171 protein-coding genes, 1 tRNA gene and 4 pseudogenes are annotated in these 187,274 nt (G+C 62.0%); 85 read left to right on the top strand and 91 right to left on the bottom strand.

Annotation, left to right across the window (positions count from 1 at the left end; genetic code table 11):
* The 4 genes from CO671_RS23400 to CO671_RS23415 all read left to right on the top strand — a co-directional run.
* Nucleotides 1-799, top strand: a 799-nt coding sequence (locus CO671_RS23400; RefSeq protein WP_141514486.1) for an electron transfer flavoprotein-ubiquinone oxidoreductase, incomplete at its 5' end; no start/stop codon positions are given.
* Nucleotides 800-843: 44 nt separating this feature from the next.
* Nucleotides 844-1,989 carry a CaiB/BaiF CoA-transferase family protein gene (locus CO671_RS23405; RefSeq protein WP_097608030.1) on the top strand — a complete coding sequence of 382 codons (1,146 nt, stop codon included), beginning with the start codon at nt 844-846 and terminating at the stop codon, nt 1,987-1,989.
* Nucleotides 1,990-2,350: 361 nt separating this feature from the next.
* On the top strand, nt 2,351-3,754 hold the full coding sequence (locus tag CO671_RS23410) for an L-serine ammonia-lyase (RefSeq protein ID WP_097607908.1): 1,404 nt from the start codon (nt 2,351-2,353) through the stop codon (nt 3,752-3,754).
* 116 nt (nt 3,755-3,870) lie between these two features.
* Nucleotides 3,871-4,308 carry a DUF1489 family protein gene (locus tag CO671_RS23415; RefSeq protein ID WP_097607909.1) on the top strand — a complete coding sequence of 146 codons (438 nt, stop codon included), beginning with the start codon at nt 3,871-3,873 and terminating at the stop codon, nt 4,306-4,308.
* A gap of 146 nt (nt 4,309-4,454) precedes the next feature.
* Here the strand turns inward: CO671_RS23415 and CO671_RS23420 are convergent, their stop codons facing one another.
* From CO671_RS23420 to CO671_RS23450, 7 genes are all read right to left on the bottom strand, one after another.
* Nucleotides 4,455-4,730, bottom strand: a complete 276-nt coding sequence (locus CO671_RS23420; RefSeq protein WP_009994808.1) for a hypothetical protein — start codon at nt 4,728-4,730, stop codon at nt 4,455-4,457.
* A gap of 113 nt (nt 4,731-4,843) precedes the next feature.
* Entirely contained in the window at nt 4,844-6,421 is a 1,578-nt protein-coding gene (locus CO671_RS23425; protein ID WP_097607910.1) for a D-alanyl-D-alanine carboxypeptidase, read from the bottom strand.
* A 118-nt stretch (nt 6,422-6,539) separates the two neighbouring features.
* Complete coding sequence (locus CO671_RS23430; protein ID WP_097607911.1) at nt 6,540-7,325, bottom strand: hypothetical protein; 786 nt, start codon at nt 7,323-7,325, stop codon at nt 6,540-6,542.
* 220 nt (nt 7,326-7,545) lie between these two features.
* Complete coding sequence (locus tag CO671_RS23435) at nt 7,546-8,151, bottom strand: transglutaminase-like cysteine peptidase (RefSeq protein WP_010030166.1); 606 nt, start codon at nt 8,149-8,151, stop codon at nt 7,546-7,548.
* 375 nt (nt 8,152-8,526) lie between these two features.
* Complete coding sequence (pip, locus tag CO671_RS23440) at nt 8,527-9,501, bottom strand: prolyl aminopeptidase (protein ID WP_097607912.1); 975 nt, start codon at nt 9,499-9,501, stop codon at nt 8,527-8,529.
* Nucleotides 9,502-9,752: 251 nt separating this feature from the next.
* On the bottom strand, nt 9,753-10,364 hold the full coding sequence (locus tag CO671_RS23445; RefSeq protein WP_097607913.1) for a PilZ domain-containing protein: 612 nt from the start codon (nt 10,362-10,364) through the stop codon (nt 9,753-9,755).
* Nucleotides 10,365-10,488: 124 nt separating this feature from the next.
* Nucleotides 10,489-11,133, bottom strand: coding sequence for a PAS domain-containing protein (locus tag CO671_RS23450; RefSeq protein WP_170965042.1), 645 nt, complete (start codon nt 11,131-11,133; stop codon nt 10,489-10,491).
* Nucleotides 11,134-11,396: 263 nt separating this feature from the next.
* Between CO671_RS23450 and CO671_RS23455 the strand changes: the two genes are divergently transcribed.
* Nucleotides 11,397-12,185 carry a rhomboid family intramembrane serine protease gene (locus CO671_RS23455; protein WP_097607914.1) on the top strand — a complete coding sequence of 263 codons (789 nt, stop codon included), beginning with the start codon at nt 11,397-11,399 and terminating at the stop codon, nt 12,183-12,185.
* A gap of 95 nt (nt 12,186-12,280) precedes the next feature.
* Nucleotides 12,281-12,715, top strand: a complete 435-nt coding sequence (locus CO671_RS23460; RefSeq protein ID WP_097607915.1) for a CBS domain-containing protein — start codon at nt 12,281-12,283, stop codon at nt 12,713-12,715.
* A gap of 62 nt (nt 12,716-12,777) precedes the next feature.
* Here the strand turns inward: CO671_RS23460 and CO671_RS23465 are convergent, their stop codons facing one another.
* The 3 genes from CO671_RS23465 to folE all read right to left on the bottom strand — a co-directional run bounded on the left by CO671_RS23465 (nt 12,778) and on the right by folE (nt 14,949).
* On the bottom strand, nt 12,778-13,740 hold the full coding sequence (locus tag CO671_RS23465; RefSeq protein ID WP_097607916.1) for a patatin-like phospholipase family protein: 963 nt from the start codon (nt 13,738-13,740) through the stop codon (nt 12,778-12,780).
* 116 nt (nt 13,741-13,856) lie between these two features.
* Entirely contained in the window at nt 13,857-14,309 is a 453-nt protein-coding gene (gene hisI, locus CO671_RS23470; protein WP_004680212.1) for a phosphoribosyl-AMP cyclohydrolase, read from the bottom strand.
* A 25-nt stretch (nt 14,310-14,334) separates the two neighbouring features.
* Nucleotides 14,335-14,949 carry a GTP cyclohydrolase I FolE gene (gene folE / locus CO671_RS23475; protein ID WP_010004221.1) on the bottom strand — a complete coding sequence of 205 codons (615 nt, stop codon included), beginning with the start codon at nt 14,947-14,949 and terminating at the stop codon, nt 14,335-14,337.
* A gap of 308 nt (nt 14,950-15,257) precedes the next feature.
* On the opposite strand from folE, the gene CO671_RS23480 reads away from it, so the two are divergent.
* The 5 genes from CO671_RS23480 to CO671_RS23500 all read left to right on the top strand — a co-directional run bounded on the left by CO671_RS23480 (nt 15,258) and on the right by CO671_RS23500 (nt 19,838).
* Nucleotides 15,258-15,704 (top strand): iron-sulfur cluster assembly scaffold protein, encoded by a 447-nt coding sequence (locus tag CO671_RS23480; protein ID WP_097607917.1) that lies wholly within the window; start codon nt 15,258-15,260, stop codon nt 15,702-15,704.
* A gap of 5 nt (nt 15,705-15,709) precedes the next feature.
* Nucleotides 15,710-16,114, top strand: a complete 405-nt coding sequence (yidD, locus tag CO671_RS23485; protein WP_097607918.1) for a membrane protein insertion efficiency factor YidD — start codon at nt 15,710-15,712, stop codon at nt 16,112-16,114.
* A 126-nt stretch (nt 16,115-16,240) separates the two neighbouring features.
* Entirely contained in the window at nt 16,241-16,768 is a 528-nt protein-coding gene (locus tag CO671_RS23490; protein ID WP_097607919.1) for a DUF1697 domain-containing protein, read from the top strand.
* 120 nt (nt 16,769-16,888) lie between these two features.
* Nucleotides 16,889-18,895 (top strand): threonine--tRNA ligase, encoded by a 2,007-nt coding sequence (gene thrS / locus CO671_RS23495; RefSeq protein ID WP_097607920.1) that lies wholly within the window; start codon nt 16,889-16,891, stop codon nt 18,893-18,895.
* A gap of 100 nt (nt 18,896-18,995) precedes the next feature.
* Nucleotides 18,996-19,838, top strand: a complete 843-nt coding sequence (locus tag CO671_RS23500; protein WP_097608031.1) for a lysophospholipid acyltransferase family protein — start codon at nt 18,996-18,998, stop codon at nt 19,836-19,838.
* 2 nt (nt 19,839-19,840) lie between these two features.
* Here the strand turns inward: CO671_RS23500 and CO671_RS23505 are convergent, their stop codons facing one another.
* Complete coding sequence (locus CO671_RS23505) at nt 19,841-20,938, bottom strand: hypothetical protein (RefSeq protein WP_097607921.1); 1,098 nt, start codon at nt 20,936-20,938, stop codon at nt 19,841-19,843.
* A gap of 113 nt (nt 20,939-21,051) precedes the next feature.
* Here CO671_RS23505 and CO671_RS23510 point away from each other — a divergent pair, with 113 nt between their 5' ends.
* From CO671_RS23510 to CO671_RS23520, 3 genes are all read left to right on the top strand, one after another.
* Entirely contained in the window at nt 21,052-21,636 is a 585-nt protein-coding gene (locus tag CO671_RS23510; RefSeq protein WP_097607922.1) for a nitroreductase, read from the top strand.
* The gene (locus tag CO671_RS23515) at nt 21,636-22,244 is read left to right on the top strand and encodes a flavin reductase family protein (RefSeq protein ID WP_097607923.1); all 609 of its coding nucleotides are present in this window, start codon (nt 21,636-21,638) and stop codon (nt 22,242-22,244) included. Before CO671_RS23510 ends, CO671_RS23515 begins: the two co-directional genes overlap by 1 nt.
* Nucleotides 22,245-22,345: 101 nt before the next feature.
* On the top strand, nt 22,346-23,491 hold the full coding sequence (locus CO671_RS23520; RefSeq protein ID WP_097607924.1) for a DUF2336 domain-containing protein: 1,146 nt from the start codon (nt 22,346-22,348) through the stop codon (nt 23,489-23,491).
* 99 nt (nt 23,492-23,590) lie between these two features.
* Here the strand turns inward: CO671_RS23520 and CO671_RS23525 are convergent, their stop codons facing one another.
* Nucleotides 23,591-24,001: a hypothetical protein gene (locus tag CO671_RS23525; RefSeq protein ID WP_097607925.1), complete on the bottom strand. Its 411-nt coding sequence runs from the start codon at nt 23,999-24,001 to the stop codon at nt 23,591-23,593.
* Nucleotides 24,002-24,129: 128 nt separating this feature from the next.
* On the opposite strand from CO671_RS23525, the gene CO671_RS23530 reads away from it, so the two are divergent.
* The gene (locus tag CO671_RS23530; protein WP_097607926.1) at nt 24,130-24,588 is read left to right on the top strand and encodes a GNAT family N-acetyltransferase; all 459 of its coding nucleotides are present in this window, start codon (nt 24,130-24,132) and stop codon (nt 24,586-24,588) included.
* 16 nt (nt 24,589-24,604) lie between these two features.
* Here CO671_RS23530 and CO671_RS23535 read toward each other — a convergent pair whose 3' ends face one another.
* The 3 genes and pseudogenes from CO671_RS23535 to parE form a co-directional block, all read right to left on the bottom strand.
* Entirely contained in the window at nt 24,605-25,807 is a 1,203-nt protein-coding gene (locus tag CO671_RS23535; protein WP_097607927.1) for an AI-2E family transporter, read from the bottom strand.
* Between the two features lie 115 nt (nt 25,808-25,922).
* A pseudogene (locus CO671_RS23540) lies at nt 25,923-27,061 on the bottom strand (esterase-like activity of phytase family protein).
* A gap of 195 nt (nt 27,062-27,256) precedes the next feature.
* Complete coding sequence (gene parE, locus CO671_RS23550) at nt 27,257-29,332, bottom strand: DNA topoisomerase IV subunit B (RefSeq protein ID WP_097607928.1); 2,076 nt, start codon at nt 29,330-29,332, stop codon at nt 27,257-27,259.
* Between the two features lie 208 nt (nt 29,333-29,540).
* On the opposite strand from parE, the gene CO671_RS23555 reads away from it, so the two are divergent.
* The 4 genes from CO671_RS23555 (at nt 29,541) to CO671_RS23570 (ending at nt 33,774) form a co-directional block, all read left to right on the top strand.
* On the top strand, nt 29,541-30,440 hold the full coding sequence (locus CO671_RS23555; RefSeq protein ID WP_097608032.1) for a phospholipase: 900 nt from the start codon (nt 29,541-29,543) through the stop codon (nt 30,438-30,440).
* A 126-nt stretch (nt 30,441-30,566) separates the two neighbouring features.
* Nucleotides 30,567-31,337 (top strand): triose-phosphate isomerase, encoded by a 771-nt coding sequence (gene tpiA / locus CO671_RS23560; protein WP_038689029.1) that lies wholly within the window; start codon nt 30,567-30,569, stop codon nt 31,335-31,337.
* A gap of 137 nt (nt 31,338-31,474) precedes the next feature.
* The gene (gene secG / locus CO671_RS23565; protein WP_097607929.1) at nt 31,475-32,002 is read left to right on the top strand and encodes a preprotein translocase subunit SecG; all 528 of its coding nucleotides are present in this window, start codon (nt 31,475-31,477) and stop codon (nt 32,000-32,002) included.
* 143 nt (nt 32,003-32,145) lie between these two features.
* The gene (locus CO671_RS23570) at nt 32,146-33,774 is read left to right on the top strand and encodes a CTP synthase (protein ID WP_097607930.1); all 1,629 of its coding nucleotides are present in this window, start codon (nt 32,146-32,148) and stop codon (nt 33,772-33,774) included.
* Nucleotides 33,775-33,844: 70 nt separating this feature from the next.
* On the opposite strand, the gene CO671_RS23575 is transcribed toward CO671_RS23570, so the two are convergent.
* Nucleotides 33,845-34,933: a citrate synthase/methylcitrate synthase gene (locus CO671_RS23575; protein ID WP_097607931.1), complete on the bottom strand. Its 1,089-nt coding sequence runs from the start codon at nt 34,931-34,933 to the stop codon at nt 33,845-33,847.
* 84 nt (nt 34,934-35,017) lie between these two features.
* On the opposite strand from CO671_RS23575, the gene CO671_RS23580 reads away from it, so the two are divergent.
* The 5 genes from CO671_RS23580 to CO671_RS23600 all read left to right on the top strand — a co-directional run bounded on the left by CO671_RS23580 (nt 35,018) and on the right by CO671_RS23600 (nt 41,575).
* Nucleotides 35,018-36,163: a citrate synthase gene (locus CO671_RS23580; RefSeq protein ID WP_170965043.1), complete on the top strand. Its 1,146-nt coding sequence runs from the start codon at nt 35,018-35,020 to the stop codon at nt 36,161-36,163.
* Nucleotides 36,164-36,299: 136 nt separating this feature from the next.
* The gene (locus tag CO671_RS23585) at nt 36,300-36,818 is read left to right on the top strand and encodes a FecR domain-containing protein (protein ID WP_097607933.1); all 519 of its coding nucleotides are present in this window, start codon (nt 36,300-36,302) and stop codon (nt 36,816-36,818) included.
* Nucleotides 36,819-36,823: 5 nt separating this feature from the next.
* Nucleotides 36,824-38,680, top strand: coding sequence for an adenylate/guanylate cyclase domain-containing protein (locus CO671_RS23590; protein WP_097607934.1), 1,857 nt, complete (start codon nt 36,824-36,826; stop codon nt 38,678-38,680).
* 98 nt (nt 38,681-38,778) lie between these two features.
* A complete protein-coding gene (locus CO671_RS23595) occupies nt 38,779-40,749 on the top strand; it encodes a DEAD/DEAH box helicase (RefSeq protein WP_097607935.1) in 1,971 nt (656 codons plus the stop codon).
* A 118-nt stretch (nt 40,750-40,867) separates the two neighbouring features.
* Complete coding sequence (locus tag CO671_RS23600; protein WP_097607936.1) at nt 40,868-41,575, top strand: 50S ribosomal protein L11 methyltransferase; 708 nt, start codon at nt 40,868-40,870, stop codon at nt 41,573-41,575.
* Here CO671_RS23600 and glp read toward each other — a convergent pair.
* The 5 genes from glp to CO671_RS23625 form a co-directional block, all read right to left on the bottom strand.
* A complete protein-coding gene (gene glp / locus CO671_RS23605) occupies nt 41,544-42,767 on the bottom strand; it encodes a gephyrin-like molybdotransferase Glp (protein WP_097607937.1) in 1,224 nt (407 codons plus the stop codon). The two genes, CO671_RS23600 and glp, sit on opposite strands and share 32 nt — an antisense overlap.
* A complete protein-coding gene (gene moaC / locus CO671_RS23610; protein WP_010031893.1) occupies nt 42,764-43,261 on the bottom strand; it encodes a cyclic pyranopterin monophosphate synthase MoaC in 498 nt (165 codons plus the stop codon). Before moaC ends, glp begins: the two co-directional genes overlap by 4 nt.
* 1 nt (nt 43,262) lies before the next feature.
* Complete coding sequence (trpC, locus tag CO671_RS23615; protein ID WP_097607938.1) at nt 43,263-44,075, bottom strand: indole-3-glycerol phosphate synthase TrpC; 813 nt, start codon at nt 44,073-44,075, stop codon at nt 43,263-43,265.
* 9 nt (nt 44,076-44,084) lie between these two features.
* Complete coding sequence (gene trpD, locus CO671_RS23620; RefSeq protein ID WP_010031891.1) at nt 44,085-45,101, bottom strand: anthranilate phosphoribosyltransferase; 1,017 nt, start codon at nt 45,099-45,101, stop codon at nt 44,085-44,087.
* Between the two features lie 221 nt (nt 45,102-45,322).
* Complete coding sequence (locus CO671_RS23625; RefSeq protein WP_097608033.1) at nt 45,323-47,215, bottom strand: peptidylprolyl isomerase; 1,893 nt, start codon at nt 47,213-47,215, stop codon at nt 45,323-45,325.
* Between the two features lie 219 nt (nt 47,216-47,434).
* Here CO671_RS23625 and CO671_RS23630 point away from each other — a divergent pair, with 219 nt between their 5' ends.
* Nucleotides 47,435-47,716 (top strand): hypothetical protein, encoded by a 282-nt coding sequence (locus CO671_RS23630; RefSeq protein WP_004672489.1) that lies wholly within the window; start codon nt 47,435-47,437, stop codon nt 47,714-47,716.
* A gap of 79 nt (nt 47,717-47,795) precedes the next feature.
* On the opposite strand, the gene CO671_RS23635 is transcribed toward CO671_RS23630, so the two are convergent.
* A complete protein-coding gene (locus CO671_RS23635; RefSeq protein WP_010035063.1) occupies nt 47,796-48,044 on the bottom strand; it encodes a GlsB/YeaQ/YmgE family stress response membrane protein in 249 nt (82 codons plus the stop codon).
* Between the two features lie 531 nt (nt 48,045-48,575).
* On the opposite strand from CO671_RS23635, the gene CO671_RS23640 reads away from it, so the two are divergent.
* From CO671_RS23640 to CO671_RS23650, 3 genes are all read left to right on the top strand, one after another.
* Nucleotides 48,576-48,731, top strand: a complete 156-nt coding sequence (locus CO671_RS23640) for an entericidin (protein ID WP_097607939.1) — start codon at nt 48,576-48,578, stop codon at nt 48,729-48,731.
* A 499-nt stretch (nt 48,732-49,230) separates the two neighbouring features.
* The gene (locus CO671_RS23645; protein WP_097607940.1) at nt 49,231-50,124 is read left to right on the top strand and encodes a transglutaminase family protein; all 894 of its coding nucleotides are present in this window, start codon (nt 49,231-49,233) and stop codon (nt 50,122-50,124) included.
* Nucleotides 50,125-50,237: 113 nt separating this feature from the next.
* The gene (locus CO671_RS23650) at nt 50,238-51,047 is read left to right on the top strand and encodes a transglutaminase family protein (protein ID WP_097607941.1); all 810 of its coding nucleotides are present in this window, start codon (nt 50,238-50,240) and stop codon (nt 51,045-51,047) included.
* Between the two features lie 22 nt (nt 51,048-51,069).
* On the opposite strand, the gene CO671_RS23655 is transcribed toward CO671_RS23650, so the two are convergent.
* Nucleotides 51,070-51,294, bottom strand: a complete 225-nt coding sequence (locus CO671_RS23655) for an alkylphosphonate utilization protein (protein ID WP_064710564.1) — start codon at nt 51,292-51,294, stop codon at nt 51,070-51,072.
* Nucleotides 51,295-51,433: 139 nt separating this feature from the next.
* On the bottom strand, nt 51,434-51,706 hold the full coding sequence (locus CO671_RS23660; RefSeq protein WP_245425027.1) for a hypothetical protein: 273 nt from the start codon (nt 51,704-51,706) through the stop codon (nt 51,434-51,436).
* 70 nt (nt 51,707-51,776) lie between these two features.
* Here CO671_RS23660 and CO671_RS23665 point away from each other — a divergent pair, with 70 nt between their 5' ends.
* Nucleotides 51,777-52,685 (top strand): hypothetical protein, encoded by a 909-nt coding sequence (locus tag CO671_RS23665; protein ID WP_245425028.1) that lies wholly within the window; start codon nt 51,777-51,779, stop codon nt 52,683-52,685.
* 405 nt (nt 52,686-53,090) lie between these two features.
* Here CO671_RS23665 and CO671_RS23675 read toward each other — a convergent pair whose 3' ends face one another.
* Nucleotides 53,091-53,789 carry a TetR/AcrR family transcriptional regulator C-terminal domain-containing protein gene (locus CO671_RS23675; RefSeq protein WP_097607942.1) on the bottom strand — a complete coding sequence of 233 codons (699 nt, stop codon included), beginning with the start codon at nt 53,787-53,789 and terminating at the stop codon, nt 53,091-53,093.
* Between the two features lie 195 nt (nt 53,790-53,984).
* Between CO671_RS23675 and CO671_RS23680 the strand changes: the two genes are divergently transcribed.
* On the top strand, nt 53,985-54,473 hold the full coding sequence (locus tag CO671_RS23680; RefSeq protein ID WP_097607943.1) for a RidA family protein: 489 nt from the start codon (nt 53,985-53,987) through the stop codon (nt 54,471-54,473).
* A gap of 632 nt (nt 54,474-55,105) precedes the next feature.
* Here CO671_RS23680 and CO671_RS23685 read toward each other — a convergent pair.
* Together CO671_RS23685 and CO671_RS23690 are read right to left on the bottom strand one after the other, a co-directional pair.
* Nucleotides 55,106-55,195, bottom strand: a tRNA-Ser gene (locus CO671_RS23685).
* A 169-nt stretch (nt 55,196-55,364) separates the two neighbouring features.
* Nucleotides 55,365-56,186, bottom strand: a complete 822-nt coding sequence (locus CO671_RS23690; protein WP_097607944.1) for an Ig-like domain-containing protein — start codon at nt 56,184-56,186, stop codon at nt 55,365-55,367.
* Nucleotides 56,187-56,739: 553 nt separating this feature from the next.
* Here CO671_RS23690 and CO671_RS23695 point away from each other — a divergent pair.
* The 4 genes from CO671_RS23695 to CO671_RS23710 all read left to right on the top strand — a co-directional run bounded on the left by CO671_RS23695 (nt 56,740) and on the right by CO671_RS23710 (nt 61,119).
* A complete protein-coding gene (locus tag CO671_RS23695; RefSeq protein ID WP_097607945.1) occupies nt 56,740-57,846 on the top strand; it encodes a septal ring lytic transglycosylase RlpA family protein in 1,107 nt (368 codons plus the stop codon).
* A gap of 209 nt (nt 57,847-58,055) precedes the next feature.
* Entirely contained in the window at nt 58,056-59,213 is a 1,158-nt protein-coding gene (locus tag CO671_RS23700; RefSeq protein ID WP_097607946.1) for a D-alanyl-D-alanine carboxypeptidase family protein, read from the top strand.
* Between the two features lie 191 nt (nt 59,214-59,404).
* Entirely contained in the window at nt 59,405-60,085 is a 681-nt protein-coding gene (tmk, locus tag CO671_RS23705; protein ID WP_097607947.1) for a dTMP kinase, read from the top strand.
* An 8-nt stretch (nt 60,086-60,093) separates the two neighbouring features.
* On the top strand, nt 60,094-61,119 hold the full coding sequence (locus CO671_RS23710) for a DNA polymerase III subunit delta' (protein ID WP_097607948.1): 1,026 nt from the start codon (nt 60,094-60,096) through the stop codon (nt 61,117-61,119).
* Between the two features lie 119 nt (nt 61,120-61,238).
* Here the strand turns inward: CO671_RS23710 and CO671_RS23715 are convergent, their stop codons facing one another.
* The gene (locus CO671_RS23715; protein WP_010032467.1) at nt 61,239-62,027 is read right to left on the bottom strand and encodes a sulfite exporter TauE/SafE family protein; all 789 of its coding nucleotides are present in this window, start codon (nt 62,025-62,027) and stop codon (nt 61,239-61,241) included.
* A gap of 233 nt (nt 62,028-62,260) precedes the next feature.
* Between CO671_RS23715 and metG the strand changes: the two genes are divergently transcribed.
* The 3 genes from metG to CO671_RS23730 are packed head-to-tail and all read left to right on the top strand — an operon-like array spanning nt 62,261 to nt 65,418.
* Nucleotides 62,261-63,811: a methionine--tRNA ligase gene (gene metG, locus CO671_RS23720; RefSeq protein ID WP_097607949.1), complete on the top strand. Its 1,551-nt coding sequence runs from the start codon at nt 62,261-62,263 to the stop codon at nt 63,809-63,811.
* 4 nt (nt 63,812-63,815) lie between these two features.
* A complete protein-coding gene (locus tag CO671_RS23725) occupies nt 63,816-64,598 on the top strand; it encodes a TatD family hydrolase (RefSeq protein ID WP_097607950.1) in 783 nt (260 codons plus the stop codon).
* 4 nt (nt 64,599-64,602) lie between these two features.
* Entirely contained in the window at nt 64,603-65,418 is an 816-nt protein-coding gene (locus CO671_RS23730; RefSeq protein WP_097607951.1) for an MBL fold metallo-hydrolase, read from the top strand.
* Between the two features lie 79 nt (nt 65,419-65,497).
* Here the strand turns inward: CO671_RS23730 and CO671_RS23735 are convergent, their stop codons facing one another.
* Nucleotides 65,498-66,106 carry a TerC family protein gene (locus CO671_RS23735; RefSeq protein WP_097607952.1) on the bottom strand — a complete coding sequence of 203 codons (609 nt, stop codon included), beginning with the start codon at nt 66,104-66,106 and terminating at the stop codon, nt 65,498-65,500.
* A gap of 258 nt (nt 66,107-66,364) precedes the next feature.
* Here CO671_RS23735 and CO671_RS23740 point away from each other — a divergent pair, with 258 nt between their 5' ends.
* Both CO671_RS23740 and CO671_RS23745 read left to right on the top strand, forming a co-directional pair.
* On the top strand, nt 66,365-67,033 hold the full coding sequence (locus CO671_RS23740) for a hypothetical protein (RefSeq protein WP_097607953.1): 669 nt from the start codon (nt 66,365-66,367) through the stop codon (nt 67,031-67,033).
* A 62-nt stretch (nt 67,034-67,095) separates the two neighbouring features.
* Entirely contained in the window at nt 67,096-67,476 is a 381-nt protein-coding gene (locus CO671_RS23745) for a hypothetical protein (protein ID WP_097608034.1), read from the top strand.
* A 91-nt stretch (nt 67,477-67,567) separates the two neighbouring features.
* Here CO671_RS23745 and CO671_RS23750 read toward each other — a convergent pair whose 3' ends face one another.
* From CO671_RS23750 to CO671_RS23760, 3 genes are read right to left on the bottom strand one after another with little or no spacing between them, the layout of a single operon-like run.
* Nucleotides 67,568-68,725, bottom strand: coding sequence for a M20 aminoacylase family protein (locus CO671_RS23750; protein ID WP_097607954.1), 1,158 nt, complete (start codon nt 68,723-68,725; stop codon nt 67,568-67,570).
* 1 nt (nt 68,726) lies between these two features.
* A complete protein-coding gene (locus CO671_RS23755) occupies nt 68,727-69,968 on the bottom strand; it encodes a Zn-dependent hydrolase (protein WP_097607955.1) in 1,242 nt (413 codons plus the stop codon).
* Nucleotides 69,968-71,194: a diaminopropionate ammonia-lyase gene (locus CO671_RS23760; RefSeq protein ID WP_097607956.1), complete on the bottom strand. Its 1,227-nt coding sequence runs from the start codon at nt 71,192-71,194 to the stop codon at nt 69,968-69,970. The genes CO671_RS23755 and CO671_RS23760 overlap by 1 nt, the downstream gene beginning before the upstream one ends.
* Before the next feature lie 152 nt (nt 71,195-71,346).
* Between CO671_RS23760 and CO671_RS23765 the strand changes: the two genes are divergently transcribed.
* Nucleotides 71,347-71,853 carry an Lrp/AsnC family transcriptional regulator gene (locus CO671_RS23765; RefSeq protein ID WP_097607957.1) on the top strand — a complete coding sequence of 169 codons (507 nt, stop codon included), beginning with the start codon at nt 71,347-71,349 and terminating at the stop codon, nt 71,851-71,853.
* Between the two features lie 318 nt (nt 71,854-72,171).
* Nucleotides 72,172-74,433, top strand: a complete 2,262-nt coding sequence (locus CO671_RS23770; RefSeq protein WP_097607958.1) for an EAL domain-containing protein — start codon at nt 72,172-72,174, stop codon at nt 74,431-74,433.
* A gap of 5 nt (nt 74,434-74,438) precedes the next feature.
* Here the strand turns inward: CO671_RS23770 and CO671_RS23775 are convergent, their stop codons facing one another.
* The 5 genes from CO671_RS23775 to speB form a co-directional block, all read right to left on the bottom strand.
* The gene (locus CO671_RS23775; RefSeq protein WP_097607959.1) at nt 74,439-75,872 is read right to left on the bottom strand and encodes an NAD-dependent succinate-semialdehyde dehydrogenase; all 1,434 of its coding nucleotides are present in this window, start codon (nt 75,870-75,872) and stop codon (nt 74,439-74,441) included.
* A 17-nt stretch (nt 75,873-75,889) separates the two neighbouring features.
* Nucleotides 75,890-77,482 carry a gamma-glutamyltransferase gene (gene ggt, locus CO671_RS23780; RefSeq protein WP_097608035.1) on the bottom strand — a complete coding sequence of 531 codons (1,593 nt, stop codon included), beginning with the start codon at nt 77,480-77,482 and terminating at the stop codon, nt 75,890-75,892.
* A gap of 17 nt (nt 77,483-77,499) precedes the next feature.
* Nucleotides 77,500-78,882, bottom strand: a complete 1,383-nt coding sequence (locus CO671_RS23785; RefSeq protein ID WP_010029970.1) for an aspartate aminotransferase family protein — start codon at nt 78,880-78,882, stop codon at nt 77,500-77,502.
* 123 nt (nt 78,883-79,005) lie between these two features.
* A complete protein-coding gene (locus CO671_RS23790; RefSeq protein WP_097607960.1) occupies nt 79,006-79,848 on the bottom strand; it encodes a transporter substrate-binding domain-containing protein in 843 nt (280 codons plus the stop codon).
* A gap of 73 nt (nt 79,849-79,921) precedes the next feature.
* The gene (speB, locus tag CO671_RS23795; RefSeq protein ID WP_097607961.1) at nt 79,922-80,968 is read right to left on the bottom strand and encodes an agmatinase; all 1,047 of its coding nucleotides are present in this window, start codon (nt 80,966-80,968) and stop codon (nt 79,922-79,924) included.
* Between the two features lie 179 nt (nt 80,969-81,147).
* Between speB and CO671_RS23800 the strand changes: the two genes are divergently transcribed.
* From CO671_RS23800 to CO671_RS23825, 6 genes are all read left to right on the top strand, one after another.
* Nucleotides 81,148-81,846 (top strand): GntR family transcriptional regulator, encoded by a 699-nt coding sequence (locus tag CO671_RS23800; protein WP_010029967.1) that lies wholly within the window; start codon nt 81,148-81,150, stop codon nt 81,844-81,846.
* A gap of 34 nt (nt 81,847-81,880) precedes the next feature.
* A complete protein-coding gene (locus CO671_RS23805; protein ID WP_097607962.1) occupies nt 81,881-82,606 on the top strand; it encodes an ABC transporter permease subunit in 726 nt (241 codons plus the stop codon).
* Nucleotides 82,606-83,304, top strand: coding sequence for an ABC transporter permease subunit (locus CO671_RS23810; RefSeq protein WP_064802632.1), 699 nt, complete (start codon nt 82,606-82,608; stop codon nt 83,302-83,304). The genes CO671_RS23805 and CO671_RS23810 overlap by 1 nt, the downstream gene beginning before the upstream one ends.
* A 12-nt stretch (nt 83,305-83,316) precedes the next feature.
* Nucleotides 83,317-84,120: an ATP-binding cassette domain-containing protein gene (locus CO671_RS23815; RefSeq protein WP_064842819.1), complete on the top strand. Its 804-nt coding sequence runs from the start codon at nt 83,317-83,319 to the stop codon at nt 84,118-84,120.
* Nucleotides 84,121-84,286: 166 nt separating this feature from the next.
* A complete protein-coding gene (locus CO671_RS23820; protein ID WP_097607963.1) occupies nt 84,287-87,532 on the top strand; it encodes an adenylate/guanylate cyclase domain-containing protein in 3,246 nt (1,081 codons plus the stop codon).
* A gap of 73 nt (nt 87,533-87,605) precedes the next feature.
* On the top strand, nt 87,606-88,286 hold the full coding sequence (locus CO671_RS23825; RefSeq protein WP_097579312.1) for a peroxiredoxin-like family protein: 681 nt from the start codon (nt 87,606-87,608) through the stop codon (nt 88,284-88,286).
* 161 nt (nt 88,287-88,447) lie between these two features.
* On the opposite strand, the gene CO671_RS23830 is transcribed toward CO671_RS23825, so the two are convergent.
* Nucleotides 88,448-89,956 (bottom strand): winged helix-turn-helix domain-containing protein, encoded by a 1,509-nt coding sequence (locus CO671_RS23830; RefSeq protein ID WP_097607964.1) that lies wholly within the window; start codon nt 89,954-89,956, stop codon nt 88,448-88,450.
* A 147-nt stretch (nt 89,957-90,103) separates the two neighbouring features.
* Between CO671_RS23830 and CO671_RS23835 the strand changes: the two genes are divergently transcribed.
* The 3 genes from CO671_RS23835 to CO671_RS23845 all read left to right on the top strand — a co-directional run bounded on the left by CO671_RS23835 (nt 90,104) and on the right by CO671_RS23845 (nt 92,590).
* The gene (locus CO671_RS23835) at nt 90,104-91,273 is read left to right on the top strand and encodes an MFS transporter (protein ID WP_097607965.1); all 1,170 of its coding nucleotides are present in this window, start codon (nt 90,104-90,106) and stop codon (nt 91,271-91,273) included.
* 116 nt (nt 91,274-91,389) lie between these two features.
* Nucleotides 91,390-91,896, top strand: a complete 507-nt coding sequence (locus tag CO671_RS23840) for a MarR family transcriptional regulator (protein ID WP_097607966.1) — start codon at nt 91,390-91,392, stop codon at nt 91,894-91,896.
* A 13-nt stretch (nt 91,897-91,909) separates the two neighbouring features.
* Nucleotides 91,910-92,590, top strand: a complete 681-nt coding sequence (locus tag CO671_RS23845; RefSeq protein WP_010029396.1) for a GNAT family N-acetyltransferase — start codon at nt 91,910-91,912, stop codon at nt 92,588-92,590.
* Nucleotides 92,591-92,662: 72 nt separating this feature from the next.
* On the opposite strand, the gene CO671_RS23850 is transcribed toward CO671_RS23845, so the two are convergent.
* A complete protein-coding gene (locus tag CO671_RS23850) occupies nt 92,663-95,509 on the bottom strand; it encodes an insulinase family protein (protein ID WP_245425030.1) in 2,847 nt (948 codons plus the stop codon).
* A 301-nt stretch (nt 95,510-95,810) separates the two neighbouring features.
* Between CO671_RS23850 and CO671_RS23855 the strand changes: the two genes are divergently transcribed.
* Nucleotides 95,811-96,791, top strand: a complete 981-nt coding sequence (locus CO671_RS23855) for a substrate-binding domain-containing protein (protein ID WP_097607968.1) — start codon at nt 95,811-95,813, stop codon at nt 96,789-96,791.
* Nucleotides 96,792-96,858: 67 nt separating this feature from the next.
* On the opposite strand, the gene CO671_RS23860 is transcribed toward CO671_RS23855, so the two are convergent.
* From CO671_RS23860 to CO671_RS23885, 6 genes and pseudogenes are all read right to left on the bottom strand, one after another.
* Nucleotides 96,859-98,124 (bottom strand): ABC transporter substrate-binding protein, encoded by a 1,266-nt coding sequence (locus CO671_RS23860; protein WP_097607969.1) that lies wholly within the window; start codon nt 98,122-98,124, stop codon nt 96,859-96,861.
* Nucleotides 98,125-98,149: 25 nt separating this feature from the next.
* Complete coding sequence (locus tag CO671_RS23865) at nt 98,150-98,986, bottom strand: carbohydrate ABC transporter permease (RefSeq protein ID WP_097607970.1); 837 nt, start codon at nt 98,984-98,986, stop codon at nt 98,150-98,152.
* Nucleotides 98,983-99,905, bottom strand: a pseudogene (locus CO671_RS23870) (sugar ABC transporter permease). Before CO671_RS23870 ends, CO671_RS23865 begins: the two are co-directional and overlap by 4 nt.
* Nucleotides 99,898-101,066 (bottom strand): annotated as a pseudogene (locus tag CO671_RS23875) (ABC transporter ATP-binding protein). The pseudogenes CO671_RS23870 and CO671_RS23875 overlap by 8 nt, the downstream one beginning before the upstream one ends.
* Entirely contained in the window at nt 101,063-101,893 is an 831-nt protein-coding gene (locus tag CO671_RS23880; protein ID WP_097607971.1) for a metallophosphoesterase, read from the bottom strand. The pseudogene CO671_RS23875 and the gene CO671_RS23880 overlap by 4 nt, the downstream one beginning before the upstream one ends.
* A gap of 186 nt (nt 101,894-102,079) precedes the next feature.
* Nucleotides 102,080-102,475, bottom strand: a complete 396-nt coding sequence (locus CO671_RS23885; protein WP_010035230.1) for a hypothetical protein — start codon at nt 102,473-102,475, stop codon at nt 102,080-102,082.
* A 209-nt stretch (nt 102,476-102,684) separates the two neighbouring features.
* Here CO671_RS23885 and CO671_RS23890 point away from each other — a divergent pair, with 209 nt between their 5' ends.
* Nucleotides 102,685-102,873: a hypothetical protein gene (locus tag CO671_RS23890; RefSeq protein ID WP_010035239.1), complete on the top strand. Its 189-nt coding sequence runs from the start codon at nt 102,685-102,687 to the stop codon at nt 102,871-102,873.
* A 24-nt stretch (nt 102,874-102,897) separates the two neighbouring features.
* Entirely contained in the window at nt 102,898-103,032 is a 135-nt protein-coding gene (locus CO671_RS34525) for a hypothetical protein (protein ID WP_010035242.1), read from the top strand.
* Here the strand turns inward: CO671_RS34525 and CO671_RS23895 are convergent.
* Nucleotides 103,029-105,113, bottom strand: a complete 2,085-nt coding sequence (locus CO671_RS23895; RefSeq protein ID WP_010035244.1) for an ATP-binding protein — start codon at nt 105,111-105,113, stop codon at nt 103,029-103,031. The genes CO671_RS34525 and CO671_RS23895 overlap by 4 nt on opposite strands.
* On the bottom strand, nt 105,110-105,850 hold the full coding sequence (locus CO671_RS23900) for a response regulator transcription factor (protein ID WP_097607972.1): 741 nt from the start codon (nt 105,848-105,850) through the stop codon (nt 105,110-105,112). The genes CO671_RS23895 and CO671_RS23900 overlap by 4 nt, the downstream gene beginning before the upstream one ends.
* Before the next feature lie 235 nt (nt 105,851-106,085).
* Between CO671_RS23900 and CO671_RS23905 the strand changes: the two genes are divergently transcribed.
* The 11 genes and pseudogenes from CO671_RS23905 to CO671_RS23955 all read left to right on the top strand — a co-directional run bounded on the left by CO671_RS23905 (nt 106,086) and on the right by CO671_RS23955 (nt 117,289).
* Nucleotides 106,086-107,078, top strand: coding sequence for an ABC transporter substrate-binding protein (locus CO671_RS23905; protein WP_097607973.1), 993 nt, complete (start codon nt 106,086-106,088; stop codon nt 107,076-107,078).
* A 117-nt stretch (nt 107,079-107,195) separates the two neighbouring features.
* Nucleotides 107,196-108,221: an ABC transporter substrate-binding protein gene (locus tag CO671_RS23910; protein WP_097607974.1), complete on the top strand. Its 1,026-nt coding sequence runs from the start codon at nt 107,196-107,198 to the stop codon at nt 108,219-108,221.
* A gap of 88 nt (nt 108,222-108,309) precedes the next feature.
* Nucleotides 108,310-110,541 (top strand): iron ABC transporter permease, encoded by a 2,232-nt coding sequence (locus CO671_RS23915; RefSeq protein ID WP_097607975.1) that lies wholly within the window; start codon nt 108,310-108,312, stop codon nt 110,539-110,541.
* Nucleotides 110,538-111,599: an ABC transporter ATP-binding protein gene (locus CO671_RS23920; protein WP_097607976.1), complete on the top strand. Its 1,062-nt coding sequence runs from the start codon at nt 110,538-110,540 to the stop codon at nt 111,597-111,599. Before CO671_RS23915 ends, CO671_RS23920 begins: the two co-directional genes overlap by 4 nt.
* 76 nt (nt 111,600-111,675) lie before the next feature.
* On the top strand, nt 111,676-112,497 hold the full coding sequence (locus CO671_RS23925; RefSeq protein WP_097608036.1) for an inositol monophosphatase family protein: 822 nt from the start codon (nt 111,676-111,678) through the stop codon (nt 112,495-112,497).
* 131 nt (nt 112,498-112,628) lie between these two features.
* On the top strand, nt 112,629-113,162 hold the full coding sequence (locus CO671_RS23930) for an NUDIX hydrolase (protein ID WP_097607977.1): 534 nt from the start codon (nt 112,629-112,631) through the stop codon (nt 113,160-113,162).
* Nucleotides 113,163-113,227: 65 nt separating this feature from the next.
* Entirely contained in the window at nt 113,228-113,734 is a 507-nt protein-coding gene (locus CO671_RS23935) for a helix-turn-helix domain-containing protein (protein ID WP_097607978.1), read from the top strand.
* Nucleotides 113,735-113,747: 13 nt separating this feature from the next.
* Nucleotides 113,748-115,011 (top strand): annotated as a pseudogene (gene fabF / locus CO671_RS23940) (beta-ketoacyl-ACP synthase II).
* 81 nt (nt 115,012-115,092) lie between these two features.
* A complete protein-coding gene (locus CO671_RS23945; RefSeq protein ID WP_097607979.1) occupies nt 115,093-115,521 on the top strand; it encodes a DUF4864 domain-containing protein in 429 nt (142 codons plus the stop codon).
* 89 nt (nt 115,522-115,610) lie between these two features.
* A complete protein-coding gene (locus tag CO671_RS23950) occupies nt 115,611-115,994 on the top strand; it encodes a hypothetical protein (protein ID WP_010029078.1) in 384 nt (127 codons plus the stop codon).
* A gap of 224 nt (nt 115,995-116,218) precedes the next feature.
* Nucleotides 116,219-117,289: an acyltransferase gene (locus CO671_RS23955; RefSeq protein ID WP_097607980.1), complete on the top strand. Its 1,071-nt coding sequence runs from the start codon at nt 116,219-116,221 to the stop codon at nt 117,287-117,289.
* A 2-nt stretch (nt 117,290-117,291) separates the two neighbouring features.
* Here CO671_RS23955 and tgt read toward each other — a convergent pair whose 3' ends face one another.
* The 5 genes from tgt to coaD all read right to left on the bottom strand — a co-directional run bounded on the left by tgt (nt 117,292) and on the right by coaD (nt 121,237).
* Nucleotides 117,292-118,422 (bottom strand): tRNA guanosine(34) transglycosylase Tgt, encoded by a 1,131-nt coding sequence (gene tgt, locus CO671_RS23960; RefSeq protein WP_097607981.1) that lies wholly within the window; start codon nt 118,420-118,422, stop codon nt 117,292-117,294.
* Nucleotides 118,419-119,504, bottom strand: coding sequence for a tRNA preQ1(34) S-adenosylmethionine ribosyltransferase-isomerase QueA (gene queA / locus CO671_RS23965; RefSeq protein ID WP_097607982.1), 1,086 nt, complete (start codon nt 119,502-119,504; stop codon nt 118,419-118,421). The genes tgt and queA overlap by 4 nt, the downstream gene beginning before the upstream one ends.
* Before the next feature lie 69 nt (nt 119,505-119,573).
* Nucleotides 119,574-120,083, bottom strand: a complete 510-nt coding sequence (locus CO671_RS23970; protein ID WP_010029525.1) for a peptidylprolyl isomerase — start codon at nt 120,081-120,083, stop codon at nt 119,574-119,576.
* Nucleotides 120,084-120,111: 28 nt separating this feature from the next.
* Entirely contained in the window at nt 120,112-120,684 is a 573-nt protein-coding gene (locus tag CO671_RS23975) for a peptidylprolyl isomerase (RefSeq protein ID WP_064683710.1), read from the bottom strand.
* A gap of 58 nt (nt 120,685-120,742) precedes the next feature.
* Nucleotides 120,743-121,237: a pantetheine-phosphate adenylyltransferase gene (gene coaD, locus CO671_RS23980; protein WP_064683709.1), complete on the bottom strand. Its 495-nt coding sequence runs from the start codon at nt 121,235-121,237 to the stop codon at nt 120,743-120,745.
* A gap of 90 nt (nt 121,238-121,327) precedes the next feature.
* Between coaD and CO671_RS23985 the strand changes: the two genes are divergently transcribed.
* The 3 genes from CO671_RS23985 (at nt 121,328) to CO671_RS34530 (ending at nt 122,075) form a co-directional block, all read left to right on the top strand.
* On the top strand, nt 121,328-121,618 hold the full coding sequence (locus CO671_RS23985) for a hypothetical protein (protein WP_097607983.1): 291 nt from the start codon (nt 121,328-121,330) through the stop codon (nt 121,616-121,618).
* 130 nt (nt 121,619-121,748) lie between these two features.
* The gene (locus CO671_RS33845; protein ID WP_003573160.1) at nt 121,749-121,904 is read left to right on the top strand and encodes a hypothetical protein; all 156 of its coding nucleotides are present in this window, start codon (nt 121,749-121,751) and stop codon (nt 121,902-121,904) included.
* Nucleotides 121,905-121,940: 36 nt separating this feature from the next.
* Nucleotides 121,941-122,075, top strand: a complete 135-nt coding sequence (locus CO671_RS34530) for a hypothetical protein (RefSeq protein ID WP_280950336.1) — start codon at nt 121,941-121,943, stop codon at nt 122,073-122,075.
* A gap of 149 nt (nt 122,076-122,224) precedes the next feature.
* On the opposite strand, the gene gyrA is transcribed toward CO671_RS34530, so the two are convergent.
* Complete coding sequence (gene gyrA, locus CO671_RS23990; RefSeq protein WP_097607984.1) at nt 122,225-125,047, bottom strand: DNA gyrase subunit A; 2,823 nt, start codon at nt 125,045-125,047, stop codon at nt 122,225-122,227.
* A 237-nt stretch (nt 125,048-125,284) separates the two neighbouring features.
* Here gyrA and CO671_RS23995 point away from each other — a divergent pair, with 237 nt between their 5' ends.
* Nucleotides 125,285-125,932, top strand: a complete 648-nt coding sequence (locus tag CO671_RS23995; protein WP_097607985.1) for a MarC family protein — start codon at nt 125,285-125,287, stop codon at nt 125,930-125,932.
* Between the two features lie 93 nt (nt 125,933-126,025).
* Here the strand turns inward: CO671_RS23995 and CO671_RS24000 are convergent, their stop codons facing one another.
* The gene (locus CO671_RS24000) at nt 126,026-126,541 is read right to left on the bottom strand and encodes a single-stranded DNA-binding protein (RefSeq protein WP_097607986.1); all 516 of its coding nucleotides are present in this window, start codon (nt 126,539-126,541) and stop codon (nt 126,026-126,028) included.
* A 284-nt stretch (nt 126,542-126,825) separates the two neighbouring features.
* Here CO671_RS24000 and uvrA point away from each other — a divergent pair, with 284 nt between their 5' ends.
* From uvrA to CO671_RS24015, 3 genes are read left to right on the top strand one after another with little or no spacing between them, the layout of a single operon-like run.
* Nucleotides 126,826-129,747 carry an excinuclease ABC subunit UvrA gene (gene uvrA, locus CO671_RS24005; RefSeq protein WP_097607987.1) on the top strand — a complete coding sequence of 974 codons (2,922 nt, stop codon included), beginning with the start codon at nt 126,826-126,828 and terminating at the stop codon, nt 129,745-129,747.
* Complete coding sequence (locus tag CO671_RS24010; RefSeq protein WP_097607988.1) at nt 129,744-130,205, top strand: GNAT family N-acetyltransferase; 462 nt, start codon at nt 129,744-129,746, stop codon at nt 130,203-130,205. Before uvrA ends, CO671_RS24010 begins: the two co-directional genes overlap by 4 nt.
* 25 nt (nt 130,206-130,230) lie before the next feature.
* Complete coding sequence (locus CO671_RS24015; RefSeq protein WP_097607989.1) at nt 130,231-131,037, top strand: DUF72 domain-containing protein; 807 nt, start codon at nt 130,231-130,233, stop codon at nt 131,035-131,037.
* Nucleotides 131,038-131,043: 6 nt separating this feature from the next.
* Here the strand turns inward: CO671_RS24015 and CO671_RS24020 are convergent, their stop codons facing one another.
* The gene (locus CO671_RS24020; protein WP_097607990.1) at nt 131,044-132,516 is read right to left on the bottom strand and encodes an NAD(P)H-hydrate dehydratase; all 1,473 of its coding nucleotides are present in this window, start codon (nt 132,514-132,516) and stop codon (nt 131,044-131,046) included.
* A 343-nt stretch (nt 132,517-132,859) separates the two neighbouring features.
* On the opposite strand from CO671_RS24020, the gene CO671_RS24025 reads away from it, so the two are divergent.
* The 3 genes from CO671_RS24025 to hspQ all read left to right on the top strand — a co-directional run bounded on the left by CO671_RS24025 (nt 132,860) and on the right by hspQ (nt 135,174).
* Nucleotides 132,860-133,198 carry a P-II family nitrogen regulator gene (locus CO671_RS24025; protein WP_003539626.1) on the top strand — a complete coding sequence of 113 codons (339 nt, stop codon included), beginning with the start codon at nt 132,860-132,862 and terminating at the stop codon, nt 133,196-133,198.
* Between the two features lie 78 nt (nt 133,199-133,276).
* Nucleotides 133,277-134,686 carry a type I glutamate--ammonia ligase gene (glnA, locus tag CO671_RS24030; protein ID WP_004671872.1) on the top strand — a complete coding sequence of 470 codons (1,410 nt, stop codon included), beginning with the start codon at nt 133,277-133,279 and terminating at the stop codon, nt 134,684-134,686.
* 158 nt (nt 134,687-134,844) lie between these two features.
* Nucleotides 134,845-135,174 (top strand): heat shock protein HspQ, encoded by a 330-nt coding sequence (gene hspQ, locus CO671_RS24035; protein ID WP_097607991.1) that lies wholly within the window; start codon nt 134,845-134,847, stop codon nt 135,172-135,174.
* 291 nt (nt 135,175-135,465) lie between these two features.
* On the opposite strand, the gene CO671_RS24040 is transcribed toward hspQ, so the two are convergent.
* A complete protein-coding gene (locus tag CO671_RS24040) occupies nt 135,466-136,119 on the bottom strand; it encodes an invasion associated locus B family protein (protein WP_010030460.1) in 654 nt (217 codons plus the stop codon).
* Nucleotides 136,120-136,407: 288 nt separating this feature from the next.
* On the opposite strand from CO671_RS24040, the gene CO671_RS24045 reads away from it, so the two are divergent.
* The 3 genes from CO671_RS24045 to CO671_RS33435 all read left to right on the top strand — a co-directional run bounded on the left by CO671_RS24045 (nt 136,408) and on the right by CO671_RS33435 (nt 139,072).
* On the top strand, nt 136,408-138,210 hold the full coding sequence (locus tag CO671_RS24045) for an extracellular solute-binding protein (RefSeq protein WP_097607992.1): 1,803 nt from the start codon (nt 136,408-136,410) through the stop codon (nt 138,208-138,210).
* 63 nt (nt 138,211-138,273) lie between these two features.
* The gene (locus CO671_RS24050; RefSeq protein WP_097607993.1) at nt 138,274-138,945 is read left to right on the top strand and encodes a DsbA family oxidoreductase; all 672 of its coding nucleotides are present in this window, start codon (nt 138,274-138,276) and stop codon (nt 138,943-138,945) included.
* A 7-nt stretch (nt 138,946-138,952) separates the two neighbouring features.
* Nucleotides 138,953-139,072: a GrpB family protein gene (locus CO671_RS33435; RefSeq protein ID WP_245425031.1), complete on the top strand. Its 120-nt coding sequence runs from the start codon at nt 138,953-138,955 to the stop codon at nt 139,070-139,072.
* A 122-nt stretch (nt 139,073-139,194) separates the two neighbouring features.
* Here CO671_RS33435 and CO671_RS24055 read toward each other — a convergent pair whose 3' ends face one another.
* From CO671_RS24055 to CO671_RS24065, 3 genes are all read right to left on the bottom strand, one after another.
* A complete protein-coding gene (locus tag CO671_RS24055) occupies nt 139,195-139,662 on the bottom strand; it encodes an OsmC family protein (protein WP_097607994.1) in 468 nt (155 codons plus the stop codon).
* 102 nt (nt 139,663-139,764) lie between these two features.
* Nucleotides 139,765-143,268 (bottom strand): transcription-repair coupling factor, encoded by a 3,504-nt coding sequence (gene mfd, locus CO671_RS24060; RefSeq protein ID WP_097607995.1) that lies wholly within the window; start codon nt 143,266-143,268, stop codon nt 139,765-139,767.
* The gene (locus CO671_RS24065) at nt 143,265-143,570 is read right to left on the bottom strand and encodes a succinate dehydrogenase assembly factor 2 (protein ID WP_003579224.1); all 306 of its coding nucleotides are present in this window, start codon (nt 143,568-143,570) and stop codon (nt 143,265-143,267) included. The genes mfd and CO671_RS24065 overlap by 4 nt, the downstream gene beginning before the upstream one ends.
* A 92-nt stretch (nt 143,571-143,662) precedes the next feature.
* On the opposite strand from CO671_RS24065, the gene recG reads away from it, so the two are divergent.
* Nucleotides 143,663-145,768 (top strand): ATP-dependent DNA helicase RecG, encoded by a 2,106-nt coding sequence (recG, locus tag CO671_RS24070; protein WP_097608037.1) that lies wholly within the window; start codon nt 143,663-143,665, stop codon nt 145,766-145,768.
* 77 nt (nt 145,769-145,845) lie between these two features.
* On the opposite strand, the gene CO671_RS24075 is transcribed toward recG, so the two are convergent.
* The 14 genes from CO671_RS24075 to pcsA all read right to left on the bottom strand — a co-directional run bounded on the left by CO671_RS24075 (nt 145,846) and on the right by pcsA (nt 162,112).
* Nucleotides 145,846-146,553: a DUF502 domain-containing protein gene (locus CO671_RS24075; protein WP_097607996.1), complete on the bottom strand. Its 708-nt coding sequence runs from the start codon at nt 146,551-146,553 to the stop codon at nt 145,846-145,848.
* A gap of 135 nt (nt 146,554-146,688) precedes the next feature.
* Nucleotides 146,689-148,515, bottom strand: a complete 1,827-nt coding sequence (gene glmS / locus CO671_RS24080; RefSeq protein WP_097607997.1) for a glutamine--fructose-6-phosphate transaminase (isomerizing) — start codon at nt 148,513-148,515, stop codon at nt 146,689-146,691.
* 110 nt (nt 148,516-148,625) lie between these two features.
* Nucleotides 148,626-149,987 (bottom strand): bifunctional UDP-N-acetylglucosamine diphosphorylase/glucosamine-1-phosphate N-acetyltransferase GlmU, encoded by a 1,362-nt coding sequence (glmU, locus tag CO671_RS24085; protein WP_097607998.1) that lies wholly within the window; start codon nt 149,985-149,987, stop codon nt 148,626-148,628.
* A 165-nt stretch (nt 149,988-150,152) separates the two neighbouring features.
* Nucleotides 150,153-150,938, bottom strand: a complete 786-nt coding sequence (locus tag CO671_RS24090) for a FadR/GntR family transcriptional regulator (protein ID WP_097607999.1) — start codon at nt 150,936-150,938, stop codon at nt 150,153-150,155.
* Nucleotides 150,939-150,954: 16 nt separating this feature from the next.
* Entirely contained in the window at nt 150,955-151,923 is a 969-nt protein-coding gene (yjfF, locus tag CO671_RS24095; protein WP_097608000.1) for a galactofuranose ABC transporter, permease protein YjfF, read from the bottom strand.
* Nucleotides 151,920-152,921 (bottom strand): ABC transporter permease, encoded by a 1,002-nt coding sequence (locus CO671_RS24100; RefSeq protein WP_097608001.1) that lies wholly within the window; start codon nt 152,919-152,921, stop codon nt 151,920-151,922. The genes yjfF and CO671_RS24100 overlap by 4 nt, the downstream gene beginning before the upstream one ends.
* On the bottom strand, nt 152,918-154,438 hold the full coding sequence (gene ytfR / locus CO671_RS24105; protein WP_097608002.1) for a galactofuranose ABC transporter, ATP-binding protein YtfR: 1,521 nt from the start codon (nt 154,436-154,438) through the stop codon (nt 152,918-152,920). The genes CO671_RS24100 and ytfR overlap by 4 nt, the downstream gene beginning before the upstream one ends.
* A 119-nt stretch (nt 154,439-154,557) precedes the next feature.
* Entirely contained in the window at nt 154,558-155,520 is a 963-nt protein-coding gene (gene ytfQ / locus CO671_RS24110; protein WP_097608003.1) for a galactofuranose ABC transporter, galactofuranose-binding protein YtfQ, read from the bottom strand.
* A 145-nt stretch (nt 155,521-155,665) separates the two neighbouring features.
* Entirely contained in the window at nt 155,666-156,742 is a 1,077-nt protein-coding gene (locus CO671_RS24115) for a BMP family ABC transporter substrate-binding protein (RefSeq protein WP_097608004.1), read from the bottom strand.
* Between the two features lie 49 nt (nt 156,743-156,791).
* Nucleotides 156,792-157,712, bottom strand: a complete 921-nt coding sequence (locus CO671_RS24120; RefSeq protein WP_097608005.1) for an ABC transporter permease — start codon at nt 157,710-157,712, stop codon at nt 156,792-156,794.
* Nucleotides 157,709-158,794, bottom strand: coding sequence for an ABC transporter permease (locus CO671_RS24125; RefSeq protein ID WP_097608006.1), 1,086 nt, complete (start codon nt 158,792-158,794; stop codon nt 157,709-157,711). Before CO671_RS24125 ends, CO671_RS24120 begins: the two co-directional genes overlap by 4 nt.
* Nucleotides 158,784-160,352, bottom strand: coding sequence for an ABC transporter ATP-binding protein (locus CO671_RS24130; protein WP_097608007.1), 1,569 nt, complete (start codon nt 160,350-160,352; stop codon nt 158,784-158,786). The genes CO671_RS24125 and CO671_RS24130 overlap by 11 nt, the downstream gene beginning before the upstream one ends.
* 39 nt (nt 160,353-160,391) lie before the next feature.
* Nucleotides 160,392-161,372, bottom strand: coding sequence for a quinone oxidoreductase (locus CO671_RS24135; protein ID WP_097608008.1), 981 nt, complete (start codon nt 161,370-161,372; stop codon nt 160,392-160,394).
* A gap of 11 nt (nt 161,373-161,383) precedes the next feature.
* Nucleotides 161,384-162,112 (bottom strand): phosphatidylcholine synthase, encoded by a 729-nt coding sequence (gene pcsA, locus CO671_RS24140; RefSeq protein ID WP_097608009.1) that lies wholly within the window; start codon nt 162,110-162,112, stop codon nt 161,384-161,386.
* A gap of 348 nt (nt 162,113-162,460) precedes the next feature.
* On the opposite strand from pcsA, the gene CO671_RS24145 reads away from it, so the two are divergent.
* Nucleotides 162,461-163,273, top strand: coding sequence for a ferredoxin--NADP reductase (locus CO671_RS24145; RefSeq protein ID WP_010060954.1), 813 nt, complete (start codon nt 162,461-162,463; stop codon nt 163,271-163,273).
* Between the two features lie 50 nt (nt 163,274-163,323).
* Here the strand turns inward: CO671_RS24145 and CO671_RS24150 are convergent, their stop codons facing one another.
* From CO671_RS24150 to CO671_RS24180, 7 genes are all read right to left on the bottom strand, one after another.
* The gene (locus CO671_RS24150; protein ID WP_097608010.1) at nt 163,324-163,938 is read right to left on the bottom strand and encodes a GntR family transcriptional regulator; all 615 of its coding nucleotides are present in this window, start codon (nt 163,936-163,938) and stop codon (nt 163,324-163,326) included.
* 347 nt (nt 163,939-164,285) lie between these two features.
* Nucleotides 164,286-164,645 (bottom strand): VOC family protein, encoded by a 360-nt coding sequence (locus CO671_RS24155; RefSeq protein ID WP_097608038.1) that lies wholly within the window; start codon nt 164,643-164,645, stop codon nt 164,286-164,288.
* 73 nt (nt 164,646-164,718) lie between these two features.
* Nucleotides 164,719-165,921, bottom strand: a complete 1,203-nt coding sequence (locus CO671_RS24160; protein ID WP_097608011.1) for an ABC transporter permease — start codon at nt 165,919-165,921, stop codon at nt 164,719-164,721.
* Nucleotides 165,911-166,627, bottom strand: a complete 717-nt coding sequence (locus CO671_RS24165; RefSeq protein WP_097608012.1) for an ABC transporter ATP-binding protein — start codon at nt 166,625-166,627, stop codon at nt 165,911-165,913. Before CO671_RS24165 ends, CO671_RS24160 begins: the two co-directional genes overlap by 11 nt.
* Before the next feature lie 12 nt (nt 166,628-166,639).
* Nucleotides 166,640-167,932, bottom strand: coding sequence for an efflux RND transporter periplasmic adaptor subunit (locus CO671_RS24170; RefSeq protein WP_097608013.1), 1,293 nt, complete (start codon nt 167,930-167,932; stop codon nt 166,640-166,642).
* Nucleotides 167,933-168,189: 257 nt separating this feature from the next.
* The gene (locus CO671_RS24175) at nt 168,190-168,564 is read right to left on the bottom strand and encodes a GFA family protein (protein ID WP_097608014.1); all 375 of its coding nucleotides are present in this window, start codon (nt 168,562-168,564) and stop codon (nt 168,190-168,192) included.
* Between the two features lie 8 nt (nt 168,565-168,572).
* Complete coding sequence (locus CO671_RS24180) at nt 168,573-168,782, bottom strand: hypothetical protein (protein WP_064683680.1); 210 nt, start codon at nt 168,780-168,782, stop codon at nt 168,573-168,575.
* 374 nt (nt 168,783-169,156) lie between these two features.
* Here CO671_RS24180 and CO671_RS24185 point away from each other — a divergent pair, with 374 nt between their 5' ends.
* Nucleotides 169,157-169,339 (top strand): hypothetical protein, encoded by a 183-nt coding sequence (locus CO671_RS24185; protein WP_097608015.1) that lies wholly within the window; start codon nt 169,157-169,159, stop codon nt 169,337-169,339.
* A gap of 89 nt (nt 169,340-169,428) precedes the next feature.
* Here CO671_RS24185 and CO671_RS24190 read toward each other — a convergent pair whose 3' ends face one another.
* From CO671_RS24190 to CO671_RS24215, 6 genes are all read right to left on the bottom strand, one after another.
* Nucleotides 169,429-169,944, bottom strand: a complete 516-nt coding sequence (locus tag CO671_RS24190) for a hypothetical protein (protein ID WP_141514487.1) — start codon at nt 169,942-169,944, stop codon at nt 169,429-169,431.
* Between the two features lie 248 nt (nt 169,945-170,192).
* On the bottom strand, nt 170,193-171,272 hold the full coding sequence (gene ugpC / locus CO671_RS24195) for a sn-glycerol-3-phosphate ABC transporter ATP-binding protein UgpC (RefSeq protein ID WP_097608017.1): 1,080 nt from the start codon (nt 171,270-171,272) through the stop codon (nt 170,193-170,195).
* 27 nt (nt 171,273-171,299) lie between these two features.
* On the bottom strand, nt 171,300-172,352 hold the full coding sequence (locus CO671_RS24200; RefSeq protein WP_097608018.1) for a carbohydrate ABC transporter permease: 1,053 nt from the start codon (nt 172,350-172,352) through the stop codon (nt 171,300-171,302).
* Entirely contained in the window at nt 172,349-173,386 is a 1,038-nt protein-coding gene (locus tag CO671_RS24205; RefSeq protein WP_010035174.1) for a sugar ABC transporter permease, read from the bottom strand. The genes CO671_RS24200 and CO671_RS24205 overlap by 4 nt, the downstream gene beginning before the upstream one ends.
* Nucleotides 173,387-173,397: 11 nt before the next feature.
* Complete coding sequence (locus CO671_RS24210) at nt 173,398-174,657, bottom strand: ABC transporter substrate-binding protein (RefSeq protein WP_097608019.1); 1,260 nt, start codon at nt 174,655-174,657, stop codon at nt 173,398-173,400.
* A 168-nt stretch (nt 174,658-174,825) separates the two neighbouring features.
* Complete coding sequence (locus CO671_RS24215; protein ID WP_097608020.1) at nt 174,826-177,348, bottom strand: hypothetical protein; 2,523 nt, start codon at nt 177,346-177,348, stop codon at nt 174,826-174,828.
* A 187-nt stretch (nt 177,349-177,535) separates the two neighbouring features.
* Between CO671_RS24215 and CO671_RS24220 the strand changes: the two genes are divergently transcribed.
* The gene (locus tag CO671_RS24220) at nt 177,536-178,591 is read left to right on the top strand and encodes a LacI family DNA-binding transcriptional regulator (RefSeq protein WP_097608021.1); all 1,056 of its coding nucleotides are present in this window, start codon (nt 177,536-177,538) and stop codon (nt 178,589-178,591) included.
* Complete coding sequence (locus CO671_RS24225; protein WP_097608022.1) at nt 178,588-179,115, top strand: NADPH-dependent FMN reductase; 528 nt, start codon at nt 178,588-178,590, stop codon at nt 179,113-179,115. Before CO671_RS24220 ends, CO671_RS24225 begins: the two co-directional genes overlap by 4 nt.
* Nucleotides 179,116-179,145: 30 nt before the next feature.
* Here the strand turns inward: CO671_RS24225 and CO671_RS24230 are convergent, their stop codons facing one another.
* The 5 genes from CO671_RS24230 to CO671_RS24250 are packed head-to-tail and all read right to left on the bottom strand — an operon-like array spanning nt 179,146 to nt 184,291.
* A complete protein-coding gene (locus CO671_RS24230) occupies nt 179,146-179,889 on the bottom strand; it encodes an ABC transporter ATP-binding protein (RefSeq protein ID WP_097608023.1) in 744 nt (247 codons plus the stop codon).
* The gene (locus CO671_RS24235) at nt 179,886-180,731 is read right to left on the bottom strand and encodes an ABC transporter ATP-binding protein (RefSeq protein ID WP_097608039.1); all 846 of its coding nucleotides are present in this window, start codon (nt 180,729-180,731) and stop codon (nt 179,886-179,888) included. The genes CO671_RS24230 and CO671_RS24235 overlap by 4 nt, the downstream gene beginning before the upstream one ends.
* Before the next feature lies 1 nt (nt 180,732).
* Nucleotides 180,733-181,635, bottom strand: coding sequence for an ABC transporter permease (locus CO671_RS24240; RefSeq protein ID WP_097608024.1), 903 nt, complete (start codon nt 181,633-181,635; stop codon nt 180,733-180,735).
* 11 nt (nt 181,636-181,646) lie between these two features.
* Nucleotides 181,647-182,675 (bottom strand): ABC transporter permease, encoded by a 1,029-nt coding sequence (locus CO671_RS24245; protein WP_097608025.1) that lies wholly within the window; start codon nt 182,673-182,675, stop codon nt 181,647-181,649.
* Nucleotides 182,676-182,695: 20 nt separating this feature from the next.
* On the bottom strand, nt 182,696-184,291 hold the full coding sequence (locus tag CO671_RS24250) for an ABC transporter substrate-binding protein (RefSeq protein ID WP_097608026.1): 1,596 nt from the start codon (nt 184,289-184,291) through the stop codon (nt 182,696-182,698).
* A 132-nt stretch (nt 184,292-184,423) separates the two neighbouring features.
* Between CO671_RS24250 and CO671_RS24255 the strand changes: the two genes are divergently transcribed.
* The 3 genes from CO671_RS24255 (at nt 184,424) to kdgD (ending at nt 187,137) form a co-directional block, all read left to right on the top strand.
* Nucleotides 184,424-185,134: a FadR/GntR family transcriptional regulator gene (locus CO671_RS24255; RefSeq protein WP_097608027.1), complete on the top strand. Its 711-nt coding sequence runs from the start codon at nt 184,424-184,426 to the stop codon at nt 185,132-185,134.
* Nucleotides 185,135-185,199: 65 nt separating this feature from the next.
* Entirely contained in the window at nt 185,200-186,174 is a 975-nt protein-coding gene (locus CO671_RS24260; protein WP_097608028.1) for a mannonate dehydratase, read from the top strand.
* A 36-nt stretch (nt 186,175-186,210) separates the two neighbouring features.
* Nucleotides 186,211-187,137: a 5-dehydro-4-deoxyglucarate dehydratase gene (kdgD, locus tag CO671_RS24265; RefSeq protein WP_097608029.1), complete on the top strand. Its 927-nt coding sequence runs from the start codon at nt 186,211-186,213 to the stop codon at nt 187,135-187,137.
* Nucleotides 187,138-187,274: the final 137 nt, after the last annotated feature.

Below are 187,274 nucleotides of genomic sequence, written 5' to 3' on the forward strand. Positions count from 1 at the left end.
GGCGATCCGCGGCACTTTCGAGGGTGGCAAGCGGCTGTCCTATGGGGCGCGCGCCATCACCGAGGGCGGCTACCAGTCGGTGCCGAAGCTGTCCTTTCCCGGCGGGGCGCTGATCGGCTGTTCGGCCGGTCTCGTCAACGTGCCGCGCATCAAGGGCAGCCACAATGCGGTGCTGTCGGGCATGCTGGCGGCCGAGAAGCTGGCGGCGGCGATCGCAGCAGGCCGCAGCCATGACGAGGTCGTCGAGATCGAGACCGACTGGCGCAAGGGCGACATCGGCAAGGACCTGAAGCGGGTCAGGAACGTCAAGCCGCTGTGGTCGAAGTTCGGCACCGCGCTCGGTGTGGCGCTCGGCGGCCTCGACATGTGGACCAACACGCTGTTCGGCTTTTCCTTCTTCGGCACGCTGAAACACGGCAAGACCGATGCGGAAAGCCTGGAGCCGGCCGCGCAGCACAAGCCGATCGCCTATCCCAAACCGGATGGGGTCTTGACCTTCGACCGTCTGTCCTCGGTGTTCCTGTCGAACACCAATCACGAGGAAGACCAGCCGGTGCATCTGCAGGTCAAGGACATGGGCCTGCAGAAGAGCTCCGAGCTCGGCATCTATGCCGGCCCGTCGACCCGCTACTGTCCGGCCGGCGTCTATGAATGGGTGGAGAAGGACGGTGACAAGACCTTCGTCATCAACGCCCAGAACTGCGTGCACTGCAAGACCTGCGACATCAAGGACCCCAACCAGAACATCAACTGGGTGCCGCCGCAGGGCGGCGAGGGGCCGGTCTATCCGAATATGTAGCGAAACGACGATCCGCCAACTTGTGAATGATCAGGGAGTTATCGATGCAGTCTCCGCTTGAAGGCGTTCGGGTCTTGGAACTGGCGCGAATCCTGGCTGGTCCGTGGGCCGGACAAACACTTGCCGACCTGGGTGCGACCGTCATCAAGGTGGAAAGCCCGGAGGGCGACGATACGCGTCGCTGGGGGCCTCCTTTCATCAGGGATGGCGATGATGTCGCTGCAGCCTACTTCCACAGCTGCAATCGCGGAAAACTGAGCATCACAGCGGATTTCAGCGCTTTGGAGGACGTCGACAAGCTTCGCGCACTGGTCGCGAACGCGGACGTCGTCATCGAGAACTTCAAGGTAGGCGGGTTGAAGAAGTTCGGCCTTGATTACGAGAGCCTGAAGGCGATCAACCCAAGACTGATCTATTGCTCGATTACCGGCTTTGGCCAAACCGGTCCTTATGCCGGGCGTGCAGGATACGATTTTATCGTCCAGGGAATGGCGGGCATCATGGATCTGACCGGTGAACCCGATCGGGAGCCACAGAAAATCGGCGTCGCGTTCGCCGATATCTTCACGGGACTCTATTCGGTCATCGCTATCCAAGCCGCTCTGATCCTCAGAAATACGACAGGTGAGGGACAGTTCATAGATATGGCACTTCTGGACAGTGCGGTGGGTGTGCTGGCCAACCAGGCAATGAATTTCCTGGCTTCGGGAAAGGCGCCGACGAGACTTGGCAATGCGCATCCCAACATCGCGCCATACCAAGTATTCCCGGTGTCTGATGGCAATATCATTATCGCGTGCGGGAACGACGCTCAGTTTGCACGGCTATGCGATATCCTCCGGCTATCCGCTGTGGCAGACGACGCCCGTTTCAAGTCGAATGCGGAAAGAGTTCGCCATCGAGAGGAGCTGACATCGGTCATGGAAGCACAGACGAAGCTTTTCAAGCGGACGGATCTGCTAGCCGACCTGGCGCGCGTGGGCATTCCCGCCGGCCCCATCAATACCGTCGAAGACGTGTTTGCCGACCCGCAAGTCGCGCATCGAAAGATGGCCGTGGACAATGAAGGGATAACGGGCATCCGTACACCCATCATTTTCTCAGGGCAGGCGCTCTCCTCGCACCGCAAGTCGCCCAGGCTTGGTGAGCATAATGGCAAGGTACATCAAGACTGGACCTTACTGGACTGACGTTTCAAGCCGGCATTTTCGACATCGACGGCAATGAGAGGCCGCGCCGAAACTGCGCGTTTGAAAAGCGTTCCCAGAAGGCTCTCTGATCCGGGCTGGCCGAAAACCGTGCTGCTTCTGCCGAGCTTTCGTCTGAGCCTTTGCTCAAGCGACATCTTCGTGGCACGATGATCGTCTCTTGCGGTGAGGCGACGATGTTCGTAACAATCGGTTGCCGCATCGCTGCGTTGCGCGGGTTTTGTCTGTGTCATCCCAGTGTGCAGTCGGAATGTCGCACCGACTCTATGCGATGTCGGTTTGCCGCTTGGATCAGAAACCGGCGGCGTCTAAATTTGCATTCCAGTGTTCAGAAGGCGCATCCATGTTTCTCTCGGTATTCGACGTGTTCAAGATCGGTGTCGGGCCGTCGAGTTCGCACACGATGGGTCCGATGTCGGCTGCCAACCGGTTTCTCGATCTGATCCTGTCGAATGAATGGCCACGCCCGTCATCGGGCGCGCAGGTCGCCGCGATCAAGGTCAGCCTGCATGGTTCGCTCGCCCATACCGGCATCGGCCATGGAACGGGCAGGGCCGTCATCCTCGGGCTGATGGGCGAAGCGCCCGACAGCGTCGATCCCGACAAGATGGACGGCATCATCGATACGGTTGAGCGCACCGGCCGCATCACGCCGGCGGGCCATCCGGCCTACCAATTCCAGCCGAAGACCGACCTGATTTTCGACAAGAAGCAGCCGCTGCCCGGCCATGCCAACGGCATGATCTTTTCCGCTTATGACCGTGACGGCCGGCTGCTCTTGAAACGCATCTATTATTCGGTCGGCGGCGGCTTCGTCGTCACAGACACCGAACTGGAACAGATGCGGGCGAAGAAGAACGCCGTCGGCGGCGCGCGCGTGCCCTATCCTTTCGCGACCGCCAGGCAGATGCTCGACATGGCCGAGCGCTCGGGGCTTTCGATTGCGCAGATGAAGCGGGCGAACGAGGAGAGCCAGCGCAGCCGAGAGGAGCTCGATCAGGGGCTCGACAGAATTTGGGAGGCAATGCGCTCCTGCATCGAGCGCGGCCTCAAGGTCGATGGCGTCATGCCGGGCGGCCTCAACGTCAAGCGCCGCGCCCGCAGGATCCATGACAAGCTGCAGGAGGAGTGGCGCAGCAATCGCGTCAATCCGCTGCTCGCCAACGATTGGCTCAGTGTCTATGCGATGGCCGTCAACGAGGAAAATGCGGCCGGCGGCCGTGTCGTCACCGCGCCGACCAACGGGGCGGCCGGCGTCATTCCGGCGACGATCCGCTATTACGAGCATTTTCACGAGGACTGGGACCAGAACGGTATTCGCGATTATCTGCTGACGGCCGCCGCCATCGGCGGCATCATCAAGCATAACGCCTCGATCTCGGGCGCCGAGGTCGGCTGTCAGGGCGAGGTCGGTTCGGCCGCGGCGATGGCGGCTGCCGGCCTTGCGGCCGTGATGGGCGGCACGCCGGAGCAGATCGAGAACGCCGCCGAGATTGCGCTCGAACATCATCTCGGCATGACCTGCGATCCGGTTGCGGGCCTGGTCCAGGTCCCCTGCATCGAGCGCAATGCGCTTGGGGCGGTCAAGGCCGTCACGGCGGCATCGCTCGCCGTCAAGGGCGACGGCCAGCACTTCGTGCCGCTGGACGCCTGCATCGAGACGATGCGCCAGACCGGCCACGACATGAGCGAGAAATACAAGGAAACCTCGACCGGCGGCCTCGCCGTCAACGTCGTCGAATGCTGAGTTTGCCACCGCGTCAGAGCGGTTCAACTTTTCCGCAAATGCAAAACTGCTGCACAGTTTCTCCCGGCATGCCGTAGGCGCTTGACGCTCGCCGCCAAAAGGATTTCAACGGCGGTATGGCATTGCATCTCATCAAACTCTGCGTCGGCGCCGACTCGATCGACGATCTGCGCGAATGGGTGGCGGAGCGCTCGCTGCGCGCCATTGCCGCCGGGCTCGAGCCGCATTCGGTGCATACGACCCGCATGGTGCCCAAACGCATGGAGGAGCTGCTCGACGGCGGCTCGCTCTACTGGGTGATCAAGGGGCAAGTGCAGGCGAGACAGCGGCTGCTCGGCATCGAGACCTTCACCGACGCCGAAGGGATTTCGCGCTGCCGCCTGATGCTCGGTCCCGAAGTCATCGAAACCGCGGTACAGCCGAAGCGGCCGTTCCAGGGCTGGCGCTATTATGCGCAGGATGACGTGCCGGCCGATCTGACGAGCCTGGGCGCCGGCATCGCCGAAATGCCGGCCGACCTGCGACGCGAGCTTACCGAGCTTGGCCTGCTCTAAAGCGCGTCGCATCAAATATGATCCACGCAACGCGCTCTAGCTCTTTGTTTTTATGCATGTCGTTGTCCCGGAACCGCTGCACACTTCCGGGCGACATGCATTAACCTCTGCCGCCGAATACAGCGGTTCCCGACAGCACCGGCGGCTCAGCGCAGGCGCAATTGCACCGGGGCGCTGCCGTCGGGCGAGGTCACATGCAGATGGATCCGGGCTTCCGGCTGGGAATAGCGCCAGGCGCGAGCGCCGTGGCAAAGCAGCAGGTTGATGAGATCGCGGGTCTTGGCAGATTTCGCTCTCGGCCGCTGCAGGCCCATCTCGGCGAGCCGCAGCGCCGCTTCGTGCAGCGGATGCAGGGCTGAGCGCCCTTTGGCCCCGATGCGGCGGTCGCCTGGCATTCCCGGAACATTTTCATTGATTGCCATTGTTTTCCCCGTACGCACTACTGATCGAGTTCAAGAATGGTGGCCGGAAACGCAAACACCGATTCCGGCCGTTACCAATGCCGCCGGCCATGTTGCAGGCAGCATCGAATAGCTCATTGTGCAGCCGCCCAGCACTTGATGCCGGCCTTCTTCAAGGCCTTGCAGGCGTTGACCGCATCACGCTGATCGTCGAAGCCGCCGAAGCGGGCGCGGTAGACCTGGTCATTGCCCGTACCGTAGGCGACGGCGAAGGGTTTTGCAGAGGCCAGCGCCTTGCCGCCCTTGCTCTTGGCGCCCTCCAGAAGGTCCATGGCCATCTGCCGGCTCGGCGAGACGCCGACCTGTACGACCCAGCCCGCAGGCGCGGCGCTTTCCGGGGCGGCGCTGGTCGAAGCAGTGGTGACGTGATCGACGGCGGCGCTGTCGGGTTCGGCAGGTGCTGCGGCCGGAGCCTGCGGCTTGAAGCTCGTGGTCTTGACCTTGGTCGGCGCCGGCATGGACTGGGCGACCAGCGGGTTGTCTGACTTCGTCGCGGATGTTTCGGCATAGGCGACTTCGGTCGCGGCCACCTGATAGCGAGCGTCCGGCAGCGGCCCCTTGTGCGGCAGGCTGAGATCGGCGGCAGCGGCGGAAATCGGCGGCTGCGCTGCGGTGATCGTCTTTGCGACCTGCTGCGGGGCGACCTGTTGCTGGGCGACTGGCTGCTGGGCGAGCTGCTGCCGGGCCTTCTGCGGCTGAACCGGAGCGGGCGTTTCGATAATCGCCGGGGCAGGGGCTGCTTGAGCCACCAGCGCCGCGTTTCCGCCGCGGCTCGACGCCTTGGGCAGGTAAGTGGCGATCAGATTGCGCATCTGGGCGTCGCGAGCCGCTCCGGAAGTACCGCCAAGCACCACGCTGACGATCGACTTGCCGTCAACTTGGACAGAACTCACAAGATTGAAGCCGGCGGCCCGCGTGTAACCGGTTTTGATTCCGTCGACACCGCGCACTGAGCCGACCAGCCGGTTATGACTGCGGATCGTGCGGCTGCCGAACTTGAATGCGCGGGTGGAAAAATAGCCGTAATATTGCGGGAAATGTTGACGGAGAGCGATGCCGAGGCGGGCCTGGTCGCGCGCCGTCGTCATCTGCGCAGTGTTCGGAAGGCCGTTGGCGTTGCGATAGGTGGTGCGCGTCATGCCGAGAGCATGCGCCTTGGCTGTCATCAACTGGGCAAAGCGATCCTCGCTGCCTGCCAGCAGTTCGCCGAGGGCGGTTGAGGCATCATTCGCCGACAGAGTGACGAGACCGAGGATGCCCTGTTGCACGGTAATCGTGCCGCCGGCGCGCACGCCAAGTTTGGTGGGTGCCTGGGCAGCGGCATGAGCGGAGAAGGGAACCGGCGTGTCGAGACGGATGCGCCCTTGCTCCAGCGCTTCGAAGACCATGTAGAGTGTCATCATCTTGGTTAGCGAGGCCGGGTACTGCAGCCGATCGGCATTCTCGCTGTAGAGAACGTTGCCTGTCTTGGCGTCGACGACGATGCCTGCATATTTCGGATTGGCCGTCTTCGCTTCCGCATTGACTGAATCAACCAGGACGACCGTGAGAGCCACCGAAAGGATCGCCAGGAGCTTCGCGAAAAAGCTGCCGGACCGGAATGATGATACGGAGGAGACTGACCTTGACACTATTCCACTCTTCGCTTGCATTTCAGATATTGGGCAGGAACCGCACACCCCCCGCCGCACAGCTCGTCTTTTGAAATTACCGATTCAGCGTTACCAATCCGTTTATGATGAATCGTTTCACTCGCCTTCCGGCAGCATTTTAGCGACCTGTCGCAGAACGGTTCATAAGACGCGCCTCTACAAAGGTGCGGATCGCGGCATCAATATGTTCCCAATCGTCGACATGGCTGCTGGAGAAGCGGTAGAGGACGCTGAGATCCTTGCCGACCTTGATATCTCGCTGGCAATCACCGCTTGCCGCCTTGTCCGGGGTTGACGGCAATAGGCAGCGCACGACGTAGTCCGGTCCGCCCTTGACGGGTGCCGTCAGCAGCACTTCGTCGCCATAGCCGGCGTCGGCGCGAAGGCGGTGCAGCGTCAATCCGTCGCGAAAAGCCTCGGCCGATCCTTCGATGAGATGCGAATAGATCGGCTCCAGCCGGCCGGACATGTCACGCGACATGGTGCTCTGGGCGATCTGCAGGAAGATCAGGCCGGAAGATTGGGCGACATCGTCGAATCGAAGATGGTTGTCCTTGCCGTAACCCCGCATGTCAGGCCAGGCGAGGTAGAGATCGACGCGCTCGGTTGCTCCGTCATGCCGCTGGCTCGGAAAGCGGATGGTATTTTCCGGAAATTTCACCGTATCGCGGCCGATGGTCAACCGAATTTCAGCTGTGCTGTCGGTATTGCCGGCGAGGGAGATATGCCGGCCGAACCAACGGCCTGCAATGCTGATGGCGACGGTCAGGACCGCAAGGACGGCGATCGCCGCCATCGCGCGCAGGAGGAACCCCATGGAAAAAAGCGGCTGCTCGTCCGGTGTGCTTTGCGCGGCTTGGCTCATGGCGGTTCTTCGTGTTTCGGTCCGCCGCAGGAAGAACATGAGCCGCCGGTGCCGATGATGAATCTCACCAACATGATCAGACCGGCAGGGTTAATAATTCGCTAAGTTTTCGGGTTGCCGCTGTATCGGAATGGCCCTTGTCCCAAAGAGGAAGAGCCGTTCCCGGGACAGCGGGAACGGCTCTTGGGCACCGGTCGGGACGGGATGCGGGGACTGACCGGGCCGAAACCAGCGCCGGCTTGGCCGGCGGGCTATGCTGCTACTTGACGCTGCCGACCGCGACGGTGCGGCCGTCCTGAAGCTTCGACCAGCGGCCCGGATCATTGGCAGACTGGCGCTTGAGATAGGTGTATTCAGTGTCCGACCACAGCAGCACCTTGTTGCGCATGTTGTCGAGAATGAAGTCGCCGTGGTCGGTGCGGACCGTCAGCACGGCATGGCCTTCGCCGTTCGGCTGCAGCACGACCGTGATCAGCGTGTCGGATGGCGAAAAGCCGTCCTCGATCAGCATCTTGCGCTTCAGCAGGACATAGTCCTCGCAGTCACCGACGCTGGTCGGATAGGCCCAGCGCTCTTCGACGCCGTAGATCTGTTCATCCGTTTCCGGTTGGACCGACGAATTGACGGTGTAGTTGACCTTGAGAATTTCCTTCCAGCGCTCCTCGGTGAGAATGGCCGGTCCGGCGTCGCCGCCGGCATAGGCGCATTCCGTTGGATTGGCCTTGCAGAACTCGTAGTGTCCGATCGGCGGGCTGGCATTGCCTGCCAGTGCCATGCTTGCTGGGGTTGCCTGTCCCGAACCCGCCATTGCCATCATGATCGCACCGGCCAAAAGGCCGCCTTTCAAGATATTCGCAGTCGTCATTGCCGTCTCCCCTAAGTTGAGGCGACAATGACACAGACGTTTTTATCTCGCGCAAAATTGCGTAATAGAATTAAAGGCTTAGTTGAATCAAATGCCGATAAAACTTGGCTAAAAACAAACTCGAATGCGCATAAAATTCGAGGCGCATTTGTCTCGAAGTCGATTAAAATTGTAAGTTACGCGGCAAGGCTTTCGCGCTCGAAAAGGCTGTGCTGCCGTGCGGCCATTAAGGGTTTCCCCTGAGCCGGGTAAACTCCTGCGGGGAAGCCGTCCTTGCCGGCGGCATGCGGTCTTCGGACAAAAGGGCCCGGAATGACGGGAATTGTCCGGCCGATGACCGGAAAACTGCCGCGCTCCGCGACTCAAAAGGAAAAATTATTTTTGAGGGAAATTGCGAAACCGGTCGGTGGCGGCGACGATTGCTGCGCTCATATTAGGATTTGCGGTGGAATGGGCAGCGTACGGGAGAATCCTGAGTTCACTTTCGGGCCAAGCGCGCGCCAGTTCCCAGGCGGTGACAAGTGGTGCCTCGATGTCGAACCGTCCCTGCAACAGGATGCCTGGAATGCCGGCAAGCTGTGCGGCGTTCGTCAAGAGCACGCCGTCCTCCAGCCAGGCACCGTTGAGGAAATAATGGGTGATGATGCGGGCGCGTGTCAGAACGTAGACCGGGTCGGCCCAGCGGCGCGGCAGTCCGTCCGGCTCGGCGAGCAGGATCGAGGCTGCCTCCCAGTCATGCCAGTCGCGCGCCGCCTTCAGACGCGTCTGCGGGTCCGGATCGTTGAGGAGACGGTGATAGGCTCCGGCCATATCCTGATCCAGCCCCTGCATGCTGGAAGGAATCCCCTGACGGAAACGATGCCATTCTTCCGGAAAGAGCGGCGCCATGCCGCGACAGAGCCAGTCGATTTCCGAGCGCCGCGTGGTGGTGACGCCCGACAGGACGATCGCGGCGACTCGCTGCGGATGCGTTTCGGCATAGGCGAGCGCCAGCGTCGAGCCCCAGGAGTTGCCGAAAAGCAGCCAGCTGTCGATGTCGAGGACGAGCCGCAGCTTCTCGATATCAGCCACGAGATGCCAGGTCGTATTCAGGGAGAGGTCGGTCGTGGGATCGGCCGCACTCGGCAGGCTTCGGCCGCAATTGCGCTGGTCGAAGAGGACGATCCGATAGGCCTCCGGGTCGAACTGGCGTCGGGCGTCAGTCGAACAGCCGGAGCCCGGCCCGCCGTGCAGCACCAATGCCGGTCGCCCATTCGGATTGCCGCAGGTCTCCCAATAGATCAGGTTGCCGTCGCCCGTGTCGAGCAGACCATGATCATAGGGTTCGATTTTCGGATAGAGAGCTGACATCGGTGCCTCTGCGGTCGGGGAGGACCTTATCCTTTATCTCGATAGCGAAGGGAAGGGCGGCGCTGCCGGGCGCAAAATCGCTGCCGAATTATGCGCGACCTGCTCCCGGCTGATCGGTGTCGCAGGTTATTCCACTCATAAGATTACACATCTACTGGTTGGAACAACCGCTGGCAGCAGCTTCGGCGGAAGTCTGGCGAAAATGCAGCCGCCGCGGAATCCCCGGCGGGGCAGTGCATTCCCAGCAGCTGTCAGAGGAATTCCCGCAGCGTCTCGCGGGACTGGATCGACAGGAATTCGATCGCCACGCCTTCGACGAAATGGCGCACGACACGGCCGCGCATATTGCCGAGACGCACCGCGGTTCCGATGGAAGGACGCATCTCGACGTCGACGGCCGCGCCGGAGAGCGAAAGGTCCATGATGCGGCAGGCATATCGCGTGCCGTCATCGAGCGTCAGTTCGGTCTGGACGTCGCGCGGCGTCAGACGGTCGTGGCGGCGATCTTCCGGCAGGCCGAGCTCGTGCTTGTTGGCAAGCCAGGTGAGCTGAGCGGCGAGCTTCTCGCGTTTGCGCTCGGTGGCATTGATCGACATGGTGAAGCCGCGGCCGTCGAGCGTCTGGACATAACCTTCGACGCGCCCGAGATGGTCGATATAGGCGACGACGCGTTCGTTGGCGCGCGGCCGGCCGGAGCAGGTGACGTACATATCGCCGGGCGACATGTCGATCACCATGCATTCAAACTCCTCGTAGTTTGCAAGCATCAGCCGGCCCTGCATATTGATCGGCACGCGCTGGAAAACGCCTTGTTCAGGGCGCGGCGCAGGTCGTTGCGTCTGTGCTGGCTGGAACGAGTGCATCAAAAGGCTTCTTCATGAAAATCTCAGAGGCCAATCTTTACCTCCAATCCATTAACAGAAGGTTGTCTCGGCGCCCGCCGACATAGCCAAAAACGAGTATGGCCGCTGTCCTGAAACGAGACGCTCAGCGCGCCTCGACACTCAGCAGCTGCGACACCACGCGGCGCATGGCCTGGCCGAAGCCGATGCTTTTTCCTGCGACGATCTCGTTGATCGGGCGCAGTTCGGCCGGCGCGACCTTGCTGAACTTTTCAGGTAGGAGACGGCTGCGGTCGAGCGCCAGCAATTCGAGCGGCACGATCTCCAGCCAGCTTGCGGCCGCCACCGGCGCGATCGCGCCGAGCAGCCGGTCGCAAGCGCCGTGCGACGAGCGCAGCGGCATCATGATGATCTCGAAGGAGGCCTGGTGCCCGACGGTGCTGTAGCCGGTGGCATTGAACAGGGCCGGCATGGCGTGGTCCATAACGCCCATCGCCGTGCGTTCGATATCCGCGTGCTGGCCATGCGCCCAGAGCGATGAGAAACGTTCGCCGCGCAGGTCCCGCCCAAAGAGATCGCAGATGCGGGTGCCGGCGAGCCGGAAAACGATGTCTCCGTCCTCGCGCGCCTCGAGGATGAAGAGACTTTGTAGTAGATGGGGTACGGCGGACGGTTCGACCTGGGATTTCAGCGGCGCATCGGCTGCGCCGCGGATACGGTTCCAATAGTCAAAAATTTCGATGGTCGTTTGCACACGCATTTCACACCAACCTGTCCCATTCCGGAGCATTTGCGGGCACTCATTGCCCGTACAGCTTCTACCTTGCGGATTTCATGCCAAATCCTGGCCGTTAAGGTTAAGAAAGGGTTTCGGTTGAGGGGTGACGCCTGTCGTGGCACTGTCGCGCCATCACTTCGACTTTCGAAGTTCTGCACAACCTGCCCGGGCCGAGGTCTTTCCTCAGGGTTCCCGGTACGCCGTCCGACCTTTCGGGCGGCTTTTTTTTTGACCATCGCTCCTGTATGGCTGGGGCCACAACGAGGCGAACACAGATGAATGAGCAGACGGGCGAGCCGCAGAAGGCGCCCGAACCTTCCGAGCTCGAGCCGCCGGCGCGGCCCCCGCGGGTACCGGTCTTCAACCTTCCGCCGGCGCTGTTCTTCAGCCTTTGCCTGCTGATCGTCATCTATGCGGCGCAGGCGCTCGTGCTGTCCGACGATGCGGTGAGCTGGCTGCTCTTCACCTTTGGCTTCGTCCCCGCCCGCTACGTGATTCCGCTGTCGCAGCAAGGTTTCGAGCTGTTCTGGACGCCGGTAACCTATTCGCTGTTGCACGGCAGCGTCCAGCATATCGTCTTCAACGCCTTCTGGCTGATGGCCTTCGGCGCGCCGGTCGTGCGTCGCATCGGGACGCTGCGATTCGTGTTCTTCTGGCTGTTTTCCGCCGCCGCTTCCGCCGCTCTGCACGCGGTTCTCAATTGGGGAGACGTGTCGCTGCTGATCGGCGCCTCCGGCGTCATTTCCGGGCTGATGGGAGCCGCCTGCCGATTCGCCTTTCCCGCTGAGCGACGTCCGATGCTGGCGGCGCATCTCAATGCGCGGCTTTCCATCGTCGAGGCGCTGAAGAGCCGGACCGTCGTCATCTTCACGCTGCTCTGGCTGGTCGGCAACGCCCTGATCGCGGTCGGCATCCCGCTCGTCGGCGATAGCGATCAAGAGATTGCCTGGGACGCGCATATCGGCGGCTTCGTCTTCGGCTTCTTTCTGTTTTCGCTGTTCGACCGGGCACCGCCGCCGACTGAGGAACCAACCGAAGCGGAGAAGGATGTGTTGCAATCCTGAGCGGGGCAGTGCACCATCGAACGATCCGCGATTGGGGGGAGAAACCGCCGCGGATAGCTGTGACAAGTGTCGCAGTTTCGACATAGGAGGTTCGAATGACCAGTTCAGTCAAAGCAATCCTCGACCTGAAGGGCAGGGACGTCGTTACCGCCGGGCCGAACACCACCGTCGCCGAGGCAGCCGTCATCCTGAGCAAGAAGAAGATCGGCGCCATCGTCGTCGTCGGCATGGAGAATCGGATTTCGGGCATGTTCACCGAGCGTGATCTCGTGCATGCGATCGCCAAACACGGCAAGGAGGGTCTCGACCAGTCACTCACCCAGGTCATGACCGCGAAGGTCTACCGCTGCCATGAGGAGACGACTGTCAACGAACTGATGGAACTGATGACCAGCCGCCGTTTCCGCCACGTTCCGGTGGAAAGCAACGGCAAGCTTGCCGGCATCATCTCGATCGGTGACGTGGTGAAATCGCGGATCGCCGAAGTCGAGCGCGAAGCCGAGGATATCAAGGCCTATATTGCCGGCTGAGCTTCGGCTGGTGGTTTACGTGATCCCGTCGCCCCGCAGCGCCTGTCGCAGGGGGCGACGCCTTATGGCGGGCTGGCGTAGACTTCCTGCATGCGCTTGATCTCGGGAAGCCTGGCTCTGGCTTCCTCGTAACCGCGCTCGATCGCCTCGCCGGCGCGGTGGAATTCTGAAAGGCCGATATAGCTGAGGCGCGGCTGCAGCGAGATGTCGGGCGGGTCGCCGGCAAGGCGGGCGCGGGCAATCCTGTCCTGGATAATGTTGAAGGCCTGCACCATGACGCCGGTCATGCCGAGGCGGGCATAGGGCGCCTCTTCCTGTTTCTGCACTTCCTGCGGCGAGAGGCTGGCATTGTGCCGGACGACGGCCGAGCGGCCGTAGAGATCGTAATTGAGATTGACCGCGACGACCAGCGGCTGCTCATAGGCGCGGCAGACCGAGACGGGAACCGGATTGACCAGCGCGCCGTCGACCAGCGTGCGGTGGTTGCTGCGCACCGGCTCGAAGATGCCGGGCAGGGCATAGGAGGCGCGCAGCGCCGTGATCAGCGAACCGTTGGCGATCCAGACCTCATGGCCGGTATTGACCTCGGCTGCGACCGCGACGAAAGGCCGGTCCAGATCCTCGACATTCAGGCCTTCGAGATGCTCCTGCATGCGCTTGGTCAGCCGCATACCGCCGAACAGGCCGCTGCCGCCGATGGTCAGATCGAGCAGGCTTGCGATCCGGCGCATGGTCAGCGAGCGGGCGAAGGTTTCGAGTTCGTCGAGTTTGCCGGCAAGATAGCAGCCGCCGACCAGGGCGCCGATCGACGTGCCGGCAATCATGCCGATTTCGACCGCGGCCTCGTCAAGGGCGCGCAATACGCCGATATGGGCCCAGCCGCGGGCCGCGCCGCCGCCAAGCGCGAGCGCGATCTTGATTTTCTTGGCAGGCGCAGGGGCAGGGATCGTCTCGAGGATCGTCGACATGCCGGAACCGGAACCTTCGCCTTCAGCGCTTTGACGATGCAGACTCCAGTTCAGCATTGCGCTCTCCCCTCCCAGCAGAACACGTGTGGTGCGATAGTGTGCCCGATCAATTGCCAAATGGTATATAGAAGCGGTTTCTGGCACAATAAGGGGCAAATGCCGGGACGTTCGACCTATTTTCCGTAGATGTCCTGCGGATCGAAATGACGCTCGTCGTCGACGATATCGAGCATCGGTTTTCCCTCGCGAAGCGTGACCGTGCGGTAGAAGCAGGAACGGCGGCCGGTGTGACAGGTGGCATCATGGCCGGCGACCTCGACCTTCAGCCAGATGGCGTCCTGATCGCAATCGGTGCGAATTTCCTTCACCGTCTGAAGGTTGCCCGAGGTCTCGCCCTTCTTCCAGATCTTGCCGCGCGAGCGGCTGAAATAATGGGCCGTTCCCGTCTGGATGGTCAGCGCCAGCGCCTGGGCGTTCATGTGCGCCACCATCAGCAGTTCGCCGTCGCCGGCGTCGGTCACGATCGCGGTGATCAGGCCGCGGTCGTCGAAACGCGGCGTGAAATCGCCGGCGTCTTCCAAGGCCGACTTGTCCTCGGATGGTTGATTGAAGATCAGGTGACTCATCGCGGCCCTCCTGCGGGAGCCGGTATCAGCGGCTCCGCACCATGCTCATGAAACGGGCCTGATCGGCCGGTTCCGTCTTGAAGGTTCCCGTAAACGTCGTCGTCAACGTGGTCGAACCCTGCTTCTGAACGCCGCGCATCGCCATGCACATATGTTCGGCCTCAATCATCACGGCAACACCGCGCGGCTGCAGCGTATCGTCGATGGCGCGGGCGATCTGGGCGGTCATCGTTTCCTGCGTCTGCAGGCGGCGGCCATAAATCTCGACGACACGGGCAATCTTCGACAGGCCGAGCACGCGTCCATCCGGCATATAGGCGACATGGGCCTTGCCGATGATCGGAACCATGTGATGTTCGCAATGCGAGTAGAAGGGAATGTCCTTGACGAGGACCATGTCGTCGTAGCCTGCGACCTCTTCGAAGGTCCGGCCGAGCACGTCCTCCGGCGCCATGTCGTAACCGGCGAAAAGCTCGCGATAGGCCTTGGCCACGCGGGCGGGCGTCTCGATAAGGCCTTCGCGCGTCGGATCGTCACCGGCCCAGCGCAGCAGAACGCGCACGGCTTCCTCCGCCTCCTGCTGGGAGGGGCGGTCCGAGTCGCGGTTCGGCTGCGGAAAGTTCTTTACGATGGCGTCCATGATCAATGGTCTCCTGGTCCGCAGCGCGGACCCATCTGTCGGAATTGCCACTGGTCAGTCCCATGCGGGAATTCATGCACCTTTGGCAGGCTCCGGGGCTTTCGGGGCAATTCAATGCCCGTCCGGCACGGTTTCCCAATCAAACTTACACAAGGCCATTGCATTTTCATGGCCTTCGAACGACATACATATAGGAAGACGGCCATGGTATGTAAGTATCCTCAGGCGACACGGTGTGTTTTTTGTTTCAATAACAATAACAGCGCCATTAAGGCCGATCCGCAGCGATTTTGGAGCGGAAACCCAGCATGGATGACATCTACAACAGCAAAATCCTCGAATTCGCCGGCAATATTCCGTTGACCGGCACGCTGGCGGACGCCGATGCGACCGCCCAGGCACACTCCAAGCTATGCGGTTCCAAGGTACGGATATGGCTGAAGATGGACGGCGAAGTCGTGACCGCTTTTTCGCATGACGTGAAGGCCTGCGCACTCGGCCAGGCATCGTCCTCGATCATGGCCCGTCATGTCGTCGGTGCCACATCGGGCGAATTGCGGCAGGCGCGTCTCGACATGCTCGCCATGTTGAAGGCGGATGGGACTGGGCCTACCGGACGGTTCGAAGACATGCGCTACCTGCTGCCCGTGCGGGACTACAAGGCACGACATGCTTCGACGATGCTGACCTTCGATGCGGTCGTCGATGCGATCGGGCAGATCGAGGCGAAGCGGGCGGAAGTGATCGAGGCGTAAGCGAGATGTGCGAGTTCTGCGTCAGGCAGGCTGACGATGAGGACGATGGCGGCGCGGCCGGATCGGGCCAGCCGCGCGAAAGGCCTGCGCGCTATTCCCGCAATTATACCGGCCCGTTCCGCAAAACCCCCGACCGCCTGCTCGGCATGGGGCTGATCCGCCTCTATCAGTTGACGCTTTCCGGCTTTGTCGGCAATTCCTGCCGCCATATCCCGACCTGCTCCGAATACGGCTATGAGTCGATCGCCCGGCACGGATTATGGGCCGGCGGCTGGATGACGCTGTTTCGCGTCAGCCGCTGCGGCCCGGGCGGCACCAGCGGCCTCGACCCGGTGCCCGAGGCGCTCGGCGACGGCTTCCGCTGGTGGACCCCCTGGCGGTATCTCTCCCTCGGACGCAAAAGAGGGTGAACGCCATGGCGATACCAGGCGAATATGCGTGCGTGGCGCAGAGCCGGCAGCGACGACGGGCGAGGTGCGGTCACCATTCGGTGACCGTGGTTTCTCACCTGGGATAACGGAGGATTCCTGGCGGCCATGAGCACCTTCATTGCCCTCCTGCACAGCATTGTCCTGACGCCGGACCGCCGGGTGATCATGGAAGACCTGCGTGCGCTTGCCAAAGAGCTTGGCTATCGCGAGCCGCGCACGCTGGTTTCGACCGGCAATCTCGTTTTCGAGGCCGACGATATGCGCCCGCATGAACTCGAGGTCGCGCTGGAAGAGGGCTTCGAAGAGAAGTTCGGCAAACATGTCGATATCATCGTGCGCAGCGACTGCACCTGGATGGCGCTCTGCAGCACCAATCCGTTCAGGGACGGCAGCGGCGACCAGGTGATCGTCCGGGTGATGCGCCTGCCGGTCGACCCGAAGAAGGTCGAGGCTTTGAAGCCGCTGATGACGGAGGGACAGCGCATCGCCATCGTCGGCGGCGACCTCTGGATCGATTTCGCCGGCAAGCCGAGCCAATCCAAGCTGCTTTCGGCACTGACGACCAAGCGGATAGGCATCGGCACGATGCGCAACTGGAATACGGTCTGCGGCCTCGCGCAAATGATCATGTAGGCCGCTCCTTCTTTACTCCCGAGGGAAATCTGAGTATCAGGCGGCAGCGCATCCAAGGACGGAGGCGCTGTCGTTGCAACCACCCGCATTCGTTGGCGGGACTGGACAAGGAGAATTTCAATGTCCCAATCCGTTTCCCTGACATTTCCCGATGGTTCCGTGCGCAGCTTCCCGGCTGACGCAACCGGCAAGGATGTCGCCGAATCCATTTCCAAGTCGCTCGCCAAGAGCGCCGTCGCCATTGCGATCGACGGCGCCGTGCGTGACCTTTCCGACGCCGTCACGGACGGCAAGATCGAAATCATCACTCGCAAGGACGCGCGCGCGCTGGAACTTATCCGGCATGACGCCGCGCACGTGATGGCTGAGGCGGTGCAGGAACTCTGGCCCGGCACCCAGGTGACGATCGGCCCGGTCATTGAGAACGGCTTCTATTACGACTTCGCCAAGAACGAGCCGTTTACGCCCGACGATCTGCCGAAGATCGAAAAGAAGATGAAGGAGATCATCGCCCGCAACGCGCTCTTCACCAAGCAGGTCTGGTCGCGCGACAAGGCCAAGGAAGTCTTTGCCGCCAAGGGCGAGCAGTACAAGGTCGAGCTCGTCGATGCGATTCCCGAAGGGCAGGATCTGAAGATCTACCATCAGGGCGACTGGTTCGATCTCTGCCGCGGCCCGCACATGGCCTCCACCGGCCAGGTCGGCACCGCCTTCAAGCTGATGAAGGTTGCCGGCGCCTACTGGCGCGGCGACAGCAACAACGCCATGCTGTCGCGCATCTACGGCACGGCATGGGCCGACCAGGCCGATCTCGACAATTACCTGCATATGTTGGCCGAAGCCGAGAAGCGCGATCACCGCAAGCTCGGCCGCGAGATGGATCTGTTCCATTTCCAGGAAGAAGGTCCGGGCGTCGTCTTCTGGCACGGCAAGGGCTGGCGCATCTTCCAGACGCTCGTCGCCTACATGCGGCGCCGGCTGGCGGCCGACTACCAGGAAGTCAACGCGCCGCAGGTGCTCGACACGTCGCTCTGGGAAACCTCGGGTCACTGGGGCTGGTATCAGGAAAACATGTTCGCCGTGAAATCGGCGCATGCGATGACGCATCCGGAAGACAAGGAAGCCGACAACCGCGTCTTCGCGCTGAAGCCGATGAACTGCCCGGGGCACGTGCAGATCTTCAAGCATGGCCTGAAATCCTATCGCGAGCTGCCGATCCGGCTTGCGGAATTCGGCCTGGTGCATCGCTACGAACCGTCGGGCGCGCTGCATGGGCTGATGCGCGTGCGCGGCTTTACGCAGGACGACGCGCATATTTTCTGCACCGACGAGCAGATGGCCGCCGAATGCCTGAAGATCAACGATCTGATCCTGTCGGTCTACGAGGACTTCGGCTTCAAGGAAATCGTCGTCAAGCTTTCGACCCGGCCGGAAAAACGCGTCGGTTCCGACGCACTCTGGGATCGCGCCGAAGCCGTGATGACCGACGTCTTGAAGACGATCGAGGCGCAGTCCGAGGGCCGCATCAAGACCGGCATCCTGCCGGGCGAGGGAGCCTTCTACGGTCCGAAGTTCGAGTATACGCTGAAGGATGCGATCGGCCGCGAATGGCAGTGCGGTACGACGCAGGTCGACTTCAACCTGCCGGAACGCTTCGGCGCCTTCTACATCGACAGCAATTCCGAAAAGACGCAGCCGGTGATGATCCACCGCGCCATCTGCGGCTCGATGGAACGCTTCCTGGGTATCCTGATCGAGAACTTCGCCGGCCATATGCCGCTCTGGGTATCGCCGCTGCAGGTAGTGGTCGCGACGATCACCTCGGAGGCCGATGCCTACGGGCTTGAAGTGGCCGAGGCGCTGCGCGAGGCCGGTCTCAACGTCGAGACCGACTTCCGCAACGAGAAGATCAACTACAAGATCCGCGAGCATTCGGTCACCAAGGTTCCTGTCATCATCGTCTGCGGCAGGAAGGAAGCCGAGGAGCGCACGGTCAACATCCGCCGCCTCGGCAGCCAGGACCAGGTTTCGATGGGGCTCGATGCCGCAGTCGAGAGCCTGACGCTCGAGGCGACACCGCCTGATATCCGCCGCAAGGCCGAAGCAAAAAAAGCTAAGGCTGCCTGAAACGCCCTTATCCGGCAGCGCCATCCGGCGCTGTCGGAAATCTGATATGAAACCGCAATATTGTCGTCGCGAACGGGGAGCGGATCATCCCGGGGCCGGCGTGCGCTTCAAAGAACTATCCTATGCCAATGACGCAGACCCGCGGCTGAAGCGGTGGCTGATCCGCTCGATCGAAGGGCTTTCGGGCCGCGATCACTATGTCGGCCTCTACGAAATCTGGCGCCGCGACATCATCGGCAAAAGCGATCGCGTCTTCGCCAGGACGCTCGATCTCATCGACGTCGCGATCGACGTCAAGGGCCACTGGCCGCTCGAACCCGTTCCCACTGAACCGATCGTCATCGTCGCCAACCACCCTTTTGGCATCGGCGACGGCATCGCTGTCCTGGCGCTTGCCGAACAACTCGGTCGTCCCTTCAAGATACTCATTCATAACGACCTGCTGAAGGTGCCGGAGATGGCATCCTATTCGTTGCCGATCTCCTTTGAAGAGACCCGGGAGGCCCTGGCGATGAACATGAAGAGCCGGAACGAGGCGGTGCGGCTGCTCAAGGAAGGCACGACCATCATCGTCTTTCCGGCTGGCGGCGTTGCCACCGCGAGAAGGGGGTTCGGCCGCGCCGAAGACCTGCCGTGGAAGCTGTTTCCGGCAAAACTCGTCCAGGCGGCGCGGGCTAGCGTGCTGCCGGTCTATTTCGAGGGCCAGAATGGCCGGCTGTTCCACCTGGCGAGCCTGACATCGATGACGCTGCGTCTGTCGCTGCTGATCCGCGAGTTCCGCCGGCTGTCCGGCCGTACGATCACGGCCCATGTCGGCGAGATGCTGAGCTGGGAGTCATTGAGCGAGGGTAGCGACCGCAAAAATCTGCTCGCCCGCCTCCATGAGGCCGTCTTTTCGATGGCGCCGCCCTCGAAGCGGCCGAGACGGCACCGCTTGCGGTAAGGTCAATCGAGGCTGGCGCCGTCGCCGCCCTGCGGCAAGAGCTGTTCATAGGAGGGCAGCGGCGCTTCCGGAGCCGGCTGGACACCCGGCGGCGGCGGCGTGCCGGCCGGCACCTGCTGCACCGTGCGCGCCGCACTCTCCGGCTGCTGCGGCTGCTGGTCCTTCATCAGAACTTCGACATCGGTGTTCCTGCCGGCGACCACTTTGAAATCCCGCTGGTAGATCTTGTCCTTGTTGCGGGCGACGGCGGAATATTCGCCTTCGGCAAGCACCATGGTTGGAAAGGCGCTGACGCTTTCGCCGACGCTGTCGCCGGCTGCCGTCAGGATCGACCAGGCCGTATCGGCGATCGCTTCGCCCCCGGCTTCGGAGACCAGCTTGAAGGTGATCTGGGCGGCGCGGTGCTGGATCGTCGCTTCGGTCAGTTTGCCGGCCTCGACCTGGATGTCGGCGCGGATGACGGCATTGACGCTGCCATATTCGGAAACGATGTGATAGGTGCCGGAATTGAGGCGCACGACCGTGTTCGGGGAGACGTCGGCCACGACAAGGCCGCGCTCGCCGTCGTCGCGGACTTCCGAGGAATAGATCGAGAAGCTCAACTGATCGGGGCGGATGCGGGCATCGGTGCCGGAGACGGCATTGAGCAGCAGGCCGCCGGCATCAAGCACCATCACCTGCTTGTCGACCTGGCCGTCGGCCGGCACCGTCAGCTTCTTGGTGACGCCGGCGCGGCCGAAGGAGACGTTGACGAAATAATCGCCCGGAGCGAGCTGAAAGGCGGCGGGTCCGCCCTTGGCGCTGGCGATCAGCGGCAGCTTGCCGTCGGTTCCGGCGATCGGGCTGAAGACGTACCAGGACAGACCATCCTCGACAGGCGTGCCGTCGGCCGTCAGCTTGGCTTCCATCGCGACGTCGCGCAGCTTGGCGGCTTCGGGGGCGGTGCCAGGCGCGATGAAAGCGTTGAGCTTCGGCATCTTCGGCGTGGATTCGATCTGCTTGAAGTCCTTGAAAGCGTCCTGCGCGCCGGCGCCGAGGGGCGTCACTACCATCAGGGCGATGGCGAGGCCGAGGCGTGCAAAAGGCGAAATGCCAAACATCTGTTTCGTGAACCGATTGACTTCTGAAATCGCAAAGGCCACTTCAAGACCAACGCGATGGCAAATTCAAGACCCACGCTTCGCAGCAGCATAAAAATGAAAGTTTCTCCCGCATGAAATCCGATATCAAGCTGATCGACTACCTTGCCGTGCGCCGCTCCATCCCCGCTTTTCAGATGTGCGAACCAGGCCCCGAGAAGGCCGAGATCGAGGAAATCCTGCGTCTTGCCTCGCGTGTTCCCGATCACGGCAAGATCGCGCCCTGGCGCTTCATCGTCTATCGCGGACAGGAGCGCGTCCGCCTCGGCGAGGCGCTGCTGACGCTGGCGCTCGAGACGAAACCCGACCTTTCCGAAGAGATGATCCAGGTCGAGCGCACCCGCTTCACCCGCGCGCCTGTGGTCGTGGCCGTCGTCAGCAAAGCGGGGCCGCACATCAAGATCCCGGAATGGGAGCAGCTGATGTCGGCCGGCGCCCTCTGCCTCAACGTCATCCTGTCTGCCAATGCCCATGGCTACGTCGCCAACTGGCTGACGGAGTGGTTCGCCTATGATGAGCGCGCCTATCCGCTGCTCGGCGTCGGCTCCGATGAAAAGGTGGCGGGCTTCATCCATATAGGCTCGACGACATTTCCGGCAATCGAGCGGCCGCGGCCGGAGCTTGCCGACACCGTCACCTGGATCGGTGGAGAGGATTGATGTTCTACACCACCGACAGCAACCGCCATGGGCTGGCGCATGATCCCTTCAAGGCGATCGTCTCGCCGCGTCCGATCGGCTGGATCGGCAGCAAGGGCAGGGACGGCTCGATCAATCTTGCGCCCTATTCCTTCTTCAACGCCGTCGCCGACCGGCCGAAGCTGGTGATGTTCTCTTCGGCGGGCCGCAAGCACAGCCAGCGCAACGCCGCCGAGACCGGCGTCTTCACCTGCAATTTCGTCAGCCGCGATCTCGCCGAAAAGATGAACCTTTCCTCGGCCGCACTGCCCTATGGCGAGAGCGAATTCGGCTTCGCCGGACTGACGCCGAAGCAGGCCGAACTTATCGACGCCCCCTATGTCGGCGAGGCTTTCGCGGTGCTCGAATGCAGGGTCACCGAGATCATCGAGCCGAAGACGCTGTCGGGTACGCCGTCCGAAAACGTCATCGTCTTCGGCGAGGTCATCGGCATCCGCATCGACGAGGCGATCGTCAGGGACGGCCGCCTCGACATGTCGATCGCCCGGCCTGTGGCCCGCATGGGGTACATGGATTACAGCGAGGGCAGCGATGTGTTCGAGATGCTCCGGCCCCAGGTCGAGGGCTGACGCGAAGGCATACAAGGGCTTAAGAAATATGGTGAACGAATCTTAAACCTTTTGCCGCTACGGTCGCAGCAATGAAAGGAACGCGAGGGAATCGCGTTCAAGTGCTGGGGCGTCGCGTGATCGTAGAATCTTTCCTTCGTTGGATCGAAACGGCCAAGACCGGTGATCGGGCCCGGGCCGCGAACGCACTCGGTCGAGCCTATCTGCAGTCTCAGATGAACGCGGAGGAGCGGGCGGCGGCCGAGATGGCAATGACCTTTTTGCTCGACGATCCGTCGCCGCGCGTGCGGCTTGCCCTTGCCGAGGCGATCGCCTGGTCGCCCGACGCGCCGCGCAGCCTGGTCCTTTCGCTTGCCGCCGATCAGCCTGAGATCGCCTGCCACGCCGTCACCTGTTCACCGCTTCTTTCCGATGCCGACCTCGTCGATCTCGCGGCACGCGGCAATGGCGCAACCCGGATGCTGATCGCGGCGAGGGCGCGTGTGACGCGGCCGGTTTCAGCCGCCCTTGCGGAAGTCGGCGATGAAGAGGAGCTGCTCTGCCTGCTCGAGAACGAGGGCGCTGTCATTTCCAGCCTTTCGTTGAAGCGCATCGCCGAACGGCTCGGCGACTGCTGCGATATCCGCAATCTGCTTCTCGAACGCAGCGATCTTCCGGCCGATGCCCGCCAGCTGCTGACCCAGCATGTCAGCAATGCGCTGGTCGGTCTGCCGCTTGTTCAGGCGGCGATCGGGCTGCAGCGGCTGCAGCGGATCAGCCGCGAGGCGACGGAAGCGGCGATCGTATCGATTGCCGGCGATATCGCGCCCCGGGAGATACCTGACCTCGTCGAACATTTGCGTCTCAACGGCCGTCTGACGCCGTCCTTCCTGATGCACGCCCTCTGCTGCGGCAAGGTGGACTTCTTCGCCGGAGCGATCGTCGATCTGACAGGCTGCGGCGAGCGCCGCGTGCGCTCGATCCTGGCGACGGGACGCATGCATGCGATGCGCGCGCTCTATGAATCCGCCGGCCTGCCGAGGGATATCAGCGTGATCTTCGTGGAGGCGACGCTTCTGTGGCGCGAGGCGGCCCGGAAGGCGCCGGGCAGCGTGCTCGGCACCGTCTGCGGTCGTCTTCTCCAAAAATTCCGCCATCACGATGGCGCACATGGCGCGGTCGGAGAACTGCTTGACATGGTGGAGAAGCTGCATGTCGCCGAGCAGCGGCAATCAGCCCGCGTTTATGCGGCGCTTGCAGCGGCCTAAAGCGCATCGCGATCTTTCAGATTCGCTCCTTGCGCTTTAGCTCTCGGTTTTCACGCATGTCGTTGCCGCAAAACCGCGCACACTTTTGCGCGACATGCTTTAGTCGGCGATCCGTGTCACCACCCAGGAATAGCTGGCGGATACGAAGTGCACGGGCTTGGAGAGCGTCTCCTTGACGTCCCGGCCCGAGGGAAGATGCGCGCGGACCGGGCCGGCGATATTTTCAGCGAAGCTGGCGAGCTTTCCGACGGGTTGTTCGACAGGCTCGGGCGCAGGAATGGCGGCCGGCGCCGGCTTTGGCGGTTCGGCGGCGGCAACCGCTTTCGGCGCCTCGCAGACCGCGATCACCGAGGGATAGCTGACTTTGGCATAGGCCTTCAGCCGGCGCTCGGCCTCGGCATCGCAGGCGGCAACGGTTTCCCAACGCTTGTCGACTGTCGCGACATAGCTGCACTGGGTGACGGAATCGTCGCAACCGAGAATGGTCATCGCGATGAGCACCGCTTGCATATTCTGCTTCCTTGGCTATTGAACCTGACATCGCCTTAGACGGCGCAATTCCAACCGAATGAAGGCAAGAGCATTAACTCTTCGTCATGTCGAGCAAAAATTGCGCCTCGCACGCATCGGGAGTTAGCATGTCCGTCACCATTGCCCAAGAGCCGCCGCGGCAGGAGGGCGTACTCCGCCTTCTCGATCTTTCCGATGCCTATGCGCAGTCGCTCTATCCGGCCGAGAGCAATCATCTGGTGGACCTTTCTCTCCTGGAAAAACCGTCAGTGAGTTTCTTCGTTGCGCGCAACCATGGCGCAATCGTCGGATGCTGCGCATTGGTGGAGGCCGGCGACGGTACGGCGGAGATCAAGCGCATGTTCGTCGATCCGCAGGCGAGGGGACTGAGGATCGCCAGCGGCCTGATGAACGCGCTGGAGACCGTCGCACGGGAAAAGCGGCTGATGGCGATCCGGCTTGAAACCGGCATCTATCAGCCCGAGGCGATCGCTCTCTATCGCAAATACGGATATCGGGAGATCGAGGCCTTCGGCGCCTATCTGCCGGACCCGCTCAGCCTGTTCATGGAAAAGCAGCTGGGATAGCGGCCTGCGCCCCGCTTCAGCCTTCCGCGACGCGGGGAACCGGCTTGGACGGCGGAGCCTGTTCGTCGATGACGACCTGCGGCCCATGCTCGCTGGTCTCGGCGTTGCGGGCCTCGTGGATCCATTCGCGCCAGATGGCGACGATCAGCGCCATCAGCACCGGGCCGATGAAGAGGCCGAGAAAGCCCATCGTCTTGACGCCGCCGACAAGGCCGAAGAAGGTCGGCAGGAAGGGCAGCTTGATCGGGCCGCCGACGAGCTTCGGCCGCAGCGTCTTGTCGACGATGAAGAGCTCGACCGTGCCCCAGACGAAGAGACCGACGCCGGCGACATGCGAGCCGCTCGCCAGGAGATAGATCGAGACCAGCGTGAACGAGAGCGGCGCACCGCCCGGTATCAGCGCCATCACACCCGTCAGCACGCCAAGCGTCACCGGCGACGGCACGCCGGCGATCCAATAGGCAAGACCGAGCACGATGCCTTCGCCGATCGCAATCAGCGTCATGCCCATGACGGTGGAGCTGATTGTCGCCGGAACGACGCGGGAAATGCGTTCCCAGCGGTTCGGCAGGATGCGCTCGCCCAGCATGTCGATCTGCTTGGAGAAGGAGAAGCCGTCGCGATAGACGAAGAACAGCGCGATCAGCATGAACAGCAGCGTCAAGAGAAGATGGAAGGCGCCACCGCCGGCCGCAAGAACGGCACGGTAGATATTGCCGATATGGGCGCCGCTGACCGCCTGGATGAGCTCGCCGAGCGCGCCCGGGCTGCCGATATATTTTGTCCAAAGCTCATCGAGATAGGGACCGGCAAACGGCAAGGCGGCGATCCAGCCAGGTGTCGAGGCCCCCGAACGGTTGGCGTGGATCGCCCAGGCGAGCCAGGTGCGCACTTCGCCCGTCGTATAGGTGGCCGCAAATCCGATCGGGATGACCAGAAAGGTGACGATCATGATGATGGCGATGGTCGCGGCGATCGTCGTATTGCCGCCGACGCGGGCAAGAAGCTTGCGGTAGAGCGGCCAGCTGGCGAAGCCGATGACGAGGGCGGCCAGCACCGGCACTAGAAAGCCGTAGAAGAAATAGACGCCGGCGGCGACGATCAGCACCAGCAACCAGCGCGCCGCGGAGATGGAGGGTATCAGCGGCGTGCGTGTCGGCGCCGACGAGCCCAGCCATCGCGGTTCATGATTGCTTCTCTGACGGTCAAACACACCCACGCGCGCCTCTTCTTATTCTTGTCTTCTGGTTATGGGCTATGAACCCGGCGGTTTCAAGGTCCGCACCGTGAAAGCGTATACAAAGCGTCGCTATTCAGCCATCAGTGCCGATGCCTTACTGTTGTGGGCGACGCAAAATCTTGAAGGCGTAGAACTGCGTCTTCTGCGCGGCCGAGAAATTATTGTCCGAGCCGAGAATGAGGACGTCGGTTCCATCCTTGGCCTTGCCGAGCGACATGGCCTCGATATTGTCGGGGACAAGGCCGATTGCTCTGAGATCAAGGATCTGGTCTTGCGAACCGGGACGACCCGCTGGTCGTTCTTGGCGAGCGAGGCAATGGCCGATATGTCGGTCGCGTCGGCGAGATCCATCATCATGATCTTGATGTTGTTGCCGACGCCTTCTGCATAGCTTCGCTCGACGGCGAGCAGGCGGTGATCGTCGAGAGCGAGCATTTCCGACATGCCGTTGTCGTTGCCGCCGTCGGGCTTGGCGGCGGCCTGCGGAATCGGCGAGACCGGGTAGACATATTGCGCCTTCGGCTCGCCGGTCGCGCCGTCGTAACGGATGATACGCGACAGGCTGCCCGTGATCAGCGACGGCTTCGGGCCGTCCTGGTAGAGGGCGGCTTCGACGCCGACGAAAACGTCGCCCGAGGGTGCGACGGCGAGATCCTCGAGGGCGAGATTGTCACGGATGCCGGTCGACTTGTCGAGGGTCGGTGCAAAGCCTTCCGGCAGCTTGAATTCGCGCAGGAAAGTACCGGCCGGCGCAGCGACGCGGATGAAGGGCGGCAGCAGCACCTTGGCGTCGCCTTCGCTGCCCCAATAGATGCCGTCCTTACCGAGGCGGATCGATTCCGGATCGACGGTCTTTGCCGCGAAAGGCTCGCCGTTCTTGTCCTTCAGCGTCACGTGCTTGACGATGGAAACACCCTTGAGGCCGGAGGCGTCGACATCGATGTCGAGTTCATAGAAGCGGGCCGGCGCCTTATCCGAGCGATCGTCGCTGATGGCGAGATAGTGGCCGGTGGCGGCATCGAAATCGAGGCCGGAAATGCCGCCGAATTCGACGCCGTTTTCTATCTGGCCGGTCGGGATGACGAATTCACCGAGATAGGAGAGCGAAATGCCGGCGGCGCAATCGCCGAAGGGGCAGGCGGTTTCGGCGGTGGCGCCGATATCGGTGGCCCTGACAGTCACGGTGCTGGACAGGAGAACGAAAGCGGCAGTCGCGAGAAAACGCTTGGTCATGGCAAGTATCCGGCAAGGGTTGAAAAGGTTCGAACGGACGCAGGCGTTCCTCCCGGGGAGGGCACGCGCCGACCGCTTCATGCGCCGGTTGTTTGACGGAGTTGTTACGGTTCTTCGTCAGTTCCGTGAAATCGCAAATGCTAAAATGAGGGCGCGCCGAGAGTCTCTGTCAGGGGCGGCGCGCCTAAGGCCTGCTTAAATATCCAGGTTTTCGGCGAAGGCGGCGCGCTCCTGAATGAAGCGGAAGCGGGCCTCGGGCTTGGTGCCCATCAGATCGTCGACGGCGCTGCGTGTGCCTTCGAAATCCACCTCGTCGATCAGCACCTTCAGCAGGGTGCGCTTGGACGGGTCCATGGTGGTTTCCTTGAGCTGGGCGGGCATCATTTCGCCGAGACCTTTGAAGCGGCTGATCTCGACCTTGGCCTTGCCCTTGAATTCCGTCTGCATCAGTTCGGCCCGATGATTGTCATCGCGGGCATAGGCGGATTTCGCCCCTTGCGTGATCTTGTAGAGCGGCGGAACGGCAAGGAAGAGGTGACCGCCGCGCACCAGCTCCGGCATCTCCTGATAGAAGAAGGTGATGAGCAGAGAGGCGATGTGGGCGCCGTCGACGTCGGCATCGGTCATGACGATGATGCGCTCGTAGCGCAGGTCTTCGTCGCGGTATTTCGCGCGGGTGCCGCAGCCGAGCGCCTGGATGAGATCGGCGAGCTGCTGGTTGGCGCCGAGTTTTTCGCGGCCGGCGCTGGCGACGTTGAGGATCTTGCCGCGCAGCGGCAGGATCGCCTGATTGGCGCGATTGCGCGCCTGCTTGGCCGAGCCGCCTGCCGAATCACCCTCGACGATGAAGAGTTCGGCGCCTTCGGCGGTATTCTGCGAGCAGTCGGCGAGCTTGCCGGGCAGGCGCAGCTTGCGCACCGCCGTCTTGCGGTTGACTTCCTTTTCCTTGCGGCGGCGCAGGCGCTCCTCGGCGCGCTCGATCACCCAGTCGAGCAGCTTGGCCGCCTCGTTCGGATTGTCGGCGAGATAGTGGTCGAAGGGGTCGCGCAGCGCATTCTCGACGATGCGCTGGGCCTCGACGGTCGCCAGCTTGTCCTTGGTCTGGCCGACGAATTCCGGCTCGCGGATGAAGACCGACAGCATGCCGACGGCCGAGATCATCACGTCGTCGGTGGTGATCTGCGCGGCGCGCTTGTTCTGCGTCAGCTCGGCATAGGCCTTCAGCCCCTTGGTCAGCGCGATGCGCAGGCCTGCCTCGTGTGTGCCGCCTTCGGGGGTCGGGATGGTGTTGCAATAGGAATGCACCTGCGGATCGCCGCCATACCAGGTGATCGCCCATTCCATCGAGCCGTGGCCGCTGGCCTTCTCGGTCTTGCCGGCGAAGATCTCGCGGGTGACGGTGAACTCCTTGCCCATCGTCGCCTGGAGATAGTCCTTGAGGCCGCCGGGGAAATGGAAGGTGGCCTTATCAGGCACCTCGGACCCTTCCGGCAGAACGCCGGGCTCGCAGCTCCAGCGGATCTCGACGCCACCGAAGAGGTAAGCCTTGGAGCGCGCCATGCGAAAGACGCGGGCGGCGTCGAACTTCATATGCTCGCCGAAGATCTGGGCGTCGGGATGGAAGCGCACGCGGGTGCCGCGGCGATTGTGGACGTCGCCCAATTCCTCGAGCCCGCCCTGCGGCAGGCCGCGGGAGAAGCGCTGGCGGTAGAGCTTACGGTTGCGCGCCACCTCGACCTCGAGGACGTCGGACAGCGCGTTGACGACCGAGACACCGACGCCGTGCAGGCCGCCCGATGTCTCATACGCCTTGCCGTCGAATTTGCCGCCGGCATGCAGCTTGGTCATGATGACTTCGAGCGTCGATTTGCCCGGAACCTGCGGATGGTTCTCAACCGGGATGCCGCGGCCGTTATCGGTGACGGTGAGGTACCCCTGCAGATCGAGATGCACTTCGATGAAATTGGCGTGTCCGGCGACCGCCTCGTCCATCGCATTGTCGATGACTTCGGCAAAGAGATGATGCAGCGCCTTTTCGTCGGTGCCGCCGATATACATGCCCGGGCGCATGCGCACCGGCTCGAGGCCCTCGAGGACGCGGATCGACGAAGCGCCGTAGTCGTCCGAGTTCGATCCGGCAGGCGCCGGGCGCGCAGAGGCGGGGGGCGGCGTCGCGGCGATGGGCGCTGCGGCCGGCGCTACGGGCTTCTGTGCCTCCTCGCGTTTTTCAGAAAGGGGCAGTCCGGAAAAAAGGTCGTTGCTGTCGTCCATGGAGCCGTTCAGATCTTCATCCTGTCTTGGGCTTGCATCCGCCGCCGACCCAAAATCACCGCATTTCATGTCACGTTTGCGAATCAGGCAGATTCTGCCAGAAAGCACCTCTATACGCGACACCGCCAATTCTGGCGGAGTTTGACACATGATTTGCGTTGCCGGGCGCGGAATGGCAAGCGGCGGCAGGCTTCAGGAAACCATCCGCATGCGAATGTCCACAAGTGATTGCACTGTTATATCTGCAATTGCGGCGTTTTTCCTGTCCGCGGTCGTGCAGTTATCAGGCGGGCCGGCGCAGGCGGCCGACGCGCTGGGGCCTTTCAAGGACGATCTGTTCTCGAAGCAGACCATCCTGCAGACCGGCGACGACGGCGCTTTCGAGGTCATCGACTACGATGAGATGCGCGATATCAACGGCCGCGACCAGATCCCGCAGAAGCGGGTGCAGCAGAAATATGTGGCGCTCGGCATCCGCAAGGCCCAGGCGGACGAAACGCTCTCCCTCGACGGCATCAGCCTCGATGTCACCAGGGTGGGACCGGCGCAAAATGCCGCTTTCACGGTGATCTTCATCCACGGCCGCGATGGCGACCGCCGGCTCGGGGCCAACGACTACAGCTTCGGCGGCAATTTCAACCGGCTGAAGAACCTCGCCGCCGGCAATGGCGGCGTCTATTATTCGCCGACGGTCAAGGGCTTCGACAGCAACGGCGTTGCCGCCATCGCCGGCCTCATCCGCTATGCCAGCGCCCAATCACCCGGCCGGCCGGTCATCCTGTCCTGCGCCTCGATGGGCAGTCAGGTCTGCTGGGGCATTGCCCGCGACGGGGCCAGCGTCCAGCGGCTGAAGGGCATGCTTGTCATGAGCGGGGTTACGGATCCCGATTTCACCAGAAGCGCCTTCTACAAGTCGAAACTGCCGCTCTGGTTCGCGCATGGCAGCCGCGATCCGGTCTATGCCGCCAGCGACCAGCAGGCGCTGTTCGAAAAACTGCACAAGGCAAAATATCCGACGCGCTTCACGCTGTTTCAGACCGGCAATCACGGAACGCCGATCCGGATGATCGACTGGCGCAGGGTGTTGAACTGGCTTCTTGCGGCTTAGCGCGGGTTTTTCGGCAAAATTTGCCTGGGATTGCCGAGATTCCCCTTACGTCAGGGGCATGATGCTTTTCTTTGCCGCAAGCTTTTGATATGGCCGCAGGCATAAGCAGATTTAGGGAAGGCCGGCATGACACCTGACGTGCGCCCGCTCGTGGCGGGAAATTGGAAAATGAACGGCACCCGTGCCTCTCTGGATCAGATCAAGGCGATCGCCGAGGGTGTTCGTCCGCCGCTCGCCGATAAGGTCGAGGCGTTGATCTGCCCGCCTGCGACGCTGCTCTATGTGGCGACCGCGCTTTGCACCGACAGCCCGCTTTCGATCGGCGCGCAGGACTGCCATCAGAAGGCGTCCGGGGCGCATACCGGCGACATCTCGGCCGAAATGATCGCCGACAGTTTCGGCACCTATGTGATCGTCGGCCATTCCGAGCGCCGCACCGACCACGCCGAAACGGACCATCTGGTGCGCGCCAAGGCGGAGGCCGCCTTTGCCGCCGGGCTGACGGCGATCATCTGCATCGGCGAGACGGCGGACGAACGCCGCGCCGGCCAGGCGCTCGACATCATCAAGCGCCAGCTTTCGGCCTCCGTTCCGGATGGCGCAACCGCCGAAAATACGGTTATCGCCTATGAGCCGATCTGGGCGATCGGTACCGGTGTGACGCCGACATCGGGAGACGTGGAAAAGGCGCATGCCTTCATGCGCGCCGAAATGGCGGCGCGCTTCGGCGATCAGGGCCGGAAGATGCGCCTTCTCTATGGCGGCTCGGTCAAGCCGGCCAATGCCGGCGAACTGATGGGCATTGCCAATGTCGACGGCGCGCTGATCGGCGGGGCGAGCTTGAAAGCCGCCGACTTCCTCGCCATCTACCGGGCCTACGAGGCGCTGCTCGCCTGAGGCATTGTTTATTCCCGGGTTATTCGTTCAATCCGGGCGTATTCTCGGCCGAAGGGCTTGGAATAGATGAACGCCTCATGTAAAGAGCCGCCAGAATTTTTAATTATGTCCGTCTTCCGGCGGGCAGGACTGGACCCATGCAGACAGTATTGATTGTCATCCATCTCATGATCGTGCTCGCGCTTGTCGGCGTCGTGCTCATCCAGCGCTCGGAAGGCGGCGGCCTCGGCATCGGCGGCGGTTCGGGCTTCATGTCGGCCCGCGGCACGGCCAATGCGCTGACGCGCACGACCGCGATCCTTGCCACGCTGTTCTTCCTGACGTCGCTCGGCCTCGGCATACTGACGCGTTACGAGGGCCGTCCGGGCGATATTCTCGACCGCATCCCGGCCACGAGCGGCCAGGGCAACGGCATTCTCGATTCGCTCGGCGGCGCACAGGCTCCGGCCAACCAGCCGGCCGGCAACGGCGTTCCGAGCAGCGGCGCCGCCGCGCCCGCTCCGCAGGCTCCGGCCGCGCAAGCTCCGGCAGCCCAGGCCCCCGCGGCCAGCGCGCCTTCAACGGATGCGCCGGCAGCAACTGCTCCGGCAACGACTGCCCCGGCAACGCCCGCAGCTCCGGCGCCGGCGCCGGCTCAGCCCTCCGGCGTCCCGACGGGACAGTAAACCGGTTTTCGACATAAACCGCCGGCAGGCCCTCGGGTCTGCCGGTTTTCTTTTGTTCAGATTCCCGCGTCAGGCTTCGAAAGTTCTGGAAAAGAATTTTTGGGCTGGTGGAATCGTTTTTGAAAAGGTATCCGGTGAATCCCATGGCGCGATACGTATTCATCACTGGCGGCGTGGTTTCCTCCCTCGGAAAAGGAATCGCGGCCGCGGCTCTCGGAGCCTTGCTGCAGGCTCGTGGTTATCGGGTCCGGCTTCGCAAGCTCGACCCCTATCTGAATGTGGATCCGGGCACGATGAGCCCGACCCAGCATGGCGAAGTCTTCGTCACCGACGACGGTGCGGAAACCGATCTCGATCTCGGCCACTACGAGCGCTTCACGGGGCGTTCGGCAACCAAGACCGACAACATCACCACCGGCCGCATCTACAAGAACATCATCGACAAGGAACGGCGCGGCGACTATCTCGGCGCGACGGTGCAGGTCATCCCGCACGTCACCAACGAGATCAAGGATTTCGTCACCGAGGGCAACAAGGACTACGATTTCGTCATCTGCGAGATCGGCGGCACGGTCGGCGACATCGAGGCGATGCCCTTCATGGAGGCGATCCGCCAGCTCGGCAACGACCTGCCGCGCGGCACCGCCGTCTACGTGCATCTGACGCTGATGCCCTATATTCCGGCGGCAGGCGAACTGAAGACCAAGCCGACCCAGCACTCGGTGAAGGAACTGCAGGCGCTCGGCATTCATCCCGATATCCTGCTGGTGCGCGCCGATCGCGAAATCCCGGAAGCCGAGCGCCGCAAGCTCTCGCTGTTCTGCAACGTGCGTCCGTCCGCCGTCATCCAGGCACTCGATGTCGCCAACATCTATGACGTGCCGATGGCCTACCACAAGGAAGGCCTCGACGACGAAGTGCTCGCCGCCTTCGGCATCGAGCCGGCGCCGAAGCCGCGCCTCGACCAGTGGGAAGAGGTCTGCAACCGCATCCGGACGCCGGAAGGCGAAGTGACGATCGCGATCGTCGGCAAATATACCGGCCTCAAGGATGCCTATAAATCGCTGATCGAGGCGCTGCACCACGGCGGCATCGCCAATCGCGTCAAGGTCAAGCTCGAATGGATCGAGTCCGAGGTCTTCGAGAAGGAAGATCCGGCACCCTATCTGGAAAAGGTGCATGGCATCCTCGTGCCGGGCGGCTTCGGCGAGCGCGGCTCCGAAGGCAAGATCCATGCGGCCCGCTTTGCCCGTGAGCGCAAGGTGCCGTATTTCGGCATCTGTTTCGGCATGCAGATGGCCGTCATCGAGGCGGCACGCAATCTCGCGGATGTGCCGGCGGCTTCGTCGACCGAGTTCGGCCCGACGAAAGAACCGGTGGTCGGCCTGATGACCGAATGGGTCAAGGGCAACGAGCTGCAGAAGCGCACCGCGGCCGGCGATCTCGGCGGCACGATGCGCCTTGGAGCTTACAAGGCGGCCCTGAAGAAGGGCACGAAGATCTCGGAAATCTACGGTTCGACCGACATTTCCGAGCGTCATCGCCACCGCTATGAGGTCAATATCGACTACAAGGACCGGCTCGAGAGCTGCGGCCTCGTCTTCTCCGGCATGTCGCCGGACGGCGTTCTGCCGGAGACGATCGAATATCCCGATCACCCCTGGTTCATCGGCGTGCAGTATCACCCCGAACTGAAGAGCCGCCCGCTCGACCCACATCCGCTGTTTGCCAGCTTCATCGAAGCGGCAACGGAGCAGAGCCGCCTCGTCTGACGAGTGCGGCACCAGATCGCGCGATTACGCGCGATCTGGATTGGATCCGGATATCCTGCCGGATCAGCCTTTATGCAGCAGCCGGCAATGGCCCGATATAGACCGAACGCGGGCGAATCAGCCGGCCGTCGAGCGCTTGTTCGCGCGCATGCGCCAGCCAACCGACGGTGCGGCCGATCGCGAACACGCCGGTGAAGGCTTGCCGCGGGAAGCCGAGCGCTTCGAGCAGCAGCGCGGTATAGAATTCGACATTGACGTCGAGCGGCCGGTCCGGCTTGCGCGCCTTCAGGATCGCCAACGCGGCGGCCTCCACGGCTTCCGCCAGCGCACCGCGGGCGCTGTCCACCTGTCCCGACGCGATCAGCGGCTTCAGCGCGCCTTTCAGCGCATCGGCGCGCGGATCGCGCACACGATAGATGCGGTGGCCGAAGCCCATCAGCCTTTCGCCGCGATCGAGCGCGTCGCCGAGCCAACGGCCGGCATTCTCCGCCGTTCCCACGGCATCCAGCATGTCGAGGACAGGCCCGGGCGCGCCGCCATGCAGCGGCCCCTTCAGCGCGCTCAGCGCCGCCAGCACGGAAGAGGTGAGGCCGGCCTGGGTCGAGGCGATGACCCGCGATGCGAAGGTCGAGGCGTTGAAGCCGTGGTCTGAGATCGTGACGAGATAGGTATCGAGCGCCGCCACTTGCTCCTTGCTCGGCAATTTTCCAGTCAGCATGCGCAGGATATCGGCCGCCTGCGACAGTGCGGCATCGGGCGCAATCGGCTTTTGGCCGCGCTGCAGCCTAAGAACCGCGGGCAGGAAGACTGCGGGCGCTGCCAGAAGGCCGAGCGCTATATCCAAATCCTCGCCATCGGGCAGCCGGGCGATCAGCGCCCGCATCGCATCGACCGGCGGCAGTGCGAGCAGGGCGGCGTCGGCGGCCTCGATATGGGCGAAGGCTTTCGTTCGCGCGTTCGCCAGCCAGCCGCGCAATTCCGCTTCATCGAAGCTTCGCTCCATCAGGCCATCCAGCAACAGGGCGGCAACGCCCTCATAGGTCCCGCCCGCGACGAGATGATCCAGCGATACGCCGCGGATGATCAGCCGCCCCGCTTCGCCATCGACATCCGAGAGCTGCGTTTCGGCGGCGATGACGTCTTCCAAGCCGTTTTTCATATTGTTTCTCCTTTACGACAAAGGATGATCCGACCTAGTCTCATTGACGTCAATCTTGATGCAATTGATCAATATGAGGCTCCGATGCCGTGGCTGACCGCCGAGGAGGCGCTGCAGGCGCTGAAGACCAAGCCGCAGACGCTTTACGCCAATGTCAGCCGCGGGCGCATCCGCGCCAAGCCCGATCCCGCCGACCCGCGCCGCAGCCTCTACCAGGCCGCCGACGTGCAGCGACTGGCCGAACGCCATGCCGGCCGCCGCAAGGCCGAAACGGTTGCTGCCGAGACGATCCGATGGGGTGACCCGGTTCTCGCCTCGGCGATCTCCACCATCATCGCAGGACGGCTTTTTTATCGCGGACGGGATACCGCCGATTTCGCCGAGGCGGCGACGCTGGAGCAGACGGCGGCACTGCTCTGGAACGGCGCGGAAACGCTGTTCTCGGGCGCAGCAGCCGGAAATGGCCCGCCGTCGCTTCAGGCTGCTTTCCTGGCACTGGCCGGGCGGGTGACGGTGGACCTGCCATCGCTCGGCCGATCCCAGGCCGCCCTGCGGCGCGAGGCGCACGGCGTTCTCTCGACCATCGCCGATGCGCTGGCGCCAGGGCCTGCGGCCCAGCCGCTGCACCTGCGGCTGGCGGCAAGCTGGGAACGGCCGGATGCCGCCGATTGCCTGCGCCGGGCGCTGGTGCTGCTTGCCGATCACGAACTCAACGCCTCGGCCTTTGCGGCGCGGGTCACCGCCTCGGCGGGCGCGGCACTTTCGGCCGCCGTGCTCTCGGGTCTCGCAACGCTGACGGGGCCGCTGCACGGCGCTGCCTGGCAAGGCGTCGACGCCCTGATCGAGTCATCGTCGGCGCTCGGCGCGGAGCAGGCGATCCGCCGCTCGCTTGTCCAGGGCAATCACCTCTCGGCCTTCGGCCATCCGCTCTATCCCGATGGCGACATCAGGGCTTTGGCACTGCTTTCGCATTTTTCCCTGCCGTCGCAATTTGCCGCGCTTCGGGAAACCGGCGAGGAGATGGTCGGCGAGAAGGTCAATGTCGATTTCGCGCTTTCCGCCATGGCGGCCGCCTTCGGGCTGCCTCGAGAGGCGCCGATCATCATTTTTTCGCTTGCCCGTTCCACCGGCTGGCTCGCGCATGCGATGGAGCAGATCGAGAGCGGAGAGTTGATCCGGCCGCGCGCGCGTTATGCCGGGCCGGCGCCGCAGATGAGAAGCGGTGCCTGAGAATTCGCCGGTGGTCTCACCGGGCTGCTTTTTCGCCTAGGGAAATATCGGAATTCGGCTATCATGGCCGATATGGAAGAAGACGGTTGGCGGGCGCTTTCGCAAAAGCTGCTCCGCGCGGTCACGGGGGCTTTCCATGTATACGACGCTTCGCAACCTGTTTGTCGCCGCGCTGGCTGCCGGCTTCATTCCGCATGACGTGGCCTTGGCGCAGTCTGCGGGCTGCGCGATATCGCGTGACGCCGGCGCCCGCCAGGTGCTGAGCTGCCCCGGCGGCGTTAAGGTGACGGCAGAAGCCGGCGCGTCTTTCCGCCTCTCCGACCGCAACCGTGACGGCAGTCCCGATTCGGCGTCGCTGCGGCGCAAGGCCATTCTCGTCGATGTCGACAGCAGTCAGCACACAGGTGGCTTCCAGGTGGTGACGCCGCAGGCGATTGCTGCCGTGCGTGGCACGCAATGGGCTGTCGACGTCGCAGGCGGCAAGACCTCGGTGCTGGTGGTCAGGGGCAGCGTTGCCGTCCGTCGGCCGGCCGGCGAGCCGGTAGTGCTGTCGCCGGGCGAGGGCGTCGATGTGTCCAGCTCAACCGAACCTCTTGTCGTGCGCCGCTGGCCGGCGCCGCGCGTCGCGGCCCTTCTTGCCCGCCTCGGCCAATAACTATCATGAGCCATCGTCTGCTGACCGTGATCGCGCTGCTGTTCGCCGGTCTCTGGGGCGCGGCGCTCGGTTATCTCAATCTCAACGGCGAGGTGGGCCTTCTCGACCGGATGGAGGCGACGCTTGCGGATATCCGCAGCCTCGTCGTCGGCGCAAGAGAGCCGCCGCCCGTCGTCTCGATCGTCGCGATCGATGACCGCACCGCCGCCGCCCATGGCTATCCGCTCGACCGGGCCACGCTTGCCCGCCTTGTCGGCGCGATCAATGCGGGCAAGCCGAAAGCCCTGGCGCTCGACATTCTGCTCGTCGATCCGGGGCCGGAGGAAGGTGATGCGGCGCTGACCGCCGCCTTGCGCCAGGGGCCAACCGTCATCGCGGGCGCGGCCACCTTTGCGCAAAGCAGGCAGCGGGTCACCGATGCCGCCGAGGATCCGTTGGCCGCCATCCCCGAGGCAAACCAGCTTCTGCTGCCGCTCCCGCGCTTTGCCGAGGCAGCGGCGGTCGGCATCGTCAATGTCGCAACCGATCAGACCGGCACGCCGCGCTTCATTCCGCTGATTTCGCGCACCGCCGACCGACTGGATCTGGCTTTTCCGTTGCGTGCCGCCTCGGTGGCGCTCGGCGCCGATCCCGGTATCGAACGTGATGCCGTCATGCTCGGAGCGCTGCATATTCCCACGGATATCGGTCAACGCCTGCCGCTGACCTTCTATGGCGGGCGCGGCAGCATCGCCACCTTCAGCGCCGCCGATGCGCTTGACGGCAAGCTGCCGGCGGCGGCGGTGGCAGGCCGCATCGTTGTCATCGGTTCGACGGTCACCGGCGGCGGCGACGTCTTCCCGACACCGTTCGATCCCGTCATGCCCGGCGTCGAGGTGATGTCGACGGCAATCATCCATCTCGTCACCGGCGACGGCATGGTGCGCGACCACAGGATGAGGCTGATCGATGCCGGTATTGCCATCGGCCTGGCGCTCCTGCTCGTTTCGCTGATGGCTTGGCGGCGGAGTGCTGCGGGTTACCTCATCATGGTGCTGGTGCTGGTGGTCTGGGCCATGCTCAATCTGTCGGCCTTTGCCCATGGCTATTGGCTGAGTGCGGCTTTGCCGATCGCCGCGGCGTTGCCGCCGGCGGTGGCGCTCGGTGCGGCCGAACTCTGGCTCGACCGCGGCCGCGCCCGCCATTTCGCCGAGCAGAGCGCGCTCCTGCAACGCATCGAGGCTCCCGGCATGGGCGAATGGTTGGCGCGCGATCCGAATTTCCTTGCTGCGCCGGTGCGCCAGAACGCTGCGGTCGTCTTCATCGATCTCTCGGGCTTCACGGGTCTCAGCGAAAAGCTCGGACCGGTCAAGGTCAGCGAAGTGCTGAGCGGTTTCTTCGAAATCATCGACGAGGAGGCCCGCTCTCACGGCGGCGCCATCACCAGCTTCATGGGCGACGGGGCAATGATCCTGTTCGGCCTGCCGCAGCCGGCCGATGACGATGCCGCCCGCGCCGTCGCCTGCGCGGTCGGCCTCTGCGAGCGTACGCGGGCCTGGCTTGGCGCGCATGCGGGCTTTGCCGAGAAGAAGATCGGCTTCAAGGTCGGCGCCCATTGCGGCCCGATCGTCGCCTCACGGCTCGGCACCGGCGACCGGCAGCAGATCACCGCGGCGGGCGACACCGTGAATGTCGGCAGCCGGCTGATGGAAGTCGCCGCCCGCAACGGCGTCGAGCTAGCGCTGAGCGACGAAATCGTCCGTGCTGCAGGTGCTGACAGCGCGCTGCTGCAGGCCGGCGGGATGGAGGGGCCGTTGGAAACGGAGCTGCGCGGCCGGGCAAGCCATATCGACGCTTGGCTGTGGCGCAGCCGCACGCTTTGACAATCGCTGCGGGAGCGGCTAGGAACGGCGCAAATATCCCGCCGGCTGGCTCCGGCCATGGCGCATTTCGCGCCTGACAGCTCCGAAAGATCGAACTCATGACAGAATTCAACGGCGTCGTTCCGGCGATCGCCAAGGCGTTGCAGAAGCGCGGTTACGCCGAACTCACCCCGGTGCAGAAGTCGATGCTCGATCCTGATCTTGCCGCATCCGACGCTCTGGTTTCCGCCCAGACCGGTTCCGGCAAGACTGTCGCCTTCGGGCTGGCGCTGGCGCCGACGCTGCTTGAGGGCAGGGAACGCTTCGGCAATGCCGGCGCCCCGCTCGCCCTCGTCATCGCCCCGACCCGTGAACTTGCCCTGCAGGTGAAACGCGAGCTCGAATGGCTCTACGAGATGACCGGCGCGGTGATCGCCAGCTGCGTCGGCGGCATGGACATCCGCAGTGAGCGCCGTTCGCTCGAACGCGGCGCCCATATCGTCGTCGGCACGCCGGGCCGGCTCTGCGATCATATCCGCCGCAACGCGCTCGACATGTCGGAGCTGAAGGCCGCCGTACTCGACGAGGCCGACGAAATGCTCGATCTCGGCTTCCGCGAGGATCTGGAATTCATTCTTGACTCGGCGCCGGACGAGCGCCGGACGCTGATGTTTTCGGCGACCGTGCCGGCGGCGATTGCCAAGCTTGCCAAGAGCTATCAGCGCGATGCGGTGCGCATCAGCACCGCGGCCGAGGAAAAGCAGCATGTCGATATCGAATATCGGGCGCTGATGGTGGCTCCGAGCGACCGCGAGAACGCGATCATCAATGTGCTGCGTTATTACGAGGCGACCAACGCCATTGTTTTCTGTTCGACGCGCGCCGCCGTCAATCACCTGACCGCGCGCTTCAACAATCGCAATTTTTCGGTCGTGGCGCTTTCCGGTGAGCTGACGCAGAACGAACGCAGCCATGCGCTGCAGGCGATGCGCGACGGCCGCGCCCGCGTCTGCATCGCGACCGACGTCGCTGCCCGCGGCATCGATCTGCCCGGCCTCGATCTCGTCATCCATGCCGACCTGCCGACCAATCCGGAAACGCTGCTGCACCGCAGCGGCCGTACCGGCCGGGCCGGGCGCAAGGGCATCAGCGCCATGATCGTGCCGCTGAATGCGCGGCGCAAGGCCGAACGCCTGCTGGAGAATGCCGGCATTTCGGCTGCCTGGGCGCGGCCGCCGTCGGCCGAGGAGGTGAACGAGCGCGACGACGAACGGCTGCTCGCCGATCCCATCTTCAGCGAGGCGCCGCAGGAAGAAGAGCAGGGGTTGGTGCAGCAGCTTCTTGCGAGCCACGGCGCCGAAAAGCTCGCCGCCGCCTTCCTGCGTCTCTACCGCACCAATCATTCGGCGCCGGAGGATCTGATCGAGGTCACCGTGCAGGACGGGGGCAGCCGCAAGCGCCGCGACAATGCCGAGCCATACGCGCCGGCACAGAAGGGACCGCGCGAGGATTTCGGCCCCAGCGCCTGGTTCTCCGTCTCGGTCGGACGCAAGCAGAATGCCGAGCCGCGCTGGCTGATCCCGATGCTCTGCCGCAACGGCAATGTAACGAAGCGCGAGATCGGCGCGATCAAGATGCAGCCCGAGGAAACCTTTGTCGAGATTGCCGCGGCAAGCGCCGACAGCTTCCAGGAGGCGCTCGGACCGAACAAGACGCTCGAACGCGGTATCCGCGTGACCCGGCTTTCCGGCACGCCGGATTTCAGCCGTGCGGCGGCACAGAAGCCCTATGCCGGCAAGTCGTCCCGTGACGAACGGCCGGGCGATAACTTCCGCGACGAGCGACCGAAAAAGAAGTTCGGCAAGGGTTCGGGCGGCGGATATGCTGCGGCCGAGAATGCCGGCGGGGAGAAGCAGGATAGCAAGCCGTGGAGCAAGAAACCCGGCAAGCCTGGCTTCGATGGCCCGAAATCCGACAAGCCCAGATATGACAAGCCGAAATTCGAAGGCGCCAAATCCGAACGCCCGAAATACGAGGGCAAGGGCGGTGCCGGGCCGAAGAACAAGTTTTCGAAGAAGAAGCCCGGCTGATTTTGCCGCAGCCCTTCGCCGGTTCGGGCGGAGGGCTTTATCTGACGGTATGCGGCATCTCGCCATGAAGAACTATTGAATCGTTGGATTTTAATGCGGGACAGGGAGCATGACGACGATGAAACGCTCCGGCACACCGCGTCCCGATCCGGCCGCCTTTATTCTGGCCAACCTGCCGATTTCACCCGTCCCGGCCATTCCCGAAATCCTGCTGCATACGGCAGGACCCGCGAGTGGGCTTTGGCGGCTTGCCGGCCGGGGAGAGACCGACCCAGCGCCCTACTGGGCCTACCCCTGGGCCGGCGGCGCCGTGCTTGCCCGCCATCTGCTCGACCGGCCAGAGGTGGTCGCCGGCCGCCGCGTCGTTGATCTCGGCGCCGGCTCCGGGCTTGTCGCCATTGCGGCGGCCAAGGCCGGAGCTGCCGCGGTCACGGCGGTCGATGTCGATGCCAACGCCATTGCCGCAATCGGTCTCAACGCGGCGGTGAACGGCGTGAACATCCTGGTCGTCACCGCCGATATCATCGAGGCACCGCCACCGGAGGAGACGGATATCCTCGTTGTCGGCGACCTGTTCTATGATCCCGCGCTTGCCTTGCGGGTGATGGCTTTCCTGCGGCGTTGCCAGGCCGCCGGTATCGAGGTGTTGATCGGCGATCCCGAGCGCGCCCATCTGCCGCATGGGGAACTCACGCGAATCGCAACCCATGGGGTTGCGGATTTCGGGGCGGGATCCGCGGCCAAGGCGGTGCAGGCGGGCGTTTTTTCGCTTTCCGCGATGCTTAAAGACGCGACTAAGCCAGGAGGTCCGGCCGCAACAGCATGACCGGGCAGGGCGCTCCGGCCGGCAATTCCGGCGCATGCGGTGGGCGGATGATGAGGCAATCGGCTTGCGCAAATACTTTCATCATCGAGGAATCCTGCTTGGCGAAGGGCTCGGCCAGCCAGTTTCCGGCGGCGGACTTCGACAGTTTCGCCCTGATATAGTCTTGCCGGTGGTCGTTGGCGCGCAGCGTGACGGCCGCCTCCATCGTCGCGTCGCGTCGCACCGGCGGCAAGGAGGCGAGCTTGCGGATCAGCGGTTCCAGGAAGAGCAAGGAGCAGACGAGGCTCGAGACCGGATTGCCGGGCAGGCCGAGCACATGGGTCTCGCCGAAGCTGCCGACCATCAGCGGTTTGCCGGGACGCATGGCGAGGCGCCAGAAATCGAGCTGCATGCCGGCCTCGATCAGCGTCGCCTGGACCAGATCATGATCGCCGACCGAAGCGCCGCCGAGCGTGACGATGACATCGGCCCCGGCGTTCCGCGCCGTGTCGATTGCCGCGGTGATCCTGGCCTTGTCATCCGGGACGATGCCGAGGTCGAGCACATCGGCGCCGGCTTTGCGGGCAAGGGCTGCAATGCCAAAAGTATTGGACGCGATGATCTGCGAAGGGCCGGGTGTGCTTCCGGGCGGCAGCAATTCGTCGCCGGTCGCAAGGATGGCGATCAGCGGGCGCCGGAGCACCTCGACATCGGGTCGGTTCATGCCGGCTGCGACCGTCAGCCGCGAGAAATCGAGCACGGTGCCGGCGGGCAGCACAGCTTCGCCTTCGACGAAATCCTGGCCGCGGGGACGCACATGCTGACCCTGCCGGACGGGGAAATTGGTTCGGATACCGTCTTCGATCTTCTCAGCATCCTCCTGCAGCAGGACGCTGTCGGCGCCTGGCGGAACCGGCGCGCCGGTGAAGATGCGGACGGCTTCTCCGCGGCCGACGTTTCCCTCGAAGCCGTGGCCAGCGGCCGAGGTGCCGATGACTTTCAGCACAGCGCCCGGCTCCGGCGCGTCTTCGCGGCGCAGCGCATAGCCATCCATTGCCGATGCATTGAAGGGTGGCTGTGTCAGGCCCGCCGTGAGATCGACGGCAAGGACGCGGCCCTCTGCTTCGGCGAGCGGCAGCGTCTGCGATGCTGCGACCGGCTTTGCCCGTGAGAGCAGGCGGTTCTGTGCCTCGGTGACCGGGAGCAGGTTCATCTCGCCTCCGGATGACGGAAATCGCCGGATTTGCCGCCGGATTTTTCGAGCAGCCGGATGCCGCCGATCTCCATTGCCTTGTCGGCGGCCTTGGCCATGTCGTAGATCGTCAGGCACGCGACGGAGACGGCAGTCAGCGCCTCCATCTCGACACCGGTCTTGCCGGTCAGCTTGGCGGTTGCCGTGACGCGCAGGCCGGGCAGGGCCGCATCTTCCGCGATCTCGACCGTCACCTTCGTCAGCATCAGCGGGTGGCAGAGCGGGATCAGATTGGCGGTCTGTTTGGCGGCCATGATACCGGCAAGGCGGGCCGTGCCGATGACATCGCCCTTCTTGGCATTGCCTTGGCGGATGAGAACGAGCGTTTCCGGCGCCATTCTCACATGGCCTTCGGCGGTGGCGACGCGCACCGTCTCGGCCTTGTCGGAAACATCGACCATATGCGCTTCGCCTGACGCGTCGATATGGGTGAGGCCGGGCTTTCCGCCGCTCATCTTATTCGGCCGCGATTGCCGCTTCGCCGATGAGCAGCGCGCGGGTGGCGGCCGTCACGTCGTCCTTGCGCATCAGGCTTTCGCCGACCAGGAAGGTATTGATGCCGGCGGCCTGCAGGCGCTTGCAATCGGCATGGGTGAAGATGCCGCTTTCGCCGACGAGGAGCCGGTCATCAGGAACCATCGAGGCAAGCGTCTCGCTGACGGTCAGGCTGACTTCGAAAGTCCTGAGGTTGCGGTTGTTGATGCCGATAAGCGGCGAGGAGAGCTTCAGCGCGCGTTCCATTTCCGGCGCGTCGTGAACCTCGACCAGCACATCCATGCCGAGCGAAAAAGCTTCGTCCTGCAGACGCTCCGCCTCGTCGTCGGTCAGCGACGCCATGATCAGCAGAATGCAATCGGCGCCCCAGGCGCGGGCCTCATGGACCTGATAGGTTTCGAACATGAAGTCCTTACGCAAAGCGGGCAGGGCGCAGGCGGCACGCGCCGCCGTCAGGAATTCCGGCGCCCCCTGAAAGCTTGGCGTATCGGTGAGCACGGAAAGGCAGGCCGCGCCGCCGGCTTCGTAGGCCTTTGCCAGCGCCGGCGGATCGAAATCCGGACGAATGAGGCCCTTGGAGGGACTTGCCTTCTTGATCTCGGCGATCAGGCCGAAACGGCCAGCCTCACGCGTGGCCGTAAGCGCCTGGTAAAAACCGCGCGGCGCGGACTGCCCGGCCTGCATTGCCTTCAGGTCGGCCAGCGACACCGTCGCCTTGGCGGCGGCGATTTCCGCACGCTTGTAGAGTTCGATCTTCTTCAGGATATCGCTCATCCGGCAATCCTAATCGATATCGTTGGAAACGGCGATGAGTTTGTCGAGAGCGAGCGCCGTGGCGCCGCTATCGAGCGAATGCGCGGCAAGCGTCATGCCGTCGCGGATCGTTTCGACCTTGCCCGAGATGACGAGCGAGGCGGCAGCATTGGCCAGCGAGACATCGCGGTAGGCGTTTTTCGCGCCGCCGAGAACCTCGCGAAGTGCCGCAGCGTTGGCGACACCATCGCCACCCTTGATATCGGCGAGCACGCAGGGGCTGACGCCGAAATCGGCGGGTGACAGCTCGAAGGTGCGGATCTTGCCGTCTTCGAGAGCAGCAACCTTGGTGATGCCGGTTGTGGTGATCTCGTCGAGACCGTCGCCATGGACCACCCAGACGCATTCGGAACCGAGATCGCGCATGACTTCGGCCAGCGGCACCAGCCATTGCGGCGAAAAGACGCCCAGCAGCTGGCGGCGGACACCGGCCGGATTGGAGAGCGGCCCCAGAAGATTGAAGATGGTGCGGGTGCCGAGTTCGACGCGGGACGGGCCGACATGGCGCATGGCGGAATGATGAAGCTGCGCGAACATGAAGCCGACGCTGGCCTCCGCAATGCAGCGGGAAATGATCTCGGGACCGACATCGATATTGACGCCGAGTGCAGCCAGATTGTCGGCCGCGCCGGATTTCGAGCTCAGCGCCCGGTTGCCGTGCTTTGCCACCGGCACACCGGCGCCGGCGACGATCAGTGCCGCCAACGTCGAAATATTGTAGGTGCCGCTGGCATCGCCGCCGGTGCCGACGATGTCGATGGCATCGGCCGGCGCCTCGACGGTCAGCATTTTCGACCGCATGGTGGTGACGGCGCCGACGATCTCGTCGACGCTTTCGCCGCGCACGCGCAGCGCCATCAGGAAGCCGCCGATCTGCGAAGGCGTCGCCTGGCCCGACATCAGGATGTCGAAGGCGGCACGCGCCTCGTCACGCGTCAGCGGCTCGCGGTTTGCGGCCTTGGCCAGGAACGGCTTCAGATCGGTCATAAAACCTCCCAAAGCATGACACCGGAGCGGCGTTCGGGGACGTCATGCTCTAACTGTTGAACTCGACAGGATTCAGAGTTAGGCCACCGCGCCTAAAATCATCCTGTTCTAGAGCATGATGCCGAAAAGTGTGAGCGGTTTTCGGATGACATCATGCTCTAACTCTTTAATTTAGAACAGGATTCAGATTTTAGGCCGACCGGGCCTAAAATCATCCTGTTCTACCGGGCCGCCGTCTGTTCGGCGAGCGTCTGGTTGACCTCAGCGCCGTACTGCGTCTGCAGCAGGTTGACCATCTGATCGAGAATATCGTCGCCGGCGGCATTGGCCATGGCGGTGAGCTGGGCATCGCGGTTGTTCAGCACGTCGCCGGTCGGCTGGCTGTTGACCTCGGTGACCTTCATCAGGATCTGCGTCGAGGGATCGGCGCCGACCGCGCTCGCCACCGTGTCGACAGGGCCGGAGAAGGCGGCCTTGACGCCGGCGCGGCCGAGAACCGCATCGTCGGTGGAACGGGTGATGCTGCTCTTGCTTTCGACGGCGATGCCGAGCGGCGCCGCAATGTCGGCAAGGGCGGTGCCCTTTTGCGCCTCGGCCTTCAATTCGTCGGCCTTTTTGGCGAGTTCGGCCTTCTGCTGCTCCGCCGTCCAGTCCTCGACGGCTTTTTCGCGCACCTCGGCGATCGGGCGGTCGCGGTCCGGTGTGATTTCGCGGACGTTGAACCAGACATAGCCGTCATTGCCGATCGGAAGCGGCGGCGCATCGACGCCGACCTCGGTCTTGAACGCTTCCCCGAGCAGCTGCTGTTTGACGGGGATATCCTTGACCTCCTTGCCGTCCTTGTCGGCACCGGTCGCGTCGACCGCATCGACGGTCATGGCCTTGAGCTTCAGCTGGGCGGCAATATCTTCAAGCGTGGCGCCGCCAGCGCGCAGATCCTCGATCTGGTCGTGAACGTTGATCACTTCCTGAGAGGCATTGGAAAGCGCCAGCTGCTTGCGGATCTCCTCCTTCACCTCGTCGAAATTCTTCACCGTTTCCGCCTTGATGTTGGTGATGCGCAGGATGACAGGACCGAAGGAGCCGTCGACAACCGGCGTCGTGCCGCCATCCTTCGAAACCGCGAAGGCGGCATCGGCGACGGCCTGGTCTGGAACCTTGTCCTTGGTGAATTCGCCAAGCAGCACGTCGCTTGCCGTCTTGCCCTGGTCGGAGACCAGCTGATCGAAGCTGGTGCCGCTCTTCAGCGCGGTTTCGGCGGCGGCGGCAAGATCCTTGCTGGTGAAGGTCAGCTGCTCGATGGTGCGGCTTTCGGGCGTACGGTAGCTATCCTTGCCCTTATCGAAAGCCTCGCGCACCTGGTCGTCGGTGACGGACGCGACATCGGCGATGTCGGCCGGCTGCAGCTTGAGATAGGCGATCTTGCGATATTCCGGCGCGCGGTAACGCTGCTTGACGCCCTCGAACCAGGTGGCCAGCACGTCGTCGGCCGGCGCCTTGATCGGTTCGATATTGGCGTTGGTCAGCAAGAGGTAGTCGACAGCGCGGCTTTCATCGCCATAAAGCTTCATTGCGTCGACCAGCGTCTTCGGCGCGGTGAAACCGTTGGAAACCGCATCGACGATCTGGCTGCGGACGGCGACCTTGCTGCGCTCCTTGATGTAATCGTCCTGGTGAATGTTGGCATTGCGCAGGCGCGAGACGAACAGCTCGCGATCGAACTGGCCGTTGACGGCCTTGAACGCCGGATCATCGCCGATCAGCTGGGCGAGGCGATCCTCGGAGAGGCCGAGATTCATGTCTGCGGCGAGCTGGTCGAGCGAAGCGCCCGCAATGAGCTGAGAGAGGACCTGCTGTTCGACGCCGAAGGCACGGGCCTGTTCCGGCGTAAGGCGCATGCCGAATTGCTGGCCGAGGCTTGCCACCTGACGCTGATAGGCGAGGTGGAATTCGTTGACGCCCACACGCTGATCGCCGACGGTCACGACCGTGGTGCTGTTGCCGCCTGATATCAGCTCGCGCGATACGCCCCAGACGCCGAAGGAGGCGACCAAGAGAAGCAGGAGCAGCTTGGCAACCCAGGTCTGAGCAGCTCTTCTCAGAAAATGGAACATGGAAACGCAAACCTCGCAGTATTCATTGACCCGCGCGCGGGCGGACATTCGACGTTCCTTAGAACAAACCCGACAGGAAATGAAGGGTTGTCACGCGAAAAGCTGCGCAGAGCGGCGGTGGCGACGCAAGGCGTTGACGGCAAACAAAAGATCGGCTTCGGCGGAACCTTTCGGGCCGCCATTTCGTTGAAGCGGCATCCCATGAAACAGGAGCAGACCATGGCAGATTTGAAAACCGCTTCCGCCGAATCCACCGCTGCGCGCGTCAAGGCGGATATCGCAGCAGACGATCTGTCGGCGCAGGTCACGGCACTCCGTGAAGATCTGTCCAGACTGACGGACAGTGTGCGGGCGCTGGGGCAGGGGGCGAAGTCGGTGGTTACGGACGAAGCTTCGCTGATGACGGAACGGCTGCGCGACAAGGTTCGCGAAGAACCGATCATGGCGCTCGCGGTGACGGCGGGCATCGCCTATGTTTTCGGCCTGCTGAGCCGCCGCTGATACGGAATTCCGGACAGAAAAAAGCCGGACGCAAGGCGCGCCCGGCTTTGAGTGATGTCCGATAGTTATGTCTGGGATATCAGCGGCGAATGGCGCGGCCGATGAAAATCAGAAGGCAGGCTCCAATGAAGCCGGTGATCAGGTAACCCAGCCAGCCGGCCAGCGGCTGAATGTGCAAGAGACCGAGAATCCAGTTGGCGACGATCGCGCCGACGATGCCAAGCAATATATTCATGAGCACGCCCATGCTGCTGCTCATAACTTTTTCCGCCAGCCAGCCGGCGATACCGCCGATGATGATGGCTGCAATCCAACCCACGCCTTCCATGGTAATCCCTCCTGGTAAACCGACTCGCAGGAAAGCACGAAACTACAGAAAGTTCCACTCCTGGAGGAACTTAGGCGATTATGGCTGCAACAGGGTGACCGGCGTCTCCAGCAGGTAGGCAATCAGCTGGAAAAGCAGACCAGCCACAGCAAGCATCGCGAAGCCGAAAGGCATGATCAGGCTTTTGCTAAACATTCTTTCCTCTCCCCCTTTGAGTAAACAATAAGCCTAAGTGCGGTCGACGCAATATTATTATTAACGGATAGTTAAGAGTGATATTTAAGTAAAATTGCAAATACCACCAATGTAGTATGGTGGTCCGCTGCGACAGGCGATGAAATACACGGTTTCCGGGTAACATCACCGTCCATAGGCAAACAATTCAACATCTCATGGAGCTTTTACCTGACGTAACCTGGGCCATTAGGAGAATAGGGCGCGCAGGAACATGCCCCGATTTGGTGCACGGATTGATTTTGGCGCAGACTGCATCATTTTTCCTGGAGTTCGGCTCTATCAGGGAAAAACTCGATGTCAAAAGCTGCGATCGCCTTTGCCTGCCTCTGCCTGCTGACGCTTTCCGCTTGCGGCAACACCGCCTACGGACTGAAGAAGGATGGACAGCAGGCCAGCCACGCAATGGACAACGCGACGCATCGGGTGCTCTCGGCCGGCGCCAAGAAATAACGGCAGCAGCGAAACGAGCCATCACCGGGCGGCCAAGCTTACATGAAAAAAGCCCGCCTGGGGTGAGGCGGGCTTGGCATAACAGAGAGAATGGACGGATGGAAACCGTCTCGACTAATACAGCATTTCCTTAAGCGTATGGCCTTGCGTCATTCGAACGTAACGCGGCCGACAGATTCCGGCCGCGACCGCCAGGATCGGGTTTAGAAATTGCCCCAATTCTGAGCGCGGGCACGGGCGCGAATAATCCGATATTCGCGACCGCCATAGAGCGAACCGATGGTCAGCAGAAGCGTCAGAACGTCCCAGATGATATGCATGTTATCCTCTCAGGTTGGACGGCTCTGCCGTCAATCGGTGAAGGTACAATAGCAATCTTTCAAACCTGCTTATATGACAAGAAATCGGGATAGGCGGGGAAGCGGGAAGGGCGCTTCATGAGGAGACGGAGTCGCCATCTTGGGAGCAGTAAGGTGAACAGATCAGCCGGTGGCCGGCCATGACAATTTTCTCCGTCCGCCACATCACGGCCTATCGTTACCGCAGAGAGGTCGATTTCGGCGAGCATCGCCTGATGTTCCGGCCGCGCGACAGTTTCGACCAGCGGCTGATCGAGGCGTCGCTGACGACCTATCCTGAGCAAAGCCATGTGCGCTGGATCCACGATGTTTTCGGCAATTGCGTGGCGCTGGTCGATTTTTCGCGGCCGTCGTCCGAGCTTCGTTTCGAAACCTGGATTACGCTCGACCACACACCCCAGTTCGCCCCGGATATTCGAATCGACGAGGCAGCGCTCACCTATCCCTTCTCCTACGACAAGGACGAAATCGCCGATCTCGCGCCGGCGATGCAGCGCCACTATCCCGATCCGGGCGATGAGATCGGCCGCTGGGCGCGCCGCTTTGTGCGCCTGGGGCACCCGACTGAGACGGGGCACCTGCTGATGACGCTCTGCTATGCCATTCGGGAAAGCTTCGTTTATGCGCGGCGCCATGAACATGGGACGCAGGCACCGCTTGAGACCTTGCATCTTCGCTCCGGCACGTGCCGGGATTTCGCGCTTCTGATGATGGAGGCAGCACGCACGCTCGGCCTGGCAGCGCGATTCGTCAGCGGCTATGTTTACGTTCCCGATCGGGACGGCTCCACCGTGCTCGGCGGCGGCTCCACACATGCATGGTGCCAGATCTATCTTCCCGGGGCCGGGTGGGCGGAGTTCGATCCGACCAACGGCATCGTCGGCAACCGCGATCTCATTCGCGTGGCCGTTGCCCGTGATCCGCGCCAGGCCGTTCCTTTGAGCGGCAGCTATGACGGCGACGGGTCGGATTTCGACAGCATGACGGTGCAGGTCAACGTGACCACGCAGCCGGCGGCGTTAAAAGAGGGGTAATGGTGGATCGCCGCGGCTGGATGACAGTTGCGCGGCCGCTGGAACCGGGCAGCGCAATCGGCGTTCCATACTCACCTCCGCCCATGCGGGGAGAGGAGGACGAGGAAGCCACAATGAAGATACGCGCCGGGTTTCATCTGGGCTATGAATGCATCCAGCCGACGCCAATGCTGCTGGTGCTCAACATTCACCCCTCCCGTCGCGCCGATCTTCTGAGCGAGCAGGTCCTGACATTCGACCGGCCAATCGAAGTCTGGGAATATACCGACAGTTTCGGCAACGCCTGCAGCCGGATCATCGCTCCGCCCGGGCTGACGACGATTTCGACGAGATTCGAGATTTACGATACGGGGCAACCCGACGTCGTGCCCACCGAGGCCGTACAGCACGCGATCAAGGACCTGCCCGACGAGGTGCTCGTCTTCCTGCTTGGCAGCCGTTACTGCGACACCGACAGGCTTTCGGATTTTGCCTGGAAAACCTTCTCGTCGACGCCGCTCGGCTGGGCGCGCGTGCAGGCGATCTGCGACTTTGTGCATGACCACATCACCTTCGACTATCAGAAGGCCGACGTTCTCAGGACCGCGCATGGCGGCTTTACCGACAAGAGCGGCGTCTGCCGCGACTTCGCCCATCTCGCCATGGCGCTTTGCCGATGCATGAATATTCCTGCCAGATATTGCACGGGCTATCTCGGCGATATCGGCGTTCCAGCCGATCCCAATCCAATGGATTTCAGCGCCTGGTTCGAAGTCTTTCTCGGCGGCCACTGGCACACGGTCGATGCCCGCCACAACACGCCGCGTATCGGCAGAATATTGATGGCGACCGGCCGCGACGCCACCGACGTCGCCATGTCGACGGCGTTCGGCCCGGCAACACTCTCCCGCTTCGAGGTGATCACCGAGGAAGTGGCGGAATAGGCACTCAGGGGGCGAGCAAATCCTATGCTTTCTTGAGGAATTCCGTTTTCAGCACCAGGCCCTTGACCTGCTTGGTGTTGCACTCGATCTCGCCGGGATTGTCGGTCAGTCGAATGCCCTTGACCAGTGTTCCGCGCTTCAGCGTCTCCGAGGTGCCCTTGACCTTCAGGTCTTTGATGAGAGTCACGGAATCGCCGTCGTGAAGCTGGCTTCCGTTGCTGTCTTTTACGATAATGTCCTCGGCCATGATGTCCTCGCTTGATGATGCGAGACGCAAAATCATGGCGACGGGAGATAGTCAACCGCCGCGAGGGGCGGCAAATGCAAAGCACGCGGAGTCTGCTGCAGCGCACTGAACGGATTTATCGAGCACAAACCGGTGGGATTCAACTTGCTTCAAGCTCGCCGGTCCAGCGGTTTCGCCCCTTCCAGTATGAGCAATCCGGGCAGGCCTCGCCAAGCGGATAGTCAATTCCCTCCTCGTGAGGGCAGCCGACGATTCCATCCATCGCCACCACCGATTTCACGTCATTCTCGCGCAGGAATGCCACTATCTCGGCGACAACGGTTTCGTCCGTCCTGAGATCACCGGTTTCAGCAAACCATCGGCGCAGGTCGGCCGGCTCCGAATGCGGCGCCGGGATGATGCTGACGGCCACCTTGGTGGCGCGGCGATTGTCAGGACCATAGTAAGCGATCGTACCGACGGGATAGCTGCGGATACCTCGCTTGGTCTTTTTCTCGAGCCATTTCCGTGGTTGCCAGCCCAATTTCATCGCACTGCTCGCCTTTCGTGGTTTGCTATTCTATCCCGTCTGGTTCACGGGACACAATCCGATACTCAACGAATATGGGCCGAGGATATGGCGCGTAAGAAATAATGGATCAGGGTATCGCCAAGGGAAAAAGCGGCTGCAGCCGACGACATCTATTGGATGCGACACACAGGCAAGGGGTGGCGCGGCTCAAGCGGTGGCACCCCTGCCTGGTATCGGCCCGATGACCGACGAACTTGAAGCTTTCGCACGCTTCTTCAACATCGATGCCGACCTTGTTGCCGCGGCCGCCGAACGCTTGGCCGAGACGGAATCGGAACGCTCCATGGCATCGGACGCTATCCGGCGCTTTTCGGCTGCATTGCCCGAGGATGAAAAGACGGAGATGCTTGCCCGCCTGATCGAAGGCGATCCCGATATGGCAAACGAATTGCGGCGACGCGCCCGAAGCCTCTCTGTCGCCGCGACCGTCGCAGTCAAACCGGGGCCAACAGTCGCGGAGCTGCAAACCCGTGCCGGTGTGATCCGCGATGCTCGCAAACGTAAGGAGGACGAGCGGCTGGCGGCAGAGCGAAAACGGAAGGAGGCGGAAGAGGCCCGCGCTCGCCGCGCCTGGCTGAACACCATCATAGAGCGGGGCGATCATGTCTGGCGCGAGATCGAGGTCGAGATCGAACGCCGCAACGCTTCCGGCTACGACAAAGCAACCAGCCTTCTCGTCGACCTGAAAACGATCGCTGACGAGGACGGCGATACCGCCGACTTCACCCGCCGCCTGCATTCGATCCTCGAAAACCACGCCCGAAAAGAGCGCTTTATCGCACGGCTGAATGTTTCGTTCGCAGCTCTGATGCCGTCATAAGCCCAGGAGTCGGCCATGCACGCTTCTGGCCGGCCTCAATTGGCGCCTCGGCAAAACTGAGACCAAGGTCCGATCCGACCCGGACTTCGTGCCGATACCAAACGCTTGGTTGCTGCAATAGGTTTTCGCGGCGGGGCGGAATTGCGGAGTTTTATAGCCGTGACGAAATTTATCGTTGTAGGAATGATACTGACGCCGGTGATCTTCTGGGGTTCTATCGGCGTCTGGGTCTACTCGCTATTATCGTGAGGAGGCCCCACACCTTGAGTCCTCGATCATAACATCGGGTAGTCGGGCGAAGCGAAGTCATGGCCGGCGACGGTCCTGGACAATCTCAAATCAAACCAGAATGATGGTCAAAGCTCCTGACCAAGAGCGCAGATCGACTGGAAGGCTGAGCCCGGTTCATTGTCTTGGCACGAGCCCGTCAAGCAGGAAATCCAGACCTTTCTTGAAAGCGCCGTCCCAATCATTATCCAGCAACAGACGCGCACGCTCGATCGTCGGATATTTTTCGCTGAAATGAGCAAGGCGCTGCTGCGCGGCGGCCATGTCGTCGTCGGAAAGGTCGAAATTCGCACGGGTGATGGTCGCCCCGATCACATAGTTCCAAAGCGACCATATTGCGCCGTTCAAATCTACCTCTGCGACACCGGCTTCAGATAAGATCCTGCCCAGCAGTTCCAGGCGACTGAGGATGTTCGGGCCGAGCGCCCGGCGCGGCAGCAGCGATGCCGACCAGGGATGGCGCAGCATGTTGGCGCGCCAGTCCTCGAGCATGTGAAAGATTGCGCCGCGCCAGTCGGTAGCCTCGATCCCTTGCGGCGGCCCGCGATATTCGAGAACTGAGTCGAGCGCCAGATCAAAAACTTCCTCTTTGTTGTCGACGTGCCAATAAAGGCTCATCGCGCCCGCGCCGAGGCGATCGGCCAGGCGGCGCATCTTCAATCCGTCGACACCTTCGGCGTCCAGCAGTTCGACCGCGGTCGCCACGATCCGTTCGATCGAAAGCGCCCGTTCACTGCCCGCCTGCTGCATGGGCGGGACCGACCCGGCTTGCCGTTGAGGTCGTTTACCCTGAGCGCCGCCGCCTTTGGCTGCCATGCGTCCTTCCTAAATGATCTGAAGGTCGTTTTAAGCCGACAAAGCCGCGAATGTCGACTCCGGCCGATTGACTCGTACAACGTACGATGCGATTTTATCGTACGTTGTACGAGTCAAGTATGCGACGATCGAACGAGAATTCAACCGGAGACCGCGGGCGCCATTGCTCGTAGTCCGCGCGGCCAAGAGAAAATCATGTCACGCACCATCAAACATCTGCTTATCGGAGGACTGATCATCATGACCACGGGAATTTCCACTGCGACGACGGCGAATGCGGGCGACCTCAAACCAACCATCGTCAATCCGAAAAACCTCTACGACCCGACGCCGAACGGCTACAGCACGGCGGTGATCGCACCGCGCGGCGCCCGGTTGGCCTATATCTCCGGGCAGGGTGGCCAGGACAGCAGCGGCGCCTTGTCGCCGGACTTCGCCGCCCAGGTTAAGCAGGCCTACGCAAATCTGCGCGCCGCTCTCGATGGGCTCGGCGCAAGGCCGGATCAGGTGGTCAAGCTTACGGTCTTCGTGGTCGATCACGACATGTCCAAGCTCGAAGTGCTGACCAGAAACGTCAAGGAAACCTTCGGCGCGGCGCTGCCGGCGCAGACGCTTGTCCCGGTTCCCAAACTTGCAATAGACCCGATGCTCTTCGAGGTCGAAGCCGTCGTCGTTCTGGAATAAACGGCCGCCGCGTAGCGAACTCATGCTAAAACGGCTCCTTGACAAAGCTATCGCTTTCAAATCTCCGACACATACGCGTGCGCCGTCTGGGCGCACCGATTTCGTTCGGAGATAAACATGCATCACAAAAGAAAGCGCCCTCGCAAAGCTGCGTGCGGACTTTGCAAGCTGCATAAGAACGCGGGCAACTGCCCACGTCATAAGAACATGCAGTTGGGCAACCTGCGTCGATACTTGTCCGGGTCTGAGCAACTCCGCTGCCAGGAGATTAAGGTGTCGGGCATGGATGGGAATTATCGGCAGTAGCCACACGGTATTGGATAAAAAGAAAGGTCGGCGCGAATGGTCGCTCCGACCTTTCTTTGATTGCATCAGCACGGTGCCAGTACATCCGTGGTCACCAGCAGAGGCTATCGGATAGATCGAATCTATGCGCCTTGTGAATTTATGCAAGAAGTAGGCGGTGCCGATTTAGGGCTAGGCGAGGGAGGAGCCTGCCGGGTAACTTTGCCACGACAATCGCACCGCCCGCCTCACCAGCTGGCGATTTCATCCGCCTGCATTCGGTCTCTTAGGGTCATGCCTCAAGACCGCCGCATCGGGCGGCTGAACGCCAGCACATAAAATGGAAATGGCGGAAGAGGTGGGATTCGAACCCACGGTACGGTTTCCCGCACGCCGGTTTTCAAGACCGGTTCCTTAAACCACTCGGACACTCTTCCAAGTAATTGAGAAGCTGTAAGAAATTCCGTTTCGGGATTTCCTGTGCATCGGTGGTTTCTGCCGATTTGCTGCCCATTCACTCACAGGCCGGCTTTTTAGCAGCTTTGATCGCAGCGTCAACTTGTTCTGCAGAGAAGCGGCTTTGACAGCCGCTTCTCTCTGCCGTCGTCAGACCAGGACGGTGAAGTTGTCAAATGCGAGCTGCGGAAAGCCCGTCGGCTCTACATCTGGCTGAATATCGAAGCGGATGAAATCGACTGCTCCCAAGGCTTCCAGCGAAATGTGCTGACCATCGGCAATGGTGTCGCCATAAACCGTCAGCGACATCTCGCTCACCTTGTTGCCGCCGATATAGCCTTCGAACGTCACAAGGGCATCGACACCTTGATAGGCCGGGTCGAAAACCGTCGCGACGTCGACACCCTCCACGGTGAAGAGTTTGCCGTCAACGCGATCGAAGAATGGATTGTAGGGGTTGGTGACGACGTATTCGTTGCCGCCGGATTCGGCGACCGTCCACAAATTGCCGTCGAGCTTGTCGCCAAACTTGAAACCGGCATAACCCGAGGCGATATCCGGCTGCCCGGGATATTGCGTCGGAGCATTCTCGAAATCGATGGAATACAGCCCTTGCGGAGGCGTATGCACGCCGATGTTGAGATTGGCGACATCCGTGCCGCCTTTTCCATCGGAGATCTTGAAGGAGAATCTCTCGGCGAAGACTTCACCGGACTCAAGGCTTGCGGGATCACTGACCGTGTAACTATAGCTGCCGTTGCTCCAGATCGTCAGCGTTCCGTGCTCACCCTCGATGGTCAGATATCCTGCTTCACCCGCCTTGTTGGGAATTCTTATTCCGTTGACGAACTGAACCTGAAGCAGGTCACCATCGGAATCTGAGGCGCTGTCGAGAAGGTTTCCTTCAATGGCTTCCGCTGGTGCGTAGTCGTGGACCGACACGTCAGGCACTGCTGGTTTGTGATTTGCCATAGCTCGTCTCCCTAAAGATGAGCGTGGAAAGGACGCCGGGCTACGACCCGAACGCGGCAAATAAACTTTCTACTCCACTTTGAGTCAAGCAACAAACTACACGCCCCAAGGGAGTGACTGCCGCGGTTACCGCTGCAGGCCACGCCCAACAGCGTGAAGAGCAAGCCACTCCACTACCCTGAGGTGAAAGCTCCAACTCCAGCGGAGATTGGCGGCCTCCTGGCGCTCGGTGGCCGTTAACCTTCATGTCGCAGCTGTTTCGCTCCGGGGCATCTCGCGCTCCGAAAGCTGGCTTTGCAATTGCCAAATGATCCGCATCGGCACGCCGATTGCGGCTCTGACTGCAGCCATGGAAGGGCAGGGCGGCAGCTTCGCGTTAGCGATCTGTAAACCATAATCATTAGAATTGTCGCTATCGCTTCGAAAACGTTCGTAAATTCGCCACGAACCTAGCAAATTTAAAGTCTCGTTAGGCGGGTGGGCATAAGGCGTTATTGGCCCAAGATGGGGCAAGGTTCCTTAACCATAACGATCTTTGAGCGGCGTGGGACATATGACATTGGGATACGGGGCGACGTCTTTCGCAACGACAGCGCGATGGCTGGCGATATCGGCGATGTGTGCGACGGTTGCGGCATGCGGCACGACACAGGCCGTGCCGAAGAAAAAAGCCCATGGCAAAGAGTATTTCTCGGAATCCGAATATGGCGTGAAGGCCAGCCCCCGCGTCGCCACCGGCAACAACATTCCGAAGGGCGGCGGCCGCTACATCGTCGGCAATCCTTATGTCGTGAAGGGTAAATGGTATTATCCGAAGGAAGACTTCTCCTATAGCAAGGTCGGCATTGCTTCCTGGTATGGTTCGGCCTTTCATGGACGCCTGACGGCGAACGGCGAAGTCTACGACCAGATGCATCTTTCCGCCGCGCATCCGACTTTCCCGCTGCCGAGCTATGCTCGTGTCACCAATGTCGAGAACGGCTCATCGATCATCGTGCGCGTCAACGATCGCGGTCCCTATCACGAAGGACGCATCATCGACCTTTCCAACAAGACTGCCAACATGCTGGATCTGCAGCACAGCGGCACCGGCAAGGTGCGCGTGCAATATGTCGGCCGCGCTCGTATGGACGGCCACGACATGCCCTATCTGATGGCTTCCTACGTACCGAAGGGCAGCCGCATTCCCGGCGTCAATCCGGAAGGGCAGATTGCAAGCGGCGTAATGGTTGCCTCCAACAGCCGCAAGATCACCCGCGATCAGCTGCAGAGCGCCGAAGATTACGAGGCGCAGCCGGCCAAGGTGCCGGTGCCGATGTCGGCGACCTCCTATGCCGGCTCGACGCCGAGCGCGCGCTACAATGCGGCGCCTGCGCTTGCCCCGGGCGCCCAAGTTCTGGTGGCGCCAACGGCCCCGTCTTCAAACGCCGCGCCGGCCTTCGATCAGATGGTCGTGCTGCCGGAGATCGGTCCCATGCCCTATGAACGCCCCTATGGCGGCTCTCAGCCTTCCCTCGCGCTCGGCTATCAGAACGAGGGCGTGAAGACGGTGACGGTCGACCTCGCCTTCGACGCGGTGATGGTGCGCAATGACGGGCTGACGCAGGCCTCGATCCTTGCCTCGGCCAAGCGCCAGCAGGCAAAATCCGCGGCGCGCTGAGCATGGCGATTGCATCGGATTTCGCCGCGCTCTAACCTTCTCAAAACTGCCGTTCACCGATGGGACTTGCGATGCTGAGGCCTGTGCTTCGCCTTCTAGAGCGGTTGCGCTTTTCACCGAAGCGCAGACCCGCTCTAGCCTTTTGTTTTTCCGCAATTCCGGAGGCAAAACCGCTCGGCACTTTTGCCGCATTTGCTCTTGCATGCCTGATGCCGCTCGCCACAGGCGCGCAGGCAGCCGATGGCGGCGGCGCCGGTTTCGCCACCAAGGCGGCGCAGGCCTATATGATCGAGGCATCGACCGGCACGGTGCTTCTCGCCAAGAACGAGGATCAGGGCTTTTCGCCGGCTTCGCTTGCCAAGCTGATGACGATGGATCTCGTTTTCGAGGCGGTGACCAAGGGCCAGATCACCCTCGACACTGAATATCCCGTTTCCGAATATGCCTGGCGCGCCGGCGGCGCCCCGTCGAGGACGGCGACGATGTTTGCCGCCCTGAAATCGCGCGTGCGCGTCGAAGACCTGATCAAGGGCATCGCCATCCAGGGCGCCAATGACAGCTGCATCATCCTCGCCGAGGGCATGGCCGGAAGCGAGCAGCAATTCGCCGAATCGATGACGCGCCGCGCCCGCGAAATCGGCATGGAGAAGGCGGTGTTCGGCAATTCCACCGGCCTTCCTGATGGCAAGAGCAAGGTGACGGCGCGCGAGATGGTGACGCTTGCCGCCGCCCTCCAGCAATCCTATCCCAATCTTTACCCTTATTTTGCCCAGGCCGATTTCGAGTGGAACAAGATCTTCCAACGCAACCGCAACCCGCTGCTCGGGCTCGATCTCGGCGCTGACGGACTTGCCACCGGCTTTACCGAGGGTGAGGGTTATTCGATCGTCGCCTCGGTCCAGCGCGACGGCCGGCGGCTGTTTCTGGCGCTCGCCGGAATCGCCTCCGACAAGGAGCGGACGGAAGAGGCCAAGCGTGTGCTCGAATGGGGCCTGACGGCCTTCGAGAACCGGCAGATTTTCGCCGAGCATGAAGTGATCGGCGCAGCCAGCGTCTATGGCGGCACGGCGCGCACCGTCGATCTGATCGCCAAAGCACCGGTCAGCGTCTATATTCCGGTCAGCAATCCCGACCGGCTATCGGCGCGCATTGTCTATCGCTGGCCGCTGACAGCGCCGGTGCAGCCGGATTATCAGGCCGGCACGCTTAGGATATTCGCCGGCAGCCGGCTTCTCAGGGAAGTCCCGCTCTATACCGCGCAGGCGGTGGGTGAAGGCTCGCTCAGCAGCCGCGCCGTCGATGCCATGCTGGAGCTCGGCGAATCGCTGTTCTTCTCCTGGCTCTGGGACAAGTCCGCGCCCGGCTGAAGCCGTTATCGCCAAGCGGCTGCACTGTCGTGCGCCAATGTTGAAGACCTGAGCGCCGGACCTTCTGATATAATTTGCCGGGGAAGGTGATTATGTCGCCGCGGCGAAAGGTTTTCCTTCCCGATGTCTTCGGATAGATAGAAGAGGCGGGGCGCGCGCGAGTGCGGCGCCCGGAATGCGGGAAGCTGTCATTGTCGTCCGGTACGGGATTGTTCGTTACGTTTGAAGGCGGGGAAGGCGCGGGGAAATCCACGCAGATCCGCCGCCTCGCGGAGGCGCTGAAGGGCGAAGGTCACGAGGTGCTGGTGACGCGGGAACCGGGCGGGTCGCCCGGCGCCGAGGCCGTGCGCCACGTGCTCTTGTCCGGGGCTGCCGAGGCGTTCGGCACACGGATGGAAGCGATCCTTTTTGCCGCTGCGCGCAACGACCATGTCGAAGAGGTGATCCGGCCTGCCCTTGCCGCGGGCAAGATCGTGCTCTGCGACCGCTTCATGGATTCTTCCCGTGTCTACCAGGGTATCACCGGCAACCTCGAACCCGATTTCATCGAGACGCTGCAGCGCATCGCCATCAATGGCGTCGTGCCCGATTGCACCTTGATACTCGACATTCCCGCAAAGGTCGGCCTGGAGCGGGCGCAGAAGCGCAGCGCTGCCGAAGCGCCCGACCGCTTCGAGAAGGAGCGGCTCGAAACGCACGAAAAACGGCGCGAAGCCTTTCTCGATATCGCCGCGCGCGAGCCGGAGCGCTGCCACGTGGTCAACGCCATGCAGACGGAGGAGGCGATCGCGGCCGAGATTCTGGCAATCGTCAGGCAGCTCAAGTCGCCCGCAGACCGCGCCCGATTGCCGGAAGCGGCCCATCATGAGTGAAGCCCATTATGAGTGAGGAGAGGCCGGGACTGCTCGACGGCGCCATCTGGCCGGCCGAGAACACCAGATTATTTGGCCATGAGGAGGCGGAGGCCTTCCTCGCGCAATCCTACCGATCCGGCAAGGGGCATCACGCCATCCTGATCGAGGGGCCGGAGGGCATCGGCAAGGCGACGCTCGCCTTCCGCTTCGCCAACCACGTGCTTTCGCATCCCGATCCAGCGACGGCGCCGGAGACGATCGGCGATCCGGATCCCGCCTCGGCGGTCAGCCGGCAGATTGTCTCCGGCGCCTCGCACAATCTCCTGCATCTTGCCCGGCCGGTGGACGAAAAGACCGGCAAGGTGAAATCGGCGATAACAGTCGACGAGGTGCGCCGCGCCGGCAAGTTCTTCTCGCAGACGTCGGGGACCGGCAACTGGCGGATCGTCATCATCGATCCGGCCGACGACATGAACCGCAATGCGGCCAACGCCATCCTGAAGATCCTCGAGGAGCCGCCGAAGCGGGCGCTGTTTCTGGTGCTGTCGCATGCGCCGGGTCGGCTGCTGCCGACGATCCGTTCGCGCTGCCTGCCGCTGAAACTGGCGCCGCTTGCCGACGACGCGCTTGTCGCCGCCCTTGCCCATCTCGGCATATCGGGAGAGGGCGGGGCGGTGCTTTCGGCGGCCAAGGGCAGCGTCGGCGAAGCGTTGAAGCTCTTGAACTATGGCGGCGGAGAGATCATCGCCGCCTATGACGAGGTGCTTTCCGCCGAAGGGCCGGCGGCCCGCAAGGCGATGCACCGGCTGGCCGATGCGCTGTCGGGCAAGGAAAGCGACACGATCTTCGATTTCTTCGTCAGCCATGTCGGCGACGACATCATGAACCGTGCGCGTGTGGCAGCGGGTGGGGGGCAGATCGCTGCTGCCGAACGTCTGGCGCGGCTCTATTCCGAGATTACCGAGCGGCTCACCATTTCGGATGCCTATAATCTCGACCGCAAGCAGACGATCATCAGCATTCTCGCCGATATCAAGCAGCCGGGCCTCTAAAACGCATCGCATCAAATTTGATTCATGCGACGCGCTTTAGGTCGTTGTTTTTATGCATGTCGTTGTCCCGGAACCGCTGCACACTTCCGGGCGACATGCATTAGAAGCCTGATGCCTGGTCAGCCGGTCAAGAGCTTGCCTGCGACGACGGCGAGCGTGGCGGCCAGGACGATGCGGATGGTGCGTTCGTGCAGCTTCGGCGCCAGAAGGCTGCCGATGATGATGCCGGGAATCGAGCCGACGAGCAGGGCAAACAGCATCGCCCAGTCGATCTCGCCGATCAGCCAATAGCCCATGCCGCCGATCAGGGTCAGCGGTACCGCATGGACGATATCGGAACCGACGATCTCGCGCACGTTAAGCCTGGGATAGAGGACCAGCAGGATCGTCACACCGAGCGCACCGGCGCCGACCGAGGTCAGGGTGACGAGGATGCCAAGACAGAAGCCGAGAATGACGGTGAGGATGAGGATGGTTGCCGGCTGCGGCGGCGTGCGATCGCCGATGGCGCGCCGCGCCAATTCGAGGATCGAGCCTCGGAAGACCAGCATGATCGCGGTCATGACAAGCAGCCAGCCGAGCGCAACCGTAATGGTGTTGGTCACGCCGATGCTTTTACGATCGACGCCTGCCAACAGCCAGAGCATCAGCACGGCAGCCGGCACACTGCCGGCGGCGAGGCTGCCGACGATCTTCCAGTTGATCCGTCCATGCATGCCGTGAACGGCAGTGCCCGCCGTCTTGGTGATCGCCGCATAGAGGAGATCGGTGCCGACCGCGGTTGCGGGATGGACCCCGAAGAGCAGCACCAGCAGCGGCGTCATCAGCGAACCGCCACCAACGCCGGTGATGCCGACAAGCGCGCCGACAAACAGGCCGGAAATCGAATAGAGCGGCTCGAATGTCAAACAAGCGCCCCCAACGGCGCGCGGCCACAACAAACCGGATCGATGAAAACTGACACTTCGTTCTGTCCCGCCCTCTTTCTGACGACCGGTAAATTGGGTGCGAAGCGGAGTCAAGTTCACGACCCCCGTGTCCCGGAAATCATGACGGCGCCAAAACTTGATGTTTCGCTTGGCGGAGACATGCGCTAAGAGCGGCTGACCATTTTTATAGAGTAAGCCGGACATTGGCCGCCATGACAGACAAGACACCCTTCTACATCACCACCGCGATTTCCTATCCCAACGGCAAGCCGCATATCGGCCATGCCTATGAGCTGATCGCGACGGATGCGATGGCGCGCTACCAGCGCCTGGACGGCAGGGATGTCTTCTTCCTGACCGGCACCGACGAACACGGCCAGAAGATGCAGCAGACGGCGCGCGCCGAGGGGATTACCGCCCAGGAGCTCGCTGACCGCAACTCCGGCGAATTCCAGGCGATGGCGAAGCTGCTCAACGCCTCGAACGATGATTTCATCCGCACCACGCAGGAGCGCCATCACGAGACGTCGCGCAACATCTGGAAGCTGATGGCCGACAATGGCGACATCTACAAGGACAGCTATGCCGGCTGGTATTCGGTGCGCGACGAGGCCTACTACCAGGAAAACGAGACGGAGCTGCGCGCCGACGGCGTGCGCTACGGCCCCCAGGGCACGCCCGTCGAATGGGTGGAAGAGGCAAGCTATTTCTTCAAGCTCTCCGAATACCAGGAGAAGCTGCTGGCGCATTACGAGGCCAATCCCGATTTCATCGGTCCGGCCGAGCGCCGCAACGAGGTGATCTCCTTCGTCAAGTCGGGGCTCAAGGACCTGTCGGTCTCGCGCACGACCTTCGACTGGGGCATCAAGGTGCCGAACGATCCGTCCCACGTCATGTATGTCTGGGTCGACGCACTGACCAACTACATCACCGCGACCGGCTATATCGAGGACAGGGACGGCCCGCGGGCGAAATACTGGCCTGCGGATGTCCACATCATCGGCAAGGACATCATCCGCTTCCATGCCGTCTACTGGCCGGCCTTCCTGATGTCGGCGAAGCTGCCGCTGCCGAAGCGGGTCTTTGCCCACGGCTTCCTGCTCAACAAGGGCGAGAAGATGTCGAAGTCGCTCGGCAATGTCGTCGATCCCGTCAATCTGGTGAACCATTTCGGTCTCGATCAGGTGCGCTACTTCTTCCTGCGTGAAGTTTCCTTCGGCCAGGACGGCAGCTACAGCGAAGAGGCGATCGGCACGCGCATCAATTCCGACCTCGCCAACGGCATCGGCAATCTCGCCAGCCGCTCGCTGTCGATGATCGTCAAGAATTGTGACGGCAAAATCCCGGAATGCGGTGCGCTGACCGACGAGGACAAGGCGATGCTGGCGCAGGCCGACGCGCTGCACGCGTCGACGCGCGAAGACATGGGTAAGCAGCAGATCCACCGAGCGCTTGCCTCGATCATAGCCGTCGTTTCCGAGACCGACCGCTATTTCGCCGGCCAGGCGCCGTGGGCGCTGAAAAAGACCGATCCGGCGCGCATGGGTACGGTGCTTTACGTCACCGCCGAAGTCGTGCGCCAGATCGCCATCCTGCTGCAGCCGTTCATGCCGGAATCATCGGGCAAGCTGCTCGATCTCGTGGCTGCGCCTGCCGACAAGCGCGATTTTGCCGCCCTCGGCGAGGCCGGCCGCCTGATCGCCGGAACGCCGCTCGAGGCGCCGACGCCGGTCTTCCCGCGTTACGTGGCTCCGGAGGCTTGAGGCCGTGCTGATCGATACGCATTGCCATCTGGATTTCGCCGACTTCGAGGCCGAGCGCGACGAGATTGTCGCGCGCGCGCATCGGGCTGGTGTCAAGCAGATGGTGACGATCTCGACGCGCGTGCGCAAGCTCGACGGGCTGCTCGCGATCACCGAGAAATATCCTTCGGTGTTCTGCTCGGTCGGTACGCATCCCAACAATGCCGACGAAGAGCTGGATATCCAGACGGAAGAGTTGGTGCGCCTGGCCAACGCCCATGAGAAGGTGGTGGCGATCGGCGAGGCGGGTCTCGATTATTTCTACGACACGCAGAAGCCTGAGGACCAGCAGACCGGCTTTCGCCGGCATATTGCCGCCGCGCGGGAAACGCAGCTTCCGCTCGTCATCCACAGCCGCAGCGCCGATGAGGACATGGCAGCAATCCTGACCGAGGAAACGGGGAAGGGGGCTTTCCCCTTCATCCTGCACTGCTTTTCGGCGGGTCCGGAACTGGCGCGAACCGGCGTCGAACTCGGCGGCTATGTCTCCTTTTCCGGCATCCTGACCTTCCCGAAGTCGGAAGAGCTGCGCGAGATCGCCAAGACGATCCCGCATGAGCGGCTGCTGGTGGAAACGGACGCGCCGTATCTGGCGCCGAAGCGCTGGCGCGGCAAGCGCAACGAGCCGTCCTATGTCGTCAACACGGCCGAAGTGCTCGCCGAGACGACCGGCCTTTCCTACGCGGAGATCGCACGGATCACGACGGAGAACGCTTTCCGCCTGTTTTCGAAAATGCCGAGGATCTAGCAGCGTGCTCTACCGGCGGCGTTTCACCATTCTCGGCTGTTCGTCGTCACCGGGCGTGCCGCGCATTTCTGGCGACTGGGGTGCCTGCAATCCCGACAATCCGAAAAACCGGCGCACGCGCGCCTCGTTCATGGTGCAGCAATTCGGCCCTGGGGGCGTCACGACGGTTGTCGTCGACACCGGGCCGGATTTTCGCGAGCAGATGATCAGGGCAGGGGCCGACCATGTCGATGCCGTGCTCTACAGCCATCCGCATGCCGACCACATTCACGGTATCGACGATCTGCGCGGCTATTTCCACAATACGCGCCGCCGGGTGCCGATCTTTGCTGACCAATATACGATGGACAGGCTGCGTGAAGCCTTCCGCTATTGCCTGGAAACGCCGCCCGGCAGCAATTATCCACCGATCGTGCTGCCTGTTGTCATCGAAAATATCGACGAACCCGTCGAAATCCGCGGTCCCGGCGGCAAGATCGACTTTTACCCGCATATCCAGCAGCATGGCGATATCCATTCGCTCGGCTTCCGCATCGGCGATGTGGCTTATTGCAGCGATATCAGCGATTTCCCGCCGCAGACCGTCGAGAAGCTGCAAAATCTCGACGTTCTGATCATCGACGCCCTGCAGTATACCTATCATCCGAGCCATCTGTCGCTGGAACAGTCGCTCGACTGGATCAGCCGGCTCAAGCCGAAACGGGCGATTCTAACCCATATGCATACGCCGCTTGATTACGATGCGGTGATGGCTGAGACGCCCGAGCATGTGGTGCCGGCGTTTGACCAGATGAGCTTCGAGATTGAGGTCAGCGCATAGTTCTGGGCGCCGCAGCCGCCTTCTCCGTGTCTGAAAAGACGCTGCGGGTCGAGGCGAAAACCCCGACCCTGATGCAGGATCACGGCATATAGGGCAGAACCTCGACGGCGCCGCGATAGATCATATCGAGCGAGACGTAGAGGATGATCAGCAGACCGACATAGGCGATCCAGCGATGGCGGCCGAGCAGCCGGGCGATCAGATGGGCGGCGATGCCCATCAACGCGATCGACAGACCGAGGCCGATGACCAGCACGCTCGGATGTTCGCGCGCAGCTCCCGCAACGGCGAGCACGTTATCGAGCGACATCGAGACGTCGGCGATGACGATCTGGGTCGCCGCCTGGAAGAAGGTCTTTCTCGGCGCGCCTTCGCCGGTCTCCGCCAGGTGTTCCTCGCGATGGCCATTGCGAAGCTCGCGCCACATCTTCCAGCAGACCCAGAGCAACAGCAGGCCGCCGGCCAGGAGCAGGCCGACAATGGCCAGCAGATAGACCGCGACGCTGGCAAAGAGAATACGCAGAATGGTTGCGGCCAGAATGCCGACGATGATCGCCTTGCGCCGTTGCGTGGCCTCGAGGCCGGCCGCGGCAAGACCGATAACCACGGCGTTGTCGCCAGCGAGAACAAGGTCGATAGCAATAACCTGCAGCAAAGCCGTCAGACCGGCTGCCGTGAAGATGTCCATATGAAATGTCCCCAATGCGTCAAAAGCCGTGCTAGCGTCTCCACGGTTTGACGTCAACCGCTGAGGGATGCAACAGCCGGTGCAATTCACCGCGCGATGCATCCGAAACGACAAGCGGCAGCATTATGGAACTGACGGTCAAGCCCCGCCGAGCCGTCGCCATTGCCGTGGAACATTCGTCTCGGCTGCCGGTTCTCCGTGTCAGGAAACCAGGCGTCGGGTCGGCGGCTGGAACGCGACATCGAGAGGAGAGTTCCCGTGAGCAACATTCACAACGATACCAATCCGGGGTTTTCGGGCCCCGTGGGCGGCGGCAGCCTTACCGCATTTTTCGACAGCCGGTCGGAGGCCGAATCCGCGGTTTCCCGTCTCGAGGACGCCGGCGTCCCCGTGGCGAGAATAAGATTGATGCCGGGATATGAGGCGGATGAAAAAAATGCCGGCGTCATGAGAGACGACCGCAGCGGCTTCTTCGACGCGCTGGCCGACTTCTTCTTCCCGGACGAGGACCGTGCGATGTACGCGGAAGGGCTGCGGCGAGGCGGCTTCCTCGTTCAGGTCAACGATATCGATGACGCGCTCTACGAAACCGTTCATGATATCCTGGACGACGAGGGCAGCATCGACATCGACGAGCGGGCGGATCTCTGGTTATCGGAAAGCGGACGCCAAGGCGGGTCGAATACCGGTTTTGCGGGCTCGGCCCATGGCGGCAAGGCCGCGGACGACCTGGCAGTATCCGAAAGCGCATTCGAAGGGCCGGCTTCCGACGAGGCGCCGGTCGCAGTGCGCGACACCGCGCATGGAAGCGCCAAGGTTCGTGCTTATAAATTCACCGGCGCTTCCGCATCATCGAACGATTCGCAACAGCAGTCACAGACGCAAGGCGGATCGCAGCAGAGCCAGAGTTTCCGGCGCGATCATTGATGTGCAGCGAGGCCGGCGACAATGCCGAGCCTCGCTGCACTCACTTATTCGAGGACAAGTCGATGCAATCATCCATCAACCGCGACGGCTTTCTTCCGCCCGATCCCGATGAACTGGTCGCGGAAGGCGAACTGCCTTTTGCCGATGCGGCCGCTGAGTCCGCGCGTGACAAGGCCGACCAAAGTCTGCACCACCTGCAGCGGGAATTGCGGCTGCTTCAGGCCCGCATCGGCCTGCTGCGTGACGATGCGGAAGCAGCGCTGAAAGCCAAGGCAACATCCGTCGATGCGAGTGCCCATGTGCAGCTCGGCGACTATCCGTGGCTGAAACTCGCCATCGCCACCGGCGCAGCCTTCGTCGCGGCGAGGGCGATCAGAGGCTTGCCGTTCGGCGTATTGCTGGCCGGATTTGCCGGTCATGTCTCGCAGACCAGACGGTGGTGAACGATCCGGCATGCTTCCGGATCGAACGAGGCGCGTGCGCCTGCAGGCCTGGCCGTTCTCAGGGGCTGGGGGATGGCGGGCGCCTACCAGATCAGGGCAGGGGAAGCCGGCGGCGGACGATCGCGGTGTGGTAATTCGTCCCATGGATCAGGCCGTCGTCGCAAAAGTCATAACGAGGATTGTGCAGAGGTGCCGAGTCACCGTTGCCGAGGAACACGAACACGCCGGGTGCATGCTTCAGAAAGTGTGCGAAGTCCTCGCTTCCCGTCATCGGCTCCCGCGCCACGCGAACATTTTCCTCTGGGAGAATGCTGTGGGCGGCGGCGAAAGTCTCCTCGACCAGATCGGGATCGTTGAGGAGCGGAACGAATTCCCTGCTGTAGGTCACCTCGGCCGAGACATTGTAGGCGAGAGCAGTTCCCTGCGCGATGATGCGAATCTGCTTCTCGATTTCGGCGCTGACCTCCGAACGGAAGCTTCGTGCGTCGCCCAGGATCCTTGCCTCTCCCGGCAGCGCGTTTCGAGTTCCGTCGGTGATGAGTTCGGTGACCGAAACAACGGAGGTGTCGGCAGGACTTAGGCGGCGTGAGACGATCGTCTGCAGGTTGGTCACAAGGGCGCAGGCGGCGACGAGAACCTCGTTGCCCCAGTGGGGGCGCGCAGCATGGCCGCCGACACCTGTAAGCTTGATTTCGAAATTGTCTTCGGCCGACATGATCGCGCCCGGCCGGGTTTCGAATGTACCGACGGGGAGGCCGGGCATGTTGTGAATGCCGTAGATCTCCTCGAACGGATAGCGCTCCATCAATCCGTCTGCGAGCATGGCAAGCGCGCCGCGTCCCCATTCCTCCGCCGGCTGAAAAATGAAACGGACGGTTCCGTCGAAACCACCTTCCTCGGCGAGCAGTTTGGCGGCTCCGAGAAGCATGGTGGTGTGCCCGTCGTGGCCGCAGGCGTGCATGACGCCCGAGTTCGACGATCTGTAGGGAAGATTTCCCTGCTCGGAAATCCGAAGCGCATCCATGTCGGCGCGCAGCGCGATCGAGCGGTTGCCGGATCCGCGCTTGAGCGTGCCGACGACACCGGTTCCTCCAACACCCTCCGCCACGTCGTCGAGGCCGAACTCGCGCAGCTTGGCCGCGACGAAGGCTGAGGTGCGCTTCTCCTCGAATCCGAACTCGGGGTGGGCGTGCAGGTCGCGCCGCCATGCTGTCATTTCGTTCTTCAGAGCATCGATATCGATCGCCATTTCAAGCTCCTCCGCCCGCAATCTGCTTTACAACGTCGAGAAGCATGTTCGCACCGGCGACCAGATCCTCGTCCGGGGTCTTTTCCTTGGGATTATGGCTGATGCCGCCAAGGCTCGGCACGAAGATCATCGCCGAAGGAGCGATCCGCGCGATCATTTGCGCGTCATGGCCCGCACCCGAGGTCATGCGACGGACCGTGTGTCCGCGCCTGGCCGCTGCCTTCTCGATCAGCTCGACGATCTTGCCGTCGAACGCCACCGGCTGAAAACGGGCGAGGCGCTCGACCTCGAAGGACACGCCTTCCTCCTTCGCCACCTGCGCAAGGTAGGCTTCGAGAGCGGCCTCCTCCTGCCTCAGCCGATCCTCGTCCGGATCGCGAAGATCCACCGTGAAGGTTGCGCGGGAAGGGATGACGTTGATCGCGTTCGGCTCGAAGTTCATGCAGCCAACCGTCGCCACTGTCGCGGTGTTCGAGTTCCTGGCGCGCTCGCGCAGGAAGGTGATGACGAGCGCGGCGGCATGTCCGGCGTCGCGACGCATCGTGATGGGTGTGGTTCCCGCATGGTTGGCGTCGCCGCTGATCGTCACCCGCTGCCAGGAGATGCCCTGCAGGTTTTCCACGGCGCCGATCTGGATGCCTTCGCGCTCGAGAACCGGGCCCTGTTCGATATGCAGCTCGATATAGGCATGCGGCCGGATGAAGCCCGGCTGATGTTCTCCATCGTAGCCGATGCGCCGCAGTTCCTCGCCAAGTTTCGTGCCATCTGTCCCCACAGTCGCAAGAGCGGTGTCGACATCGAGGCCGCCCGCATAGACGAGCGATCCCATCATGTCGGGGGCGTAGCGCACGCCTTCCTCGTTGGTGAAGGCGGCGACCACGATCGGACGCGACGGCTGGAAACTCGCCGCGACAAGCGTCTCGATGACCTCGAGGCCTGACAGAACGCCATAACATCCGTCATAAATACCCGCGTTGATCACGGTATCGATGTGCGATCCGAGCATGAGCGGTGCTTGGTTGGAAACGGCTGCGGGCCTCCAGATTCCGAATATGTTGCCGATGCGGTCGACGGCAACTTCCAACCCGGCCTGCTCGATCCACGAGACGAACTTGTCACGTCCGAGCTTCTCCGTATCCGAAGCCGCGAGACGGATCAGCCGGCCGTCTTCGTCACGACCGATGTCGCCGAGTTCAAGGATTCGGCCGAGCAGCCGTTCGGAATTGATGGAGATTTCGCTCATTACGCCACCTTTTCCTTAACTCCGCCTTGGCCGGAGTTTTTCGCTGCTATGTCTGCCGGCGTTGCGCCAACAAACTTCTCGTAAAGAACGGGGTCGGTCGCGCCCTCGGTGTTGATGAGGAAGACGCGGGATTGCGTATCAAGGCCGATCTTCGTCCGTAGTCCCGGATCGGCGGCAACCTTCAGAAGGGCCGCGAGACCTACGCCGCCGCTTTCGCCGGCAACGACCGCCGGGTCGGCCCCACGAGGGCTCGCAAGCAGTTTCATCGCGTCGATCGCGTCGGGGTCGTCGACCGTCATGAATGCGTCCGCAGCATGCGACAGGATCCGCCATGCCACCAGCGATGGCTCATAGCACTCCAGCATCGCCATCACGGTGGCCTCTCCATGATCGACTTTCACCGGATGTCCGGCGCGCGCTGTCTCGACGATGCAGGCTGCGCGGGAGGGATCGACGACCACGAAGAAGGGGCGCCTGTCGCCAAAAAGCACGGAGAAGTGGCCCGCAACCGTAGCGGCGATGCCGCCCACGCCCGCCTGTACGAAAACATGGGTTGGCGGCTCCGGCATCTGGCGGAGCGCCTCGGTCAGCAATGCGGTGTAGCCCTGCATGACGAAGCCTGGGATGCGTTCGTAGCCGGGCCACGACGTGTCGGAGACCGTGATCCAGTTCTCCTCCTCGGCAACGCGCGCCGCTTCGCGAACGGAGTCGTCATAATTGCCGTCGACCCGGATCATATCTGCGCCATAGCGGGCAATTGCGTCGATGCGCTCCTTGCTGACGCCCGAATGAACGAAGATCGAGCATTTGGCGCCGACGAGCTGGGCGCCCATGGCGACGGAGCGTCCGTGGTTGCCGTCGGTTGCGCAGGCGACCGTCATTTTCGAGGCGATGGCTCTCACATCGTTGTTCTGGAGTTCTGCCACGTCCACTTCGCGGCCAAGGCGCTTCGAAGCCTCCTCCAGAACGAGCCGGATCACGGCATAGGAACCGCCGAGCGCCTTGAAGCTGCCGAGCCCGAGGCGATGGCCCTCATCCTTTACCAGGATCGAACCGATCCCGATCTCACGCGCAAGGTTTACGAGCGAGAGCAAGGGAGTGGGCCCGTGGCCCTCGCGATGATGCAGGAAACGTTCGACGGTCTTGGCGGCCTCGACACCCAGAATTTCGGCGTCGACGGCCTCGAGCGGTTTGCGGTAGTCGGCGTGTTCGTTCAGCAGGAGCATCCGGACATCCTTTCGAAAATGCGTATGCCTGATAATTACTTCATTCCGATCGAAATAAGCGCTGTATTTTGATGCCGATTATGCAACATTCGCTCATTGCTGCTGCCAAAATGGAGCGTTTTCTCACTTTGTCGCCAAAAAGGGATCGATGCATGATCGACAAGATTTCCGCGGAGATGGTGGAGCTGGACCGCTTCGACCTGGCGATTCTCGAGATTCTTCAGCGGGACAACAAGACACCGCAGCGCTCGATCGCAGACGTCATCGGCCTGTCGGCGCCAGCCGTGCAGCGCCGGATCAAGCGGATGGAGGAGACGGGTACGATCGCCGCCAACGTCGCGGTGATCGAGCCTTCCCATGTGCGGCACGAGATCACGGTCTTTGTCGAAGTCGAGATGCACAGCGAGTCCGGCGCCACGCACGACGCAACGAAGAAATCCTTCGCCGAGGCTCCTGAAGTCCAGCAGTGCTACTACGTGACGGGCGAAGTGGATTTCATTCTTCTCGTCGTGGTCCGAACCATGGGAGACTACGAAGCCATGACCCGGCGTCTGTTCTTCGCCAACAAGAACGTCAAGCGGTTCCGCAGTTTTGTAGCGATGGACAGAGTGAAGGTAGGCCTGAATATAGCGCTGGACCCTCAACGCGATCGGAGCTGAGCCGGACAGGGGCAGCGCAAAGGCGGAGCGGCGTAAGCATTTGGCCGGGTTGATGAAGTCTTCCGTTCCATAATCTATCTTATGCGATCTTTGTATGTAGCGGCTATTTAGTAATGCGACAGTTGGGCCAGTTGGAGATGCGCGACAACCCCGCCTCCTCGCTCGCCCTCCCGGCTCCGCAAAGGTGGACGCAGCCGTGCGCGTCGAGCTCACCATATTCCCCACTGGATTGTCTTTCCTGCAACCGGATCGGCGGTTTAGCGTTGCCTTAAAGAAACTGTGCAAGGATGCAAGCCTGTCATTCACACTGGCGACCTGATGACGTTTCGAAGAAATATAAAGATAGTTCGCAGCCTCGCGGGCTCCCTGATGAGCCATGCGAGCGCATTCGCTCCGGCACTATTTGCGGCCATTATCGCAGCCATCGTCGTCTGGGTGGCAACGGACTGGCGGCTTGAGCGGTCGTTGGCCGACGAACGCTCGGTTGTTGCCGGCGAGCTTGCGACGATGTCATCTCGACTGCAGACGAACCTCAATAGCAATGTGAAGCTGTTGCAAGGTTTGGCGGCGGGTATCGCGGTCGATCCGGCGATGGGCCAGAACAGATTTTCCAAACTTGCCGCGCAGATTCTGCAGCCTGAGTCACAATTGCGAAGCTTCGCTGCAGCGCCCGACATGGTGGTCCAGTGGGTTTATCCGGAAAAAGGAAATGAAAAGGCCATCGGCCTCGACTACCGAAAAAATGAGAAGCAACGGGCCGCCGCGATGCTGGCGCGCAACACCCACAATATCGTCCTGACAGGCCCGGTGGAACTTGTCCAAGGCGGAACGGCTTTCGTTGTCAGGTGTCCGGTTTATATCGACGACGGAAACAGCCAGATCTTTTGGGGTCTGCTTTCGGGAATCATCGATATTCCGAGGCTATACCGGGATAGCGGTCTCAGTTCGACCGACCTGGAGATCGCCATCAGCACGACGCCGGAGCCGAACTCGGCCAAACAGGTGTTTCTTGGCAGCCTGGAAACTTTTGGGAAGAAACCGGTCGTCGCCTCCGTCGATATGACGTACGGCCGGTGGTCCCTCGCCGCACTTCCGAGGCACGGATGGGGCCAGAATAACGGCATCGGCACTTTTGAGGTTTATGCCAGCCTGTTGGCCTTGTGTGTCGTCGCGCCGATCGTCTGGGTCGGCTTTCTGACCAAATCGCGCCAGAAGACCATCGAAAAACTTCGCCTTCACAAGAGCAAGCTCGTACGAGCACGACAGAGGCTGGAGCACCTGTCACTGCATGACGCCCTCACCGGGCTACCCAATCGGCGGTTTGTCGACCAGATGATCTCGCAGCCGCCAAGGCCCGATCCGCAAGACCGCCTGATCCTTATCCATATCGACCTTGACCGGTTTAAAGAGATCAACGACACGAAGGGGCACGCTGGCGGCGACATGGTCCTGCAAACAACGGCTTCGCGGCTTGCCGATTTGACCGGCCCAAACGACGTCGCGGCGCGCATCGGCGGAGACGAGTTCGTCTTCGCCAGTTGGAGCAGCAATCCCGAGCCTAAAGCAACCGAATTGGCCAGGCAGATCGTCGACACGCTGCAGCAGACCATCTTTATCGATGGAGCCGGTTATGTGGTCGGCGCAAGCGTCGGTGTCGCCTGGGAGACTGAACGCGTTCGCGACCGCGATCTCGGTCAACTGCTTCTGAATGCCGACTTGGCTTTGTACGAGGCGAAGAAAGCCGGCCGCGGCCGCGCCGCCGTTTTCACCGAAGAGCTTCGCAGCGCCGCGATCCATTCAAAAGAACTGGCGGATGAATTCAATCAGGCGCTCGACCGCGATGAACTCGTTGCGTTCTTCCAGCCACAGTTCAATGCAAGCACGCTCGATATCGCAGGCGTCGAAGCGCTTGCCCGCTGGGATCATCCGCGAAAAGGTCTGCTCGGCCCGAACGCGTTTCTGGATGCTGCGGAAAGGCTGGGGCGCAGTGGCGACATGGACAGGCTGATCCTGCAAAAGGCGCTGTTCGAGCTGACACGATGGGACGGCTTGGGAATGCAAATCCCACGGGTTTCAGTCAATATTTCAGCGCGCCGTCTGGCGCAGGCCAATCTGCTCGGCGAGCTGTCCGAGCTTCCCGCAGCAAAGGGTCGGCTCTGTTTCGAGCTGCTCGAAACGATCTCCTTCGATGAGCTTCAGCCTGCCCTCAATGAGGTCATTCCGGCAATCAAAGCGCTTGGCATTGAAATCGAGATCGACGATTTCGGCACGGAACATGCCAGTATCGTCAGCTTGCTTCGATTTGAACCACGAAGGCTTAAGATCGATCGAGAGATCATCAAACCGATCATCGCGTCTGCATCTCAACGCCGTCTGGTCTCCTCGATTATCGAAATCGGCCGGTCTCAGAACATCGACATCGTTGCCGAAGGCGTGGAGACAATGGAGCATGCCAAGATCCTGAAAGATCTCGGCTGCCATCTGCTGCAAGGTTACGCTCTGGCCCGCCCCATGACCTCGGAGCAGTTGATCGAATTTTGCCGTATGAAGGATAGAGAAGCGGCAAAGGCGGGCCGATAGCGTCCTCAAGCAGCCTCGGTGACGAGTTTCGTATTGAGGTAACTCTCCATGGCTTCAGAGCCGCCTTCCGAACCGTAGCCGGAATCCTTTATGCCTCCGAAGTGCAGTTCCGGCAGCGCCAGCCCATGATGGTTGATCGACAGCATGCCACTTTCGATATCGCGAGCAAGGCCTGCGCTGGTCTTTGCCGAAGTTGTGTAGGCAAAGGCCGCCAGGCCGTATGGCAGGCGGTTGGCCTCCGCAATGGCAGAATTGTAGTCCGAAAATGCACTCACGATCGCCAAGGGGCCGAATGGTTCTTCGCTGAGCACGCGGGCATTCTGTGGAACGTCGGTAAGAACCGTCGGCTGGAAGAAGTTGCCGAGATTACCGATCCTTTTGCCGCCGGTCGCAATCTTCGCACCATGCATCACCGCGTCGGCCGTCAGCGCCTCCATGGCCCCTACCCGCCTCGCGTTGGCAAGCGGTCCCATGGTCACGCCGTCGCTCAATCCATCGCCGACGGTGATCGCCTCGGCCGCCTTTACCAGGCCATCGAGGAATTTATCGAAGACGCGTTGCTGAATGAGAAACCGGGTCGGCGCGACGCAGACTTGCCCGGCATTTCGAAATTTCGCAGCGGCCAATAGCCTGACTGCGAGATCGATATCGGCATCATCGAACACGAGCGCAGGCGCATGGCCTCCGAGTTCCATAGTCACCCGCTTCATGTGGGCGCCGGCCAGCGAGGCCAACTGCTTTCCAACGACGGTCGATCCGGTGAAGGAAATTTTCCGGATAACGGGGTGCGGGATCAAGTGATTTGAAATATCGGCCGGAATTCCGAAAACGAGATTAAGGACGCCCGCCGGCAGACCCGCATCGGCAAAGGCGCGAACAAGTTCGGCGCAGCTTGCCGGCGTCTCCTCCGGCCCCTTCAATATGATCGAGCAGCCGGCTGCAAGGGCGGCCGCGACCTTGCGCACAGCCTGGTTCAGCGGAAAGTTCCAGGGACTGAAGGCCGCTACCGGGCCGACAGGTTCCTTGACCACCATCTGCCTGACATTGCTCGCTCGCGGTGGGATCAGCCGGCCGTAGGCGCGGCGGGATTCCTCGGCAAACCAGTCGATGATGTCGGCAGCCGCGACTGCCTCCGCCTCGGACTCAGCGAGCGGTTTTCCTTGTTCCAATGTCATTATTCGCGAGATCGCCGCAGAGCGCTGCCGCAGGATCTCGGCCGCCGCATGCATCAGCTTTGCCCGCTCGAACGCATTTATGCGCCGCCATTGCTCAAAGCCGGCGGCGGCGGCCGAAAGCGCTTGGTCGAGATCATGAGGACCGGCATTGGAGACACTGCCGATGACGTCGCCCGAGGCCGGATTGACGACGGACAGATCGTCGTTTGAACCCTGCCTCCAGGCGCCATTGATGTAAAGTTGGGTATTCGGGTATCCCGACATTCAGCTCTCCACCGCCTCTAATAGCCGAGCGCGCAACCATCTTTTCGATGATCGGAAGCGCCCAGCATCGTCTTGTGTTGATCGTCTATCCAGATCGCCTGGGCGCCGCCGATCGCCCAATTCGGTGCGACGACCTTGAAGCCGCGAGCTTCGAGATCACGCCCGATCGAGGTTCGCAGAAGCGCTTCGGTTTCGATTGATGTCGTGCCGGGAAGCGGAAAGAGCCGAGGCAGATCAATCGCACTTTGTATGTCCAGATTGAAATCGAACAGCTTGGAGAGGAAGTGGGCATGGCCCATCGCCTGATAGTGCCCACCCATCACACCGAACGACAAGACGCTTCTGCCATTGCGGGTGACCAGACCTGGGATGATCGTGTGCATGGGTCGCTTGCGCGGCCCCATCACGTTCGGATGCCCCTGCTTCATACTGAAGCTTTGTCCGCGATTGTGGAACAAGACACCGGAATTCGGCGCCATCAATCCGCTTCCGTAAGAATGGAAGATCGAATTGATGAAGCTGGCGACATTTCGGTCCTTGTCGACAACCGAAATGTAGACCGTGTCCGCATGCTCGACGCCGTCGATGACGCTCTCGGCATCGGCGATCGTATTCAGATCGATCCTGGCGGCAAGGCTGTCGGCGAGTTCGTCGGACAACAGGAAATCGACCGGCACGTTAGAGACGGCCGCGTCGGCGACCCATCGATCGCGGGCGGCATAAGCCAGCCGCGTGGCCTCGACTTCGATGTGCAGATTGTCTACATCAAGCGGGTCGCCTTTGCGTTCAAAACGCTCCAAGATCTTCAGGATCATCAGTGCGACGATACCCTGCCCGTTGGGCGGACATTCATGCACGGTCCATCCGCGATATGTCGCGCTGACCGGCTTCACATATTCGCCGGCAGCTGACGCGAAATCCTCAACTGTATGGAGGCCGCCAAGCGAATTCAGCCGGGCCACCATGTCGGCTGCCACCGGGCCGCGATAGAAGCCGTCACGGCCTGACGTTGCGATCGTTTCCAGCGTTTGCGCCAGTTGAGGCTGATATTGAACCGATCCCACCGGCGGAGCCTGATCGTCGATCAGAAAAAGGCGACGTGCCGATGGATCGCGCAGCAGCAAGTCGCGTTGGTTCGAAATATCGGCGGCAACCCGTGGCGTGATTGCATAACCGTCGCGAGCCAATGCAATAGCCGGCGCAAGGATTTCCGACAGCGGCATCCTGCCGTGATCGGCAACGAGGCGGGACCAGGCGTCCACCGCCCCAGGAACGGTCACCGCATGCGGCGATGACCGCTCAATCGAACTGATGCCGATTTCCTGAAACCAGTCAAAATGCGCCGCCGCCGGCGTGCGCCCCGAGCCGTTATACGCAATGACATCGTCATTTCCATTCGACGCCAGCAATGCAAAGCAATCGCCGCCTATGCCGGTGGATCCAGCCTCGACGACACATTGAACGGCACAGGCGCCGACTGCGGCGTCGATGGCCTTGCCGCCGGCTTTCAGGATCTCGATCGCTGTCAAAGTCGCCATCGGGTGCGATGTCGCGGCCATGCCATTGCGGCCGACGGCCATCGATCTTCCCGGCAATTCGAAATTTCGCATATCGTCGCTTCCTTCGCTCAATAGAGGCCGGTTGCCCTCGCCCATGTATAGGTATCATCCAATGCGCGGGTGGAGCGATCAAACAATTCGTGGATCTCTGCCTCGGTGATGATAAGCGGCGGGCAAAGCGAGTAGTTGTCGCCAAGGGCGCGCGTGATGACGCCATGCAGCTGGGCCTGCTTGCCCGCGTGAATGGCAATGCCATCCGTCGGCTTGAACGGCTCTTTCGTTTCCTTGTTGCGAACCAGTTCAAGGGTCCCGATGAGGCCGCGACCACGGGCGTTGCCGACGAGCGGATGGTCGCCAAGTTCGTTCAACCGCCGCTGGAACACCGGGGCGATATTCCGGACGTGGCCAACGATGTCGCGTTCCTCGTAGATTTTCAGGGTTTCCAGAGCGACGGCCGTCGCAACAGGATGGCCGCTATAGGTGAAGCCATGGCCGAATGTTCCGATTTTCTCGCTCTCGGCAACGACTGCGGAATGGATCTTTTCATTGATCATCAGTGCGGAGATCGGCTGATAGGCGGCGGAAAGCTGCTTTGCCATGACGATCATATCCGGCTGAAGTCCGAAGCTTTCCGAACCGAACATCGTGCCGAGCCTACCAAAGCCGCAGATGACTTCGTCGGCGATCAGCAGCACGTCATATTTCTTGAGGATTGCCTGGATCTTCTCATAGTAGGTTGGCGGGGGAACGATGCAGCCGCCGGATGCCATTAACGGCTCGGCGAAGAATGCGCCGACGGTTTCCGGTCCCTCGGCAAGGATCATCTGTTCAAGCGCGTTGGCACAGCGCGTCGCGAATTCCTCTTCCGTTTCGCCCGGGCGGCCATAACGATAAAACTCCGGGCAGTCCGTATGCAGCACCCGATCAATCGGCAGATCGAAATCGCGGTGATTGTTCGGCAACCCGGTCAGGCTCGCTGAAGCGATGGTCACGCCGTGGTAAGCCCGCATGCGCGAGATGATCTTCTTCTTTTCCGGCATGCCGATGGCATTGTGATAATACCAGACAAGCTTCATGGCCGTGTCGTTGGCTTCGGAACCCGAATTGGCGAAGAAGACTTTGGACATTGCGACCGGTGAAAGCTGAATGAGCCGTTCGGCAAGCTCAACCGCCGTCTCATGCGTTTTGCCGCCGAAGCTGTGATAGAAGGGCAGTTCCTTCATCTGACGTGTCGCCGCGTCTACCAGACGCTGTTCGCTGAAGCCCAGCGACGCGCAGAACAGCCCGCCAAGACCTTCGATATATTTGTTACCTTCGCTGTCGACGATATGGATCCCCTCGCCCCTGGTGATCACCAGCGGGCCGTCCTTCAGATGCTGCGAAGCGTTGGTATAGGGATGAAGAACAAACGCAGCGTCCCGGGATTCGACGGAGTTGAGAAGGATGGTCACAGAGGTTCTCCAAATGTGGGTCTATTTCGATGGCGACGCCCGGCTAAGCTGCGCCGGTCAGCCGGCGCGACCTTCTCGGTGCACCGGCTGCCGATTGCTGCCGGGGGCAGCTTTGCCGCTTAATCAATCAAGGGATGTCTTGATCCATTTCTGCGCAAGCTTGTTGATCGTGCCGTCGGCTTCCGCCGCTTCGATCGCCGCGTCGAACATCGACTTCAAGATCGTATCATCCTTGCGAAGACCTGCCGCGATCCCCTGTCCAAAGACACCGCCTTTGAAGGTCGGGCCGGCGATCTTGTAGTCTTTGAAGTCGTCCTTGCCGAGCGTTGCGGTCAATGAGGTTTTCTGGGCAACGACAGCGTCGATGCGACCGGCCTGGAGGTCCAGATCATGCTGCTCGACGGTCTTGTATTCTCTCGGATCGACAACGCCCTTGAAATAGGTGTCGAGGAAGACCGCGTTCGCCGTCGACACTTGGGCGCCCACAGCCTTGCCTTTGAGGGCATCGCGAAGCGGCTGTAATTCCTGCTCGACCTTCGCCTTGTCTGCGGCGAGGTCGACCGTCGTCCCCGTCCCCGGCAGATCTGCAAGAGGACCGGTTTTTTCGACCATGAAGGCGGCCGCGGTCGGGGCGTAGGGTTTGCTGAAGGAGATGACGGCAAGGCGCTTTTCGGTCACGATCATCGAGGCCATGATGGCGTCGAACTTCTTGGCTGTGAGCGACGGAATGAGGCCATCCCAATCCTGCGCCACGATGGTGCATTTGACCTCCATGCGGGCACAGAGGTCGTTGGCGAGATCGATCTCGAATCCTGCCAGCTTGCCGTCAGGACCGGTAAAATTCCAGGGTTCGTATGCGCCCTCGGTCGCGATGGTGATCTCGGTTGGTTTCGTCTGCGCGGCGGCGGCGCCAGCCGACATGACGCCGAGCAGAGCGGACGTCAGCAAAAGCTTTGATACTCGCATGTTTATTCCCCTTTTTGGTGCGCCCTGCCCTTTTCCCAGGCAAGGCGGTTGCAGACTCCGCGACGTCCGTTTGCTAGGACGCGCGAACCTTGATCGCCTCGGCCGCAAGGCAGAGGAGTTCGAACAAAACCTGAGCGGCAATTTGCGCCGTATTCGACGTCGGGTCGTATTGCGGAGCGATCTCAACGACGTCGCCGCCTACGATGTTCAAGCCGACAAGACCGCGCAGAATGCCGAGGGCCTGTGCCGAGGTCAGGCCGCCGACCTCCGGCGTTCCCGTGCCTGGCGCAAATGCGGGGTCGAGAGAATCGACGTCGAAACTGACGTAGGTCCGCCCCGATCCGACGATCTCTCTCGCCTTGGCGATAACGGAGCCGATGCCGAGATCGCCGACGTCTTCCGCGTGAATGACAGTCATTCCGGACGCATACGAGAATTCCCACAGATATTCGGAATTGCCGCGAATTCCGATCTGGATCGTCCGCCTCGGATCAAGCACACCGTCCAGAACCGCCTGGCGAAACGGTCCGCCATGGTGGAATTTGCATCCTTCGAACGAACCGCCCGTGTCGCAATGGGCATCGATGTGAATCATCCCCACAGGACGATCCCTGCCAACAGCCCTCAGGATCGGAAGGCCGACCGAGTGGTCGCCGCCGACGGCCAGGGGCACGACCCCCGCCTCTATCAAACCGCCGACAAATTGCTCGATATCGTCATGAGATGCCGCAAGATCGAAGCGGCTTTTGAACGGGACATCGCCGACATCGGCAACACGTGCATGGGCAGTCGGGACGGTCCGCAAGACATGATCGTAAGGGCCAACCCGGTCGACGTTGCGTACAGCTCTTGGCCCGAACCGCGCACCCGATCGGTTTGTCACCCCGAGATCCATCGGAATGCCGAAAAGCGCAATATCTATATCGGTAAAACTGGGTGCGGCGTCTGGACGATACGGGGCCTTCAGCAATGTCGGGACGCCGCAGTAAGGCGCCTGGCGACGATCGCCGTCGCCGAAGACCAGGTCGGCCACCTTCCGAAACTCCGGATCGAACATCTCACCGCCTGAAGCGTTCGAAAAGCGCTTCCGCAGTTCGTCCAGACTGAGAATCTCCGGCATTGGACCTCCAGGTGTTGCGACCGAATCGCCGGCGACTTTCGAAACCCGGCGAAAAAGATGATTGCTTGTTGTAGCCAACATTGTATACATAATCGTATTCCGCTTGATCGAGCAAGAGGGAAAAAGTTATGGTGTCGCTCACCGAGCGGTGAATAGACCAGAGGCAGAGGGGGAATCGATTGGCATCCACCAAAACGGAACAGCGCGGATCATTGCGTGAGAGCACCTATTCGCAATTGAAGGACCTGATCCTCACCGGCCAACTTCGCCCCTCCGAGCGCCTTTCGGAAGTGACGCTCGCCAAGCGTTTCGGCGTCAGCCGAACACCGCTGCGTGAAGCGCTGATGAAGCTGGAAGAAGAAGGGCTTATCGTCGGTCAGCGGAATTTCGGCTACACGGTGACCGATCTCGACGTCACCAAATTCTGCAATCTGCTGGTTGTTCGCGAAGCACTCGACGTTTGCGCGGCGCAACTCGCCTGCGAGGTGGCGAGCGAGGAAGACCTAGACCGGCTCCGGGACGTCATTGCCCAGATGGTTGAACTGAAGGATACGACGAATAAGACGCCGTCTGACGCGGCCCGCAACCTGGATCTTGGACTATACATCCATCGCGTCATCGTGGAATCGACCCGAAACGAGGCGCTCGTGAGGGTGACGGATCAAGTTTATCAGCAGCTTCGCCTGGCCCTTTGGCTCGAAGTTCTCTGGGTGGATCTGGAGCACACGGACCTCGACGAACACCGGGCGATCGCAGACGCCATCTGTGCACGCGACCGGGAGGCGGCGGCCGCAGCAGCAAGAGCGCATGTGCAAAGCTCACTCAAAAACATGTCGAAGCTCCAGCGCATCTGGGCGCATCGGCGCGCATCCGACTGACGCGCAACCCGATCTTTTATCAAGGGGTCCCCGCATGGCACCTATCGACAATTACCTGGCTCTCGTCGGCTTCGAGCAGACGGGTTGGGGTTGGCTACTACTGACTGCGGCAGCGATGACAATCGGTGTGTCCGTCTGCGGCTTCCTGACCGGAACGTTGATCGGGACGGTCATTACCTTAATGCAGTTGTCCCGCCACCTGACCATCCGGTGGCTTGCGGATTGCTACACGACCGTTCTGCGCGGCGTGCCCGACCTTCTCGTCATTTATCTTTTCTATTTCGGCGGCAGCGCATTCCTTGGATCCTTGGGCGGCCTGTTCGGCTATCAAGGGTTTATTGGAATGCCGGCATTTCTGACCGGAACCCTGGCGCTTGGCGTGGTTTCGGCGGCCTATCAGGCTGAGGTATTTCGCGGGGCCTATAGGTCCGTTGCACGCGGCGAAATCGAAGCCGCCAGCGCCGTCGGCATGCGGCCATGGCCCAAATTCAGGCGCATCGTCGCCCCCCTCGTCCTGCGCTACGCTATTCCGGGCCTCGGAAACACCTGGCAGCTCGTCTTGAAGGAATCGGCATTGATCTCCGTCACGGGTCTCGTCGAACTCCTGCGCCAATCGCAGATCGCGGCCGGATCGACGCGCCGGCCGTTCGAGTTCTACCTGACGGCGGTCGTTCTTTATCTCGTCATCACCTGGCTCTCATCGATCCTGTTCAGACGCATGGAGGCGCGAACGACCCAGGGCACAAGGAGAGCGTTGTGATGGATCTGGGTTTTATGTGGGATACGTTTCTCACGCTTCTGACCGGCTTGCCGCTGACCCTTGAACTCGCCGTCACGTCGGTCGTGGCAGGCAGCGCGCTGGCACTGGCGATCTCGCTCCTGGCCGTGACCGGCGGTGAAATAGGCCGAACCATAACCCGTGCCTACGTCTTCGTCTTCAGAGGGTCGCCGCTCCTCGTCCAAATGTTCCTGATCTATTATGGTCTCGGCCAATTCAGACACGGCCTGCAGGACCTCGGCGTCTGGGGGTTCTTTCGCGAACCCTACTGGTGTGCGGTACTCGCCCTCACTCTGAATACCGCCGCCTACTGCAGCGAAATCTTCCGTGGAGGACTGCTGGCCGTCTCCGCCCAGGAGATCGAGGCGGCTCGCGCTTGCGGCATGTCGGGCATTCTCTTGTTCAGGCGGATCATCCTGCCGATCGCCATCAGGCATGCGCTGCCCGCTTACGGCAATGAGATCATCCTGATGATCAAAGCAACAGCGCTCGCATCTGTCATCACGATTATGGAGGTCACCGGCCTGGCTGGAAAACTGATCGCCGACAGCTTCCGCGCTTTCGAGATCTTCATCGTCGCCGGCGCGATCTACCTTGCGATCATTTTCATCGTCACACGCATGCTCATGGCGGTCGATTTCTGGCTTTCGCCTCATATGCGTATGCGGCTGCAATCTTAAACGGGAGTGTGCATGTCTGACAGGGGAACAGTTTTGGTCAGCGACAATAAGGACAAAAGCGCTGCCGTTTCGGTTAAGGATCTCCGCAAATGCTTCGGCCCGCTGGAAGTGCTGAAGGGGATTTCGCTTGAAGCGCATGAGGGGGACGTGATTTCCATCCTCGGCTCATCCGGCTCCGGCAAATCAACGATGCTGAGATGCCTCAATATGCTCGAAATCCCCGACAGCGGGGAAATTCGCATCGGGGGCGAAATGTACGCTTTGAAGAAATCGGGGCATAGAACGGTGCCGGCTGACCGCAGGCAAGTCGACCGGATGCGCGAACACATCGGCATGGTGTTTCAGAATTTCAACCTTTGGTCGCATATGACCATCCTCGAGAACGTGATCGAAGCGCCGGTGCACGTGCAGAAGCGCAACCGGGCGGAATGTATTGCGGAGGCCGAAGCTCTGCTCGAACGGGTGGGCATCGCCGAAAAACGAAATTTCTATCCCGCGCATTTGTCTGGCGGTCAGCAGCAACGCGCTGCGATCGCCCGCGCTCTCGCACAGCGGCCGAGGGTGATGCTGTTTGACGAGCCGACCTCGGCGCTTGATCCCGAACTCGTCGGCGAAGTGCTGAAAGTGATGCGCTCTCTTGCTGAAGAAGGTCGGACTATGCTGGTTGTAACCCATGAAATGGCCTTCGCCCGAGACGTATCGAGCAAGGTGGTTTTCCTTCACCGGGGCGTTGTCGAAGAAACAGGGGAGCCCACCGAGCTTTTCACGCATCCGAAATCGGAGCGGTTCCGCCAGTTTCTGGCAGGGACGAGGTGAGGTCGGTACCTTCGACGCGACTCTCAAGAGAGCCCGGGTGATCGTCGTTGAACATCTGTTTGATGCTTGCGGGCACGGGGCAACAGGTTCATGCTGGTCTTCTGTTTGAGGCCCGTTGGTTGCGGCTGATATAGCCGTCGCGCACCGGGTTCGTGAGATGCCAGCGATGGACTGCGCCGGCTGCGGTTTCGATATTCAGAGCGGTTTTGCTTTCTGTCCGCGATGCGGCGCAAGGCAACCCCTCTCCTGCGCCGCCTGCGGCTATGCGTGTCAGCCCGATTTTGCCTTCTGCCCCAAATGCGGTGCATCGATCTCAGGTAAAGCCCCGCCTGCGCCGAAGCCGACTATTGAGCTGGTGCCGGCGAAATCCGACGGCGATGCCGACCGGCGGCCGGTGACGGTGCTCTTCGCCGATCTCTGCGGATTCACCACGCTGAGCGAGCAGATCGACCCCGAAACCATGCGGGTGCTGCAGAACGAATTGTTCGAAGAGATGACCCGGGCGGTGGAAGCCTATGGCGGATTCGTCGACAAGTTCGTCGGCGACGCGCTTCTGGCGCTGTTCGGCGCGCCGGTTGCCCATGAGGACGATCCGGTGCGGGCGCTTGGCGCCGCACTTGATATGATCGACCGGGCCGCCGCGGTCGGCACGCGCTGGCAGTCGCGCGCCGGCGTGCCGCTGCGCCTGCATATCGGCATCAATAGCGGCCCTGTCGTTACCGGCGGCTTCGGCGCGGTCGGCGCCAAATCCTATTCCGTGACTGGTGATACGGTGAACACGGCCCAACGGCTGCAATCCATGGCCGGCGAAAACGATATTCTTGTCGGTCCGCTGACCTATCGCCTCACCCGCCACGCCTTTGCCTTCGACAGTCTCGGCGCGCAGACCTTGCGCGGCAAGAGCGGAAACGTTCTCGTCCATCGGCTGACCGGGCTGCTGGAAACGCCGCATACGGCGCGCGGACTCGAAAGTTTCGGCCTTCAGGCGCCGATGATCGGACGGGATGCGGAATTGTCGCGGCTGCTCACCTGCCTCGATCTCGCTTGCGACGGTGCGGCGCAGCTCGTCCGCCTGATCGGCGAAGCGGGCATCGGCAAATCGCGGCTGGCCACTGAATTCGTCGGGATCGCCGCGGATACGACCCGTTTCCCCGGCCTTGCCATCCGCAAAGCCACCTGCTCTCCCCTTGGCGAACAATCCTACGGCACCCTTGCCGCGGTCGTGCGAAGCGCCTACGGGATCGGCGAGCGCGACGATCGCGACAGGACACGACAGCTGTTGACGACGGGGTTTCGCGCACTCGATCTGACGCAGGACGATGTTGATGGGCTCCTGCCGCTTTTTCTGCATGTGCTCGGCCTCGGTGATCCCGATGGCGCGTTGCGGCACATCGAGCCGGAGCAGTTGCGGCGGCAGATCTTCTACGCGATCCGCACCGTCTTCGAGCGGCGGCTGGCGCAAGGCCCTCTCCTGCTCGTCATCGAGGATCTGCATTGGGCGGACGCGGCTTCGCTGGAAGTGCTTCGCTTCATGATGGACCGGCTGGAGCGCAGCCGGCTGATGCTGCTTGTGATCTACCGGCCGACGGCGCAGACCGACCCGCTGAACTCCAATCGCGTCAACGTCACCGTGCAGCGTCTTGGCCCACTCGCCGCAGCCGACGGGCAGAGGCTGCTTGCCGCCTTTTTTGGCGAGGCACATGGCAAGCTGCCGATCGCAATGCGCAAACGCATCCTCGACCGCGCCGGGGGCAACCCGCTCTTCATCGAAGAAATCCTGCGTGGACTGATCGACATGGGCACATTGCGTCATGACGGTGAGCGCTGGCATGTTGCGGCGGACGACACGGATGTCGCCATCCCGGTGAACCTGCAAGCCTTGTTGCTTGCCCGCGTCGATCGTCTGCCGCAGGAGATCAGGCGGTTGGCGCAGGAGGCGGCGGTGGTCGGCCCGAAATTTGATACCGCCCTGCTCCGCGCCGTCGCCACCGATCCGGCCGGCATCGATGCCGCACTGGACTATCTCTGCGATGCCAATATCGTCGAGGAATTGCGCGGCCCCGATGCCGGCGGGTCGCCGGGCTATCGCTTCAGCCAGACACTGATGCACGACGTCATCTATCAGAATCTGTTGCTGCAACGGCGCATGGAGCTCCATGGCAGGATCGGCCGGGTTCTGGAGCGCCAATATGGCCTGGCGCCCGAGCGTCCCGAGCATCTGGCGCAACTCGGCCATCACTTCAGCCTGACCACCGACAAAGCCAAGGGCGCCGCCTACCTGATGGCGGCGGGCGATCAAGCGCGCAAGACCTATGCCAATGACGATGCAATGCGCCTCTATCGTCAAGCTCTCGCGGCCTTCGCAGACGAGCCGGAGGTGACGCCGGAGCAATTGGCGCTGCTGGAGCGCCTTGCCGATCTCTGCGGCCCTGCCGGTCGCCGCGACGATGCCTTGACCCATTATCAGCAGGCGCTTGCGATCCACCGCGCCAACGACGACCGGATCGCCGCAGCAAGGATATTGCGAAAGATCGGCCGCCTGCATCTCGATGCGGGGCGCCGCGACCAGGCGGAGACGCATTGCGCCGCGGCGGAAGCGATGATCGCGGCGATCGATGCGCCGGTCGAACATGCCCACCTGCTGCAGGAGCGCGGTCATCTCTCCTTCCGCATGGGTGATCAGGCCGCCGCCGCCGAGTGGGCGACACAGGCGCTGCAATGCCTGCAAACGCTGCCGATCGACGGAACGACCGAGGCCGGCCGCGAGGCGGCCCGGGCGATGGCCGAAGCGTTGAACACCAAGGGTGCAGCGCTCGCACGGCTCGGACGCCGGCGCGATGCCGTGCAGGAAGTGGAGCGCAGCCTCTCGGTCGCCGAAAAGGCCGATCTGCAAAGCGCCGCCTGCCGCGCCTATTCCAATCTCGGCGTTCTCTACACGATCGTCGATCCGGCCAACGCCATCACGATCTGCCGCCGTGGGCTGGAGGTCGCAACCCGTATCGGCGACCTCGGCTTCCAGGCGCGCCTTCTCGCCAACCTCGCAGTCTCCTGCTGCACCTTCACCGATCGCTGTGCGGCCGAAGGCGTGCCGGCGGCGGAAAAGGCAGTCGAAATCGACCGGGCGCTCGATCAGCGCGATCATTTGTCCGTGCCGCTGATCGTGCTCGGCCAGATTCATCAATGCCATGGGCAGCCGAAGCTAGCTCGTAAGTATTACGAAGAAGCTCTTGAGGTTGCTAAGGAAATTGACGAGCCGCAACTGCTCTTTCCGTGTTATGATGGCCTGGCGACGCTGAGCCTCGAACATGACGATATGGACGAAGCGGAACGGTATTTCACGCTGGCACAGGATGTGTGCATCCGCCACAACCTCGACCCAGGTACGCTCGTCGTCTTGCCGTTTCTCGACTGAATGGTTCGCGTCGCAATGATCGCGAACATCGAATAGATCAAGCGATTCAAACATATAAAGGGAGGAACGAACAATGCAGGAGAACCACGCCGATAGACCACTACAACCTGGAGATCGCGCGCCCAACGTGGTGCTGGATGCGATCACCCGCCAAGGCAAGATCGCCATCGACGACTTTCGCGGCCAGAAGCCGCTGCTCGTCGGCCTGTTCCGCGGACTGCACTGCCCCTTCTGCCGCAGGCAGATCGCCGCCATGGCTGAACTGACCGATGCATTGCAGGAGAAAGGCATCGACAGCCTGACCGTCGTCAATACCCCGATCGAGCGAGCCCGCCTTTATTTCCGCTACCACCCGCTTCCCAATCTGCTGGCGGCCTCCGACCCCGAACGGGTATCGCATCGCGCGTTCGGCCTACCGCGCCTTCAATTCACCGAGACCGAAAACGAGTGGCCGCACAAGGTCAGCATGGACACGATGATGTCGATGCGCGTCGACATGCCGGGCGAGCTTCCCGAACCGATGAACCCGATCGCCGCGATGGAATTTCTCGACAAGGCTGACGGCTATGAAATGACCGATGATGACAAGCGGATGATCTCCCCCGGCGAAGGCCAGCTTGTCGGCGAATTCCTGCTCGATCGTGACGGAGTCGTGCGCTGGTGCTTCACCGAAGTCGAGGAGGCCGGCCGCCATATGTTCGGCGTTCCCGCGCCGCGGGAAGTGATGTCGGCGGCGGCGAATATGGCGGTCTGAAGCGGCGCCCTAATCACCTGATCCGGAATGCGAAGCCGGCCAGCACATCGACGCCGCGGACGACCCGCGGCCGGCAAGCGTGCCCGGGCGGGTTCTTGTCGCGATCCCGACATCGCCGCGCCATCCATGGCACGCTTGCCGGCCGCAAGTGCTGCGGCGGATTAATCCGGAAGGCCGGCCTTGCGGTAGCCCTCCACGAAATGGTCAAGCGTGCGAGCGTCGCGAAATGGTTCGGTCGCCGCCCAGTGGCGGATGGAAAAGCCGGGGTTGGCGACAAGGAAGAGTTCGGACTCCGCCCGCGCCTCGTCGAGCCGGCCGAGCTGAGCAAGGCTTGCCGCCAGGAAGCGGCGCGAGCTTGTGCGATAGGTGTCGTCGCGGCGCAGCGTCTCGACGGCGGCTGCATATTGCCCGGCCGCATATTGTGCCTGGCCGAGCGCCAGATAATACCAGCTTGCCGGAAACGGGTTCAGCCGGAACGCCTTGCGAATCTGCTCAAGACCCTGCTCGACCCGCCCTGCTAGGACGGTAACGTCGGATAATGCCGCAAAGGTATCGGCCTCGTTCGGGTCAAGTTCGATCGCCTTGGCGAACTCCGCATCCGCCGCGGCAAAATCGCGTTCATAGGCAAGAAGGTAGGCCAAGACCCAGCGGCAGCCGGCATCGTTGGGGTCGATCGCAACGGCCTTGCGCGCCAGTTGCAAGGCGATGCGGCGGGTCGCTTCCGTCGGCCCGCCGCTATGAACCCATCCCATCCAGTGGTTCATGGCCAACCATCGATAGGCCTCGGCATAGTCGGGGTCGAGGGCGACTGCGCGGGTCAGCATCAGATGCGCCTCCTCAGCCGCCTGCGGGGAATCATCCATCAGCTTGCGCGCCCGCACGCAGAGATCGTAGGCCTCAAGACTTCTAGGCCGCCGGCGCGGCGGAGGGGTACGCAGCCGGCCGAGCAGCGCCTCGACGATCCTGGCGGTCACCTCGTCCTGAACGACAAAAATATCGTCCAGGCTGCGATCGAAGCGTTCTGCCCACAAATGAGTGCCGCTGACGGTGTCGACCAGCTTGGCGTTGACGCGCACGCGCCCCGCGGCGCGCCTCGCACTGCCCTCCAGCAGGTATCGCACGCCGAGCTCCTCGGCGATCTCCCGCGCGTCAACCGCCCTGCCCTTATAGGCGAAGGCCGAGTTGCGGGCGATGACGAACAGACCCGGCATTCTCGAAAGGTCGGTGATCAGGTCTTCGGTCAGCCCGTCCACGAAGGATTCCTGTTCGGGGTCGTTGCCGATGTTCAGGAAGGGCAGCACGGCGATCGACGGTTTGTCGGGCAGCGGCAAGGTCTTTCGCTTCACGCCGCTCAGCCGCTGCATGGCGCCCGTGAAGCGGTAGCCGACGCGCGGAACCGTTGCAATCCATTCGCCGCCGCCGGCAGCGGGGCCGAGCAGCTTGCGCAGCTGCGCGATCTGGACGGTGAGGTTGCCTTCCTCGACCGCCATGCCCGGCCAAGCCGCGTCCATCAGCTCGGTCTTGGCAAGGATTTCGCCGGATCGCCCGACGAGCGCCGCAAGCAGCTTCAGCCCGCGATGGCCAATGGCCACGGGTTCATCATTCCGAAGGAGCGTTCCCGCATCCGGATCAAGCACGAACGGACCAAAGGCAAAGAGCGATCCCTGCATAGAGCGGATCTATAGTCCGTTTGGAAGTTTTTGAGAACTTTTTGGAGCCCCTTAATTACGCCGCTCCTCCTATTCCGCAGAATTCCATCCTCTTTCGGGCGGGGCCTCTGCCCCGTCACCCCAATGCCGACTGACGAGGAAATCTGCATGACTGCCGCAAGCACGACATCACAGCGAGACGATCGGAGCCCCTGGGCCGCGATGGCAGGCATCATCGCGACCGTCACGGTGTTTGCCGTGGCGCAGGGGCTGACCTATCCGCTGCTGAGCTTCATCCTGGAGCGGCACGGAACGGCCTCTGGCCTGATCGGTCTGTCGGCAGCGATGACGCCCTTGGGTTTCATCATATCGGCACCCGTCATTCCGGCACTCTCGCGGCGGGTGGGCGCAGCGCGGCTTGCGATCCTCTGTTCGATCCTGGCCGCCCTCACCCTGATTGCGATTGCCGGGCGGCAGGACGTTTGGACCTGGATGCCGCTGCGCTTCCTGCTCGGCTTCTTTGCCAATCCACTCTATGTCATCAGCGAAACCTGGCTGATCTCGATCACCCCGGCGTCGCGTCGGGGGCGCATCATGGGCCTCTATTCATCGATCGTTTCGGCCGGCTTTGCCGTCGGTCCGCTCTCGCTCGGCCTCAGTGGCACGGAAGGCTGGGCACCCTTCCTGATCGGCATTGGGGCCTTCCTTGGCTGCGGCCTGATCGTGCTTGTTGTCGCCCAACGCCTGCCTGACATGCCCGGCGAAGGCGAAGCAATATCGGTCGGCGGCTTCCTTTCGCGGGCGCCGCTGCTGCTGTTTGCGGTTTTCACCGCCGCCGCCTTCGAGCAGATCCTGCTCTCCCTGCTTGCCGTCTATGGCGCGGCACTCGGCAGTACCGAAAGCCGCATCGCTTCGCTGATCACCTGTTTCGTTGCCGGCAATGCCGCGCTGCAGATCCTGCTCGGGCGCGTGGCGGAACGGTTCGGCGCAACGCGGACCATGTTGTTCTGCGTCCTCACTTGTCTTTCAGGCTGCCTGCTGCTGGCGTCAACCTTCACCACCTGGCTCATCTGGCCGCTCGTTTTCATCTGGGGCGGCGTCTCGTTCGGGCTCTACACCATGTCGCTGATCCAGCTCGGCGAGCGTTTCAACGGTCAAGCCCTGATCGCCGGCAATGCGGCCTTCGCCTTCGCATGGGGCATCGGCGGCATGGCGGGCTCGCCCGCGGCCGGACTGGCAATGCAGCTGGTCGGACATCAGGGGTTGCCGTCGTCCCTCGCCCTACTCAGTTGTGTCCTGGCGATTTCTCTGTTGGCCGCGAGACGGCGTGAGCAATAAAGGACCTCGCGTGCCTTCGATAAGTCCCTCCGGCCGCGAGATCCCTACTCTTGAATTTCGCCCGCTGCTAAATATATAACATGTTATATAACATTCTATGGAATTGGAGAGATTGAATGGTCGAAGATGTGGTGCGAACGCTTGGCTTTTTGTGCCTGGGCAGCCGGTTGCGTCGCATCGGCGAGAGACTGCAAGCCGATACGCAGCAGGTCATCGACGAGGCCGGCGTCGGCATCCAGGCAGGTCAGTATCCATTCCTCGCAGCGATCGACCGGGCCGGGCCGCTGACGATCGGCGAGCTTGCGCAGGCGGTGGGCATCACCCAGCCCGGCGCGACGCGGACCATCGGGCAGCTTCTCGAACTCGGCTTCGTCGATATGCAGCCGGCGCCGGACGATCAGCGCCGCAGATTGGTGTCGCTATCCGACAAGGGACAGGAACTCGTCGATCATTCGAAGGCAACCATCTGGCCGCGCGTTGCGGCTGCGGTTGCGGATCTCTGCGGCGACCTCGACGGACCGATCCTCGAGCAACTCGCCGCCATCGAAGACGGGCTTGCGGCACTGCCGCTCATACGCCGGAGCACGGTTACAGGTCCGCACGCCCTTTCCAACGCGCAATAGGGAGAGAAAGACGATGAATCACGTGCTTGACCGGCCGATCTGGAGCGCGCTCAAAACCACGCATGCCGCTCTTGCCGAAGGCAACAGCTACGCACGGCGATACCCGCCCTCCATCGTCCCCTTCGCGGCCTCTGCCGACGATAGCCCTGAGAGCCTCGATGCCCTGGAGAAGCTGCCGTCGGCGGAAGAGAAGATGTTTCTCGTCGAGGCCGGGCCGATCGGCATTCCAGCGGGTCTTGCCGTCGTCATGGAGGCGCCGGTGACCCAAATGGTTGCCGAGCGGCCTCATGAGAGGATTTCGGATTCCCGCATTGAGCCGCTGACCGAGGCCGACGCCGCCGACATGCTTGATCTGGCGAGCTTGACCAGACCCGGGCCGTTCACCCTGCGCGCCCAGAGCCTCGGCAGCTTCTGGGGGATCAGGCATGAGGGCCGTCTGGTGGCGATGGCCGGGCAGCGTATGCGGCAGACCGGTTTCATCGAATTGAGTGGGCTTTGCACCCATCCCGAATTCCAAGGGCGTGGCCTCGGCACCCTGCTGTTCCGTTTCGTTGCCGGCGAAATCGCTTCCAGCGGCGACACGGCCTATCTGCATGTCTATGCGGGGAACACCTCCGCCATTTCCCTCTACAAGGCGCAAGGCTTCACGCTTCGCTCGGAGATGAACATGCGGGTGGTCAAACGCCGCGCCTGAGCTGCTGCTCAACGGCCGGGACGGTGTCTCCTCCCCGGCACCGTCCAATTTAAGGGGCTTCGGTTCGAGACACTACCTTACGACCGCCGGCAGCACTTCGAATTTCCAGAATTTTTCCGGGCTGAAATAGGTTGTGGCGAATTCGCGGATAGTTGAGGCCGTAACCTCGTCGTAGCCGCTGAGATTGCCGCGTATGCGGTCCAAACGACGCGGATCCGTCTGGGCGCCGCGCAGATATTCAATCCAGTATTCGTTGCCCTGCCGCTGGTGCTTCAACGTCTCGATGATGGGTTCGCGAGCGCGTGCGAGCTCGTCGGCGGAGACATCATGCGACCTGAGATCATTGGCGATCTCGTCGACAAGTGCATAGAAGCGCGCGAGCTTTGTCGGATCCGTCTCGACATAGAAATAGGCGTAGCCATAGCCGGGAATTTCCCTCGACAGATTAACGTCGCCCTCCAGCGCGTAGCTTGCCCCTTCTGCAATGCGAAACTGGTCGGTCAGCCTATTCTGGAAAATCTGGGTGACAACATTGGCTGTGAAGGAGCGCGGGAGATCGGAGAGCAAATCGCCGATGGGAGCCCCGACGACGGCGGCGGCGCTATCTGCCCTTCCCTTATGGGTCTGCAGAACGGGCTTCTCGGTGGCCGCCGGAAAACGCACGTTACCCCAATCATTGCTCGCCGCCGCCTCCGGGCGTGGCGGCAAAGCGCCGAATGTTTCAGCTGTCAGCCGGATGGCGTCGTCCACCGTCACATCGCCGACGATGGTGATATCGATCGGGCCATTGGACACCACCGGCCGGAACAGCGCCTCGAAATCGCCCGGCTTGGCGGCGGACAACTGGGCGCGATCGGGAAAGGTCCAGCGCGGGTCGCCGGAGTGGACGAGACCTCCGAGGTTACGGCTGACAACGCCGCCAGGGGTGGCCTCATACTGATCGAGGCCGCTCAAATAGGCCTGCTGCACCCGCTTGAACGCCTCGGGGCGGTATGCGGGATCGGAGGTGTATGCCGACATGAGTTGCAATTGCGTCGCCAGATCCTCAGTCCGCGTACGACCGTCGAACTTCAAGGAGCTGTCGCCTACCGAGACGTCGAGGCCGACGATGTTGGCGGTCAGCGCCTTCTGGATATCCTGGTAGTCCATGGACTTCACGCCGGACAGCGCGACCGCCGGCGATGCCCAGATCGGGAGGGGACGGTCATGCGGCAAGTCCAGCCGGCCGCGGCCGATATCCTCGCGCACCAGCACTTCATTGGCGCGCAGCTTGGTTGGCTTGACGGTAAGCCGTACGCCGTTGGAAAAGCGCACCATGGTCAGGCCGAGATCTTCGACGGCGCGGCGTTCGACCACAGCGCCCGGCGCGCCGAAATGGGTGTAGGGCCAGGCGACATCGGCTGCACTGGACGGCGCCGAGACGGCAATCGCCTTGGAAGCGTGATAGACCTGCCGGAGCGCGTCGGCTCCGCCCTGCGGCGATTGGGCGGTCTGGAGCACGATCTGCGGACCATTGCCGGAGAAAGCACGCTGCAGGGCCTGATTGACCTCGGCCGCGGTGACGCCGTTCGTCACCCTCTCGAACAGCGAGAGGTCGTCGGCAGGCGACGTGAAGACCTGATTGTCATCGATGCTGCCAGCCAGCGCGGAAGCGATGTCGGTGGTCGTGCGCGTCGCGGCTCCGGCGGCAGCAGCCTTCAGGGCCGAGCGATATTCGAGGATTTCGCGATCGATCTCAGCCTGGGCAACGCCGAACTGTTGAATACGACGCTGTTCCTGGTCAATGGCCCCGAGTGCCGCCTGCCATTTGTCCGGTTCGGAATTCGCCGTGACTAGGACGACGTGAGCGGAATCGAGGAGATCCTGGGAGCCGACGCCGGCGCTGATGAAAGGCGCGTCCGCCTTGCTGGCGATGGTGCTGACCCGGCGTTTGAGCACCATCAGACCGAGATCTTCAATAAGCTGGGTGCGGCGCTTGCCCAAGGTGTCGGGCGCCGCGTCATAGGGACGCGTCCAGGCGATCTGGACGCTGGTCATGCCGCCGGGAACGACGACGACGTCCGCGCTTTCGCCTTTCGTCCGCAGCGCGCCGGTATCCTGACTTGCAGGCGTCGGTCCTATGGCCTTCCAGTCGCCGAAGCGCTGCCGGATTTCGATTTCCATGGCAGCGGGGTCGATATCGCCCACCACGATCAGCGTCGCCCGATCGGGCCGGTAATTGGCCCGATAGTAATCGCGGACGAGGTCCACAGGCGCATTGCTGATAATATCGGCTTTACCGATCGGCGGGCGCATGGTCACGCGCCGGCCGGCGAGCAATGAATTCATGATTGCGAGCCCCGCGCGGTACTGCGGTGTATCGCGCAGCCGCTCTTCCGACAGGATGACGCCGCGCTCGCGATCGAGGGCGCCGGCATCGAGGGTCAGCTCGCTCGCCGTTTCTCGCATCAGCATCAGGCCCGTGGAAAGCGTCTCTGGATCGACCTCGGGCAAATCGAGTGCATAGACAGTCTCGTCATAAGAGGTATGGGCGTTGGTGTCCGGTCCAAAGGCCAGGCCCTTGCGCTGCAGGATACGGATCATCTCCCCTTCGGCGACATGCGTCGAACCCTTGAAGGCCATGTGCTCGAGAACATGCGCCAGGCCCTGCTGGTCGTCGTTTTCCTCCAGTGAGCCGGAGCCGATGCGAAAGCGGATCGCTGCCTGTCCTGATGGCGTGGCGTTGCGCATGATTGCAAAGCGCATGCCATTGGCGAGCAGGCCGAAATGGACATTGGAATCGGCTTGAATGTCGCTTTGCGTTTGCGGCCAGGGGGTGGACGGCGTGTCGGCATAGGCCGGCGATGCGAAAATTGCGACAAGGGAGACCGTCGCGAGAAACCGCCAAGCGGCGGCGCATTCCATTTGATTGGGAGACATTCTTATCCAGGCGATGAGCATGAAGAGAGGAAACGGCTTTGACCCGACCATTCCATAAGTTGCATATCGCTTCAACTTCCATGTGTGAATGGATAAGACGCAGACAATTCGCGTCAGAGCTCGCGGGAGCTCCATAGAAATCTTAGAATTATCGTATAATATATTGATATTTAAATTTTATGGCGGTGACCTCCATCGTCATTCCCGATGAATTCCCCACATCTCGTCAATTGTCAGATCCCTGTCATCGAGCCTGACTAAAGGATTGCGCTTCGACGCTGTGACCAAGAGGACGCATTCGATGGCGACATTGCAGCAAGTCGCATTCCGGGCAGGATGTTCGCTGGCGACGGCAAGCCGGGTTCTCAATCGCAACGGGCCGGCCAGCGATCTGATGGTGCGCAAGGTGCGCCGTGCCGCTGCCGAACTCGGTTATCGCCCGGCCGGCCATGCTGTCGGGCGGCTCGGGCGCAGACCGGTAATCGGCGTCTTGATCCCGAGCATCACCAATCCCGTCTTTGCCTCGTCGCTGTCGAGCATCCAGAACCGCATGCTGGTCGCCGGCCATGGCGTCTTGATCGCCCAGTCGAATTACGATCCGGCACGCGAGGCCGATGCCGTCGCCGCACTTCTGAATGACCGGCCGACCGGGCTGATCCTCACCGTCTGCGACCCGTCGACGAGCGAGGCGCTGCTGCCCAAGCTGCCTCCGACCGTGCTTCTCAACAACCTGCCGACGGCGCAGTTTCCGGCGGCGGTCACCGCCGATAATCGCGGCGCCGGCCGGGAGATCACGACGTTCCTGATCGGCATGGGCCACCGCCACATTCTCTTTCTCTCCGGCAACTTCGCCGCCTCCGATCGCGCTCGTCTTCGCTACCGGGGCTACCTCGACGCCATGGCCGAGAACGGCCTGACGCCGCTTGACGCGATCCAGATCTCCTTCGTCGGCGGCTATGACCAGCTCGATCTCAGTGCGGCGATGACCTCGCTTTCGCCGACGGCGATTATCGCCTCCAACGATCTTCTGGCGCTCGGCGTCATCGGCGCGCTGAAGCGCGAGGGGCTGTCGGTACCGGGGGATGTTTCGGTCGCCGGCTTCGACGGCATCGCCATCGGCCGGCTGATCGATCCGCCGCTGACAACCATTGAAATGCCGGATGCCAGCATGGGCGCGACGGCCGCCTCGCTGCTGCTCGACATGGCGGAGAATGCAGCCCCTGCCCGCCACCTCGACGTCGCCTATACGCTGCGCCGCGGCGGCACGGTGCGCGCCATCTGAACCACCCGGAAATAAAAGGCCGCCGCGCGCTCGGCGTGGCCGCCCCTTCTTCTGACGCGGAAAGCGATCAGCTGCGCGGCAGCATGCCCTCGACGTCGGCGGCGGCGTCGTCGAGCGCTTCCTTCGGCTCGGCCGACTGGTCGACGATGCGCGAGAGATTGTCGACGATCGTCTGCGTGACCTTGACGCCGTTCGAGCCGGGGAAGGCATACCAGGGGATCATGACCGGCATCTGGCTGAGGCCAGCCTGGAACAGCGGGTTCTGTTTGTAGAAATCGCCGAGATACTCGGGCGACTTGGCGGCAAGCTCGTTGTTCGGGACATAACCGGTGCCGGGCACGACGACCGAGGCGCCGTAAGGGCCGGCGGCGAATTTGGCGAACTTCCAGGCGGCGTCCTGCTTGGCGGCGTCATGGGTCAGGATGACGACGGCGTTGCCGCCTGTGGGAAGACGGCCGTTCACCGGATCGATCAGCGGGATCTTGGCGGTGCGCAGATCGAACTTGTTGCCGACATTCTTGATCGTGTTGCGCAGCGCGCCTGTGGTCTGGAACTCGAAACCGACCTTTCCGGCTGCGAAAGCCTGTTCGCCGGCCGGCTTGGTGAAGACGGGCATGCCGCCCTCGGTGACCAGACGATGCAGCACCTCGACGGCCTTCTGACCTTCCGGACCGTTGAAGGCGACCTTGCTTTCGCCGTCGTTCAGCATCTTGCCGCCGGCGCCGAAGAGCAGCGCTGAAAACATCCAGTCGTCGCCCTGCCAACGGAAATCGATGCCGTCGACGCCGTTGCCGAGCGCCTTGATCTTGCCGCCGAGCGCAATGACCTCGTCCCAGGTCTTCGGCGGATTATCAGGGTTGCCGCCGGCCGCCTTCACGAGATCGGCGTTGTAATACATGATCGGGTTGGAGGTCGCGAAAGCGAGGCCCACCTGCTTGCCCTTGACCTGGGCGAGCTTGAGGATCGTGTCGGAGAAGCCCTGCTCGGCCATGTTGCCGTCCTTCTGGACGAGCGGGCCGAGGTCGACGGCGACATCGCGTTCGTCGAGCATGCGCAGGCGGTTGAGGCCGATGAAGGTGATATCGGGCATTTCGCTGGTGCCGACCTGGCGAAGGATCGTCTGGATGCCTTCTTCATAGGTTGCAGACGGACTGGCGAACTGGATCTTGATATCGGGGTTCTCAGCCATGAACTTCTTCGAGATCGTGTCCATCACGTCCTTGAAGAAGCCCGGCATCGGGTAGTGAACCGTCAGCGTCGTCTCGGCATGCGCGGGAAGCGCGATTGCCATCGATACGGCCGCTGCGGCGAGAAGCTGGGTGATATGTTTCATCGCTCGTTCTCCTGGTTGAAGCCGGTCAGCCTTTGAGACCGGTCATGGTGATGCCCTCGACGAAACGCTTCTGCGCAAGCAGGAAGGCGGCGACGAGAGGAAGGGTAATGATCAGGGTCGCCGCCATCAGCGCGCCGTAGTCGTCGCCGGCCTCGGCGGCGCGGAAATACATCAGCCCGAGCGGCGGCGTGGCATAGTCCTGCTTGCTGATGACGATCAGCGGCCAGTAGAGATCGTTCCAATGGGCGACGACCGAGAAGATCGCGAAGGCGGTGACCGCCGGCCAGGCATTCGGCACGATGACGCGGGCGACGATGCCGAGCTCCGACATGCCGTCGAGACGGGCGGCATGGATGAGATCGTCGGGCATGGCACGGAAGAACTGCAGGAACATGAAGATCGCGAAGACCGAAATCGTAAAAGGCGCGATCAGGGCGGCATAGCTGTTGAGCAGCGCGGCGCGGTCGAAGGCGACATAAAGCGGCAGCGCGGTCGCATGGATCGGCACGAGAAGGCCGAGCATGACCAGCACCATCATGGCGCGGGCCGCGCCGAAACGCAGCTTCGCCATGGCGTAGGCGCAGGGGATGGCCACCAGCACCTGAAAGAGGAAGATCAGCCCGCAGACGACGACGCCGTTCCACAGGAGCCGCGCCATCGGCACCCGGCTCAAGGCCTTGGCGAAATTCTCGGCATAGGCGAAATGCGCCGGGATGAGCGACAGCGACGAGGTGAAGATGTCGCTCTGCGTCTTGCCGGCCGCCGAGATCATGAAGATGTAAGGGGCGAGGAAGATGATCGCCCCGAGGGAAAGCAGGCTCAGGCGGATGGCCCTGCCGAGGGAAAAAGCGCTTGCCGTCATGTGTAATGCACCAGGCGGTCGAGAATGCGGTACTGCAGGAACATCAGCACCACCAGGATCATGAGGAAGACCACGGTCATCGCCGAGGCATAACCGACACGCAAATAGACGAAGCCTTCCTGGTAGATCGTGAAGAGCAGTACCTCAGATGCCTTGTTCGGGCCGCCCTCGGTCAGCGTCTTGACCGTCTCGAAGACCTTGACCGCATTGGTGATGCTGATGGTGATGACGAAGAGCGTCGTCGGCCCGAGCATCGGCCAGGTGACCAGCAGAAAGCGATCGAAGGCGGATCTGGCGCCGTCCACTTCGGCTGCGGCGTAAAGCTCGCGCGGGATCGCCGTCAGACCGGCCAGGAACAGCACCATGTTGAAGCCGGCCGATTGCCAGACGCCGATGATCGACAGGCTGTAAAGCACGGTGCCGGAACTGCCGAGCCAGTTCGGGCCGGGCAATCCCACAAGCGACAGCAGCGCATTGAGCGGGCCGATCGTCGGGTGGAACATATATTGCCAGACGGTCGCCATGGCGACGATCAGCGAGGCGACCGGCAGGAAATAGGCGGTGCGGAAGAAGCTGCGGGCAGCGGTCTCGCTCTCGATCAGCATGGCGATGCCGAGGCCGAGCAGGATCGAGACGGCGCCACGATCGCCGTATAGACCGTCGTATTCCAGAGCGATTTGCGAAATGTGCGGTCGGTGATCAGATGCGCGTAATTCTCGAATCCGACGAAACGGAACTTGCCGTAACCGAGTTCGAAATCGGTAAAGCCGAGCACAACGACAGCCGCGACGGGCAACAGCACGAAGAGAAAAAGCAGGATCATCGCCGGCAGCACCAGCATCCAGGCGATGCGGGCCTCGCTGCGGCGATGAGCAAGGGCGGAATTATCGGGGATGGCCAGGGAGGCGATACTAGCCATGCGCCCTCTCCCGCTGGGCATCGGAAGCGCCAGCGAGCCCGGCATCCGCAGCGCTGAGCAGGGCATCAGCGTTGCTGAGCCCGGCATCAGCAGAGCTGAGCCCGGCATCGCCGCCGGCGACGAAGCCGGCCAGCCGGCTGCCGTCCTCGGCAAAGATCAGCGTGCGGCCGGGCGACAGTCGCAGTCCCACGGCATCGCCGGCCGCGAGCCCGGAGGCTTCGGACGGCTGTACCTTGGCGATGACGGTCTCACCGATCGCGTCGAGCCGGCAATGGAGGATAACCTCGGACCCCAGGAATTCGACGCGTTCGATCCGGGCGGCAAGGCCGTCATGCCGGCTCTTGGCGAGAAAGACGAATTCGGGGCGAATGGCGAGCGTGACCGGCATCTTCCCGGCGGGTGCATTTTCAAGTGTCAGCCGCAGGCCGCCGCAGAGAACGACGCCGCCTTCGGCAAAGGCCGGAAGAAGGTTAATCGGCCGCCCATCATCACCGCGACGCGATCCGCCATCGACAGTGCTTCCGCCTGGTCATGGGTGACATAGAGCGTCGGCACGCCGGCGCGGCGATGCAGGTCGACGATTTCACCTCGGGCGTGAACGCGCAGGTTGGCGTCGAGGTTGGACAGCGGCTCATCCATCAGGAAGATGCTCGGCTGGCGCACCATGGCCCGAGCGAGCGCCACGCGCTGGCGCTGGCCGCCCGACATCTGGCCGGGTTTGCGGTCGAGCAGATGGTCGATCTTCAGCGAGGTCGCCATATCGCGGACGTCGCGGGCGATCGCCGCACGGATGGCGCGCTGGCCGGGTATCAGCGATCCGATGAAAGGCAGCCGCTGCATCCTTGAGAGCCGGCGCATCGCCAGCGGCACGGCGATATTCTGAGACGCCGTCAGATGCGGATAGAGCGCGTAGGACTGAAAGACCATGGCGATGTTGCGCTCGGCGGCCGCCACACCGGACATATCTTTACCGCCGATCAGAATTTCGCCGCGGTCGGCATGGTCGAGGCCGGCAAGGACGCGCAAGAGCGTGCTCTTGCCGCAGCCCGAGGGGCCGACCAGGGCGATGAATTCACCGGCCCCGACATCGAGGCTGACGCCGTTGAGGATCTGATTGCCCCCGAAGGCCTTGGTGATGCCGCGAAGCGAGAGCGCGCTCATTCGACAGGTTCCCGCTGTTTAACCGCCTGGGGATAGACCTCGAGCACGACATCATCGAGCACATGCGCAGTCATCCCGGGAACGGCGACGATCTGGCTTTCGACCGATGTATCGAACTCGTGGACGACGGCGCCGATCAGGCGCTCGCCCGGCATCTCGCGCTCCATCTTGTCGATGATGAAGGCAGCCGACGGGCCCCAGGTCAGCTGGGTGCTGTCGAAACGACCCTGCCAGGCCCAGTGAAGGTGCCCGCTGGCAAACAGCGCCACGTCATGGGCTGCTATCAGATCATAAAGCCGCCGGCGCTGAGCCGGGCGAACGCTCCAGTAGCCGGTATCGCCTTCGTCGGGTGCATCGACGAACAGCGGCTTGTGCGCGAAGAGAGCCACGCGCCGCCCTGCCCGGTCTTCGAGCGCCTTGGCGAGCCATTCGAACTGCGCCTCTTCCTCCTCATCCTCATGACCGAGAAGCAGCGAATTCAGGCCTATGAAGCGCCAACCGGCCGCATCCTCCAGCCAGCGATCGTCACCGGCAAGGCTGCGCCAACGGGCCAGCCGCTCGGCGTTGACCGGCTGGTCGGACCCCTTGAGATGGCCGACATCGTGATTGCCGGGCACGATCAGCATCGGGATCGACACTTGCCGCATCAGATCCATCGAGAAGGTGATGTCCTCGTCCTTGTCGGCGCCGTCGACGGTGAGATCACCGGTATGGACGATCAGATCGGCGCCGGTCGCTTCGATCCAGCTCAGAAGCGGCGCCCAATTGCCGTTGAAATGCGGCTTGTTCGGGCTGAAATGGGTGTCGGTGATCTGAATGATTTTCATGAGGGCGCGTCTCCGAGACCTGGGAAGCGCGTCACGGACGCTCCCTTCTCGGACCCTCTCTAGAAGGCTCGCATGTCAATCAGACATCCGCGGTTTTCAGCTGTTTTTCAGTTTTGACATCAATCCGTCATGCAGGCGCAGACCGCCCCCGAGAATGGGGGCGGCCAGCGGCAGGGTCTGCGGCGATCAGTGCCTCGGCGCGGTGGCGGGAATAGACGAAACCGTTGCCGAAACGGGGTCGCTTGCCGGAAAGCTATCTTCCAGGCCTTCGTTCAGCTCCTCTTCCAGCGTTTCGCTGTCATGGGTCGAACGCGCACTCGGCTGGCCTTTCAAACCCTTGCTGCCTTCGTCGAAGTTGCCGTTGCTCAAGGCGTCGTAACGGTTGATGCTGCCGTCTGCGCCGCGGCCCGGAAAGGCGGTCAGCTGAACCATCATCACCTTGGCGTGGTCGAGCACCGTCGAGGCGTCGAGCTCGCCATGGGAGTTATCGATTTTGACGGAAACCGATTCGCCGCCCTCGCCCAGGAATTCGACGGTGAAGAAGTCGCCGGACTGTGTCACGCGTGTATCGATCAACTGCATGGAAACCTCCTGTGTTCATGCCGGATCAACGGCGGGCGGCATCAGGAGTTCCAGCGACGATACCATTTCAATCGGAGTGCATCTTGCGCCGGAGGTGCAGCGGCTGAGCCTCGGCCGGAATTTATGGTTAATTTATTAATAATTCAGCTTCTATAATTGGAACCACGCGGCCTTTCCGCGTGTTGATGCTCCGCCGTGGAGGAACCCCGATGATCCTGAAAATCTTTGCTCCTGAGATCGACGTCGATTGCCCTGATACCGGCACCTATGCCGATGGAATCTTCGCCGAAAACCGTATCGACCTTTCCTCGCGCCGCAGCGGCGGCCGCCGCTCGTCACATGAGCGCGATTACGGCTCCGACAGGAAACTGGAGAACCTGCCGCTCGGCTTCGCATGACATTCTGCACGATTAGCGTTCGCCATGCTGGGTGAGCGTCGGGGCTGGGTGAACTTTGTCATCGCCCTCCTGCTGTTCGGCACGCCGGGTGAATTAGTCGCGGCCGGCATTCTCAAAGCAGTCCTGCTCGCGCGGACTTTCGCCGGCGATGCGAACTAGCGCAAATCGGTCGGGAAGCCAAGCTTGACGGTCGTTCCGTGCCCGAGAGAGGAATAGATGGATGCCTCTCCGCCGCTCTGACGGACGAAGCCGTAAACCATGGCCAGACCAAGCCCTGCTCCGCCATGTCCGCCTCGTGTGGTGAAATAGGGTTCGAAAGCTTTGTCTACGACCTCTGGGCTCATGCCTATACCGCTGTCGGTCACCGAGATCAGCAATTTGTCTTCCTTTGCCGTTGCACCGATAGCGATGACGCCTCCCGTCGGCATCGCTGCCGAAGCGTTGAGACAGAGGTTCAGAACGGACTGCTCCAAGAGGGCCGCGTCGAGCGATACGACCGGCAGTCCGGCATCCAGGTCCAGCTTGATATGGCACTTTGCGCCGATGGCGATCTCCAGGATATCGGCCATTCCACGAAGGAGGCTGGCGACATCCACGGGGCTTGGATAGAACGGCTGCTGGCTGCCGATCGACAGCATGCTGCCGGCCAGCGACCGTCCTCGCTCGGCAGCCTTGCGAATTCGCGCAATGTTGCGTTTTTGCCGATCGTTGAAGCCGGTTTCACGCTCGAGAAGGCCGAGGCTGCCGGTGATGATGCCGATCATGTTGCCCACTTCGTGGCTCACCTGATGCGTCATGCGCATGATGCCGTCCAGTCGCTGAACCTTTGCCGCTTCTGCCTCCTGCCGATCCATCAGCGTGACGTCGCGTGCTAGAAGAACGATGCCGCCCTCCGGCTGTCGTGACATGGAGATCTCGATCACCCGCTGGTCGCCGGTGCGATGGCGGACGACTGCGCGTTCCGACAGAGTGCCGCGCTCCGGATCGGAGGGCAGCAGGGCGGGATCGATCTCCGGCACCGGCTCGACAAACCGGCGCAGCGGCAATTTGCGCGCGGAACCCGAATGGCCGAACAGTTCGATGATCCGCCTGTTCATGGTGATCGGTCGCCCGATCCTGTCGAAAAGCGCAATCCCCTCGTTCATATTGCGAAAGGTTGAACGGATGGTGCGAGCGGCGGCTTCTGCCGTGCGTCTCAATCGAGACACACGATCCACGCTGTCCTTGAAGGCGCGGAAGGCGTCCAGCAGACGCACAAGCTCGGTTTCATTTCCACGGTAGGCTGGCGGACCCACTTCGTTCTCGCCCTTGGCGAGCGCATTCATGCCGTTCGACAGCGCCACGATGCCCCGTGACACACGCATGACCGACCGAATGGAGAAAATCGCCATGATGAGCACGAGCAGGAAAGCCAAGCCTACGGTTACCAGAAGCCGGCTCAAAGCATCGGAGGTCGAAAGCAGATCGTCGTTCAGCTGGCGTGCAACTGCATCACTTTGCGTCTCCGTTGCATGGGAGAGGTCGCGGGAGACGGCATGCAGCTTTGCGACCGCCGCCCGGATGGCGAACATGTTCAAGAGATATCGTGTCTGAGCTTCGAACACGCGCTCATACGGCTGAAGCTCGGCGGCCTCGGTTTTCCCCTGCGCGGCCGTCGTATCCGCCACGTATCGTCTGCGAAGTTCACCGAGCTGGAAAAGACTGTCGGAGGTGGAAGCCGCTTGCACGATTCCATTCACTTGACGGCGCAGATCCTGATCGACGATGCCTTTCCCGGTCGCGACCTCCCCCAGCGCCACGGCAGCTTCAGCCTTGTGATTCTGGGCGGCGTCGGCATCCCTGGCAAGCACAAGCGTCTGTGTCCTGATAAGATCGAGAAGCTCAATCATCCTCGGGCTCGCAAAGCCGCGGGCAGCCTCGCTTGCTCCGTGAGGCGCGGCCGTCTTCAGCAGGCTGTCGACCTGCAGCACGACAGCGCGGCTCTCGCTCGCCACCCGGTATGGCGAGGTCGAGTTCATCAGGAAGGGCGCGCTCGACACCAGATCGGAGACTTGCCGGGAAACGAGCGAGGCCTTGGCGAGGCTCGTGAAGGCCTGCAGGCCGTAAGCTGCCATTTCGTCACGGGCGCGCTGCAGCCCGTAGATCGCGATCGCCGACAGGCTGAACACCAGGAAGCAGATAAAGGCAATCGCGAACGGCAAGCGAAAGGCAATCGACGACAGAAAGGAGCGGCAGATCACGCGGACGGCTCGCCGTCGCCGGTGTGCAGGACATAGCCCTTTCCGCGTCGTGTCTTGATATGGCGCGGGAGGTCGGGATTGCGTTCGATTTTCCGCCGGAGCCGCAGAACCAGGACGTCGACGTTGCGGTCGATGTAGCGATCGCTTTCCGAGCCAAGCCGCTCGAGGATCTGCGCCCGGCTCACCGGCTGGTTGGGGGTCTGCGCAAGGATTTCAAGCAGGGCGAATTCGGCCGTCGTCAGCGTTTTGCTGCGGTCGGCGAGGCAGACGGCTTGCCGGCCCATCAGGTCGATGGCCCAATCGCCAAGCAGCAGAGAGGGACGTTCGTGCTCCCGCTCACTCTCCTTTTCCTGTTTCAGTGAGGGCACGGTTCGCCGCAAGACAGCTTTGATGCGGGCCGTCAGTTCGATCGGTTCGAACGGCTTGACGACATAGTCATCCGCAGCGGTTTCCAGGCCGAGAACACGATCGGCGGCACTGCCGGCTGCCGTCACCATGACGATACCGATATTGGCATCCGACCGCAGTTTTTGGGCGAAAGCCCGGCCGGATGTCCGCGGCAGGTTATGGTCGACCAGCACCAGATGCATCTGCTCTCGTGCCAGAATATCGGTCGCCTCTTCGGCGGATCCCGCGCAGGTCGGAATCCACCCCTCGGCCTCGACGAGATCGGAGATAAGTTCCGCCATATCCGGATCGTCCTCGACGATCAGAATTCGAACCTTCTGATTCAGCACCGCGTGATCCTCCCGGCGCCATCATAGGCATGCCGCCGCCAATGTTCAAAGACACTCTGATGATGAGGTTTGTCACATTTGTAATGAATGTAACGTCGCTCCGCCCGGCGATGAAAAATCGGTAACCATTCTTCGATTGCGGTGACGCGAAGATCTGACATGCTGGCTGTGGATATTGGAACGGGAGGTTCCAAGGGAGGCTTGCGTGAGGATATTGACCGCTTTTGCTGCGGGCATGGCTTTCTGGCTGTGCGGCGCAAGCCAAGGCATGAGCGAGGCGCGATTGAACGTCCTGTGCGGCGTCGACGAAGCCTGGTGCATGGCCATGGAAAAAGCGTTCGAAGCCCGCGCGGGTATCGATATTTCGATGGTTCGCAAGAGCACCGGTGACATACTCGATCAGATCCGGGCCGAAAAATCACATCCGACAGTGGATGTCTGGTGGGGTGGAACCGGTGATGCCCATCTACAGGCTGCCTCAGAGGATCTGCTCGATCGATACCAGCCCGACCATGAACACGATATGCTGCCTTGGGCGCAGAACTTCTTTGCTATGTCCGGCTCCCGTTCGGCCGCCATATATGCGGGGGCTTTGGGTTTCGCCTACAATTCCGACCTGCTCGCAGCGCTGAAGCTTCCGGCCCCGACCTGCTGGCAGGACCTGACGAAAGAGGCCTATCGCGGCCATATCCAGTCCGGCAATCCGAATTCCTCCGGAACCGCTTTCACAATGCTGGCCACACTCGTGCAGCTCCTCGGCGAAGAGGAGGCGTTCCGTTACATGGCCGCGCTCAACCGCAACATCGTCGAGTATACCAGGTCCGGCTCGGCGCCGGTAAAGGCTGCGGCCCGCGGTGAAATCCTGATCGGCATCTCGTTCATGCATGACGCGGTAACCCTGAAGGAAGCGGGCGCGCCGCTGGTCATCGTCGCTCCCTGTGAAGGAACGGGCTACGAAATCGGTGCGGTCAGCATCGTCAAGGGTAGCCGCAATGCCAGGGCCGCCCAGGCATTCGTCGATTTCACGCTTAGTCCCGAAGGCCAGGCGACAGGCGCTGCGGCCGGCCAGAACCAGGTTCCGTCGAACGCCAAAGCGGCTCTGCCGCCGGCTGCGCCCGACATCACCATGATCAAGATGGTGGATTATGACTTTGCAACATTCGGCTTGTCGGATGAGCGAAGTCGGCTGTTGACCCGCTTCGACACCGAGATCTCCCCGACCCAATAGGCCGGTATCCGACTTTCATCCGAACTCGACAACACGGTGCGATCGACGCGCCGCGACGGGCAGCGCTTGTGCCGCTGACCCAACACCCTCTCAGACGCAAGCAACAGGAGGATACCCATGCGACTGACAGTTCTTTCCACGCTTCTCTTTGCCGGAACGGCGCTGGCTGCCGGTTCGGTCCAGGCCGTCGGCGAGCTTAACCTCATCTGCTCGGCCGATGTCGTCATCTGCGAGCAGATGCAGGGCGACTTCGAAAAGGCTCACGACATCAAGGTCAATATGGTGCGTCTGTCGTCGGGCGAGACCTATGCCAAGATACGCGCCGAGGCTCGCAACCCGAAGACCGACATCTGGTGGGCCGGCACGGGGGATCCGCATGTCCAGGCAGCATCGGAAAACCTGACGCTGGAATACAAGTCGCCGATGCTCGACCAGTTGCAGGATTGGGCAAAGAAGCAGGCGGAGAGCACCGGCTTCAAGACGGTCGGCGTCTACGCCGGTGCGCTCGGCTGGGGTTACAACACCGAGATCTTCAAGACCAAGGGTTACAAGGAGCCCCGCTGCTGGGCCGATCTCCTGGCGCCGGAATTGAAGGGCGAAATCCAGATCGCCAATCCGAACTCCTCGGGCACTGCCTATACGGCTCTCGCTTCGCTGGTGCAGATCATGGGTGAAGACCAGGCCATCGACTATCTGAAAAAACTGAACGCCAATGTCTCGCAATACACCAAGTCCGGATCGGCTCCGGTCAAGGCGGCGGCGCGGGGCGAAACCGCCCTCGGTATCGTCTTCATGCATGACGCCGTCGCCCAGACCGCCGAAGGCTTTCCGGTCAAATCGGTCGCGCCATGCGAGGGCACCGGCTATGAAATCGGCTCCATGTCGATCATCAAAGGCGCCCGCAATCTCGACAACGCCAAGGTCTGGTACGACTGGGCGCTGCGGCCCGAAGTGCAATCGCGCATGAAGGATGCCAAGTCGTTCCAGCTGCCGTCGAACAAATCGGCGGAGGTGCCGAAGGAGGCGCCGAAGTTCGAGGACATCAAGCTGATCGACTACGACTTCAAGACCTATGGCGATCCGGCAAAGCGCAAGGCCCTGCTGGAGCGCTGGGACCGGGAAGTCGGCGCCATTGCCAACTGAAGATCGATAAGTGGCGCGGCATCCCGGACGGATCCGGGGTGCCGCTCCATTCTCCCATTTCATCAACGTGAAATAAGCGAGGTATGCCATGAGACGTGGCAATCGCCGATTGGACATCGTCCTTGGCCTGGGGGCGGCTGCCCTGATCCTGGTCCCGTGGTATCGCATCGAGGGCGGCTTCTTCGGATTCAAGTGGCTGTCTGCCTTCCCGTTCTCCGCCGATACGGCGCCCGGGCTGCTGCAAATCCTGCAGCATGGACGAACCTGGCTTGCCGGCGTGGTCCTGCTGTTTTTGCTCGGCTGTTTGGCGCGCCTGGTGCGCGATCCGATGCGGCGCGGAAGCTTGCTCGCCTCGCTCGGCGCCGTCGGCCTCGTCTTCCTGTCTCTGCAGGGATTGGCGATCGGCTTTTCCGGCTGGACCTGGGCAATCAGTGAAAACCTATTCGGCATATTATCCGAGGGACAGCCGTCGATGGGTGCCGGCGCGGTCCTCTTGGCGCTTGTCTTCGTTCTCCTCTTTGCGTTCGGACTGGCCGAACGCGGGGTGATGAAGGGGGATGCCTTCATCGTCGGCTCGATTTGCATTCTCGCGTTTCTGGTCACCGTCTTCGTTTTCTACCCTATCGGCAGCATGTTCATCGCTTCGGTGCAGGACTTCGATGGCTCCTTCAATCCGGATGGCCTTATACGCAACATTCAGGACCCCGGCATTTGGAGCCTGGGCTGCATAGCGGGCGAAGAACGTTGCGGTGTTGCCTGGCGCACACTCCTTCTCGCCGTCATGACAGCTTCCGGCTCGACCCTGCTCGGCCTCGGCTTTGCGCTGGTGGCGACGCGCACGCGTTTTCCTTTCAAAAAGGGATTGCGCCTGCTGACGGTGCTGCCGATCATCACGCCGCCCTTCGTCATCGGCCTGGCGCTGACGCTGCTGTTCGGCCGCGCCGGCGTTATCACCGAGGCCTTGTCCAGCCTGTTGGGTATCGAGCCAGGCCGCTGGCTCTATGGGCTCACCGGCATCTGGATCGCCCAGGTGCTCTCCTTTACGCCGATCGCCTTCCTCGTTCTTATCGGCGTCGTCGAAGGCGTCAGCCCCTCGATGGAGGAGGCATCGCAGACCCTGCGTGCCGGTCGCTGGCGCACGTTCTGGCGCGTCTCCCTGCCGCTGATGAAGCCGGGTCTCGCCAACGCCTTCCTGATCGGGTTCATCGAGAGCATGGCCGATTTCGGCAATCCGCTCGTGCTCGGCGGCACGCATGGCGTACTTTCGACGGAAATCTTCTTTGCCGTCGTCGGATCGCAGAACGATCCGTCGCGCGCGGCCGTTCTTGCCATCGTGCTCCTCTGCTTCACGCTCTCGGCATTCCTCACTCAGCGTCTCTGGCTATCGGGCAAGAGCTTTGCCACGGTCACCGGCAAGGGCGACAGCGGCGCTCATATCGCATTACCGCGCGGCCTTTCCATTGCCGTGCATGCGGTGGTCGTTCCGTGGATGATTTTCACCGTCGTCGTTTATGGAATGATCCTGATCGGCGGCTTCGTGAAAACCTGGGGCCTCGACAACTCGCTGACGCTCGACCATTACGCTCGCGCCTTCTCGATCGGTTTCGACAACGGCGCAATTGCGTGGACCGGCGTGGCGTGGAACTCCTTCTGGACGACGATGGAAATCGCGCTCGTCTCCGCGCCCCTGACCGCTGCGGTGGGCCTGCTCACGGCCTATATCATCGTACGGCAGAAATTCGTCGGGCGGAACGTCTTCGAATTCGCGCTGATGATGAGCTTCGCCATCCCCGGAACGGTCATCGGCGTCAGCTACATCATGGCTTTCAACCTGCCTCCGATCGAGATGACCGGCTCGGCGCTGATCCTCATCCTCTGCTTCGTCTTCCGCAACATGCCGGTCGGCGTACGCGGCGGGATCGCGGCGATGAGCCAGCTCGACAAGAGCCTGGACGAGGCGTCGCTGACTTTGCGTGCGGACAGTTTCCGCACGATCCGCAAGGTGATCCTGCCGCTGCTGCGGCCAGCCATCACCGCTGCCCTGGTCTACTCTTTCGTTCGCGCCATAACCTCGATCAGCGCCGTCATCTTCCTCGTCAGCGCGGAATACAACATGGCCACGTCCTATATCGTCGGCCTCGTCGAGAATGGCGAGTACGGCGTGGCGATCGCCTATTCATCCATGCTGATCGTGGTGATGAGCATTGTCATCGCCGGCTTCCAGCTCGTCGTCGGCGAGCGCCGCCTACGCCGCGAAAATCGCGTCGCCGGCACCAGCTCAGCTCCCTCTGTTCCTCTCGGTCAGGAGAAAACCGCATGATCACCGTCAAACCCGGTTCCGTCACCTTCCAGAATGTCCGCAAGTCTTTCGGTGCATTCACGGCCATTCCGGACCTTTCCCTCTCCATCGAGCCGGGCACGCTGGTGACCTTGCTCGGCCCATCCGGCTGCGGCAAAACCACCACGCTGCGCATGCTGGCCGGGCTCGAGCATCCGACATCCGGACGTATTCTGATCGGCGGCGCCGACGTTACCATGCTGCCCGCCAATGAGCGCGACGTGTCGATGGTGTTTCAGTCCTATGCCCTGTTTCCGCATATGACGTCGCTGGAAAATGTCGCTTACGGTCTGCAGTCGTCGGGCCTCGGCAAGAAGGAAGCGCGGGAAAAGGCCGAGGAAGGATTGAAGCTCGTCGGCCTTGCGGGCATGGGCCATCGCCTGCCGGCCGAGCTTTCCGGCGGCCAGCAGCAACGCGTCGCGGTTGCCCGCGCGCTTGTGCTCGAGCCGCAGGTGCTGCTGCTCGACGAACCGCTCTCCAACCTCGATGCACGCCTGCGCCGCCGGGTGCGCACGGAGATCCGCGAACTGCAGCAACGGCTCTGCTTCACCGCCGTTTATGTCACCCATGACCAGGATGAGGCTCTGGCGGTGTCCGACCGCATCATCGTCATGAAGGATGGCGAGATCGCCCAGTCCGGGACGCCGCGCGAGCTCTATGAAGCGCCGGCATCGTCCTTCATCGCCGATTTCATGGGCGAGGCCAATGTCATCCCTTGCGAGGTGATCGCCGTCGAAGGGACGGAGGCGCTTATCCGCGTGGCCGGCGTGGACCATCGTTTGCCAAGCCGCAGCGCAAAGCCCGGCATGGCAAAACTCGCCGTCAGGCCCGGATCGATTACCATAGCGGCAGCCGGCCAGCGGGGGCTGCCGGGACGCGTACTCCATAGTGCCTATCTCGGCGGACATGTCGAATATGAGATCGAAACCGATGTCGGAACGCTCTTCATCATCGACCATGCCGTCGAAAGAAACCTGCCGCCTGCGAGCGATGTCACACTCGGGTTCGAGAACCGTGGCATTGCGCTGATCAATGCCTGAAACATTTGGGCCTGAAACATCTGGGCCTGAAACATTTGGGCCTGAGACATTTGGAATGCGAATAAAGGATAGCAATATGACGATGCATGACACTGATCTGGAGCGGCGCTTCACCCTGGCCAAATCCCTTGCTGCGGAGGCTGGTGCTTTGGCGTTCGACTATTTCAATAAGCGCGAGACTCTTGTGATCGAGACCAAGCGCGATCTTCAGGATGTCGTGTCGATCGCGGATCGGAACGTCGAGACCTTCCTCCGTGAGCGGGTTGCGGCAGCAATTCCCGAGGACGGTTTCCTCGGCGAGGAGTTCGGCCATCAAGCGGGACGTTCCGGCTACACCTGGGTTGTCGATCCAATCGACGGCACGGCGCCCTTCGTCAATGGCATGCCCACTTGGTGCGTTTCTGTCGCTGTCCTCTACCAGGGCGTCCCGGTCGTCGGCGTGATCCAAGCGCCTTGCGCGAACGAGCTTTATGCCGCAGCCCTTGGCCTTGGCGCGAGCTTGAATGGCGAGATGCTTTTGCTCGATCCCTCCCGCACGATACAGAACGCCATGACCGGTATTGGCTGCAATACGCACGTCGCTCCGGAGGTTGTCGGCTCCATCATAACGGCGTTGCTCGCCAGCGGCGGCACGTTCATTCGCAACGGCTCCGGAGCGCTGATGCTTGCCTATGTGGCTGCAGGGCGTCTCGTCGGCTATTATGAGCCTCGCATGCGGGCTTGGGACTGCTTGGCGGGTTATTGCCTGGTGAAAGAAGCTGGAGGCCAGTATCTGCCCTTCCCGACCGAGGGCGAAGATTTGTTCAAGGGGCATCCCGTCCTGGCCAGCAATGTTTCCGCATATCCGGAATTGTTGGCGATTCACAATCTGCGCGACGGCAATAGAACCGCACTATAGAGCAGGCTTACGTGGCGGCGAGCGCACGGCTGACAACGGCGGATGGTTGCGCCTACAACTGATTGTCATAATCTGCCATGAACACGCTCAGGCGGGTGAAGAATCAGCAAATTCAACAATCCCCAATTGCCATGAAGACTCCGAAAAAACGCAGCAAGCCTCGACCAGACAAGTCTCAGCCATTGCTGCGGCAGCTCGCCGCCGTTCCTGCCAAGCTGTTTTCGGGTGCATTCCGCCAACAGTACGGCGCGATTTGCTTCCGCTACGCCGATGACAGACCGGGGATCGAAATCCTGGTGATAACATCGCGCGAGAGTGCGCGTTGGGTAATTCCGAAAGGGTGGCCGATGAAGGGGAAGAAGCCGTTTGAAGCAGCGGCGATCGAAGCCTGGGAGGAAGCAGGTGTGCGCGGAGCGGTATGGAAGAAGCCGATCGGCCGCTACACCTATCTGAAAGAGCTCGACGATGGCGACATAGCCCCCTGCATCGTCGACTTGTTTCAAGTCGAAGTCATCGAGGTCAGCGATGGCTTCAAGGAGCAAGGACAGCGTATTCTCGAATGGGTCAGCCCCGATGAAGCGGCACGACGCGTTCGCGAGATCGAACTCAAGTCGCTGCTCGTCGAATTTGAAGTCCGCGGTCGCAAAAAGCGCGCCCCTCGCTGACGGCAGTCAGCCTCCATCGCAAGGTAACTTGCATGATGATAGTCACTGCTATAGTGACTATCATCATGCAACGGACTAGCTTCAGTGAGTTCAAATGCCCGGCGGCGCGCGCGCTCGACAGCGTCGGCGACTGGTGGAGCATTCTGATCCTGCGCGATGCCTTCCAGGGGCTGTCGCGCTTCGATGAATTCCAGAAAAGCCTCGGCGTGGCGCCAAACATCCTGACGCGGCGGCTCAAACACCTGACGGATCAGGGGCTGTTCGAACGACGGCTCTACCAGCAGCGCCCTGCCCGCTACGAATATCTGCTGACGGAGAAGGGCCGCGATTTCTTTCCGGTGCTGATGGCGCTGTTTTCCTGGGGAAGCCGCCACATTCCGGAAGAGGATCTCGCCTTTCTTCTCAGCGATGCCGCCTCCGGCAGAGCGCGCGAGACCATGCTGGTCGACGCGCAGACCGGTGAACAAGTGACACCCGAAAACACCAGCCTGCTTGCAGGCCCTGCAGCCGATGACGAGGTGCGTGCGCGGATCTCCCGCATGCGCGCCTGGTATCTCGGCATCGACGCATAGAAAGGACAATAAAATGGACCGCATCGTTGTCACCGGCATGGGACTTGTCTCGCCACTCGGCACTGGCGTCGAGCCCGCCTGGAAACGCCTTGTCGGCGGCGCCTCGGGTCTGAGGGTACTGCCCGAGGATGTCGTCGGCGAACTCTCGGCCAAGGTCGGCGGTGTCGTTCCCGGCATCACCGAAGATGTCGAGGCCGGCTTCGACCCCGACCGCTACATCACACCCAAGGATCAGAAGAAGATGGACCGCTTCATCCATTTCGCCATGGCGGCGACGGAAGAAGCGGTGAAGCAGGCCGGCTGGATGCCGACCGACGAAGGAAAACGCGAACGCACGGCAACGATCATCGCCTCGGGCGTCGGCGGCTTTCCGGCCATTGCTGAAGCAGTGCGGATCGGTGAGGCGCGCGGCGTGCGGCGACTGTCGCCCTTCACCGTGCCCTCCTTCCTCGTCAATCTCGCGGCCGGCCAGGTCAGCATCCGCTACGGCTTCAAGGGGCCGCTCGGCGCGCCGGTGACGGCGTGTGCGGCCAGCGTCCAGGCGATCGGCGATGCGGCACGGCTGATCCGCTCCGGCGAGGCGGATGTGGCGATCTGCGGCGGCGCTGAGGCCTGCATCGACAAGGTGAGCCTTGGCGGCTTTGCCGCTGCGCGTGCCCTTTCCACCGGCTTCAACGAGACGCCCGAGCTGGCCTCGCGCCCCTTCGACACGGCGCGCGACGGTTTCGTCATGGGCGAAGGCGCCGGCATCCTGGTGATCGAAACGCTGGAGCATGCGCTTGCCCGCGGGGCGACGCCACTTGCCGAACTTGTCGGCTACGGCACGGCGGCGGATGCCTACCACATGACCGCAGGCCCCGAAGACGGCGACGGCGCCCGCCGGGCAATGGAGGCCGCGCTCAGGCAGGCGAAGATCCCCGCTTCCGAGGTCACACCTGAATGCGCACGCAACTTCGACACCGGTCGGTGACAAAGGCGAGATCGCAGCGATCGGCACCGTCTTCGGCCGCGATGGCGCCATCGCCGTCAGCGCGACGAAATCGGCGACCGGCCATCTGCTCGGGGCCGCCGGCGGGCTGGAGGCGATCTTCACCATCCTGGCGCTGCGCGACCAGATCGCGCCACCAACCCGCAACCTCGATGAAGCCGATCCTGATGCCGACGGCATCGATATCCTCGGCAAGACGGCGCGGACGCTGGCGATGGACTATGCCATCACCAACGGTTTCGGTTTTGGCGGGGTGAATGCCAGCGCCCTCTTCCGGCGCTGGTCGTAAAGTCCGCTTTCCTTGCGCCGGAAATGGCCTACACTTCCACTCCATCGGGGAGCATTCCCCGATAGAGCTGGAGATCAACCCATGCGCGCCTTCTTCGCAGTTGTCATTCTGTGTGCCGCGTCCCTCCTCTCCACCGTCTCGGCCCGCGCCGAAGATCCGATCGACACGACGCGGACGATGATCGAGGACCAGATCAAAGCCTTCCTCAAGGACGATGCCGAGACCGCCTATTCCTTCGCCGCGCCCGGTATCAAGGCAATGTATCCCGACAAGAACCTGTTCTTCTCCATGGTCAAGAAGAGCTACGAGCCGGTCTATCACCCCGGCAACTACGCCTTCGGCCGCAGCCGCTCGATCGACAACGGCGCGCTGATCTACCACGAGGTGCTGATATCAGGCCGCGACGGCAAGGACTGGACGGCGATCTACCAGATGACCCGCCAGCCGGATGGCAGCTACGGGATCAACGGTGTGCAGATCATGCCGGATGCGGACAGCAAAGGCATCTAGATGATTGAGTATATTTTTTCAGATTAAAGTTGTGCTCTGCATCCCCAGCACCTAGAGAACTGATGTTTTTCTGCCAGGGGTGAACCTCAATGCCTATTTCCTTCACGCGGTCGCTCGCAACGCTCATCATCGGCCTTTCCACCGTGCCAGGTGCGGCGCAGGCGGAATCCTTTTCTAAGCTCGCACAGCAGGACTACGCCATCGGTAAACTCACCAAAGGAAAGGCCGGCGGCTACGGCTGGGTCGTCTCGAACGGCAGCAAGCAGTTCTTCTGCCGGCTGGATGCCAGCCTGGCCTATGTGAGCAAGAAGGAGATGGTGAGCATCCTTTCAAGCGGACGGCTGGTCAAGCTGGACCGTGCCGCGTTTGAGGCATCGATCGGTGGCCCTGATCCGTACATACCGCAATGGAGCGATCTTCAGGCTGGCCGCGTCAAACCGGCCGATGTCGGAAGTTGCACCCCCACCCGCTGATTGACCGAGCGCACCAAGGTGGAGGACGAAGCGGTTTTCAGCGATCGCCTTGCGGATCCTGCGTCAGTTCCGGATGAGCGGTGTGCCGATCATGCCGGATGCTAACAGCAACGGCATCTGACGCCCTGTTCTTGGCTGGATCAACACTGCAGCACTTTGATTCGTTGTACTAACTATTTTGAAATCGTGCTGGAGTAAAAAACCGCCAGCGGGGGATTGGCAGGTTGAATACTGGCAAGCGATTTTTCACGGCTCTTGAAGCGTTGCGGGGAATCGCGGCCATCATGGTCATGTTCCTGCATACTGGCGGCACGCTCGGTCCGATACCGGTCAATATCAGCTATCTCGCCGTGGACCTCTTCTTTCTTTTGAGCGGCGTCGTTCTTGCTAATTCATACAAAAGGCAACTGGCAACGGGACAGATTTCGCCTGCTGGATTTTTGCTGCAACGTATCATTCGGCTTTATCCTGTTTATCTGCTTTCTCTTCCTGTCGGCCTTGTCAGCTATGCAATTCAATTCGGCTTCGATTACCTTACCCTCGCCGGCCTTCTGCTGAGGGCGATCCTGTTCATTCCAAACGCAGGCACGGGCGGCGCCTTTCCGTTAAACGGGCCGAGTTGGTCGCTCTTCTTCGAACTCTGGGCTGGAGTGCTGTTTTCCGTTCTTCTGGTACGACTATCGTCCAGAATCTTGCTCGCCATCGCCCTCGGAGCAGCGGGTATCACCTTGTACGGAGCCCTTGGAGGCAATTTCGACATTGGCCATCAGGCGGGCTACTTCGGATTTGGCTTCTCGAGAATTTTGTTCTCGTTCTCGCTCGGGATCTGCCTTCACAGGTTATACGAGCTTCGGACGCCGAATGCGGCCAATAGAGGCAACACCATCGGCATTCTCCTTTGTGGCTGCCTGATTGTGATCACGAATATACCCGCGAGCGCATTCTACGGCTTTCCCTATTTTGATCTTTTAATATGCCTGACGATTTTCCCGGCCATTGTCTGGGTCGCAATGCGCACGAGGCAGACCGGCCTTGTCGAGCTGGCATTCCGCTGGCTGGGGATCGTTTCCTACCCGATTTATATCCTGCACGCGCCCATCTTCGAGTTGCTGCATCTACTGCGGCAAAAGGGCTTTGACCTCCCGGCCTCCCCGGGCGCCGGTATGGTCGTCGTGATCGCGATTTTCATCATGGCCGGCATCGTCGCCATTCACTTCGACGAGCCAGTGCGCAAAAAGCTCAAAATAATGGTTGCGCCGAGACCAGCATCTGAGGTTCCCGCGGGAGCGAGCTAGTCTTACACCGGGTCGAGATCGCCCCTCGCCCATTCCGCCATCGTCTCCGCCATGAAATCGGCGAAGCGGCCTTCGGCGATCGCCTTGCGAATGCCCTGCATCAGTTCCTGGTAATAGGCCAGATTGTGCCAGGAGAGCAGCATGCCGCCGAGCGCCTCGTTGGCGCGGACGAGATGGTGCAGATAGGCGCGGGAATAATCGCGCGAGGCCGGGCAGTTCGACTGTTCGTCGAGCGGACGCATATCCTCGGCATGACGGGCATTGCGGATATTGACCTTGCCGCGGCGGGTGAAGGCGAGGCCGTGCCGGCCGGACCGGGTCGGCATGACGCAGTCGAACATGTCGATGCCGCGGGCGACCGATTTCAGGATATCGTCGGGCGTGCCGACGCCCATGAGGTAGCGCGGCTTTTCCACCGGAAGCACGGGCAGCGTCGTTTCCAGCATCCGCAGCATGACGTCCTGCGGCTCGCCGACGGCAAGACCGCCGACAGCATAACCCTTGAGATCGAGCTGGCTCAGCGCCTCGGCCGAACGGATGCGTAGCGCCGGGATGTCGCCGCCCTGGACGATGCCGAACATCGCCTTGCCTGGTTGTTCGCCGAAGGCGACCCTGCAGCGCTCGGCCCAGCGCAGCGACATTTCCATGGCGCGCTCGATCTCCTTCGGCTCGGCCGGCAGCGCCACGCATTCGTCGAGCTGCATCTGGATATCGGAGCCGAGCAGCCCCTGGATTTCGATGGAGCGCTCCGGCGACATGTGATGCAGGCTGCCGTCGACATGCGATTTGAAGGTGACGCCCTGCTCGTCGAGCTTGCGCAGGCCGGAGAGCGACATGACCTGGAAGCCGCCGGAATCCGTCAGGATCGGATGTTCCCAGCGAATCAGCTTGTGCAGGCCGCCGAGGCGGGCGACGCGCTCGGCCGTCGGGCGCAACATCAGGTGATAGGTGTTGCCGAGAATGATATCGGCGCCGCTCTCGCGCACCTGATCGAGATACATGGCCTTGACGGTGCCGACCGTGCCGACCGGCATGAAGGCCGGCGTGCGGATTTCGCCGCGCGGCATGGAGATTACGCCGAGGCGGGCGCCGGCATCGGTCTTGTCAAGGGTGAATTGGAAGTTCTCTGTCATTTGTCTTTCCGGAAAAGAAGGCTCGCGTCGCCGTAGGAGTAGAAGCGGTAGCCTGTCGAAATGGCGTGTTCATAGGCCGCGTGCATGGTTTCGAAGCCTGAGAAGGCCGAGACCAGCATGAACAGCGTCGAGCGCGGCAGGTGGAAATTGGTCATCAGCATGTCGACCGCCTTGAAACGATAGCCGGGTGTGATGAAGATACCGGTGGCGCCGGCCCAGGGCTTGATCTCTCCGCTTTCCCCGGTCGCGCTTTCGATCAGCCGCAGCGAGGTCGTGCCGACGCAGACGATACGCCCGCCCCTTGCCTTGACGGCATTCAGCCGAGCGGCGATTTCACTGCTGACATAACCACTTTCGAGATGCATCTTGTGATCGTCGGTATCGTCGGCCTTGACGGGCAGGAAGGTGCCGGCGCCGACATGCAGGGTGACGAAATGGCGTTCGATGCCGGCCTTGTCGAGCGCTTCGAACAGCGCTGGCGTGAAATGCAGGCCGGCGGTGGGGGCGGCGACAGCGCCTTCCTCGCGAGCATAGATCGTCTGGTAATCGGCGCGGTCGCGCTCGTCCTCGGGACGTTTGGCGGCGATATAGGGCGGCAGCGGAATATGGCCGACGGCGGCGATCGCCTCGTCCAGCGCCGGGCCGGACAGATCGAATGCGAGCGTCACTTCGCCGGCTTCGCCCTTTTCCTCGACGGTGGCATCGAGCGAGCCGAGGATACAGCTTGCACCGGAATGGCCGAAGGCGATGCGGTCGCCCTCCTTGATGCGTTTGCCGGGCTTGGCAAAGGCCTTCCAACGGCTGGGGCCGATGCGCATATGCAGCGTTGCCGACACCTGCTGGCCGCCGGCGCCGTCGCGATGGCGGATGCCTTCGAGCTGGGCGGGAATGACCTTGGTATCGTTGAAGACGAGGGCGTCACCGGCGCGCAGAAACGACGGCAGATCGTAAACGTGATGATCCGAGAGCGCGCTTTCCGCATGAGGATCGACGACCAGCAGGCGCGCGCTATCGCGCGGTTCGGCGGGCCGCAACGCGATGCGTTCATCGGGCAGATCGAAATCGAAAAGGTCTACGCGCATAAGAGCACTTTCAAAGCGAAACCCGCCCCCGCGCTTTCGCGCAAGGGCGGGTTCCAGCAGAAATCACAATCAGACGTCGGCGGCAACCCGCATCGAGACGATCGAGTCCGGATCGGAAACCGGTTCGCCGCGCTTGATCTTGTCGACATTGTCCATGCCTTCGATCACCTGGCCCCAGACGGAATACTGCTTATTCAGCCACGGCGCGTCGGTGAAGCAGATGAAGAACTGCGAGTTGGCCGAGTTCGGGTTCTGCGAACGGGCCATCGAGCAGGTGCCGCGAACATGCGAGGTCGCGGAGAATTCAGCCTTCAGGTCCGGCTTGGAGGAGCCACCCATGCCGGCGCGGCCGGGATTGAAGGTTTCGGAACCCTTCTTGCCATATTCGACATCACCCGTCTGGGCCATGAAATCCTGAATGACGCGATGGAAGACGACGCCGTCATAGGCCTTCTCACGGGCGAGTTCCTTGATGCGGGCGACGTGCTCCGGGGCGACCTGCGGCAGCAGCTGAATGACAACCTTGCCCTTGGTGGTTTCCAGAATGATGGTGTTTTCGGGATCCTTGATCTCGGCCATTGCCTTCTCCTCTTGTTTGTCTCGTAACTTACTTCTTGCCCAGGGTGACCTTGATCATCCGGTCAGGATTTTTGACTTCGCCGTTCTGGCCTTCGCCGCGCTTGATCTTGTCGACATTCTCCATGCCGGAAACGACCTTGCCGACGACGGTATACTGGCCGTTCAGGAAGGAACCGTCGGCAAACATGATGAAGAACTGCGAATTGGCGGAATTCGGATCCTGCGAACGGGCCATGCCGACCGTGCCGCGCACGAACGGGGTCCTGGAGAACTCAGCCGGAATATCGGGCAGATCGGAGGAGCCGGTGCCGGCAAGGCTGGCATCGAAGCCCTTTTCCATGTTGCCATATTTGACGTCGCCGGTCTGGGCCATGAAGCCGTCGATGACGCGGTGGAAGCCGACATTGTCGTATTCGCCCTTCTTGGCCAGCGCCTCGATCTGGGCAACGTGCTTCGGCGCGACATCCGGCATCAACTGGATGACGACAGGGCCGTTCTTCAGCTGGATGGTGAGATAGTGGTCGGCCGCCTGGGCGAAGGCATCCCCCGCGAAGGAGGCCAGATACAGCACGCCGGCAAATGCGAGATAAAAGAGTTTCATATGGGCTCCGTTGCGGCGGGTTCCGCCTGGTCTTTGCGCTTGCGAGACTTCTTACTTGCTAGTTCGGGCGCTTGGATGTGAGGGCTTGCAAGACGGCGGCCGGCACGAAAGCGCTGACATCGCCGCCCATGGCGGCGATCTGGCGGACCAATGTGGCGGTAATGGGCCGCGAAGCCGTGCCCGCCGGCAAAAAGATGGTCTGGATGTCGGGCGCCATCGCCCTGTTCATGCCGGCCATCTGCATTTCGTAATCGAGGTCGGTACCGTCGCGAAGGCCGCGGATCAAAAGCGTTGCGCCATGGGCACGGGCGGCATCGACGACCAGATTGTCGAAGGCGACGACAGTGATGTCGCCGGTCTTGCCGGGCAGCGCTTGCGCCAGGGAAAGGCGGATCAGCTCGGCTCTCTCGTCGAACGAAAAGAGCGGTGCCTTGCCGGGATGGATGCCGATCGCGACGATCAGCTTTTCGGCGACGTTCAGGGCCTGGACCAGAACATCCACATGTCCGTTGGTGATCGGGTCGAAGGACCCAGGATAGAACGCTGTCGTCATCTAGCTCAGCCGTTGGTTTGACGCCTTTTGTCATGGATGCTGCCTTGCCGCAAGTGATTTGCCCCGCCGTTTCCCACGGCTGAACGGCGAATGAACGTGCCATTCAAGGCTGTTTCAGACAGAACCTGCTTAACTCGGATCATCAAGGCAGCCGATGCCATTCCGGCATCCGGCGTTCCCCGAAAGACCATGTTCATGCTGATCGTGCTCGTTGCGCTTGCCGTCCTTTTCTCTCTCGCCGCCGAAATGGCCTATGGCTTTTTCGCCGATCGCTACGAGGTGAGCTGGGTGCGGCCGGAGCTTGCCGAACATGCAGCGATCGTGCGCGCCCAGGGCCGGCTGCGCGAACAAAACCGGGTCTCGAATCTGAACGCCAGATGAACGAGACATTCAAGGAGGCTTCAGATCGCCATTGGTAAACACCCCTCAACATCCGACGGAACCATTTTCAAACGGATGCGTTCACTCAACCGACCCATAGATGCGATTAGCGCGGCAGGAAGGATTAAACATGCCCGGCAAGATTACGATGATTAACGTGCTCTGGATGGTAATGGTCACGGGCATGCTCACCGCAACTGTCGCTCTCTATGATCAGAAGGCCGATACGTCCAAGGTTTATGGTCCCTATGCTTCGGCCCGCACGGCCGTACTGGGCCAGTACTGAGGGGCGAGAACGCAACTCCCCAGGAAAGGAATGCCTATGTTCACGATCTTGACAGTACTCACCGCCCTCATCAGCGTGATGTTCATCGTGTCTGTGGCCTCGACGATTTCAGCGCTCCGGCGCGAAGACGCAGAGATGAAAGCGCTGAACGAAAAACATAGCGCATTCTGACATTCCTCCCTTCCCCACCCAAGAGCGGCACCCTTCCGCCGCCTCGGGTCCTTCAAAGCCGGATGCACCCAGCGTCCGGCTTTTTTCTTGGGGATAAGCCAGGCTAAGACCAAAAGAAAAGGGCGGCCCGAAGCCGCCCTTTCACTTGATCATTCCTCGGCAGGCCCGGCGGGATCACCATCGGCAACCGGCGTTTCGCCGACTGAACCTTCCTCAGCAACGGAAGCACCTTCGGCGGTCTCGACGGCTTCCTCCGTCTCGTCCTCTTCCGGCTCGCTGATGCGTTCGACCGAAACGACCTTCTCGTCCTTGGCCGTCGAGAAGATGGTGACGCCCTTGGTGGCGCGGCTGGCGATGCGGATGCCGCCGACCGGCACGCGGATCAGCTGGCCGCCATCCGAAACCAGCATGATCTGATCGCCGTCATCGACCGGGAAGGCGGCGACGAGTTCGCCGATTTCGCCGGTTTTCGACGTGTCGGTGGCGCGGATGCCCTTGCCGCCGCGGCCGGAGATGCGGAAGTCATAAGACGACGAGCGCTTGCCGAAGCCCTTCTCGGAGACGGTGAGCACGAACTGCTCGCGTGCCTTCAGCTCTTCATAACGCTCATCGGAGAGCTGCCCCTCCTCGGTGACTTCCTCGCCGACGAGAGCGATATCCTCTTCATCGACGCCCGTCGCGCGGCGTTCGGCGGCAGAGCGCTTCAGATAGGCGGCGCGCTCCCATGGCTCGGCATCGACATGGCCGACGATGGTCATCGAGATAATGCGATCGCCCTCGCCGAGATTGATGCCGCGCACGCCGATCGAGTTGCGGCCGGCGAAGACGCGAACGTCGTCGACGGAGAAGCGGATGCACTGGCCGAGCGCGGTGGTCAGCAGCACGTCGTCACGTTCCGTGCAGGTCTCGACGGAGAGGATTTCGTCGCCCTCCTCCTCGAGCTTCATGGCGATCTTGCCGTTGCGGTTGACCTGGACGAAATCCGACAGCTTGTTGCGGCGAACCGTGCCGCGCGTCGTCGAGAACATGACGTCGAGATTGTCCCAGTTCGCCTCGTCCTCGGGCAAGGGCAGGATGGTGGTGATGCGCTCGCCGGGTTCGAGCGGCAGCATGTTGATCAGCGCCTTGCCGCGCGAGGTCGGTGTGCCGATCGGCAGACGCCAGACCTTCTCCTTGTAGACGATGCCGCGCGAAGAGAAGAACAGAACCGGCGTATGGGTATTGACCACGAATAGCCGGCTAACGAAATCCTCGTCGCGGGTGGTCATGCCGGAGCGGCCCTTGCCGCCACGGCGCTGAGCGCGGTAGGTGGTCAGCGGTACCCGCTTGATATAACCGAGATGCGAGACGGTGACGACCATGTCCTCGCGGGCGATGAGATCCTCATCGTCCATTTCGAGGCCGCCATCGACGATCTCGGTGCGTCGCGGGGTGCCGAACTCGTCGCGCACGGCGGTGAGTTCATCCTTGACGATGGTCTGGATGCGGACACGCGAGGACAGAATATCGAGATAATCCCGGATTTCCTCGCCGATCTTGTTGAGTTCGTCGCCGATTTCGTCACGGCCAAGGGCCGTGAGGCGGGCAAGACGCAGTTCGAGGATGGCGCGGGCCTGCTCTTCCGACAGGTTGTACGTCATGTCGTCGTTAATGCGATGGCGCGGATCGTCGATCAGACGGATCAGGCTTTCGACATCTGCCGCCGGCCAGCGGCGGGTCATCAGTTCTTCGCGGGCCGACTGCGGATCGGGCGCCTGGCGGATAACGCGGATGACTTCGTCGATATTGGCCACCGCAATGGCGAGGCCGACCAACACATGGGCACGCTCACGCGCCTTGCGCAGCAGGAATTTCGTTCTCCGGCTAACGACTTCTTCGCGGAAGGAGACGAAGGCGCGCAGCATGTCGAGCAGCGTCAGCTGCTCCGGCTTGCCGCCGTTCAGCGCCACCATGTTGCAGCCGAAAGAGGTCTGCAACGGCGTATAACGATAGAGCTGGTTGAGGATAACCTCGGCATTGGCGTCGCGCTTCAGCTCGATGACGACGCGATAGCCCTGGCGGTCGGACTCGTCGCGCAGGTCGGAGATGCCCTCGATGCGCTTTTCGCGCACCAGTTCGGCCATCTTCTCGATCATCGTCGCCTTGTTCACCTGATAGGGGATTTCGGTGATGATGATCTGCTCGCGGTCACCGCGCATCGGCTCGATCGCTGCGACGCCGCGCATGATGACCGAGCCGCGGCCGGTCTCGTAAGCCGAGCGGATGCCGGCGCGACCGAGGATTTTGGCGCCTGTCGGGAAATCCGGGCCGGGAATGATCTGCATCAGCTCCGGCAACTCGATCGCCGGATCGTTGATCAGCGCAATGCAGCCGTCGATCACTTCGGAAAGATTGTGCGGCGGAATATTGGTTGCCATGCCGACGGCGATGCCGCCGGCGCCGTTGACGAGCAGGTTCGGGAATTTCGCGGGAACCACGACCGGCTCGGAGAGCGTGCCGTCGTAGTTGTCGCGGAAGTCCACGGTTTCCTTATCGAGATCGTCGAGCAGCGAATGGGCCGCCTTTTCGAGCCGGCATTCGGTGTAACGTTCGGCCGCCGGCGGATCGCCGTCGACGGAGCCGAAATTGCCCTGACCGTCGATCAGCGGCAGCCGCAGCGACCAGGGCTGCGCCATGCGGGCGAGCGCATCATAGATCGCGGCATTGCCGTGCGGATGGTATTTACCCATCACGTCACCGGTGACGCGGGCGCATTTGACGTATTTCTTGTTCCAGTCGATGCCGAGCTCGGACATGCCGTAGAGGATGCGCCGGTGCACGGGCTTCAGGCCGTCGCGCACGTCGGGCAGCGCGCGGCTGACGATGACGCTCATGGCGTAATCGAGATACGATCGCTGCATTTCCTCCATGATGGAGATGGGCTCGATGCCTGGCGGGAGCTTCCCGCCGCCGGGGGGTGTTTGCTCAGTCAAAACAGATCACGATCTCTTCTAGAATCACTTGAAGATTTATAGCGGAAAGCCTGTTCCCGCGCCAATTTCCGAGCGCGTTTTGAACAGGCTTTTGCGGCCGAAAAAGGGTAAAGCACGGGACTTGTACGATCGGACCGGACAAATCCGCCGCGGGCCGCCGCAGCATATTTGCCAAATCCAAATCCCCGCTTCACAATCGCAGAAAATCATGCACCCATATGGGCTTTCGGAGAGACGATGGCAAGCGCCGACCAATTGATCAACGCCTTCACGACGCTTCTCGTCACCATCGATCCGCCAGGCCTCGCACCGATCTTTCTCGGGCTGACGACGGGCATGAGCCGCGCCGAGCGCACGCAGGTGGCGCTACGCGGTTCGACCATCGCCTTCATCATCCTCGCGGTCTTCGCCTTGTTCGGCGCCGGCGTGCTCGGCGTGCTCGGCATCTCGATCGGCGCCTTCCGCATCGCCGGCGGCCTGCTGCTCTTCTGGATCGCCTTCGAGATGGTGTTCGAGCGGCGGCAGGAGCGCAAGGAGAAGGCCTCCGAGGCCGCCGTCACCAAGGATCACATCGAGAATATCGCGGTCTTTCCCCTCGCCCTGCCCCTGATCGCCGGTCCCGGTGCGATCTCGGCGACGATCCTACTTGCCGGCACGCTGCCGACCTCGGTTGAAAAAGCCCAGCTGATCGCCGTCATCGCCGCCAATCTGCTGCTGACCTTCCTGATGCTGCTGATCGCCGAAAGGCTCGACCGTTTCCTCGGCGTCACCGGCCGGGCGATCCTGACGCGGCTGCTCGGCGTCATCCTAGCCGCCCTGGCAGTGCAATTCGTCGTCGACGGCGCGAAGGCGGCACTCAATCTGATCAGCGCGACGCCGCATTGAAACGGCGGCATCTACCGCGAGACCAAGGAAAAGAGCATGACGCCGTCATGGACGTCATGCTCTCAAATAATTCATAAAGCCAGGAACGGTCGATCAGAACGGGATGTCGTCGTCCAAATCCCGCGAGAAATTGCCGCCACCGCCGCGGCTCGGCGATGAGGAGGGAGCAGGCGCGCCGTAGTCGTCGCCGTAATCGTTGCCGCCACCGCTACTGCCGCGGCCGCCGCCGAAGCCGGAGCTCGCGCCGCCGCCGTCGCCGCGGCCGTCGAGCATGGTCAGCGTCGAGCTGAAGCCCTGCAGCACCACTTCCGTCGAATAGCGGTCCTGGCCCTGCTGATCCTGCCATTTGCGGGTCTGCAGCTGACCTTCGATATAGAGCTTGGCGCCCTTCTTCACATATTGCTCGACGACCTTGCAGAGGCCTTCGTTGAAGACGACGACAGTGTGCCATTCGGTCTTTTCCCGGCGTTCGCCGGAATTGCGGTCACGCCAGGTCTCCGAGGTCGCAATACGGAGATTGGCGATCGGCCGGCCATCCTGAGTGCGGCGGATTTCGGGGTCTGCACCCACATTTCCAACCAGAATTACCTTGTTCACGCTACCAGCCATGCTTCTCACCCTGCCTGCCGCCCTGCCCGGCGGCGTTTCAATCGATCGGCGCACCTTAAACCATCACGGACCGCCGATGCGCATGGGCGGCATTTAATCCACATGTTTATCCATCAGAAAGCCGCATGCATTCATCAGGAATTTTGTTCTTTATTTGTTCTAGTTTATCCGTATGATCCTGTCAACAGAATCGAAAACCTTGAACCTTCCCGGATATTCAGCCTCGACTCGCCCGCCGGCATCACTAAATAAGGGCTGTTATCCAGAAAACCAAAGCAGAGACGATGAGCGAACTGAAGACGATCTCCATCCGCGGCGCGCGCGAGCACAATCTGAAGAGCATCGATCTCGATCTGCCGCGCAACAAGCTGATCGTCATGACCGGTCTTTCGGGCTCGGGCAAATCCTCGCTCGCCTTCGACACGATCTACGCCGAGGGCCAGCGGCGTTATGTCGAGAGCCTTTCGGCCTATGCCCGGCAGTTCCTCGAAATGATGCAGAAGCCCGATGTCGACCAGATCGACGGGCTGTCGCCGGCCATTTCGATCGAGCAGAAGACCACCTCGCGCAACCCGCGCTCGACGGTCGGCACCGTCACCGAGATCTATGACTATATGCGCCTGCTCTTTGCCCGTGTCGGCGTTCCCTATTCGCCGGCGACGGGCCTGCCGATCGAAAGCCAGACGGTCAGCCAGATGGTCGATCGCATCCTCGCTTTCGGCGAAGGCACCCGTCTTTATATTCTCGCCCCGCTCGTGCGCGGGCGCAAGGGCGAATACAAGAAGGAACTGGCGGAGCTGATGAAGAAGGGCTTCCAGCGCGTCAAGGTGGACGGCCAGTTCTACGAGATCGCCGAGGCGCCGGTTCTCGACAAGAAATACAAGCACGACATCGACGTCGTGGTCGACCGCATCGTCGTGCGCTCCGATGTCTCGGCGCGCCTGGCCGACAGCCTGGAGACCTGCCTGAAGCTCGCGGACGGGCTGGCAGTCGCCGAATTCGCCGACAAGCCGCTGCCGCCGGAAGAGACCTCGGCCGGCGGCTCGGCCAACAAGTCGCTGAACGAGACGCATGAGCGCGTGCTGTTTTCGGAGAAGTTCGCCTGCCCGGTCTCGGGCTTCACCATCCCGGAGATCGAACCCCGGCTGTTTTCCTTCAACAATCCCTTCGGCGCCTGCCCGACCTGCGACGGCCTCGGCGCCCAGCAGAAGATCGACCCCGACCTGATCGTGCCCGAGCCAGAGCGGACACTGCGCGACGGGGCGATCGCGCCCTGGGCCAAGTCGACCTCGCCTTACTACAACCAGACGCTGGAAGCGCTCGGCAAACATTACGGCTTCAAGCTCGGCACCCGCTGGAACGATCTTTCCGACGAGGTCAAGAACGTCATTCTCAACGGCACCGACGACAAGATCGAATTCCACTACGCCGACGGCGCGCGCTCCTATACGACCCACAAGAACTTCGAGGGCATCATCACCAATCTCGAGCGCCGCTGGAAGGAGACGGATTCCGCCTGGGCGCGCGAAGATATCGAGCGTTTCATGTCGGCCGCCTCCTGCCCTTCCTGCAACGGCTATCGCCTGAAACCCGAAGCGCTCGCCGTGAAGATCAACAGGCTGCATATCGGCGAAGTCACCGAGATGTCGATCCGCATCGCCCGCGACTGGTTCGAGACGCTGCCGGCCAGCTTCAACGCCAAGCAGAACGAGATCGCCGTGCGCATCCTCAAGGAAATCCGCGACCGGCTGCGCTTCCTCAACGATGTCGGCCTGGAATATCTCAGCCTGTCGCGCAACTCAGGCACGCTGTCGGGCGGAGAGAGCCAGCGCATTCGCCTCGCATCGCAGATCGGCTCGGGCTTGACGGGCGTGCTTTACGTGCTCGACGAGCCGTCGATCGGCCTGCATCAGCGCGACAATGCCCGATTGCTCGACACGCTGAAGCACCTGCGTGACATCGGCAATACGGTCATCGTCGTCGAGCATGACGAGGATGCGATCCTGACGGCTGACGACGTCGTCGACATCGGCCCGGCGGCCGGCATCCATGGCGGCCAGGTCATCGCCCATGGCACGCCGCAGGATATCATGGACAACCCGAAGTCGCTGACCGGCAAATATCTCTCGGGCGAACTCGGCGTGCCGGTTCCAGACGAGCGCCGCAAGCCGAAGAAAGGCCGCGAGATCAAAGTCGTCGGCGCGCGCGGCAACAATTTGAAGAATGTCACGGCCGCGATCCCACTCGGCGTCTTCACAGCGGTGACCGGGGTCTCCGGCGGCGGCAAGTCCACCTTCCTGATCGAGACGCTGTATAAATCGGCGGCGCGCCGCGTCATGGGTGCGCGCGAAATCCCCGCCGATCATGACCGGATCGACGGCTTCGAGCATATCGACAAGGTGATCGACATCGACCAGTCACCGATCGGCCGCACACCGCGCTCGAACCCCGCGACCTATACCGGCGCCTTCACGCCGATCCGCGACTGGTTCGCCGGCCTGCCGGAAGCCAAGGCGCGCGGTTATCAGCCGGGCCGCTTCTCCTTCAACGTCAAGGGCGGACGCTGCGAGGCCTGCCAGGGCGACGGCGTCATCAAGATCGAGATGCACTTCCTGCCCGACGTCTACGTCACCTGCGACGTCTGCCACGGCAAGCGCTACAACAGAGAGACGCTCGACGTCACCTTCAAGCAGAAGTCGATCGCCGACGTGCTCGACATGACGGTAGAGGAAGGCGTCGATTTCTTCGCGGCAGTGCCGGCGGTGCGTGACAAGCTGCAATCGCTGAAGGATGTCGGCCTCGGTTATATCAAGGTCGGCCAGCAGGCCAACACGCTTTCCGGCGGCGAGGCGCAGCGCGTCAAGCTTGCCAAGGAGCTGTCGAAGCGCTCGACCGGGCGTACGCTCTATATTCTCGACGAACCAACGACCGGACTGCATTTCCACGACGTCGCCAAGCTGCTCGAAATGCTGCACGAGCTGGTCAATCAGGGCAATTCGGTTGTGGTGATCGAGCACAATCTCGAAGTCATCAAGACGGCCGACTGGGTGCTCGATTTCGGCCCCGAGGGCGGCGATGGCGGCGGCGAAATCGTCGCAACCGGCACCCCCGAAGCAATCGTCAAGGAGAAGCGTTCCTATACCGGACACTTCCTCAAGGAATTGCTGGAACGGCGGCCGGCCAAGAGGGCGGCTGCGGCGGAATGACGATGAGGCTGGCGTCACGTGACGATCTCCAAACGATCACGACGCTGACGGCAGCCGCCTATCTGCCCTATACCGAACTCTTCGGCTCGCCACCGATCCCGGTGACGGAAGACTACACGCCACGGATCGAACGCGGCGAGGTGTGGCTGCGCGATATCGGCGGCGAAATCGCAGGGCTCACGGTCGTCGAGCGACATTCGGATCACCTCATGCTGTTCAGCATCGCGGTCTCGCCGGCCTTTCAGCGTGCCGGCCACGGGCTGGCGATGCTCGAATGGCTGGAGGGCAAGGCGCGGGAATGGGCACTGCCAGAGATCCGGCTCTATACCAATGCTCGGATGGAACGGAATATAGCGCTTTATCGCGCCTTCGGATTTCAGGAAACGGGTCGCCGGCCGAACCCGTATCGGCCAGGATGGTCCCTCGTCGACATGACGAAAGAGATTTATGCGGCCTGAGTGGCTGCCAAAAGGGGAGGACGACATGACGAAATCCGGCATTATCCGCACCGGCATCGGCGGCTGGACCTTCGAGCCCTGGCGCGGGCATTTCTTTCCCGATGATCTCAAGCAGAAGGACGAGCTGCATTATGCCAGCCGCCAGCTGAAGGTCATCGAGGTCAATGGCACCTATTACAGCACCCAGAAGCCGGCCGTCTTTGCCAAATGGGCAGCCGACGTGCCCGACGGTTTTATCTTTTCGCTGAAGGCGACGCGGTTCGTCACCAATCGGCGGGTGCTCGCCGAGGCCGGGGAATCGATGGAGCGGTTCCTGTCATCTGGAATCGGTGAGCTCGGCGATCATCTCGGGCCGCTGCTCTGGCAATTCGCGCCGACGAAGAAGTTCGATCCGGAAGATTTCGAGGCCTTCCTGAAGCTGCTGCCGGCAAAACAGGACGGGCTTTCGCTTCGCCACGTTGTCGAGGTCCGGCACGATTCCTTCAAGGTGCCGGAATTCGTCGCCCTGCTTGCCAAATACGGCGTGGCACCGGTCTGCGCCGAACATTTCGAATATCCGATGATCGCCGACGTCACGGCCGATTTCGTCTATGCCAGACTGCAGAAGGGATCGGACGATATTGCGACCTGCTATCCCGACAAGGACTTGAAGGCCTGGGCGGACCGGCTCGCGACCTGGGCGGAAGGCAAGGTACCCGACGATCTGCCGCTGATCGATAAAGGCCGCACGGTCAAGGTCGAGCCGCGCGACGTCTTCGCCTTCATGATCCATGAGGGCAAGGTGAATGCGCCGCATGGGGCGATCGCCCTACAGAAATTGCTCGAGAAATAGATTGAGCTACAACGGCAGTACCGCCGCTGCGAGATCCTCCGCCGTCAGCCCTTTGCCGGCGCGGCGGGCGGCCTCTCCATGCAGCCAGACGCCGGCGGCCGCCGCCTCGAAGGCCGGCAGGCCCTGGGCGAGCAATCCGCCGATGATGCCGGCGAGCACATCGCCGGACCCGGCGGTCGCAAGCCAGGCCGGCGCATTGGTATTGATGAGCGCGCGGCCGTCCGGCGAGGCGATGGTGGTATCGGCGCCTTTATAGACGATCGCGGCATTGGCGCGGCGGGCGGCGGCGAGCGCCTTGTCGACCTTGCCCAGCGCATCGTCGCCGCCGATATCGGGAAACAGGCGCGAAAATTCGCCCTCATGCGGCGTCAGCACCAGGCGCGGCTCGCCTCGGAAAAGATCGAAAAGCCGTTGCGGATCGTCCTTGAATGAGGAGATGCCGTCGGCATCGAGCACCAGCCGGCGTTCGGTAAGCGTCGAGACGAAGGCGCGCGCTCGGGCGCCGATGCCGAAACCGGGACCGAGGACGAAGGTCTGCAGCCGCCGGTCCGAGAGCCAGTCTTCGAGTTCGGCGGCATCGTCGATCGCATGCAGCATCACGGCTGTGAGATGCGCGGCATTGGCGGCCATTGCTGCAAGGGGCGCTGCAATCGTTACCAGCCCGGCGCCGGCCTTCAGGCCGGAGGCCGCCGACATGCGCGCGGCACCCGTCTTGTCGGCCTCGCCTGAGAAGACGACCAGATGGCCGCGCTTGTATTTATGCGTCTCCAACTGCTCCGGCGGCAGTACGGCCTTCCAGGCATCCGGCGTGTTCTCGGCGATGAGACCGCCTGCCTCGGCCCTGATGATGCGGGCGGGAATGCCGATATCGAAGACCGCCAGCTCGCCGCATAGCTCCCTGCCCGGCATCAGCAGATGGCCGGGCTTGCGCGTCATGAAGGTGATGGTGTTGCGCGCGCGGAAGGCCGCGCCCAGCACCTTGCCGGTGCGGCCGTCGACGCCGGAGGGCAGGTCGATCGCAAGCACGGGGATATCGGCCTCTGCGACGTGCTCGATCACTGTGCCGACAGCGGCCGGCACCGCGCGACCGAGCCCGGCCCCGAACAGGCCGTCGACGACGACATCGCCGCTTTCGGGCCGATAGAGCTCAAGCCCCTGCCCCTGAAGCGCGCAGCCGGCCCGAGCACGGGCGGCGTCACCCTTCAGCCTGGAGGGATCACCGAGCTGGAAGAGCGCCACCGTCGCTCCGCCTTCCTGCAGATGCCTTGCCGCGACATAGGCGTCGCCACCATTGTTGCCCGGGCCGCAGAGCACGACGAAACGCAAAGCAGCCGGATGAAGCCTGAGCGCGGCAGCGGCGACCGCAGCCCCTGCCCGTTCCATCAGACCGAAGGAGTCGATGCCGGACGCGGCCGCGGCCGTATCGACGGCTGCCATTTCGGCTGGCGTAAGGAGAAGGTCGGAGAGATGTTTGCTCATCAGCCTATTCAATTCAAAAAACGCTCAAAAAACAACCGCATGAACCATCAAGCGAAAGCCCTTATTTTATGCATTTGCCTATCTTTTCACCGAATCGAGATCTGCTTTGGCAATCGCTGGAAAATCTGACTTTCGCGGTTTTCGATCTGATTTTAGGCAGGAGACGATGTTTTTTCACTTCTCCATCACCAAAACCATATCGAATGCCCCGCAAACGCGCCGGTTTTGACAGAATCGGCGTATTTTTTCGAAAAGACGGATTTCAAACTGGCACGATATCTGCATCATATCCGGCGAGCGGGAAACATCCTGCCATAACGGGAGAAGCGGAGAGCATTTTCTCATGAAAAAGATCGAAGCGATCATTAAGCCTTTCAAGCTGGACGAAGTGAAGGAAGCCCTTCAGGAAGTCGGCCTGCAGGGTATCACAGTCACGGAAGCCAAGGGCTTCGGTCGTCAGAAGGGCCACACGGAACTCTACCGCGGAGCCGAATACGTCGTGGATTTCCTGCCGAAGGTGAAAGTCGAGGTCGTGCTGGCCGACGAAAACGCGGAGGCGGTCATCGACGCGATCCGCAAGGCGGCGCAGACCGGCCGCATCGGCGACGGAAAGATCTTCGTCTCCAATGTCGAAGAGGTTATCCGCATCCGCACCGGCGAGACCGGCATCGATGCCATCTGACCACTTTGCCTACCGCGCAAAGTCCGATACCGTCACCGCGCCCACCTATTGTCATTGCAAATTGGAGGAAGGTATTTAATGGCGACCGCAAGCGAAATTCTGAAGCAGATCCAGGAAAACGACGTGAAGTTCGTTGATCTGCGTTTCACCGACCCGAAGGGCAAGCTGCAGCATGTGACGATGGACGTTGCCTGCGTCGACGAAGACATGTTCGCCGATGGCGTGATGTTCGACGGCTCCTCGATCGGTGGCTGGAAGGCCATCAACGAGTCCGACATGGTGCTGATGCCCGATACCGAAACGGTGCATATGGACCCGTTCTTCGCCCAGTCGACCATGGTCATCGTCTGCGACATCCTCGATCCGGTTTCCGGCGAGGCCTATAACCGCGATCCGCGCGGCACCGCCAAGAAGGCCGAAGCCTATCTCAAGGCCTCCGGCATCGGCGACACGATCTTCGTCGGCCCGGAAGCCGAATTCTTCGTCTTCGACGACGTCAAGTACAAAGCAGATCCGTACAATACCGGCTTCAAGCTCGATTCGACCGAACTGCCGTCGAACGACGACACCGATTACGAAACCGGCAACCTCGGCCATCGCCCGCGCGTCAAGGGCGGCTATTTCCCGGTTCCGCCGGTTGATAGCGCCCAGGACATGCGTTCGGAAATGCTGACGGTTCTCTCCGAAATGGGCGTCGTCGTCGAAAAGCATCACCATGAAGTGGCGGCCGCCCAGCACGAACTCGGCATCAAGTTCGACACGCTGGTGCGCAACGCCGACAAGATGCAGATCTACAAATACGTCGTGCACCAGGTGGCGAACGCCTACGGCAAGACCGCGACCTTCATGCCGAAGCCGATCTTCGGCGACAACGGCTCGGGCATGCACGTGCACCAGTCGATCTGGAAGGGCGGCAAGCCGACCTTTGCCGGCGACGAATATGCCGGCCTCTCCGAGAGCTGCCTTTACTATATCGGCGGCATCATCAAGCACGCCAAGGCGATCAACGCCTTCACCAACCCGTCGACGAACTCCTACAAGCGTCTCGTTCCGGGTTATGAAGCGCCGGTGCTGCTCGCCTATTCGGCTCGCAACCGCTCGGCCTCCTGCCGCATTCCTTTCGGCTCGAACCCGAAGGCCAAGCGCGTCGAAGTCCGCTTCCCGGATCCGACCGCAAACCCCTACCTCGCCTTCGCCGCCATGCTGATGGCTGGCCTCGACGGCATCAAGAACAAGATCCATCCCGGCAAGGCCATGGACAAGGATCTCTACGACCTGCCGCCGAAGGAATTGAAGAAGATTCCGACCGTCTGCGGCTCGTTGCGCGAAGCGCTGGAAAGCCTCGACAAGGACCGTAAGTTCCTGACGGCCGGCGGCGTCTTCGACGACGACCAGATCGATGCCTTCATCGAGCTGAAGATGGCAGAGGTGATGCGTTTCGAAATGACGCCGCACCCGGTCGAATACGACATGTACTATTCGGCCTGATCAATCGAAGACCGAAAGCCCCGGCTTGCTGGGGCTTTCGCCTCCCACGTCACGAACGGCAGACGGCGAGGATATGACGTTCATGTGACGAACTGGCTCAAAAATCTTGATTTATGAGCCACCAATCACCAAATTCGGTGATGAAAGGAAGTCGTACCATGAAAGAAAGAATAGCAAAGTTCAGTATCGGCGAAGTGGTCCGGCACAAGGTTTTTCCGTTTCGCGGCGTCATCTTCGACGTGGATCCGGAGTTCGCCAATACGGAGGAATGGTGGAATTCCATTCCCGCCGAGGTGCGCCCCAGCAAGGATCAACCCTTCTACCACCTGCTCGCCGAAAATGACGAGAGCGAGTATGTCGCTTATGTCTCCGAGCAGAACCTGGTGAACGACGAAAGCGGCACGCCGCTTCGCAACCAGCAGGTCTATCAGATTTTCGATCAGAGCCCGTCGGGGCAGTTCAGACCCAAGATGAGCTTCGCCCACTAGATCAGACGTGCCGACGTTGAAACAAGGCCTCGCCTCTCCCAGCGAGGCCTTTTTCTTTTGGCACCAGATCCGGCCTTTGCTTGTCGCTGAAAAGCCCCTCATCTGGCTGCCGCCACCTTCTCCCCGTAAACGGGGCGAAGGGACCAAGCCGCAACCTCTCGGTTCCTCGCTGACCTCTCGCAAGGCATGTCCCCTCTCCCCGTCAGAACGAGGGTTCGCAGGACCGGTCGAGACCTTAGCAACAAAAAACCCGGCCTGAAGCCGGGTTTCCAATTCAATATGGCGGCAGGATTATTGCGCTTTGGCTGCCTTCTGGGCGTCTTCCAGCTTCTTGCGGGCTTCGTCAGCCTTCTTCTGCATGCCTTCCTGCAGGCTGCGCTGGCTCTCAGCAAGCTTATTTTCGGTAACCGGTTCGCCGTCATAAGCGCCGGTGAAGCCTTCGAGCGAGATCTTGATCGGGTTCGGGGCGCGGCGGAAGTTGATCGAAGTAAAGATCACGTCGCTGCCCTTCTTGAGGCTGGCGATCATCGCATCGGTCAGCGGGATTTCGGCGGTGCATTTGTCCGGCAGGCAGACGGCGTAATCGAGCTTCTGGCCCTTGCCACCATCGATCTGCATCATGATTCCAGGAGGAATCAGGCGCGCGGTGGGAACGGAGACCTGCAGAATCTTGCGGTTGATCTTGCCGGTGACCGAGATCAGGCCGACGGCCGTGACGAGCTGGCCGCCATTGGCGAGGATCAGGTTCTGGACGACACAGATGTCGTTGTCTTCCTGCTTGGTGCAGGTCTTGTACCAGCCGAGCTTGGGGGCGCCGACGCCCTGGGCCGGACCTGGAGCCGCCGCATCCTGGGCGAAGGAGGAGACCGGAGCCGAAGCGGCGCCGAACATCACTGCCAGAACGGACAGTGCTGCCCGCATTTTCTTTTCAGACTTGAACATCATAACGAATTCCGTCTCCTGATATCCGTTCGGGGCAACGACGTGCCGCCCCAACCATCGGGTCGTTCGGCACTCACCTCATAGAAAAATGAGGCAAATGCATGACCCCGAAACTTCGGGTTCACCTGTTACATCGCAGCGTTCAAGATATCCAGCATTTCTTTGGCAATTCGAGCAGCTATTTCATCGCCGGCGCCAAAGAAATCGCGTCCGCGTGTTGGAATCGGTCGACCCCATGCTAATCTCCGGCGTGAATCGTGCCCATTTTTCGCGGATTTCAAGGATTGCCGAATGCTCCGGATCGTCGTCCCCCTCGTCCTCTCGCTGCTCTGCGGCACCGTCGCTGCCGAACCGCTGCACGGCATCGCGATGCATGGCGAGCCGGCCCTGCCGCCGGACTACAAGAACTTCCCTTACGTCAATCCCGACGTCAAGAAGGGCGGCAAGATCACCTATGGCGTCGTCGGCACCTTCGACAACCTCAACCCGTTCATTCTGAAGAGCATGCGCACGACGGCACGCGGCATGTGGGACCCGGACTACGGCAACCTCGTCTACGAATCGCTGATGCAGCGCTCCAGGGACGAGCCCTTCACGCTTTACGGCCTGCTTGCCCAGACCGTCGAATGGGACGACGACAGGAGCTTCATTCAGTTCAACCTCAATCCGAAGGCAAAATGGTCCGACGGCCAGCCGGTAACGCCCGAGGATGTGATGTTCAGCTTCGAGCTGTTGCGTGACAAAGGCCGCGTCCCTTTCGCCAACCGCCTCAAGGTCGTCGCCAAGATGGAGAAGGTCGGCGAACACAGCGTGCGCTTTACCTTCAATGACAAGGCCGACCGAGAGACGCCTTTGATTTTCGGCCTTTTCCCGGTGCTGCCGAAGCATGCGATCGATCCCGAAACCTTTGATCGCACATCGCTGACGCCGCCGGTCGGTTCCGGCCCCTATAAGGTGAAGGTGGTGAAGCCCGGCGAAAGCATCACCTATGAGCGCGACCCGAATTACTGGGGCAAGGACATTCCTGCCAAGGTCGGCACCGACAATTACGATCAGATCACGGTCCAGTATTATCTGCAGGACACGACGTTGTTCGAAGCCTTCAAAAAGGGCGATGTCGACATCTATCCCGACGGTAATCCCGGTCACTGGGCCAATGCCTATAATTTCCCCGCGGTCACCTCCGGGGCTATCATCAAGGACGTGTTCACGCCGAAACTGCCGAGCGGCATGCTCGGCTTCGTCTTCAACACGCGGCGGCCGATCTTTGCCGATCCGAAAGTGCGTGGAGGCCTGTCGCTGGTGTTCGATTTCGAATGGGCGAACAAAAACCTCTATTCCGGCGCCTACAAGCGCACTCAAAGCTTCTGGCAGAATTCCGAGCTTTCGAGCTTCGGCGTGCCCGCCAATGCCGCGGAGCTTGCGCTACTCGGACCGATCAAGGACAAAATCGCCTCCGACATTCTCGACGGGACCTACAAGCTGCCGGTCACCGACGGCTCCGGCCGCGATCGCAACGTGCTGAAGCAGGCGGTCGGGCTGTTGAGGGAGAGCGGCTATACGATTCAGGGCGGCAAGATGGCCGATGCCTCGGGGCGGCAACTCGCTTTTGAAATCATGACGCAGAATGCCGACCAGGAGAAGCTCGCCGTCGCTTACCAGCGTTCGCTGCAGGCGATCGGCATCGCGGCGTCGATCCGCACGGTCGATGATTCGCAATATCAGAGCCGCACGAACAGCTTCGATTACGACATGATCATGAAGTCCTTTACCTCGTCGCTGTCGCCTGGAAACGAGCAGCTCGGCCGCTGGTCTTCGGCTGCCCGCACGCGCGAGGGCTCGGACAGCTTTGCCGGCGCCAATGATGCCGATCTCGACACGCTGATCGATCATCTGCTGAGGGCGCGCTCGGCGGAAGAATTCACCGCGGCGGTTCGCTCCTACGACCGCCTGCTGCTGTCGAGCCACTACGTGCTGCCGCTCTATCACATGGACCAGCAGTGGGTGGCGCGCAGCAAGCGCATCGGCCATCCCGACACGGTACCGCTTTATGGCTATCAGCTGCCGATATGGTGGGATACAAGCGCCCAATAGAAGCGGCCGAACGCCTCGGCCCGATGTCTCCACCGGAGACGCGCAGATATAAGGAAGATCATCATGGAGCGTATCACCATCGACGTCGTCTCGGATGTCGTCTGCCCCTGGTGCTATCTTGGCAAGGCGCGGCTGGAACTCGCCATTGCCGAGGTGCAGGACGAAGTCGGCGTCGATATCAACTGGCGGCCCTATCGGCTCAATCCCGATTACCCTAAGGAAGGCGTCGACCAGAAGAAGGCGCTGGCCGAGAAGCTCGGCGGCGAGGAGCGCGTGGCGCAGGCCCACAAGATGCTGACCGATCTCGGCCGCGAGGTCGGCATCGCCTTTGATTTCGAGGCAATCAAGATCGGCCCGAACACGCTCGACGCCCATCGGCTGATCCACTGGGCGATGATCGAAGGCCGCGAAAAGCAGGACGCGGTCGTCGCAGCCCTGTTCAAAGCGAATTTCGAAGAAGGCTGCAATGTCGGCGACCACGCGGTGCTGCTCGATATCGCCGAAAAGACCGGCCTGGACCGCTCGGTCATCGCCTCGCTGCTCGCCTCCGATGCCGATCGTGATCTGATCGTCGCCGAAATCAAGGCAGCGCAGGAAATGGGCGTCAACGGCGTGCCGTTCTTCATCTTCGACCAGCAATATGCCGTCAGCGGCGCCCAGACGCCGGATGTGCTGGCGAATGCGCTGCGCGATATCGCCAAGGCGAAAGCCGAGGCGCGATCGGGGCTCAACTGAGGCGCCGATGCGCATCGAGATCGAAGAGCCGCGACAGAGTTGGGTCGAGGATTTCGCAGCGCTCAAGCGCGCCATCATGCGCGCAGCCCCTGCTGGAACCTATCTGCATCACATCGGCTCGACCTGAAGACGTCAATTTCTACTACGACATCAAGGACCCGGTGTTCGACATCATCATGGACGGGGCCAATGAATGGGCAAGACTGATCGGCTGGTCAGAACCGCCAGCCGACTGAACAGTATCAGCCTTCAGCCCAGAACCGGAATGCAGCGCACCTCGGTCTTCACCGAGTTGGCGATGAAACATTCATCGTGGGCGCGATGGTGCAGCGCCTCGAGCTCGCTCAGCGAGGGCTGCTTGTCGCCACTGAAGACAACACGGGGCTTCAGTGTCACTACAGTCATGGCAAGCCGGCCTTCGGCATTCTTCTCCATGAGGCCCTCGGCGGCATCGGTGTAGCTGTCGACGCAGAAGCGCTGTTTGGCGGCGATCGACAGGAACCAGAGCATGTGGCAGCTGGAGAGCGAGGCGACAAAGGCCTCTTCCGGATCGACGGCGTCTTCGGCGGAATAAGGAAGCGGAACGACATGTGAGGACGAGGACGCCCTCACCTCGATGCCGCCGTCGAAGGTCCATCGGTGGGCGCGGCTGTAGCGGTTGTCGGTGAAGGTTTCGCCGTTGCGCTCCCAGACGATCGTTGCGCCGTATGTCGCCATGCCGGTCTCCCTCTTCCGGTCTCTTTGACTTTACGCATTCTCGGCAAAAGCGCTTCGCGCTTTGCCTGGCAAAACCGCTGCACACTTTTGCTGGAACTGCTTCTATTTCGCCATCTCGGCCAGTTGCGTCATGATAACAGCGGCGCCCTGCAGGCGCTTTTCCGGTGTCGGCAGGTCGCGGGTCAGGAACAAGCTGTGATCCGGGCGGATCTTCGCCATCGTGCCCTGCTTGCCGATATAACCGACGAGATTTGCCGGGTTCGGGAATTCCTTGTTGCGGAACTGCACGACGACGCCCTTCGGGCCGGCATCGAGCTTCTCGACATTGGCGGTGCGGCAGAGCGACTTGATGTAGACGATCTTCAGGAGATGCTGGACTTCGATCGGCATCGGGCCGAAGCGGTCGATCATCTCGGCGCCGAAGCCGTCGATCTCCTTGAGTTCGGTGAGTTCGCCGAGACGGCGGTAAAGCGCCATGCGCAGATGCAGATCGGGAACGTAATCCTCCGGGATCATCACGGTCGTGCCGACCGAGATTTGCGGCGACCAGCCGGTATCGTGGATCTCGTCGACGCCCTTCACCTCGGCGACCGCCTCTTCCAGCATCTGCTGATAGAGCTCGAAGCCGACTTCCTTGATATGGCCGGACTGCTCTTCGCCGAGCAGGTTGCCGGCGCCGCGGATATCGAGATCGTGGCTCGCCAGCTGGAAGCCGGCGCCGAGCGTATCCAGCGACTGCAGCACCTTCAGCCGGCGGTCGGCCGTTGCCGTCAGCACCTTGTTCACAGGCAGGGTGAAGAGCGCGAAAGCGCGCACTTTCGAGCGACCGACGCGGCCGCGCAGCTGATAGAGCTGGGCAAGGCCGAACATATCGGCGCGGTGGACGATCAGCGTGTTGGCTGTCGGCACATCGAGGCCGGATTCGACGATGGTGGTGGACAGCAGCACGTCGTAACGGCCTTCATAAAAGGCGTTCATGATGTCTTCGAGTTCGCCGGCCGGCATCTGGCCATGAGCGACGGCAACCTTCAGCTCCGGCACGTCGGACTGCAGGAAGGCATGCACATCGGCGAGGTCGGCAAGCCTCGGGCAGACATAGAAACTCTGGCCGCCGCGATAGTGCTCGCGCATCAGCGTCTCGCGGATGACCAGGCTGTCGAAGGGCGAGATGAAGGTGCGCACCGCCATGCGATCGACCGGCGGCGTGGTGATCAGCGACAGTTCACGCACGCCGGTCATGGCAAGCTGCAGCGTGCGCGGGATTGGCGTCGCCGAAAGCGTCAGCACGTGCACGTCGCTCTTCAGCTCCTTCAGCCGCTCCTTATGCTTGACGCCGAAATGCTGCTCCTCGTCGATGACGAGCAGGCCGAGATTGGCGAATTGGATGCCGGCGCCGAGCAGCGCATGCGTGCCGACGACGATATCGGTCTTGCCTTCGGAGACTTCCTTCTTGGTCAGCGCCAGTTCCTTGGCGCCGACAAGCCGCGAGGCTTGCTGGATGCGCACCGGCAGGCCGCGAAAACGCTCGGAGAAAGTCTTGAAATGCTGGCGCGCGAGCAAGGTCGTCGGCACGACGACGGCAACCTGGACGCCGTTCATCGCGGCGACGAAGGCGGCGCGCAAGGCCACTTCGGTCTTGCCGAAGCCGACGTCGCCGCAGACGAGACGATCCATCGGCCGGCCGGCGCCGAGATCGGAGCGCACCGCATCGATGGCGTTATCCTGGTCCTCGGTCTCGTCATAGGGGAAGCGGGCGGAGAACTCGTCGTAAAGCCCGTCCGGCGTCGTCAGAACAGGCGCGTGGCGCGTCAGACGCTCGGCGGCGATGCGGATCAGCGCGTCCGCCATATCGAGCAACCGCTTCTTGAGCTTGGCCTTGCGCATCTGCCAGGCGCCGCCGCCGAGCTTGTCGAGCTGAGCCTCGGTGCCCTCGCCGCCGTAGCGGGAGAGAAGATCGATGTTTTCGACCGGCAGGAAGAGCTTGGCCTCATCGGCATATTGCAGTTCGAGGCAGGCATGCGGGGCGCCTGCCGCCTCGATGGTCTTGAGGCCGATAAAGCGGCCGATGCCGTGTTCGGCATGGACGACGATCGAGCCCTCGTCGAGGCCAGCGACCTCGGCGATGAAATCGGCGGCACGCTTGCGGCGCTTGGAGCGGCGCACCATGCGGTCGCCGAGAATATCCTGTTCGCCGATGACGACGAGATCGCCGGCCTCGAAGCCGGATTCGAGATTGAGCACGGCGGCAGCGGCCTCGCCTTTGCCCAGCGCCCCGAGATCCTTCAGCGCCTCGACCGGCTTCACCTTTTCCAGGCCATGCTCGTTCAGCACCTGCAGTAGCCGCTCCAGCGAACCTTCGGTCCAGGCGGTGACCAGCACTTTCGCCCCGCCGGCGCGGCGGTCGGCGATATGCTTGACGACGACGTCGAAGATATTGACGCGCTCGGCATCGCCGCCGCCCTCGGCATTCGAGCGAGCCCAGCGCTGGCCCTGGCGGGCTTCGATATTGACGACCCGCCTCGCCTCGCCCTCGATTTCATTGAAAGGGCTGACACGGATCGCGCCGAGCGCGTCGAGCGTCTTGGCGAAAAGCTTGCTGTCCAGGTAGAGCTGCCCCGGCGCCACCGGCTTGTAGGGCGTGCCCTGCGCCATCTGGCCCTTGGCCGGCTGGCCGGAATTCAGGCGAGCGTCGAAATAATCGAGGACAAGCTTGGAGCGTTCTTCCGCCGCCTCCCGCACCGTATGGTCGGTGACGACTCGGAAACCGCTGAGATAATCGAAAACGGTATCGAGCTTCTCGTAGAAGAACGGCAGCCAATGCTCCATGCCGGGGTAACGGCGGCCTTCGGAGACGGCGAGATAGAGCGCGTCATCACGTGTCGTCGCGCCGAAAGCCGACAGGTAATTCTTACGGAAGCGGCTGATCGTATCCGGCGTCAGCGTCACCTCGCTCATCGGGTTGAGATCGAGTGAGCGCACCTGACCGGTCGTGCGCTGGCTCGCCGGATCGAAGCTGCGGATCGATTCCAGCGTATCGCCGAAGAAATCGAGGCGGACCGGCTCTTCCGATCCCGGCACGAAGACGTCGAGAATGCCACCGCGCACGGCATATTCGCCGACTTCGCGAACGGTCGCGACGCGGTCGAAACCGTTGCGCTCCAGACGTCCGGCGAGATCGTCCATGCGCAGCTGGTTGCCGGGCCGGGCCGAAAAGCTCAGGCTTTCGATGACATCGTGGGGCGCCACTTTCTGCAGCATGGCATTGGCGGTGACGAGCACGATGGCCGCATGCGGCTTTTTCCGGTGAGCGATGAGGCCGCCGAGTGCGGCAAGCCGGCGGGCCGAGGTATCGGCGCTCGGCGAGACGCGGTCATAGGGCAGACAGTCCCAGGCCGGCAGGGTGAGAACCGGAATGTCGGGGGCGACGAAGCCGAGCATCTGCTCGAGATCGGCCATGCGGTGGCCGTCCGACATGACATAGGCGACCGGTTCCCCCGCGCGGGCGAGTTCGGCGAGCAGCAGCGGTTCGAGGCCGGCAGGCACATTGCCGATCGTCAGCGGCTCGGCAATGGCCGCAAGCTTCTTCGCATCGAAACCAGGGATCATTCCGGCGTCCTGAGGGGCTTGTCGAAATCGGGCGTGTAGGCGGCAAGGCGGGCAAACATCGGTGTCTGGAAACGCTCGGGCACCGGCCAGGTTCCCATGATCCAGCGAACAAGATCATTGTCCTCTTCGGCCATGATCGTCTCGAACTCGTCGAGCTCGGCTTCCGAAAGCGTCGCGATCTCGGCTTCGGCGAACTGGCCGAAGACCAGATCCATCTCGCGGATGCCGCGATGCCAGCAGCGGAAAAGGATGCGGCGGCGGCGCGGGTCGAGACCGGCACTCGTGAGCGTGACACCTGTCATGGCATTACCTTCCTGTTGATGCGCCTCTATAGACCCTGGAAAGCGGCTTGTCAGCCTTGCCAAGGCCGCATTGTTCATCGCATTTTGTCCGCATGCGCCCCGCCATTCTCGATCCTCTGTTTTCCCCCATTTCGGGCCTTCCGGGCGTCGGCCCGAAGATCGCCGAACTGCTGATCAAGCTGCTCGGTCGCGAGACGCCGGAAGATTGCCGGGTCATCGATCTCCTCTTCCACGCACCCTTCTCGCTGATCGACCGGCGCAACCAGCCGGGAATCGCCCGCGCGCCGCAGGGCGCGATCGTGACGATCACCGCCCGTGTCGACCGCCACCAGGTGCCGCCGCGCGGCAAGAGCAATGTGCCCTACCGCGTCTTCCTGCATGACGAGACCGGCGAACTGACGCTGGTCTTCTTCCGCGGACAGGCGGCATGGCTGGAAAAGCAGCTGCCGATCGATGCGGAGGTGACGGTTAGCGGCAAGGTCGACTGGTTCAACGGCCGCGCCTCGATGGTGCATCCGGACTATATCGTCAGGGCCGACGAGGCGGAGAACCTGCCGCTGGTCGAGCCGATCTATCCGCTGACGGCGGGGCTTTCGCCGAAGACATTGCGTAAGATCATCGACGCCGCCCTGCCGCGGTTTCCCGAGCTGCCGGAATGGATCGATCTCGCCTTGACGCAGAAACAGGGCCTGCCGTCGATCCGCGACAGCTTCCATATGCTGCACGAGCCGCGCGATCCCGCCGATATCGACCCACAAGCCCCAGCGCGGCGGCGGCTCGCCTATGACGAGTTCCTCGCCGGCCAGCTGTCGCTGAGCCTGGTGCGCCAGCGGCTGCGCAAGGTCGCGGGCCAGCCGGTGCAGGCGACAGGTGCGGTCAGCGGCAAGATCCTGAAGACCCTGCCCTTCTCACCCACATCAAGCCAGAACGAGGCGATCGCCGACATTCTGAAGGATATGGCGGGCACCGAGCGCATGCTGCGGCTGCTGCAGGGCGATGTCGGTTCCGGCAAGACGCTGGTGGCGCTGATGTCGATGGCGGCGGTGATCGAGAGCGGCGGCCAGGCGGTGCTGATGGCGCCGACCGAAATCCTGGCGCGCCAGCACCACGCGACGATCTCGAAATTCGCCGCCTCCGCCGGGCTCGGCATCGAGGTGTTGACCGGGCGCACCAAGGGACGTGAAAGGGAGGAGATCCTGGAGCGCATCGCCTCGGGTGCGGCGCAGATCATCATCGGCACGCATGCGCTGTTCCAGGATACTGTATCTTACGCCAAGCTGATGCTGGCCGTCGTCGACGAACAGCACCGTTTCGGCGTGCATCAGCGCCTCAGGCTGACAGCCAAAGGCATCTCGCCGCACATGCTTGTGATGACGGCGACGCCGATCCCGCGCACCCTGGTGCTCGCCGCCTTCGGCGACATGGACGTTTCCAAGCTCACCGAGAAACCGGCCGGCCGCAAACCGATCCAGACGATCACCGTGCCGATGGAGCGCACCGGCGAAATTGTCGGGCGGCTGCAAAGCGCCCTTGCTGAGGGCAAGAAGGCCTACTGGATCTGCCCGCTGGTCGAAGAATCCGAAGAGCTCGACCTGATGTCGGCCGAGGAGCGGCATGCGACACTTGTTGCCGCGCTCGGCCCCGATATCGGCCTCATCCACGGCCGCATGAGCGGGCCGGAGAAGGATGCGGCGATGATGGCCTTCAAGAACGGCGAGACCCGGCTGCTCGTCGCCACCACCGTCGTCGAAGTCGGCGTCGACGTACCGGATGCGACGATCATGGTGATCGAACATGCCGAACGCTTCGGCCTGGCGCAATTGCACCAGCTGCGCGGCCGCGTCGGGCGCGGCGACGAGGCCTCGACCTGCATCCTGCTCTACAAGGGGCCGCTCGGCGAGACCGGCCATGCCCGGCTTTCGATCATGCGCGAGACCGAAGACGGCTTTCGCATCGCCGAGGAGGATTTGAAACTGCGCGGCGAAGGCGAACTGCTCGGCACCCGCCAGTCCGGCACGCCGGGTTTTCGCATCGCCAGCCTCGAGGCGCATGCCGACCTGCTGGAAATCGCCCGCAAGGATGCGGCCTATCTCATCGAGCGCGATCCGGAGCTGACCAGTGACAGAGGACAGGCGATCCGCACGCTGCTCTACCTGTTCCGCCGGGACGAGGCGATCCGGTTCTTAAGAGCAGGATAAAGCGCGCCGCGGCGCTTTAATCTTCTTTCCATGCATATCGTTGTCCCAAAACGCCAAACACTTTTGGGCGATATGCATCAATCCGCCTTGGAAACCGCCACAGGCTTCGGCCGCGGCAGATGCTTCTGCTTCGGCTCGGATGGCATGTGTCCGGGTGCGACGAGACCGCCCGAAATCAGGAATTTGGCGGCGTCTTCCGGGCTCATATCGAGCATGACGATCTTTTCGCGCGGCACGAAGACGAGGAATCCGGCCGTCGGCACCGGCGTCGGCGGCAGGAAGACGGCGACCATATCCTGGCCCATGGCGTTGAATTTCGAGGCGATTTCGCCTTTTGCGTCGGTGGCGATGAAGACCAAGGCCCAGAGGCCCGGGCTCGGATATTCGATGAGGCCCACCTTCTTGAAGGAATTCGCCTGCTCCTTCAGCACGGTTTCGAAAATCTGCTTCACACTTTTATAGATCGTGCGCACCAGCGGCATGCGCTGGACGATCGATTCGCCGAAGCGGACGATGCTCTGGCCGATGAGGTTCTTGCCGAGGAAGCCGACGACGGTGATCAGCACGACGGCGATCAGCAGGCCGAAACCGGGAATGGCGAAATTGAGATAGCTTTCCGGATTCCAGCGCGCCGGAATATAGGGCCTGACCCAGCTGTCCGACCAATGGATGAAAGTCCAGGTCAACCAGATGGTAATCGCGATCGGCGCGCAGATGATCAGGCCTGCGAGAAAATTATTCCTCAGCCGGGTCGCGACCGGCATTCTGGGGGCGTTGTCGGCCATCGTTTCCTGATGAACTCCATCTCAGTCCTGGACGGGCCGGAACGCCGGCCCTTCCCCCTTGTCCGCACACCAAAATTGCCAGAATTCGGGGCGTCGCACAATATGTTTCGGCGCGAAGGTCCCGCCCCTCCAGGCTTATTCCACGGTCACGGATTTCGCCAGATTGCGGGGCTGATCGACATCCGTGCCCATGAACACGGCCGTGTGATAGGCGAGCAGCTGGATCGGCAGCGAGAAGATCATCGGCGCGATGATTTCGTCGACGACAGGCAGGGTAATCGTCGCCATGGTCGGCAGCTTCGAGGCCGCCGCACCGGCTTCGTCGGTGATGAAGATGATGCGGCCGCCACGGGCTGCGACCTCCTGCATGTTGGAGACGGTCTTTTCGAAGAAACGATCATAGGGGGCAATGACGATAACCGGCATGTTCTCGTCGATCAGCGCGATCGGCCCGTGCTTCAATTCGCCGGCGGCATAACCTTCGGCGTGGATATAGGAAATTTCCTTAAGCTTCAGCGCCCCTTCCATGGCGAGCGGGAAGCTGGTGCCGCGGCCGAGATAGAGCACGTCCTTGCACTTCGACAATTCCCGCGACAGGCTTTCCATCTGCGGCTGGATGAGGTTCAGCACCCGGCTCATGATGCGCGGCATTTCGGCGAGATGACGCACCAGCGCCCTCTCCTCCTCAGCGCTCACCGTGCCGCGCGCCTTGCCGGCGCCGATCGCCAGCGACGCCAGCACGGCAAGCTGGCAGGTGAAGGCCTTGGTCGAGGCGACGCCGATTTCGGGACCGGCCATGATTGGGAAGACGGCGTCGGATTCGCGTGCGATCGTCGATTCGCGGACATTGACGACGGCGCCGATCTTCAGGCCGTTGTCGCGGCAGTAGCGCAGTGATGCCAGCGTATCGGCGGTTTCGCCGGACTGCGAGATGAAGAGCGCCGCCTGCGAGGGCGAAAGCGGCATTTCGCGGTAGCGGAATTCCGAGGCGACGTCGATCTCGACCGGTAGACGGGCATAACGCTCGAACCAGTATTTGCCGACGAGACCGGCGAGATAGGCGGTGCCGCAGGCCGAGATCGCCAGGCCGGTCGCCGCTTTGAAATCGATCGCCGCGGCATTGGCGCCGATCGTGTTCTCGGCGAAATCGACATAGTGGCTGAGCGCGTGGGAGATCACCTCCGGCTGCTCGTAGATTTCCTTTTCCATGAAGTGGCGGTGGTTGCCCTTGTCGACGACATAGGCGGTCGCCTGCGAGATCTGGCGGGCGCGCTTGACCGGCTTGCCGGTGAAATCGAGCACCGAGACGCTATCCCGGGTGATGACGGCGCAGTCGCCGTCGACGAGATAGGTGATTTCGTTGGTGAAGGGCGAGAGCGCGATGGCGTCCGAGCCGAGAAACATCTCGCCGCGGCCGTAGCCGACGGCAAGCGGCGGGCCGGACCGGGCGGCCATGATCGTGCCGGGATCGGCCTTGAGCATGACGGCCAGCGCATAGGCGCCGGTCACCCGGTTCAGCATCTTCAACATGGCAGCGCGCGGATCGAAGCCCTCGCGCAGATATTTTGCCATCAGCTGGGCGACGACTTCGGTGTCGGTCTGGGTTTCGAAGACCGAGCCGTCCGCGGTCAACTCGTCACGAAGCTCTGAGAAATTCTCGATAATGCCGTTATGGACGACGGCGACACCTTCGACGAAATGCGGATGGGCATTGGTCTCGTTCGGCACGCCGTGGGTCGCCCAGCGTGTGTGGGCGATTCCGACCAGACCCGGCAGCGGTTCCGCATCGAGGCGTTTTTCCAGATTAAAGAGCTTGCCTTCGGCGCGGCGGCGATCCATCACGCCCTCATGGATGGTGGCGACACCGGCGGAATCATAACCGCGATATTCGAGGCGCTTCAGCGCATCGACCAGGCGCCCGGCGACAGGCTGAGTTCCGACGATCCCCACAATTCCGCACATGCAATATCCCCATAAGCCTTCGATAACGAGGCCAGTCCTAACGATTTCCGCTTATTTCTCAATGGCCTCGGCGGTCACTTTCAATTTCCGCCGGTTACGCAAAGCGTCCCTCAGGCTTTCGTCTTCCTTGCCGCCTTGATGGCGAGCGCGCGTTCGCGCAGCAAGGACGCGCGGCCGGGCTTGATCTCCTGGCGGGCGCGGCCGAGCGCCAGCGCATCGGCCGGGACGTCGACGGTGATGACGCTGCCGGAGCCGACATAGGCACCGTCGCCGATCGTCACCGGCGCGACCAGCGAGGAGTTGGAACCGATGAAGGCGTTTTCGCCGATCACCGTTTCGCTCTTGTTGACCCCGTCATAATTGCAGGTGATCGTGCCGGCGCCGATGTTGCTGCCGGCGCCGACGACGGCATCGCCGATATAGGTGAGGTGGTTGACCTTGGCGCCCTCGCCCAACCGGCCGTTCTTCACCTCGCAGAAATTGCCGACCTTGGCGCCGCTGGCGAGATCAGCACCCGGCCGCAGCCGTGCGAAAGGGCCGACGGTCGCGCTCTCACTGACATGAGCGCCTTCGATATGCGAGAAAGCGTGAATGACGGCGCCGCTGTCGATCACCGCGCCAGGGCCGAAGACGACGTTCGGCTCGATCAGCGCATCCTGGCCGATGACTGTATCGTAGGAGAGGAACACCGTTTCCGGTGCGATCATGGTGACGCCCGCCAGCATCATTTCGCGGCGGCGGCGCTCCTGCCAGAAGCGCTCGATGACGGCGAGTTCGGCGCGGTTGTTGCAGCCGGTCATCTCGATTTCAGGGGCATCGACGGCGGTGACGCGACCGCCGAGCGAGCGGGCGATTTCGACGAGATCGGTCAGATAGAATTCGCCCTTGGCATTGGCATTGCCAATGCGCGAGAGGAGATCGAGCGCCTTGCGGCCGTTGATCGCCATCAGCCCACTGTTGCACCAGGTCACCGCGCGCTCGGCATCGGTCGCATCCTTCTCCTCGCGGATGGCGATCAATTCGCCGTCCTTGACGAGCAGCCGGCCATAGCCGGTCGGACGGTCGGTGTGAAAACCGATGACGACGATGTCACTGCCATCGGCAAGACCCTGGCGGGCGGCTTTCAGCGGGCCGTCGGTCTGCAGCGGCACGTCGCCATAGGTGACGAGGATATCGTCATAACCCTTGGCGATCGCTTCGCGCGCCGCCAGCACTGCATGGCCGGTGCCGAGGCGCTGCTGCTGCAGATAGGATTCGACGCCGACACCATCGACGCTTGCGGCCTTTGCCACCTCCTCGGCGTCGCGGCCGACGACAAGGGCAACGGCGGAAATGCCGGCGGAGGCGACTGCCTCGACGACATGGGCGATCATAGGCCGCCCGGCGACCGGATGCAGCACCTTCGATTTCGAGGATTTCATCCGCGTGCTGTCACCGGCAGCTAGGATGACGGCAAGACAAGTACGTTCCATGATCTGCTCCGCGAATCCGCGCCATGAGGCGGCTTTGTTGCCTCATACTGCATAATTCCTGAAATCGGAATCGATTTTCGGAAGCCGCGATGGAAGGATCGACAGTGCGGCGGCGCCCTTTACGCGTCTCCAAAGAAGCGCAGCGCCATAGCACGGTCAAAGTCCTTACTTAGGTGAAACTTCGGGCGAAAGCGGCTCCATGGCAGCGGGATCGCCGCGGGTCGCGAAGGCTTCGTGCACATGATCGCGGCCGTCCAGGATGACGACTTCCATCGCCCGGCGCGCGGCGGCGCTGTCACCGCAAGCGATGGCATCGACGATGCGCATATGGGTGTCGGCAATATTGGCAAACCCATTTTCGGAGGGCGGCGTACTGATGCGGAACATGCCGACGAGAGCCGCCTCGATGAGGCTGCCGAGGGTGCGCATGAAGGGATTGTGCGAGGCTTCGGCGAGCGCCAGGTGAAAGTGCAGGTCGGCGAGCGCCAGGCTGTCGGCCGTATGATCGCTCGCCGCCATCTCCTCCGCCAGCCCGCGCAGTATCTCGATTTCCTCGGCGTTGGCCCGCTCGGCGACGAGGCCGGCGGCGAAGGGTTCAACGGCGAGGCGGATATCGTAAAGCTGCAAAAGGAATTCTTCCGTCACACCGTTGTCGAAGTGCCAGGCGATGATCTCGCTGTCGAACATGTTCCAGAGGTTCTTCTCGGTCACACGCGTGCCGACGCGCGCCTTGGCGACGACCATGCCCTTGGCGGCGAGCGTCTTCATCGTCTCGCGCAAGACCGTGCGCGACACCTTGAAACGCTGCGCCAGTTCGGTGTCGCCGGGCAGGATCGAGCCGACGGGATAGGTGCCGGCGACGATCGCCTTGCCGAGCTCGTCGACCACCTGGGCGTGACTTGTCCGGGTCCGGCGCCCTGTCTTGCGTGTCTCGATCAATTTGTTGCGCAAGCGATCCGTCTCCCCCTCAGGCATACCTCTTGTTCAGACTGGAAAGGAACAGGATCGCCTTCTGCATCAGGATGAATGCAAACAGCAGCAGGCCGATCAGGATCTTGGTCCACCAGCTCGACAGCGTGCCGTCGAAGGTGATGTAAGTCTGAATGAGCCCCTGGATCAGGATGCCGATCAAGGTTCCTGCCACGAATCCCGCTCCTCCTGTTAGCAGCGTCCCTCCGATGACGACTGCCGCGATCGCGTCGAGTTCGACGCCGACCGCCGCAAGAGAATATCCAGCAGAGGTGTACAGCGAAAAAACGATTCCAGATAGGCCGGCGAGAAAACCCGACAGCGCATAGATCTGGATCGTCGTGCGGCCGACCGGCACGCCCATCAGCCGCGCCGTCTGCGGACCGCCGCCGAGCGCATAGACATTGGTGCCGAAGCGGGTGCGGTGGGCGATGAAGATGCCGGCGGCAAAGACCAGAAGCATGATGGCGCCGATCAGCGTCAGCCGCCCGCCTCCGGGCAGTCGCCAATAGAGGCTCGTCAGCGTCGAATAATAGTCGTGGTTGATCGGAATGCTGTCGATCGAGAGCACGAAAGCGATACCGCGCGCCAGGAACATGCCGGCAAGTGTGACGATAAAGGCCGGCATTTCAAGATAATGGATGATCGCACCCATGACGGCACCGAAGGCGGTGGTGATGACGAGGACGAGGGCGAAGGCGAGCAGCGGATGGATCGAGCTGTTCTGCAGGACGACGGCGAGGAAGACGCCGGTGAAGGCGATGACCGAACCGATCGACAGATCGATACCGCCGGAGATGATGACGAAGGTCATGCCGACTGCGGCAATGCCGAGAAAGGCGTTGTCCGTCAGCAGATTGCCGATGACGCGAGTCGACAGCATGTTGGGATATTGCAGCGTGCAGCCGGCATAGGCGAGCACGAAGATGACGACGGTCGCAAGCAGCGGCAGGTATTTGGAGTTCATTTCTGCTGCTCCCTTCGGCTGGCGAAGATGGCGAGCGACTGCACCGCCGGCGACTGGATGACGAGGATCACGATGATGATGACCGCCTTGATGATCAGATTGAATTCGGGCGGAAAGCCGGAGGACAGGATGCCGGTGTTGACGGCCTGAATGATCATCGCGCCGATCAGCGATCCCACGATGCTGAAGCGACCGCCGAGCAGCGAATTGCCGCCGACGACAACGGCCAGGATGGCGTCGAGTTCGAGCCAGAGACCGGCATTGTTGGCGTCGGCGCCCTTGATGTCGGCTGCGACGATGATGCCGGCGATCGAGGCGCAGAGCCCGCTCAGCATGTAGACGGCCATCAGCAGCACCGGCGTCTGAATGCCGGAGAGCGTGCTTGCACGGCGGTTGATGCCGACGGCCTCGAGCAGCATGCCGAGCGCCGTGCGCCGGACGAGCAGGATGACCAGCAGGCCGACGAGCAGCCAGATGACCACGGGCATCGGCAGGAGGGCCAGGGAACCGCTGCCGAAGAAGATCAGACCGTCATCGTTGAAGGTCAGGATGGCGCCTTCGGTGATAAGCTGGGCGATGCCGCGGCCGGCGACCATCAGCACCAGCGTGGCGATGATCGGCTGAATATTGAGGATCGACACCAGGAAACCGTTCCAGACGCCGCAGGCAAGCCCGACCGCAAGCGTTAGGATAACGGTGTAAGCAACTGAATTTCCTGCTACAATCGACGATGCGGCAACGGCACCGCAGATGGCGATGACCGCTCCGACGGACAGGTCGATGCCTTTGGTGGCAATCACCAGCGTCATGCCGATCGCCAAGAGCGCCACCGGCGCGCCGCGATTCAGCACGTCGATCAGGCTGCCATAAAGGCGTCCGTTCTGAACCACCACGTTAAAAAACTGTGGTGACGTTATGAAATTCAACAGAAGAATGACAACGAGGGCGATCAATTGCGGCGCCAGGCGATAAGCCAGCGCATTCCGGGAGGATTTCATGCTTCCTCCTTGTGCTCGGCGGCGGCAATGGAATCGACGATGGCGGCGGCGGTGATGCGCTCGCCCGTGAGTTCAGCGATATGCTGCCTGTCGCGAAGCACGATGACACGTGAACTATAGGCGACAAGCTCTTCAAGTTCCGAGGAAATTACGATCAATGACATGCCTTCGGCGCAGAGCTGTTCGATGAGCCGGATGATCTCGGCATGGGCGCCGACATCGATGCCGCGGGTCGGCTCGTCGAGGATGAGAAACTTGGGATTGGTCGCCAGCCAGCGGGCGAGGATCGCCTTCTGCTGGTTGCCGCCGGAGAGCAGACGGATCGGCTTTTCGCGGTCGGTGGTGCGGATGTCGAGCGCCTTGATATAGCGGTCGGCGAGCGCATTCTGCTCGGCGCGCGACAGCGGCCGGGTCCAGCCGCGGCGGGCCTGCAGCGCCAAGGCGATATTTTCCCTGATCGACAGGTCGCCGACGATGCCGTCGGTCTTGCGGTCCTCGGGGCAGAAGCCGAAGCCCTTTTCGATCGCGGCGCGCGGGCTGGACAGGGTTGCGGGCTGACCGTCGATCGTGGCGCTGCCGCTATCGGCATGCTCGACGCCGAAGAGCAGCTCGGCGGTTTCGGTGCGCCCCGAGCCGAGCAGACCGGCGATGCCGACCACCTCGCCTGCGCGCACATCGAGATCGAAGGGTTTGACCTTGCCGCGCTTGCCGTAGCCGGAAAATCTGTAGCGGACCTCGCCCGCTGCAATGCTGTGTTCCCTGACCGTCTCTTCGGCCTGGGCGAGCTCGCGGCCGAGCATCATGGCGATCAGGCCCTGGCGCGGCAGATCGGCGGCGTCGCGGGTGCCGACCAGCTTGCCGTTGCGCAGCACGGTGATGCGATCGCTGATCGCATAGACCTGCTCGAGGAAATGGGTAATGAAGACGATGCCGAGACCGCGCTTCTTCAGGTCCTCGATGATGCGGAAGAGCAGCGCCACTTCCTGGTTGTCGAGGCTTGCCGTCGGCTCGTCCAAGATCAGCACCTTGCCGGAGAGATCGACGGCGCGGGCGATGGCGACCACCTGCTGGACGGCGACGGAGAAGCGGCTGAGTTCGGCGGTGACGTCGATGTCGATACCGTAGCCGGCGAGCAGTTCGCGCGCCTTGCGGTTCATCGCGCGCACGTCGGTCATGCCGAAACGCCTTGGCTGGCGTCCGAGAAAGAGATTTTCGGCGACACTCAGATTGGTGAGGAGGTTGACCTCCTGATAGACGGTGCCGATGCCGAGCTTCTGGGCGGCGAGCGTATTGGCCGGATTGATTTCGTGGCCGTCGAGCACCAGGCTGCCGCCGTCACGATGGTAAGCGCCGGTGATGCATTTGATCAGCGTCGATTTTCCTGCGCCGTTCTCGCCGAGAAGCGCATGAACCTCGCCGCGGCGCAGCGTGAAATCCACCTTATCCAGGGCGACGGCGCCGGGGAAGAATTTCGATATCGCCGAGGCTGCGAGAATAGTCTCGTTATTGTGAACCATGAGGGCTGCTGTTTCCTGATATTGGCCTTGCACCTGCACCAAAACCGGGCATGACGCCCGGCCCGGCACCGGCAGTTCCGCACCGGCCCATGATGGACCGGTGCGGTTTCAGGTTCAAATCAGTAGCCCTGACCCTTCTTCTCTTCGTAGACCTTCATCGGGTCGTCGGCCGGCGTGTAGAGCTTGGACTCGGTCTGGATCCACTTTGCCGGAGCCTTCTTGTCCTTCAGATAGGCTTCGAGCGCATCGAGGGCGGGACCGGCCATGTTCGGCGTCAGTTCGACCGTGGCATTGGCCTCGCCTTCGGACATTGCCTTGAAAATGTCGGGGACGGCGTCGATCGAGACGACAAGGATATCCTTGCCGGGCTTCAGGCCGGCTTCCTTGATCGCCTGGATGGCGCCAACGGCCATGTCGTCGTTATGGGCGTAGAGCGCGCAGATATCCTTGCCGCCATTTTCAGCCTTCAGGAAGCTTTCCATGACTTCCTTGCCCTTGGTGCGGGTGAAGTCGCCGGTCTGGCTGCGAACGATCTTGAGATTGTCGTGGCCTGCGAGAGCTTCTTCGAAGCCCTTCTTGCGGGCGATAGCCGGCGACGAACCGGTCGTGCCCTGCAGCTCGACGACATTGCACTTCTTGTCGCCAACGGTCTTGACCAGGAAGTCGCCGGCGACCTTGCCTTCATGCACGAGGTCGGACGTGACAGCCGTCAGGTAGAGATCGTCCGGAGCCTTGATGGTGCGGTCGAGAAGGATGACCGGGATCTTGGCTTCCTTGGCTTCCTTGAGAACATCGTCCCAGCCGGTTTCGACAACCGGCGCGATGAGGATGGCGTCGACGCCCTGTGCGATGAAGGAGCGCAGGGCCTTGATCTGGTTTTCCTGCTTCTGCTGGGCATCGGCAAACTTCAGATCGATGCCGCGCTTCTTGGCCTGCTCCTTGGTTACGGTCGTTTCAGCCGCACGCCAGCCCGATTCCGAGCCGATCTGCGAGAAGCCGACGGTCAGGCCGGCGGCCGAAGCCGAACCGAACATGCAGGCAGCCAAAATCGTGGCACTCAAAAGTGCAGTCTTCAATTTCATGATTTCCTCCCAATGCCGCATCTCGCGGCGCAGGGTCAAAAAATCATATAGTATTACTTTTGTAAATCGGTTTTTTAGGATGCGCTGCAGCAAAAAAAAGGGCGTCCACAGGGACGCCCTTCGCATCTGCAAAAACGCCGGCCGATTATTGCGCCGGCAGCTTGTCGTCGACGCCTTCGACGTAGAAGTTCATGCCGAGCAGCGTGCCATCATCGGCCTTCTCGCCCGCCTTCAGCCAGGGCGTACCGTCCTGCTTGTTGATCGGGCCGGTGAACGGATGCAGCTCGCCCGACTTGATCTTGGCTTCGGCTTCCTCGGCGAGTTTCTTCACGTCGTCGGGCATGTTCGTGTAGGGCGCCATCGTCAGAATGCCGTCCTTCAGGCCATCCCAGCTCTGTTCCGACTTCCAGGTGCCGTCGAGAAGCGCCTGGACGCGCTTGACATAATAGTTGCCCCAAGTGTCGATGATCGCGGTGAGCTGTACGTTCGGGCCAGCCTTGATCATGTCGGACGCCTGGCCGAATGCCTTGACGCCGCGTTGCTCGGCAACCTGCATCGGAGCGGTCGTGTCCGTGTGCTGGGTCAGAATATCGACGCCCTGGTCGAGCAGCGCCTTGGCGGCATCGGCTTCCTTGCCCGGGTCGAACCAGGTATTGACCCAGATGACCTTCATCTTGAAGTTCGGATTGACCGACTTGGCGCCGGTTTCAAAGGCGTTGATGCCCATCACCACCTCGGGGATGGGGAAGGAGGCGATATAGCCTGCCGTGCCGGTTTTCGACAGCTTGCCGGCGATAATGCCGCTGATGTAGCGGCCTTCATAGAAGCGCGAATTGTAGGTCGCGACATTGTCTGCGGCCTTGAAGCCGGTCGCATGCTCGAACTTCACTTTCGGGAACTTCTTGGCGACGGCGACAGTCGCGTCCATGTAGCCGAAGGATGTGGTGAAGATCAGCGAGCAGCCGGAACGGGCCATGCGCTCGATGGCGCGTTCGGCATCCGGACCTTCCGGAACACTTTCGAGGTAAGGCGTTTCGACCTTGTCGCCGAATTCCTTCTCGACCTGGAGGCGGCCGTTTTCATGGGCCTGCGTCCAGCCGCCATCGGTACGGGTGCCGACATAAACGAAGCAGACCTTGGTCTTGTCGGCAGCCTCGGCGGCCGAACCGATGCTCAGGACGAGGGCAGCTGTCGCTGCGAGAGCAAGTGCAAGTTTTTTCATAGTGATCCCTGTTGGTTGGAAGTTCGAAACCCGTCTTTTTTGTTGTTGCTCATCGGTCCGGCACGAAGGCTTTGCCAAGCGAGGCCGGCGTATTGATCAACGTCGTGCGCCGATTATGCGAGATGATGATGAGGACCACAACCGTCGCCGCATAGGGCAGCATCGATAGGAACTGCGACGGAATGCCGACGCCGAAGGCCTGCGCGTGCAGTTGCAGGATCGTCACCGCCCCGAAGAGATATCCGCCAGCCAGCAGGCGCCAAGGCCGCCACGAGGAGAAGACGACAAGCGCCAGCGCAATCCAGCCGCGCCCGGCCGACATATTCTCGGTCCACTGCGGCGTGTAGATCAGCGACAGCTGTGCCCCTGCAAGGCCTGCGCATGCACCGCCGAACATCACGGCGAGATAGCGCGTGCGGATGACGTTGATGCCGAGCGCATGCGCAGAGGCGTGATTATCGCCGATGGCGCGTATCTTCAGGCCGGTACCGCTCCTGAAGAGGAACCAGTTGACGGCGACAACGAGCAGGATCGACAGGTAGAAGATCAGATCCTGCTTGAAGAGGACCGTTCCGACATAGGGAATAGCCGAGAGCACCGGGATTTCAATCGGCAGCAGCCGGATGCCGGGCGCGCCGACGAAGGCTTCGCCGAGCATGCCGGACGCGCCAAGGCCCAGGATTGTCAGGGCAAGGCCCGTCGCCACCTGATTGGTGACGAGCGTCAGCGTCAGGAAGGCGAAGAGCAGCGAAAACAGCGCGCCGCTGACGATGCCGCCGACAATACCGATATAGGCCGATCCGGTGAGCTGGGCTGCGGCAAAGGCACCGACGGCACCGATGATCATCATGCCTTCGACGCCGAGGTTGAGAACGCCCGAGCGCTCCGTCACGAGTTCGCCGAGCGCGGCGATCACGAGCGGCGTCGAGGCGGTGATAACAGTCAGCAGAATGGCTTCGAAGATGCTCATGCCGCCCCACCCCTTAGCCGCGACCAGACGATGCGGATTTTGTAATAGATCAGTGTATCGCAGGAGAGCACGAAGAAGAGCAGCAGCCCTTGGAAGACGCGGGTGACCTTGTCGGAAACGCCGAGCGATAGCTGCGCCGCCTCGCCGCCGAGATAGGTCAGCGCCAGCACCAGGCCCGATGCGATGATGCCGAGCGGATTAAGCCTTCCCAGGAAGGCGACGATGATGGCGGTGAAGCCATAGCCCGGCGAAATCGCCGGCTGCAGGTGGCCGATCGAGCCGGAAACCTCGGCTATTCCGGCGAGGCCGGCAAGAGCGCCGGAGAAGAGGAAGCTGAACCAGATCATCTTCTTCGAGGAGAAGCCGGCAAAGCGCCCTGCCCGCTCCGACTGGCCGAGCACGACGATCTCGAAGCCTTTCAGCGTATAGCGCAGCATGAACCAGGCGCCGATTGCCGCAACGATCGCGAAGATGAAGGCCCAATGCGCCCGGCCGGATTCCTCCCAGATCGCCGGCAGCACCGCTTCCGGGGCGAAATCACGCGAGACGGGGAAATTAAAGCCCTTCGGATCGCGCCAGGCGCCGCGGATCAGCCAATCGAGGAAGAGCTGGGCGATATAGACCAGCATCAGCGATGTCAGGATTTCATTGGTGTTGAAATGCGCCTTCAACAGCGCCGGAATGGCGGCGAACAACGCGCCGCCGAGCGCTCCAAGGACCAACATCAGCGGCAGGACCAGCGGCGAATGCCAGTCGTAGAAGACGATCGGCAGATAGGAGCCGGTGATGGCACCGATGGTGAACTGGCCTTCGGCGCCGATATTCCAGTTGTTCGAGCGGTAGCAGACGGCAAGGCCGACGGCGATCAGGATCAGGGGCGCTGCCTTGATCGCCAGCTCGTGCAGCGACCAGATTTCGAGCAGCGGCTCGACGAAGAAGGCCTCCAGCGCCTCGACCGGATCCTTGCCGAGCATGGCGAACATAATGGCGCCGAAGGCGAGCGTCAGGACAAGCGCCAGCAGCGGCGAGACGAAGGCAAAGAGCTTCGAGACGTCGGGGCGTCTTTCCAATTCAATGCGCATGGGCTGCCTCCGCGGCATGCTTGTCCTCGTGCAGGCCACCCATCAGCAAGCCGATTTTTTCGCGCGTCAGTTCACCGGCCGGATAGGGCCTGGAAAGGCGCCCTTCGGAAATGACGGCGATATCGGTCGCCACTTCGAAGATCTCGTCGAGATCCTGGCTGATGACGACGACGGCCGAGCCCGCCTTTGCGAGATCGACCAAGGCCTGGCGGATGCGGCTTGCGGCACCCGCATCGACGCCCCAGGTCGGTTGGTTGACGACAAGGACGGCCGGCTGGCGGTCGAGCTCGCGGCCGACGATGAACTTCTGCAGATTGCCGCCGGACAGAGAACCGGCGGCGGGATCGTCACCGCTCTTGCGCACATCCATCGCCTCGGAGATGCGCCGCGCGGCGGATTTCACCGCGCCATGGCGGATGATGCCGAGAATGCCGAGAAAGGCTTTGCGATCCGACTGGCTGCGGGCCAGCACCAGATTGTCCGACAGTTTCATCGCGGAAACGGCGGCGTGGCCATGCCGCTCCTCCGGCACGAAGCCGGCACCGAGCAGGCGGCGGGCGGTGATGCCCTCGGTGCCCACAGGCTTCTTGCGGATGACGATCGCCTCGGCCGAAGCGACCGGATATTCGCCGGAGAGCGCATCGAAGAGCTCGCTCTGGCCGTTGCCGGCAACACCGGCAATCGCAAGGATTTCACCGGCGCGCACCCTCATGGAGACATCGCGCAGCGGCATGGCGAAGGGCGTGCGCGCGGCAACCGACAGGCTTGAAACGGCAAGCTGCACCTCCCCCTTGTCAGAGCGCTCGGGATGGGTGACGGTCGCCACCTCGCTGCCGACCATCATCCGGGCAAGCGAGGCCGGCGTCTCCTGCTTTGGATCGCAGGCGCCGGTCACCCGGCCATGGCGCAGCACGGTGGCGCGATCGCAGATACGCTGCACCTCCTCCAGGCGGTGGCTGATATAGAGAACCGAGCGGCCCTCGGCGCGCAGCTTGAACAGCGTTTCGAACAGCCTGTCGGCCTCCTGCGGCGTCAGCACCGAGGTCGGCTCATCGAGAATGATGAGCTTCGGATTTTGCAGCAGCGCACGAACGATCTCGATGCGCTGGCGCTCCCCGACGGAGAGATCGGCGACATGGGCATGCGGATCGAGCGGCAGGCCGTAGGCGACCGACAGCGCCCTCGCCTCCTCGGCGATCCGGTCGATCGGAATGCTGCCATCGAGGGAAAGCGCAATGTTTTCGGCAACGGTCAGCGCCTCGAACAGCGAAAAATGCTGGAAGACCATGCCGATGCCGAGCTTGCGAGCCTCGCCCGGCGAAGCGACCGCGACCGGGCTGCCCTGCCAGAGAATATGCCCCTGCGTCGGCTCCAGAACACCGAACAGCATCTTGACGAGCGTGGATTTGCCTGCGCCATTTTCGCCGAGAAGCGCGTGAATTTCGCCCGGCGCTATATCGAGATCGATTTCATTGCAGGCGGCAAAGCCACCGAAAAACTTCGTCAGCTTCTGGACGGATAATAACGCACCGGAATCCGGCACATTCAATGGCGACACGTTCCCCTCATTTCTTCTGCCAACCGGTCCGTTCGGATCTCATGGAATCAGCAGCGTCGTTCCTGTTGTTTTTCTTGTTTCCAGATCCGCGTGAGCCCGCCCAACCTCACGCAGCCGATAGGTTTGGTTGATATTGATACGCACTTTGTTGCTTTGCACAACATCAAATAGCGCTTTCGCACTGTCGACCAATTCCCGGCGCGCGGCGATATAGGTGAAGAGCGTCGGTCGCGTTGCAAAGAGCGACCCTTTCTGCGCCAACTGGGAAAGGCTGAAGTTCTCGATCGGCCCGGAGGATTGGCCGAAAGAGGCAAAAAGGCCGCGCGGCTTCAGGCAATCGAGCGACTGTGGAAAAGTATCGCGGCCGATCGAATCATAGACGACATCGACGCCCTTGCCCCCGGTGATTTCACGCACGCGGGTGACGAAGTCTTCGCTCTTGTAGTTGATCACATGGTCGTAGCCATGGGCGAGCGCCAGCTCGACCTTGTCTGCAGAGCCCGCCGTGCCGATGACGGTGGCGCCGAGCGCCTTTCCCCATTGGCCGGCGATCAGCCCGACGCCGCCGGCGGCGGCATGAAACAGCAGAACCGTCTCGGGGCCGACCTCGAAGGTGCGGTTCAGGAGATATTCGGCGGTCATGCCCTTCAGCATCATCGCCGCCGCCGTCTCGAGGGTAATGCCATCGGGGACATGCACGAGATGGCGCGCCTCGATATTGCGCTCGGCGGCATAGGCGCCGTCGGCGCTGGCATAGGCGACCCGGTCGCCGACCTTGAAATCGGTCACGCCGGAGCCGACTGACGTCACCGTGCCGGCGCCCTCCTTGCCGGTGACGAAGGGCAGATGCGGCACCTTGTAGGAGCCGTTGCGGAAATAGACGTCGATGAAATTGAGGCCGATCGCCGCCTGGCTGATCTGCACCTCACCAGCCGCGGGCGGCTCAAGATCGATCTCGACATAGTCGAAAACCTCCGGCCCGCCCGTCTTCGAGAATGAAACCGCCTGCGTCTTCGTCATCTTGCCTGTCCTCAAGTTTCACGTCCAAGGGCGGGGAAGAATTGCAGCACCGCGCCGATGACGTAAAGATAGAGCCCGGTCACGATAAAGAGAATGAGCGCCCATTCGGGCGTGTCGAAGTGCATCAGCAGCGAAAAAACGCCGAGCGCCGACCACAGGAAAAAGACGCCGAGATTGAGCGGGCGCAGCCGTTTGACGCGGACCGGGTGGAGGAAATTGATCGGCAGGAAGGTCAGCACCACCGAGACGATGACGACGGCGAGCGCCGTCGTCGCGCTGGCATCGATGACGAACAGGGTGAAGACGATCATGTTCCAGACCACGGGAAAGCCGGAAAAGAAATACTCCTCGGTCTTCATGCCCATATCGGCATAATAGATGGCGCTGGAAACGACGATCATGCCGGCGGCGAAGAAAGACCAGGGCTCGCCGATCATACCGCTCTGATAGAGCGCGAAGGCCGGCAACAGCACATAGGTGACGTAATCGATGATATTGTCGAGCGTGTCGCCCGACCAGTTCGGCAGCACTTCCTTGACGCGCACCTTACGGGCGATCGGCCCATCGATGCCGTCGACGAGAAGGGCAAGCCCCAGCCACCAGAACATGTCGATGAAACGATGTTCGGCGGCGGCCACAACGCCGAGAAAGGCAAGGAAGGAGCCGGAGGCCGTCAGGATGTGGACGGAAAAGGCGCGCATTTCCGCGTAAGGAACACGCTTGTAATTGAAAATCTTCATATTCCCCGACCGCCCTATCGCGCTCGCCCCGGCAAGCGTCTTTTTTGCCACCGGCACCGATCCCGTCGCTGAATCGGTTCCCGTAGATCCTTGTTGTCGCACCGCTTTTGCCGAAAACCGGCGTCCACATCAGGCGCGCCGCCCTAATATGCATCCTTTGCCGGGCTTCGCCAGCAGGAAATACGAATTGCCGGCCCGCCCCCGAGATCGCCATTGAATCCTGACAATGACATGCATATTTCCCTTCAGGAGCGCTGCGTGGAATGGAATGCCTTTAATTCGAGCCCGATATGTAATATCTGCCTCGCATCCGATAGTTCATCCGACGAAACGGGATCCTCTACCGCAATGAACGCGCCTGCAAAGACCGAAGACTTCGCCTCGTCCATCCCCGCCGGCGTCTACGCCGAGACGGTGCTTGCCGTGACGCATTATACCGACCGGCTCTTCCGCTTCACGATGACCCGGCCGCAGGGCTTCCGTTTCCGTTCCGGCGAATTCGCGATGATCGGCCTGATGGTCGAGGGCAAGCCGGTCTTCCGCGCCTATTCGATCGCCAGCCCCGCCTGGGCCGAAGAGCTCGAATTCTTCTCGATCAAGGTGCCGGACGGCCCGCTCACCTCGCATCTGCAGGCGATCAAGCCGGGCGACCAGGTGCTGATGCGCAAGAAGCCGACGGGAACGCTGGTGCTCGATGCGCTGACCCCCGGCCGCCGTCTTTACATGTTCTCGACGGGAACGGGCGTTGCGCCATTCGCCAGCCTGATCCGCGATCCCGAGACCTATGAGAAGTTCGAGGAGGTCATCCTCACTCATACGACCCGCGATGTCGCCGAGCTGAAATACGGCTTCGACCTCGTGCACGAGATCCAGAATGACGAGCTGCTGAAGGAAGTCGTCGGCGACAAGCTGCGCCATTATGCGACCGTCACGCGCGAAGACTTCGAATATCGCGGCCGCATCACCGACCTGATCTCGTCAGGCAAGCTGTTTACCGATCTCGGCGTGCCGCCGCTCGACCCGGCGATCGACCGCGGCATGATCTGCGGCTCCTCGGCCATGCTGAAGGACACCAAGGAACTGCTCGAAAAGGCCGGCCTCAATGAAGGCGCCAACAGCAAGCCCGCCGAATTCGTCATCGAACGCGCCTTCGTCGGCTGAAAGTTTTCCGACAAGCAGATCTGACAACGGCTCCGGAAACGGGGCCGTTTCTATTTTTGGGCGAGATAGTCGATCAGCTCCGTCATGGCGGCGCGCGCCTCCTTCGGCCTGCCCTGCTGAATGGCGCGAATGACGGCAACATGCAGCGCGATGGCGCGATCCATGCGCTCGGGGCTTGCGGTGGAATACCAGAGGCGGCGCGAATGCGTCTGCACCGGGCCGAGCGCTGCGACGATAAAGCCGTTCGGGCAGGCATCCTCGAGGATTTCGTCGAAAGCCTTGTCGGCGGCGAAGAAGCCGGCGAGATCGCCGGTCACCGCACATTCCTCCATCGCGCGAGCGCAGTCGCCGAGACGTTCGCGCTGCTCGTCGGTCGCATGTTCGGCGGCCAATGCGGCCGCGATCGGCTCCAGCTCTCGGCGCACCTGCATAACGTTGCCGTGATCCTCCGCCGCGATTTCGGCCACCTGCAACCCGACGCGCGGCTTGACGAGGATCAGCCCCTGCCAGGCCAGCTTCTGGATCGCCTCGCGCACCGGCGTGCGGCCATGGCCCGCCAAATCGATCAGCTGCTTCTCAGTGACGAACGCGCCTGGCTTCAGGGCCAGGGTGACAATCAGGTGCTCCAGCGCGAGGTAGGCACGATGGCTTTGTGACGTCTGCATGCTGAAAGTCCGCTGCCCAATCTGATATATCACATAGTGGCACGGTCAAAAACCGAACACAAGTCGGCATTGAAATATGAGAATAGAGACAAATAGATAACATCGGTGTGAGTTTCGGGGACTCAGGCGTCTACGCCACGAAAGAACTTATTTCGCCGTTCCAACCTCCCTCATACTCGGCCTTGAGCCTTGAGCCGAGCATCCACATCGCATCCACCAGCGGCAGTGGCATGGATCCTCGGCTCAAGGCCGAGGAGGACAGAAAGCGGGGTTGGCGCTCTTCCCAAACTCATGCCCAGCGTAAAGAGCCACTCGGGCGCTTCATCAAGCCGACACCTGACCCTCAGTCAGCTCTTGCGAAAAGCCCGGCTGGACACCGAGATCGAATTTTGACAGGGGTCTTTGGCATTCGCGAACACATAGCCGTCGGCTTGATGGAGAACACCGAACTCAAGGCCGTTCTCTGCGCAACGCCTGCAAAAAGCCTCGACATGCTCCACGTCGAAGATGAGCTTGACGATGGATTGGCCGCCCCGCTGTCCCTTGGCAGCCGGATGAAGCATTATATTGGCGCCACCGTCCCGAGCGACAAGTTCAACGATCCTGTCGCCCGGCAGACGTGTCGCCGTGAAGCCGAAGTGCTTCTCATAAAACCGTGCCGTTTCCTCGACATTCCCAGCGTAGATCACCAGCCTGTTGAGCGACATGATGCGGACCTCCGATAGCGCTTGCATCCGATTGATAGGAGTAGCGGGACATCGCGCGTTTTGCCACGCCGCTTCACTCGTGCCGCAGTGCCTCGATCGGGTTCAACTGCGCTGCCCGTCTCGCCGGGAAATAGCCGAAGATCATGCCGATTGCGGCGGAGAAGAGGAAGGCGACGGCGACCATCAGGGGGCTGAAGACGAAGGGGACTTTCAGGAGGGTGACCGCCACCAGGCCGAGGCTGAGGCCCAGCACGATGCCGGTGATGCCGCCGAAGAGCGACAGCGCCACCGCTTCGACCAGGAACTGGGTGAGCACCTGGCTTTCGAGCGCGCCGATCGCCAGGCGAATGCCGATTTCGCGGGTGCGCTCGGTGACGGAGACCAGCATGATGTTCATGATGCCGATGCCGCCGACGAGCAGGCTGATGGCGGCGACCGCGCCGAGCAGGCCGGTGAGCAGCGTCGTCGTGCCGGTCATCGCCTCGGCGATCTGCGTCATGTCGTTGACGTTGAAATCGTCCTGCCGGCCGGGAATGATCTTGCGGCGTTCGCGCAGGAGGTTTTCGACATCGGCCTGCACCTTGGCAGTCGACACACCGTCGCGCGCCGAGATGACGATCTGCGGCACGTTGCTGTTGCCGCTGATGCGCCGCTGGAACACCTTGACCGGCATGATGACGACATCGTCCTGATCGGTACCCATGCCGGACTGGCCGCGTTTGGCAAGCACGCCGATCACAGGGCATGAGACCTTGCCGACGCGGATCTGCTGGCCGACCGGGTCGGCGGCGCCGAAGAGCTGCGAGCGCACCGTCTCGCCGATGATGCAGCGGGACTGGCCGCGCTCTTCGGCGGGCGTGAAATTGCGGCCGAGCGCCAGGTTCCAGTCCTGCGCGACGAAATAGTCGTTGGTGGTGCCATAAACGCTGGTCGAATGGTTCTGGCCGCCGAAAATCACCGTCGCCGTCGACTGGTTGAGCGGCGCCACCGCCCTCAAGCCACCGATCTGATCGCGGATGGCGGCAACGTCCTTGACACTGAACCGCTTGGCCTCGGAGCTTGCCCGGCCGGGTCCGAACTGGCCTGGGCGGACGAACAGCATGTTGGTGCCGAGCCGCGACAATTCGGTCGAGACCTGCGCGGTCGTGCCGTTGCCGATCGTCACCAGCGCAATAACGGCGGCAACGCCGATGACGACGCCGAGCACGGTCAGGAAGGAGCGCAGCATATTGCGGTTGATGGCGCGCAGCGCGAGTTTCAGCGTCTCAAAGAACATGATCCGCCCTCCTCCGGTGCTCGACCTCGGTCTCCAGCTTGCCGTCGACAAACCTGAGCAGCCGCTCAGCATAGGCGGCGATATCGGGCTCGTGCGTGACCATGACGATGGTGATGCCCTGCTCGCGGTTCAGCCGCGTCAGCAGATCCATGATCTCGACGCTGGTCTTGGTGTCGAGATTGCCGGTGGGCTCATCGGCGAGCAGCAGCGCCGGCTCGGTGACGATGGCGCGGGCAATCGCGACGCGCTGCTGCTGGCCGCCTGACAGTTCCTGGGTCTTGTGATGTTCGCGGCCGGACAGGCCGACCAGCGCCAGCGCCTCGCGCGCCCGTTCGCGCCGCTCACGCACCGCCATGCCGCGATAGATCAGCGGCAGTTCGACGTTTTCGACCGCCGAGGTGCGCGACAGGAGATTGAAGCCCTGGAAGACGAAACCGAGCATGTGGCGGCGCAAGAGCGTCAGATGGCTGCGGTCGAAGTCGCTGGTCGCAATACCTTGGAAGACGTATTCGCCCGATGTCGGCACGTCGAGGCAGCCGAGGATGTTCATCGCCGTCGATTTGCCGGAGCCGGATGGCCCCATGATCGCGACGAATTCATGGGCGGCAATCGCCAGGTCGACATGGTCGAGGGCGCGGATCGCCGCCTCGCCCTCGCCGTAGATTTTCGAGACCTGCCTGAATTCGATGAGCGGCGGGCTTGTCATCCGTCTCTCCGCCTAATTCGTCCGCACCGCAACGTCGGTCACCAGTGCATCGTTTTCCTTGATTTCGCCGGAGACGACCTGGGTGAACTGGCCGTCGGACGAGCCGACCTGGATGACGACAGGCGTGGAGCGGCCGTCGCGCAGCACCCAGACGCGGCGCTCCGTTCCCGTCAGCGCCTGGGCCGAATTGCCGCCGCGCCGGCGGGGCGGGCCGAAGATCCCCAGAATACCGCGGCCGCGCCGTTCGGCCTGCGGCGGCGCATAACGCAGCGCCGCATTCGGCACCATCAGCGTATCCTTGACGGCCTCGACGGTGATATCGGCGGTCGCCGTCATGCCGGGGCGCAGCAACAGGTCGGCATTGTCGACCGAGAGGACCGCCTTGTAGGTCACGACGTTGTTGACCACTTCGGAGGCGAAGCGGATCTGCTCGATTTCGGCGGGGAAGGACCGGTCGGGATAGGCGTCGACGGTAAATTTCGCCTTCTGGCCGACGGCGATCTTGCCGACATCGGCCTCGTCGACATCGACCTGCAGCTCCATCTTCTTCAGGTCGCCGGCGATGGTGAAGAGGATCGGCGCCGAAAGCGAGGCTGCGACGGTGGCGCCGGGATTGACCGAGCGGGTGAGGATGACGCCATCGATCGGCGAGATGATCTTAGCCTTGGCGAGATTGACCTCGGCAAGCTGCAGGTCGGCTTCCGAGACGAGCACCTCGGCTTCGTTGATCTGTTTGGCGGCGACAGCGGAATCATATTTGTAGGTGGCATCGTCGAGGCTCTGCTGGGTGGAGACATTGCTCCTGACCAGGCTCTTCAGCCGCTCGAGCGAGGTGCTTGCCGATTCGAGATCGGCATTGGCCTTGGCGACGTTCGCCTTGGCCGAATTGACCTTGGCGCGCGAACTCTTCACATCCGCCTCGAGCTTGTTGGTATCGAGCTGCGCCAACACATCGCCCGCCTTGATCGTGCTGTTGTAATCGACGTTGACGTCGCGGACGGTGCCGGAAAGTTCGCTCGATATATCCACTTGCTCGGTCGGCTGCACCGATCCGGTGGCGGTGACGAGCACCGTCAGGGCGCCGCGTTTTGCCGGCTGCGTCGTGTAGCTCACTTCGCTTTGCCCGCTGCCGGCGTAGAAATAAGCGGCAGCCGCGGCGGCAGCGGCGAGGATCAGCAGGATGAGCAGGCGTCCGCGCCAGCGGCTGCGCTTGTCCCGCTTTCCCGATGCGGCAAGAACCGCTGCGAGGTCGGGCGTCGGGCCCGCCTTTGCTCCGGTTTCGTTGCCGCTCACGATTTTGTTCATGTCATCCTCGATCAGTCAGTGGCCGCCTCGGCCCTGCAATGAACTAATCACACTGCAGATGAACCGGGAATTAGCGTTGCCGCCGAACTGGCACGGAATTGCGGACGGGTGAAATGAAATATTGGTAAGAAAAGTCAAGTTTTTCGGCGCAACCGAGCTTATCGCCCGAAAATGCGCAGCCGCTTGCGGTCACGAGATGCGGAGAAACAAGGGCTAAAGCCTGTGAGCGATCAGCAAGCAGCACGCTTCAGCGCCTGTCAATCGGCATCCTCGGTATATTGCCCGGCGCCCGGTAACTCACGCAGCCAGGCTTCGCGCCGCTTGATCCAGAGCTCATGATCCGGCTCAAGGTCTGTCGGTGGACTGTCGAGCGAACCGAGACGGATTTCCACCGTCGCCTCCCGCAGGCAGAAAAGCCTGCTCCCACAGCCGGGACAGAAGCTGCGGCCGGCAAAGGTGGAGATCTCGCCACTGTGCGAAAAGGCGCCGCGCGGCCAGACCGCGAAGAAGACGAAGGCGGAACCGCTCGATTTGCGGCAATCGGCGCAATGACAGAGGCCGACGCGGAGCGGCTCGCCTTCGACGCTATAGACGACTGCCCCGCAAAGGCAGCTTCCGCTTCGCCTTCGCATCGCGACCGTCAGGAATCGAGACTGGTGGGCAGCCCCGGCGGGCGCCGCTTTGCCGCCATCAGCAGATCGAGTTCGGTCGCGGAGGGGCCGAACTTCTCATAGAGACGCTTGGCCTCCTTGTCGTCCAACCGGTATTTCCTGGCGAATTCGCTGAAGCTGTAGGGGCGGCCACGCAGAACTCTTCGCGCCGGGGTCGCCATTTTCGGTGCGTCGGTCATGGTTTCCTCCTTTCATCGGGTCTCTTTTAAGCTAGAGCGGCCCTTCGATTTGGAAAGAGTCGACGGGCCGTGTGGGGGCGGTGAACCGAAAGGAATGCGGCTGATTTTGCGGGAACCTTTTCGCTGATACGCGGTTTTCGAAGCGAGGTTGCGGGCCGCGCCAAGCGGACGCGGCGGTGCTGGAGAACATAGGGATTTTTCCGCTTTCTCCCGATGGCCGACGAAATGGCAGACGAGCTCCCTACCCGCCCGGTCCGCCGCCTCATCGCACTCTCCGGCGACATCACGAAATATTAAAATGCGGAACGCATGCGCCGGAGGGCGGTTGTCAACACGAGGTCGACGTGGCCTCAGTTCAAACCAAGGAGAACCAAATGGCAAACCAAGGTGGAACCCACGAACAGCACGTCAAGGCCGGGCAGCAGAGTCACAAGAACGACTCCAATACCCGCAACGCCTCTTCCGGTGGCCGCGACGCGCAGTCCAGCGGATCCCGCGGCGGCAGCCATGAACAGCATGTAAAGGCTGGTCAACAAAGCCATAAGAACAGCCATTAAGCTGTGATGACATGAAACTCAGCCCGCGCCTCTCATTTGGCGCGGGCGTTTTGAATACCGTTACGCTCGCACCGCCCAGCCACATCGCCCTATTCCGATCCGCCGGCGTCCGGCCGATCTTCCGTCAATCTCGCTCGCAGCCGGAGAGTCCGAACTGAAATCGCGCTAATTGCCACTAGTATTAGCGATCCCACAAAATTCACCGTGTAAATGACCGAGAACTTGTAGCTCTTTTCACCGAGCATAAGTTCAATGAAGTAACACTTTGAAAGTGTGCAGGCGTTCGCAACAGGAAATGAAAATACTATCACCCAATAAAATACGTAGACAAGAGAAACAAAATACAGATTCCATAGTTCGTTATTAAGATTGAATTCTTCCATTGGGATTAGAGGCGGATCACCCCGCAACTTCTTTTCCATTGTAAAGATTCCGACAAAACACGCCGCTGTCGCAACCTGTCCCATCAATATGATGAAACGCAGATCGTATTTCTGCAAAAACATCAGGGAAATTGCAGCAATAATTCCCAGTGGAAACAGATAAGCCGCGACAAAACGCTCTCCAGTCATCTCTCTGCGATGCACGAGAGCTGTGGTAGTCACATAAGCCGACCATATAGTGACTACGATCGGAACGGGGCCAACGACCCACGGCACGCTATTAGATGGCATACATCCCCCAAAGATGCCCTTTCAGTACTTTATCAACTCAGAGCTTTCTCAGCCACAAACTTTTGTTAGTGCATCTACGGCTTGAGGCGAGGCCTATCCCCGACCTAATACGTCGGAGCAGATGATACGGTACGAGCGATTTCGGAATGAATGTTCGTTTGAGGATTGTCTCCTGCCCGTCAAGACAGACGGCGGCCGTCCTCACCGAAGAGGTGCAGCACGGCAGGATCGAGATGGAACGGCAGGCTGTCGCCCCTTTTCATACTCTGTTGGCCAGAAAAGACGGCGATCAGCTTCTTGCCGGCCGCTTCTGTGTGGACGACTGTTTCAGAACCCAGTTCCTCGACAAGAGTGACCCTGGTGTCCAGCCTGCCTGAGCCGGCCGCATCGGCAAGGGTGATGTGCTGCGGCCGGATGCCGATGCTCACTCTTTCGCCGGCCGGGCGCATCTCCCTGGCGATGACCGAAAGCCGATGGCCGCCGACGGTTTCGACCTCGGCATAACCGTTTTCGTGGCCGACGATCGAGCCTTCCAGGAAATTCATGTGCGGCGCGCCAATGAAGCCGGCAACGAAGCGGTTGGCCGGCTTGTTATAGAGTTCCAGCGGTGTTCCCACCTGTTCGATCCTGCCGCCTCTCAGCACCACGATGCGGTTTGCAAGCGTCATCGCCTCGACCTGGTCGTGGGTGACGTAGATCATCGTCGCCTTCAGCCGCGCATGAAGGGCGGCCAGTTCGGCGCGCATGCTGACGCGCAGCTCGGCGTCGAGATTGGACAGCGGCTCGTCGAGCAGGAAGGCATCCGGGCGACGGACGATAGCGCGGCCGATCGCGACGCGCTGGCGCTGGCCGCCGGAGAGCTGACCCGGACGGCGCTGCAGAAATGGCTCGATCTCCAGCATGCGGGCCGCATCGGCAATGCGCGCTTCGATCTCGGCCTTCGCCACCTTGGTATTCTCCAGACCAAAGGCCAGATTCTCCCGCACGCTCATATGCGGATAGAGCGCATAGGACTGGAAGACCATCGCAAGGCCGCGATCGGCGGCGCCGATCGCCGTCACATCCTTGCCGTCGATGGCGATGCTGCCGCCTGTGGGCTTGTCGAGACCGGCGATCAGGCGCAGCAGCGTCGATTTCCCGCAGCCCGAAGGGCCGACGAAGGCGACGAATTCGCCGTCATTGACCTGAAGCGAGACATCGCGGATGACCTCGACGGCGCCGAAATTCTTGACGATGTTCCTGAGCTCGAGCCCGCTCATGTATTCTCCTGTTTGTATTCAGCCGGCTTATTTCAGGCCGGATCCGGCGATGCCTGTGGTGATGAAACGCTGCAGGAAGACGAAGATCAGCACGACCGGAATCATCGAGACGACCGTCATGGCGAGGATATAGTGCCATTGCACATTGAGCTCGCCGGCATAGACGTTGAGGCCGACCTGCAGCGTATAGAGTTCCTTGCGCGACAGCACGATCAACGGCCAGAGGAAGTCGTTCCAGCGCCAGACGACCGAGAAGATCGCCAGCACCGCCAGCGCCGGCGCCGACAGCGGCAGGATGATGCGCCAGTAGATCTGCCATTCGCTCGCCTTATCCATGCGCGCCGCGTCGATCAGCTCGTCGGGGATCGTCAGCATATATTGCCGGAGCAGGAAGACGCCGGTCGGAGTGGCCACCGTCGGAAGGATGACGCCCCAGAGGCTGTCGAAGAGGTTCAAGGTGCCGATGACGGAATAGAGCGGCACGACGATGACCGAGAGCGGCACCATCAGCGTCGCCAGGATCATCAGCATGACGGCGGTGCGGCCAGGGAACTGGTATTTCGACAGCGCGAAGGCGGCCATCGAATTCACCAGCAACGTGATTGCCGTCGCCGTCACCGTGACGAAGACGGAATTGCGCAGGAACAGGAAGAAATCGAAGCGCTCGAACGGTTCGGTGTAGTTGCCGGCGGCGAATTCCACCTTACGCACCGGCGTACGGTCCTTGATGTTGACCTTGACGATTTCATCAGGCTGTTTCGGATCGATCATCTGGCCGATGATGCCGATGCGGCGGACTTCGGCGAGCACGCGGCTGCTGCCATCCGGCATCGTCACCTTATAGAGCGGCAGCGGCTTGTCGTGGCCGGGAACGACAGCCTGCTCGGTAACATAGGGCAGGAAGGACGGCGGGAATTCGGCAAGGGCGGCCGGGGTCTTGAAGGAGGAAAAGACCAGCCAGACGGCCGGGCCGAACATCAGGAAGACGCCCGAGATCAGCCAGATCCAGGTGACGACGTCAGTCCAGTGCCAGCCCCGGCCGCCGCGGCGGCGAAGGAGAAAGGTGCCGACGGCGCTCATTGGCGTTTCCCCTTCTTCTCGTTGCGGCTGCTCGCGGCGAGCTGAACCAGCGTCAGGATGACGAGCACGATGCCCATCAGGATCGAGGCGGCCGACGCAAGCCCGGGATTGCGCAGCGAACTCGCAAAGCCGGTCTCGTAAATAAACTGGGTGATGTACATGGTGCTGGTGCCAGGCCCGCCGCCTGTGAGCACGAAGACCTCGTCGAAGATCTGCACGGCGCGGATCAGCGCCAGCACCAGGACGACGATGAGGTTCGGCATCAAAAGCGGCAGGGTGATGCGCCGGAAGATGCGGGTCGGGCTCGCCTTGTCCATTGCCGCCGCCTCATAGAGATCCCTCGGGATCGCCTGCAGGCCGGCGAGCAGGATCAGCGCGTAAAAGCCCATATGGGCCCAGACCGAGACGAAGACGGCGAAGAAGAAAGCCCAGAAACGATCGCTGAGCCAGGAGAAGGGCTCGAAGCCGAAGGGGCTCAGCGCATAGTTCAACAGGCCTTCGCGCTGCAGGATCCATTTCCAGATCAGGCCGACGACGACGGGTGAGAGAAGCACCGGAAAGAAGAAGACGGCGCGCCAGAAACCGCGATTGGAAAGTTCGCGGTTGAGGATCAACGCCGTTGCAAGTGCGGCGACCAGCATCGCGCTCACCTGGAAGACGACGAAGACAGCGGTGTTGCGCACGGCCGCCCAGAAGGTGTCGGCCGCGCAGGTCGCGGGATCGAGATAGGAGCCGCAGTCGAAGAGGATGCGGTATTGCTCGGCGCCGACATAGGTCCTGTTCTGCAGGAATATGGCGCCGCCGCTGGTCGTCGAATAGATGAAGTTGATGACCAGCGGCAGGAGCACGAAGACGGTGAAGATCAGCATGTTGGGCGCCAGGAAGACGCCCGCCATGCCGTTCAGCCCCGTCAGCTTCTGCCAGGCGCGCATGGGAATATCGACGATCCCCATGACAAGCCGGACAGGTGCCGCGAGCGCCTGCCGCAGACCGGCTTTCGCCGGCGGTTCGGAAGAAACCGTCTTCGCCGTCATCTGTCCGTCCGTCAGTTGCCGCCGACCTTGGCCTTGATGTCCTCGTCGATGCGGGCATAGGCGTCGTCGAGCTTCATCTCTCCGGCGATCACCTGGCTGATGCGGGCGACGATGGCGCTGTAATAGGCGTCCGACCACTTCCAGCCGGGCAGCTTCATGGCGGGCTCTGCCGTCTGAGCCGCCGATTCGACGAAGGCCTTCAGCGCCGCCTTCACATGCGCATTGTCGGTCTTGAAGTCCATCTGGCCGGCGGCCACACCCTTATGCGCCGGAATGAACAGGCTGCGCTCGGCAAATTCCTTCTGCACATCGGCGCTTGCCAGGTAATCCATCACCTTGGCGACATCCTTCGGGTTCTGGGTGTATTTGACGGCGACAAGGCCGGCGCCGCCCTGCATGCCGGTACAGGCGGCCGTACCGCAGGGGCTTCCTGCCATGACCCAATCGAAGCTGTCGCCGATCTTCTGGGCAAATCCCGAGAGCTGCCAGCTGCCCGAGTAATAATAGGCAAGGCCGCCATTGATGAAGTCCTCGGCGGCGGCGCGATAGGTGGTGCCGGCGGCGCTGACCCAGACATCCTTGTTGACGATGCCCTCCTCGTTCCACTTGACGAAGCGGCTGAGGAACTCCTTAGAGCCCTGATCGATCGGCGCCGGCTTGCCGTCGGCAGCGATGTAGTTGGCGCCATAGGAAATGTTCGGGCCGGAGACACGGTGGCCGGAGCGGTCGATCGCCATGGCGAAGACCTTCTGGCTGTCGGCGACCTTCTTGGCGGCGGCCGCCCAATCGTCCCAGGTCGCCTTCGGGCCGGGGATTTCGACGCCGGCCTGCTCGAACAGCGTCTTGTTGACGAAGCCGCCGGTCATCGTCAGCTGCGTCATGAAGCCGGTGATGGCATTCGAGCCGTCGGGGCGCATCCAGTCGGCTTGGGCGCCGAAATTCTCATCCCAATATTTCGCATCGGCCAGCAACGGACGAAGATCGAGCCAGTGCTGCGCCTGCGCCTTCAGATTGGTGACGCGGGCAATATCCGGCCCCTTGCCGGCTTCGAGCTGCACCGGCAGCTGCTCCTTGACGACGTCGTAGGAGACTTCGTCAAGGATGACGTTGACATCCGGGTTGGCCTTGGAGAAGCGCGACAGCAGATCCTTGATGACCGCGCCTTCGCCGCCGTCGGAATACCACATGATGCGCACGTCGCCGGCATGGGCGGCGACGGAACTCAAGAGAACCGCAGCAAAAGCCGCGCCGATCGATTTCATTCTGGTCATTTTCTCCTCCTCTTGACCGATGAATTCCTACAGCGCCGCGCGTCTTTTCAGACGCGCAAAGGACGCTGTAACACCTTGAATTGCTGCATAATTTTATCCTTAATCGATTCCGATTTAAGGAATTATGCAGCAGGCCCGGCTGGGTCCTCCACCTGCCGGACATGTCGTCTACGAGGCCGCTCGCCGAGGCTGCCTGCCCGGTATCTTAAGATGTACCGCGTCTCCCCCGACCGACCAGTCCGACGGACGAAGAATGCGGCCTTCAGCACGCACAGTGCCGTCCTCCTCGAAGACGACCTCGCCGTAATCCGGATCGATGACGATCAATGCACCCCCGCCGTCCCGCCGGGCCGAGAGCGCGGCGAAACGTCCCCGCATCCGATCCAGGCCGCCCTCACGACCGAGATCGGAGAGGCGGACGATCCAGCGGCCCTGGCGGCCGGAGAGCCGCAGCTCGACATCCGTGGTCGGGCCGTGTTTGACCGGCTCCAGCGGTCCGTTGCCGATCAGCATGGCAAGGCCGCCGCCGGAGCGGGCGAGCCCCAGATTGCCGTCGACCGCCGTCTCGTCGAAGGCCTCCAGGGGGAACCAGGCATGGGTGAAATCCGGCTGACCCTCATGGATGTTGAAATCGAGAATGGCCAGGTCGCGATATTGATGCACGCGCGGCAGCGTTCCGCAGCCGCCCCAGAAGCTCGGCCGACCGTAACCGAACTGGATGGTTTCGCCGGGATGGTTGATCCAGATCTGCGCTTCCGGCCGCTCGCCGAGGCGCAGGTGCAGCACCGTCTCCTGATAACCCCAGGCGCCGGGGCGATAATGGGCGATGGTGCCGAGCGCGGTGTCGCGCGTCTTGTAGTGATAGAGGGCGGCGAACCGGTTTTCGCCCTGGGAGAAGGTCCACTCCTGCGCGTCGTCGGAACGGTGCGCGGCGATTTCAGCGAGCGCTTCCGGGAAATGCAGGCCATGATCGCGGATGCAGACGGCAAGCTGCGGCAGCGCGTGGAAACGCCGGCCGTACCAGCCACGACCCCAGAGCAGCCGGGCGATGGCCGACAGCTCGACCGAGCGGCCGGGACGCAGCGTATGTTCATAGGAGCGGCCCTGGCTGCCGGTCAGCATGCCGTGATGGGCGGAGCGGGCGACGATCTCCATCAGGCGGACGATGCTGGCATTGGCGCGGGCGCGGATTGTCTCATCCGGCGCGCAGGCGGCGAGCGCCGTCAGGCCCTTCAGGTCGATCGGGAAATAGGGAACGGAATTCCACTCGGCCATTTCCCAGCGCTCGAAATGATCGAGCCAGGCGCGAACCCGCTCTTCGCCGACCTTCATCTGTTCGGAGCCGGTACGGCCGGAACGAACGAAGACGGCATCGGGGAAAAGCCTGCCGCCGAGATAGGCAGCGGTGTGAAAGAGTAGCGCGTGGTTTTCCGAAAAATACCACTGAACGTCGTTGCCCGGCTCGTCCATCCAATAGCGGTAGTTGAGAACCGCCTGCTCGATCCTGACCCGCAGTTCCGGTGACAGAAGATCGCTCCAGCGCGTATAGGCGAAGAGCAGTGGCACCAGCACGAAATCGGCGCAGTCGTGACAATCCTCGATGACCGGCAGCATGGCCGAAATCATCGCCTCGGTCTGCTCGCCGCCCTGCCCTAGCGCCAGACGGGCGAAAGCGCAGACGGTATCGGGCTCGGAATGGGCGGCGACCTCGGCCAGCGCCTGGGCGATGCGATCTTCCAGCGCAGCCGGTGCTTGCCCCTGGCGTTCGGGATGACAGATCTCGACGCCGAGGGTGCGGGCGACGGACAGCGTGCCGGTTTTGAAGGTGATGCGGAAATGGCGGAAATCGGCGGGCATGCGCGCCGAAGTGCCGAGTTCCAGCTTGGTTGCGCCTTTCTCCAGCGCGAAATCATAGTCGAAGCGCTCGACCGACATGAAGTCGCCCTCGATCTCGACATGGCAGCTCAGCGCCACCGGCAGCGGCGCGGGAAAGAGGATCGTCACGTCCTCGCCAAGGTAGGCGGTGCGATCGAAGCGCATGCCTTCGAGGATCGCCTCCAGCCCGTCCGCCTCGTCGGCGGCGATCGGAACGGGAAGTGATGTTTCGACCTCCGGCCCGTCGAGATAATCCAGCTGGAAATAAAAGCGGGCGTCGCGCTCGGCGAGATCATCGAAATAGATGCGGATCTCGTTGAGGCCCACCGACAGCTCGACCTCGAAGATCTGCTGCGCTTCCAAATTGCGCTCGTAAGGCGCCATGAAGCCCTGTTCGCTGCCGTTGACGAAGAGGATGGCGCCACCGCAGGTCGATAGGCGAAGCGTGGCTGGCCCGGCCGTGCGGGCATTGAGGAAGGTGCGCGCCCAACAGCCGATGCGTGTCGGGCGAAACCAGAAGCCGGAGAGATCGACACGCGGCGAGGCAAAGGGCAGCCACCAGCGGATGGCCTCGAATTCGGCAGCCGGCTGCGGCCGCCGGCCGGAAAAGGATGCCTTGAATTCGGTGCGGCAGGGATATTCATGCGGGATGAAATTCTTCGTCTTGGTGACGAAGAAAAACGGATCCATCCTGCCTTCCATCGGACGGTCGGCGACGTCATAGCGCTGCTGCGAGAGAGGGCCGAGTTGCCAATAGACGATCGGGCTATTCTTTGCGGTATCGCGGCGGAGACGGGCTTGCTGCTCAGCGGCCATCTGAAATCTGCTCCGGCCTTGGGATTTCCGAGAAAACGCCGACGCATGGATGGCGGTCAAGCCGCATCTTCAAAGCCTCCCTGCTTTGCCGCTTGTCGCGGACTCCTCAATGGCAATTGTGCATAGGCATTCCATTTGCGCAATCTGAAAGATTTTTGCATAAAGGAATGGGAGCGAGGAAAACGACATGGCCCCGGATCAAAAGAAAGGCAGGCGCACGCGCCTCGACGACATCGCCGCCCGGTGCGGCGTATCGATCAGCACCGTGTCGCGGGCGCTCGCCGGTGAAAAGGGCGTAAGACCCGAAATCCGCAAACTGGTGCTGGAAACGGCCAGCGCGGTCAGCTACGCGCTGCCGGCGAGTGTCGCCGGTAAGAAGGTGATGCTCGTCGCCTCCGGCGCGGCGATGATCGATTATGTCCGCAACCAGTTCACCCTCTACGTCCTCGAAGGCCTGAATGCGCGCGCGGCCGCGCTCGGCATCGAGATGGCCATGCGCCCGGTCGCCGACAAGGCGGACGAAGCCCGCGTCATTGCCGAGATGCGCGACGATCCGAGCTTTGGCGGCATGCTGATCCTGACCGTCGACGAGGAGGATATGCTGGCGGCGGCCGCGGGCTTGGGGAAACCGGTCGTGCTGGTCAACACCGACGATCCCTATATGCGGCTTTCGAGTGTGACGCCCTGCAACCGCTCGGCCGCCTTCATCGCTGCCGAGCGGCTGATCGAGGCCGGGCATCGACAGATCCTTTTCATGCTGCGGCCGGGCCGGCGGACGATCGAGCGGCGCCTGGAGGGCTGGCGCGATGCCCTGCTGCATCACGGGCTGAAGGCCGGTGCCGAGCTGGTGCTCGAGGTCGACGACTGGCTGCCGGAACTCGGCGCCGAAGCCATCACCCGTCTCGTCCGCGACCGAGGCCTCACGTTTACCGCCGTCCTGACGGCCGGCGACAGCCTTGCCAATGGCGCCATGCGCGGATTGCAGGCGATGGGATATGCGGTACCACAGGACATTTCCGTCATGGGCATCGACGACCTGCCGCAATCGGCCTTTCTCAATCCGCCGCTGTCGAGCGTGCACATTCCGATGCGCGAACTCGGCGCCACCGCGCTCGATCTGTTGCGCGACATGATGCTCGGCCTTGCCGTACCGCGCCGGCGCGTCGAGCTCGCCTGCCATCTCGTCGAAAGGGGCAGTGTCGCAACCGTCAACCGCTCCCAGGAGGTTGGGCCGCCGTCATGAAATTTTTGGCAATATCCGGAAGCGCCCGTCGAGCCTCGACAAACACCGCCCTCCTCCATGCTCTGCAAGCAGCTGCCGGCCAGACGCATGTGCTTTCGGTCTATGACCGTGTGGGTGAACTTCCGGTGTTTTCGCCCGACCTGGAGCTGGACCCGCCGCCCGCCGTGTCGGCTCTTGCTCAGGCGATCGCGGATGCGGATGGCCTGATCCTGGCGAGCCCCGAGTATATCCGATCAATCCCGGGCGGGCTGAAGAATGCCATCGACTGGCTCGTCTCCCGCAATGAGGTGATCGGCAAACCGATCGTGCTCGCGCATGCGTCGCACCGCGGCGATGACATGCTGGGTCAGCTTCGCGTCGTCCTCGCCACGCTCAGCGACCGATTCAACGAGGAGCTCTTCCTCCGGCTTCCTCTGATGAAGCTATTACCTGATGAGGTTGCAGCGCATCTTTCCGCGCCTCGGCATCAGGAGGAGATGCGCCGGTTCCTCGACGCTTTCGCAAATTATTGCACGCGGACCTGACGTTGTTTTGCGCAGCGGCTAAGGTCCCCGTCACGCTTCCATGAAGCTCGCCTCGAACAGCTCGCGCGCATAGGCATCATGGGTGGTGCCGGCCTGCAGATCCGCCTTGGTGAGTTCATCGACGAAGCCGCCGTTCTTCATGATCAACACCCGGTCGCACATATGGGCGATCACCGCGAGATCGTGGCTGACGAGCAGATAGGTCAATCCCTTTTCCTCGCGCTGATCGGCAAGCAGGTTGAGGATTTCGGCCTGGACGGAGACGTCGAGCGCCGATGTCGGCTCATCCAGCAGCAGGATGGGCGGTGACAGGATCAGCGCCCGGGCGATCGCCACGCGCTGCCGCTGGCCGCCGGAAAGCTCGTGTGGAAACCGGTTTGCAAAGCTTGCCGGCAGTCCCACCTGGATCAGTGCCCTTTCGACCTTCAACCAGATATCGGCATGGCGCATAGCGCGCAGCGGCTCGGCAAGCGCCGTGCCGATGCGATGGCGGGGATGCAAGGATCCGTATGGATCCTGAAACACCATCTGGGCCGACGTCAGTTCCTCGCGGGAGCGCTTCTTGCCGATCGGTTTGCCGCCCAGCTCGATCTGACCGGTCCAACCGGCCTCCATGCCGGCGAGGCAACGCAGCACCGTCGATTTGCCGCAGCCGGATTCGCCGACGATGCCGAGCGTCTCGCCCGGGCTGACCTGAAAGCTGATGCCCCTGACGACATGGTTCCTGTTCTTGCCGGAGGAGAAAACGACATCGAGATCACGCACATTGATCATTGCGCCGCCTCCAGATCGAGTTTCGCCCGGTCGAGAACAGCGAGCCGGCGAACGGGGTTCTTCGGGTCGGGCAGCGCCGATATCAGCCCGCGCGTATAGGGATGGCGCGCCTGTTCGAGACTGGTCAGCGTCTCGACGATGCGGCCGGCATACATGACGATGATGCGCTCGCAGAAGGCCGCGACCATGCGGATATCGTGGCTGATCAAAAGCAGGCCGGAATTGTTCTCGCGCACCAGCTCATCGAGCAGCAGCAGCACGTCCTTTCGCACGCTGACATCGAGCGCCGAGGTCGGTTCGTCGGCGATCACGAGTTTCGGCCGCGCCAGCAGCATCATGGCGATCATCACGCGCTGGCCCATGCCGCCGGAGATCTGATGGGGGTAAAGCCCCATGACCCGGTCGGGATCGGTGATGCGCACGCGCTCGAGCATGGCGCGGACGGCATCCTGAGCCTGATTGCCGCGAAGGCCGAGATGAAGACGGGCGGCTTCGGCGATCTGCTTGCCGATCGACAGCACCGGATTCAGGGAATAACGCGGATCCTGCATGATCAGGGCGATGTCCTTGCCGCGAAGCACGCCCATCTGCCGCTCGGTCTTGGCAAGCAGCGAACTGCCGGCAAGATCCAGGCGCTCTGCGGCGACCACTGCGGCCGGCGGCAGCAGCCGCATGACGGCGCGCCCCGTCGTCGACTTGCCTGAACCGGATTCGCCGACGATGCCGACGCGTTCGCGCCCGACGTCGAAACTGACATTGGAGACGGCGGGCACGGCGCCCCGTCCGAAGCGGACGCTCAGGTTCTTGACCGATAGAACGGAGTGAAGATCACGATCTGGCATTTCACGATCTGGCATGGCGGGGATCCAGAATGTCGCGCAGAGCATCTCCGGCGATGTTGAAGGCAAGGCTGGTCAGCAGGATGGCGATGCCCGGCATGACCGCGACCCACCAGTAATCGAGCATGAACTTGCGACCGTTGGAGATCATCGCGCCCCATTCGGGCGCCGGCGGCTGGGCGCCGAGGCCGAGAAAGCCGAGCGAAGCCGCCGTCAGGATGATGCCCGCCATATTGAGGGTCAGGCGAACGACGACCGATGGGATGCACATGGGCGCGATATAGAGAAGCAGGATGCGCATCGGCGACGCGCCATACAGGCGGGCGGCGACCACATAATCGGCGTTTCGGACGACAAGGGCCTCGGCGCGGGCAAGCCTCGCAATCGGCGGCCACGCGGTGAGCGAGATGGCGATGATCGCCGTGCCGAGGCCGGCGCCGAGGGCGGCGGCAAAGGCGAGCGCCAGAATCAGCGACGGAAAGGAGAGCACGATATCGGTGGCGCGCATCAGAAAGGCATCGGTGTTGCCGCCGAAAAAACCGGCGACGACGCCGATCAGCAGGCCGATCGGGCCGACGATCAGGGACACCGACAGCACCGTCTGGATGGTGATGCGCGTGCCGAAGATCAGCCGGCTTAAAATATCGCGGCCGAATTCGTCGGTGCCGGCAAGATGCGCGAGGCTGGGGGGCTGCAAGGCATCGCCGAGCGACTGGATGGCGGGATCGTAAGGCGCCAGAAGCGGCGCGAAAATCGCGACGATGCAGAGCAGGCCGAGAATGACGAAGCCGGCAAGACCGAGCGGCTCATCGGCCAATTTGCGGCCGGCGCGGCCGAACGAGGCGGCAATGCGGCTCGGCATGCTGGGCGGACGGATCTGGATCTCGCTGTGGATGGCATTGCTCATTGGGCTTGGGCTCATCGGGTCGCCTCCCGCATGCGCGGATCGAGCACGGCGTAGGCGACGTCGGCCAGGAAGTTCAAAAACATGAAGATGAATCCCACGATGATGGTGGCTGCGACGATGGCGTTCATGTCGCCGATCATCAGCGCGTTCGTCATATATTGGCCGATGCCCGGCCAGGAGAAGACGATCTCGGTAACGACAGCGCCTTCGAGCAGCCCGCCATAGGAAATGGCGAGGATGGTGATCAGCTGCACCGCGATATTCGGCAGGACATGGCGCAGCACTGTGCCGGTCGGGCTCACACCCTTGGCGCGGGCGGCGATGACATAATCCTGACTCAGCTGCTCCAGCGTGAAGCTGCGGGTCATGCGGGTGATGTAGGCCATTGCGGCGTAAGCCAGGATGAAGGCCGGCAGGATAATGTGGCCGAGCGCGTTCCAGAAGATTTCCGTCTCGCCCTGCAGCAGGCTGTCGATCAGCAAGAGCCCGGTCTGCGGCGTGACGAGCCCTTCATAAAACACGTCGATCCTGCCTGGCCCGCCGACCCAGTTCAGGCCGGCATAGAAGATCACGAGCCCGACGATGCCGAACCAGAAAACCGGAACGGAGTGGCCGACGAGGGCGACCACGCGCGCGATCTTATCGATCAGGCTGTCGCGAAAAAGGGCTGCGGCAAGCCCGAGCGGCACGCCGACGAAGGTCGAGATGATTACCGCAAGCGTGGCCAGTTCGAAGGTCGCCGGGAAGGCCTGGGCAAGGTCCGCGGAGACAGGATTGCCGGTCAGCGCGGCGGTGCCGAAATCGCCGTGCGCGAGCTGAACGAGATAGAGATAGAACTGCTGGTAGATCGGCAGATCGAGGCCGAGGCGCGCCCGCATCGCCGCATAGGCGGCGGGATCGGCGAGCTCGCCGACGATCGCGCCGACGGGATCCGTCGGCAGGACGCGGCCGATCACGAAGGTGACGCAGAGGAGGATGAACAGGCTGACCAGCAAATGCGCCAGGCGTCGGCCAAATTCGGCTACAGAGAGTTCCTTCATGATCGGCTGCCTCGGGAGTATTACTGCGTTTCAGACTTCGTGACGTTCTCGAGGCGCGTCAGCTGGGTCGGATGCCCGATATAGCCCTCAACCTTGCTCGACAGGACGATCGGCTCGAAGCGTTCGAACATCGGCAGAACCGCCGGCTTCTGTTCGACGAACATCTTCTGCATCTGAACATAGAGCTCGCCGCGCTTCTTCGGATCCGGCTCCATCGAGGCTTTGGCCGTCAAAGCCGTCAGTTCGGGAATGTCCCAGGCCGAACGCCAGACGAAGTTGCCGGCATTGTTGGCTTCCTTCGAATTGTCGGGATTGGACGAAAACTGCTCCATCGAGCCGAGCACATTCGGCATATAGGCGCTGGTCTGCGGGATCAGCAGATCGAAATCCCGGGCGCGGTGGGCGGCGATGATTTCCGAGCCGTTGCCCTGCTGGATGTCGACCTTGATGCCGACCTGGGCAAGTGATGCCTGGATGGCGGTCGCCAGATCGATGCGCGGCGTTTGCGCGATGGTCTTCAGCGTCAGTGAGAAACCGTCCTTGTAACCCGCCTCGGCCAGCAACTGCTTGGACTTTTCGACGTCGAGATGCCAATCGGGGCTCGGGATCGCATATTCGAAATTCTCCGGCACGGGAACGGTTCTCGCCCGCCCATAAGGACCCATGATCGTCTTCTCGATGCCCTTATAGTCGATGCCGTAGGCAATCGCCTCGCGGACCTTCGGGTTGGACAGATACTGGTTGCCGGCATTCATCGACAGCACGTAGAAGCCACCTGTCGGGATGCGCTGGATGGTAAAGCCCTTTTTGTCCTTGAAGGTCGCGAGATCGGCTGCGGTCAGCGCGCTGGCGATATCGATGTCGCCGCGTTCGAGCATAAGCCGCTCGACCTGGCTTTCGGGAACATGGCGAACGATGACGCGCTTCATCTTCGGCGCGCCCGTGACATAGTCCTTGTTGGCATCGAGGATGACGAGTTCGTTCGGCGACCAGCGATTGAGCGTGAACGGGCCGGAGCCTGCCGAATGCGTGCGCATCCAGGCATTGCCGAAGTCGTTATCGGCAACATGCTTCTCAACTTCGACGCTGTCGACGACGCTGGTGGTCGAGGTCGTCAGGCGGTAGAGCAGCATTTCGGCCGTCACCTGCCCGGAAAAATCGATGCGCACGGTCTTGTCGTCGACAGCCGTGACGAGCTTGTCGACATTGGTCTTGTCGTAGCCGATGCGCTTGAGGTTGGCGGCAGCAGCCTGGTCGAGCTTCAGCAGGCGCCCCAGCGAATAGACGACGTCCTTTGACGTCACCGGATTGCCGGAGGCGAAATTGGCCTGGCGCAGGCTGAAAGTGATGCCCTTGTCGTCGACCTTCCAGCTTTCGGCCAGCTGCGGCGCGATCTTGCCATCCGGCGTGCTGTTGACCAGCCGATCGTAGAGGTTCGACATGATCTCGACTGCCTTGCCCTCGGTCGCCTGATGCGGATCGAGCGACAGGACCTGGGCCAGCGATGTGCCGATCACCAGCTGATCCCTCGGCGTGGCGGCATGCGAGAGCGGTGCAGCGATCGTCAGCGCGCCGAAGACGGCGCCGACGAACAGGCCTTTAGAAAAATGTTTCATTGTCACTCCTCCCTGGATTACTATAATAGACATATTATGTCGTCCGTATGTCGTATTATGATTTATCGAAGTCCAAAACGATTTGCAAGAGCCATACGGAAGACCTGAGGCGAAGGAACTGGGGAATAAAGAATGACGACACTCGGCCGTGGGCGGCAAAGACTGGCGCAGCAGGTCATCGATCAGCTGCGGGCACAAATCGAGATGGGGAAATTGCGCGTCGGCGACCAGCTGCCGACCGAGCCGCAGCTCGAATCGACCTTCGGCGTCAGCCGCACCGTGGTGCGCGAGGCCATCGCCGATCTGAGGGCTGCGGGTTTCGTCAGGCCGATCCAAGGCAAAGGCGTTTTCGTCGCGGATCCAAAGGTCCATTCGGCGATGTCATTGACGCCGGTGGAAATCAAAAGCATTCCGGAAACCCTGGAATTGCTGGAGTTTCGCATGGCGACCGAGGGCGAAGCGGCGGCGATTGCCGCCTATCGCCGCACCGCCGAGCAGGAGGCCGCAATCCGCGAGGCCAACCGCAAAATGGCGCAACTCATCGAGAGCGGGCAGCAAACCGTCGAGGCGGATTATGCCTTTCACATGGCGATCGCCGCGGCCACCAACAACCGATTCTATGTCGACGTGCTGCGCCATTTCGGCCCCCGCGCCATTCCCCGCGGCCAGTTTCCGACGCTGCCCGAAGCCAATGACCGCGACTATCTGCAAAAGGTCTATGCCGAACATGTGGAGATCCTCTCGGCGATCGCCGATCAGGATCCGGACCGCGCCCGCCAGGCGATGCGCGCCCATCTGATGGCGAGCCAAAGGCGCTATCGGATGCTCGCGGAGCAGCAATAGGGCTCGACACCCTCCAAAATTCATATTATGTCATATGACATTGTTGAATCTGGAGAGGGTATCTGATGTATCTGGGAACACAGGTGGCGGCGCGCGACGATGATGATTATCGGATCTTCGCGCAATTGGGCGTGAAGCATATCAGCGCCGATCCGCCCGGCAAGCCGAGCAGCTGGACGTTTGCCGACATCGAGCGCCATCGCGACAAGGTCGAAAGCTTCGGCCTGATCCTCGACATGATCCAGCTGCCCCTGCCCTCGCAGCCGATCGAGAAAGCGTCCTATCCCGATATTCTGCTTGCCGGCCCCGAACGCGACCGACAGATCGACGCAGTCTGCAAGATGATCGAGAATGTCGCGGCAGCCGGCATTCCGGCCGTCAAATACAATCTCAACCTGATCGGCATTCCCCGCACGCCGGACGAGCCGGGGCGCGGCGGCTCGATGAATGCGAGCTTCCGCTGGGACAAGACCGACCAGCAGGCAGCACCCGGCCTTGCCGGCGTACTCTCCGAAGACGAAAACTGGGAACGGATCGATTATTTCCTCGAACGGGTCGTGCCTGTCGCCGAAAGCAATCGCGTCCGCCTCGCCTGCCACCCGCACGATCCCTATACGCCGCCCGGCTATCGCGGCGTCACCCGCGTGCTCGGCACGGTGGAAGGTCTGAAGAAGTTCGTGCTGATGCGCGAAAATCCCTATCACGGCCTCAATTTCTGCCAGGGATCGATCGGCGAGATGCTGGATAATCCCGGCGAGGAGATCGACGACGTCATTCGCTGGTTTGGTCAGCGCGACAAGATCTTCAACGTCCACTTCCGCAATATTCGCGGCGGCAAGCTCTCCTTCATGGAAACTTTCCCCGACGAAGGCGACATGGACATGGTTCGCTCCGCTCGGATCTATAAGGAAGTCGGCTTCAAATACATGCTGATGCCCGATCACGTGCCGACCGTCAGCGGCAAGGACCCTTCCGCCACCGCATTCGCCTTTTGCTACGGCTATATCGCCGCACTTCTGCAAGTGCTCGAGAGCGCCTGAGGCGGCCAATTTTCAACACGTAAGGAATAGGACTTGATGATGAACCCGATTGAATTGAAGAAGGCCGTCGGCAGTGGTCTGCTCTCGTTTCCGGTCACCCATTTCGACGACCAGCTGAAATTCGACGAGGCGAAATATCGCCGTCATGTCGAGTGGCTTGCCGGTTATGACGCCGCCGCTTTGTTTGCCGCCGGCGGCACCGGGGAGTTTTTCTCCCTCAACCCGTCCGAGATCCCTCGGGTCGTGCGCGCCGCCAAGGCATCGGCCGGCAATACACCGATCATCTCGGGAACCGGTTACGGCACGTCGCTTGCGATCGAGATCGCACAGGCGGCTGAGAAGGCTGGCGCCGACGGGCTGCTGCTGCTGCCGCCCTATCTGATGTTTGCCGAACAGGCCGGCCTGATCGCCCATGTCAAGGCGGTCTGCCAATCGGTCGGCATCGGCGTCATCGTCTATAACCGCGACAACGCCATCCTGACCGCCGACAGCATCGCGCGCCTTGCGGAGGAATGCCCGAATCTGATCGGCTTCAAGGACGGCGTCGGCGATGTCGACAAGGTCATCGAGATCACCACCCGGCTTGGCGACCGTCTCGTCTATGTCGGCGGCATGCCGACCCATGAGGTTTACGCCCAGGCCTATTTCGCCGCCGGCGTGACCACCTATTCCTCGGCGGTTTTCAATTTCGTCCCTGCCCTCGCCCAGCGCTTTTACGGCGCCTTGCGGACCGGCGACCAGGCGACCGTGGACGAAATCCTCAAGAGCTTCTTCTTCCCCTTCGTCGCCCTGCGCAATCGCAAGAAGGGCTATGCCGTCTCGATCATCAAGGCGGGGCTTCGCGTCCTTGGCCAGAACCCAGGCCCCGTGCGGCCGCCTTTGACGGATCTGACCCAGGAGGAACTGGCGCTGCTGGAGAAGATCGTGCAGGCCAACGGCGTCTCGCGGATTGCGGCGGAGTAATCGCCGACGGCGGACGGCAGGAGTATCTGCCGCGCCCTCTTGATTCCCTCTTCTCCCCTCGGGGAGAAGGTGCCCGTAGGGCGGATGAGAATCTGTGTTGGTTGTCAAGGTGGATTTGGGGTCCAGAGTCGATCCTG

Source organism: Rhizobium sp. M10, assembly GCF_002531955.1.
GTDB lineage: Bacteria > Pseudomonadota > Alphaproteobacteria > Rhizobiales > Rhizobiaceae > Rhizobium > Rhizobium etli_C.

Coding starts and splice junctions, on each gene's coding strand:
- CO671_RS23710 (WP_097607948.1), top strand. CDS start 60,094: ATGAGTGAGGAGAGGCCGGGACTGCTCGACGGCGCCATCTGGCCGGCC.
- secG (WP_097607929.1), top strand. CDS start 31,475: ATGCAGACAGTATTGATTGTCATCCATCTCATGATCGTGCTCGCGCTT.
- CO671_RS23645 (WP_097607940.1), top strand. CDS start 49,231: ATGACAATTTTCTCCGTCCGCCACATCACGGCCTATCGTTACCGCAGA.
- CO671_RS23445 (WP_097607913.1), bottom strand. CDS start 10,364: ATGCACTCGTTCCAGCCAGCACAGACGCAACGACCTGCGCCGCGCCCT.
- yidD (WP_097607918.1), top strand. CDS start 15,710: ATGTGCGAGTTCTGCGTCAGGCAGGCTGACGATGAGGACGATGGCGGC.
- CO671_RS23830 (WP_097607964.1), bottom strand. CDS start 89,956: ATGCAGGGATCGCTCTTTGCCTTTGGTCCGTTCGTGCTTGATCCGGAT.
- CO671_RS23480 (WP_097607917.1), top strand. CDS start 15,258: ATGGATGACATCTACAACAGCAAAATCCTCGAATTCGCCGGCAATATT.
- CO671_RS24065 (WP_003579224.1), bottom strand. CDS start 143,570: ATGACAGGTGTCACGCTCACGAGTGCCGGTCTCGACCCGCGCCGCCGC.
- uvrA (WP_097607987.1), top strand. CDS start 126,826: ATGAGCGAACTGAAGACGATCTCCATCCGCGGCGCGCGCGAGCACAAT.
- CO671_RS24220 (WP_097608021.1), top strand. CDS start 177,536: ATGGCCCCGGATCAAAAGAAAGGCAGGCGCACGCGCCTCGACGACATC.
- CO671_RS23820 (WP_097607963.1), top strand. CDS start 84,287: ATGGACTGCGCCGGCTGCGGTTTCGATATTCAGAGCGGTTTTGCTTTC.
- CO671_RS23655 (WP_064710564.1), bottom strand. CDS start 51,294: ATGGCCGAGGACATTATCGTAAAAGACAGCAACGGAAGCCAGCTTCAC.
- CO671_RS24125 (WP_097608006.1), bottom strand. CDS start 158,794: ATGCGCATTGAATTGGAAAGACGCCCCGACGTCTCGAAGCTCTTTGCC.
- kdgD (WP_097608029.1), top strand. CDS start 186,211: ATGATGAACCCGATTGAATTGAAGAAGGCCGTCGGCAGTGGTCTGCTC.
- ggt (WP_097608035.1), bottom strand. CDS start 77,482: ATGCGAAATTTCGAATTGCCGGGAAGATCGATGGCCGTCGGCCGCAAT.
- CO671_RS24015 (WP_097607989.1), top strand. CDS start 130,231: ATGACGAAATCCGGCATTATCCGCACCGGCATCGGCGGCTGGACCTTC.
- CO671_RS23590 (WP_097607934.1), top strand. CDS start 36,824: ATGAGCCATCGTCTGCTGACCGTGATCGCGCTGCTGTTCGCCGGTCTC.
- CO671_RS23935 (WP_097607978.1), top strand. CDS start 113,228: ATGCAACGGACTAGCTTCAGTGAGTTCAAATGCCCGGCGGCGCGCGCG.
- CO671_RS24210 (WP_097608019.1), bottom strand. CDS start 174,657: ATGACCAGAATGAAATCGATCGGCGCGGCTTTTGCTGCGGTTCTCTTG.
- CO671_RS23760 (WP_097607956.1), bottom strand. CDS start 71,194: ATGCTCCTGCTGAACGAACACGCCGACTACCGCAAACCGCTCGAGGCC.
- CO671_RS23755 (WP_097607955.1), bottom strand. CDS start 69,968: ATGAGCGAAATCTCCATCAATTCCGAACGGCTGCTCGGCCGAATCCTT.
- CO671_RS23405 (WP_097608030.1), top strand. CDS start 844: ATGCAGTCTCCGCTTGAAGGCGTTCGGGTCTTGGAACTGGCGCGAATC.
- folE (WP_010004221.1), bottom strand. CDS start 14,949: ATGGACGCCATCGTAAAGAACTTTCCGCAGCCGAACCGCGACTCGGAC.
- trpD (WP_010031891.1), bottom strand. CDS start 45,101: ATGACCGATCTGAAGCCGTTCCTGGCCAAGGCCGCAAACCGCGAGCCG.
- CO671_RS24010 (WP_097607988.1), top strand. CDS start 129,744: ATGACGATGAGGCTGGCGTCACGTGACGATCTCCAAACGATCACGACG.
- CO671_RS23530 (WP_097607926.1), top strand. CDS start 24,130: ATGTCCGTCACCATTGCCCAAGAGCCGCCGCGGCAGGAGGGCGTACTC.
- CO671_RS24175 (WP_097608014.1), bottom strand. CDS start 168,564: ATGCGAAGGCGAAGCGGAAGCTGCCTTTGCGGGGCAGTCGTCTATAGC.
- CO671_RS34530 (WP_280950336.1), top strand. CDS start 121,941: ATGTTCACGATCTTGACAGTACTCACCGCCCTCATCAGCGTGATGTTC.
- CO671_RS24160 (WP_097608011.1), bottom strand. CDS start 165,921: ATGTTCTTTGAGACGCTGAAACTCGCGCTGCGCGCCATCAACCGCAAT.
- moaC (WP_010031893.1), bottom strand. CDS start 43,261: ATGAGCGGCGGAAAGCCCGGCCTCACCCATATCGACGCGTCAGGCGAA.
- CO671_RS33435 (WP_245425031.1), top strand. CDS start 138,953: ATGCGCATCGAGATCGAAGAGCCGCGACAGAGTTGGGTCGAGGATTTC.
- coaD (WP_064683709.1), bottom strand. CDS start 121,237: ATGACGACAGCGTTCTATCCTGGGTCCTTCGACCCGATCACCAACGGA.
- CO671_RS23930 (WP_097607977.1), top strand. CDS start 112,629: ATGAAGACTCCGAAAAAACGCAGCAAGCCTCGACCAGACAAGTCTCAG.
- CO671_RS23945 (WP_097607979.1), top strand. CDS start 115,093: ATGCGCGCCTTCTTCGCAGTTGTCATTCTGTGTGCCGCGTCCCTCCTC.
- queA (WP_097607982.1), bottom strand. CDS start 119,504: ATGCGCGTAGACCTTTTCGATTTCGATCTGCCCGATGAACGCATCGCG.
- CO671_RS24215 (WP_097608020.1), bottom strand. CDS start 177,348: ATGGCCGCTGAGCAGCAAGCCCGTCTCCGCCGCGATACCGCAAAGAAT.
- CO671_RS23745 (WP_097608034.1), top strand. CDS start 67,096: ATGCAATCATCCATCAACCGCGACGGCTTTCTTCCGCCCGATCCCGAT.
- CO671_RS24235 (WP_097608039.1), bottom strand. CDS start 180,731: ATGCCAGATCGTGATCTTCACTCCGTTCTATCGGTCAAGAACCTGAGC.
- CO671_RS23580 (WP_170965043.1), top strand. CDS start 35,018: ATGCCGTGGCTGACCGCCGAGGAGGCGCTGCAGGCGCTGAAGACCAAG.
- CO671_RS23790 (WP_097607960.1), bottom strand. CDS start 79,848: ATGCGAGTATCAAAGCTTTTGCTGACGTCCGCTCTGCTCGGCGTCATG.
- CO671_RS23460 (WP_097607915.1), top strand. CDS start 12,281: ATGACCAGTTCAGTCAAAGCAATCCTCGACCTGAAGGGCAGGGACGTC.
- CO671_RS24255 (WP_097608027.1), top strand. CDS start 184,424: ATGACGACACTCGGCCGTGGGCGGCAAAGACTGGCGCAGCAGGTCATC.
- CO671_RS23910 (WP_097607974.1), top strand. CDS start 107,196: ATGCGACTGACAGTTCTTTCCACGCTTCTCTTTGCCGGAACGGCGCTG.
- CO671_RS24230 (WP_097608023.1), bottom strand. CDS start 179,889: ATGATCAATGTGCGTGATCTCGATGTCGTTTTCTCCTCCGGCAAGAAC.
- CO671_RS23680 (WP_097607943.1), top strand. CDS start 53,985: ATGTCACGCACCATCAAACATCTGCTTATCGGAGGACTGATCATCATG.
- trpC (WP_097607938.1), bottom strand. CDS start 44,075: ATGAGCGATATCCTGAAGAAGATCGAACTCTACAAGCGTGCGGAAATC.
- CO671_RS24040 (WP_010030460.1), bottom strand. CDS start 136,119: ATGATGTTCAAGTCTGAAAAGAAAATGCGGGCAGCACTGTCCGTTCTG.
- pcsA (WP_097608009.1), bottom strand. CDS start 162,112: ATGAAGATTTTCAATTACAAGCGTGTTCCTTACGCGGAAATGCGCGCC.
- metG (WP_097607949.1), top strand. CDS start 62,261: ATGACAGACAAGACACCCTTCTACATCACCACCGCGATTTCCTATCCC.
- CO671_RS24170 (WP_097608013.1), bottom strand. CDS start 167,932: ATGAACAAAATCGTGAGCGGCAACGAAACCGGAGCAAAGGCGGGCCCG.
- CO671_RS23845 (WP_010029396.1), top strand. CDS start 91,910: ATGAATCACGTGCTTGACCGGCCGATCTGGAGCGCGCTCAAAACCACG.
- glp (WP_097607937.1), bottom strand. CDS start 42,767: ATGAACCTGCTCCCGGTCACCGAGGCACAGAACCGCCTGCTCTCACGG.
- CO671_RS23435 (WP_010030166.1), bottom strand. CDS start 8,151: ATGACGACTGCGAATATCTTGAAAGGCGGCCTTTTGGCCGGTGCGATC.
- CO671_RS23510 (WP_097607922.1), top strand. CDS start 21,052: ATGAAATCCGATATCAAGCTGATCGACTACCTTGCCGTGCGCCGCTCC.
- CO671_RS24100 (WP_097608001.1), bottom strand. CDS start 152,921: ATGAAATCCTCCCGGAATGCGCTGGCTTATCGCCTGGCGCCGCAATTG.
- CO671_RS24045 (WP_097607992.1), top strand. CDS start 136,408: ATGCTCCGGATCGTCGTCCCCCTCGTCCTCTCGCTGCTCTGCGGCACC.
- CO671_RS23650 (WP_097607941.1), top strand. CDS start 50,238: ATGAAGATACGCGCCGGGTTTCATCTGGGCTATGAATGCATCCAGCCG.
- CO671_RS23835 (WP_097607965.1), top strand. CDS start 90,104: ATGACTGCCGCAAGCACGACATCACAGCGAGACGATCGGAGCCCCTGG.
- ytfQ (WP_097608003.1), bottom strand. CDS start 155,520: ATGAAATTGAAGACTGCACTTTTGAGTGCCACGATTTTGGCTGCCTGC.
- CO671_RS33845 (WP_003573160.1), top strand. CDS start 121,749: ATGCCCGGCAAGATTACGATGATTAACGTGCTCTGGATGGTAATGGTC.
- CO671_RS23410 (WP_097607908.1), top strand. CDS start 2,351: ATGTTTCTCTCGGTATTCGACGTGTTCAAGATCGGTGTCGGGCCGTCG.
- CO671_RS23860 (WP_097607969.1), bottom strand. CDS start 98,124: ATGAAACATATCACCCAGCTTCTCGCCGCAGCGGCCGTATCGATGGCA.
- CO671_RS23905 (WP_097607973.1), top strand. CDS start 106,086: ATGGCTTTCTGGCTGTGCGGCGCAAGCCAAGGCATGAGCGAGGCGCGA.
- CO671_RS23675 (WP_097607942.1), bottom strand. CDS start 53,789: ATGGCAGCCAAAGGCGGCGGCGCTCAGGGTAAACGACCTCAACGGCAA.
- CO671_RS23420 (WP_009994808.1), bottom strand. CDS start 4,730: ATGGCAATCAATGAAAATGTTCCGGGAATGCCAGGCGACCGCCGCATC.
- CO671_RS23455 (WP_097607914.1), top strand. CDS start 11,397: ATGAATGAGCAGACGGGCGAGCCGCAGAAGGCGCCCGAACCTTCCGAG.
- CO671_RS24120 (WP_097608005.1), bottom strand. CDS start 157,712: ATGAGCATCTTCGAAGCCATTCTGCTGACTGTTATCACCGCCTCGACG.
- CO671_RS24200 (WP_097608018.1), bottom strand. CDS start 172,352: ATGAGCGCCGTCGGCACCTTTCTCCTTCGCCGCCGCGGCGGCCGGGGC.
- CO671_RS23750 (WP_097607954.1), bottom strand. CDS start 68,725: ATGGCGATCGATATCGATGCTCTGAAGAACGAAATGACAGCATGGCGG.
- CO671_RS23575 (WP_097607931.1), bottom strand. CDS start 34,933: ATGAAAAACGGCTTGGAAGACGTCATCGCCGCCGAAACGCAGCTCTCG.
- CO671_RS23465 (WP_097607916.1), bottom strand. CDS start 13,740: ATGCTGAACTGGAGTCTGCATCGTCAAAGCGCTGAAGGCGAAGGTTCC.
- CO671_RS23765 (WP_097607957.1), top strand. CDS start 71,347: ATGATCGACAAGATTTCCGCGGAGATGGTGGAGCTGGACCGCTTCGAC.
- CO671_RS23825 (WP_097579312.1), top strand. CDS start 87,606: ATGCAGGAGAACCACGCCGATAGACCACTACAACCTGGAGATCGCGCG.
- CO671_RS23600 (WP_097607936.1), top strand. CDS start 40,868: ATGAAACGCTCCGGCACACCGCGTCCCGATCCGGCCGCCTTTATTCTG.
- parE (WP_097607928.1), bottom strand. CDS start 29,332: ATGGACGACAGCAACGACCTTTTTTCCGGACTGCCCCTTTCTGAAAAA.
- CO671_RS23630 (WP_004672489.1), top strand. CDS start 47,435: ATGGCAGATTTGAAAACCGCTTCCGCCGAATCCACCGCTGCGCGCGTC.
- CO671_RS23855 (WP_097607968.1), top strand. CDS start 95,811: ATGGCGACATTGCAGCAAGTCGCATTCCGGGCAGGATGTTCGCTGGCG.
- CO671_RS24205 (WP_010035174.1), bottom strand. CDS start 173,386: ATGACGGCGAAGACGGTTTCTTCCGAACCGCCGGCGAAAGCCGGTCTG.
- ytfR (WP_097608002.1), bottom strand. CDS start 154,438: ATGGTTCACAATAACGAGACTATTCTCGCAGCCTCGGCGATATCGAAA.
- CO671_RS24025 (WP_003539626.1), top strand. CDS start 132,860: ATGAAAAAGATCGAAGCGATCATTAAGCCTTTCAAGCTGGACGAAGTG.
- tgt (WP_097607981.1), bottom strand. CDS start 118,422: ATGACAGAGAACTTCCAATTCACCCTTGACAAGACCGATGCCGGCGCC.
- CO671_RS23640 (WP_097607939.1), top strand. CDS start 48,576: ATGTCAAAAGCTGCGATCGCCTTTGCCTGCCTCTGCCTGCTGACGCTT.
- mfd (WP_097607995.1), bottom strand. CDS start 143,268: ATGATCCCTGGTTTCGATGCGAAGAAGCTTGCGGCCATTGCCGAGCCG.
- CO671_RS23700 (WP_097607946.1), top strand. CDS start 58,056: ATGCCGCTCGCCACAGGCGCGCAGGCAGCCGATGGCGGCGGCGCCGGT.
- CO671_RS34525 (WP_010035242.1), top strand. CDS start 102,898: ATGCTGGGTGAGCGTCGGGGCTGGGTGAACTTTGTCATCGCCCTCCTG.
- speB (WP_097607961.1), bottom strand. CDS start 80,968: ATGCCGGAGATTCTCAGTCTGGACGAACTGCGGAAGCGCTTTTCGAAC.
- glmU (WP_097607998.1), bottom strand. CDS start 149,987: ATGGAACGTACTTGTCTTGCCGTCATCCTAGCTGCCGGTGACAGCACG.
- CO671_RS23880 (WP_097607971.1), bottom strand. CDS start 101,893: ATGAAAATCATTCAGATCACCGACACCCATTTCAGCCCGAACAAGCCG.
- hisI (WP_004680212.1), bottom strand. CDS start 14,309: ATGAGTCACCTGATCTTCAATCAACCATCCGAGGACAAGTCGGCCTTG.
- pip (WP_097607912.1), bottom strand. CDS start 9,501: ATGTCAGCTCTCTATCCGAAAATCGAACCCTATGATCATGGTCTGCTC.
- CO671_RS23430 (WP_097607911.1), bottom strand. CDS start 7,325: ATGTTCTTCCTGCGGCGGACCGAAACACGAAGAACCGCCATGAGCCAA.
- ugpC (WP_097608017.1), bottom strand. CDS start 171,272: ATGAGCGGGCTCGAGCTCAGGAACATCGTCAAGAATTTCGGCGCCGTC.
- CO671_RS24240 (WP_097608024.1), bottom strand. CDS start 181,635: ATGAGCAATGCCATCCACAGCGAGATCCAGATCCGTCCGCCCAGCATG.
- glmS (WP_097607997.1), bottom strand. CDS start 148,515: ATGTGCGGAATTGTGGGGATCGTCGGAACTCAGCCTGTCGCCGGGCGC.
- thrS (WP_097607920.1), top strand. CDS start 16,889: ATGTCCCAATCCGTTTCCCTGACATTTCCCGATGGTTCCGTGCGCAGC.
- CO671_RS23770 (WP_097607958.1), top strand. CDS start 72,172: ATGACGTTTCGAAGAAATATAAAGATAGTTCGCAGCCTCGCGGGCTCC.
- CO671_RS23975 (WP_064683710.1), bottom strand. CDS start 120,684: ATGAAACTCTTTTATCTCGCATTTGCCGGCGTGCTGTATCTGGCCTCC.
- CO671_RS23885 (WP_010035230.1), bottom strand. CDS start 102,475: ATGCAGTTGATCGATACACGCGTGACACAGTCCGGCGACTTCTTCACC.
- CO671_RS23815 (WP_064842819.1), top strand. CDS start 83,317: ATGTCTGACAGGGGAACAGTTTTGGTCAGCGACAATAAGGACAAAAGC.
- CO671_RS24250 (WP_097608026.1), bottom strand. CDS start 184,291: ATGAAACATTTTTCTAAAGGCCTGTTCGTCGGCGCCGTCTTCGGCGCG.
- recG (WP_097608037.1), top strand. CDS start 143,663: ATGCGCCCCGCCATTCTCGATCCTCTGTTTTCCCCCATTTCGGGCCTT.
- CO671_RS23890 (WP_010035239.1), top strand. CDS start 102,685: ATGATCCTGAAAATCTTTGCTCCTGAGATCGACGTCGATTGCCCTGAT.
- CO671_RS23985 (WP_097607983.1), top strand. CDS start 121,328: ATGAACGTGCCATTCAAGGCTGTTTCAGACAGAACCTGCTTAACTCGG.
- CO671_RS24115 (WP_097608004.1), bottom strand. CDS start 156,742: ATGAAAAAACTTGCACTTGCTCTCGCAGCGACAGCTGCCCTCGTCCTG.
- CO671_RS24245 (WP_097608025.1), bottom strand. CDS start 182,675: ATGAAGGAACTCTCTGTAGCCGAATTTGGCCGACGCCTGGCGCATTTG.
- CO671_RS23865 (WP_097607970.1), bottom strand. CDS start 98,986: ATGACGGCAAGCGCTTTTTCCCTCGGCAGGGCCATCCGCCTGAGCCTG.
- CO671_RS23555 (WP_097608032.1), top strand. CDS start 29,541: ATGCGAATGTCCACAAGTGATTGCACTGTTATATCTGCAATTGCGGCG.
- CO671_RS23840 (WP_097607966.1), top strand. CDS start 91,390: ATGGTCGAAGATGTGGTGCGAACGCTTGGCTTTTTGTGCCTGGGCAGC.
- CO671_RS24150 (WP_097608010.1), bottom strand. CDS start 163,938: ATGCAGACGTCACAAAGCCATCGTGCCTACCTCGCGCTGGAGCACCTG.
- CO671_RS23690 (WP_097607944.1), bottom strand. CDS start 56,186: ATGGCAAATCACAAACCAGCAGTGCCTGACGTGTCGGTCCACGACTAC.
- CO671_RS23490 (WP_097607919.1), top strand. CDS start 16,241: ATGAGCACCTTCATTGCCCTCCTGCACAGCATTGTCCTGACGCCGGAC.
- CO671_RS23735 (WP_097607952.1), bottom strand. CDS start 66,106: ATGGACATCTTCACGGCAGCCGGTCTGACGGCTTTGCTGCAGGTTATT.
- CO671_RS24165 (WP_097608012.1), bottom strand. CDS start 166,627: ATGACAAGCCCGCCGCTCATCGAATTCAGGCAGGTCTCGAAAATCTAC.
- CO671_RS23625 (WP_097608033.1), bottom strand. CDS start 47,215: ATGTTCCATTTTCTGAGAAGAGCTGCTCAGACCTGGGTTGCCAAGCTG.
- CO671_RS24075 (WP_097607996.1), bottom strand. CDS start 146,553: ATGGCCGACAACGCCCCCAGAATGCCGGTCGCGACCCGGCTGAGGAAT.
- tpiA (WP_038689029.1), top strand. CDS start 30,567: ATGACACCTGACGTGCGCCCGCTCGTGGCGGGAAATTGGAAAATGAAC.
- CO671_RS23805 (WP_097607962.1), top strand. CDS start 81,881: ATGGCACCTATCGACAATTACCTGGCTCTCGTCGGCTTCGAGCAGACG.
- CO671_RS24000 (WP_097607986.1), bottom strand. CDS start 126,541: ATGGCTGGTAGCGTGAACAAGGTAATTCTGGTTGGAAATGTGGGTGCA.
- CO671_RS23920 (WP_097607976.1), top strand. CDS start 110,538: ATGATCACCGTCAAACCCGGTTCCGTCACCTTCCAGAATGTCCGCAAG.
- CO671_RS23515 (WP_097607923.1), top strand. CDS start 21,636: ATGTTCTACACCACCGACAGCAACCGCCATGGGCTGGCGCATGATCCC.
- CO671_RS24155 (WP_097608038.1), bottom strand. CDS start 164,645: ATGTCGCTCAACAGGCTGGTGATCTACGCTGGGAATGTCGAGGAAACG.
- CO671_RS23505 (WP_097607921.1), bottom strand. CDS start 20,938: ATGTTTGGCATTTCGCCTTTTGCACGCCTCGGCCTCGCCATCGCCCTG.
- CO671_RS23415 (WP_097607909.1), top strand. CDS start 3,871: ATGGCATTGCATCTCATCAAACTCTGCGTCGGCGCCGACTCGATCGAC.
- CO671_RS23995 (WP_097607985.1), top strand. CDS start 125,285: ATGGCAAGCGCCGACCAATTGATCAACGCCTTCACGACGCTTCTCGTC.
- glnA (WP_004671872.1), top strand. CDS start 133,277: ATGGCGACCGCAAGCGAAATTCTGAAGCAGATCCAGGAAAACGACGTG.
- CO671_RS23850 (WP_245425030.1), bottom strand. CDS start 95,509: ATGTCTCCCAATCAAATGGAATGCGCCGCCGCTTGGCGGTTTCTCGCG.
- CO671_RS23525 (WP_097607925.1), bottom strand. CDS start 24,001: ATGCAAGCGGTGCTCATCGCGATGACCATTCTCGGTTGCGACGATTCC.
- CO671_RS24055 (WP_097607994.1), bottom strand. CDS start 139,662: ATGGCGACATACGGCGCAACGATCGTCTGGGAGCGCAACGGCGAAACC.
- CO671_RS23810 (WP_064802632.1), top strand. CDS start 82,606: ATGGATCTGGGTTTTATGTGGGATACGTTTCTCACGCTTCTGACCGGC.
- CO671_RS24145 (WP_010060954.1), top strand. CDS start 162,461: ATGAACGCGCCTGCAAAGACCGAAGACTTCGCCTCGTCCATCCCCGCC.
- CO671_RS23695 (WP_097607945.1), top strand. CDS start 56,740: ATGACATTGGGATACGGGGCGACGTCTTTCGCAACGACAGCGCGATGG.
- CO671_RS23915 (WP_097607975.1), top strand. CDS start 108,310: ATGAGACGTGGCAATCGCCGATTGGACATCGTCCTTGGCCTGGGGGCG.
- CO671_RS23595 (WP_097607935.1), top strand. CDS start 38,779: ATGACAGAATTCAACGGCGTCGTTCCGGCGATCGCCAAGGCGTTGCAG.
- CO671_RS24135 (WP_097608008.1), bottom strand. CDS start 161,372: ATGACGAAGACGCAGGCGGTTTCATTCTCGAAGACGGGCGGGCCGGAG.
- CO671_RS23585 (WP_097607933.1), top strand. CDS start 36,300: ATGTATACGACGCTTCGCAACCTGTTTGTCGCCGCGCTGGCTGCCGGC.
- CO671_RS23450 (WP_170965042.1), bottom strand. CDS start 11,133: ATGCTCCGGAATGGGACAGGTTGGTGTGAAATGCGTGTGCAAACGACC.
- CO671_RS23925 (WP_097608036.1), top strand. CDS start 111,676: ATGACGATGCATGACACTGATCTGGAGCGGCGCTTCACCCTGGCCAAA.
- CO671_RS23970 (WP_010029525.1), bottom strand. CDS start 120,083: ATGGCCGAGATCAAGGATCCCGAAAACACCATCATTCTGGAAACCACC.
- CO671_RS23775 (WP_097607959.1), bottom strand. CDS start 75,872: ATGTCGGGATACCCGAATACCCAACTTTACATCAATGGCGCCTGGAGG.
- CO671_RS23425 (WP_097607910.1), bottom strand. CDS start 6,421: ATGCAAGCGAAGAGTGGAATAGTGTCAAGGTCAGTCTCCTCCGTATCA.
- CO671_RS24020 (WP_097607990.1), bottom strand. CDS start 132,516: ATGAGCAAACATCTCTCCGACCTTCTCCTTACGCCAGCCGAAATGGCA.
- yjfF (WP_097608000.1), bottom strand. CDS start 151,923: ATGAACTCCAAATACCTGCCGCTGCTTGCGACCGTCGTCATCTTCGTG.
- CO671_RS23570 (WP_097607930.1), top strand. CDS start 32,146: ATGGCGCGATACGTATTCATCACTGGCGGCGTGGTTTCCTCCCTCGGA.
- CO671_RS24260 (WP_097608028.1), top strand. CDS start 185,200: ATGTATCTGGGAACACAGGTGGCGGCGCGCGACGATGATGATTATCGG.
- CO671_RS24050 (WP_097607993.1), top strand. CDS start 138,274: ATGGAGCGTATCACCATCGACGTCGTCTCGGATGTCGTCTGCCCCTGG.
- CO671_RS23635 (WP_010035063.1), bottom strand. CDS start 48,044: ATGGAAGGCGTGGGTTGGATTGCAGCCATCATCATCGGCGGTATCGCC.
- CO671_RS24185 (WP_097608015.1), top strand. CDS start 169,157: ATGGCAAACCAAGGTGGAACCCACGAACAGCACGTCAAGGCCGGGCAG.
- hspQ (WP_097607991.1), top strand. CDS start 134,845: ATGAAAGAAAGAATAGCAAAGTTCAGTATCGGCGAAGTGGTCCGGCAC.
- CO671_RS23950 (WP_010029078.1), top strand. CDS start 115,611: ATGCCTATTTCCTTCACGCGGTCGCTCGCAACGCTCATCATCGGCCTT.
- CO671_RS24225 (WP_097608022.1), top strand. CDS start 178,588: ATGAAATTTTTGGCAATATCCGGAAGCGCCCGTCGAGCCTCGACAAAC.
- CO671_RS24180 (WP_064683680.1), bottom strand. CDS start 168,782: ATGACCGACGCACCGAAAATGGCGACCCCGGCGCGAAGAGTTCTGCGT.